This is a genomic window from Streptomyces sp. NPDC026522 (genome assembly GCF_055567555.1).
The window spans coordinates 75,746-297,850 of the sequence record NZ_JBVHQF010000006.1; the positions used below are offsets into that span (position 1 = coordinate 75,746).

Consider the following 222,105-nt stretch of genomic DNA (forward strand, 5'->3'; position numbering starts at 1 on the left):
AGGACGGCACTGACCGCGGTGTCCAGGGCCACGGCCCGCAGGGCCCCGAAGCGGTCGAGCACGGCACCGGAGAGCGGGCTCACGAGAAAGCCGGGGAGCGTCAGGAAGGCACCGCTGAGACCCGCGACCTCGGCCGAGCCGAACTCGGCGATCGCGTACAGCACGACCACGAAGAGGAGCATGCCGTGTGCCAGCCGGGACAGACAGGCGGCCAGCAGCAATTGGGGAACGTTACGGCTCGACAGCACTCTGCGGTACGTGACGGGCGGAATTGACGCTTCGGGTAAATCAGTGGGCCGTGGGGTCATGGTGTCGCGCTCACCTGCTGCTCATCTCCTGAGGGCGAAGGTGATGGGTGGTGTCCCGGACAGCGTGACATATTGCCACGCGCTGACGCCCTGTGGAAGCCTCCCCGGAGATCACCGATATCCGTGAGCAAGACAGAACTGACCGGAAAACGCCCGTGGGCGGAACGAGAAACCGACCTGGAGGCAATCTCTTTACCGTCGACTTGAAGTCGGCCTGGTATCGACTGTCTTGACACGCCTGGAGCGGACAAGGAGACGAGAGTTGTGACCGCGAACGAACCAGCCCGGGCCGGCCGCCGCCAGCTCGGCATTCTCTACCTCGGATGGCAGCGCGAGGCCGTCGAAGCGCTTCGGGACCTGGGGGCCGACGTGACGTGTGCGGTCTCATTCTCTGAGCGGTTCAAGCCATCCGAGGAGGGGTTCACGGGGGTGGTCGTGGTCGTCCGCGACCACACGTCGGTGGAGGAGGTACTCGGCGCGCTGGCCGATCTGGGTCTTGCGCCGGCCTCCTTCCGGACCGTGTGCACGGAGGACGAGTTCGCGATGGTGACAGCCGCCGTTCTCGCCGAGCTCGGCTGCGCGCAATCCTTCCTCACCCCCTCCGTCGCACTGGCCCTGCGCGACAAGGGCCTGCAGAAGCGACTGGTACGGGAGGCCGGGCTGCCGGTGGCCGACAGCGTGCGCTTCCCCGGGCTGGACGCGCTGGCCGAGGCCGTGGAGGACGGTTCGGCCGGACTGCCGTTCGTGGTGAAACCGCCGGCCGGGGCCGGCTCGGTCCACACCCGGGTCGTCCGCGATGCGGCCGGGCTCGCCGCCTTCACCCGGAACGTGGGGGGCGCCCCCGGCCCCTGGCTGGTCGAGTCGTTCGTCCCCGGCGAAGAACTGCACGTCGACGGAGCCCTGCGCGAGGGCCGGATGGTGGTCGTGTCGGTGAGCCGGTACCTGCACAACGTGGTCGAGGTGCACCAGGGCCGGCTCGTGGCCTCCGCCACCTTGGACACCGCAACCGAACAAGCCCTGTCGGACGCGCTGACCTCGCTGACCGAGCGGGCATTGCGCGCGATCGGGCACACCGACGGGGTGTTCCACCTGGAGGCGTTCCACGACGACGGTGCCTTGGTCTTCAGCGAGTGTGCCGGGCGGATCGGCGGCGGAATGATCCTGGAGGCCGTGCGGGGCAAGTACGGGGTGGACCTCTACCGGGAGTGGGCCGCGGCGGTCCTCGGCCTGCCCTCGCCCGCGGCGGACCGGGACGGGGGCGGGGACGGGGACGGCGGTGGGGTCGGCGCACCGGGTGCCGGGCCGGAGCAGGACTCCTTCGGCTGGGTCAACCTGGCGGCGCCACCGGGCCGGATCCGGGTCCTGCCCTCGCAGGCGTCCATCGAGAGCCGGCCGGGGGTGGTGCAGGGGCAGTTGTGGGCCAAAGCGGGCGACCGGACCGGGGACATGCGCGAGGGCTCCCACCTGCTGGTGGCGAAGGCACTGGTACGGGCCCCTGCCGAGGCGGCGGTTCGGGACCGGCTGGCCGAGGTCGGAAAGTGGTTCTCGACGGCGCTGGAGATGGAACCCTCGCCCGTCGCCGATACGGACTTACCGTGCAGCGGGGGCCGGGGAGACGGCGGTTCGGATGTCTGAGGTCCGCGGGCCCGGGGTCCGTACGCTCTCGCTCGCCGAGGCGGCCGAGCTCAGTTCCTGGACCGCCCTGTGCGGCTCCGCGGACCTGTTCTGCACCCCGCAGTGGCTGGCTGTGGAGCAGACGGGCACCGGTCCCTGGGTGCCGACGGCAGCCGGGTGTCTGGTCGTTCCGGCATCCGCGACCGCGTCCGGGGCGGGCGACGAACGGCTGCTGGCCGGAATGACGGTGCAGCGCTTCGACCGGTCGGTGGACGACGACACGGTCCGGCTCGACAAGATGCTGGTCTCCGGGGCCGGAACGGGTGCGGGCGCGCAGGAGCTGGCCGAGGCCCTGCTGCCGTCCCTCATGTGCGGCGGATGGTTCAACTCCACGGTGCTGGACGCCCCCGGCCTGCCGGAGCCGGAAGGGGTGGCCGCCCGCCGCGCTCTGGTCGCCGCGGCTGTCAATACCGCACGGTCCTCGGACTGCCCGGCCGTCTTCCTCCCGTACGTCGACGCGGCCGACCGGCGGCTGCGCTCCGCTCTTCGGGCGGCCGGCTTCATGGAATTCCCCGCGCCCGCCCGGCACGTCTTCGACTGCGACCACCCGGGGCACGACGCCTACGTGGAGACCCTGCCCTCGCGGCGCAAGGTCCGGCTGCGCAAGGAGCTGCGGCAGTTCGCCGAGGCCGGTGTGGTCACGGCGCACTCACCGCTGGACGCTTCCAACGTGGAGCGGATCGCGGCTCTCGCGCACAACCTGGAGCGGAAATACGAACAACTGTCCTCCCTCGCGCAGTTGACGGAGTGGTTCACGGCCATCGCGGCGAACACCGACGCCTCGGTCTTCACCGCGGCGCTGGACGGCCGGCTCTTCGCCATGTCGATGTGGCTGCGCCACGAGGAGCGGCTGTACGGCTTCCACGCGGGCTTCGACTACGAGATCGGCGCGGGCCTGCCCATGTACGCGGTGGTCGGCTACCACCTGCCGATCGCGTACGCCTGCGCGGAACCGAGCCTGCGGACGATGGAGTACGGGATCAGTGCGGACGAGGCGAAACTGCTGCGCGGCACCCGGGCGATGCCTCAAGTTCTGGCCGTCAAGCCGCTGACGGGGCGGGCCGAGCGGGCGCTCGCCGCATGCGCGGGCGCGGATCCGGACCGGGATTCGTAGCCGTGGCGCCGTACGGGCGCTGCTCAGGAGGCCGGTTCCCAGGGCCACCGTCGACCGTGCACCGAAGGTGCCGCCCGACCTGGTGTCGGGAGCGGCTGGGCGGGCACGAGCGAAGGCATGACTCTGCTGCTGCTGTTCTTGCTGCCGCTCGGCCTGGCCCTCGTACTGCTGACGACCACCGAACCCCGACGCCAGGGTCGGCACCGCAACCACTGAAGACCCGTACACCAGCCGCCGTCAGATTTCCGAGCCGGCATCGGTGATGTGCACGACGGTGGCGTGGTCGGCTCCGGGCCTTCCTCTCGTCGGAGTGCGCGCCGCTCCCGACCGGGGGGGGCCGACTGGCGGCCGGCCAGGAACGGGCGGGACCGGCGGCGGCTGGGGCTCGATGCGTTTCACGTGGGCGTGTTGCCTTTCGGAGCGGGAGAGAAGCCGGCGGGTGGGGGCGCCGTAGCGCCCCGCCCGCTGCCCCCGGTCGCAGGAGGCTCCGTTCGCCACCGGTCGGCATCCGTGCGGTGGGCTCGACGACTGATGTCGTCCGGCAGGCCGGAAGGCCTCGGCAGGGGGTCACTGAAGTGGTGGGCCGCTATCCGCGCCGCGTGCTGGGCGTTGAGCAGGTGGATCAGACGCATTCCGATGCCGATGGCGAGGACGATCACCGCGATGAGGACGACGGTCTCCACCGAGCTCACCGCCAGCCGTTTCGGGGCAGCGGCAGGGATCTCCGTCGCATCGGGCTCCCGAAGGGGGATGCGGAGGCGCCGCCTTCGCCCTCCCACGTGGCCTCCCGGCGCGCGGCGTCACGCATGCCGCGCCCGATGACGGCTTCGTTGGCCATGAGCGTGCCTGCGGTGAGGACACTGCCCGGGATCGCTGCGGCGGCCATCAGGCGGGCGCCGGCTGCGGGTGCGGTCTCGGGCGGGATGACGAGGAGGTCCCAACGCCCGACGGTGTAGGAGAGGAGGATCAGCTTGTCGGGGTCCTGTTCGGTGAACCAGCCCACGTGCATCTTGCGTCCCTCCACGGCCACCTTGCGCGGGATGACGGGCCAGCGGGTGGGATTCACGGTGACGCGGGTGATGCGGCCCCATGGTTCTTCCAGGGCGGCGGCGAGCGGTGGGAGCTCGGCTTCGAGGTCGCGGGAGTGCGGCCACCAGGCCCCGTCCAGCTGGCCGGCGAGCGTGGTCTTCGGGGTGAGGGACAAGCGGGTCGGGACTCCTGCGGCGAGGTCGCGGGGCGCGGTCCGGTCGAGGGTAGCGGTCATGGTGCAACCTGCCCCCGGGCTGCCCGTCGGCAGCCCGGTCTCTAGGCGATCGCCAGAAATGACACCCGCGTGGAAGCCGGTGTGCGAAGTACTCCCGGTGCTTTCACTGTACGCCTGCCGGACGGACTATGACCGGTGTGACCAGGTATTTTCCGGCGGGCGGCGGGAGTGGCGGGGAACGATGAAGGGCTTGAGCACGTAACCGACCGACCACGGTCGTCCGGCATCGACGGCGAACCGCGACCGCACCTCAAGGACCGCACCTCAAGGGGCGTCGCGGAGCCCGCCATCGCTCTGCCCTTCGGTGGCAGCGACCTCAGCGCTGCCCGCCACGAAGGCGTTGTCTTCTTCGGCGGGCGTCATCTCCCGCTCCCCCGCCGGCTCGCTCGGGCCCTTTCCCTCGACGGAGTGCCGGCCCTGCCCGATCTCGATCTTGCGGCGCCGTTGTTGCTGCGCCGCCTTGGGGATGGTCAGGGTGAGGACGCCGTTGTCGAGGTCAGCTTCACCGTGCTCGGGGTCGGCTCCGGCGGGCAGGCCGGTGCGGTACGAGAAGCTGCCCTGCCGGCGGGTGAGGACCTTGCCGTGGTGTTCCTCGGACAGCTCACCGCTGATGATGAGCTGATCGCCCTCGACCTCGATGTCGATGTTCTCGGCCGGGTAGCCGGGAAGCTCCAGCTTGACGGTGTAGGAGTCGTCGCTCTCCTCCTCCTCGGCCATCGGCAGCCATGCCGGACTGCCCGTCGCGGGCGCGGCGGCCTGTTCCAGGAACCGGCCCATCTGGTCCCACATGCGCTCGAAGTCCGCGAACGGGTCCGGCCCCCTCAGGGCTGCGCCCGGACTGCTTCCACGGCGTCGTATCGGCAGTGCCATCACATTCACCTCCCGTAGTGGTTCCGGGTGACGAGTCAGTCATCCCTATACAGGGGTGAGTAACCCCACCACCAGCGGCTAAACCGTCTGCTCGGTCCAGGGCGGAACAGGCGGTGGGGCTCATGCTGCCTCAGCGGACAGGTGATCCCCCTGCCGCTGCGCGATCTGCCGAGACCGGCCGACCGTGTCACCGAGATGATCTTCGGCTACGCGTCACGTGTACGCCTCGACGGTCGGGCTCAGCCGGGCTTCGGGACGGCCTGGACGTCGAAGGACGAGCTGTTGTCGGCCGTGCTGGCGTCGCCGGCGCCGGTGATCGAGGCGTGGATCGTGCCGTTGCCGGCCCGCGCCACGGTGGCCAGATACGGGATCTGGTTCGTCTCGCCGGCCTTGATGGTCCCGCCGGTGCACCGGAAGCCGGCCGGCCCGGAGGCCGCGCAGGCCAAGCCGCTGAACGTGCCGGACTCCGGTGGCCGGCGCAGCGTGAGCGGGCCTGTGGCCCAGACCTCGATGACGGCGTTCTTCACCTGGGCGCCGCGGTTCGCGTAGGACACCCAGTAGTTCCGGTTGGTGCCCGCGACGGCTACCGCCTCGCCGGAGGTCGGCCCGACGGACAGGTCCGTCGTCCCGGAGCCCGGCTTGGACGCGTCCGTAGGCTCGGCACAGACCCGGTTGGACCGGCTGACCGTCTTGAAGTGGCTGCCGGTCCCTTCCGCCCGGTCGACGGTTTCGATGACCGGGCGGAAGGCGACGCCCGGCTTGATGCCCGCGTTGACCTCGGCCGACTGGCGCCCCGACACCTCCCCGCCGGGTAGACGCGAGGTGCCCGCCACTGATCCAGGTGTCGGGCGGCCCCTCCGGGTCGGCAACCACGGCGCCGCGGCGGCCCTGGCCGGCAACGGCTTACCGCCGGTTGGCGGCCGTCGGCCTGAACCCCTTCCGGCGAGCGGCCGGCATGCGAGGGCAGGGCGCGTGGAGCACGATGGACGTGTTCGGACTACCGAGTTGGAGAAGTCGTGGTGCTGATGCCCGACAAGAATTCAACGCCCAGCAGCAAACGGCATCTACCCCGTGCAGTGGTCACGCTCACGCTGGCCGCCTGCGCGCTGTTGCCGGCCGGCGGTCTCACTCCCGCCGCGGCACACGTCCCCGCCGCGTCGACGGTCGCGGGCACGGCAGTCACGGCCCTCCCCGCTCAGACCCGGTACGACCGGATCGCCGTTCAGACTCTCGATGACATCGCGAACGGCAGGTTCACCGCGGCCGCGTCCCACTTCGATCCGACCGTGCGCAAGCTGCTGCCGCCGACCGCCCTCGCGCAGGCCTGGCAGGCCTACCAGAACGCGTTCGGACGCTACCGCTCGCACGGCGATCCCAAAGACGTCGCATCCGGCGGGTTCACCGTCGTCCAGACGCCGTTGAGCATGGAACACCGGGCCGGCGAGTTCCGCGTGAACTTCCACGAGGACGGAACCATCGCCGGTCTGTGGTTCCTCAAGACGGGAGTGCCGGTCCCCGTCTCGTAGCGGCGCGCAGCCGCCGCCCACGCCCGCAACGGCCTGCGGAGCCGGTGGCCACCGTTGCTGCGCGCCGGCCCGGCCAGCAGGCCGCGCCGCTCGTAGTAGCGCGGCGTCTGCACGTTCACCCCGGCCGCCTCGGCGGCCTGCCCGCTGCGCAGGCCCCCGCGCACCCGGATTCCCCGACCACGCAGGCCTGGCCGGCGAGGGCGTCCAAGACCGCCGTGCGCCGGGTCCACCGAGACGTCCAGACGGATCAGGTCCGCGCCGGGGTGAGGGTGAAGGTGAAGAACGAGCAGCGGCCGCTCTCCCGCTCCGCCAAGTCCCGCACCCACTTCTCGACACCCGGACCGGCGGCCAGGTCGAGGCCCGGACGCAACGGGTCGGGCTTCGACAGCGAGACCAGCCGCTCCGAGAACGGCGCACCCCGCTCCGCGACCGTACCCGGGTACCGGTTGCAAGAACGGCGGCAGGGTGGTATTCGCAGGCGGCGTGGTGACGGCCATGCACCGCTCATGCGCTCCAGGGGTCGGGCGCGGAAAGCGCGTTCGGGGGTGCGCAGGGCCGGCCGTGCGGCGAAGGCCCGCAACCATGCGGGCCTTCGCCGCGGCGCGGGGCGTGGGGGGGCGTAGAGGTCAGTCGCCGAAGCGAGGCGCCGCTGACTCCCGGGGCGCGTGTGGAGGCGTCCCGCAGCAGGACGGGCGGGACTTGCGGTCCAGTACGGCCGCTGTGCACCGCTGCCCGGCGCCGTCCGTACCGGCGCCGTACCAGAACCGCCGCTGCTGAGCACGGCCGGCACTCCGGCTGGGCCGTCCTCCGGGGTTGACCGGCGCCCGAGGGGGCGATGCTCGGGATCGCGTCCGTGGGCCTGCGGCCTCTGTAGGCGGCGGGTCGGGCCGGGCGAGGGGGCTCAGCGGCGGGGCAGGAGGAGGCGGGACAGGGCGGCGGTGGCGATGAGGAGGGCGGCGACGGCGAGGAGGCCGATGCGCATGCCCGGGAGGGAGAAGCCTCCGGCCGGGCCGGCGAGCAGGCCGCCGAAGAGGGCGACCGCAAGCGCACCGCCGGTCTGGCGGAACGAGTTGAGCAGCCCCGACGCCGTCCCCGCGCGCTCTGCCGGGACCGCGTCCATCAACAGCGCGGTCAGCGCGGGTACCACGAGAGCCCCGCCGATGCTCAGTGGCACCAGCAGGACCAGCACCAGCCACACCGGGGTGTGCGCGGCCAGCGGCAGCATGGCCAGCATCGCGCCGGTGAAGATGAGTTGGCCGGCGACGATCACCGGCCGCCGCCCGATCCGCTCCGCCAGCCGCGGCGACACCAGGTTCGTCGCCGTCACCACCGCCGACATGGGGACGAACATCAGCCCGGCCGCGATCCCCGACATCCCGCGCAACTGCTGGTAGTACAGCCCGAGGAGGAAGATCCCGCCGTAGAAGGCCGCGTTGACGGCGAAACCGACCGCGAGCGGGACGCCCACCCTACGGTCCATCAGCATGCTCAGCGGGACCATGGGCTGCCGGTGCCGGGCCTCCACCGCGCGGAAGGCGCACCCGGAGGCGACGGCGAGCGCGGCCGCGCCCAGTACGGGACCGCTGGTCCAGCCCAGGTGGCCACCCTCGATCACCGCGAAGGCCAGCCCGGCCAGGGCCAGTACGGCGGTGAGCTGACCGCCGACGTCCACCGCGGCCGGCCGACGCACGGAGCGGGGCATCCGGACCAGCAGGCCCAGGATCAGCGCACCCACCGGGAGGTTGAGCAGGAAGACCGCCCGCCAGCCGGCCGACTCGGTGAGCAGGCCGCCCAGTACCGGGCCCGCGGCCATCGCCAGCGAACCACCCACGGTCCACAGCGCGATGGCGCGGGCCCGCGCCCGGGCGTCCTCGTACGCCTGCCGGATCAGAGCCAGCGAGGCCGGCATCACGACCGCGGCGGCAGCGCCCTGCGCCACCCGCGCGCCCACCAGCACGCCGATGCCGGGCGCCAGTGCGCAGCCGAGGGAGGCGAGGGTGAACAGGGACACTCCCCAGGCGTAGGCGCGGCGGGCGCCCGCCCGGTCGGCGAGGGCACCGGCGGACAGCATCAGGGCCGCGAACATGAGGGTGTACGCGTCCACCACCCACTGCAGTCCGGTCATCCCGCCGCTGAGGGACTTCCCTATCGCGGGCAGGGCGATGTTCACGGCGGAGACGTCGATGGTGATCACGGTGAAGCCGAGCAGCGAAGCGACCAGAGCGACGCCGCTGCGCCGCGGCACGGTGGGAGCGTCGGCGGTGGGTGCGGCTGGTCGGGACCGGTACGGCGGTCGTCGCCGGAGCGTGGACACCGACGACTGCCGACCGTGCCCGTGGACGGGCGCGGTGGGGGCGGACGTGTCAATGACGGATTCGGAACGCATGACGAACTCTCCTGCGGGGTGGGGGATGTGACGGGTGGGAAGAGAGGACGAGCGGGCGGCCCCGGCGCGCCGGGCCGCGGTCCTGTGCCTTGCACTCCCTGGGCCCCGACGGCCGGGCCGCCCGCTGCGGGACCAACTCTCCGCCGTCGTGTGGCCGCCTGGCAGACCGGGCTGTTCCCGGGGTGCGGCGTTCCAGGTCCTGACACGGCCCCCCACGTACCCGGACCGCCTGCCACAATGGGTCGAATGGCAGCAGCAGACGCACGGGGAACAGAACTGGGCCGCTATCTGAAGGCCCGCAGGGCGCAGATCCGCCCGGAGGACGTCGGCCTTCCGGTCGGCACAGGACTGCGCCGCACTCCCGGTCTGCGCAGGGAAGAGCTGGCCGCGCTGGCCGGAGTGAGCGTCGACTACTACATCCGCCTTGAGCGCGGCCGGGAGACCAACCCCTCCCCCGCCGTAGTGGACGCCCTGGGCCGCGCCCTGCGACTGCGCGGGGACGCCTATGAACGCCTCTACGAGCTCGTGGAGTTGGCCTCGGGCCGCATCGGCGAACTCCCCGCCTCCGCCGATCACACCGTCCGCGACTCGGTGCTGCGGATGCTGGAGTCGATGCGCCCGCTGCCCGCCTACGTAGTGAGCCGCTACAACCGCGTACTGGCTGCGAATGCGCCCGGCCGGCGACTGCTGCCCGGCCTCTGGGAGTGGCCGCAGGAACAGCGCAACCTGACCCGCTACCTCTTTCTCCACCCGGTGGGCCGGACGCTCTACGAGCCGTGGGAGGAGACGGTCGCACTCTCGGTGGCGCATCTGCGGGCGGTGGCCGGAGCCGATCCGGACGACCCCGAGCTGACCGCACTGGTGGGTGAACTGGTTCTGAGATCAGCGGATTTCGCGCGGCTCTGGGAGCGGTACGACGTCTGCGAACGCGGCGGCGGGCAGAAGGCCTTCCGGCATCCGAAGGTCGGGCCGATGATCCTGACCTACGAGGTCATGCGACTGGCCCGGACGGGCGGCCAGCGCATGGTGGTCTACCAGGCGGCCCCCGGCACCCCGGACGAGGCGGCCATGCTCCGGCTGGACTCCGCGGGCGCCCGACCGGAGCCGGCTCCCGCGGAACGATGCCCCACCGGTGTGCTTTCCACGGCCCACGCCTCCATCGGCTGAGCCCCGCCCGCCGGCCCGCGGTCCGGGCGGCGGTGGCTCCCGGGCGGGGCCCCGCCCCGATCAGCCGGACGGCCACCCGCGCCGCGGCCTCCGTACCGCGACCCGTGCCCAGTCGTCCGTCGACGAGTACGGCGCAGGCCGCCAGGGCGGCGTGCGCCTCCGGCGGGGCGTCGCTGCGGCGCGCGGCGCCGGTCGGGCAGGCCAGGACCGGTACCGCTGCGGCCGCGGCGTGCAGCAGGCCGGCCGCGCCGAGCGGGCGGCGGGGCCCGCCCAGCCCGTACCGGCCCGGGCCCGGGTCCGGGCGCGCCCGCGGTCCCGGTGGTCTCCTGAATGGCCCACGACCGGCGGGCCCGTCCCCGGACACCGTCCGCCTGCCCGGCGCGGCCCTGATCCGGCGGCGCTCCGCGCCACCAGCAGAAGCATGGAACCGCCACGATCGTCGCCGCGAGCATGACGCACACCACCAAGGTGAACTGCCAGGGGTGCGCCCACCCCCGCGGCCGGCCCCGCGCCCGTCGCACTGCCCGGCCGCACCGCCACATGCGGGGTCACCGCACCGGAGCCCGCAGCGGCTCTCTCCACTGAATCCGACCGGCCTGCGCCCCCCCCCCGGACGCCTGAACGCGTTCAATCCAGCGCAAGCCGATGACTCCGATTCCAGCGGCCCTCGAGCCACTGGTCCGAGGCGCCTCCGACTGACGCACGGCGGACGCCGCGCACCGCCCCCGCGCGGGCTGGCGACCCTCGCTACTGCGGCGTCCGGCCGGCGAGGCGGGAGGGGGACTCCACCCCACGAGGGGGCGAGGGAGCGCCAAAACCGCCGTCACGACACTCAAGGTGCGGGCAGAGGTCCGGCAGCCCATCGGTTGGCCGGCGCCCGCCGACCCGGCGATTCCGGCCAAGGCACTGCCGGCCCGGCACCCTGGTCACCCGGCCCCGGTCTCCCCGCTGCTCCGCACGGCTGACAAGCCGCCTCGCACGGGTGGGTTGTCCCCGAACGGCGCGCGGACGCACGAGAATCCCGGATACGGGCGATGAACCACGTCCCCACACCGCAAGGGAGCTGTTGAATTTGCCGGTGGAGACCCGAAAGCACCAGAGGGCCAGCGCGGACGCGAGCGCACCGATCACCGACCGCGAGGGTCTGGTGGCGGCGCTCCAGGAAGCGCTGGCGCTGGAGCACGCGATCATTCCGGTCTATCTGTACTCGTTGCTCTCGCTGGACCGCCAGCGCAACCAGGAAGTGGCGGCCACCGTACGCAGCGTCGTCATGGAAGAGATGCTGCACATGGCCCTGGTGGGCAACGTACTGAACTCGGTGGGTGCGACACCTGCCATCGGCGGCCCGGGATTCGTGCCGCGCTACCCCACCCGCCTGCCCGGTGGCGTCCTGCCCGACCTGACGGTCTCGCTACGCCGCTGTTCGGTCGAGCACGTCAAGAACGTCTTCATGGCGATCGAGCGCCCCCACGTGCCGGTGGACGTCCCGGGCCGGCGGGCCCTGAGCATCCTGGAAGGCCATGAGCTGACCCTCTCCCCCGAGGGCGACATCGTCGGAGCGACGCCCGAGGTCCTCTGGGCGCCCCAGCGGTTCTTCGAGACGGTCCGCTACGAGGACCACACCATCGGCTGGCTCTACCAGCGCATCGCCAACGCCCTGAGCGAACTGGACCGCAAGCAGGATCTGTTCACCGGCGATCCCGGCCGTCAGGTCGTCTGGCCCGGCGCGCCGGGCCGGCTGTACCGGGTGACCGACCTGCCCAGCGCCCTGTGGGCCCTGGTCGAGATCATCCGGCAGGGCGAGGGCACCGTGGAGAACCCCGCTGTCGGCGCGCTGCCCACCGAACCCACCGAACCGCCACCACTGAGGAGCGCACGATGAGACCGGAGATCAGCCGCCGCCGCACCCTGCAGGCCACCGCCGGGCTCTCCTTGAGCGGACTCGTGTCCCTGCCCGTGCCGAACGCGGTCGCCGCTCCGGCGCCGTCCACCACCGGGTCCGAGACCGAGGAACTCGCGCACTACTACCGGTTCCTGGAGATCGCCGAAGGACGCCGGCTCGTCCGGGACCGCGGGAGCTGGCAGCTCACGGGTCCCCCGCTCACCCTGGCCGCCGCCGGCGTGCTGCCCCTCGTCGACGACCCCGACACCGAGAAACTTCCCCCCGGAAGCCGACAGCGTGAGGCTTCCGAAGCCTGTGACGCCGCCTACGACGAGGTCCTGCAAGCCCTGCGACGCGTCTTCGACGGCCACCCGGACGAGCTGCGCGACGCCGTCGCCCGCATGCGCGCCTTCGAGGGCCACGCCGAGGAACTGTCCCGCATCCCCAGCGCGCCCGGCGCCTCGACCGTGCTGGGACCGGCGTTCCGGCTCCCGCAGGCCGACGGACCACCGTCCGGCTCGCGTTCGTAGGCGCCACGGACGGGCGGGAGCCGGCTGCCGGCCTACCCGCAATGGGCGGCGTAGCGGTCCAGGTAGCCTGCGGCCGGTTCCGCGAGGACCGGCCCGCTGTCCTCGTAGGCGAGCGGGGCGACGTCCGGTGGCGGGACATACCCGTCGGGCACGGCCGCGTACGCGCGGTCCATCAAGCCCTGGTGGGCATCGGTCAGCATCCGGGCCCAGGCCCCGGTCAGCGGGCGGCTGGGGGCGAAGGCCGCGAGCGGCCCGGGCAACGGGGCAACGGGGCGGCGGTGCCGGTGGGTGTCAGGAGGGCTTCGGCCAGGGCGGCGGCGATGAGCGGGGAGGTGTGGAGGCCGTCGCGGTGCGTGCCCGAGGCCACCCACAGGCCGTCTTGGGGAGTGGGACCGATGACGGGATGCCCGTCCAGGGGGAGGGCCGGCTGCCGTGGTGGGTGTGCGTGACGGCGGCGGTGGCCAGGTGGTGGTCGAGCTGCCCCATGGCGGCATCGAGCAGGAAGCACAGGGCGCCGGCCGCCACCACCGCGCGCGGGGCAGGGAAGACGCCGACGGGGGTATCGAGGAGGTGGCCGCGGGCGGGCAGTGCGGTGAGGGTGCCGACCGGTGTGCGGATCACGTTGGGGAGGGTTTCCAGGGTGGCGAACCAGGCCCGGGCGTCGAGGAAGCCCTCCTCGGGGAGGTACCGGGCGCGCAGGGCACGGTCGTTGTCCGGCGGACGGTAGCCCGGGAGGTCCGACGGACCGGTTTCCTGACAGCCCAGCCCGTACTCGGCCGCGGCCCGGCCGATTGCCTGAACGGGGCGTCGTCCAGTGGAGCGGAGACTGCGTTCAGCAGGACGAGCGGCCCGTGCCGTACCCGTCCGCCGGCGGGGCGCCGGCACCCGCGCAGGCGCGCACCCGCTGCCGCCCGGCCGGCCGCCGGCGGGCTGCCGCGATCGCGAGCTCGGTGCGCAGCTGCCCGTGCCGGGTGCGGGCGCTCCGGGCGGTGACCTCACCGAGAGCGCCGAGCATCACGCCCGCCGCAGGTGATGCCGCCGCACCGCCGTTCGCGCCGGCCAGCACCACCCGCACAGCGGGCTCGGCCGAAGCCAGCGCGAACGCGATCGAACGGCCCACCACCCCGGCCCCGACCACCACCACGTCCACTCCACGCACCGACACGGCCCCTCCCCAGCTCACCGGCCCCGGACCCGCGGCCCTCGCCCTGCCCACCCCGGCCGTCCCCCGCCATCCCGCCACGCCGCCGTACCGAAGATCAAGACATCGCCGGCCACGCTGCGGTGCGTGCCGATCCCCGGCGGAGCCGGTCGTGGTGGTGTTTCACCTCGCGCCGACCGCGTACCGGTACGAGAACTGGACGATCTTCCAGACCGTCTCCAACTCCGCCGCGGTCCTGGGCCCGTAGATGAGGGTCACCGCCTGGACGGGGTGGTGCACGCCCCAGCCCGCGGCGATGACGTCTTCCTCGGCCTCCGAGGGGAGCGTGAGGTGGAGCGAGCCGTCGTGGTGGGGGTGGATGTGGGCCCACTCCCTACCCCGCTGGAAGGCTTCGGCGGGGCCCGAGCCGATGCCTTCGGGCAGGAAGAGGGCACGAGCGTGCGGGACCGAGACGAGCGTGGGCGCCATGTATACGTAGGGCAACGCGCGCATCCGTTCCCACAGCTCTTCCTGGAGCATGATCGGGGCGATCTGGGAGCCCTGGCCGTGCGGGGCCGGGCCGAAGACCTTCGGAGCTGCCCCGATGCGGGGAGTCAAGGTGAGCATGGCGGTGTTCCTTTCCAGCGGCCGATGTGCCGGCCGTGGTAAACGGTCAACGAAGAGGCAGCATGCACGGTTGAGGCTCTCGCCTTGGTCGAGAGCCGGTGGAGGACGTGCGGAGCCCGGTGCGGGCGGGTCAGGGATCCGGGGACGCAGACCGGGACCGGTTCGATGACGGCGCCGCCAGGCGATGCCTGTGGCGCGGGACCCTCACCGGGATCCGGCGCCTCAGGGCTTGTACAGGCGGACGGCGAGGGCGGCGATGTCGTCGTCGAGGCGCCCTCGGCTGTAGCGGAGGAGATCGCGGTGGAGTGCCGTGAGCAGTTCGCGGGGCGGTGTCGGGGGCTGTCGACGCATCCAAGCGGCCAGCGGGAAGAACTCGCCGTCGCGGGCGCGGGCCTCGGCGATCCCGTCGGTGTAGAGGAGCAGCAGGTCGTTCGGGGCGACGTCGAAGGTCTCGACGTTGTAGTGCTCGCCGATCAGCTCCGCGAGGCTGAGCAGTGGCGAGGGGGTGGCCGATTCGAGGACGCGGACGTTTCCGCCGTGCAGGAGCAATGGCGGAGGGTGTCCGCAGTTGAGGATGCCGATACGGCTGCCCTCGTGCGTGATCTCGACGAGAAGGGCGGTGGCGAAGCGCTCCATCGGCCCCTCAGGGGGGAAGGCGGCGTTGTAACGGGTGCTGCTGGCGTCCAGCCGGCGTGCGACGTCCACCAGGTCGGGCTCGCCGTAGGCCGCCTCCCGGAAGGCGTTGACGATCGCCGCGGCCGCCCCCACGGCCGGCAGGCCCTTGCCCCGCACGTCACCGATGAGCAGCCTGACCCCGTACGGCGTGTCGACCACCTCGTAGAAGTCCCCGCCGATCCGGGCCTCCGCCGCGGCCGCGAGATACAGCGACTCGATCTCGATGCCGCCGATGCGACGCGGCATGGGGCTCAGCACCACCTGCTGCGCCGCGTCGGCGACGAGCCGTACCTGGAAGAGCGTGCGCTCCCGCTGGAGCCGGACATGGCTTCCGTAGGCGGCGGCCACGGTGACCGCGATGATCCCGGCCGCCGTCCACCACGTCCCCAGACCGGGAAAGACGAGACTGAGGCCGATCATCAGGAAGAGGCAGACCGTGCCGAGCAGGACGGTGGGGAGCACCGGCCACATGGCGGCGGCGAGTGCCGGCGCCGCGGGCAGGAGGCGGCTGAAGGCCAATTCCGGCGGAGTGGCGTATGCCAGGCTGGCGATGACGACGGTCAGGATGACCGGCGAGAGCCGCACAAGTCTTCCCGGGCCGGGGCGCCCGTGGAGCCGCGGCCGTCCGGACTCGATCACACTTCCCAGAATATGCGCAAAGGGGGCGTAGCGCCCTGGCGAACGGAGTCGCTGCCCGCCCTCCCGCGCATGGCGCCGGGGCACTGTGCGGAGCTGCCGGTGGGCACGCTTGCCGGATCCGCCGTCCGTGCCGGAGAGTCCCCGTAGGACCGGCCCCGGCCGTCGCGGCACGGGGCCGGGCGCGGGGATCGGCCAGTCGAGGGAGCAGCCATGCAGGGCGGTACGGTCGCGGTGGTCGGCGGAAGCATTGCCGGATGTGCGTTCGCCTCGGCGGCGGCGCGCGCCGGGGCGGACGAGGTGGTGGTGCTGGAGCGCACTCGGGGGCGGCTCGCCGACCGGGGGCTCGGGCTGTGCATCCACGACGAGCGGGCCGCCGAGCTGGCGGCGACCGGCGCCCTGCCCCCGGGCATCGCCGCCCACCGGCTGACCCGGCGCCGGTGGGTGGTCCGGGACGCCGCCGCGGGGCCGGCCGGGCGGATGTTCTGGGAGCAGCCGTTCCCCTTCCACTCGTACCACTGGGGACTGCTGTGGAGCGGGTTACGGGAGGCGACGCCCGCCTCGGTGGTCTACCGCCGGGGCGTGGCGGTGACCGGGGTGGCCGCCACCGGAGACCGGGCCGAGGTACGGCTCGCGGGCGGCGCCACCGAGCAGTACGACCTGGCCGTCGGCGCCGACGGGTACCGCTCGGTGGTACGGGAGACGGTCTGCCGTACCTCGCGCCCCGAGTACGCCGGGTACGTCTGCTGGCGCGGCAACTTCGACGCCCGGCGGCTGGCGGAGACCGGCGAGGCCGACTGGCCCCGCGACGCCGTGACCACGGTCTGCTTCGAGGGCGGCAGCTGCGTCGTCTACCGCATCCCCGGGCCGGACGGTCCCCGGGTGAACTGGGTGCTGTACGCGATGCCCCCGCAGAGCGGGCGGCTGCGGCTGGACGACCCCACCAGCTTCCCGCCCGGGCAGGTCACGGCCGAACTCGCCGCGGCGCTGGCCGAGTTGCTGGCGCGCGGTTTTCCGCCGTACTGGGCCCGCGTCATTTCGCTGACGGACGCGGAGCACACCTTCGTCCAGCCGATCTACGACCTGGCGAGCGCACGCACCACGGCCGGCCGTTTCCTGCTGGCGGGTGACGCGGCGGTCGTGGCGCGCCCGCACACCACCAGCGGCGCGGCGAAGGCCCTCCAGGACGCCAGCGCCTTCGAGACCGCCTGGCGGCGGTCGGCCTCATGGGACGAGTTGCTGGAGGCCTACCGTACGGCGCGGGGGCCGGCGGGCCGGGAACTCGTCGCGCTGGCCCGCAGGCTCGGCCGGGCCCAGGTGGAGCGGACGCCCGTCTGGGCCGCGCTGGACGCCGGTGGGGCGCAGGCCTGGTGGCGGGACCAGGTAGCGGACGCGGGGGACATCGGCGGCCAGGCCATGACCGCCCCGAAGCCGCCCGTGGGGTGATCACGGGCCCCGTCGCCGGGCGGCGGGGCCCGGTGGGCCTTTCCGGTCCCGGCACCGGGTAGGGAAAACCCCACCACGAAGGCTCTACCTGGGCGTGCAGACCCGACGGGGGCCACGCGGCTGGAATGGGTCCATGACCCCTTCCGTCCGCCCGCTCCCGTGTCAGGCCTCCCGTTTCCTCCCCGCTTCGTCCGCCGTCCGGTGGACCATCGGCTGGCTGCTCGCGGCCGCCTGGGCGCTGTCGTTCCCGCTGGTCTCCGCGCTCGGCCCGCACCGGCTGTGGGGGTGGTGCGCGGGCGCCGGCTACCTGGCCGCCGCCGGGGCGTCCGCCCTGGGCCGGCGCCGGGTGGCCCTCGGTGCGGCCCTGCTCGGGGCCGTCGCCGTTCCGCTGCTGTACCTGGTCCTCACCGGCCAGGGCCAGTCCGAGGTCGCGGTGATCGAACGGTCCGGGCGGCTCCTGCTCCAGTCCGGACGCGTGTACGTGGACCGGCCCGCGGGGGTCGAGGAGTACACCCCCTACCTGCCCGGCATGGCCCTGCTCGGCCTCCCCCGCGCCCTGCTGGGCGGCGGCGACGGCTGGGCGGTCCGCTTCCTCGGCGACGCCCGGATCTGGTGCGCGGCGGTCCTGTTCGCCGCCCTGTGGGCGGGGCGGCGGATGCTCGGGGGTCCCGCCCCGCGGCTGCTGCCGGTGCTGGTGGCCTCTCCGGTGGTGGCCCTGCCGCTGGCGGTGAGCGGAGTGGACCTGCCGCTGGCCGGGCTGTGCTGTCTCGCGCTCGCCGCGGCCTCCTCCGGCCGCCCGGCGGTGGCCGGGGCGGCGCTCGCGGCGGCGTGCGCCATGAAGTGGACCGCGCTGCCGGCGGTGGCGGTGGCCGTCGCCGTCCTCGGGGCCTGCCGGGGTGCCCGGGCGGCGGCCCGCTGCGCGGCGGTGGCGGCGCCGGTGACGGCCCTGCTGGTGCTGCCGGGGGTGCTGCTCCAGCCCGCCGAGCTGTGGCGGCAGGTGTTCGCCTTCCCGACGGGCCGGGCGGAGGTGGCGACCCCGGCGAGCAGTCCACTGCCGGGGCACCTGCTGGCCGGACTCGGGCCCTGGGGCTGGTACCTGACGGTGGCTCTGCTGGCCCTGGGCGGTTCGGCGGTGGCGGTGTCGCTGTGGGTGCGGCCGCCGCGCACGGTCGTCGCCGCCGCCGATCGTCTCGCGCTCGGGCTCACCCTCGCCTTCCTGCTGGCCCCCGCCGGCCGCTTCGGCTACCTGGCCCTGCCGCTGCTGCTCGTGGCCTGGTCCCGCTCGGCGGCCCCGCGCCCGGCCCCCTCCCGGATCGTGGCCCGCTCCGGCATACCGGCCCGGGGTGCGGCGCGGGCCCGGTGATCCCGGTCAGCGGTCGTTCGCGTACCGGCCCGCCTCGTGCCGACCGGCGTGAACGGGCCGGGAAGGCGTCGGCCGGGGCGAGCACCGGCCGGGACGCGGGGTCGGCGGCCGGAGCGGCCTGCGCCGGCGGCGAGAAACGTGGCCTTCGCGGGTGCGGAGGGGGTGACGATGGCCCTGGCGCGTCCCCGGAGGAGGAGCCGGTGAGCCTCAGTCCCGCTCCGTGCCCCGCAGGTGGGCCAGGACGGCCAGGACGCGGCGGTTGCCCTCCGTCGGGTCCAGGTCCAGCTTCGTGAAGATGCTGCCGGCATGCTTGACGACGGCGGCCTCGGTGACGAACAGCCGGGCGGCCAGGGCCTGGTTGTTGAGTCCTTCCGCCATCAGCGCGAGCACTTCGCGCTCGCGCGGGGTGAGCCGGGCCAGCGGCCGGTCCCGGGCCCGTTGGGGAGCGAGCAGCACGCGCACCACCTCCGGGTCGATGACGGTGTGCCCCCCGTGGACCCGTTCCAGGGCGTCGAGGAACTCGGTCACCTCGCCGACCCGGTCCTTGAGCAGGTAGCCCAGTCCGGCCGCCGAACCGCCGGTGAACAGCTGGGTCGCGTACGCCGTGGCCACGTACTGGGAGAGCACGAGGACCGGCAGCGAGGCGTCGCGGGAGCGCAGTTCGAGAGCGGCCCGCAGTCCCTCGTCGTGCAGGCCGGGCGGCATCCGTACGTCCGTGACGACCACGTCGGGCCGCTCGGCCTCCACCGCCCGCAACAGGGCGGGGGCGTCGGCGACGGCGGCGAGGACCTGGTGGCCGCCGAGGGTCAGCAGTTCCGTCAGTCCGGCGCGCAGCAGCACCGAGTCCTCGGCGAGGATCACCCGGAGCACGGGACCTCCACGCGCAGTTCCGTCGGGCCGCCCACCGGACTGGACACCGTCAGCCTGCCCTGCAACATCGCCACCCTGTCCGCGAGACCCGCCAGGCCCGCTCCGGCGCCGGGATCGGCCCCGCCGCGGCCGTCGTCCGTGACGGTGAGAGTGAGCCGGTCTCCCTCGACCTTACCGGCGACGCCGACGTGCGAGGCGCCACTGTGCTTGGCGGCGTTCGCCAGCGCCTCGGTGACGGTGAAGTAGGCGGTGGTCTCGACCGGTTCGGGCAGCCGGGGCAGGTGGGCGAGTTCCACGGTGACCGGCACGGGATGGCGCAGCGCCACCTCCGCGACGGCCGCGGCCAGCCCGTGGTCGCTCAGCACCTGCGGGTGCATGCCGCGCACGAGGTCCCGCAGTTGCTCCAGGGCCAGCTTCGCCTCGGCGCGGCCGCGACCGACCAGCGCCGCGGCCTCGGCCGCCTCCGGGATCCGGCGCAGCCGCAGCTCCGCGAGGCCCAGGGTCATGCTGAGGGCGACCAGTTGCTGTTGGGCCCCGTCGTGCAGGTCGCGTTCGATGCGCCGTCGTTCGGCCTCGAAGGCCTCCACCAGCCGGACCCGCGACCGGGTCAGCTCCAGTACCCGGCCGTCCTCCGCGCGCGGCCCCAGCAGCAGCCGGGCCGTCTTCACCTGCGCCCCGGCGATCAGCGCGCCCGCGTACGCCGCCAGCACCAGCCCCGCCAGCCCGGCAGCCGTCCCGCCCAGCGCCTCCAGCGGGCCGGCGACCGCCCGGCCCGGTACCAGCATCACCGGCTCGGGGGCCAGCGCCCACACGATGACCGGGGCCGCCACCAGGATCAGCGAGAACGCCAGGAGCGTCAGCACCCCGAAACCGGCCGCCCCGAACACCGCCCCGAGCAGGACGGCGTACCCGAACTCCCGCCACGTGGCCCGCTCCCGCAGCCGGGTGCGCAGCCAGGCGGCGGCGCCGGCGCCGCCCAGCGAGGTGTGCGGATCGGCGATCGGCGCCGGCTCGACCCACCGGAGCCTGCGCCGCTCCAGTTCCCCGAGCGGTACGGCCCCGGCCACGGCGGCGAGCAGCAGCAGGAGCCCGACGCCGGCGACCGCCAGCAGCAGCCCGAGCCCCACCAGCAGCGCCAGTGCCACCAGCACCGCGTATCCGAGGGGGAACCCGCTGCCCAGGTAGGCCCAGCACCGCCACGGCCACCACGAACCGAGGAACCGCCGTGGCCGCCGCATCACCTCCCACACGGCCACCGGAGAGACGAGGGGCGAGTCGGAACCTGGCATGCGCTCCAGCCTAAACGAGCTCGCGCAGCGATCACCGGCGATGGAGCACCGGGCCGCCTGCCCTGCAAGTCGCCCGGACGGTCAAATTCACCGAGGCGGCCGCCACGCTCGGCGCGACGACGGTGGTGCTGCGGGTGGTGCCGTCCGAGGACCCCTCGACGGACCTCGCCGAACTGCTCATCCCCGTGGCCCCGAAGAACTCCGAGAACCCGATGGACCGGGGCACCAGGGTGGACAAGGTGGAGCTGATCGACCTCCCGGTACTCGCCGCCGTCGGACGCGCCACCGCCATCGAGGACGTCGACCACTGGGGGAACTGCACCGTGCGCACCGCGATGATGCACACCATCGTGCCCGTGTCCCACAGCCGGGAGTTCACGACGGGCTCGCGTGCCGCGAGTGCGACGATCTCGGCCTGGCTCAGCGCGCCGTCGTAGCCGTGCACGTCGGCGATGGGGCCGGGTCAGTAGTCGACGGCCGCGCCCTGGTGCTTCGTTGGCGGAGCTGAAGGAGAAGCGCCGGTCGTCGGGGACGTACTGGAGGAAGAAGACGCTGGACCGGTTGCCGTCGATCGAGACGGCGGTACGGAAGCCGTCGGCATCGAGGCGGACCCGCGCGGCGACCGAGTAGTCGTGGCCCACCGTGTCGCGGACCGGGGCGCCGGTATCCGCGTAGCCGCCGGTGCCGTTGGGGAGCAGAGCCCCGCCCTGGGGGTACGTCGTCCAGCCCGCCCCGTCCTTGAGCGCCGCCAGATGCCGGCCGGCGGCGTCCCCGGGCCGCGTCGCCGGTCTTCTCGTCCGTGGGCCACCAGCCGATCAGCGACCACCGCAAGGTGTTCTGCCGCTGTGCCATGGGCCTCTCCTGGTGTTCCAGCGGGTGGGTGGATGCGGTCCGGATGACGGGTCCGCGGGGGAACCGGTTCGCCTGAGCGGGCCCATTACGCCCGAATCGGCGCGCGTTCAGCCCTTGACGGGTGTGCCGCCGAGCGAGTGTCCTTCGGAATCCCCTGCTCATCGCGGATGTGAACCTCCTGTGAAACGGGCTGAGCCGGGCGTGCTCTTCGGTGGAACGGACCGGTCCCACCCGCTGTGGCAGGGGTATAAAAATCGGGCAGGCCCATTCGGGCGGTGGATGCCCGAACGGGCAGGAGGAGGGCGGGGCGTCGTATGCGTTCGGAGGAGCGACACCAGAAACTGCTCACCTTGGCCCGTAAGGAGGGGCGCGTCGAAGTCGCGGTTGCGGCAAGGGACTTCGGGGTCGCACCGGAAACCATCCGGCGTGATCTGAGCGAGCTGGAACGCCGCGGACTCGTCCGGCGTACGCACGGCGGCGCCTATCCGGTCGAGAGCGCCGGCTTCGAGACCAACCTGGCCCAGCGCGTCACCCTGCACGTGGAGAACAAGCGCCGGATAGCCGCGGAGGGGGTGCGACTGCTCGGCGGAGCCGAGACGGTGTTCATCGACGAGGGCTACACGCCGCAGATCCTCGCGTCCCTGCTGCCCACCGACAGACCGCTGACCGTGGTCACGGCCTCGCTGTCGACGGCGGCCGCGATCGCGGAGTCACCCAACACCACGGTGCTGCTGCTGGGTGGCCGGGTGCGCGCCAGGACGCTGGCCACCGTGGGTTCGTGGACCGCGGCCATGCTCTCGGGGTTCGTCATCGACCTGGCCTACATCGGATCGAACGGCATCTCACGGGAGTTCGGCCTCACCACCCCCGACCCGGTGGTCGCCGACGTGAAGACCGAGGCCGTGAAGGTCTCGCGGCGACGGGTCTTCATGGGCCACCACGGCAAGTTCGGCGCCAGCAGCTTCTGCCGGTTCGCCGACGTCTCGGACTTCGAGACGATCATCACCGACACGGGGCTCTCCACGGCGGAGGCGCATCGGTACTCCCTCCTCGGCCCCCAGGTCATCCGGGTCTGACCCACTGGGCCGCTGTCCCGGCCGTCCCGCACGAAGAGTCCACGTACGCCCGCCCGTCACGGGTGTCTGCGGCATGCCCATGTCAATACGAAAGGAACGGCCCCAGTGATGAACAGAAGAAGCACCACCAGCACGGCCGCTGCCCTGCTGTGCGGCACGCTCCTCGCCGCGTGCTCCGGGGCTGGCGGAGCCGGCGGCGGCTCCGCCACCCGCTCGATCAACGTCCTGATGGTGAACAACCCGCAGATGGCCGACCTCCAGAAGCTGACGGCCGATCATTTCACCAAGGACACCGGCATCCAGGTCAACTTCACCGTCCTGCCCGAGAACGACGTACGCGACAAGATCAGCCAGGACTTCTCCAGCCAGGCGGGCCAGTACGACATCGCGACCATCAGCAACTACGAGACGCCGATCTTCGCGAAGAACGGCTGGCTCGCCCCGCTCACCCAACGTGCCAAGGTCGACGCGCAGTTCGACCAGGCGGACATACTGCCCGCCCTCCAGGAGTCCCTCACCGCCTCGGGCGAGATCTACGCCGAGCCCTTCTACGGGGAATCGTCCTTCCTGATGTACCGCAAGGACGTCCTCGCGGCGAAGAACCTGACGATGCCCGAACACCCCACCTGGCAGCAGGTCGCCGACCTGGCGGCCGCCGCCGACGGGGCCCAGCCCGGCATGAAGGGCATCTGCCTGCGCGGCCAGCCCGGCTGGGGCGAGGTGATGGCCCCCGTCACCACCGTCGTGAACACCATGGGCGGCACCTGGTTCGACAAGGACTGGAACGCCAAGCTCGACAGCCCCGAATTCGCCCGCGCGGTCGGCTTCTACGTGGACCTGGTGCGCGCGCACGGAGAGGCCGGGGCGCCCCAGGCGGGCTTCACCGAATGCCTCAACGGCATGACCCAGGGCAAGGTGGCCATGTGGTACGACGCGACCTCGGCCGCAGGCGCTCTGGAGGCATCCGGCTCGCCGGTGGCCGGCAAGATCGGCTACGCCCCCGCGCCCGTGGAGAGGACCAGCAGCTCCGGCTGGCTCTACACGTGGGCCTGGGGCATGCAGAAGGCGAGCAAGCACCAGGACGACGCCTGGAAGTTCATCTCCTGGGCCTCCAGCGCGAAGTACGAGAACCTCGTCGGCGAACAGCTCGGCTGGTCCAAGCTCCCCGCGGGCAAGCGCGCCTCGACCTACGCCAACCCCAAGTACGTCGGGGCCGCGGCCGCCTTCGCGTCGGCCACCAAGGAAGCCATCTCCTCGACGGACCCGCAGAACCCCGGCGTCCAGCCCCGGCCCGCGCCGGGCATCCAGTTCGTCGGTGTCCCCGAGTTCACCGACCTCGGCACCCAGGTGTCCCAGCAGATCAGCGCTGCCATCGCGGGCAAGACCAGTGTGCCGGAGGCGCTGAGCAGCGGCCAGACCCGGGCCGAGGCAGTGGCCGCCAAGTACCGGGGGCGCTGACATGGCTGCCCCACCGATCGCCCGGCCGACCACGGCGGTACGGCGCGGCCGCCCGGCCGGCCCGGTCCGGCGCCGTCCGGCCGGCGCCTGGGCCCGGCGCGCCCCGCTGCTGCCCGCCCTGCTCTTCCTGGTCGTCGTCACCCAACTGCCCTTCGTGGGCACCCTGGTCATTTCCTTCATGCGCTGGAACGCCCTCGACCCGGACAGCCGGGGCTTCGGCGGCCTGACCAACTACCGCGCCGCGATCACCGACCCCGGCCTGCGCTCCGCCCTGCTGACCACCGTCGTCCTCACGGCCGTGGTGGTCCTGGTCAGCCTGCTGCTCGGGCTGGGTCTCGCGCTCCTCCTCGACCGGAGCTTCTGGGGCCGGGGCGTCGTACGCACCATGCTCATCACCCCGTTCCTCGTCGTCCCGGTCGCCGCGGCCCTGCTGTGGAAGCACGCGCTCTACAACGCCTCGTACGGCTTCATCAACGGATCACTGACCTGGCTGTGGGGGCTCTTCGGCAGTGACGGCGCCCCTCAGCCCGACTGGATGTCGTCGTTGCCGCTCGTCGCCGTCGAGGTGTCGCTGATCTGGCAGTGGACCCCGTTCATGACGCTCATCCTGCTCGCGGGACTCCAGAGCCGCCCGCCGGACATCGTCGAGGCGGCCCGCGTCGACGGAGCGGGCACCTGGCAGGTCTTCCGCCACCTCACCTTTCCCCACCTGCGCCGCTACCTGGAACTGTCCGCCCTGCTCGGCAGCATCTACGTGGTCCAGAACTTCGACGCCGTATTCACCCTGACCTCCGGCGGGCTCGGCACCGCCAACCTCCCCTACACCGTGTACGCGACGTTCTACCAGGCCCACGACTACGGCCAGGCGTCCGCCGAAGGGGTGATCGTCGTGGCCTGCACCATGGCCATCGCCACCTTCGCCCTGCGCACGGTGTCGTCCCTGTTCAAGGAGGAGACGCTGTGAAGGCCGTACCGCGCCGCGGCATCTGGGGCCTGGCCGCCTGGGCCTGCGGGCTCCTCTTCTTCCTGCCGTTCGCCTGGATGGTGCTCACCTCCCTGCACAGCGAGCCGGACGCCGCCACCAACCCGCCGGACCTGGGGGCCGCGCTCACCCTCCAGGGCTACCGCGAGTTCTTCGGGTCGGGCGCCGGGACGACCCCCTGGCCGCCCCTGATCAACTCCCTCACCGCCAGCGTCGCGTCCACCCTGCTCGTGCTCGTCCTCGCGGTACCGGCCGCTTACGCCCTGTCCATCAAGCCCGTACGCAAGTGGACCGACGTCATGTTCTTCTTCCTCTCCACGAAGATGCTGCCGGCCGTCGCCGGGCTGCTCCCCGTCTACCTCATCGCCCAGAACACCGGCATGCTCGACAACATCTGGCTGCTCGTCGTTCTCTACACCTCGATGAACCTGCCGATCGCGGTGTGGATGATGCGCTCCTTCCTCGCCGAGGTGCCGGTCGAGATCCTGGAGGCGGCGTCGATCGACGGCGCGGGCCTGTCCACCGTGCTGGTCCGCGTCGTCGCCCCGGTCGCGGCCCCGGGCCTCGCCGCCACCGCGCTGATCTCGTTCATCTTCAGCTGGAACGAGCTGCTCTTCGCCCGGGTGCTCACCGGTGTGGTCGCCGGAACCGCCCCCGTCTTCCTCACCGGCTTCGTCACCAGCCAGGGCCTGTTCCTGGCCAAGGTGTGCGCCGCCGCCGTCTGCGTATCGCTGCCGGTCCTCATCGCCGGATTCGCCGCCCAGGACAAGTTGGTCCAGGGCCTGTCCCTTGGAGCAGTCAAGTGAAAGCCGCCGTGATCCAAGCACCCGGAGTCGTGTCGGTCGAGACGGTCGACGATCCCGCTCCCGGACCCCGCGACGTCGTCGTCGAGGTCGCCGCCTGCGGACTGTGCGGCACCGATCTGCACATCCTCAAGGGAGAGTTCGCCCCCAGCCTGCCCCTCGTGCCCGGACACGAGTTCGCCGGCGAAGTCGTCGCCACCGGCTCCGAGGTCACCGAGCTGAGCCCCGGCGACCGGGTGGCCGTGGACCCCTCCCTCTACTGCAACGAGTGCTACTACTGCCGGCTGGGCCGCAACAACCTGTGCGAGCGGTACGCGGCCATCGGCGTGACCACGGCCGGGGCGGCTGCCGAGTTCACCGTCGCGCCCGCCGCGAACTGCGTCAAGCTCCCCGACCACGTGCGGATCCAGGACGCCGTCCTGATCGAGCCGCTGTCCTGCGCCGTCCGGGGCTACGACGTCCTGCGCAGCTCTCTGGCCAGCCATGTCCTCATCTACGGGGCCGGCACCATGGGGCTGATGATGATGGAGCTCGCCAAACGCACCGGAGCGGCCACGGTGGACATCGTGGACATCAATGACACCCGGCTCGCCACCGCACGGCAACTGGGCTGCTCCCACGCCACCGCCAGCGCCGCCGAGATCGAGCGCCCGCGCGGCTGGGACGTCGTGATCGACGCCACCGGCAGCGAGCGGGCCATCCAGGACGGGCTCGGGCGCGTCGCGCGCGGCGGAACGTACCTCCAGTTCGGCGTGGCCGACTACGCGGCCCGCGCCACCATCGAGCCGTACCGCATCTACAACCAGGAGATCACCATCACCGGGTCGATGGCCGTCCTGCACAGCTACGAACGCGCCGCCGACCTGTTCGCCCTGGGGGTGGTCGATCCGGACGTCTTCATCAGCGACCGCCTGCCCCTGACCGACTACGCGGGGGCGCTCGACCAGTTCCAGGCGGGGCGCGGCCGCAAGATCCTGGTCGTACCGTGACGGGCGGGGCGCCGCCGCTGCTGGTCATCGGCGAAGCGCTCACCGACGTCCTGGTCACCCCCGGAGGCGTCCCCGAATCCCGTCCAGGGGGCAGCCCCGCCAACGTGGCCCTGGGGCTGGCCCGGCTCGGCCACCCGGTGCGGCTCGGGACCCGCATCGGAACGGACCGGCCCGGGACGCAGATCAAGGAACACCTCCGGCGCAGCGGTGTCGCACTGACGGAAGGATCCGTCACCGACGCGCCGACCCCCAGTGCCGTCGCCCGGCTCGGGCCCCACGGCTCGGCGACGTACGAGTTCGACCTCGCCTGGGATCCGGCCCCGTCGGCGGTCGACCCGGCCCGCACCGGTGTCCCGGCCCATACCCACACCGGCTCCCTCGCCACGGCCCTCGCCCCCGGCGCGGCCCTGGTCGTCGCGGCGGCGAAGCGGCTGCGGGCCGTGGCGACGCTCTCGTACGACCCGAACCTGCGGCCCGCGCTCCTGTCGGCCCCGGAGCGGGAGCGCCGCGGTGTCGAGCGGATGGTCGCGCTGAGCGACGTGGTGAAGGCGAGCGAGGAGGACCTGGCCTGGCTCTATCCCGACCGGCCGCCCCATCTGGTGGCCTCGCACTGGGCCATGACAGGGCCCTCGCTCGTCGTCCTGACCGTCGGCGAGGAGGGCGCCTGGGCATTCTGGCGGCACGGGGTGTACCGGTTGCCGCCGAAGGCCGTCGACGTCGTCGACACGGTCGGAGCGGGGGACGCCTTCATGGCGGGGCTGCTCAGCGGCCTGCTGCACCCCGGACTCCTCGGCGGTGCGGGAGAAGCCGGTGTGGCCGCGGCGCAGGCGCGCCGCGCCCTGCGCAGGGCGACCGCCTCCGCCCACCTCTCGGAGGAACTCGCCCAGGCCCTCTCCTTCGCCGCCCGAGTGGCCGCCCTCACCTGCACCCGGCCGGGCGCCGACCCGCCGACCCTGCGCGAGGTGGCGCGACCGGGAGCGCCATAGACGTCCGACGCCGCATTCCATGCGGCGTCGGACGGGCCGGGCTCGGCCATTTGCCGGAGAGCGGTGTGACAGGGTCGGGGATCGGGGCGAGTCTGAGTGGATGGACGACAGCCGCGAGGTGCCACCGGGAGCCGACGACACGGTGGCGACGGTGGGGGTGGAGGAGGAGTACTTCCTGGTCCGCCCCGATACCCGTGCGGTGGTGCCCGCCGGGCCACGGGTCGCGGACCGGGCCACCGCGGACCTCGGCGATCTGGTGGCCCGGGAGTTCACGGATCTCCAGGTCGAGGTGCGTACGACGCCGTGCGCGACGGTGGACGAGCTGCACACCCAGTTGGCGCGGCTGCGCCGGGCGCTCGCTGCGTCCGCGGCGCTGGAGGGCGTCCGGGCATGCCCCTCCGGGACACCCGTGCTCGGGGGCGGGGCCAGGGTACCTGTGGGTGATCATCCCCGCTACCGGGCCGGTGTGGAGCTGTACCGGTCGATGATGGACGACTTCGCGGTCTGCGCACTGCACGTCCACGTGTTCCTGCCGGACCGGGACGTGGCGGCCCTGACGGGCAACCATCTGCGCGGGTGGCTGCCGCTGCTGGTGGAGATGAGCGCGAATTCACCGTTCCACAACGGCCGGGACACCGGATTCGCCAGCTGGCGGTCGGTGATCCGGCTGGGCTTTCCCACCCTGGGGCCGCCGCCGTACGTCGAGTCGTTCGACGACTACCGGCGCACCGCCGCGGCCATGGCCGACGTGGGTGGGATGTCCTTCGCCGAACTGCCGTTCTGGGACATCCGCCCGCACCCGCGCCTGCCGACCCTGGAGGTGCGGTGCATGGACGTTCCCGCCGACCCCGCCGACTCGGTGGCGATCGCCGCGGTCGTGCGTGCGTTGGTGGTGACATCCGCCCGCCTGGTGGAGCAGGGTGACCCCGGCCCGCGGCGCAGCGGCGAGCTGCTCCGTGCGGCCTACTGGTACGCGACGCGCGACGGCTGGCACGGACAGGGGGTGGAGCCGTTGTCCGGGCAGATGCTTCCCGCGACCGAGCGCGCCCGGCGGCTCGTGGAGCACATCGGTGCGGCGCTGGAGGACCTGGGAGACCTCGAACGGGTCACCGCCTTCTTCGACCGGCTGGCCGGCCGGGGAACCGGCGCGCACCGTCAGCGTGCCGCCCACCGGGCGGGCGGCCTGCACGCGGTCGTCGACGACCTGGTGCGGTGGACGACCGACCCGGCACCGCCCCCGCCCGGTACACCGCCGGTACCGGGCCGGGAACGGGCCGAGCCCAAAACTCCGCCTGACCGCGGACCCCCGGCGAGGAGCCCGCCGCCCGGCGCACCTGCTCGGCCGCGCCTCGGCTGTCCGGCCGACTCCACCACGCCGCCACCGAGTAGCCGTGCCACTCTGAGGAACGAACACGGAGCCGCTGTAGGGCGGTTAGGGAGACAGGGGGGAGCCAGAAAGAGCCCGGGGCCACTCCTGGGCGGCCGCTCACGGATGCTGGAGAAGACCATGGACGACCGATCCCCGAAGAGCCCTGCGACCGCAACGGCATCCGCTTCCGCATCCGCCCCCACGGACCGAGCAGCCGGTTCCCCGGGCGCCCGTGCGAATGTGCGCCGCGACGGCTACGCCCGGCTCGACGCCGCCGACCTGGGAGTGGACGCCGAGGCGCTGGCCGGAGACTTCGCCCAGCTCGCCCAGGGCTACCGGGACCTTCCCCTTGACCCGTACGCGCCGGACACCAACCGGTACCGCCGCTACTCGCATGCCGTCCACCTCCCGTGGAACGGGGAGTTGTCGTTCGTCCCCGGCGTTCCCGATCCGGAGTTCGGCACGGTCACCGAGTACTGGCAGGACGAGCACAACCCCGAGTTCCCGCGCGTCCGCCGCAGGCTGCCCGACATCCCGCCGGCACTCCAGCGCAACCGCCTGCTGAACGCCCTCATCCGCGCCGACCTCGACCAGGCGCTGTGGCTGCAAGACCTGCAGCACACGCCCGTGTACGTGGGCGTGCACATGATCACGCTGGCGGTCGGGGGCCGGCAGCAGGTGGCGGTCTCCTCGCCGAACTGTCTGCACCAGGACGGCGGCTCACCCGCCACCTTCACGTTCGCCCACCTCATCGGCTGCCACAACATCACCGGCGGCGACAACGTCATCGCCACCCCCGACAGCGCGGGCCGGGTACCTGACGTCCTACCCCCTGAGGCCCTCCACGCCCGCTTCATGATGACCGAACCGCTGGACGGCTACGGCGTGCACGACTACCGCGTCAGCCACTACGTCGCGCCCGTCCGCCTCGCGAACGGCGCGGACAGCGGCCGACGCGACATCCTCATCATCGGCATCGCCCCCTACACACCGGGGCTGTAACCCCCGCTGCGGAACACCGCGTGCCGCCGGGTCCACGAAGACCGCGGCGCCGGTCCGCGACACGACGGAGACCGAGGTGTTCCAGTCCATCGCCGGGGTGTCCAGGGCCCGCAGGTCGATCACCTGCGCCGAGCAGCCGTGCTCAGTGGCGGTACGCGGCTGTCGCGATCCCGACGAACGACCGGATCAACGGGTTGGTGTCACCTTCCTTCCACACCGCCACCACCCGGCTCGGCTCCATGTCGATGAGCGGCACCACGACGAACTCGGCGGGCAGGTCGTGGCCGAGCGGGGCCACGCCGACCGTGCCGTTCCAGAGCACGGCCTGCAGGCACTCGTGGACGGCGCGCACCACCGGCCCCTCGCGCGGGCGGCCGCCGTTCCAGTACGACTGCCAGACGGGATCGGTGCCCTGCGGGAACTGGAACCAGCGGCGGTCACTCAGCTCGGCCAGCCGCAGCCGGTCGCGGCGGGCCAGCGGATCGTCGGCGCGCAGGACCGCGCCCACCGGATCGGCCCGTAGCGCACGTACCGTCAGGGCCGTCTCGTCGAACGGCGCCCGGGTCACGGCGACGTCGACGAGTCCGGCGCGCAGGCCGCATGTCGGGTCGGTCAGATCGGTGTCGCGGATGCGGATGTCGATGCCGGGATGGCTCCGGCGGTAGGCATCGGCCAGCCTGGACAGTCCGGGGTCGGTGCCGTCGCCCAGGATGCCGACGGTGATGGTCGCGACGCCGGCTGCCGCGCTCACACGTACCCGGACGCGGTCGGCATGGTCGAGCAGGGCTCGCGCCTCGTCCAGCAGCACCGTACCCACCGGCGTGAGCGCGATGCCGGCAGCGGAGCGGGTGAACAGCAGAGCCCCGAGCTCGGCCTCCAACTGCTTGATCGCACGGCTCAGCGGCGGCTGGCTCATGTGCAGTCGGGTGGCGGCCCGGCCGAAGTGGAGTTCCTCGGCGACCGCCACGAAGTAGCGCAAGGTCCGTAGCTCCATGCTGCGACGATACCCGCGAGGTATCGGCGCTGCCGGATAGGTCTTGGACACCGGCAGGGCCCCGGCGGTGCACTGGTGGGCATGACCGAAGAAGCAGAAGCCACCGAGCCGCAGTCCGCCCCCGCCGTAAGGGTGGTGGGTCCCGGCGAGGGCGAGACGATCGTGCTGGGCCCCACGCTCATGCGCGTTCTGGAGGACGGCAGCCACACCGGGCACCGCCTAGCGATCGCCGAATCCGTCCTCGCCCCGCACACCCAGGGACCGCCGCAGCACCGCCACGCCCAGCACGACGAGGGCTTCTACGTTCTCTCGGGATCCGTGCGGTTCACCGTCGGGGACGAGGATCACGACGCCACCACGGGCACGCTCGTGATGGTGCCGCCGGGTACCCCGCACACGTTCGCCAACGTGAGCGACCAACCCGCCGTCATGCTCAGCACGTTCACCCCCGACCTGTACGTGCAGTACTTCCGGGACCTCCAGGAGGCGCTCGCCGGCGGCCGGCCACTGACGCCTCAGGCCAACCTCGACGCGATGAACCGCTACGCGACCCGGCCCGCCACCGACCTCGCCTGAGGCACCCGGCGGAACGGCCCGGGCCCGGCCGGTCGACGCAAACGACGGGCCCCGCGAACCGGTGGCCCACGAACGGGAACGAACGGGGACTATGAACATCGCCTACTGGATCGTCGCGGGACCGCTCGCCCTCTTCTATGTCTACGCGGGCACGCTGAAGGTGACCCGCAGCCATGATCAGCTCCGGCCGATGATGGCCTGGGTCGACCGCGTGCCCTTGGCCGCCCTCAGGGCACTGGGAACGGGCGAAGTACTGGGCGCGGCCGGCCTGGTCCTGCCGCCGCTGACGGGCATCGCGCCCTGGCTCGCCTCAGCCGCGGCCATCGGCCTGGTACTCCTGCAAGCCGGGGCGATCGCCGTCCACCTGACCGGTGGAGACCGCCGGATCGCCCTCAACGTCGGGCTCGCCGCCGCCGCGGCCGTGACGGTCTGGCTGGCCACCGGCATGTGAGGTCGTGTGCCGCGCACGTGCGCGGCTCGGTACCGGCAGGACGCCGCCGCGCGATGGGCGCTGCCTGCGGCGGCCAGCACCCGGGAGGCGATCGCGGTCAGCCGGCCCTTGCTGAGGACGTGGTCGATCCGTGCCCCCCGGGCAGGCGGCCGGCCAGGTGAAACCGGTGACCGCGGCGATGCCGTGGTCCCGCAGCTCCGCCCCGAACCCTGCCTCGGGGGTGACCCGGACCGAGTCCAGGTGCCCCACGTAGACCGCGCCCTCGCCCTCGGAAGGGCGAGGGCGGGTGGGCCCGCGACGGAGCTCTCCGGGGGTCAGCGCTCGGGCCCTGGGGACCGCTGCGTCAGCGCGGCCGCGGCCTGATCGAGTGTGACCTTCTCGTGCAGCAGGGCGGAGATGACCTCCGTGATCGGCATCTCGACGTCGTGGGCGTGGGCCAGGGCGAGGATCGCCTCCGCGCTCTTGACGCCCTCGGTGGTCCGGCGACCGGCGGCGGTGGCTTCGGCCACGGTCAGGCCGCGGCCGAGGATGGTGCCGAAGGTGCGGTTGCGGGAGAGCGGTGAGGAGCACGTCGCCACCAGGTCGCCGAGGCCGGCCAGCCCGGCGAGGGTGGCCGGGTGGCAGCCCAGCGCAGTCGCGAGGCGGGTGGTCTCGGCCAGGCCGCGGGTGATCAGCATGGCCTGGGCGTTGTGGCCCAAGCCCATGCCGTGGGCGATGCCGACGGCGAGGGCGATGACGTTCTTCACCGCGCCGCCCAGCTCGCAGCCGGTCACGTCGGTGCTGGTGTAGGGACGGAAGTAGGGGGCGTGGCAGGCCCGCTGGACGCGGTGGGCGGCGGACTCGTCGGGGCAGGCGATGGTGGCCGCGGCGGGCTGACCGGCCATGATCTCGCGGGCCAGGTTCGGGCCGGAGAGCACGGCGACCCGGGCGCCGCCGATGCCGGTCACCTCCGTGATGACCTGGCTCGCCCGAACGCCGCTGCCGATCTCGATGCCCTTCATCAGCGACACGATGACGGTGTCGGGGCCGATGTGCGGAGCCCAGGCGGCGAGGCTCGCCCGCAGGGACTGCGCGGGGACGGACAGCACGAGGAAGTCCGCGCCGGCCAGCGCGGCGGCCGGGTCCGTAGTGGCAGTCAGCGTGCACGGCAGCTCGAAGTCCGGGAAGTAACCGGGGTTGCGGTGCGTCGTGTTGATCGCGTCGGCGATCTCACTCCGCCTTGCGTGCATGGTCACGCTGGTGCCTGCGTCCGCCATCACCTTGCCGACGGCAGTGCCCCAGGACCCGGCCGAGAACACCGCCGCACGGGCGGAAGGGTGCTGGCTCACTGCGGGTCCCCTCGTCGGGCACGGGCCGCTCGCCGGTCTGGCGGACGGGCCCGTGGTGACTTCTGCTACGCCGCACGGAGCGTACTCGGCCGGGAGGTGCTCCCGGGTCAGACCGGCTGCGGCGACGGCGACCGGCGGATACCGGAAGGCGGGGTTCGGGACGAGGGTCAGCAGAGCCCTGGTGGAGTGGCCGCTCGTAGTCGGGGTTCCTGGGTAGGGCCAGGGGATGAGCTACGTACGCCCCGCCAAGGGGTACTCCCGTGACAGCCGTTACATCACTACCCGGATCACCGCCGACGGACGCGACGGTTTCCCGGTGCAGCCCGGCCGCTACCGTCTCGTGGTCAGCCGCGCCTGCCCCTGGGCACAGCGCGCGACGATCGTACGGCGGCTCCTCGGGCTGGAGGAGGCCCTGCCCATGGCCGTCGCCGGGCCGACGCATGACGTCCGCAGCTGGACCTTCGACCTCGACCCGGGCGGCCGGGACCCGGTGCTCGGGATCGAGCGGCTCCAGGAGGCGTACTTCGCCCGCGACCCCGGCTACGACCGGGGCATCACCGTGCCCGCCATCGTGGACGTGCCGACCGGCGAAGTGGTCACCAACGACTACGCGCAGATCACCATCGACATGTCGCTGGAGTGGACGGCCCACCACCGCGCCGGGGCACCGGCGCTGTACCCGCCCGCGCTGCGGCCGGAGATCGACGCGGTCAACGAAGAGATCTACACGGACGTGAACGACGGCGTCTACCGCGTCGGGTTCGCCAAGTCGCAGGAGGCGTACACCAAGGCGTACGAGCGTCTCTTCGCCCGGCTCGACCTGCTCTCCGAGCGGCTGGAGCACTCCCGCTACCTCGTCGGCGAGACGATCACCGAGGCGGACGTACGGCTGTTCACCACGCTCGTACGCTTCGACGCCGTCTACCACGGCCACTTCAAGTGCAACCGGCAGAAACTCTCGGAGATGCCGGTGCTGTGGGCCTACGCCCGGGACCTGTTCCAGACGCCCGGCTTCGGCGACACGGTCGACTTCGACCACATCAAGAGGCACTTCTACCTGGTCCACAGTCACATCAACCCGACCGGGATCGTGCCCGCGGGCCCCGACCCGTCGGGCTGGCTCGAACCGCACGGCCGCGCCGCCCTGGGCGGCCGCCCGTTCGGGGACGGCACCCCGCCCGGGCCGCCCTCCCCCGCCGAGACCGTCCCGCCCCTCTACGCCCCGTCCCACCCCTGATCCGGCCCCGGGCAAGCATTTGACGTCGAATCAATTCCCATTCGAGGAGTTCTCGCTTGTGTCGTGAAAGCGTCTTGGCGCCAGGCTCCACTGGGGACGAAAGGACAAAGGGAATGACCAAGTCAGGGCGTAGGTTCGGCATTGCCGCCGTGGTGGCCGCGTTGGTGGCCGTGATGATCGCCGTTGTGGGACCGCAGGGAGCCAGCGCGCAGGACCAGGCGCGTCGCGGCTGGGACCACTTCGGGTTCGGGGTGCCGTGGGAGGAGTCCTACGGGTACTCGCAGGCCATCAGAGCCGGTGACACGATCTACATCTCGGGGCAGCTGTCGCACGACGCGGCGGGGAACCTGGTGGGCGTCGGCGACTTCGAGACGCAGGTGCGCACGTCGTTCGCCAACATGGACAAGGTGCTCGCGCACTACCGGATCCCGCGCAGTCAGATCATCAGCATGAAGATCTACACCAAGGACCTGCGGAAGAACTTCGACACGGCAGCGAGGCTGCACAAGGAGTACGTCGGCAACCACCGCACGACCGACACCATCATCGGTGTCACCGACCTGGCGTTCCCCGATCAGCTGGTGGAGATCGAGGCCACCGCGCTGGTGTCGCCGCGCTCTTGACCGGACCGGCCGCGCGGTGACCGCCGCGCGGCCGCTCAGCGCGCACAGCGGCGGTCACTGCTCCGGTGACCGCCTGCCGACCCGTCGGCGCCGGGCCGGTCCCCGCTTGCGCCCCGGCACCCGTGTCGCCGTCACGCCATTCGCGGGAGCGGCTCATCGGCCTGATCGCGGCCCGGTCGACGGGTCCCTTTTCACCTCTGGCAGGGTCAGGCGCATGGATTGCATCTTCTGCCGCCTGATGCGTGACGATTCCGCCGAGTGGGTGGTCCGCGAGCCCCTGGCCACTGCCTTCGCGCCGCTGAACGCCCTTGCACCAGGGCACACGCTCGTGGTTCCCACACCCCACTTCACGGACATCTTCGACACTCCGCCGGAGGTCCTGGCCCACACCATGGAGCTGGTCCAGCGTCTGGCCCGGAAGATGCGGACCGCATTGAACGCCGAAGGCGTGGACATCCTGAGCGCCAGCGGACCCGGCTCCGAACAGTCGGTGCCCCATCTCCACTTCCACGTGGTCCCGCGCTGGTCGGACGACCGGTTCTCCACCTGGCCCGCGCAACGGTCCCGGCACCAGATCGCCGAGGACCCTGTCGCACGGCTCGCCGCCGCCATGACGGCAGGCAACGCGGCACAAGGCGCGTCATAGGAGTTGAGCCGGAGCCCGAGATCGGACGACAGCTGTTCAGCGGTGACTCCGGTCCGGGCGCAGCTCGATGTGGTCCGGGGCCAGGTCGACCGCCACCCGGTGCTCCATGCCCAGTGCCTCCAGGAACTTCGGCGGGAGCTGGACGCGGCCGGAGCGGTCCAGGACGACGTACTCCCGTTCGCTGATCGATTCCTCGCCGTGCTCGTCGGTGACCAGGCGGCGCAGCACCTCGCTGCTGGTGCGGCCGTCGCGGATCGCCACGGTGCGGCGGACCTCGCCCGCCACCATCGGGTCGTGCGTCACGATGACCACCGTCACGCCGAGCTCCTTGTTCACCGTACGGAAGGTCTCGAAGACGGCCGCGGCCGTCTCCGAGTCCAGTTCGCCCGTGGGCTCGTCGGCCAGCAGGACGCTTGGGTCGTTCGCCATCGCCACGGCTATCGCGACGCGCTGCTGCTGGCCGCCCGAGAGTTCCGCCGGGCGCCGGTGCGCCAGGTCGCCGATCCCGAGGGCGTCCAGGATCTCCGTGATCCGCGCCGCGCGGCGGGCGCCTGCGCCGCGTCGGGCGACGCCGCCCTTCAACTGCATGGGCAGGGCGACGTTCTGGGCGGCCGTCAGGAACGGCAGCAGGTTGCGGGCCGTCTGCTGGAAGACGAAGCCGACCGCTTCGCGCCGGTAGCGCAGCCGGTCCCGGGCCGACAGGTCCAGCAGGTCGTAGCCGGCGACCGCCGCGCTGCCCGCCGTCGGGACGTCCAGGCCCGCCAGGATGTTCAGGAGGGTGGACTTGCCGCTGCCCGAGGCGCCCACGAGGGCCACCAGGTCTCCTTGCACGACCGTCAGTTCCAGCCCCTGGAGGGCCTGTACCTCGATGCCGTCCGTGCTGAAGATCCGGACCAGCCGGTCGCAGGCGATCGCGGCGTCCGCTGCCGGGGTGCGGGGCTCGGCGGCGGCCGTCGCCCGGCGGCGCAGCTCCTCGTACGTCGGCTGGTCGGTGGTCAACGCTGGTCTCCCGGCCAGCCGGTGCGGGCAACCGGCGCAGCCCCGCGCCGGTCCCGCCGGCCGGCGCTTGCCCAGACCCCGGTTGCGACGCGGCGCATTGAAAGAAGCTTTTGCGCCGGACGTCAGCAACCAGAGCAACTCCCCCTGCCGACACCCCTTCAGCCGAAAGAGCCGCAGCCGCCCGCATGGCCGACCCGGTCTGGCGCACGGGCGCCGGGGCCGGGGCTCCGATTCCCCGCCGGTGCGTCACCCCCCGCACCCCCCGCATCCCCCCGCCGACTCGTGCCAGCCGCCGCGCCCGCTCCGCTCCATGGGCTCCCTCGGGCGGCGGGTCAGCAGCCCGCTCTCCTCGGTGAACCGGGGAAGCTGGGCGCGCAGCGCCGGGGCGCCGAACAGGGCAACGCTCAGCAGCAGCGCGCCGGCGTCGTCCCGCTCCGTGGCCCGACGTGCCCCGGCGTGGTCCTGGCGCAGCCGGGCGAGCAGCGCCGCGCCGCGCGGCGCGCGGCGGGGTCCCGCCCACAGCGCGAGCGCGGCGACGTCGGCGAGGAGGGCGAGCCACAGCCACACCGCCACCCGTTCACCCGCGGCGGCCCCGACGGGCGCCGCCGTGAACACCGGGAGCAGCAAGGCCCGTACCGCCCACCTCCGCTTGGCGGACACCAACAGCCCCGCACGCTCCAGCGCCCGGGCCGTCTCCCGGAGGGCCCTGCGCACCCTCTCGTCGTCTTGCAGCCGACGGGGGTGCATCCGCCGGTAGAGCGCACCGTACTGGGCGCGGGCCACCGCGGAGCAGCCATGCGGCGGCAGCCGGTCCTCAACACCCCGTACCGTCTGGCGGAACCCCGCCTGCACCGCGCCGGCCAGGTACAGCTCGACCAGACCGGTCTGCGCCGCCCCCCGCACGCCCCCGCGCAACAGCCCCACGTCCACCGGCGACAACGCCCTGCCCGCCTGGCCGACGCGCCCGCCGCTGAACCGCAACACCCCGGCGAGCAGCAACAGGCACCACGCCACACCGGCCAGCACCCCACCCGTCGAGCCCATACGAACCACCCCCGGCTCCAGCCTTCCCCGGCCGCCCGCAGCCCCAAGCCCTCCGCTGCGCCGACTCGGCCACGGAGCCCGATCGCCCCCTCCCTTGGGGGCTGCGCCCCACGCATCGGCACGGGGCGCGAGGGCATCGGCTGTCCCCCGCGGGTGCTCAGAAGTTGCTGGGCGGCAGCGGAAGAGGCAGACCGGGCAGGCCGTCGATGCTCCGTGCGATGTGGTCCTTCTTGGCGAAGTACGCGCTCAGCGAGGCGTCGTCCTCACGCGAGAAGCGCTTGCCGTGCAGGTCGCGGTCTTCGTCGTACGACATGAAGGGCACCCCGTATCCGCAGGAGTCGCGGACGAGTTCGGCCGTCACCACGATGATCGCGCGCAGCCCGTGCAGGGCCGGATCGATGCCCGGGAAGTGCGCGAGCAGTTCCTTGAACCGCGCGTCGTCACGGAAGACGGGCTCCCCCCGGCCGTGCACGCGAACGATGTTGGGCGGCCCCTGGAAGGCGCACCACATCATCGTGATCCGGCCGTTCTCCCGCAGGTGCGCAATGGTCTCGGCAGTGCTGCCGGCGAAGTCGAGATAAGCGACCCGCTCCTCGTCGAGCACCGCGAAGGAGCCCTTGAGGCCTTTGGGCGACAGGTTGACCGTGCCGTCACCGACCAACGGGGCGGTCGCGGTGAAGAAGACCGGCTGCTGCTCTATGAAGGTGCGCAGCCGGCCGTCTATACGTTCGTAAGTCTTTCCCATGTCTAAGAATTATGTAAGAAAACTCTTCGCCTGTCTAACGAACCGCTGCGGCGGAGCCGAGCTGCTCGTCCACCAGACTGAGGAGGCTCTGCCGGTGCTCCACGAGGTAGAAGTGGCCGCCGTCGAAGGCGCGGGTGCGGAAGCGATCCGTGGTCTCGGCGCTCCAGGGCCGCATCAGCGCCGCGTCGGCCGTCGGGTCCCGGGTTCCCCACAGGGCGGTGATGGGCGTGCGCAGCGGCGGTCGGTCCGGCAAGGGGCGGTATCCGTCCACCAGTTGGTAGTCGGCGCGCAGGGCCGGCAGGAACAGGTTCCGCAGCGCCGGGTTGTCCAGGATCACCGCCGGCGTGCCTCCGTGCCTGCGCAGTGAGCCGAGGAGCTCGGCGTCGGTGCGGTGCCGCGGTGCGGCGGTGCCGCCCGACCGCGGCAGTGTGCCGGGAGCTCGCCTCGCGGACACGAAGAGCGCCGACGGCCGGATCCGTTCCCCCTGCGGCTCGGCGGCGAGCGCGAGCGCCGTCTCGTACGCGAGGATCGCCCCCATGCTGTGCCCGAACAGCGCCGTGGGCCGCCCGTCGAAGCCGGTCCGCAGCGCGTCCAGGACCTCGGCGACCACCGCGTGCAGGTCGGACACCGGCGGCTCGCCGAACCGCTGCTCGCGCCCGGCGTAGTGCACGACGGTGACCTCGATGTCGTCGCTCGTCTCCGCCCAGGCGCGGTAGAAGGAGGGGCCGCCACCAGCGTGCGGGAAGACGACGAGGCGGTGCCGGGCGGCCGGGCGCGGCCGCACTGTGAGCAGCGTCATCGGCGGGCCTCCCGGGCTTCCGGCACCGGAGCGTACGGGTCCGCCGCGATGCGGTGCAGGGCGCTCAGCAGCAGGCGGCCCAGCCGGGCGCCCGTCGCCGCGTACGGGCTCTCCGCTCCGAGCGTGACGGCGACGGCGCGGCGGCCGCCGGGCGAGGCGCGGGTGATTTCCACCATGAGCGGGAAGCTGTGCCGGTCGGAGAACCACCAGTCGCGGGTGCGGACGATGCGCAGCGCATCGAGGTCGTCGAAGGTATGGAAATCCGTGTAGTTGAAGGCCACGTGGAAGAGGGGGGTGCCGCGCCCGACGAGCTGCTGCATCGCGGCGAGCGGGTAGCGACGGTACGGCTGCCGCCCACGCTCCGCGTCGAACGCGGCGCCGGCCAGCTCCGCCCAGGTGCCGCGGGCGGTGACATGGACCGGCAGCATGTTCAGCAGCAGGCCGAGGACGCGGTCCGCATCCGTCTCGGCCAGACGGCCGTTGACCTGAACGCCCGTCACCGTGCGCTGCTGACCGGTCACCACGGCAAGGGCGTGGACGTGCGCGGCGAGGAACAGGCTCTTCGCGGGGAGACCGAGCCGCGCCGCTGTCGCGTCGAGCGCGGCGTCCAGCTCCTCGGTCAGTGGCACGTGGAAGGCGAACTCGTCCTCGGCGTGGCCGCCCGGATCCATCGGCAGGTCCGGCACCTCTCGCTCCTGCCGCAGGAGCTCCTCCCACCAGGCCCGGGTCGCGGGGTCGGCCTGCGCCGCCTGCTCGGCGGCGACGAAATCCCGGTAGCGGGCGGTCGGCGCGGGCGGCAGCCCGGCGGGTGCCGATACGGGTGCGGGCGCCTCGGTGGCGCGCAGCTGGTCCTCGTACGCGAGCAGCAGCTCGGTCGTGAGCAGGGCCAGGCTCCAGCCGTCGAGGATCGCGTGGTGCACGGCCAAGGAGAGCTGGAAGCCGTCGGGCCCCAGGCGCAGTACGTGGCAGCGCACGAGCGGAGGCCGCTTCACCTCGAACGGATCGGCTCGCTCGCGCTCCCACCAGGCGCGCAGGAGTCGTTCGCGCTCCTGGTCGCCGGGGGCGGCGGCCGGCGCTCCGTGGTCCTCGACCGTCAGGGGGACGAGCGCGGTCTCGGCCACGAGCTGCATCGGTTCGCGGAAGGCGGCGAGGTGGAAGGATGTGCGCAGGATCTCGTGCCGGGTGCAGAGCAGGGCCAGTGCGCGTTCGAGGGCGGCGGGATCGAAGGGGCCGTCGAGCCGGACGCTGATCAGGTCGTGGTAGAGGCCGGTGCTCTCGTCCTCGGCGTATTCGCACTCGAAGAGGATGGCGAGCTGCATCGCCGCCGTCGGGTACGCGTCGACGGTGCCGGGCGGCAGCGCAGCCGGGTCGAGGTCGGCGACGGCTGTCGACAGCTCGGCGGCCGCGGCCGCGGCCTCGGGTAGGGTGTCCCGCTCGCTCGCGGCGACGGCGAGCGCGGCCACCGTCGGGTGCAGGAAGATCTGCTCGATCGTGACCGGAATCCCGCGCTCGCGTGCCAGTGCTGCCAGCCGCACGGCGCGCAGCGAATCGCCCCCGAGCGCGAAGAAGTTCTGGTCGGTGCCGAGTTCGGGAAGGCCGAGGACCTCTCCCCAGACGTCGGCGAGGGTGCGCTCGGCGGGGGTGCGCGGTGGTGTGACGGACTCCGGCCCGGCTGCGGCCCGCAGGTCCTCGGGGGCGGGCAGGAGGGTCCGGTCGAGTTTGCCGTTGCCCGTCAGCGGCAGTCGGGCGAGCGGCACGACGGCGGCCGGGAGCATGTGGGCGGGCAGCCGCAGCCCCAGCGCCTCGCGCACCTCGCGGGGCCGGATGTCGTGGCCGGGTACGGGGACGACATAGCCGACGAGGCGGGGCAGCCCCGGGACGTCCTCACGCAGTACGCAGGCGGCGGCGCGGACGCCCGGCTGGTCGAGCAACGCCCGCTCGACCTCCCCGAGTTCGATCCGGAAGCCGTTCAGCTTGACCTGCTGGTCGATCCGGCCCCGGTATTCGAGCTCGCCGTCCGCCAGGCGCACCGCGAGGTCGCCGGAACGGTAGAGCCGCTCCCCCGGCGGGCCGAACGGATCGGGTACGAAGCGGTGTTCGGTGAGCTCAGGGCGGTTCAGGTACCCGCGCGCAACGCCGGGCCCGCCCACGTACATCTCGCCTTCGACGCCGGTCGGGACCTCTCTCCCGTCCTGGTCCAGGAGATGCACCCGCAGGTCGGACAGCGGGCGTCCGATCGGGCTGAGCGAGCCCTTGAGGTCGGCCGGTTCGAGCGGTCGGATCGTGACGTGAACGGTGGTCTCGGTGATGCCGTACATGTTGACCAGTCGGGGCCTGCGGATGCCGTAGCCGGCGACCCAGCCGGTCAAAGTGGCCGGATCGAGTGCTTCCCCGCCGAACACGACGGTTCGCAGTTGCAGTTCCGGGTAGCCGGCGTCCTCTGCGGCCGCGGCGAGCTGACGGAAGGCGGTGGGTGTCTGGTTGAGCACGGTGACGTGCTGGGTGCGCAGCAGCTCCAGGAACGCGTACGGGTCACGGCTCGTAAGGTACGGCACGACGACGAGCCGGCCACCGTAGAGCAGCGGACCCCACAGCTCCCACACGGAGAAGTCGAAGGCGAGGGAGTGGAAGAGTGTCCACACGTCGTCCGCGCCGAAGCCGAAGTCGCCCTCGGTGGCGGTGAAGAGGCGGGTGACGCAGCCGTGGGTGACGACGACGCCCTTGGGTTTGCCCGTGGACCCCGACGTGTAAATGACGTACGCGGGTGTGTCCGGACCGGCACCCGTCTGCGGCGCGTGGTCCGGCTCGGCGTCGCAGTCCTCGGCGAGGGAGATGAAGGCGGGAGGTTCGAGGGGCCCGTCGAGCAGCGGTGCGCACGCCTCCGCGTCGCCGAGCACGATGCGGCAGTCGGCGTCGGCGAGGGTGTCGCGCAGTCGGGCCGCCGGGTGACGGGGATCGAGCGGCAGGTAGCCGGCGCCCGACTTGAGGATGGCGAGGACTCCTACGGCCAGATCGACGGTCCGGTCGGCGCACAGCGCGACCAGGGCTTCCGGCTCTGCGCCGTGGGCGCGCAGGCGGTGCGCGAGCCGGTTGGCCGCACGGTCGAGGTCCGCGTAGGTGAGGCTGCGGGCGCCGTCGGTGACCGCCACGGACGACGGGTGCCGGACGGCGGTCTCGGCGAAGATCTCGTGCAGGCAGCGTCCGTCCGCCTCGGTCCGGCCGGACACCCGCTCGGAGGTGGCCCGGCGCGGTGTGGTCCCTTCCGCCTCGGATTCGGCGGCCGGGGCACGCACCGCTGCGCCGAGGATCTCCAGATAGCGGTCGAGCATCCCCTTCGCCCGCACTTCGGTGAACAGGTCCGTGGCGTACTCGACCGTCACCTCGAACTCCGCTTCCGACTCGTGCAGTTCGAAGGTGAGATCGAACTTGGCGGTGCCGTTGTCCACCGGCAACGGCTCGGCGTCGAGGCCGTCGAGTCGGACGTACGGACGGCGGGCCCCCTGGTAGGCGAGGGCCACCTGGGTGAGCGGGGTGCGCGACAGGTCCCCCGCGGGGGCCAGTTCGGCGGCGAGCCGCTCGAAGGGTACGTACTGTCCCTCGACGGCGTCGAGGACGACGGCGTGCGTCTCCTGTACGGCCCGCCGAAACGCGCCGGGTCGTCCGACGTCCGCGCACGGCCTGAGCGGGACCGGCACCGTGGTGGTGAAGAAGCCTACGACGTCCTCCAGGGCCGGATCCGGTCGCCCGTCCATCGGGGTCGCCACCAACAGGCAACTGCGGCCGGTCAGTTTTCCGAGCAGCACACCGTAGGCGGTGAGCGCCACGGCGTACGGCGTGGTGCGGGTGGTGGCCGCGAAGCGGGCCGCCGCCGCGAACAGGCCCCCCGTGGTCCGCCGGACGAGCCGGCGGCCACGGTACGAGCGGGTGGCCGGCCTCGGGAAGTCGGCGGGCAGGTCGAGAGTGGTGGGGGTGCCGGCGAGCCGAGCGCGCCAGCTGTCGAGGAGCCGTTCGGTGTCCAGGCTCTGTGACCAGTGGGCGAAGTCCCGGTACTGCGCCCGGGGTTCGGCAGCATCCCCATCGGGGGCCGCCCCGGCCGCTCCCGTGCGGCGGTGGTAGGCGCGCGCGAGGTCCTGGTCGATGACGTCGAGGGTGCGGCCGTCCGACACGAGGTGCGGCAGGACGAGCAGCATCAGGTGGTCATCGGCGGCAAGCCGGAACAGGGTGAGCCGGGCGAGGGGCGCGACGCCGAGATCGATGTGCCGGGCTGCGCGTTCGGAGGCCCTCCGAAGACCCTCGGCGCAGGGGTCTTCACTGCGCGTCAGGTCGACGACTTCGAGCCGGGCGCGCACATTCGTGGTCGTGACGCGCGGTTCGGCACCGTCGAACCTGAACACGACCCGCAGTTGCTCGTGCCGGTCCACCACGTCCTGCCAGGCGGCGCCGAGCGCCGTACCGTCGAGCGGGCCGCGCAGCCGGGTGAGGGCGGGCACGTTGTACGCGGCGCCCGCGACGGGGCTCAGCTCGTCGAGGAACCAGAGGCGACGTTGGGCCGGGGCGACCAGCGGGCCGGTGCCCGCGGCGGGGAGCACCGCGGGCAGGGCGCCGGAGGCGTCCCGGGGACGGCCCGCGAGGAAGTCCGCCAGGGCGGTGACGGTGCCGCACTCGAAGAGCTCCGGCACCGTCAGGGCGGTGCCGAGGTGGGTGCGGACGCGCGCGGTGATCCGGGCCGCCTGCAGCGAGTTGCCGCCGAGCTCGGTGAAATCGGCCGCGACATCGACCGGCCCGGTCCCGAGCACCTCTCCCCAGAGCCGTGCCAAGGCCGGGCGCAGGCCGGCCGCTCCGGCCTGCGGGCCGTCGGCCGTCACTGGCTGCGCCGGGGTTCGGGCCGTGCCGGACGTTTCCGTGGACATGACTGCGCTCCTGATTCTACGGGCGGGGTGGGCAGACCTGGGCGAGCGAAACCGGGTACGGGGGCCGCCACACGCGGCGGCCCCCGCCCGCTGTGTCAGACCGCCTGGCCGATCGGGCGGACGACGACCGTGTTGATGTCGACGCCGGCCGGCTGGCGGACGGCCCAGACCACCGAGTCGGCGATCTGGTCGGCGGTGAGGTTGATCCCCTCGGGCGCGCCGCCCCCGTTGTCCCAGAAGGGCGTCTCCACCCTCCCCGGGGCGACCAGCGTGACGCCGATCCCGTCGGCGGTGACCATGCGGCGGGTGTTCTCGGCGAGGCCGGTGACCGCCCATTTGGTGGCGCCGTAGATGTTGCCCGGTGTGTAGACGACACCGGCGACACTGCCGATCAGCACGATCCGGCCGCGCGATTCCTTGAGCGCGGGCAGCGCGTAGTGGATCAGCAGGGCCGGTCCCAGGACGTTGGTGAGCACCATGGCACGCCAACCGGCGGGATCGCCGTCGGCGAGCGAGTCATGCGTGGCGTATCCGGCGTTGGCGACGACCGTGTCGACGCGGCCGTACGCATCCAGGGTGGCGCGCAGCGCGGCTTCCACCGACTCGTGGTCGGCGGCGTCGCCGGGGAGCGTCAGGAGGGTGCCCGGTTGTGCCTGGACCTCCTTGGCCAAGCGCTCCAGCCGCTCGGCGCTGCGACCGGTCACCGCGACCCGGTACCCCTCCGCGAGGAGCCTGCGGGCGCAGGCCGCGCCGATGCCGCTTCCTCCGCCGGTGATCAGGGCTACGGGGGCGGGGGTGTCATTGCTCATGGGGAAGTGCTCCTGCTCTGAGTGGTACGTGGTCATGGTCGGCGGGTCTTCCGGCCGCGTGGTCAGTGCGCGTCGCGCGGGAGCTTCCCGGCGATGCGGATCGGAAGCCGCTCCAGGCCGCGGCTGATGGAACTGTCCGCGACCCAGGTCAGTGTCTCGGGCGGCACCGCGAACTCGATGCCGGGAATGCGGCGCAGCAGCGTCTCGAAGGCGATCTGCCCTTCGAGGCGGGCGAGCGGCGCGCCGGCGCAGAAGTGCGGTCCGTGCCCGAAGGTCATGTGCCGATTGGGCGTACGCGTGATGTCGAGGCGATCGGGGTCGGTGAAGACGGCGGGGTCGCGGTTGGCGGCGGACACCGACAGGTGGACGAAGCTGCCCTTGGGTATGTGTGCTCCGCCGAGCGTCAGGTCGCGAGTCGTGGTGCGCAGCGTCCCGCGGTCCACGGACCCTTCGTAGCGCAGGAGCTCCTCGACCGCCGGCTCCATCAACTCCGGACGCTCACGCAGCAGTTCGAGCTGGTCCGGGTGGCTGAGCAGGGCCCAGACACCGTTGCCGACGAGGTTGGCGGTGGTCTTGTGGCCGGCGATGACGAGGAAGATCGCGGTGGAGACCAGTTCCTCGTCGGTGAACATACCGTCCTCGTCGGCGGCACGTACCAGATCGCCGAGGAGGTCCTCCTGCGGCTGGGCGCGTCGTTGGGCGAGGACGTCGGTGAAGTACCCCACCACGTCGTCGTTGACCCGTTTGCGCTGCAACGCGGCCTCGCCCTCCTGGCTCGGATCCTGGCTGAGGACCCTGCCCCAGTCGACGAACCGGTCCCGGTCCGCGTACGGGACGCCGAGGAACGCGCAGATCACCATCATCGGCAGCGGCAGGGCGAAGGCGTCGAGGAGGTCGAACTCGCCGGACTCGGGGAACGCGTCGACGAGGTCGTCCGTGATCTGCTGGACGCGCGGGCGCAGCAGTTCCATACGGCGCGGCAGAAACGCCCGGCCGACCAGCTTGCGCAGCCGGGTGTGCTCGGGCGGGTCGGCGAGCAGCATGTTGCTGGTGAGCACGGAACTGTTCTGCACGGTCTGTTCGCGGAACCAGTCGGGGGCCGCGTCGAGGGACTTGGAGATGCCCGGGTCCCCGAAGGCGCGCAGCACGCTCGCGTGGTCGACGACGACGTACGCGGGATCGGCTGCGCCGGACGGGAAGTCGATGGGGTGCACCGGGCCGCGGTCGCGGAGCCGTGCGACGGACGGGTGCGGGTCGGCGCCCGGGCAGGTGACGTACGCCGCGGGTACGACGGGCTCGTCACCGGAGAACGGGCACCGGGACTCCTCGGAAGGGGCGGACACTGGGTACTCCTCGGTCGGGGGTCGGGGCACGTGTGCTTCGTGCCGCACGGAGGTGAGGGCGGACGTCACGGTGCCGGTTCGGGCCGGGGTTGCGTGGCGGGCGGGTCGGGAACCAGTTCCTCCGGTGCGGGCAGGCGCCGGATCCGCCGGGTAAGGGTGGGGAGCGCGGCGAGCGTGGAGACGACGGCCATGAAGACGAACACCACGCGGGCGCCGCCCAGGTCGAACAGGGTGCCGATCGCGAAGATGCCGAGCGGCTGTGCGACGTACGCGAGGAAGGTCACCGCACCCATCACCCGGCCCTGCATCCGGTCGGGCACGAGTACGGCGACGTACGCGAAGAAGAGGGCGTTGACGATCGGGCCGCGCAGGAAGACCACGCCGAGCACGACGCCCAGCGAGATCACGCCCGGCAAGGTCATGAGCAGTACCGCGGCCAGGGGCCCGAGCCATGCCGCGGCGAGGAACAGCGTGGCAGGGCCGAACCGCTTGAGGGCCCAGGTCGCGAGGGCCGCCCCCACCAGGCCGCCGGCTCCGGCGATGGTGAGCATCAGGCTGATGGACCCTTCGGAGGCGCCTCGGTCCCGTCCGGTGGCGATCAGCGCCAGGAAGGCACCGGTGTGGTTGAACGCCATGTTGGAGCCCATGATCCACACGATCCAGACGAGCAGCACCGGGGTGTGCAGGATGAACCGGAATCCCTCTCTCGCCTTGCCGCTCTCCCCGCCTCCTGCGCTCTTGAGGTCCGCGGCCTGCAACGGTTTGCGTACGAAGAGCAGGGCGACGGCCGCGGCGGCGAAGGCCAGGCCGGTCCCGAGGAACGGCAGCGAGCGCGCCACCCCGAACAGGGAACTGCCGAGCGGCGCACCCGCGACGGTGGCGCCGAGCGGCCGGATCTGGTTCTGCGCGGTGGCCTTCGTGAGTTGCGAGGGCGGCACCACCTGTTTGATCGCGGCCAGCGCGGGTGGTTCGGACAGGCCGAGACACAGCGCCGAGCACGCAACGAGGACGAAGACCAGGGCGACGTTCGCCCGGTCGGCGGCGACCAGCACGCTGAAGAGGACGAGCAGCAGGGCGCGGGCGCCGTCGCACAGGATCATCAGGCGACGCCGGTCCGCGCGGTCGGCGAGCGAGCCGCCCCAGATCGACGCGGCGCCTGCCACCAGGAGCTGGACTGCGCCGATGGCGCCCGCGTAGGCGGCCCGGCCGGTGACGGCGAGGATCAGCAGGGGGTAGGCGACCTCGGCGGCCTCCTTGCCGATGGAGGCGAAGAAACGGCTGATCCACAGGGCCTGGAAGTCACGGTTGCGGATGAGCGGAACCGGCGCGGCGGTCGCCGGCTTGACCTGCTCGGTCGCCGCCGGGGCCGCCTGCTCGGTCGCCGCCGGGGCCGCCTGCTCGGTTGTCGCCGGCGCCGCCTGCTCGGTTGCCGCCGGCGCCGCCTGCTCGGTTGCCGCCGGCGCCGCCTGCTCGGTTGCCGCCGGCGCCACCTGCTCGCCCGCCACGGCCGTTCGCTGTTCGGCCGCCGCCTCGGGATCTGTCACGGGTTTTGCCAGCCTTCCCTCGAATCGGACCGCCCGTGGCGGGTGAGTGCGGCGCCCAGCTCCGCGGCCGCCTCGCGCACATGTGGTTCGGTCAGCATCGACCAGTGGTCGCCCGGCACCGGTCGTACCTCCACCTGCGGGTGGAGCGGGGCGAGTGCGCGTCGCACCCGGGCGACTTCGGCGGGCCCGGCCCCCGCTTTGAGGACGACGGCGGGGCAGCGCACCGGGCGTGGCCGGTGGCGCAGCAGCGCACGGATGCGGGAGAGGAAGACCCGGCGCAGCCGCGGGGCGCGGCGCAGTCGCGCCCCGAAGGCGCCCCGGCCGAGCAGCACTTGGGCCTGCAGGCGCAGTTGGGCCGCCAGGAAGACCGGGGAGGTGGCCGCGGAACGCCCCTTGCACTCGGGTGCGTACCCGTCCAGGCACAGCAGGACGTCCACGCGCTCGCCCGCGTCCGTGAGCTGCCGGGCCGCCTCGTGCGCGACGACCGCTCCGAACGACCAGCCGCCCAGCGTGTACGGCCCTTCGGGCTGCACCCTGCGCAGCGCGGCGACGTGCCGGGCGGCGATTCGCTCGACGGAGGTACCGACGGGCGGGTCGCACTCCAGGCCGTACACCGGCCGGAGCGTCTCCGTCAGCGCGACCAGGTCACGGTAACCGGCGATGCTGTCGAGGGAGTCGGCTGCCAGGAACACGGGCCGGCCCGCCCCGGGGCGCAGCAGGACCGTCCCTGGAGGCGGTGGTGCTCCGACGGCGCGCTCGACGAGGTCGGTCAGCCGCCCGAAAGTCGGCTCCGTGAGGAAGTCGGCCACCGTCAGCGTGGCCCCGAAGCGCCTTCGTACGTCACCCATCAGGGCCACGGCCATCAGGGACTCCCCTCCGAGCGCGAGGAAGTCGTCGCTGTCGGCCGCGGCCGGCACGCCGAGGGCGGCACACCAGAGCTGTTCGACACCGCGACGCAGTACGGCGCCGTCGGACCCGGTCGGGTGCACGGACACCGGAGCCACCGCGCCCCCGGAGAGGGCCGGGCCCCCGGCCGCGCCCGCCCGTGCGGACGCACCGGACGCAGCGGATCCGAGTGTGCCGCCGCCGGCCTCCTGGTCCGGCTCGACCGGCTCGAAGGGCTGCGCCGGCAACGACCTCCGCCTGGGCCGGGGTTCGCCCGTGAGCTCGACCAGGTCGACATCGGCGCCCCGTTCCCACAACACCCCCAGGCCGCGCAGCAACGTGGCTTCGGCGCGGTTGGCGTCGCCGCCGACGAGCGGAACCGTCGTGTGCGTCGGATCCCATTCGTGGTGCCGGCGCAGTGCCCCGCTCATCGAGGTACCGGGGCCCAGTTCGACATAGGTGTCGAAACCATCGCCGAGCAGCACCCCGAGGCAGTCCTCCAGGCGTACGGTGGCGCGCAGTTGCTCGGCCCAGTGGTCGGGCGTCATCAGCCGTTCCGGCGCTGCCCAGGACGCGGTCGCGTTGGACAGTACGCGCAGGGCGGGCCGCTGCGCGGGCACCGCGGCGACGGCTGCGCGCAGCGCGTCGGCCGCACCCTCCATGGCGGCCGAGTGGAATGCCCGGTGGACGTCGAGGAGGCGTACGTCGAGCCCGTCGAGGGTGCCGCTGTCGAGCAACTGGTCCATGGCCGGGCGCGGCCCGGACAGGACGGTACGGCCGGGGCCGGCGACGGCGATCTCGACGCCGGGGTGCGATGTGCCCGTGAGCGCCGCGAGCACGGCGGCGGACGCCGTGACGGCGGCCATCCTGCCGGGCTCGGTGTCGCGCATCGCGGAGGCCCGGGAATGCACCAGGCCGACGGCCTGTTCGGGGGTCCACACCCCGGCGAGCGCGGCGGCCGTGTACTCCCCGATGCTGTTGCCGAGCAGGGCGCCGGGGGTCACACCCAGCCCCATGAGGTGGCTGCCGAGGGCGTGCCCGAGCGCGAGCAGCCCGAGCTGCTGGTGCACGGTGTCCTCGAACCACCCGTCCGGGGCCGTCCCAGGGTCGACGACGGGTGTGAGGTCGACCCCGCACACGTCGCGCACCATCTCGGTCCAGGTGTCGAAGGCCGTACGGAAAGAGGGCAGCAACCGGTACGCGGCGGCGCCCGCCGCGTCGGTGAGGGTGCCCTGCCCCGGCAGCAGGAAGGCGACCCGCTCCAGGGACCCGCCGGGGGCGGACGGCACCGCTGTGCGCAGGGCCCGCGCCGCGTCCTCGGCGCTTTCGGCGACGACGGCCTGCCGCCAGGGCAGTCGGCGGCGGTCGGCGAGCGTACGGGCGGTCTGGGCGAGCAGCTCCGCACCGAGCGCCACGGTGTCGCGCGGCGCCGCGTCACCCGCCACGCCGTGCTCCGGGTCCCGCGCGGACTGCCGGCCGGCTCCGTCCGTGCATCCGCCCTCCGGCGGGGCAATCGCTTCGAAGGTCTCCGCCAGCTCCAGCCGCAGGCCGTCGCGCGACTGCGCCGACGTACCGGACACGGCGAGCAGCCGCGCCGCGTTCCGGACGGCCCTGCGGCCCCGTACCGGGGGCCCGGCCAGCACCACATGGGCATTGGTGCCGCCGACCCCGAAGGCGCTGACGGCGGCGAGCCGGTGGCGGCCCTCGGGCTGCGGCCACGGCACGTGCTCCGCACAGATCTTGAAGGGCGTCCGCTCCAGACCGAGCAGTGGGTTGGGCCGTTCGTAGTGGAGGGTGGGAACGAGCTCGCCGTGCTCCAGCATGAGCAGGGTCTTGATGAGTCCCGCGACGCCGGACGCCGAACCCGTGTGTCCGAGGTTGCTCTTGACGGCACCGACCCAGCAACTGCCGACGGCGTCGGTGGTCGTGCGGAACGCGTCGGTGAGGGCCTGGAGTTCGACCGGGTCGCCCATCTTGGTGCCGGTGCCGTGCGCCTCGACGTAGCCGATGTCCGCCGGGTCGACACCGGCCGTCTTCTGCGCCAGCAGGATCACGTCGCGCTGTCCGGCGAGGGAGGGCGCGGTGTAGCCGATCTTGTCGCTGCCGTCGTTGTTGAGGGCCGTGCCGAGCAGCACACCGGCGATGCGGTCGTCGTCGCGCAGCGCGTCGTCGAGGCGCTTGAGGACGACGATGCCCACGCCTTCGCCCGGTACGGTGCCGGCCGCGCCGGCGTCGAAGGGCCTGCAGTGCCCGTCCGGTGAGAGGATGCCGCCCTCCTGGTGCAGGTAGCCCCACTCGCCCTGCGGCGTCAGGGACACCCCGCCGGCGAGGGCCGCGTCGCACTCGTACGCCAGGAGGCTCTGGACCGCCGTGTGGACGGCCGTGAGCGAGGTGGAGCAGGCCGTCTGCACGGTGACGGCCGGGCCGCGCAAGCCGAGCTTGTACGCGGCCCGGGTGGTCAGGAAGTCGGGGCGGCGCCCGATCATCTGGGCCAGCGGGTCGGCGTCGGGCCGCTCCGGCAGGACCGGTCCTTCGGAGCCCGCGTACACGCCGATCCAGCCGGGGAAGCGGGCCGGGTCGAGCGCGGCGTCGTCGAGCGCGGCGGCGGCACACTCCAGGAAGATCCGGTGCTGCGGGTCGAGCAGGGCGGCCTCGGCCCGGCTGTAGCCGAAGGCGCGCCAGTCGAACCGCCGTGACCCGTCGAGCACCCCGCGGGCCGCCACGTAGTCGGGGTGCCACACCAGGTCGGGGTCGGCGCCCGCGGCCACGAGGTCGTCGCGCTTGAACTGGGTGATGCCCTCGGCGCCGGCCCGCAGCGCACGCCAGAAGCCCCGCACGTCCTGGGAGCCGGGGAACCGGCAGGCCATGCCGACCACGGCGATCGCGGTTTCGCCGTCGTGCGGATACGGGGCGGGGGCCGTATGCGAGAGGGGATGCGTGTTCACGCGCGTCCTCCCGTGCCGGGGCGGCGGCCGCGGCGCCGGGCGGCAACGCGCGCGTCGAGCTCGCTCGAAGCCCGGCGGTCGGCGGTCGACTGCTCCTCCGGGCGTCCGACGAGGCGCGCCATGGCGCCCACGGTGGTGCACTCGAAGAGACGCTGGACGGGGAGTTCGACGCCGAACGCACGGCACAGCTCGGCGTGCAGGGTGACCAGCTTCAGTGAAGTACCGCCGAGGTCGAAGAAGTTCGCGTCGGTGCTGGGCGCCCGGGACTGGCCGAGCCCGAGGACGGCGGCCCAGATCCCGGCCACCCGGCGCTCGGTGCCCGGGTCGACGGGAGCGTACGGAGCCGGTGGTGCGGTGCTGCTCGCGCCCGCCGCGCCCCCGGGCGCCGCCGTGGCACCGGGCATGGCGGTGGCGCCGAGTGACGCCGCGAGTTCCACCACCGTGCGCGAACCGCTCTGCGCGAACGCGGCCAGGAAAGCTGGGTAGAGCCGCGCCAGCTCCCGGACGGTTCCCGCCGGGAGACGGTCGCCCCGGTACACGAACTCCCCGCTCAGCCGCTCGCCGGTGACGGTCAGCCCGACGGTGAGGGTGAACTTGCCGAGGGCCGCCGTGCCTTGTGCACCCTCCAGCGGCAGGAGTACGGCGTCACCGAGCCGTGGCGGGGTCGCCGAGCGCGTCTGCGGGGCGAGCACCACGTCGAGGTACGGGGTCGCGCCCGCGGTACGTGGCGGGGCGAGGGCCTCCACGACGCTGCCGAACGGGACGTGGTGGTCCTCCAGCGCGTCGAGTACGCCGTCGCGTACCTCTTCGAGCAGCTCGGCGACCGTCGTGCCCGCGCCACAGCGAGAGCGGACGACGACGGTATTGAGGCACGGGCCGACCACCCGGGCGAAGGCGTCGCCCTCGCGGGTGTCAACCGGGAAGCCGAACGTCAGGTCGGTGTCGCCGGTGATGCTGTGCAGCAGCGCGGCGAGGGCGGCGGAGGCCACCATGAACCACGACATGCCCAGGCGGTCCTGGAGTGGACGCATCCGGTGCAGCAGCCCGTCGGGCAGGTCCAGCAGCACCGTGCCGTGCGGCTCGGGCGCCGTGGGGGCGCTCAGGCCCGAGCGGCTCGGCGCCCCGCGCAACCGTTCGGTCCAGCGCGCGAGCGCCTCGGCGTCGGTCCGCTCCGTGACGGCGGCCAGCTCCCGGAACTGCGGCCCCGCAACCGCGGTCCCTCCCCCGTACTCCCGCCGGAGATCATCGAGGAACACGGGCAACGACGCGGCATCGAAAACGATGTGGTGGACCGTCAAGGTGAGGACCTGGCCTCCCTCCGGTCGGTCGATCAGCCCGGCGCGCAGCAGCGGTCCGGCCGCGAGGTCGAAGGTGTGGTCGGCGGCGGCGCGCAGCAGCCCGGCGAGCTGCTGCTGGTCGACTGCCCGTTCCGCACGCACCTCGGGCCGCCAGGGCCCGCCGATCAACTGGCGCAGCCCGTCGGGGCGCCGTGCGAACGTGGTGCGCAACGACTCGTGCCGGGCCACCACGCGCTCCAGGCAGTCGGCCAGCCGGTCCGCGTCGAGGTGCCCGTCGACGCGCCAGGCGAACGGTACGTTGTAGAGCCCGGGTTGCGGGCCGAGGGTTTCGGCGAGCCAGATCTGCTCCTGGAACGCGGTTGCCTTGCTCTCCTCGGGGGCCGCGACCGTGGCGGCCGGGCACCGGCCCTCGGGCTCCGTCTGTGCGTCGATGTGCGCCGCCAGATCGGCGAGGACCGGGAGGCGGAACAGGTCACGCAGTCGCAGCCGGGCGCCGAGGCGTTCACGGATGCGCGCGGTCAGTGTGACACCGCGCAGCGAGTGGCCGCCGAGGTCCCAGAACGAGGCGTCCCGCGAGGTCACGGGCGTCTCCAGGAGCTGGGACCACATCTCGGCGAGGATCCGCTCGGTCGGGGTGCGCAGATCCTCCGCTGCCTCGGCCCCAGCCGCGGGGGCCGTCGGTCGGGTGAGGAGTTCGAGCATCCGGGCCCGGTCGGCCTTGCCGGTCGAGCCGATCGGCAGCTGATCGAGCACCAGCCAGCGGGAGGGGACCATATAGCCGGGCAGCCGTTCGGCCAGGCGCGCGGACAAGGCGGCGGACAGGTCGGCCGGAGCGGTCCCGGCGCCGGCGGCCAGGACACAGCCCGCGAGGTTGCTGTCGTCGGTCTTTTCCACGAAGGCCGCCGCTACGAGACCGGTGGCGACGGCGGCGCGCTCCACCTCCTCCAGTTCGACGCGGAAGCCGCGCAGCTTGACCTGCCGGTCGCGCCGCCCCAGCATCTCCAGCTCACCGTCCGGCAGCAGACGTACCGAGTCCCCGGTGCGGTAGAGGCGTTCACCGGTCGTGGGGTCGGTGACGAACCGTTCGGCGGTCAGCTCCTCGCGGTGCAGGTAACCGAGTGCCACTCCCGGCCCACCGAGACACAGTTCGCCGGGCTCGCCGACCGGCACGGGGGCCAGCTCGTCGTCCAGGACGTACGCGGTGGTGCGCTGGAGCGGTCGGCCGATCGGTATCCGTTCCCGTCCGGCGAGGCTTTCCTCGGTGCACAGGAACCACGTGGCGAACGCCGTCGCCTCGGTCGGCCCGTACCCGTTCACCAGGCGCCCGGGTCCGCCTGCGGCAAGCACGCGACGCGCTGCTGCCAGGTCGAGCTGCTCGCCACCGACGACGAGGGTACGCAGGCCGGCGAAGGCGTGGGGCAGCTCCGCGGCAGCGGTGTGGAAGAGCGAGGTCGTCAAGAACATCACGGCCACGTCCTGTTCGCGCACGAGCGCGACCCACTCGTCAAGGGCGAGATCGGTAACGGTGGGCAGCGGCACGACGGTGCCGCCCGCACAGAGTGTGGACCACACCTCGCAGGTCGTCACGTCGAAGGCCGGGTTGCAGGTACCCGCCACCCGGTCCCCCGGCTCGATCGGGCAGTATTCGGCACCCTCCACCAGGCGCACGACCGCGCGGTGCGGCACGACGACGCCCTTGGGCCGCCCGGTCGAACCGGAGGTGTACGTGACGTAGAGCGCGTCCTCGTCCGACGGCGTCGCACCGACCGGCGCCGGCCCGTCCACCGGTCCGCCGGCCGGTCCCTCCGTCACCGCACCGTCCGGCCTCAGCACGGGAGTCGAAGAGGGTACGCGCGTGTGCTCGCCCGCCACCGCTGCGACGGCACCCGACTCGGCGAGCAGGTCCGCCACCCGCTCGGACGGCGCCTGGAGATCCAGCGGCAGATAGGCGGCGCCGGAGCGGGCGATGCCGAGGAATGCCACGACGAGGTCGGCGGAGCGGGGCAGGTCGACGGCCACGATGTCACCGCGTCCCACGCCGCGCTGCGCGAGCGCCGCGGCGAGCCGGCCCGATCGCCGCCACAGCTGTGCGTACGTGAGGCAGACGCCGTTCACCGGGTCCTGTACGGCGGCTTCGTCCGGCCGGGAGCGCACCCAGCGTTCGACCAAGGCGGGCACGCCGGAGCCGGCCGCGAGCCGGGCCCGGTCGATCTTGCCGTTGGAGGTGAGCGGGAACCGTGACACAACCACCACCGCGTCGGGGACGAGGTAGGCGGGAAGATCCCGGCGCAGAGCACCCCGCAGGGACGCGGCGTCGGCGCTCGCGCCGCTTTGGTTCATGACGACGTAGGCGGTCATCCTGGCGCCGCCGTCGCCGTCCTTGTCGACGACGACCGCCGCCTGGGCGACCGCGGGGTGCCGCACGAGCGCCGCCTCGGTCTCGCCGGGCTCGATGCGGAAGCCGTTGACCTTGACCTGCCGGTCGAGGCGGCCGACGTACCGCAACTCACCGGCCGCGTCCCGGCGGACGAGGTCACCGGTGGCGTACATCCGCTCACCGGCGGTGCCGTACGGGTCGGGCCGGAACCGCGCCCGGGTCAGCTCCTCGTCGCCGTCGTAACCGGCGGCGACGTGCGCCCCGGCCACGTACAACTGGCCGGTCCCGCCGTCGGGCACGGGCCGTAGTTCCTCGTCCAGGACATGCACGCGGGTGAAGTCCATCGGCCGGCCGATGGGGACGTCGCCGTCCACCGGCGGGCCGGGGTGGATGCGGTGCCGGGTGGCGAAGGTGGTGGTCTCGGTGGGCCCGTAGCCGTTGTAGAGGGTGACATCGGGACACGCCGCGACGACGCGCCTCACCGCGTGCGGCGGGACCACGTCACCCCCCACCCACACCTCGCGGGCGCCCGCCAGACAGCCCGGGTCGCCGGCGGCGAGCGCCCCGAACAGGCCCGCGGTGAGCCACAGCGCGGTGACCCGGCCGTCACCCAGGAGGCGCCGCAGCAGCGGTGCGTTGATCTCCTCGGGCGTCACCACGACGCGGCCGCCCGACAAGAGGGGCACCCACAGCTCGTAGGTGGAGGCGTCGAAGGCGTGCGGCGAGTGGAACAGCACCCGCTCGTGGGCGCCGCCACGCCACACCCGGTCGCGGGCGAGGGCGAGCACGTTGCGGTGGGTGACCCGTACGCCCTTGGGAACGCCGGTGGAACCCGACGTGTGCATCACGTACAAGAGATCGTCGGCCGTCGGGGCGCCGGTCATCGGTGCACGGGAGCCGGGGGCCCAGCGGTCCGCGTCCTCGACCCCACCGTCCTCGGTGACCCGCAGCGTGGGCCGCCCCGCCGTCACGGGGTGCTCCGAGGTGCTCCCGTCCACCACGAGGAGCACGCAGTCGGTGCCGTCCGCCATCGCGGACAGCCGCGCCCCGGGCGACCGCACATCGAGCGGGACGTACGCCGCACCCGTCTTCGCGACGGCGAGCAGGGTCACCACCACAGCGGCGGACCGCTCCATCAAAACGCCCACCCGACCGCCGGGGCGGGCCCCCGCGGCAATCAGCCAATGCGCCAGCTGCTCGGCGCGCTCGTTCAGCTCCGCGTAGGAAAGCCGCTCCTCGCCGTGCCGCCCGTACTCGACCGCGACCGCTCCGGGGGTCTGTCCGACCTGCTTCTCGAAGACCTCGGGGAGCCCGGCCTCCTCGATCACGACCGGGCCCTCGGGCCCATCACTCAGCCCTTCCATGACAATCTTCCACCTTCCAAGACGTGCGCGTACGGCGACACCGCACGTGGCGAACGGGGGCCCGGCCCCGGCGCGCGGGACCGGACCAGCCGGATGGGAAAAGCCGGACCTCGATGGCAGAGGAATTCGAGGCGGACCGGGGACGACGAACGAGGAACGGTCGCGTCGGACCGACTCTCCTCGAAACTCCCGCACGGGCGGGGCCCGACGGCGGGCCTGGGGCCCAGGAAGCGCACTATCCCTTGCCGCGGCAACCACACATTGCGCGGACCACACTGGCGGACACCTCGACCGCCCTTCCCATGCCACCTCCTCCCGGAGACCCTTTACAAGATCAGGTGGCTCCACGACGCTAGGATCCCGCCTCCCCCGATTCAAGAACCGTCCAGCCACTCTGGCCGGAATTGACTGATCCGGCAGTCCTTTCGCCCCGCCTCTGACCTGCCCCGACGGCAACCCGGTGCAGCTCCGGCGGAAAGTGTGATCCTGTCGGCCCACTGGCTCATTCCGCCCTCTTGATACCTCGACACCGTGTCGCTTACCGGGCGGCAAAGGTGCAACTGCCCACGATTACGGCCGAAGTGCGTGTGCGCGACCGACCCCGGCCTCCTCCCCCAACCGGGACGCCGTTCTCGTACCAGCCCTCGGCCGCCCACGGGAGGTGGCCCGTTTTGACATATGCCGTCACAATTGACCGTGCCTGCTGTTCCACTGCCAGGCTGGAGAGCCGTGAAGGAAGAGGCCTTGCGCTCGATACGCGGTCCCGTCCGTCGTCCAGCCACCGGGTGCGGAGAGACGAGGAGTGGACCATGACCAGTCCAGCCGAGCGCGCACGGATGGGGCGCGCGGTGCGCAAGCGGGTCTCTCGGGCCTCCCACGGGCGGTGGGCGCCCGCCGAAGACCGGACCGATCCCCTGTGGGTACTGGAGCGGCAGGCCGCCGACCGCGTGGCCGAGCTGCTGCCGATCCGCTACGGGCGGATGGCGGTCTCCCCGTTCACCTTCCTGCGCGGCGCCGCCGCCGTCATGGCCGCGGACCTCGCCGCCGCAGCGAACACCGGTCTGACCGTCCAGCTGTGCGGGGACGCGCACCTGCTGAACTTCGGCGTCTTCGCCTCGCCCGAACGGGCCTTGCTGTTCGACCTCAACGACTTCGACGAGACCCTGGCCGGCCCGTTCGAATGGGACGTCAAGCGGCTCGCCGCCAGCGTCGCGGTGGCCGCCCGCGACCTCGGTCACGGCGACGAACGCGCGTGGCGGGCCGCCCGCGCCGCGGTAGCGGCCTACCGGCGTGCCATGCGGCAGCTGGCCGAGCAGGGGGAGCTCGCCGTCTGGTACCAGCGGATCGACCCCTACGCCGTCCCCTCCGTGCTCCGCGGCAAGCGACGTGGACGGGCCGAGGCGAACTTGGCACGTGCCCGGGCGCGCACCAGCCTGCAGGCACTCGACAAGCTCACCGCGATCCAGGACGGCCGTCGGCTCATCATGCACGACCCCCCGCTGCTGGAGGCGGTCGACGAACGCGCGATCCGGGCCGTCGGTGCGATCTTCAGCCAGTACCGCGCCACCCTCCCCGAAGAGCGTCGCATCCTGCTGGACCGCTACCGGTTCGTCGACGCCGCCCGGAAGGTAGTCGGAGTGGGAAGCGTGGGCACGCGCTGCTACATCGTCCTCCTGACCGGCCGGGACGAGCGGGACCCGCTCTTCCTCCAGCTCAAGGAGGCCGTGCCGTCGGTACTGGAGGCCCACCTCCCCGCCGGTGGCCACGATCACCACGGCCACCGGGTGGTCGCCGGGCAGCGGCTGATGCAGGCCACCGGCGACATCTTCCTGGGGTGGACGACCGGACCTGAGGGGCGCCACTACTACTGCCGCCAGCTGCGCGACATGAAGGGATCGGCGGCGGTCGAGACCATGAACCCGTCCCTGCTCCGCCGGTACGCCGCACTGTGCGGCACCGCCCTGGCCCGCGCCCACGCCCGCTCCGGTGACCGCATCGCGATCGCCGGGTACCTCGGCAAGGCCGACACCTTCGACCGGGCCGTCGCCGACTTCGCACTGCGCTACGCCGACCAGACCGTCTGCGACCACGCCGCGCTCACCGCTGCCGTCTCCGCCGGCGGCATCACCGCCACCCCCGGCATCTGACGGGCAGCCCCGGGGCGGTGAGCGAGAGCTGGCGGCCCTTCGGTCAGGAACCCCGAAGGGCCGCCGCCGGATGCCGGGCTCAGCCCGGAGATCGACCACGCCGGCCCGCGGCCACAGCCGTGGGACCGCCACGGCGCTCACCGGTGTCAGAGCGACGCGCGCCGTGCCGAGGCCGAGTGTTCACGCTCAGGTCCGGTACCGGTAGAGGATCCGGCCCCGGGTGAGGTCGTAGGGGCTCAGCTCCACGAGCACCCGGTCGTAGGGGAGGATCCTGATGTGGTTCTTCCGGATCTTCCCGCTGATGTGCGCGAGCACCTCGTGCCCGTTCGGCAGCTCCACCGTGAAGGTGGCGTTGCGCATGCATTCGACAACGGTCCCCTCCATTTCGAGACCGCCCGATGTCTTCGGCAAATCACTCATTCCTTGAAGTCGTTGACGTGAAAGCTGGAACTCGCTGAGATGTGGCGGCGCCTCACCGGCGCACCATCTCCAGGTTCCCGCCCGTGCACCTGGCGCCGACGCCCTCGAAGAGCGCTACGGCCGCGGCATTGGATTCGTCCACCTCCGCCCATGCGGTTTCGGCCGCGGAGCGGTGCAGTGAACCCAACGCGTGAGACAGCAACGCCCGCGCGATCCCGCGGCGCTGCGCATCGGCCAGCACCGCGATCAGCCCGATCCGCGGCCTGCGGGGTACCGGCGCCACCCGGATCAGCCCCACGTAGCGGCCGGACAGTTCCGCCACCGCGTACTTCGACGGGTCCACGATCGTGACCCCGGCCGGACGGGGCAGCACCTCGGCCGGCATCGTCCGCCAGCCGACCGTGGCCTCGACCTCGTCGCGAATCGCCCGGTCCAGTACGCGCAGCGGGCCCTCCAGTGCCCCGCCGGCGGGCACGATCGTCACGGCCGACGGCGGTCGCACCGTGCCGAGCCCGGTCGCCGACGGGTCGGTGGGCACGGCGTACTCGCGCTCACGGCGGCCTACGGTGAAACCGGCCCGCTCCCAACCGGCCCTGGTCTCGCGGTCGGTCTCGTCGACGACCGCGTACAGCGGCATCGGCAGGTCCGCCGCCATCGCAGCGGCGAGCCGGTCGAAGACCGCGCCCTGCCACGCGTCGATGCTGACGAACATCCGCCCGTCGAACCTGCACACGGCGTCGCCGCGACCGACCTCGCGGTCGTCCTCGACGGCGAGCCACTGCGTCTTCGCGACCTGGATGATCGTTATCGGGCGCTCTCCGGCTCCCGAAGTGAAATGCGATGTGTTCATGATGATGGCCTTTCAGGAGTGCCTTGTCGGTGGAGGCACTCCCGAGGACACCTATGTCACTCGCGCACCGTGCGGGAAAGGGGGAGCACCCACTTGAGAACAACGTTCACGGGTCTCACCTCCTAGCGGCCTGTCACGGTGATCCGCACGCTACCAAGCGGTCGGCGTCCGGCCCAAGCCATTTTCACCGGACACCCGCCACCGAGGACACCCACCACGTCTCCTTCGACCCGCATCCGACCGCCGACCGCAAGTGCGGAGCAGTGATCGCCAACGTGCGGGCGGCCCCGCGGCGCTTCCGCCCGGTCGGGGCGGGGGCCGTGCCCTGGGGCCGGTCAACCACTGACACCCCCACACGCGGCGAAGCCCAGCGGCCCACCCGCCCCTCAGCGCCCACCCCCGAACCCAGAGGCGGGCGCCACGCGCACTCGCCGCGCCGGCCCCAGCGAAGCAGCTGGGGCGGGACGCGAACGGGGACGGGAGCATCGACAGCGCGATCCGCACCTTCGTCACCGACGGCACATCACCCATGCACGACGCCCTGGTCAGCACTGGCTAGGGCCTGTTGCGAAAGTGGATCTTGTTCGGTGATGATCACCTGTCGTGGGACGTGGGGATCTGACGAACGGCCAGTGGGCCCGGCTTGAGCCGTTGCTGCCGACGGGCATCAAGCCGGGTCGTCCGCAGGTGTGGACGCGGCGGCAGCTGATAGACGGCATACGGTGGCGGACCCGGACCGGCGCCCGTGGCGTGACGTGCCCGAGCGTTACGGGCCGTGGGACCGGGTCTACGACCTGTTCCGTCGCTGGCAGCGGGACGGGACCTGGGCCCGGATCCTCACCCGGCTCCAGGCCGAGGCCGACGCGAAGGGCCTGATCACCTGTGAGGTTAACGTCGACTCCACCGTGTGCCGTGCCCACCAGCACGCCGCAGGCGCGGCGAAAAGGGGGACCTCCAGAAGGAGCCGCCCGGCGGCATCGCGGTCGAGCCGGCCGACCACGGCGTCGGGCGTTCCCGCGGCGGGCTGACCCGCAAGATCCACCTGGCAGTCGAGCAGGGACAGAAGCCGCTGTCCGTGGTGATCACCGCTGGGCAGCGGGGTGATTCCCCGCAGTTCGAGCCGGTCCCGGAGGCGATCCGGGTGCCCCGGATCGGGCTTGGCAGGCCGCGCAACCGGCCGGACCGGGTCCGGGCCGACAAGGCGTACGACTCCCGCAGCAACCGCTCCTACCTGCGCAGACGCGGGATCAAGGCCACCATCCCGATCCCGGCGGACCGGGTCCGTGACCGGCTGAAGCGCGGCTCGCGAGGCGGCAGACCGCCGAAGTTCGACAAGGACGACTACGAACAGCGGCATGCGGTCGAGTGCGGCATCAACCGCCTCAAGCGCCACCGCGCCGTCGCCACCAGGTACGAGGAACTCGCCGTCCGCTACGAAGCGACCGTGCTGATCGCAGCCATCAACGAATGGCTCTGACCAGCCGGTCTGCGGCAGAAAGCACCCGGAAAGCACGTTGGGGAGGATCCGCCTCACCTGACACCCTGGCACGATGCTGCTCCAACTGACCGGCTCCAGCTGCTCGGGCAAGACCACGCTCGCCAACGCCGTGGGCGAACGACTTGAGAAGGCCGTCGTGCACGACTTCGACGAACTCGGCGTGCCGGAAGGCGCCGACCGTCAATGGCGCAACCGCATGACCGAGATGTGGGTGCGTCGCGCGCTGGAGTACCAGGACCACGGACTCGATCTCCTGCTGACCGGCCAGTCCCCGCTCGGGGAAGTCCTGGCGGTGCCTTCGGCACCGCTGCTGGACGGCATCGCGGTATGCCTGGTCGATGTCTCCGACGAGATCCGGCGCCGGAGACTCACCCACCGCGACCCCGGCCGGTGGGACCCGCCGGCGGTCGACGCCTTTCTAGGATGGGCCGACTGGCACCGCAAGCACGCGCGGGACCCCCGATTCCGGCCCGACGTCATCATCAACGACAGCTGGCCGGAGATGGCCTGGCAACACTGGACCGAGTGGACGGCCGACGACCGGCGATGGTCCACCCACCTGATCGACACCACGGACCAGCCCATCACGGACTCCGCAGACCAGGTCACGCAATGGATCGCCGGACAGCGTGAGGCCCTCCGATCCGGCCGCCTCGCACTGTCACGAGGCTGGCCAGATCAGACAACCTCCGAGGCCGACGCCACCTCTTGATCCACTTTCGCAACAGGCCCTAGGGGCCTTCCGCGGGAAAAAGTCGGGCGGTGATGTCGAGAACCAGTGACCGGCTCCGTCCCCGTACTGAGAGCGGCCAGAATGGGCCGCACCAGTACCGAGGAGAGTCACGATGGCCAAGTACTTGCTGCTCAAGCACTACCGCGGCGCTCCGGCTCCGGTCAACGACGTGCCGATGGATCAGTGGACGCCGGAGGAGATCTCGGCCCACATGCAGTACATGAACGACTTCGCGGCCCGCCTCGAGAAGACCGGCGAGTTCGTCGACAGCCAGGCGCTCGCCCCCGAGGGGACCTTCGTCCGCTACGACGGCGAAGGGCGCCCGCCGGTCACGGACGGCCCCTTCGCCGAGACCAAGGACCTCATCGCCGGCTGGATGGTGATCGACGTCGACAGCTATGCGCGCGCCCTCGAACTGGCCGGGGAACTGTCGGCCGCCCCCGGAGCGGGTGGAAAGCCGATCCACGAATGGCTCGAACTGCGTCCGTTCCTGGGCTGCCATCCCACCATCACGGAGTGACCAGGCAGGTGACTCCGATGGACGAAGCCCTGCTCCGGAACCTCACCCCGCACGTGCTCGCCGTCCTCGTCCGCCGCGGAGCCGACTTCGCGGCGGCCGAGGACGCGGTGCAGGACGCGCTGGTCGAGGCACTGCGCGGCTGGCCGGCCGGTCAGCCGCGGGACCCCAAGGGCTGGCTGGTCACCGTCGCCTGGCGCAAGTTCCTCGACGCGACCCGGGCGGACACCGCCCGCCGCCGGCGTGAGGACCGCCTCGACGAGGAACCGGCGCCCGGACCCGCGCCCGCGGTGGATGACACGCTCCAGTTGTACTTCCTGTGCGCCCACCCGTTGCTGACGCCGTCCTCCGCGGTCGCGCTCACGCTGCGCGCCGTCGGCGGGCTGACCACCCGCCAGATCGCCCGGGCCTACCTGGTGCCCGAGGCGACCATGGCGCAGCGGATCAGCCGGGCCAAGCGCACCGTGGCCGGTGTGCGCCTCGACCGGCCCGGCGATGTCGCCACCGTGCTGCGCGTCCTGTACCTGGTCTTCAACGAGGGCTACTCCGGCGATGTCGACCTCGCCGCCGAAGCCATCCGGCTCACCCGGAAACTCGCGGCCGCCATCGACCACCCCGAGGTGGCGGGGCTGCTCGCCCTGATGCTGCTCCACCACGCCCGGCGCGCCGCCCGGACCACACCGGACGGCAGCCTGGTACCGCTCGCCGAGCAGGACCGCAGCCGGTGGGACACGGCCATGATCGCCGAGGGCGTCGCCATCCTCCAGGCAGCCCTCGCCCGCGACCTGCTGGGCGAGTTCCAGGCCCAGGCCGCCATTGCGGCCCTCCACGCCGACGCGCCCACCGCCGAGGCGACCGACTGGGTCCAGATCCTCGAGTGGTACGACGAGCTGGCGCGCCTGACCGACAGCCCGGTCGTCCGGCTCAACCGTGCGGTGGCCGTCGGTCAAGCCGAGGGACCGCGCGCCGGCCTGGCGGCACTCGCGGAGCTGGACGCTTCTCTGCCCCGCCACAGCGCGGTGGCGGCGTACCTCCACGAACGCGACGGCGACCTGGCGACGGCGGCCCGGCTCTACGCCGAGGCGGCCCGCAAAGCACCCGACCTCGCCGAGCGCGACCACCTGACACGCCAGGCCGCCCGGCTCAACGCCCGCCGAGGTATTCGGCGTTGATGCGCTGGGCTTCTTCGAGTTGGTCTTCGAGGATGACGATGCGGCAGGCGGCCTCGATGGGGGTGCCGTGGTCGACGAGCTCACGGGCGCGGGCGGCGATGCGCAGCTGGTAGCGGGAGTAGCGGCGGTGTCCGCCCGGGGAGCGGAGCGGGGTGATGAGGCGCGCTTCGCCGATGGCGCGGAGGAAGCCCTGGGTGGTGCCGAGGATTTCGGCGGCGCGGCCCATGGTGTAGGCGGGGTAGTCGTCGTCTTCGAGACGGTCGAACGAGGCGTCTGCTGTCACTTTCACCTTCTGCGTGGAATGCCAATGCCTTTGGAATGCGTGGAGGGGCCCTGGTGCCGTACGGCACCAGGGCCCCGAAGGAACTGCTACACCATCTGCCGGCCCTGATACTGCGCCGGCTCACTGTTTCCGCCTGCCCGACCGTGCTGCTGCCGGAGGTGCGGGGATCGCGGTTGCTTGACCGGAGACCACCTCACTATCGATGTCCTGCGGTACCCGGGCTCAACGCGTACGCCCGGGCGATCCTGATGGCGCTCGTTCCTCCGTTCTTCCCTCTTGATCAACTACTTACCTACCGGAACTGCCTACTGCTGGTGATGCGCACTGCTCAGTGGCCTGTGACAGCGCCACTCCTCCGGCAGCCAGCCCCGTCGCCCATCCTGCGTCTGCTCTGGCTCAGAACCCCACTGCCGGACTTCCCGGTGCGCGCGCCCGCAGCCGACGCCTTCACCAGGGGTACTGCTCACTGACTCCACTGCGGTACTGCTGCCCGGCAGTTGCGTCTCTGCCAGGCCCTTCTGACTTCCCGTTACGAGAGAAACCATAACCACGGCACGGTCCAATGTCTACTCCGACCAACGCAGATTTTTGCGTGTTCGACAGGGAGGTAATCGGACTCGAACAGCGAGGGGCGCATGACGGCGCGGCCGACGCCTTGGCCACCGCCGTCCACCGGCCGGCGGACCGCCATCGGGCCTGGTACGAACGGAGCAGACACCGGCCGGCCTGCCCGGAGACTAGACACGGCTCACCGAGCTCCCCGGGGATCACGGGGCGCGTCAGGGGCAGGCGGGGGTGGGGCCCCGCCAGGTCGGCGAACGGGGAGCGGCGGCGTTTGCCTACGGCCCGCACGGCCGGCCAGTCCACCTCCGGGTGGTCGGTGGGGATCCGGTCGACATCCGCGCTCCGGTAGAGCGGGATCCGTACCGTGCCACCCCGTGCCGCACCGAACTCGACCCGCACCGGTTGGGCGCTGGTGACCCAGCCCAGCCGTACCAGGTGGTCGAAGTCGCTTTTACCGACCTCTCGATCGACCGGGACGTCCGCTAGCTTCGCTGACGCGTCACGTACGTCTTAGCAATGGGAGAGTTGTACACGACGGTGCACGCCAGAGCGCCACCAGTTCCGATGGCGTAGTTGCGGGGCCCATGCGCCAAGGGTCTTGAAGGCCGCGGGCGGACCCCCCACACCAGCGCCCGGAACGGCACCTCGTCGGCGCCGACGGTGAGCGTGGCGTGTGCACGATCGACGTCGGGGAGAGTAGTAGGGCGTTGGCTGTCCTGGCCCCGTGATGGAGACGAAAACGCGTTGGCTGGCTGCCGCCGAGGTGCGAGGATACGGCTGTTTCTTATCCGGAGGGCCTTTGATCGTTTTCGTCTGTACGAGGTGCGATGCCGAGCTGACCGTCCCGTTGTCCCAGGTCGCCCTTCCGGCCCACGCCCGTCAGAGTTACGGGAACGGGGTCCAGCTTCCGGTGCTCCTGGAGTCGGGGACGTTCGCCGTGGACCCGGCCCCCTGGGGACGACCGTGGCGGATGTGGGACGAGGTCGATCCGGGCGAGGCGGAGGCACGCGGCATCTACGCACCGGTTTACGCCCTGTCCGACAGCGCGCCCGACGCGATTGTCATCGCGCCCGGTGATATCCGCGGAACCTGGCTGATCCCCGAGCAGCGCGGCGGTGCTTGCTGTGGCCTCGACGGGGCCGACGGCCCCAACTTGGCCTGCGTGGCGTGCGGCCTGCCTGTGGCGACCAGGATCGACGACTGCTCGCTGTGGCAGGCAGTGCGGCTCAGCTCAGACGCCGTGTACCGCGTCCTCCTTGACGGTGTCGACGCTGCGCCGCTCTCCTGGGAGGAACTGACGCAGAAGGGGAACAGCACGCCCCCGTTCGAGCCAATTGCCACGTGGGGCGGACGGCTCGGGTCGAGCCACTACTGGTCATGGAGTCCGCAATGGGAGGCGGCAGCTGGCCAGGCGCTCGCCCACCTACTGGCGGCCTCCGAAGGGCAACCGGTGAAGGTCCCGGGCGGTCTGACGGGGGACGTGTTCCAACGCGCGCTCGACGCCCTGCTGCCCGCGGGCCCGCCGAAGCGGCGCGCCGTCCTGGCCGGACCGGGACGGCCCGCCCCCGACGCGGGCGTCGACATCCTCCTGGTACCGGTCCATCCGCAGACGGGTCAGACCTGGACCCCAGCCGGCCCGGCTGCATCGGCATACCCCGTGCCGCTGCCGCTGGGGGTGTGGCTGTGGTTGGTATCCCCCCAGCCGTACTTGCCGGTTCCCGCGTCGGGCGGCATACCCCAAGACGTCCTCCGCGACGACCCGCTCCCGCCGCGCCCCAATTACCTGTTCCGGGCCGACCGGGGAACGTTCCAGCACACCCTGGTCCGGCTGCCAGCCGTGCGCAGCCCGTGGCTGCGCGAGATCCTTGCGAACCTCACGCAGTACACGTCCGCCGGCCTTTTTTAGCACCATCGTCCGGCGGTCAGTGGGCTCCCCTGGTCGGGCAGGAGGGCTTCGAGGAGCTCGGCTTCGAGGTCGGCGATTCGCTTGTCGGCGAACCGCAGGTTGGAGCGGGCGCCTTCGAGTCGTTCCTGCAGGGTGCGGTGTTCTCGGGTCAGCTGCTGGACGCGGTGCTTGAGGGTGATGTTCTCGGTGACAAGGGCCTGGACGGACTCGCCGGGAACCATCTGGTCGAAGTCGCGGAGGCGGCCCATAAGTTCGCCAATCTGCTGCCACTGGGTGAGCACCTCCTTCTGGACTCGGGTCAGCTCGGCTTCGGCGTTCAGGGCCGGCTCTCGCCAGGTCGCCTCGATGTGGTCGTGCTCCTGCTGGGCCTGGCGGTCGTGACGGCTTCGGCTGTCGGTGACCGCGTGCTGGACCAGCGCGCGGGCTTCGCTGTTCTCGTAGAGGAACGTGGCCGAGACACCAGCCCGCTGGGCGATGGCTCGGACCGTCAGCCTTGTGCGTTCACGACGGAGCTGGCCGATCGCGGCTGTGACCTGCTCCAGTTTCTGCTCAGTCTGTCGGCGGCGTGCAGCGATGGCCGCTGCGGTGGATTCCGGTTTCACGCCGCCTCGTCCCCCGCTTCGTGTCGGGCGAGTTCCTGGGCGCGGAAGGCGGTGCTCCAGACCCGGCCGAAGTAGTCTTGCGGCCGGCGGAGGTCGAGCGTGAGGGCCTCGTCCAGCAAGCCGACGGCGTCCAGGGCCTTCTCCAGGCCGGAGATCGCGCGGGCGGTCGGCTCGAACACCTCGTGCAGGAAGTCGGCGGTCGCGCTGTCAGGCGCGCGCTCGACCAGGGTCCGCCACTGCTCGCGCTTGCGGAGCCAGTAGACGAGATCGGCGCCGACATGACGAACTTGTCGCAGTTACGGCAGTCCATGTTCCAGCGGCAGGCGTCGCCGTTGACGACGGGCTGGAACGTGCAGAACCCGCCCTCGGCCGGCGTGGACCGGCGGGTGAGGTCGATGGCCAGCGCTTCGGCCTCCTCCCGGCTCATCGGCTCGCCGCTGGAGAGCAGGACGCCAGGCTCGGCGGAGCCGGGTCCGGCGACCCAGAAGGCGTTCAGCGCGTCGTTGAGCTGCGGGTCGGTGTTGGCCAGGTGGGTGTAGTGCTCGGCCATGCGCTCGGATACCTGCCCCAGGTAGCGCTTGACGTGGGAGAGGTTCGCCCCGTTGCGCAGGAGGTTGGTGGCCAGGGTGTGCCGGGCCTGGTGCGGGACGCAGTGCGCAATGTCGAGCGTGTCGACCCAGCTGCGGAACGCGCTGTGAACCAGTTGTGCGACACGCTGTGCGTGCCGTCGCAGTTGGTGGACCGGCGGGGGAACAGCGCGGGGCGGGGCCGTTCCTCGCTGGTCGGCGGGCGTCCGTGGTTGTGGACGAACCTGGCGAGTGTCTTGGCCTGGCGCTTCTCGATCCGCTCGTAGAGGCGTTCGGGGATGCGGATCGCCTGGTCGTAGTGGCCCACCTTCGTCTGGTCGTGCCAGAACATCGGGATCCGGTTGAGCTGCCCGATGCAGTCCAGGCGGACTTTGGAGACCTCGGTGCCCCGGCGGCCGGTCAGGACCAGAGCCTCCCAGATGTCCCGCAGGCCCCGGTCGTCGAAGTCGAAGGTCTCCAAGCGGGCCAGGTTCGCCTCGTTCGCCAGCGCGCGGGCGACGTTGTCGGGGAAGGGCCGACGGCGTCCCGCTTTCGCGGTGTAGATCGGGAAGGTGACGATGAACGCGCGCCCCAGGCCGATCCGCTCGGCCTCGCCCAGATCCAGTGCGGCCCGGAGCACCCGGCGGACGTGCTTCGCTCGGCGGCCTGAGTTCGCTGCTGGCCGCCGGGGAGACGCCCGAGGCGGCGATCCGCGCCCTGGTGCTCGTCGACGTCGCCCATCGGCCGGATCCCGGTGGCTCCGACCGGATCGTCGCGTTCATGCGCGGCCGTCCGGCCGGATTCGCCGACGCGGGCGAAGCGGCCGCGGCGGTGTCCGCCCACCTGCCGCACCGTGCCCCTCCGTCGGACCCGGAGGGAGTGCTGCACAACCTACGTCGCCACGGCGGCCGTTGGGTCTGGCACTGGGATCCCCGGCTGCTGGACAGCTTCGAGGGCCGGATGGACCCGCCGGGCATGGCGGAACGTCTCCTCGCCGCCGCCTGCCGCGCCGGCGTACCGATCCTGCTCGTTCGCGGCGGGCTCAGCGACGTGGTGCGCGGGGACATCGCCGACCAGTTCTGCGACCGGGTCCCCCTTGCGCGGCGCGTCGATGTGGCCGGCGCGGGACACATGGTGGTCGGCGATCGCAACGAGCACTTCCTCGACGCGATCGTCCCGTTCGTGGAAGCGATCAGGAGGCGGGCGTCGACGAGATGACCGGCCATGACGGCGGTGGGCCGTCGGTCGCTACGGCCCGACGCTGCGCCCCACGCCCGGCCGTGGTGGGCGACGGAGAAGTGGCGGGAGTCGGCGCGGTCCGGCCGCCGGCCGCCGGGGCGCGGGGCCGGCCGTGCATGTCATCCGCCGCGCGGGGTCGGACCGGGGCCGGAAGCCGGCCGCCGCACGGCTGCCGCCAGGCGTGATCCAGTTCGTCCGCCGCCTGCCGCATGCGCAGCCACTCGGACGCCACCCATCGCCCGGGATCGTGGTCGGGCACCTCGAACCGTCCGGTGAGGTGTACGAAGGGCGCCGCGCGGCGGATGCCGGTCAGCGCGGTGCCCCGTCGTGCCACGCCCGGGCGGCCCTGGCGAGCTCCGCCAGATCGTCCGTCCTGCCATCGATGACGACCGCGCCCTCGACTGACTCGGAGCCGCATATTGACCAGCTGCGCTCGTACCGCGATGCACTGATCTGCAAGGCAGCTGACCCGGCGGAGGCCTTCGCCGACTGCCGGGCTCATGGGAAGCCCCTGGCCCCGGGCCGGGAGAACGACCCGAGCCCGTCGACCGGCGACTGCGCCACCGCCGGGCTGGAGCCCGACGGCGCCTGCAACCAGACGGGCGATCCCTTAGGCGGACCTGCGGCGCAGAGCTCGGCGGACCCCGTACAGGACCACGAGCAGCACGATGACGACGACCACGACGATCAGGAGCTTCTTGAACAGGCCGCCCTTCTTCTTGCTCTTCTTGCTCTTCTTGATCCCGGTGGTGGCCTTGACCTGGGACGATGTCGGCGCGTGGAAGCCGCTCACCGCGCCGGCGCCGGCGCGGAGGGCGTGCTCCGGGAGCGCCGCTGCGGCGGGGGCCTGCCGGACGGTGGTCGCAACGGCTGCCGTGGCGGTTGCCGCAGGGCCCAGCAGCAGTCCGGCGAGTACGAGAAGCGGTATGAGTGCCGCGGTCGCTGTAGAGCGCTTCATTGGAGTGCCGTTCCTTGTCACTGTCTCCCCTGTTCTCCGATGCCCTGACCGGGCCCGGTGGAATGCGGGCGGCCGGGGCCTTGGAGCATCGTCGACGAGTTCGACCGCGCCGGCAAGAACATGAGCTGCTCAAGACATGGAGCGGCAGGGTCAGGCACGGCGAGGCATCGAACTGGTCAGGACCGCCGACGGCTGGCGGATCGCCGCCTCGGCGCTGCGGGTGGTGTAGACCCGGGGGGCGCCCCCGCGACTTCCGGACGGACTGCTTCCGGCCTCTGCGGCCCAGGAGCAGGCCGGGCCGGGTGTTCGTACAGCGCCTGTGGTGAGAGTGCTGGGCACAGCCAGCTGTTGACGGCTGCGCCCAGCACGGTCGCTCAGGGCGGACGGCGTCGCCAACTACCGGTCAGGTTCCGTCCCCCGAGCGCGCCGAGCAGTTCCGGCGGCGTCGGCCGGTCTCAGCGGAACGCGGCGATATTGCGGGCGGCCCAGTCGGCGAAGGGGCGCGGGGCGCGGCCCAGGACCCGCTCGACGTCCGGGCTGACACGCAGCTCGGCCGGGCTCGGGGAGCCGAGGATGTCCAGGGTGTCGTCGGCGAGCTCCGCCGGCATGCTCTGGGCCATGGCCGCCTTGGCCTCGTCCCGGGTCAGGTCGTGGAACCGTACGGGCGAGCCCAGCGCGGCGGCGATGGCCTCCGTCTGCCGGCGCGGCGTGATCGCCTCCGGACCGGTCAGCTCGTACACGCCACCGGTGTGCCGGTCATCGAGCAGGCAGGCCGCCGCGGTCTCGGCGATGTCCGCCGGGTCGACGATCGGCACCCCGATGTCGCCGAAGGGCGCGGCGACGACCCGCCGGGCGCGGATGGACTCGGCCCACCACAGGGCGTTGGAGGCGAAGCCGCCCGGCCGCAGGATGGCCCACTCCAGGCCGGACTCGCGCAGTACGTCCTCCAGCGCGCGCATCGCGATCCGCGTCGGGCCGAAGGGCCTGGTCGCCACGCCCTGCGTGGAGAGCAGGACGACCCGGCGGACCCCGCTCGCCGCGGCTTCGCCGATGAGGTCGGCCGGGCCGGCTCCGGTGGCGTGCAGGTCGCCGGACAGCAGCAGGAACAGTGCTTTCGCCCCGGCCAGCGCGGGCCGGAGGCCTGCTGGCTCGGCCAGGTCGGCCGCCACGTGGCGGACCCCGTCCGGCACCGCTGCGGCGTGCCGTGACACCGCCGTCACCTGCTCCCCCGCCTCGGCCAACGCCCGTGTCAACGGCCGGCCGACATTCCCGGTGGCCCCGGTCACCACGATCATGATCAGCTCCTTCTTCGATGTCCCTTGTGCACTTCACGCTAGGAGCTGGGCTAACTTTCGGTAAGGACATACCTGGAGGTAAGCTCAGCACGTGACGGGAAGCGCGCAGGACACAGGGGCCGAGACGGGGAAGCGGTATGAGGTGTTTCACACCGACTGCCCGGCGCGGGACGTGGTCGACCACGTCACCAGCAGGTGGGGCGTCTGGGTGTTGATCTCCTTGCAGAGCAACGACCTCCGGTTTTACGAGCTGCGCGAGAGCATCCAGGGCATCAGCGAGAAGATGCTCGCCCAGACCCTGCGCGCGCTGGTCCAGGACGATCTGGTCTGGCGGGAGGTCGAGCCGACGACGCCGCCCCAAGTCACCTACGGGCTGACCGAGTTCGGTCGGGACATCAGCGAGCCGCTGGCGCAGTTGTTCGACCGGATCACACGGCAACTGTCGCCGCACCACGCGGGATAGCGCAGTGGTGGCCGACCGCAAGGCCCACGGCGTTCCGTCACAGGATCTCTGACGGAACGCCGTGGGCCTGTCCGGAGGAGGCCTCAGCGCTTGAGCGTGAAGGTGAAGTCGCCGGAGAGTTTGCCGCTCAGCCGGACTGCCGAGACGAGGTTCCCCTCCGTGATCAGCCTCTCGACCTCGGCCCGCGAAAGACCGCACCCCTCGGCGATCAGCCGCACCGGCCGGACGGGGATCCGCGCCGCAAAGCGGACGCAGACGTCGATCACCTCGCGGTCCAGGTGCTCCGATCCGCCGGTGTCGAGGCGCCAGGCGTCGTCCCAGTCCAGGGCGATGCGATTGCGGCGCCGCACGACCGGATCCTGGAGCAGCTCCGCGGCCAGGCCGAGGTCGTTGGCATGCAGCCGGTGCAGCAGCTGAGGGCGTACGGAGCGCACGTTCATCCGTTCCAGGACCGTGAGCTTTGCCGTTTCCCCGCAAGCGGTACAGAGCGCGAGGAGCCAGGCGTCGAGGAGCTTGTGGTGCGCGTTGACGCGGAACTTACCGTTTGCCCGGAAGCGCTCGGACGCGCAGGCGTGGCAACGGCGGAGGACGAGCGGCAGGCAGGTGGGCATGACCACCCAGTTTTCGAGCACAGAAGTACACCGGTTCCAGTGAGAAGACCGCAGCAAAAAGGAGCGCGGCGCACATGCGGTGCGACGCGCGACGATTCATCGCTCGGGAGGTCTCACACGGTGTACAACGGAACGTCCTTGGCTGGGCGGCTCGGTCCGGCAGCACGGTAGTGGCGCAGAGCGGCGCTGCTCCACTGGTTTTCGAGCGCCTCAACGCCGGCTTCCGGCCCTGCGGAAGATGGACGGTCCGCACGGACGGCCGGGCGATCGCTCGCGCCGGCCGTCGGTCTCAACCCCGGATCCGACTCACGGGCCGCGCCAGAGGTTGGCGAAGGCCGCCTTTTCGATGGTCCGCCGCTGGTGGACGGCCTCCAGCTCCATCACCGCGTCGTGGACGGCGGCCACTACGGTCGTCACCGCCTCGTCGTCGAGGCCGGGCTCGTCGTCGAGGCCGGGCTCGTCATCGGATCGCCCGCCGTCGATGCCCACGGCCGAGGCGAGGGCGGTCAGGACGGGCTCCTCCGCCTCCCAGCGGTCGGCTGCCCGGCGACGGCTGGGCGTATCGACCGGTTCCACGTGTTCCGGGCCGAAGGACAACCGGCCAGTGCGCTTTCGCGTCAGCTCGCCGTCCTCCTCCAGTGCGGCCTGGTACGCGGCCGCGAGGTCCCGGCCGCGGCGCCACAGCCAGTCCTCGATCCGCTCGTAAGGCGGTTGCCGCGTGAGCCGTGCCGCGGCCTCGTCCAGGAGCCGATCGTCCGGCCACGGCGGGGCGCCTGGCACGATGCGGTCCCCGTCCACCGTGACGGCACCCGCACCGATGAGATCGATCAGCTCGGCTCCCGCGAGTGCGAGCGACAGGTCGCCCTGTCCCACGACATGCTCCGGCCCCGTGTCCATGGCGGTGATGAACAGGTCTCTCGCCGTGGTCATGAACGGCTCCCCTCGGAGGCAGCGACGAAGGTACGTCCCCACCGCCCCGGCCAGCATCCGGAGCCGGTTCGGCGGCGACGTGACTGTCACCACCAGTATCGCCTCCGCCCGGGCCGCCGGGCCTGCTCGCAGGAGACCGGCTGTGGCTACTCGGCCCGGAGCGCCGCCAGCCGCCGTTCGAATGACGTCGTCGTGAAGCCGGCTGCCGGATCCACCGAGGTGATCGCCCCTGTCAGCGAACGGGGTGCGACCGCGGCGGCGGTGTCGACGTCGGGGGCGGTGTCCCGCGTGGCGCGTGTCATGAAGTCAGCCAGTTCCGCGCCCGCACGGGCGATCCGCTGGGCCAGCCCTTCGTCGCCCCAGTCCGCCGAGGCCGCGTACACCGCGGTCGGCAGGACCAGCGCACGCAGATAGCTGAACAACGGGCGCAGAGCGTGTTCGGTGACCAGGGAGTGCCGGGCGGTGCCGCCGGTCGCGCCGAGGAGCACCGGCTTGCCGGTGAGGGCGTCCTTGTCGATGACGTCGAAGAACGATTTGAACAGGCCGCTGTAGGACGCCGCGAAGACGGGTGACACGGCGATCAGGCCGTCGGCGGCCGCCACCGCGTCGAGCGCCGCGGCCAGTCGGGCTGGTGGGAACCCGGTGACGAAATGCTGGGCGATCTCTGTGGCCAGGTCTCGCAGCTCGATCACTTCGGGCTCGGCGTCGACGTGCCCCAGCGTCGCGGCCGCCAGCCGGTCGGCGAGCAACCGCGTCGAGGAAGGCGAACTCAGACCCGCCGAGACGACGACGAGCTTCATGCCTGCACCTCCTCCTTCATGGCCTCCTGCGCCGCCGCCACCCGGGCCGGGTGGGTCGGCGCGTCCGGCACGCCGGCCGGCCGCAGGTTCGCGAACTCCTTGCGCAGCACCGGCACGACCTCCTCGCCGAGCAGGTCGAGCTGCTCCAGCACGGTCTTCAGGGGCAGGCCCGCGTGGTCCATCAGGAACAACTGGCGCTGGTAGTCACCGGCGTACTCCCGGAAGGACAGGGTCCGCTCGATGACCTCCTGGGGCGAGCCGACGGTCAGCGGGGTCTGGGAGGTGAACTCCTCCAGGGACGGACCGTGGCCGTACACCGGCGCGTTGTCGAAGTACGGGCGGAACTCACGCACCGCGTCCTGCGAGTTCTTGCGCATGAACACCTGACCGCCGAGCCCGACGACGGCTTGCTCGGGGGTGCCGTGCCCGTAGTGGGCGTACCGCTCCCGGTACAGGTTCACCATCTGCTTGGTGTGGGAGGACGGCCAGAAGATGTTGTTGTGGAAGAAGCCGTCGCCGTAGTACGCGGCCTGCTCGGCGATCTCCGGCGAGCGGATGGAGCCGTGCCACACGAAGGGCGCGACACCGTCCAGCGGGCGCGGGGTGGACGTGAAGGACTGCAGCGGCGTGCGGAACTTGCCCTTCCAGGAGACGACGTCCTCGTCCCACAGGCGGCGCAGCAGCGCGTAGTTCTCTATGGCGAGGTCGATGCCGTCGCGGATGTCCTTGCCGAACCAGGGGTACACCGGACCGGTGTTGCCGCGGCCCATCATCACGTCGACGCGGCCGTCCGCGACGTGCTGGAGCATCGCGAAGTCCTCCGCGATCTTCACCGGGTCGTTCGTCGTGATCAGTGTCGTCGACGTGGAGAGGATCAGGTTCTCGGTGCGCGCGGCGATGTAGCCGAGCAGCGTGGTCGGTGAGGAGGGGACGAAGGGCGGGTTGTGGTGCTCGCCGGTGGCGAAGACGTCGAGGCCGACCTCCTCGGCCTTCTGCGCGATGGCGAGCATCGCCTTGATGCGCTCGTGCTCCCCGGGCGTACGTCCGGTCGTCGGATCGGCCGTGACGTCGCCGACGGTGAAGATGCCGAACTGCATGGCTCCCCTTCCAGGATTGTTGACGATTCAACTATACCTCGGAACGAGCGACCTGATCGGGCTATTCCCACGCGGTGCGGGGCCGGTGCCCCGCGCGGCCCGGCCGGCGCACAGGGAGCCGGACCGGGGCGGCCGTCGATCGTTGGAGGTGAGCAGGTCCCCTGCTGCGTCACGACGACCGCCCCGGCTGCCCCCGGATACCCCTCGTACCCGTTTTCACCCGTTACCGGCCGGTGTCCGCCTTCCGAAGCGCCGACAGGGCGGTGGCCCGCCGCCCCCTCGGAGTGAGGGAACGGCGGGCCACCGCCCTGCATGTCACTGCTGCGCAGCCGCCGTACGGCTACCAGCGGTACCAGCGGCCACTACCCCCCTTCGGGCGGGCGACGAAACCGATCAGCCACAGCACCAGCACGGCGATGGCGACCCACCAGAGCACCTTCACCGCGAAACCGGCACCGAAGAGGATCAGGGCGAGCAGAAGAACGAGAAGCAGGGGAACCATGGTTATCAACCTCCGAAGCGCCTTCTGCCCGACCGCACTCCGCCCATGCATTCGATTTTTATGCGTTTCTTACTCCGTCGCGTGGGCAAGAGAATGCGCCGGCGACGGAGCGCTGGAGCGCCCGGACGAGCAGGTCACCAGTAGTGCTTGCGGCCACCGACAGCGTGTCCCATAGCGCCCACGATCCAAAGAACGATGCCGATGACGACGAGGACGATACCGATCGTCCACAGAATGCTGATGCTGGTCAGGAAGCCGATGATGAGCAGAATGACACCGAGGACGATCATGGTGCCCTCCAATTTCGTGGGGTCACGGTTTCGGTTCCGGAGTGCTCCCCCACCCCAGCGCTCCATTCTCCGCAAGGCGCATACCCAGCGCTGACATGATCACCCCGCTGTAGCACGCGCGACATTCCGCCCGCTACGCGGGGCCGCGCTCAGCGCCGCCGCCCGCCCGGCGGCCCGTCGCCGGGCCGAAGGACGAGAACCTGATCGAGGTAGCCGGGGCCCGACGGCGGCACGACCTGTGCTGCGGTGCGGTAGCGCAGGGTCTCGGTCTGCCAGGCGTGGTAGCCGCTCATCCAGGCCGTCATGACCTGGACGTAGCGGCCGACGGCATCCCGTTCCCCGCCGGAGAGGGCGAGCTGGGCGCAGACATCGGGCACCTGTCCGGCGAGCCCCTGGAACCGCAGGACACGTCGGTCCACCTCCTGCCGGGCGGCGATGAGGGCCTCGCGGCGAGTGAGGTGCCGGGATCGTTCGAGGACGAGGACCAGGTTGTCCATGTCGCCGCGGGCTTCTTCCTTCTCCAGGGAGTACACGTCGTTGCACATCAAGGTGACGTCGATGGCGGCCCGGCGCATGATGCGCAGCTGCGGGCTGTGGAAGGCCGCCGCCGGCACGGTGATCCCGGCGGCGCGTTCGCCGAGCGACAGGGGCAGGTCGGTGGCGGCGACGCCGCGACGGACCTGGAGGTAGGTCTCCATGTCGGCGGGCGTGCCACGGAGGCGGCCCAGCGCTTCGTGGGGGTGTGCGGCGAAGTAGTACTCCCACTCGTGCGCGGTGCGCGCGGTCCAGGCGGGGTGCGCGCCGTCCGTGCTCCGCGCCCTGATGTCGGCGAACGCCGCCGTGCACGGATCCGCGCCGTCCGGTGCCGGGGCGCCGTGCGCGATGTCGATCAACCGCCCGCACACCCGGGCGGTTCCGGCGGGATCGCGGCCGAGCGGGCCGTCGAACTGGTCGTCGAAGACGAAGAAGAACCCCATCGCGTCCGCGCACAGGTCCAGAGCGGGGCCCCGGGCGTGGGGGAAGCCGAGCGCGGCCAGGCGCGGCATGTCCCACGAGGCGTACCAGGTGAGGGACCTGTCGTCACGGACCAGGCCGAAGCGGCGCACCCAGTCCAGGTTGTGCCGGCGGGCGTCTTCGAGGTCGGGGCTGACCGGCATGACGGCGGGGAGGTCGAAGTCGACGTCCTGTGGCACGTGCCCTCCCGGAGTCCTGATGGTCGAGTGCGACCGGCCGCCGCCCCGGTCGGGCTGCCGAAAGGATTCGGCGGATGCGTCTCATTCCCGGGCGGCCGGGGTCGTGAGGTCGAGGGCGAGCGGCTGGGCGCCGCCGGAGCCCAGCCGGGCGAGGGAGAAGGCCATGGACTCGCTGACGCTCCCCGGCGTGCGGAACGTCTCGGTGCTGCGGATCCGCGGCAAGTCGGCGCGGACCATCTCGGGTGTGGGGTCCTCCTTCCAGACGACGCCTTCGGTGGCGCCCAGGAAGATCCGGCCGACCCGGCGGCCGGCCGCGTGCAGGAGTTCTCCGCTGCACGGAGCCGTCTCGTGGGCCAGCACCGCGACCACGGACGCGACGTGCCGGGCGGGGAACAGGTCCGTGAGGAGCGCGGTCATCTGTGCGTCGCCCTGCACCGCCTCCAGGGACATGCGCGTGGCGGCGACGGGAACGACCGCGTTGACCTTGATGCCGACAGCGGCTCCCTCGGCGGCCGACGACGTGGTCAGCCCCAGCACGGCGCCCTTCCCCGCGGCGTAGACGCTCAGCCCGCTGTCGCCGAAGAGGGCGTCGGAGCAGGTGTTGACGATCCGCCCGTACCCGGCCGCGGCCATGGGCGGCCAGACGGCGCGCAGCATGTTCAGCGTCCCGCCCACATGCGTGTCCAGCACCCGGCGGCACTCCGCCTCGGAAAGCTCGCCCAACGGGCGCAGGATCGATACCCCGGCGTTGTTGATCAGGACGTCCAGTCGGCCCCACTGCTCCAGCGCGGCTCCGGCCAGGGCCTCGGCGCCGGCCGTGGTGGCGACGTCGTGCACATCGGCCACCGCTTCCCCGCCCGCCGCCCTGATCTCCTCGGCCACCGCGTGCGCGGGCGACGGCGACGCCCCGCGTCCGTCGGTCCCGGTCCCCAGGTCATTGACGACGACCTTCGCGCCCCGGGCCGCGAGGAGCACCGCGTACTCTCTGCCCAGCCCGCGGCCCCCACCGGTCACCACGACCACCCGATCATCGAAACGGACCTCGTCCACCCCGCCCACCCCTCCCGACGACGCCGCGCACGGCCTCCTTGCCCCGGCAACCGCCCACCCTGCCCCGGTAGTGGGCATCGGCACAGGGAGCGTGCGGTTCGACCCGACGCAACCGTGTGCGTCGTGCGTGCCGTCGAACGCCCCCTACGCTCCGGCGCGCGCCGTTGCGCCATCGGCGACGACGGACGCCCGGCCGGGAGATCCCGAGCCGGGCGTCTGTCTGTCTGAACTGTCGGCCCGCGGGGGGACATCGGGGCCAGGATCAGCCGGATGGCTCGTCGTGGCCGGGCCGGCTGCCGGGCTTCTGGCCCGGGTCCTTGTCGGGCTGGTTCCCCGGGGCCTTGTCCGGCTCCTTGCCAGGGCTCTCGTTCTTGTCGGGGCCCTGGTTGTTGTCGGAGCCGTGGCTCTTGTCGGGGCCCTGGTTGTTGTCCGGGCCGTGGCTCTTGTCCGGGCCGTGGCTCTTGTCCGGGCCCTGGTTGTTGTCAGCACCCTGCTTCTTGTCGGGCTGGTATCCGGGGGCCTGGCCGGGTTCCGGGGCAGGGCTCTGGCCCTTGTCCTTGTCCGGCTGGCCCGGCTGGCCCGGCTGATCCTTGTTCGGCTCCTGGTCGGGGCCGTGGTTCCTGCCGGGCTCGTTCCCGGGAACCGTTCCGGGTTCCTGGGCGGGGCTCTGGGCCGGCTCGGTGCCGGGATGGTCTCCCTGGTCCCTGTTCGACTCCTTGCCGGGGCTGTGGCCCTTCTCCGGCTGGTACCCGGGATCCTGGTCGGGGCTGTGGTGCTTGTCCGGCCGGTTCCCCGAATCCTTGCCCGGTTCCGGGGCGGGATTCCGGCCCGTCTCCTTGCCGGGATGGTTCTCCCGGTCCTTGTGCGGCTCCTGCGCGGGGCTGGAGCCCCTGCCCGGTTCCTGACCCGCGTCCTGGCCCGGGTCCTTTTGCTGGTGCACGTCAGGGGACTTCTCCACTGGTTCCCGATGCGGCGCGGGCAGGGCCGGGTGCGGCGACTCGGGCTCCTGGTCCTTGGGGGCAGCGGTCTCGTGGTCGTGCCTGCCCCGCACGTCGCCGCTCGGGCGCTCGTACCAGCCCTTGCGCTCCTGATCGAACATCGTGACGGTCTTGACCGGCTTCTCGGCGGGCTTGACCGCGACGATGTCGGTGGACTGGAACGACGACCACTGGCTGCCGCTGTACGTCTGCTTGCCCTTGACGGCGACGGGCGGAGCCAAGGGGTTGCCGCAGGCGCAGCGGACGCGGGGTACGCCGCGGTCGTCCACCAGGACGGGTGTGCCGGCCTGCAGGACCGCCTGGAAACTGGTGGTCGCGCCGTCCCGGTACCCGTGGTTGGTGACCCTGGTGTCCCAGCCCAGCCGAACGGGCGTCAGTGACCGGAGGTAGGAGGGGACGTCGGACTGCTGGATGCCCAGGGGGTCGGCGAAGGCCTTCCGCTTGTCCGTGTGCTGCGTCAGGAACTCGATCTGCTTCTCGACGTCGCAGCTCGCGACGTCACGCGTTCCTCCGTACAGCCCCGGTTGCGCGCCACTGACCTCAAGGGTTCGCGTACCGTTCCTGCCGATCTTCGGCCCGCCGGCCATCGCGGGCGTGGTCGGGGTCTCCTCGGACCGCGTAGCCGTCGAGGGAGTGAACGGATCGGGGCCGGCCGCCGAGGTGGCCTGGAGGAAGACCTCGCCGCCGCTCGCCTTGTCGCCGCCCATGACGGTGAAAGCGAGGACCACCGCCGTCGCCATCACCACTGCTGCGCCGGCACCCAGTACGGTTCTGCGCGACCGCCATCGGTGAGCCGGATCGCCGCTGCCGGTCGGCGGGCCCGGTGCCCCCGCCGCTGGCGGGGGCGGTCCCGCTGGTGGCGGAAGGCCTGGCGGCGGTGGCTGCTCCACCGTCGGCCGAGTGGACAACGGGCCCGACGGGGGGCCGGTGGGGCGATCCGACGAAGGGGGCAGGGAGCTCATGACGCTCTCCCCTCGTCGTGGGACATCGGGGAAACGACGGTCGTCCGCATGTGCCTACTCCTTTGCTCATAGCTGACGCGAGGGGGCCACTCGCTGCGGTGGCCCTGGTCTTTGAGTAGGCCGGTGGCCTCGGGCCGCGTCATGGCGCGAATTCTCGGGGCTTGACAGGCGCCGGTGGGCCCGACCCGGGCGGCGGGCGGCTTGAGGCCGGCACACGGCTGGTCGCGGGTTTCACGCCGCTTTTACCCGAGCCTTATTACGACGTCAAGTCCCGAGTCCTCGGAACATGACCCCCTCGGGCCGGGGCGGGCTTACTTGAAGCACGGACCTCGCCGGGAAGGCGAAAGGCAGAACGACAGGACGGAATTCCGCACCGGGGTTCTTCCTCTTCGAATCGCCGCCCCCCGAGACGGTCCATTGATTCACCTGAATTCGGCACACTCACCGCTAGGAGAAACCCATGATCCGCAACGCTCCCACCAACGACAACGCCCGTCCCAACCGGCGGGGATTCCGCCTCGCGACGATTCTCGCCTCGGGCGCCCTGCTGTCCGGTGCCGCCATCCTCCCGGCCACCGCCGCAACGGTGTCCGCGATGCCCGCCACGCCGGTGGTGAACGTCGTCCAGAGCCATGACGGGCACCACGACGACCACGACCACCACCACTACAACGACCACTACGACGACGACTACGAGCATCACCACCACCACTACGACCACCACTACTACTACGAGCACGAGCACCACCACGACCACCACCACTACGACGAGCACCACTGATCAGCGCGCCGGGCGAGTCATCGAGTTCGCCGGCCTGACGAAAAGACCTCGGAAGGATTCCGAGGTCTTTTCGGCGCGCCCAGCCGCTCCGTGACCTCCCCGCACCTGCCGGAGTCCCGCTCAGGAGCCCGGCGGCCGAAGAACGCGACATCGCCCGGCAGCGCTCGCCGTCGCGCTGCGTTGGTGCTCCTCGCCCCGCCGGATGATGCTTGTCAGTGGAGCCCCGTGCAGGTTCCCGGGGGCAGCCGGCAGGACTGACGAGGGCGAGATGAGCGGCGATGGAGCGACTTCCCACCTCTCCCGGTGAGCGCCCGGAGAAGACGGACGCCTCCCCCGAACCGGCATTCTCGGCCACGGCCGGAATCAACGAGCAGGGCACCGTCACCGAGTGGAGTGAAGGCGCCCGTCGACTGCTCGGTTACGCCCCCTCCGAGGTCGTCGGCCTGCCTGCCGCCCGCCTGCTCGCCGACGACGTCAGCGGTACGCCGTGGCGCATGCCGCCCGGGCAGGAACGGTGGAGCGGCACCGTGGCGCTGCGGCACCGTGACGGCGGACGGCTGGAACAGGGACTGCTCGCGCACCGCTGGACGTCCACCGGCGGGACCACCAAGTGGTCCGTGGTGTCCGCCGTGCCGGGCGGGTTCCGCACCCCGTCGGACGGAGCGTTGACGGAGTGGGCGTTCACCCAGTCCCCCTGCCTCCTGGCGATCTTCGATGCGGAGCTGCGGCTGGTACGGGCGAACGCCGGCATGGAGCACACGCTCTCCCTCACGGAGGCCGAGATGCGCGGGCTGCGGCTGCCCGAAATCGCGCCGGATCCCGTGAGCGACGAAACCGAGCGCTGTATGCGCCTGACGCTGGAGACGGGTGAACCGCAGTACGTGGATGCCTTCATCCGTCCTCCCGGCGGGGGCACCGAGAAGCGCGGCTGGGCCACCTCGCTGGCCCCGCTACGGGACCCGGACGGCCGGATCCTGGCCGTGTACCTGGCCGCGCACGACCGGGCCGCCGTCGAGGCCGACCGGCCGGAGATGCTCCTGCCGGACCACGCGGACGCCGTCGTCGGCACCACCCCGGACAGTGCCCGCACCGCGCAGGAACTGGCGGACATCGCCGTTCCCCGGCTCGCCGACTTCGCGGTCGTCGACCTGTTGGAGCCGGCCCCGCGCGGGGACGACCCGTACCCGTCCTCCCGCCCCATGGCCGGGCCCGTCGCCGTGCGCCGTACCGCCGTGCGCTCGATCCTCGCCGGAAGTACGGATACCCAGGTCGCGGTCGGCGAGACGGCCGTCTATCCGCCGCTGTCACCTCCCGTGGAGTGCCTGGCCGCGGGCCGTGGCGCCGTGTACGGGAGAGCCGACCCCGGCATCGCCCGGTGGGCGTCCCAGGACGCCGGAGCCGCCCGGATCAGCGGGGACGGGACCCACTCGGTGATGGTCCTGCCGTTGCGTGCCGACGGCGTCACGTTCGGCCTGGCCATCTTCAGCCGGCACCAGCACCGGGAGCCGTTCCAGCCCGAAGACCTGTGGCTGGCCGAGGAACTGACGACGAGAGCGGCGGTGAGCATCCACAACTCGCGCCGGTTCTCCCGGGAACACACGACCACCATGACGCTGCAGCGCAGCCTGCTCCCCCACACGATGCCCGTGCAGGCCGCACTGGAAATCGCCTCCCGCTATCTGCCCGCCGGTACCGGGGCCGGTGTGGGCGGCGACTGGTTCGACGTCATCCCGCTGTCCGGCGCACGGGTGGCGCTGGTCGTCGGCGACGTCGTCGGCCACGGCATCCGTGCCACCGCCACGATGGGCCGGTTGCGCACCGCCGTACGGACCCTGGCCGACGTCGACCTGCCGCCCGACGAACTGCTCACCTATCTCGACGACCTCATCATCCACCTGTCCGCCGACGAGGCCGGCCAGGACGCCTCCCAGGAGGCCGCCGGGGGCATCGGCACCACCTGCCTGTACGTGGTCTACGACCCGGTCACCCGCCGCTGTACCGTCGCCCGGGCCGGGCACCCCCCGCCCGTCGTGGTCTCCCCGGAGGGCTCGGTCTACCTCCTCGACGTTCCGGCCGGCCCGCCGCTGGGCCTTGGGGGCCTGCCCTTCGAGGCGGCCGAGGTGGAGCTCGCCGAAGGCAGCACCCTCGCCCTGTACACCGATGGTCTGCTCCGGGCCCGTGACCACGACATCGACGACGCCCTGGACAGCATGTTCGAGGCCCTCATCCGTCCCGCCTCCACGCTGGAGACGGTCTGCGACCGCGTCCTGACGGCCATGCTGACCCACCCTCCCGAGGACGACGTCGCGCTGCTCGTCGCCCGCACCCGGGCCCTGCACGCCGACCAGGTCGTCGTCTGGGACCTGGACTCCGACCCCGCCGTCGTCGCCGAGGCCCGCCGGTACACCACAGACCAGCTGGCGGCCTGGGGGCTGGAGGAGGCCGGCTTCGTCACCGAGCTCGTGGTCAGCGAACTGGTCACCAATGCCATCCGCTACGGAGTACCGCCCATCCAGCTGCGGCTGATCCACGAGGGCAGCACCCTGATCTGCGAAGTCTCCGACGCGAGCAGCACCGCCCCGCACATGAGGCGGGCCCGGATCTTCGACGAGGGCGGCCGGGGCCTGCTGCTGGTCGCACAGCTGGCCCAGCGTTGGGGCACCCGGCACGCCCCCGTCGGCAAGACCATCTGGGCCGAGCAGTCCCTCGTCGGGTACTGAGGCCACCGCAGCGGGGAAGATCGGCCGGGCCACGTGTCTCACGGGCGGAAGAAACGTTCCCTGTGACACGCCTGTGACAGTCGACGGACACCCTCATGACGTCGGGCGAACAAGCTCTTTAACAGGGACAAAAAGCAACATTCCGCTACATGTCCCCTGCTTCCGAGGGCGCGAGCAGCGATGACCGACCCGATCCGTCGGAGGAAATCCCATGAGCCTCACACTCGCCACGCCGGACACCCGAACCCCCGCACCTGCGGCCGCACTGGCCCCGCGTGAGGAGGAGGCGCTGCGGCACATCGCCGCCGGGCGCACCTACCTGCAGACGGCGCGCCACATGGGACTCTCGAAGCACACGGTCGACGCCTACCTCCGCCGCATCCGGGCCAAGCTGGGCATCACCAGCACGGCGGAAATGACCCGAATGGCCATCGCCCTGGGCCTGTGACCCCGGCCCCGGCGCCCGCGGAACAACCGCCGACGAGCCACCCCCAGCCTCCGTATCCGTCCCCGCCCCACCCGCATCCGGGTGGGGCGGGGACGTCCGTGCGAGCGCAGCCGTACGGCGGCCGCCCCGGAAGTCACCGGAACACGGGCCGCGCCCAAGCGGGCGGCTGCGGCGGCGGCGCGATCTGCGCCGCCCCGCCGGGCCGGGGACCGGCCGGTGACGACGCATCCGCGTCTTTGACGGCCCCGACGCCCATTGCGGCGCGCAGGGCCGCCAGGAACTCCAGGCACGAGCCGTACCGGTCCTCGGGGATCTTCGCCAGAGCCTTCGCCATGACCTCATCGGCGGCCGGCGCGATCCCCGGCCGCCGTTCGGTCAGCGGAGGAGGCGGGTCGTACTGGTGGGCCCACAGCAGCGCCACCACGTCACCGTCACGCTCGAAGGGCGGCCCGCCGGCGAGGGACTCGTAGACGACGCAGGCGAGGCTGTAGAGATCGCACCTGCCTTCCACCGGCCGGCCGGAGATCTGTTCCGGCGCCATGTAGTCGACCGTGCCGACGAACTCCCCCGCAGTGGTGAACCCGGTGAGCGCCAGTGACCTCTTCGTCAGCCCGAAGTCCGTGAGGTAGACGTGTTCGGGGTGGTCGCTGTCGGTGCCCGCGGTGACCAGGATGTTGCCGGGTTTGACGTCCCGGTGCACCAGGTCGTGCTGGTGGGCCGCGTCGAGTGCGGACGCCACCTGGGTGCCGATGCGCAGGGCGGTCGCGACGGGGAGCGGGCCGTCCCGGTCCAGCAGGGCCCGCAGGTCCAGACCGGCCACGTAGCGCATGGCGATGTAGAGGACGCCGTCGGTCTCGCCGGCTTCGTAGATCGGCACGATGTGCGGGTGGTCGATCTGTGCGGCCACCCTCGATTCGTGGGTGAAGCGGCGCCGGAACGTGTCGTCGCGGGCGCGCTCCGGGGCGATCAGCTTGAGCGCGACCGTGCGGTCCAGCCGCAGATCCTTCGCGCAGTAGACGACGGCCATGCCGCCGCGGCCGATCATGCGGTCGACCCGGTAGCCCGCGATCTGCTTGCCGATCAGACCGGAGGCCCGATCCGCGTACATGCTCACGTCAGATCCCGCGGCCATCAGGCGCCCCCGTCACCCGGTCGGACCGACGGGGCCCGGCGCCGCTGCGGTGCCCGTGGGTGAAGGTGCCGATCATGCCGACCCGTCCTCGATGGTCCGTGACCGGCCCGGCACGCTCGCTCCGCGTCGCACCGCCGGTCACGAGCGTCGCCCAGCGGACGACGCTGCCTACCCGAAGTCTATCCAGTGATCCATACGTGTGCCGGGTGGTACGGGCGGCCGTGGCCGGCAGCGGGCCACCCGCGCGGTGGTCAGCCGGCGCCGCCGTTGCCACCGCGGCCGCCCTGACCGCTGGTCTCGCAGCCGACGCCGACGCAGATGCCGCCGTTGCCGCCGCGGCCGCCGTTCCCGCCGTCGCCACCGGGGGGCGCTGCCCCGCCGTTGCCGCCGTTGCCGCCGTTGGCGCTGCCGCCGCACACGCCGGCGCAGATCCCGCCGTTGCCGCCGTTCGTACCGTTGCCGCCCGGGCCGCCCTCGGTGCCGCTGCCGCCGTTGGCGCTGCCGGTGCAGAGCCCGGCGCAGATGCCGCCGCTGCCGCCCTTGGTGCCGTTGACCGATCCCGTGCAGTTGCCCGCGCAGACCCGGTCACCGATGCGGACGCTGCCGTTGCCCACCTGGACGCTGCCCTTGCCCAGTTTGACGTTGCCGAGCACCGAGCCGCCGGACTGGAGCCGGCTCCCGCCCGGGCGGCTGTCGCCCGTGCCGGACGGAGGGGCGTGGGAGTGGCCGACGGATACCGCGGCCGGCCGGTACGGCTGGGCCGGCGCTGCCGTGGCGGCCGGCGCCATGGCACCGGCGCCGATCAGGGTCGAGGAGATGACCAGACCGAGACGGAAGTTCCAGGAACGCACACGCATGACTTTTCACCCTTGCCTTGGAGATCGGATCGCTTTTCCGTTACGCGGTCGCGCTCGTTCGCTGCCCGCGCCTTTTGTCAGCGGAGGCCGGCGGTTCGACCCGCCGGCCTCGTGTCTTCCTCGGGGCTTTCCGCCCCTGCTCGAACGCCCTCGCTCCGTACGGGTTCAGGACGGGAAATCGCCGTTCATCAGGGCGAACCAGTTGCCGTCGAGGTAGTCCTGCTTCCAGGTGTCGAGCTGGTCGTGCGATATGTCGTACTTCTTGGCGATCTTCTCCTTGGTCGCGTCCGAGTCGTCGCCGAGCAGCACCATGACGATGTAGACCTTGTCCACCACCGACAGCTTCGACTTCGGCTTGTCGGGCAGGTCATCGAACCGGAGGCACCCCGAGCGGCCGGGCTTGCCGGGCTCACCAGGCTGACCGGGCCGGCCGCCCTTGCCGCCTTCCCCGCCCTCGCCGCCCTCTCCGCCCTTGCCGACCGCGGCGCAGGGCTTCGGGTGGCCGGCGACGGCCTGGGAGCTGATGCCGGCCGGGCCGTGGGGCACGGACGCTTGCGCGGCGCACGCCGTGCCGGTGAAGAGAGCCAGCGAGGCCGCCGCCAGGACGAGCGGACGCTGCCAGGTACTTCTGAACATGGGGGTTCTCCGTTTCCGTGAGGCACGGGTGTTTGCTTACGGGCGCTGCGTCCCGGAGTCGCCGGTCGGCGGTCGGGACCGATCAGTGGAAGGGATGGGACGGGGGTGTGGGGGGGTGGAGGCTTCGGGGGCCTCCACCCCTGGGAACCGGGCCGGGTCAGAAGATGCTGCCGCCTCCGGCGCCACCGCCGCCGCCGAGGCCTCCGAAGATGCCACCGCCGCCCTTACCGCCCTTGCCGCCGTTGCCGCCCTGGAAGACGCCGTCGCCGCCCTTGCCGCCCTTGCCGCCGTTACCGCCGACCAGGACGCCGTCGCCGCCGCCACCGCCGCCACCGGCGTTGCCGCCGAACAGGCCGCCGCCGCCGTCGCCGCCCTTGCCGCCGTTGCCGCCGATCACGCCGTCGCCGCCGCCACCGCCGCCACCGCCGCCGCCACCGGAGAGGACACCGGTCCCGCCCTTGCCGCCGTTGCCGCCGTTGCCGCCGGTACCCAGGACGCTGCCGCCACCGGAGCCGCCGGAGCCGCCGCCCCCGCCGATCAGGCCACCCCCGCCGTCACCGCCGTCCCCGCCGGCACCACCGGCGGTCGGGAAGGCCGCAGCCACGTGGGCGGGCACCGGAGCGGCCATCGCGGAGGAGGCCGGAAGGGCGATTCCTCCCGTGATCACCGCGGCCGAGGCGAACAGCGTCGCGAGGCGGAAGCCCCGGCGGTGGGGACGGGCGACATTGTTGGTGCGAATCTTGCGAGTCATGGCTTTCTCCTACTTGTGATGAGGGATGATTTCCGCTCCCGGAAGTCCGGGACGAATGCGGTGACATCGGTGCGGGAAAGAATCCGCTGAGCGGAATTCGTTCCTTCCCTGTCGCCTCGTTCCTTTCTCGGTGAGGCCCGCACCACAAGTAAGCGCCGACCGGCACACCCCGGTCATGTTCCGGAATGTCGGGACTTGTCAGGTCCGGCAAAGCGGGCTATAAGACCCGCCCGCGCCCCTCCTAGCCGCGCGTGTCCACCACCGCGAGGAGTTTGCCGCTGGTCGGGCTGCGGTCCAGCGAGGCACCGTCGACCGCATCGACCGCCAGGTCCAGCAGCCGTTCGGTGACTGCCGAGCGGAGCTCCGGGTAGCCGGCCAGGAACACCTCCCGCAGCCGCTCCGGGTCCGTCGCCGCGCCCCGCTCCACCCGTACGGTCAGCCGCTCGCGCGCCTGCGTGGCGTCGAGCCGGATCTGCAGCTCGCCCCGGTGGCCGCCGTGGTCCTCGGCCAGGTCCAGGAAGCGGCGGTGGTTGAGGAAGTAGGTCGCCACCCGCATCACGTCACCGGTACGCCCCCGCAGCTCGAAGCGCGGCGCGTGCCGGCCGCAGGCGCAGCGGCCGGGGATTTCCCGGCCGAGGTCGCCGATCAGGTACCGGCCCAGCCGCTGCCCGCGCCGCGCGTGCGTGGTGAAGACCAGCCGGCCCGTCTCGCCCGGGGCCACCGGCCGGTCCTCGGCCAGGTCCAGGATCTCCATCGTGTGCAGGTCGGCGTGCAGGTGGTGGACGCCGCCGGAGCTCTCGGTGCACTGGTAGCCCAGCGGGCCGAGGTCGGTGCTGCCGTAGGTGATCGAGCGGACGGCCGTGATGCCGAACCTGTCCTTCAGGGTGCGTTGCTGCTCCTGCGTGAAGTGTTCGCCGCCGTAGAAGACCTTGCGCAGGCCGCCGTACGCGCGCAGCGCGTCCGCCTCCGCGTGGAGCAGCTGCCAGAGGTAGGAGGGCATGCCGAAGAGGGTGTCGGCCCCGTGCTCGATGACGGCGCGGGCCGTCGCCCGGTGGTCCGGGCCCGCGGACAGCGGCAGTTGCACTCCGCCGAGCCGTTCCAGTACGGAGAAGAAGCTGATGAAGCTGCCGTACATGGCGCCGCAGTAGAACAGGTTGGCGGTGCGGTCCCCCACGGGGTCGTAGCCCGCGGCGAGCAGGCCGCGGGCGGCGGCGTGCATCTGGGTGTCGTAGTCGTCGTAGCTGAAGATCGACAGCGCCGGCGCGCCGGTGCTGCCGCCACTGCGGAAGAACAGCTCGGCATCGGCCCGGGCGACCTGCCGGCCCCGCTCCTGTACGTCCTCCTTGTCCAGCAGCGGGCCCGAGGGCCGCGGCAGGACGACCGGCCGGGCCAGGTCGTCCAGGCAGGCGGTGGTGGCGAAGCGGGCCGGGTCGGCCTGGACGGCGACGCGGCGGCTGTAGCGCTGCAGGGCGTAGACGCCGTCGTGCGGCTCGCCCGCGTAGCTGTCCAGCATGGCGCCGACCGGTGTGACCCGGGTCGCGCCCGCGGCCAGGACGGTACGCGCGAGCTCGGCGATGTCGGTCCGGCTGCCCGCCAGCCCCGCCGTCTGCAGGTAGCGGCGCATCGGCCGCAGGGTGGCGATCAGCCGCTCGCGGGGCAGCGGCTTGACCCACACGCTGCGGTTGAGCGGCGAGGCGGTGAGCGGGGACCGGGTGTCCGCCATGACCCGCCACGAGCCGTCGGGCGCGGCGAACACCCGGGTCAGCCCGAGGTGCTGCTCCAGCCGGGCGACCAGCTCGGTGGTGGTCAGCTCGGCCTCCTCCGCGGGATCCGGCTCGGCGGCCGCAGCGGCGGGCACGGCCGGCGGCCGGGCGGCGAGGACCGCCGCGAACCGTTCGGCGAAGGCGAACACCTCGCTCTCGTCCTCGGTGTCGAGGTACACCACCTGGGGGCTGGAACACGCCTGCTGCTCGTGCAGGCACACGTCAGCCGCGAGGGCGTCGAGCGTGCCCGGATCCGACCAGGCCTCGCCCGTCAGGTAGGCGAAGGAGATCCGGTGCCCCCATTCCACCAGCCGGCAGCCGGCCGGCACATGGGCCCGCACGCCTTCGACGGCGCCTTCCCCGCCCCATACGGCGACGGCGTCGGCGGGCGCGCACATCAGGCGCAGCCACTCCTGCCGGGTGGAGGGGAAGCGCAGGACGACGACCCGTGCGGCCAGTGCGCCGCTGGGGTCCAGGGCCGCGAGCTCGGCCATCAGGTGCTGGCTCAGCAGGGTGTCGGCACTGCTGGTCTTGAGGATGTTGACGTTTCCGGCGAGCAGTCCCTCGACGAGGCTCAGCGGCGCGACGGTCGCGGCGTTGCCCGGGGCGATGTGGGCGACCAGGCCGACGGGCGCCCACGCCTCGTAGACCGTCTCGCGCGGATCGGGCCGGTTCAGCCGGCCGGGAGTGGCGCCGCCGAGTTCCCGGCGGAGCTTGCGGGTCAGCTCGCGCCTGCTGAGGAGGCGGCCGAGTTCGCCCAGTACGGCCGGGTCCTCCCCGGCGGGCAGGTGCGCGGCGAGCCTGGCGCGTACCGGATGGGCCGGATCGCACAGGGCGGCGGCGAGGGCGTCGCAGGCGGCCAGCACGGTCTCCGTCTCCAGCACCGTGGCCAGTGCGGCCTCGACCGTCGCCGGCAGGCCGGCGAGCCGGCGGCCCGCCTCCTCGTCGCCGATGAAGGCGCCCTGCCAGTAGTTCTGCTTCTCGGTCTGGGCCACGGTCACGCCATTCCCTTCATCAGTTCCGCTGCGGCCACCGCGCAGCTTCGGTTGCGGCTCACTCCGGCCCGGCCGTGGACGGTGAACCAGGGGGTCCGCAGTTCGCACCCACAGGCCTCGCCCGGCTGGAGGGAGGCGAGGTCGCCCATGACCACGCTCTGCGCCGGTACCGAGGTGATGTACGGAGACACCAGGTGCAGGTAGCCCCGCTCCCCGTACGGCAGGGGTTCGAGCGTGCGGGTGGAGCGGATCGTCACCCGGGACCAGACGGGGGCGTGCAGCCGGTGGTGGTCGCACTCGATGTACGGGATGCAGTGCTCCACCGACCCGAAGGTGTCCCGGATCCGCTCGCCCGGGATGCCGAGCTGCTCCGTGACCCGGGCGTACAGCTCCTCCTTGCCGATGCGCCGGTCGGCGTGGCCCTTCCAGCCGCCGCCGAGGACGACGAGGGAGCCCTCGGGCAGGCGCAGCGGCGGCAGCCCCATGGCCCGCATGCGCTCCAGGGTGAAGAAGAGGAAGGCCGGGAAGCCGAGGATGCGGACCGGGGCCTCCTCCCGTTCGAAGCGGCGCAGCGCGGCGATGCAGCCGAAGGGGTCGAACTCGTGGTCGCCGCCGGTGTGGCGCAGGGCGTACTCGACGCTGCGCGCCGGGGCGAAGTCGCACAGGTAGTTGTCGGTGAAGGCGGTGCCGAGGTTCAGCGAGGGGGACGGCTCGTAGCTGTACAGCAGGTAGTTGACTTCCTGGTCGGGGGTGATCCAGCCGTTGCGCTCGAAGATCCTGGCGACCATGCGCTGGGCGGAGCGGATCGTCCAGTTGTCGAAGAACATCTGCGACTTCTGGCCGGTGGTGCCGGAGGAGGTCAGGTGCAGCTCGATCTCCTCGCGCGGGGCGGAGAGCACCTCGTGCCGCTTGAAGAAGTTCGCGTGGACGAGCGGCGCGCGGTACGGCTGCGCCGGCGCGGTGGCCTCGTACAGGGAACGGAAGAACGGGGAGCGTTCGGTGTGCCAGGCGTTGATCTCCGCCATGGCGACGGCGAACAGTTCGTCTTCCGCGGGCCCGCAGGCGTACGGATCGGTCAGGTCGCACAGTCGTTGTACGTGGGCCAGTTGGGCCGGGTCCGGTACGGCGACCGGCGCGAGATGGGGGTTCATGGGGCAACCTCGGAGGGAGTGGGCAGGTGGGTCGACGCCCAGGCCGACGCGTAGCAGTCCAGGTAGGGCTGGAGGGGCGGTTCGACGGCGACGCCGCGGAAGTCGATCCGCTCGCTGGAGCGGGACAGGACGGCGTAGTCGTGGAAGCCGTCGCCGTCCGCGCGCATCGCCGGGTAGAGGGCACCGGCGACGAAGCCCTGGGCCAGAAAGGTGGAGAGGGCCTCCTGGTGGGCGAGCGGTACCAGGGCCTCGACGTAGCCGGCGCCGGCCCGGGCGAGGGCCCGGGTGACGGGTTCGAGGTACCCGGCCGCGGCGGCCGGGTCGGGGTGGGCGGTCAGCAGGGCGCCGTAGCCGCCGGCCCGGTTGAGGTAGGCGTAGACCTCGAACCGGCCGTCTTCGGGGGTGAGCAGCACGTTCGGGGTGTGCAGCGGGTAGAACCAGCCCTGGGTGTCGGGGAACCGCTCGCGGAAGCGGCGGCGGACGAAGGCCGGTGCCTCGATCAGCTCCAGCCGTTCGACGGCGCCTTGGGGGGCGGGGGCCGGTGGTGGGCCGGCGGCGGCGCGGACCCCGGGGTAGCCGATGCCGAGCGCTGCCCCGGCCGTACGCAGCAACGGCAGCAGCGGGGAGGGTACTTCGGGGACCGGGACCCGGCGGTCGAGCACACCGGCGGAGTGACGCGCGTAGAGTGCGAGGCTCTCGCGGCTGCGCAGATCCACGGCGTTGGGCAGGATGCCCAGCGGGCGGAAGCCGTTGCGCGCGACGACGCGCTGCGGACCGGCGCTGACGGTGCGCACGGTCGCGTACACCGAGTCCAGTCGGCCCGTGTCCAGCATCGCGGCGCACAGTGCCCCGGTGAGGGCGGCGGCCAGGCCCGCCGAGCGGTGCCCGGGGTGTACGGCGATGCCCTCCAGACGGCCGATGCGGCTGCCCGCCTCACCGCGGATGGCGGCGGACGCGGTCAGCGCTCCGGTGGCGGGGCAGCGGCCGACGAGCCACAGGGAGTGCGGGTCCTCGATGAGCCTGGCCATCTCGGCCGGGTCGGTGCCGAGGGCCACGGGGTAGTGCGGGCCGTAGACGGCGTAATAGAGCTGGCGCAGTTCCGCGATGTCCGCGCAGGCGGCCGCAGTGATGAGGGGGGTCACCGGTTGCCTCCGACGAGTTCGGCGCCGCGGCCCGGTTCCGTCTCCGTGTCCGCATCCGTACCCGGACCGGCTGTGGCGGGCGCGGGTGTGCGGGACCCGAGCAGGGCAAGCGCACAGGCGGCGGGGACCAGGCCGACGCCCTGCGCCAGGCACAGCGTCCTCGGCGAGAGGAAGTCGCCCGCGGAGCCGAACACCAGGGACGCCACCGGCAGCGAAGCACCCAGCACGGCCTGCATCACGGCGAAGAAGCCGGGCTTGTCCGCGGTCGGTACCAGCCGCTGGAACAGGGCCACGAAGCGGACGCTGACGGCCCCGGCACACCAGCCGGCCACGGCCAGACAGCCCGCGAAGACCAGCCGGTGCGCGACCAGCCCGGGCAGCGCCAGGGCCAGGGCCATCACGCCCAGGCAGCAGGCGCCGGCGACGGTGGGACGTCCCGGCACGCGGGCGCCGGTGAAGGCGCCGACGAGCGCGCCGGCGCCCAGGGAGGCCTCCAGCAGTGCCACGGTGCCGCCACCGCCCAGGAGGACCGAGCGGGTGTAGAGGGGGATGACGACGAACACGGCGGTGGTGAAGAGGTTCGCCGCCGTGAAGCAGAACAGGATCCGCCGTACGTAGGGCAGTTCGCCGAGGATGCGGCGGAGCGGGCGCCGCTGGGGCGCGGCCTCCTCTGCGCTCGTGGTGGTCGCGGCGGTGCGAAAGCGTGCGCCGGCGACGAGGAGGGCGGCGCCGAGGTAGCCGGCCGCGCAGCCGGCGGCCAGGGCGGCCACGCCGGCCCGGTCGACGACCAGGGCACCGAGCAGGGCTCCGCCGAGGCCGGCCAGGGACTGGGTGGACAGCTCGAAGCCGGTGGCCGTCTCGATGTCGGCGTCGGCGACGAGTTCGGGCACGGAGGTGGTCAGGCAGGGGTCGAAGAACGCCTGGCAGGTGGCCAGGGCGAGCGCGGCCGCGTACACGGCGGCGAGCGGCGGGCCGTCGCCGTGTGCCCACAGGGCGAGGGCGCCCGACGCGGCGCCGGCCAGACCGGCGGCGGTCCGCAGGACCGAACGGTGGGCGAACCGGGCGACGGCCGCGGCCACGAGGGGAGCCAGCGCCACGGCGGGCAGCGTGCAGGCCGCCATGAACAGCCCGGAGGCCAGGCCACGGGCGTCGCGCACGGCGTAGGCGACGATCCACCACGACACGCCGACCTGGAACATGCGTACGGCGGCCTGGGTGAGGACCTGGCCGAGCCATACGGCGCCGAAGGCGCGGTTGCGCAGGATCAGCGGGGCGCGCCGGCGGCCGGGGCGGGGCGGGCCGCCGCCCTGGGTCTCGTGCGCGGGCACGGATGCGGCGGTCATGCGGTCGGCCTCTCGTCGAGGACGCGGACGAGCTTGCCCGAGCGCGGGTTGACGGCCAGGTCGCGGTGGCGCGCCCACTCGACGGACAGCGGATGCACGAACCCGGCGCGGACGCTGTCCGGGTACAGCGGCCGTACGGTCTCCAGCTCGGCGACGACGGCCGCGGCCAGCGCCTCCCGGCGAGCGGTCACGTCGTCGCGGGCGGCGTCACCGGGAGCCGTGGCCAGCCGCAGGACGAGGCCGTCGCGGCCGTCCCAGCGGCGGACGACGAGCTGCATGCCGACCACGTCGCCAGCCGTGTCGGCCGTGGTCACGGCGGACTGGGCGTCCTGGGTGTACAGGGACACCGGGCCCACCCGTACGCCTTCCTCGGCGCGGCCGAGGATCCGGAAGTGCCCGGGCCCGGTGCCGGTCCACTCCGCCCGGTCGCCGGCGGGATAGCGGATGATCGGCATGAGGCGGCGGAAGAAGCTGGTGACGACGACCCGGCCGGGGCGCCCCGGTTCGGTGATGGGCTCATCGGTGGAGTCGTCGAGGATCTCGACGGCCGAGTACGGGGTGAAGGCCCGGTGCACCCGGGCATCGCCGCCCGGTACGGGGCGGCCGAGCAGGCCGGCGTCGACGCTGGCGTATCCGACGGAGCGGACCTCGGCGCGCGGGAAGGCGGTGGCCAGCAGGCGCCGCTGATCGTCGAAGAGGGCCTCGCCGCCGAAGAGCAGCAGTTCGACCGCTTCGAGCCGGACATCTGAGGAGACGGCCTGTTCGGCGAGCCGGCACAGGGTGGTGGGTGTGCCGGCCAGTACCTGGGCGGCGAGGTCGCGCAGCGTGGGGATCGTCGACTCCAGCGGCGCGCCGCCGCCGATGGGGAGGCGGACGTTGTCCACGGGCGCGTGGGCGAGCGAGTCGAGGACGAAGAGGAAGCTGGCGTACAGCTCCCCGGCGTAGAAGAGGTCGGCGACCCGGTGTCCCGGGCGGAGCCCGGTGTCCACGAGTCCTTGGCCGAAGGAGGTGACGAACGTGCGCCACTCGTCGCGTGTGTAGACGGAGAACTTGGGCGATCCGGTGGTGCCGCCGGTCTTGTAGAGCGTGGCCTCGCTGAGCGGTCCGGTCAGTACGCCGCTGTCGGGAAGGGTATTGGCCGCCCAGAATTCCTGCTGGTCGACCACCGGCAGGTCGGTGAGGCGGTCGACGTGGGGCGGCAGGGAGGCGTAGAGGTCGCGGTAGAAGGGCGAGTTGTGGCGGGCGAAACGTATGAGGTCCGGAAGTTGCTGGGCGGACATGGGCCTTTGCCTAGGTGACGGGAACGGGAACGGGATCGAGGGAGTCACGGCAGGTCGCGGCGAGAGCGATGACTCGCCTGCGTGCTCGACCGGTGTGAGCGGGGGCCCCCGGCGCCCCGCCTCCTCGACACACGCCAAGAACTGACGTGCAGTCACAATGATGAAACATCAGTGCGCTTGTCACCAAATTGGGTAAGGATTTCCGGCCAGAGCGGCCATGAAACGATGATTCGACGCAGGACCCCACTCCGCTTCTGTTCACCGGTGTGCCCGGCCGGGCCGGGGCAGCGCCGTCCGGGTGGCGTCGCCCGTTCGCCCGCTCGAAACGAGCGGGGGGCGGCACGTGGCGTGTTGTGCTGCCGCCATGGCCGTACGGCCGCCAGCGGGGCCGGCCCGGTTTGCGGGCCGGCCCATCAGACCGTAGAGGAAGACCGATGTCTCGTTTCCAAGACAGCCGACGCACCGGAAGCACCGTCCTGGCCCTGCTCTGCGCCGTGCTCCTGTGCCGGGCAGCCCTCACCGATCCCAGCGCCCATGCGGCCACCGGCTCCTCTAAACCCGGCGTCAACTGGGATGCGATCGCCCAGTGCGAGTCGGGTGGCAACTGGCGTGCCAACACGGGAAACGGACACTACGGCGGTCTGCAGTTCACCCAATCGAGCTGGAAGGCCGCCGGCGGCCGCCGGTACGCCGCGCGGGCCGACTTGGCCACGAAGAACGAGCAGATCGCCACTGCCGAGAGGCTGGCCACCATGCAGGGCATGGGCGCTTGGCGCTGCGCCCGCCGGTAGGAAGCGCGGTCGCTAGCGTGCGGTGCGCAGGGTGAGGACGTACGTCGCGGTGAGCGCGACGGCCCGGTCCTCGTCATGCGTCAGATCTGCGAGGGCGCGTGACGCCCTGATCCCCGGGATGTCCGCGAGCGCCTGGGTCAGCCGTTGCCGCGTGGCCGGTTGCACGGCGCCGCGGGTGAGGCGGTCCACGAGTCCCGCAGCGATCCGGTCCGCCAGCGCGGGGTCACCGGCCAGCGTGCTCAGCGCATCGGCCGCGTCGGCGTCGTTCCGCTCCTCGACGATCATGCCGATGAGGGTCGGGATCGCGTCGGCCACTTCACGTGCCCCGAGCGCCAGAGCCGCGTATCCGCGGACCACGGTGTCGGGGTGCGTGAGGGCCTCCCGCAGCAGTGCGGTCGCCGCAGCGTTCTCGATCTCGGCGATGGACCGGACGGCACGTGTGCGCAACTCGGCGGCGGGTGAGCCGAGGCCCTCCGCCAGCAGTTCCAGCCCGGCGCCGCCCGATTGCGCCAAGGCCCAGCGCAGGGCCCCGGCGACGCTCGGGTCCGACTCGCTCAGCACAGCCTCGACCAGTGCTTCCACCGGCACGGGAACTTCCCCGGCCGCGGACAGGGCCGCGCGTTGCCGCGTCGCCGCGCTCTTCGACCCCAACGCCTGGAGGAGCGCGACGATCTGGAGGACGTCCCCCCAGTCGGCGGGTTCCGCGGCACCGATCCGGCGCAGTCGCGTGAGCAGCTCCGTCTCCGCCGCGATCCGCTCGCGCGTCCGGCGGACGAGGTCGTCCACGAGCCCCGCGGGCGCGAAACCGGGATCATCGAGGGCGCGCCCGACGTCGCGCAGCGGCAGCCCCAATGAGCGCAGGCTCTCGATGTGGAAGATCCGCCGGATGTCCTCCCCGGAGTACTCCCGGTAGCCGGAGTCGGTACGGCCCGTTGGCCGCACCAGGCCGAGCGCTTCGTAGTGCCGGAGCATGCGGGCACTGACCCCGGACCGTCGCGCGACATCACCGATCAACACTGCCTACTGCCCCTCCTGGCCGGCCCCGCCGAGAGCTACGGTGCGCTTCGCCTCCTCGACCGCGAACTCGAATCCGGCATCCGGGTCGCGCCACAGCCGGTCCGTGGCGATCGCGTGCGCCCGCACCCGAGGGTCCGCATCCGTCATGGCGGCGCCCAGTGCGGGCAACATCGCCTCCCCCAGCGCGACCAGCGCCCGGCTGAGGCTGAGCTGCGTCTCGCGTTCGCCGCGCCCGAGCTGCGTGGCCAACACTACGGCCAACTCGGGCGCTTCACCTTCGGGTACGAGCACCACCGCTGTCCGCCAGGCGCTCCGGGCCACCTCGTCGTCGGCGTCGGACAGCAGCGCCGGGGTGATCGCGGGCCACGCCTTCCGGTCCCCGATCTTGGACAGGGTGTGCAACGCCTGGCTCCGCGCCTGCGGACGGTCCGAGCACAGCTCGTCGAGGAGCAGCGGGACCGTCCGCGATGTCGCGTGGCGGGTGAGCGCCCAGGTCAGCATCTCCCGTACGGAGAAATCGGGTTCGCTCGCGCACCGCTCGATGAGCCTGCCGATGAACCCCGGGTCGGGGGTCGTACCGGCCATCAGCGCAGCCCGCAGCCGGACCGACGCGCTGTCGTTCTCCAGCCCCTGGAGAACGCGCGCCGTGTCCGCGTCCGCTTTCAACATGGTCATGAGGACCACCTCCTCGGCCACAGTGAAGGCCTTGTCACCGTGTCAAGGTCAAACGGATCCATGCCGCCGGCTGGTAGCGGTGTGCGAGGCCGTCGATCCTCAGGGCGACGGTGAAGTCGAACCGGTCGTGGCCGTCCCCGGAGGTGAGCTCGGCCGCGCGGCCGGCGAGCAGGATGGCCGGCATTCCTTCGCTGACGCGCACGGTCCCAAGGGCGCTGGGGGCCATGGCGAGCGCGGCGCGGGAGATTCCGGGATACCTCGGGTTCCTGCTGCTCGACCGCACTCCGGACGGCGCCTTCGCCCGGCTGGCCCCGGCCTGGGCCGGGCGCGTGACCGGCGCGCGCGGCAACCACGCGACGCCGACCGGGGTGCTGGTACGCCCGGACGGAGCGGTCGCCTGGGCCTGCGACCTCCCCGGCATCCCGGCCGCCGCCGGCCTCGAAGCCGCCCTGCACCGCCGGACCGGCGCGCCGTCGTCGTCGGCTCCGCGCCGGGGCCGTGACGCATCTCACCTTCGAGCACCTGCCACGGCCCCCTACCGGTGGCCCGCCCGGCAACGGGCCGCTCCTCGGGCCGTTCGGCGGCAAAAGCGGCGGAAAGGGATGACCTAGCCTGGATCGGCAGCTACGCGAGGCCTGTGAGCCGAGTGCAGCCGAGCCGAGTGCAAAGGAAGGGCGCGTCCATGGGCACCACCAGCAGTTCCGTACGTCGTCGGCGGGCGGGTTCCGCGGTTGCGGCGGCCGTCCTCGGTCTGCTGACGGCAGCGGTCGCACCGGCCGTAGCCGCCACCGACGGCTCGGCCGGCCGCCACCCGGGCGCACATCACGCGGAACCGGACCGGAGTGCCTCGCGGATCCCGCTGGAGATCTCCCGGCTGGCCGAGGGCCCGGGCCATGACGTCGCCATCACCATCGACGACGGCCCGGACCCGCGCTGGACCCCTCAGGTGCTCCAGGTGCTGCGGGAGAACCACGTCAAGGCCACCTTCTGCATGATCGGGACCCGGGCGCAGAAGTACCCGGAGCTGGTGCGGGCGGTCGCCGCGGACGGGCACCAGCTGTGCGACCACTCCGTCGACCACGACGTGACGATGGACCACAAGCCCGTGGCCTACCAGCGCCAGCAGATACTCGACGGCAAGGCCATGATCGAGGCGGCCGTGCCGGGCGTCGCCGTCACCTACTACCGGGCGCCGGGCGGTGCCTTCACCCCCGACAGCCGCGCGATCGCCGCCGCGAGCGGGATGCGCCCGCTGGGCTGGAGCGTGGACCCCAAGGACTGGAGCCGTCCGGGTCTGCCGGCCATCGTCGCCGCCGTGGAGGGCGAGCTGCCGCAGCAGCCGACCGTCCTGTTCCACGACGGGGGCGGCGACCGCAGCGAGACGGTCGCGGCGCTAAAGGAGTACCTGCCGTGGCTCGCCGCGCGCGGCTACACCTTCACCTTCCCGGCCCGCACCACCCCGTAGCACCGTCACGCACGGAGCCGGACACCCGCCGAAGGCCGTCGGGCGGCTGGTGGAGCGGCACGAGCCGTGATCAGCACGATCGGTGCGCGCGTCACTGCTGCGCGAAGCGGCGCTGGAGCCAGGTGAGCAGGGCCGCGAACGCGGGCGTCATGGTGGCGTCCGACTGCTTGAGGACCGTCGGACGGCCGCCGCCCTCCACCGTGATCGTGTAGCTCATCGCGTCCCTGGCGCGGCCGGGCGGGTCCACCGGGGGCGGCTGGGCGGCGGCCGCCGCCTCCACCAGCCGGGTCAGCTCCGCGGCGGCGTCCTCGGACAGGGTTTCCGTGTCCAGCACCTTGGGCGGGAGGCGGAGGTTGGCCCCCGCCGCGAGCCCGCCGTGTGTCGCCAGAGTCACCTTCATTGCGCGAGCCTCGTCACGATGGGCACGGGACCGGCCGACGGCCGGGTCCGGCGGTGGTCACCTGCTCCGCTTCAGCGCGGCCAGGTCCTTGGCCAGCCCCGTCATCTGGGCGCCCAGTTCGCCGACCTGCCTGGTCAGGTCCGCCAGGCCGTCCTGCCGGCCCACGCCACCGTTCCCATGGGCGGCAAGGCTCCGTGCCCGGGCGATCCCGGTCGGAACGCCACTGATCCGGATTTCCACTTCCTGCCACGCCGCCAGCACGGCCGACTGCTCGGCGCCGCCGACGCCGAACAGTTCTCCGGCCTTCTGGAAGGTCGTGTCAGCGAAATCCTGGAACGTGGCCTCCTTGCCGGACGCGATGAGCGATTCGAACCAGATGCGCCCGGCAGCCTCCCAGGCGAATCCGCCGATGCCCACAGCCGTCAAGAAGAACGCCTTGTTCGGAATGCCGGAGTTCAGGTGCACCCCGCCGGAATCCCCTTCCTCGGTGTCGGGCAGGTGGACGAACTTGCTCATGCGGTCGGGCTGGGGGTCCTTCCCGAACAGCTCATTGTCGTACGCGTGGCCCGGGGCCTTCATCGAGCGCAGGGCGTCGGCGTCCACTCCCGGGGTCCACACGTCAGCCCCGATCAGCCAGTCCGCCTCCTCGGCCGACTGCTTCAGCGACCACTGCTTGACCAGCGATCCGAAGACGTCCGACATCGACTCGTTCAGGGCCCCTGACTGGTTGTGGTACTCCAGTCCCGAGGTGTGGTCGGTGACTCCGTGCGTCAACTCGTGGGCGATCACGTCCAGGGATCCGGTGAGGTTGGCGAACATCTTTCCGTCCCCGTCGCCGAAGACCATCTGCCGTCCGTCCCAGAACGCGTTGTTGAACTTCACACCGAAGTGAACGTATCCGTCCAGGCGCATTCCCCGGCCGTCGATCGAATTGCGCTGGAACACCTCCTGGTAGAAATCGCGCGTCAGGCCGAGTCCGTCGAATGCCCGGTTGACGGACGCGTCGCCGGACTCCGGCCCGTCTTCGGTCCTGGCCAGGACGCCGGACGGCAGGAAACTCCCCTGGTCGCAGTCGAAGACGGTGCGCCGGCCGTTGGCGGGGGCGGTCGCCCCGGCGAAGGACGCCCGGATCGATCGTTCACCCCGCAGCCGGGCAGTGGTCAGCATGGTGTTCAGGGCGGCTTGGCGCACCTCGCTGTTTTCGCTCTCCAAAAGCCGCTTGAGAAGGTACGGGGGCATGATGCAGTGGGGTCGGGAGGTCCTGCTCATGGGACACCTCCTGGATAAGAGGACCGATGGTCAAACATTCATCAACGCGCGGAAGCTTCCCGACGTTCGGGTGGCCGTACGCAGCGTTGACCGGCCTCCGGGAGGACCTCGCGGACGCACGGCAGGCGCGCACTGCGTGCGGCGGCAGCGGAAGAAGCGTTGGCGACGACCAGCCCCGTTCCCAGAGGCGGAGCCACGCTGATACCACCAGTCTCCGGCCGCCCGTAGTGCCTGGCAAACGCAGTGCGAGGCGATCCGACGCCGATCCGACGGCGCCCTGGGGAACACCCGGAGCCCGCCCGCTCTCGGGTGCCCCTGATGACACGCCACCGGATGGCCCATCCCGGCCCTGGGCAGCACATCAGGTCATAACGTACGAATATGAAGAAACGTCATATTCTTTATTGCGCGGGCGCCGCGGTGCTCTGCGCGACGGGGCTCGGCGCCGCGCCGGCCACCGCAGGGCCTACGGTCCACGTCGTCCGGCCCGGGGACTCGATCCAGCGGGCGGTGGACGCGGCGCACCCGGGCGACACCGTCCTGCTGACCTCGGGCACCTACCGCCAGAGCGTGCGGCTGACCACCTCCCGGCTCACCCTGCGCGGCACGGGGCCCCGTACCGTCCTCACACCGGCCGCCGGAAGGGCCGCCGACGCCTGCGCCCAGGCCGGGACCGGCATCTGCGTCGAGGGTGCCGACGGCCGGCCCGTCGAAGGCACCACCGTCGCCTCGCTGACCCTGTCCGGCTTCGCCAAGAACGGGCTCTGGGCCTCCCGGACCGACCACCTGACCGTACGGAACGTCACGGCCGAGAAGAACGGCCAGTGGGGCATCGCGCAGGAGCGTTCCACGCGCGGCGTCTTCACCGGCAACACCGCACGCGGCAACGGCGACGCGGGCCTGTTCCTCGCCAACACCGTCGCCACCGAGGCGGGCGCCGCGGACACCTCGGGAACGGTGGTGGGGCACAACCGGCTGCGGGACAACCGCATCGGCCTCACCGTGCGCCGCCTGCGCAACCTCGACGTCGGGCACAACGACATCACCGCGAACTGCGCCGGGCTGTTCGTCGTCGGCGACGAGAACCTGCCGCGCGCCGGCCACCTGACCGTGCACGACAACCGGGTGGTGGCGAACAACAAGTTCTGCCCGAAGACCGCCCGGCTGCCCTTCCTCCAGGGCTCCGGGATCGTTCTGACCGGCGCCGAGGACACCGAGGTGACCGGGAACACGATCACGGACAACAGCGGCGCCTCCCCGCTGTCCGGCGGCGTCGTCCTCTTCAAGAGCTTCGTGGGCGCCACGAACGAGCGGAACCGGATCACCGGCAACACGCTGCGGGGCAACGCCCCGGCGGACCTCGTCGACGCCAACGTCGGCCGGAGCAACGTCTTCAAGGGCAACACCTGCGGGGCCTCGAAGCCCACGGGACTGTGCTGACCTCCCACCCGTACCGCACGCACGAGAAAAGGAAGGGCGGCACATGACGACCGCACGCACCTCCGACCCCAGCACGAGGCCGGTGCCCCCGCCGTCCATGCGGCTGCGCGAGCTCGTCTTCGGGGCGGCGTGCACCGCCGCCCTCCGCGCGGCCGTCCGGCTGGGCGTACCCGACGCCCTCGGGGACAGCCCGATGAGCGTGGCGGACCTCGCCGCCGCGGTGAAGACCGAGGCCAAGCCGCTGCGGCGGCTGCTGCGGGCGCTGTCCTGCTACGGGGTCTTCGCCGAGGAGCCGGACGGGACGTTCGCGCACACCGGCACGTCCCGGCTGCTGCGCGAGGACGACCCGCACAGCCTGCGCGCCATCACCCTGTGGTGCACCGAGCCCTGGACCTGGGCCGCCTGGCCGAAGCTGGACGAGGCGGTGCGCACCAACCACAACGTCGTCGAGGACCTCTTCGGCAAGGAGTTCTTCACGTACCTGAACGAGGACGCCCCCGAGTCGGCCGACGTCTTCAACCGCGCCATGACCACCTCCAGCCGGCAGTCGGCGCAGGACGTGGCGGAGTTCCTCGACCTGTCGGGGGCCTCGTCGGTCGCCGACATCGGCGGCGGCCAGGGGTACGTGGTGGCCAGCCTGCTGGAGAAGTACCCGGCCATGCGGGGCACCCTGCTCGACCTGCCGCGCGTGGTGGAGAACGCCGACCCGCGGCTGCGGCCGGGAGGGGCGCTGGCCGACCGGGTGCGCATCGTGCCCGGCGACTGCCGGGTGGACATCCCGGTGCAGGCCGACGTGTACATCATCAAGAACATCCTGGAGTGGGACGACGCCAGCACCGCCCGCACCCTGCGCAACGTCATCGGGGCCGGCGGCCCGCGGGCGCGGGTCGTGGTGATCGAGAACCTCGTGGACGACACCCCGTCCATGCAGTTCAGCACCGCCATGGACCTGCTGCTGCTGCTCAACGTCGGCGGGGCGAAGCACACGACCGAGAGCATGGTCGGCCGGCTGGAGGAGGCGGGGCTGGCCGTGCACGACATCCGTCCGGTCAACCCGTACCTGCACGCCTTCGACTGCACCGTGGCGGGCTGAGGCCAGCCGGCCGTCACCCGTACGACGCCGGTCGCCGGGTCCGCGAGGTGCGGGCCCGGCGACCGGTGGCGGTGCGGCGTGCTTCAGGACCGGGAGTCGCGCTCCCAGCGGTAGAAGCAGTGCGCCATGGCGTCCTTCGGCGAGCGCCAGGTGTCGGGGTCGTACGCACTGACGTACGCGGACAGCCGCCGGCTGACATCGACGAACTCGGGGTGCCCGGTCACCTTGGCGATGGCCGGACCCGGGTCCTGCTCGGACTCGATGAGGTGCAGGTACACGTCGCCGAACTGGAAGAGGCTGCGCCGGGCGACCCCGACGAGGTGCGGCAGCTCCCCGCGGTCCGAGGCGCCGAAGACCTCGGCGATGCCGGGGGCCGACCCGGGTGCCATACGGGCGACGATCAGGGACTGGTGCATCGGGTTCTCCGTCCGGCTCAGTCGGTGAGCACCTGCGCGGGCCGGCGCTCGGCGGCGGCCTGCTCGATGCGCTCGCGGATCAGGGCCATCTGGACCTTGGAGTTCCGGTTGATGTTGTCCGTCATCCAGTCGTCGTCGACGGGCGCCTCCGGCTTCATGGCGAAGTCCTGCGTCCACACCATCCGGGTGCCCTGCGGCACCTCGTGGTATTGCCACCGGATGTTCATGTGGGCGAAGGGGCCGGTCTCGACGCGGCGGGCGGTGACGCTGAGCCGGTCGCGGTCGGTCTCGCGCTCGGACACCCAGCTCCACACGGTGCCGTTCTCGTCCGGGTGCATGGTCAGCCGGAAGGTCGTCTTGTTCCCCTCGACGGAGAGGATGTCGGCGGACGCGTACTCGCTGAACAGCTGCGGCCAGTTCGCCACGTCGTTGGTCATGTCCCAGACCAGGTCGACCGGCGCGGCGATGGTGATCTCGTTCTGCGTGTGGCCGGCCACGTCACGCTCCTGCCACGAGGCTGCTGTTGACCAGGTCGAGGAACTGCCGGGGGGTCTTGCAGCGCTCGGCGTCGGGGGGCATCGGCGTACCGTGCCGGTTCTCCAGCTCGCCGACGATGCCGAGCAGCCCGAGCGAGTCGAGGCCGAAGGTGTCGAAGCCGGAGTCGCTGCGCTTGTCGAGCTCGGCGGGGTCGACGGTGACCCCGGCGGCCTTCTTCATGAGTTCGGCCAGTTCTTCCACGGTGATGCGGTCACTCATGGGATTCCTCTCCTTGGGTTGCGGAGTGCCCCGCTACGGGGCGTCCGGGGCGCCGCGCCGGAGCACGAGCGCCGAGTTCGACCCCATCAGTCCCCGGCTCAGGACCAGCGCGGTGCGCAGCTCGGCGGCGCGGGCGCGGGTGGTCACGAGGTCGAGGTCATGGCAGATGTCGAAGATGTTGGGAGTGGGCGGGATGACGCCGTACTCCATGGCCAGCACCGCGGCAGCGGCGTCCAGCACGGGCGCCGCGCAGTAACCGCGGCCGATGCCGGTCTTGGGGGCCGTGACGGGGACGCGCCTGCCGTGCCGGCCCAGGGCGTCGGCGATGGCGAGTGCCTCGGCGCGGTCGGCCTCGGGGACGCCGAGCGCGTCGGCGAAGACCACGTCGACCTCCTCGGGGGCGCAGCCGGCCTCCGCCAGGGCCCCTTCGATGGCCCGGGCGAGCCCTTCTCGGGAGGCCTCCCAGCAGGAGGCGCCGGTGAACGTCGCGGCGTGTCCCGCGACGACGGCGCGCACCGCGGCGCCCCGCTCGCGCGCGGTGTCCTCCGCCTCCACCACGAGCATCGCGCCGCCCTCGGCTGGTACGAAGCCGCAGGCCGCGGAGGTGAAGGGGCGGTAGGCCCGGTCGGGGTCCGGTTCGGTGCTCAGCTCCGGGTAGCCCAGCTGGCAGACCATCGAGTACGGGGCCAGGGGCGCCTCGGTCGAGCCGGCCACGATCACGTCGGTGCCGCGCCGCACGGCCCGCGCGGCGTGCGCGAGGGCGTCCAGGCCGCCGGCCTCGTCGGCTGCGACGACCGAGCAGGGCCCCTTGAAGCCGCGGCGGATGGAGATCTGGCCGGTGCTGGCGGCGTAGAACCAGGCGATGGACTGGTAGGGGCCGACGAACCGACTGCCCTTGCCCCACAGCTGCTGCAACTCGCGCTGGCCGAACTCGCCGCCGCCGGAGCCGGCGGCGGTGACCACGCCCACGGAGAAGGGCGCTCCGTCGGTGGCACTCTGTCCGAGCTGGGCGTCCTCCAGGGCGGAGTCGGCCGCGGCCATCGCGAAGTGCGTGAACCGGTCGGTCTGGACGAGGAAGCGCTCCTCGACCGCCGTCGCCGGTTCGAAGGCGCGCACCTCGCCGGCCACCCGCAGCGGCAGGTGGTCGCAGCCCTCGCGGGTGATCCGGCCGAGGACGTTGATGCCTTCCCGGGTGGCCTTCCAGAACGCGTCCGTGCTCAGTCCGTTGGGCGCGATCACGCCGATTCCGGTGACGGCGGCGCGCCGTGGGTTCGGTTGGCTCATCGTGTCCTCTAACCCTTCCGGTTCAGGACCACCGCGGACTGGAAGCCGCCGAACCCGCTGCCCACGGACAGCACGCCGTCCAGCTTGCGTTCGCGGGCGACGCGGGGGACGTAGTCCAGGTCGCACTCGGGGTCCGGCGTCTCGTAGTTCGCGGTCGGGGGTACGACCTGGTGGCGCATGGCCAGGACGCAGGCCACCAGCTCGATCGCCCCGATCGCGCCGAGGGAGTGCCCGACCATGGACTTGATGGAGCTCATGGGCGTGGCGTAGGCGTGGTGGCCCAGGGCCCGTTTGACGGCCGCGGTCTCGTGGCGGTCGTTCTGCCGGGTGCCCGAGCCGTGGGCGTTGACGTAGTCGATGGCCGAGCGGTCCATGCGGGCGTGGTCGAGGGCGTTCTCGATGGCCCGGGCCATTTCCAGGCCCTCACCGGTCAGCCCGGTCATGTGGTAGGCGTTTCCGAAGGTGGCGTACCCGCCGACTTCGCAGTACACCTGCGCGCCGCGGGCCCGGGCGTGTTCCAGCTCCTCCAGCACCAGGACCGCCCCGCCCTCGCCCATCACGAACCCGTCGCGGTCGTTGTCGAAGGGCCGGGAGGCGTGGGCCGGGTCGTCGTTGTTGGGCGACGTGGCCTTGATGGCGTCGAAGCAGGCCATGGTGATCGGCGAGATGGGGGAGTCCGACGCGCCAGCTACGCAGATGTCGGCCCGGCCCTCCTCGACCGTGTGGAAGGCGTACCCGACGGCGTCGAGTCCGGAGGTGCAGCCCGTGGAGACGGTCTGGACCGGGCCGCGGGCGCCGAAGCGCTCCGCGACCGTGGAGGCCAGGGTGCTGGGCGAGAACGCCCGGTGCAGGTGCGGCTGCGCCTGGCCCGGGTCGACGTCCCAGCGTTGGCCGCCGTGGCTGACCAGTACGTAGTCCTGTTCCAGGCGGGTGGTGCCGCCGACGGCGGTGCCGAGGGAGACCCCGACCCGCCAGGGGTCCTCCCTGGCGAGGTCGAGGCCCGCGTCGCGGACCGCTTCGTCACCGGCGGCCAGCGCGAACTGGATGTACCGGTCGGCGCGGGCGACCTGCTCGGCGTCCAGGCCGTGGGCGGCCGGGTCGAAGTCGCACTCGGCGGCGATCCGCGACCGCAGCCCGGCCGGGTCGAAGAAGGTGATGCCGCGCGTCGCGGTGCGCCCGGCGGCGAGCAGGTCCCAGAACGCCGGTACTCCGATGCCGCCGGGCGCGACTATGCCGAGGCCCGTGACGGCCACCCGCCGGGTCACGAGCGGACCTGGGAGAGGTCGGCCGGCGGGGCGCCGTCCACCACGGCCTCGGTGCCCTCGGTGTCGACGTGGCCGAGCGGCGGGGTGGGGGCCAGCGGACCCAGGTGGAAGACGATGCGGGCCTCGGTGTCGCCGATGTTGCGGAACCGGTGGCGCACGTTGATGGGGATCAGGAGCCCCTGCTCCGGCCGCAGCGCGTGCGCCACACCGTCCAGGTCCACCTCCAGCCGTCCGCAGACGACGTACACGAACTCCTCGGAATACGGGTGGTAGTGCTCGGCGATGCGGTCCCCGGGCTGCACCATGGCCACGCCCATGAAACCGCTGGTCGAGCCGACCGTGGCGGGGGTGAGCAGGGCGCGCAGGTCGCCGCCGCGCCGGCAGTTGGGCTCGACGTCGCCGAGTCCGACGATTCGGGGCTTGGAAGTGATCACGACGTTCCTCCGTTGTGTGCCGCGCCGGGCGGGTTTGGCCGCGGCCCGTGGTCCGGTCAGGCCTCAGGCGACCGGCGGTCAGTGATGAGTCGCATGCGCGCGAGCCCCAGCAGGCGCGCGTAGTCCTCGCTCCGCAGGGCGGACAGGTCCGCCCCGGCGGCGCCCTCGAAGAGCGTGGTCAGCTCGGCCGCCCCGGCCGGATCGGCCAGGCCCAGGCAGAGCGCGGGGTCGGCGTCGTCGAGGTCGCCGCGCACGTCGACCAGGCGCACCACGACCTCGTCACGCTGGAAGATCGTGCTGCGCAGCACCGGGCTGCGCGGGTCGTCGGCCGCCGCCTCGTCGTGCTGGGCGAGCAGCTCGGCCAGCCGCATGCCGCAGTCCGGGCGGGCCTCGTAGTACAGGGCGTGCCGCTCGGCCTCGGGGTGCTCGTGCCCGGCGGTGACGTGGTGCAGGGCGGGCAGGGCCGCGCGGGTGAAGAAGACGCGGGCCGACTCGGGGTCGTTGAGGTCCCGGTCCTGCTCCAGGTAGGGGTTGATGGCTTCCTCGACGGCCCGTACCTCGGGCTGCCGGGCGACGTGGCGCAGCGCCGCGAGCAGGTCGCCCTTGACCTCGACGGCGCGCACCACCCGGTTGCCGTACATGAACAGGGAGGTGCGGCACAGCCGGGTGGTGTCGTCGACCTGCGGATCGGGCGAGGCGTAGCCGGCGAGGATCTCGGCGACGGCCTCCTCGCTGCCCGGCTTGACGGTGAAGGTGAGGGCGTGGCGGACCACGCCGTCGCCGATGCGCGGGGAGGTCTGCAGGCGGCGCTGGTCGGGCTCGGTGTGGGCGGCCGGGCCGCCGGTCTCCCGTACGACGTGGAAGCGCAGCGACCTGGTGTCCCGGACGCAGCCGTGCAGCGGGGACACCATCCGTACGTGCTCTTCGCTGTTCACCCAGGCGAGGAAGGGCGGGGCGCTCTCCCATTCGCTGGTGATGAGCCATTGGGATGGATTTTCGATCGACTGGCACAGCTGGTCGCTGACGTGTCCCGGAACCGACGAGACCTGGGTGCAGAGTTGTTCGTAGGCCTCCAGGAACTGCTGTTGGGCGCCGTCGTACACATCCACCAGCAGGACGACACGGAGCCTGGAGCCGTCGAACACGGACTGGGAGACACGCTTCGGCATCTGTCGCTTCTGCGGTTCTGAAACACGTTCAGACGTGGTGGTCATCCTGCGCACATCTCCTTCGAGGGCAGAGGTGGACGCCGGCCGCGCGGTGTCGCGACGTCAGCGTGTCTCGATCCTGTGCCCGCCCAGGGAAGTGCGCGACCCGCATGAACCACGCGGGTGACGGGCCCGCGGACCCGCTGTCAAGAAGGCGCGGAACTTCCCGCGCCCCACCCCGAACGCCTGCCTCTGGAGGCATCGATGCAGCACGAAGTCGACCACCGGGTTCCGGTCCTCATCGTCGGCGGCTCCCTGGTGGGCCTGTCCACGTCCCTGTTCCTGGGGCGCCACGGGGTACGGCACACCCTGGTCGAGCGGCACGCGGGGACCTCGATCCACCCGCGCGGACGCGGCAACAACGTCCGGACCATGGAGCTGTTCCGGGTGGCCGGCGTCGAGCCGGACATCAAGACGGCGGCGTCGCTGCTGGCGGACAACCACGGCATCCTGCAGACCCCGACCCTCGTGGGTGATGCGGGCGAGTGGCTGTTCAAGGACATCGATCCCGGTGGCGGGCTGGCGAAGTTCAGCCCGACCTCCTGGTGCCTGTGCAGCCAGAACGACCTGGAGCCGGTGCTGCTCGACGGCGCCCGGGAGCAGGGCGGAGACCTGTGGTACTCGCACGAGCTGGTGTCGTTCGAGGAGGACGCCGAGGGCGTCACCGCCGTCGTGCGCGACCGGATCACCGAGCAGCGCCACACCGTCCGCGCGGACTACCTCGTCGCCGCGGACGGTCCGCGCAGCCCGGTCCGGGAGCGGCTGGGCATCGGGCAGAGCGGCCCCGGTGACCTCTTCCACAACGTGAGCATCACCTTCCGGTCGCGCCGGCTCGCCGACGTGGTGGGCGACCGGCGGTTCATCGTGTGCTACCTGACGTCCCCGGACGCCGACGGCGCGCTGCTGCCCGTCGACAACAAGGAGAACTGGGTCTTCCACGCGCCCTGGCACCCCGAGGACGGCGAGACCCTGGAGGAGTTCACCCACGAGCGGTGCCAGGAGCACATCCGGCGGGCCGTCGGAGTCGCCGACCTGGACGTGGAGGTGACCGGCAAGGCGTCGTGGCACGCGGCGGAGCGGGTCGCCGACCGGTACGGCGCCGGGCGGGTGTTCCTCGCCGGCGACTCCGCGCACGAGATGTCCCCGACGGGGGCGTTCGGCTCGAACACCGGCATCCAGGACGCCCACAACCTGGCCTGGAAGCTGGCCGCGGTGCTGGGCGGCTGGGCCGGGCCCGGGCTGCTGGAGACGTACGACGCGGAGCGGCGGCCGGTGGCGCTGGCGACCAGCGCCCGCGCCTCGGCGCGCTCGGTGGAGCACAGCCACCCCGGCTTCGCGCCGCCGCCGGGGATGGGCGGCGGCCGGCAGGGCGGCATCCTGAACGTCGTGCTGGCCTACCGCTACCCGCGGGGCGCGGTCGTCGGCGCCGACCCGGGGCAGGAGGTGGTGCCGGAGGGGGTACGGCTGACGGGACAGCCGGGCAGCCGGGCCCCGCACATGTGGCTGCGGCGCGGCGAGCGGCGGCTGTCCACGCTCGACCTCTACGAGCGTTCGATGGTGCTGCTCAGCGGTGCGGGCGACGCCGCGGGCTGGCATGCGGCCGCGCGCCGCATCGCGGACGCCGGCGGGGTGCGGCTGGAGGCCTACCGGATCGGTACGGGCCCCGCTGCCGATCTGGTGTACGACGGCGACGGCGCGCAGGACGGGGACGCACCCGCCGACTGGGCGCAGGTCCACGGCACCACGGCCGAAGGTGCGGTTCTGGTCCGCCCCGACGGGTTCGTGGCCTGGCGGGCCGAAGGCGCGGCGGCGGACCCGGAGGCGGCGCTGCGCCGGGCCCTGGCGGCGGTCCTGCGCACGGACTGAGCCTTCCCGGGGGTTGCGGGGCGCGTCGGTGTCGTTCGCCGGCCGCCCCACGCACCTACGCGTCCGCGGTCTCGCGGGAGTCGACATCGTCCATGAAGTCCAGCATCCGGGCGTTGACCAGTTGCGGGTGGTCGATCTGCGGTCCGTGCCCGGTCGCGGCGACGATCTCGGCGCGGGCGCCGGGGATCAGCCGCGGTACGCGTTCCAGCTGCCGCTTCGGGTGCACGAGCAGGCTGCGCTTGCCCATGACCAGGTAGAACGGCGTCCGGATGGAGCCCAGCTCGGCGTCGGACAGCGGCAGCGGGGCGGGGCGGCGGATCCGGAAGGCCCGGGCGCCCGCATGGATCCACTTCCGCAGCTCGGGGACGACGATCACCGGTTGCTCCAGCCAGGCGGCCAGGCGCGGACGGAGCGCTTTGGGGGCGAAGCTGGCGAAGAGGCTCACGAACACCCAGGCGAAGAAGCGCGCGCCCACCTTCTCCAGGCCGCCGGGGTCGAGGGCGGTCACCGAGGCGAGTCGTCCGGGCCGCAGGTGCGCCTGGTTGATGACGAGCCAGCCGCCGTAGGAGGAGCCGACGAGGTGGACCTTGTCGAGGCCGAGCGCGTCGAGGGCCTCGTCCATCCACTGGGCCGCGCGCTCGGGCTGCCACATGGGCTCGCGGTGGACGCTGCGGCCGGCGTCGCCGGGGGTGTCGAGTGCGTAGACGGGGCGTTCGGCGCTGAGCGCGGGGGTGTTGGGGTACCACATGGCGGAGCAGTAGCCCGCGCCGTGGATCAACACGACCGGCGTGCGGGATTCGGCGGCGGGGTCCGTGGGTCCGTACCGGTACACGTGGGTGGTCCCGAAGCTGGTCTCCACGTCCGTTTCGGAGCGCAGCGGCGCGCCCATCGCGTAGACGGCGTCGCAGGCGGCGAAGTACCGGTCGCGCAGCTCGTCGTTCACATAGCGGCCGACGTCGCGGCGCACTCGGGTCGTGTTCTCGGGCACGGGGCACCTCCGGTGGGATCCATTCTTCGTGATACGACCGTATCATGACGTTGATACGACGGTACCATGAAGACGGCCCGGGACAGCCGGACCGCGAACCCACCACCGGAAGGCGGAAGCACGGCACATGCCGAAGCACGTGGACCACGAGGAACGGCGCACCCAGATCGCCGAGGCCCTCATCCAGGTCGCCGGCCGGCGCGGACTGCACGCGGTCGGCATGCGGGACGTGGCCGCGGAGGCCGGAGTGTCACTCCGCCTCGTGCAGTACTACTTCCAGACCAAGGAGAAACTGCTCTTCTACGGGCTCCAGCACCTCACCGACCGCTTCACCGCCCGCGTGGGCGCCCGTCTCGCGGCCGCGGGCCCGGACCCGGGCCCGCGCGCAACGATCGAGGCACTGCTGCTGGCCTCCCTGCCGACCGACCAGGAGGGCCGGACCTTCCACCTCCTCTACACCTCGTACTCGATCCTGTCCGTGACCGACGAGGCGCTCGCCGCCCAGCCGTTCATCGACAATCCCGACGCCGCGGAGAACGCGCTGACCGGACTGCTCCTCCAGGCACAGGAGACCGGGCTGGCCGATGCCGGCATCGACGCGCGCACGGAGGCGATCAGCCTGCTGGCGATGACGGCGACCATGGGCACCAGCATCCTCGTGGGCCAGCGGACGCCGGAGTCGGCGATCGCGGTACTCCACCACCACCTCGACCGGATCTTCAACGGCGGCCGGCCCACACCACCCGTATGACCCGTGCCGGACGGGTGCCGCCGGGCCGGCCCCGGGGGTAGGGCCAGCCGCATGCCCGCCCGGGGGCCTGCCCCATCGCTCCCCCGGGCCGCACGGGGCCAGACTGTTCCCGTCCGTCACGGGCCCGGTACGTCACGGCCGGGGCCACCTGGGCCGAGTACCCGGCTACGCCAGCTGGGAATACCCGGACAGCACCGGAACCCGCACCGCGTCCGTCTTCGAGTCGAGCGTCTTCGACCTGGCCGACCCGAAGGCCGGGACCGCGGTCCAGACCCTCGTGACCACCGCGGTCTGCACCATGCTCGGCAAGCCCGTACCGGCCGCCGGGCCCGGGACCGGCTGACCGTCAGCCGCGTCCGGGCTCCGGGGCGACGGCGTGGGCCCCGCGGTCTCCGCGGTGTCGCCCCCGGCGTCGGTGGTCACACGGTGTCAGGGGCGACCGGGGCCCGGTCGGTGTCGCGGTGGACGGGGGTGCGCGGCGGGCCGGGGGCCGGGCGGGAGCCCGTGGTGAGGATGGCGAGGGCCAGGACGGCGGCGCCGCACCCGGCGGTGATCCACCAGGAGGCCGACCGTGCCCCGGAGGCGACCGCGGCGCCGGTGACCGCGATGCCGAGGGCGGAGCCGACCTGCCGGCTGGTCGCGGCGATCGCCGCGGCCACCCCGCCCTGGGCCCGGGGCAGGCCGGCGACCGCGGTGTAGGTGACGGGCGCGTTGACGAAGCCGAAGCCCAGCCCGAACAGGGCGTACGTCAGGGCGAGGAGGGCGGCGGACGGGTGCGCGGAGCTGGTGACCAGCGCCGCGAGCGCTCCGCTCGCGGCGATGCCCGTCCCGGCGAGCAGGAGCGGGACGCGTGGTCCGTGGGCGGCGACGATCCGCCCGGACAGGGGCGGGCACACCATGGACAGCACCGCCATGGGCAGCAGCCGCAGCCCGGCTTCGAGTGCGCTCAGGCCCAGTTCCTGTTGCAGGTAGAGGGTGTTGGCGAAGAGGAAACCGCCGAGTGCGGCGAACGCGCAGACCGCCGTCGCGGTGGCCCCGCTGAAGGACGCGCTGCGGAAGAGCCTGGGGTCGATCAGCGGCTCGGCGCGCCGGGTCTCGTACGGTACGAGCCAGGCCAGTGCGCCCACCGCGGCGCTCAGGCAGACCACGATGGGCGGCGCGGTCCAGCCCCGGGCGGGCGCTTCGATGACGGCGTACGTGAGCGTGCCGAGCAGTACGGTGACCAGCACTTGCCCGACCGGGTCGGCCCTGCGGGGGCGGGCCGCCCGGGACTCGGGCACGTAGAGCGTGGTCAGGACCAGCGCGGCCGACCCGATCGGCACGTTCACCCAGAACACCGACCGCCATCCGTACCCGTGCACGAGCAGGCCGCCCAGGACGGGCCCGGCGGCCATGCTGAGGCCGACGACGGCACCCCAGGCGCCGATGGCCCGGGCCCGCTGCCCGGGCCGGGGGAAGGTGTCGGTGAGGATGGCCATGGCGACGGGGGTGAGCATGGAGCCACCCGCCGCCTGCAGCATGCGGAACAGGACGAGCCAGCCGGTGGTCGGCGCCAGGCTGCACAGCGTCGACCCCGAGGTGAACAGCACCAGCCCGAGCCGGAAGACGCGCCGGCGCCCGAGGCGGTCGGCGGCGGATCCCGCCGACATGAGCAGCGCGGCCAGCACGGTCGTGTAGGCGTCGAGGGTCCACTGGAGGCCGGCGACGGAGGAGTGGAGATCCTGCCGGATGGCGGGCAGGGCGATGTTGAGGACGGTGGTGTCGAGGCTGACCAGCAGCACGCTCAGGCAGCAGATGGCCAGGACGAGTAACTGCCGCCCGCGGACGGGCTCGGTGGCGGCGGGGGTGCTCTCCACTCAGCGCCGGGCCCCGGTGAAGTCCGCTATGGCGGAGACGAGTTGGCGGGGGGTCTCGATCTGGGGCATGTGGCCGCTGTCTGGGAGCAGGCGGAACTCGGCGTCGGGGAAGGCCGCGGCGTAGGCCCGCCCGTAGTCGGCGTCGACGACCTGGTCGGCAGCGCCCCACAGGACGAGGGCCGGCACCGCCACGGCGGCCAGCCGTCCGCGCAGGGTCGGGTCGGCCATCAGGTGCGGGCCCGCGTACACCTCCAGGGCGGCGCGGTTGGCGGCCATGACGGTGCGGGCGGCCTCGGGGAGAGTGCTGGGGTCCACGGCGAACCTGGCGGGGTCGTGGAAGGCCAGCTCCGACAGTTCGGCTGGGGAGAGCGAGAAGGTGTCGGCGATGGGGTGGCCGGGGACGTCGATGCCGGCCGCGTTGACGAGGACGACGGCGCCGATCCGGTCGCTGCCGAGCAGGGCCATCTCGGCGGCGATCCAGCCGCCTATGGAGTTGCCTATGACGGTGACGTCCGTGAGGCCGAGCTCCTCCAGCAGCAGCGCGTAGCCCTCGGCCAGGGCGGTGACGTCGGTCAGCCAGTCGGGGCGGCGGGTGCCGCCGAACCCGGGGTGGACGGGGGTGATGACCCTGGCGCGCTGTTCCTCGGCGAGCAGTGCGGCGAAGGGCGCGACGGTCTGCGGGCCGCCGCCGCCGTGCAGCAGCAGGTAGGGGCGGCCCCGGCCCTGGTCGTCGACGGTGAGGTCGAGCGGGCCCGAGGGGTGCGGGACGGTGTGGCCGGTGCTGGTCATGGGGGTTCCTCCTGGACGGTACGCGGGGTGCGGGGACGTCATGCGAAGTCGGTTGCGGGGACGGTGGCGTAACGGCTCATCGCCTCGACGGTCGCTTCGGGGGTCAGCTGCCCGGCGCCGGCGATCATGTCCCGCAGGTCGCGGAAGTACTGCACGTAGAGGTCGGGCGTGAAGGTGTTGATCATCACCGCCGGCTCGTCGCCCGGGTTGGCGAAGGTGTGCGGGGCGCCGGGCGGGATCATCGCGAGGGTGCCCGGCGGGGCGACGTGGACCGTCTCGCCGATGGTGAAGTGAACGGTGCCGGAGACGACGTAAAAGCCCTCGTCGTGCGCGGCGTGCCGGTGCTGCGGGGGTCCTTCCGTGTGGGGGGCGAGGGTGATCTCGCCGATCCCGAGCCGGTGGCCGGTGGTGGTCCCGTCTTCGAGGATGCGCATCTGGGTGGGCCCGAGGCGGATCGTCTCGCCGCCGTCCGGGCCGACCACGGAAACCTCTGTCATCGTCGCTCCTTCGTGAGAGTTCGCTCTCACGAGAGTAAGAGAGAAGGCAGTTATTATGCAAGTACACACTCATAACGAGAGGGCAGTGATAGCGTAGACCTCCACATACACGCGGAAACGGGGGCGTACCGATGGCGACAGGAGCCGGGGCAGGCCGGAGCAACCAGAAGCAGCGCACACGGACGGCGATCATCCAGGCCGCCCGTGAACTCATCGGGACGGGCGCGGAGGTGACCATGCCCGCCATCGCCCGCGCCGCGCTGGTCTCCGAGGCCACCGCCTACCGCTACTTCCCGGACCTGCCCTCACTCATCGGCGAGTCCCTCGCCGGAGTCTGGCCCGCCCCTGCGGATGCGTTGCGGCCGGTCGCGCAGTCCTGCGACCCCGTCGAACGGGTCGCCTTCGCCTGCGAGTTCCTGCTGCGCGGCATCCTCGCCCGCCAAGGGGCCGTCCGCGCCATGATCGCGGCGACCGTCACCCGGCCCGAGACGGCCGCCACCCGGCCCGGTGTCCGCTTCGGCCTGATCGACCACGCGCTGATCCCGCTGCGGGACACGCTGGCGGTGACCGACCCGGAAGCGTTCGCTCAGCTCAAGCGGGGTCTCGCCGTCGCCGTGAGCGCGGAAGCCCTCTTCTGCCTCATGGACCTGTGCGGGCTCGGCCCCGACGAGGCCGTGGCCAGTGCCGTGCACACGGCGAGCGCGCTCACCAGGGCCGCTGTCCGCGAGGCGGCCCGGCGTTGAGGGCGCCGGGCCGGGCAGTACCCGGCCCGGCCCGGCGCGCCGTCAGCCGCGTACAACGACCTTGCCGCGGAGCCGGCCCCGCTCGCAGCGGGTGTGCGCGGCCGCGAGGTCGGCCAGGGAGTACACGCCGTCGACGCGGGTGCGGAATGCTCCCGAAGCCACCAGGGGAAGCACGGGGGCGAAGGGTTCGGCGGTCGGGGCGCGGCTGCCGGTGGACATCCGCAGCGCGAGAACTCCCCGGGCCGGTGCTCGATCACGCCTGCTCCGTCATCGGGATCCGCTCCCCCGAGATCTGGTAGGAGGTCTCGTCCACGTCGCAGTTGCGGTGGTAGAAGGGCTGGCGCTCGTCGTGCAACGTCTGCCGTTCGACGCACCCGCGCGTTCTCGTACCCGCCGCGCGGTACCGCGAACGGCAGGCGTAGGGGCTGCCGGGGGAAGTGCACCACCGTCAGCGGTGCGTGGTCACGCCGCGGCGTGACGGGCAGCCGGCTGGGGTGGGGTGGCGCGAGCAGCAAATGCTCGTCCCGTTCCAGGACGCGCTCCGGCTCGTCTGAGCTGATCAGGCTGAGCAGTTCGGCCGCGTTCGCGCGGATCAGCGAGGTGCTGGGCGTCTCGGACCGCACCCTGGCGCGGCGCTACGCCGGGATGCGCGTGAGCGGTCTGGTACGCGTGGTCGAAGTGGTCGACGCGGGCCGGCTCGGCGGCTCCGAGTGGACCGTCCGCGCGCACTGCACACCGGGAACGGCCACGGAGGTGGCCCTCGCCCTGGCCCGCCGTGCCGACACCCGCTGGGTGAACCTGCTCCCCGGCGGCATGGAGATCTGCCCGGGCCTGCGGTCCTGGTCACCCCGGGAACGCGACGAACTGCTCCTCGGCCGTCTCCAGCGCACCGCTCCGGTGCGGTCGGTGACCGCGCACAACGTCCCGTACGCATTCGGCGGCGGCACCCCGGGGCCGGAGGGAGCGGGGGCCCCGCGCCCCGGGCAGACCGCGCTCCTGCATCCGGAGCACCGGCACCCGGACGGCCGGGCCACCACCCTGGACCCCACGGACCGGCCGCTGCTGCGGCGCTCGCCCAGGACGGCCGCGCTCCCTACCCGGTGCTGGCCGACGCGACCGGCCGGTCCCCGTCGAGGGTCGGCCGCCGGATCGACGCGCTGCGTGCCGCCGGACTGCTGCGCTTCGACGTGGACGTCGAAACGGAACTCCTCGGGTACCGCGCGGAGTCCCGCCGGTGGGTGTCGGTGCCGCCCGCTCACCTCACCCGCACCGGCGCGGCGATCGCCGCCCACCCGGAGGTGGCGTTCTGCGCGGCCACCACCGGACGCACCAACCTGCTCGTATCGGCCGTGTGCCGCGACAGCACGGACCTCTACCGCTACCTCACCGCCCGCCTCGGGCGGCTCCCGCACATCCGGGACATCGAACGGCCCGGATCATCCGCACCATCGAACGCGCCGCACCCGCCCGGTGATCCGGACGGCCCCGGACCTGCGTTTGTCCCCGGGGCCCGCCGTGGATGCGGCCCGAGCCGCTCAGGCCTCCGTCGGGTCCCCGGGGATCAGGTGCACTTCGACCGGTTCGCTGCCGGGCTTCCCGCCCGGTCCGGGGCAGGCCGACGCCCGGGCGGCGATCTCCAGGGCCCGGTCCTCGCTCTTGACGTCGACGACCCAGTACCCGGCCAGGATGCGTCCCGCCTCGGCCGGCCCGGCGGTCACCTGCGGCCTCCCGTCGCTCCCGGCCCGCACGGTCTTGACGAGTGTGGGGCCGCCGAGTCCCCGCCCCTCCACCCACTCCCCCGCGGAAGTGAGCTCGCTGTTGAGGGCGTTCATGTGGGCGAACATGGCCTCCATGTCGTCCTTGGAGTAGGACGACATGACGGCGTCCCACTGGGCGGCGGGCACGTTCATCTGGATCATGTACTTCATGTTCCTCACCCTTCCGGGGTGGCTGCTTGGCTGCTCGGGCCGGTCAAGGGGTAGACCGCCGGCCGCCACGGAACTCATCGGCTCCCGGGCACCCGCTTCGACGCAGTCCCCTGAGGACCGGGTTCACCCGGTGTCGGCGCCGCTCCTCAGGAGGAGGCGCCGAGGGCCTCGTCCTGGTTCGCGAGGATCTGGTGCCAGGCCGCTTCGTGCCTGTCGCGGGCGGCTTCGTCGTAGAACCCGGCGTGGGTCAGCCGGACCCGGGTGCCGATCGGGTGGGGGCTGAGCTCGACGGTGACCACCGTCTCGGCCCCCGCCGTGCCGGCCCGGCCGGTCACCCAGGTCAGCTCCACCAGCCGGTCGGGCACCAGCCTCAGGAAGCGCCCGTAGTGCGGATACCGGGCCGCGGGAGCCCCCGGCTCCTTGGCGAACTCCGTTTCGAAGAAGAACGGCGCGTTCACCTCGGCCGTCATCACGACCGAGCCCGGCGCCGCGAACCAGCGGTCGAACCCCTCCGTCCACGCCGCGTACAGCGTGTGCTCGGCGGCGATCATCGCGCGCTCGACCATCAGCCGGTGGGGGCGCTCCGTCAGGTCGGGCAGCCGGATCGGATCACTGGTCATGGACCCTCACCCTAGTTCCGGACGGCGCGTGGCGCCGTGCCACGCCACGCCGTGCCCGCGGGTGGGTCAGCGGGCGCGGCGGATACGGATCGGGCCGCGGGCCTCGGTCGGCTCGACCGGACGGCCGCCCTGGGTGATCTCCACCTCTCCGGAGGCGACCAGCCGCCGGGCCGCCCGGCGGGCCGGTTCCATGAGCGCGCGCCAGCCGTCGTCGTCCCCTCCGTACACCGCCCGCGCCGCGTCGGAGGGGCAGATGGTCGCGGTCGGGCCACGCCGCTCCAGCAGTTCCAGGATGGCTCGCTCCAAGCGTCGGTCCGGCTGCCGCTCGATGCCCGTCACTCCGCCAGTGTCCCACCCGGTGATGGGCCTCGCGGCCCTCTCAGCCGGTGTGCAGGATCCGGAAGCGACCGGGTTCCGCCGGGTCCCGGTCAACGACCTGGACGGGCGGCCAGGCCCACTGCCACACGCTGATGCCCGGCGTGCGGGAGAACTGGATCTGTCCGCGGCTGCCCTCGACCGATACGCGCGGCCAGGATCCGGCGATGCGCACCCGGTCCGTGCCGTGGGAACGCAGCACCTCGGCGAGGACGGTGACCGTGTCGTAGCCCTCGAAGGCGACGAACGAGGGCGCTTCGGCCAGCCGGTCGCGAAGGGCCGCCTCGACCCGGGCGCCGAGTGGGCCAAGCCGCTCGGGCAGGTAGCGCAGGAACGGGATCGCGGCGCCCTCGTCGCCCAGCAGCGTCGCCCATTCGGCGAACTCCGGCTGTCCGGCCGGAGCGCCGATCATGATCTCGGCGAGACGCGGGTCGCGGCGGACGGACCTGACGATCGACGCAGCCGGCTCCGGGTGGCCGACCAGCAGGAGGAGGGCGGTCGCGCGATGGTGGACGAGTACGTCGCACACGCCCGCCGGCCCGAGCGCGCTCATGTCGAGTTCGATGACGGTGCCGCCGCGTGGAGCGAGGCAGTCGCGCAGGATGCGGACCCCTGACGCCCAGTAGGCACTCGGCTGAGCGGCCACGGCGATTCGGCTGTGGCCCGTGCCGAGGAGGAAATCCGCGTAGATCCGCCAGCTGTGGGACTGGGCCGGGGCGAGCCGCGCGACCCGTTCCGTCGGCTGTTCGGTGAGCGTGTCGAGAACCGCTGACGAGCAGAGGAACGGCAGGCCGAGGGCGTCGGCCCGGGCGGCAGCCGCGCGTGCGACGACGCTGTGGTACTCCCCCGCCAAGGCGGCCACGCCCAGGCCGGCCAATTCGTCCACGGCCGCCGCGGCCCTGCGTGGATCGGCGGCGGTGTCCCGGACCACGAGTTCGAGTGGTCTTCCGCCGATCCCGCCGGCGCCGTTGACCTCGTTGACCGCCAGCTCCAGTCCGGCGAGCACGTGCCGGCCCGCCTCGACCCAGCCGGGCCGGGTCAGCGGCACGAGAGCGCCGATCCGGACGGATGAACCGTCAGCCCGCTCCGGGCCGGGTGAGGTGGGTGGCGTGCTCATACGTCGACGTCTCCGGTATGGCGATTCGGTTGCCCCGGACCGCGGCGCGGCAAGGGCGGGCCGTACGCGGCCGGCCGGCCGCGCCGTGCCGGGCGCACCCGGCTGACCGTGCCGGACATTGCATCCACCCCGGCGCCCACGGGCAACCGATTATCAGCCCGCTGGGCCGATCCCGCCGCGGAGGCAGTGTTTCAGTGCAGGCAGAGGCAGAACGGATGGCCGGCCGGGTCCGCGTAGACCCGCCAGTTGGCCTCCGGGCGGAGCTGGTCCGTCCGCTCCAGCACCGTCGCGCCGAGGGCGAGCGCGCGCTTCTCCTCCGCGTCGAGGTCGTCCACGTCGAAGTCCAGGTGGAGCTGCTGCGGGTGCTGCTGGCCGGGCCACTCGGGCGGTCGGTAGCCGTCCACCCGCTGGCAGGCCAGCGGCGTCCCCTCGAACCCGTGCACCTCGAACCAGTCGGGATCCTCCGGGTCCGCCACCACCCGGCCGCCGAGCAGCTCCGCGTAGAACTCGGCGAGCCGGACCGGATCGGCGCAGTCCAGCGCGACGGCCTGCAACTTTCGGATCATTTCCGGTACCCCTCGTTCTCGCGCCTTGCCGTACGGGAGGAGTCGTACCCGGCGTCCCGGCGCACATGCACGGCGGGGCACGGGTCCGCCGCCGGGCCCGCCACGCCGGCAACGAGTCATCAGGCGCCGCGAGTGGCCGTCAGCGGTGGCCGAGCACGTTGACCACCCGTCCGCTGGGGTCGCGGACGAAGAACCGTCGCACCCCCCACTCCTCGTCCTGCAAGGGGTGGAGGATGTCCGCGCCGCTCGCCCTCATGACCGCGTAGGCCGCATCCACGTCATCCACCTCGATGCTCATGTCGGGAGCGACGGGCGCGGTCTTGTCACTGGTCATGACGCTGAGCTGCGCTGCCGGGCTGGCCGGGGAGGCGAGGGTCATGATCCAGCCGTGGTTCATGACCTCCTCGAAGCCCAACAGGCCGTAGAACTCCCGGCTCTCCTGCGTGGCCTCCGACTGGATGTTGGGCACGACACGGCGAACGGCCATTGACGACTCCAAGTCAGGATGAACGTGTTTCTGCATCTCCCCAGGAGTTCTACGGCACATCCGCCCCCACCGCATGCCTCCGGTTCACGGATAATCGACGATCGGACCGCGGCGGATCAGCCGAGCGGCTCGTGTCGACTGGGGGACGGACCATGCGCGTAGGGGTATATCTCGCACACCCGCGGCCGGGGAGTTTCAACCACACCGTGTTCGAAGCGGTCGTGGCGGAACTGCGCGGACGGGGATGCCAAGTGCTGGCGCACGACCTGTATGCAGAGGGATTCCCACCGCAGCTCTCCGCCGCGGAGACGGAGACGGTCCGGTCGGCGGCTCCCGCCCATGACGCGCACGTGGCCGTTCACCAGGAGGAAGCGGCCACTGTCGACGCCATGGTCTTCGTCCACCCGAACTGGTGGGGGATGCCGCCCGCCGTGCTGGTCGGCTGGGTGCAGCGGGTGCTCGCGCCCGGCGTCGCCTACAAACTGGGTACCGCCGAGGGCGAACCCGTGGGGCTGCTGAGGGCCGGCAGGGCCCTCGTCCTGAACACCTCCGACACTCCCGCGGACCGGGAGGAGAGCGAGTTCGGCGACCCGTTGCAGAGCATCTGGTCGGCCTGCGTCCTGCCGTACGTGGGAGTTGCCGACGTACGCCGGGTCGTCTTCCGTACGGTCGCCGACGCGGACGACGCGATGCGCGCGGTGTGGCTCGACGAGGCACGTCGGCACGCCGCCGCGCTGCTGGCCGGCTGACCGCCGACCGGCAGGGTGACGCGCCGCCGGTCCGGGTCGTCGGCCTCTGCTCCGGCCCGGAGCCGCCCTCACGACGGAATCGTCACCGCTCCGTACGAGAGCTGTAACGGCGCCCTGTGCCGAGGCGAATCCGCAGGTCAGAGTAGGCATCCTGGCCAGACCAATCGCAGCACGCCAGCAGCCACGGGGGTTCGTGATGCGCATTTCCCGCAAGACCACCCACCCCCGGAGACTCGGCACCCTCGGCCTCGCCGCCGCAGCGCTCCTCGCCGCCACGGCCTGCGAGCCGGGCGACGCCAAGCCATCCGCCGAGCCGTCCGCCGAGCCCTCCGGCTCCTCTTCCGCGCCGGGCCGTCCGGGCGAGGCCGAGGGCGACCCGAAGGGCATCGACGGCAACTGCCCCGACGACTACACCGAGGTCAAGGTGGAGTGGGCCGTGCCGCCCACGAAGGACGACTCGAAGCTCCTGCTGACCGTCACCAACACCGGCACCGAGCCGTGCAAGCTGCGAACCTGTCCGGTACTCCGGCTGGAGGACGGCCACGGCCGGCTCGTGGGGGTCTTCGAGAACTCCAAGCCGCGGACGGAGGTGACGCTCGCCCCCGGCAAGGAGGCCTACGCGGGGCTGCTCCTGCGCCAGAGCGGCAAGGACGTGAGCACCCTGGTGCGGAACATGGCGTTAGCGCCGCACGGCCAGAGCCCTGACCACGACACGGGCGAGGGTGTCCTCCTGGAGATGCCGAAGGGCGGCGTGTACGTGGACGACAAGGCCCGCCTGACGTACTGGAATGCAGCTCGGAAGCCGCCGTCACCCCGCTGTTCCCCCACTGACCGGGCCGCCTTCCGGCGGATGCGAAGAGGTCCCCCTCCGCCCCTGCGCGGAGGGACCCTCAGGCGCGGGGACCGGCAGCCTCCGGGTCCGCGGCGGCGGCGGCCAGCGCCCACAGCAGGACCGGGAACGCGGCGAGCCGTTCCATGCCGCCCATGCCGAGGCCGAGGTAGTGGCCGGACAGGAAGAGGCCGAACGCCACGACCGCGGTGGTCCCCAGGGCGAACGTCAGCCGGCGCGGCAGGCTGGCGTGCCGTGCGGCCAGTCCGCGTCCGGCCAACAGCAGTCCGATGTTCCCCGTACCCATGATCAGCAGCGCCCCCAAGGCGTGCTGGTTCTCATTCACGTCGGCCGGTGCCAGCCCCGCGAGCACGAACCCGGTCCCGGCGCCGCCCAGCAACAGCCGCGGCACGGCACCTGCCCATCCCCCGCGCCACAAACCGCCGCCGGTCAAGACCGCGCCGGCGACGAGCAGCGTCCCGAGGACCATGAACGAAATGTTCATCAACCCGTGTTCGGGCGAGCAGATGAAGCGCACCTCGGGGTCCGTCGCGAGCAGGCAGTGCGCATTGCCCAGGTCGCTGATGTTGTTCCGTGCCCAGCTGTACGGCGGATTCGCCCACGCGGATTCCACGATCCCGTGGACCACGAAGAACTGCACCACACCGACCGCCCATGCGGCACACCCGATTCGTTCCCTCAACCCGCCCACCCCTGGTGCTCGCTGCTCGACTGACAGCCCATCACGCGCAGGAGGCGCCGGGCACTGGGGCCAGCCCCCGGAGCACGGTGGGGCGGCCCCCCGGATCAACGGCCGGAAAGGGGTGCGACGTCGCGGCCCGTCCCCCCGGGCGGGCCGCGACGTCTGCTACAGGGCGGAGCGCTCCGGCGTTACGCCGCCGGGTACCAGACGGTCCCGTTGCCGCCGTGCTTGGCGAGGGTCGTCTCGATGATGCTGCCGGGCTGGAAGTAGCGCGGGTGCTGCTGCAGGAAGCCCGCGAAGGAGTCCAAGGACGTCGCGTCACAGACGCCGTCGGTCTGGATGCAGAAGCGCTGGACCGGGACGCCGGGGAACTCCTCCGGTCCAGTGCCGGGCGAATACGCCACGAACGGGATCAGGACCCCTTCGGGGACGAGGTGCCAGAAGCCGGTGCGGGGCTGCATCGGGTCGGAGTAGAGCATGCCGTCGACCTGTGAACGGGGTACTTCGGTGCCGTTTTTCGCGATCGTCTGGAGCAGCAGGTCGCCGACCCAGGCGCCCTGGGAGTAGCCCGCGATGGTGAAGCGGGCCGTGGGGTCGGCGCGGTAGGTGCTCTCCAGCGCGGCCAGGGCGTTCCAGTAGCCCTGGTTCACGCTGTCGCCGAAGCTCGGGGTGCCCCAGGGGGCCGGCTGTTCGTTGTGGCTCCCGACGAACGGGCCGCCACTGGCCACGTAGCAGACGGGAACCGCGATGCCGCCGTCCAGGTGCTCGTTCGCGGCCGTGAAGCTGCTGGTGCACTGGGGCGCGTCCGCGGCCGCGCCGGTGCCGCCGATCTCGATGTAGTAGTGGTGCGCCGGGGCGGCGTGTGCGGCGGGCGGCACGACGGCGGCTGCGGCCAACAGCAGTGCCGTCGACGCGATCACGGACTTGAGTCGGCGGGCGAGCCTGCTCGGCTTCGTGGTGGGCATCTGGCGGTCATCTCCTCGGTCGGGCTGGACTCCGCCGCACCGGATGCGGCGGCCGGTGCCCATCCTGGTGTTCGTGCTGGTCGGCGGACCATGTCAGCGACCGGCCATATGTGGCCGGTCACCGGCGTACGGTGTTCCGCCCGCCTTTTGACGGGGCATCCGTCATGGATGGCAGGACCATGGGCGGGCGAGAGGCAGGCAAGTGACCAACCGGTTCGGCGCGTTGCTCCGCGGGCTGCGGCTCGAGGCGGGGATGACCCAGGAGCAGTTGGCCGAGCGGTCCCGGCTGGGGGTGCGTACCATCCACCGGCTGGAGACCGGCAAACCCACCGATGCCCGGTTGGGAACGGTGAAACAGGTCGCGCACGCGCTGGCCGACGCGCTGCGGCGCGACCGCGACGGCGTCTGGACGGAGTTGCTGGCCGCTCACCGGGGCACCGGCACCACCGCCGAGGACACCCGCACGACGGCCGTTCCCGAACCCCGACCGGTGACCGGCCCCGAGGCCGGGGCCGACCCCGAGCCCGGCCCCGAGCCCGCGGCGGCCCGGCCGGCCCGGCCCAGCACACTGCCACCGTCGCGCGGGGCCCTGGCCGAGGCCGCCGATGCGCTGGCCCTCGACGTGTACAGCCGCTGCATCCGGGAGGAGGAGCAGCGCCGCATCCACGACCCGTTCCCGCTGCCCGTGCGCTGGCGCTCGGCGCCGCAGGAACTGCTGGACCACGGGGACAACATCCGCGGTACCCCCCTCGGGACCGGCTCCGGCCCGCTGTCGCTCGACGGTGGGCTGGCCGACATCGCCGAGGTCTTCCGGCGGGTGCGCTCGGGACGGCTGCTGGTGCTCGGCCGGGCCGGCTCCGGCAAGACCGTCCTCGTCCTGCGGTTCGTCCTCGACTATCTGGTCAAGCGCTCCGAAGACGAGCCCGTGCCGGTGGTCTTCAGCATCGGGTCGTGGGATCCGACCCGCACCACGCTGCGCGACTGGCTGATCTCCCGCCTGCTGCGCGATCACCCGAACCTCGACGCGCGCGCCCCCGGCGGCTCGCCCCTGGCCGCCGCCCTCGTGGACGCCGGGTGGATCCTGCCGGTGCTCGACGGGCTGGACGAGATCGCCACCGGCCTCCTCGGCACGGCCCTGCGGGAACTCAACACCAGCTCGCTGCCCCTCGTCCTGAGCAGCCGTACGCAGGAGTTCACCGAGGCCGTCGCGGTCGAGGTGCTCCGCAAGGCCGCCGGCATCGAACTCCTGGACCTGACCACTGACGACCTGGTGCACTACTTGCCCCGCACCGCCCGCCCGACCGCTCCGGCGGACCGGGACGGACGGGCCACCACCGTGTGGGATCCCGTACTGGAACGGCTGCGCACCGCCGCTGCCGAGGAGCCCGGCGCCGCCCACCTCGCCGAGGTGCTGAGCACTCCGCTGATGGTCCTGCTCGCCCGGACCGTCTACAGCGACGCCCCGGCCCGGGACCCGGCCGTGCTGCTGGACACCGGCCGCTTCCCGACCGCGGCGTCCATAGAGGACCATCTGCTGGCCGACTTCGTGCCGACCGTGTACCGCCGCCGCCCCGTCACCGCACCCGGTGCCCGCCGCCCGCAGCGGACCCGTGCCTGGGACCCGCAGCGCGCCCGGCACTACCTGGGCCACCTCGCCGGGCACCTGGACCGGCCCGGGCACCGCGAACGTCAGGACCTGGCGTGGTGGCAGCTGCGCGACTCCCTGCGGCTGTCCTCGCGGGTGCTGGCCGTGGTCCTCGCCTGCTCGCTGGTCACCGGTGCCGCCGACTGGCTGGTCTTCCCGGCCAAGAACCTGGCGGCCGGCCACAGTGCCGCGTTCGCGCTGGGCGCGGGCCTGCTGGACGCGCTGCTGTTCGGCCCTGCCGTCGGGCTCGCCTTCGGGCTGGTCTACGGACTCCTGTGCGCGTTCCGGATCAGGGTGTTCGAGCCGTCCCGGGTACGGATGCGCCTGCCCGGCCGCGGCCGCCGGGCCGGAGCCGCCGACGGCCCGGCCGCCCGCAGGTACGCCACCCTCTTCTCGGCCGGACTGCTGGGCGGCTTCGTCATGGGCGTCGGCTGCGGGCTCGGCTTCACCACCGGAGCACTCCTGACCAACGGCCGCGTGACGGTCAGCGCCGTGGTGATCGAGGCGACGCTCGTCAACTCGCTGGTGTACGGGCTCGTATTCGGGTTGGCGGGAGGCCTGGTGCTCGGGCTCGGCGCGGCTCTGGAGGACCCCCTCGACCTGGGCTCCGCCGCCACCCCGGTGGACCTGCTGGCCGTCAACCGCAGCATCGTGGTGCGCCAGACCCTGTTCCTGGCACCCATGCTCACCCTGGTGATCGCCTTCGGCGGCCGGCTGATCACCGAACTCCTCCGGGGAGTCGTCGGCCCCCTCACGTGGCCCATGGCCGACGGGCTCGCGCTCGGCGCCGTCGGTGGCCTGGCGGGCTCGCTCTCGTACGCCCTGGCGTTCACGGCCTGGGGGCAGTGGGTGCTCCTCACCCGCATCTGGCTGCCCCTCACCGGCCGACTGCCGTGGGCGGTCGTCGCCTTCCTCGACGATGCCTACCGTCGCGGCGTCCTGCGCCAGGTCGGCGCCGTCTACCAGTTCCGCCACGCCCGCCTCCAACACCACCTGGGCGCGGAGCCCGCCGGCTGAGGGCCTGCGGCTGCCCGGCCGCTACTTGGACTCGACCCGTCCGAGCGGGTCGGGGCCGGCCGCCAGCGCGTCCCGCGCCGCCTGCCAGGAGGAGTCCCCGGGGTAGAGCGCGGTGCGGAGGTAGGCCCCGGTGAGCCGTCCGACCGCGGCCACGCGCGCGGGATCCTCGTCCGTGGTCTCGGCGACGTCGTACCCGGAGATCCCGCCGAGGCCGTGCTCCGCGTCGAACAGGGTGAGCAGGGACTTGGGGGCCGGGGCGAGGGCGTACGGATCGGTGTGCCAGGCCGGGCCGCGAACCGTCAGGTGGGTGGAGGAGTCCTTGTCGCCGGCGACCACGAGCGTGGGTGTCGCCATCGTGGAGAAGTCCGTGGTCGAGAAGAACGGATAGTTCTCCGCCACGAATTCGGTGAGGGAGTCGCCCCCGCTGCCGGGCGCGGCAAGCAGCACGCCGGCCCGGATCCGGGGCTCGGTCAGGTTCACTTCCGTTCCGTCGTGCGGATCGGTGAGCCGGGCGCCCAGCAGCAGGCTCGCGGTGTGCCCGCCCATGGAGTGCCCGGCGACGGCGATCTTGTTGCGGTCCAGGCGGCCGAATAGCTGCGGCACGGCGGCTTCGATCAGGTCGAGCCGGTCGAGGACGAGCTTCATGTCCTCGGCTCGCGAGCGCCAGAACAGCGGCGCTCCGGGGGTGTCGGGGTCCAGGGTCAGGGTGGTCGAGCTGAGGTGGGTGGGCTGGATCACGGCGAAGCCCTGCGCCGCCCAGGAGTTGACGAGGGGGGCGTAACCGTTCAGGGAGGAGAGGTTGTTCGAGTAGCCCTGTCCGTGGGAAAGGAGGATGACCGGCAGGTCGCTCCCGGTGACGGGCAAGGAGATGCGCACCTGGAGGTCCACTGCCCGGCCGGAGACCGGCAGGGTGACCGGGCTGACCGAGAGGACGGGAGTGGGTGCGGTGACGGTGCCGGTTGCGTGGATCGAGTCACTCATGACGCGTATGTCCCTTCCATGGCCCCCGCTGCGGGTCCCGAGTTGCGGCCGGCGGCGGATGGGGCGTTGGGGGTGGCATGCTTCGGCTACACTCGAAGCGGAACGTTGTTCCGCTAAACATACGGAACACCGTTCCGCTTTGTCAACGACGATCGGAGGAGAGCGCGGTGTCCACAGCGAGCGAGTCAGGGGGGCCGTCGGCCCGGGGCAAGCGGGCCGACGCGCTGCGCAACCGGCAGACACTGCTCGATGCCGCCGCCGCGGTGTTCGTCAGCTCCGGGGTCGACGCGCCGATCCGCGAGATCGCGGCCCGGGCCGGCGTCGGACTGGGCACGATCTACCGGCACTTCCCGAACCGGGCGGACCTGGTCGTCGCCGTCTACCGCCACCAGGTCGACGCCTGCGCGGAGGCCGGACCGGCCCTACTGGGCAGCGCCGCCTCGCCACTGGAAGCACTCCGGCAATGGGTCGACCTCTTCGTCGACTTCCTGGTCACCAAGCACGGACTCGCCAACGCGATGCAGTCCGACAGCAGCGGATTCGACGCGCTGCACGCCTACTTCCTCGACCGCCTGGTGCCCGTCTGCGGCCAGTTGCTCGCTGCCGCGGTGGACGCGGGTGAGATCAGGGCCGGTACGCAGGCGTACGAGCTGATGCGCGGCATCGGCAACCTCTGCATCGGGCGGGACGGCGACCCCCGGTACGACCCGCGGCGACTGGTCGAACTGCTGCTCCGGGGCCTCGCGAGCGGGTAGGACCCGGGCTCGGCAACCGTTGCGCCACGGCGCCCGCGGAACCACCCCATCACTTCATGACGTAAACTATCCAGGTCATGAAGCATGTGCCCGCTCGGGCACTGGAGGAAGGGTCGGACATGAACCCCGCCCAGCACGGCGCGGCCGTCGCAGCCGAGACCGCCGAGTTCGTCGCCGTGGTCGCGGCGGCCGATCTCTCCACCCCGGTGCCGACCTGCCCCGGCTGGACCCTCGAAGACCTCACGCGGCACGTCGGCAGCGTGCACCGCTGGTTCACCGAGCTGCTCCGCCGCCGGATCCAGCAGCCGCCGGCCCGCCGTGAGGTGGACCTCCGCCTGCCGGAGCGGCCGGACGGCCTCCCCGGCTGGCTGGCCGAGAGCGCCAGCGAGGCCGCCGAGGTGTTCGCCGCCACCGACCTGAACGCGCCGATGTGGGCCTGGGGCGTCGACCAGCACGCCCGGTTCTGGGTCCGGCGCATGCTGTTCGAGACCCTGGTCCACCGAGTCGATGCCCAGCTCGCGCTCGGGCTCTCGCCGCACGTCGACCGCGTACTGGCGGCCGACGGCATCGACGAGTTCCTCACCAACCTGCCGTTCGCATCCCCCTTCGCACCGCTGACCGCCCAGCTGCGGGCCCCGGACCGGGCCATCCGCTTCGCCTGCACGGACGGCGACGGTGACTGGGTGGTCGGCCTGCGCCCCGACGGCTTCGCCCTGCTGGCCGAGCCCGGCGCGGCCGATGCCACGGTCCGCGGAACGGCCGCCGACCTGCTGCTGCTCCTCTACGGCCGCCTGGATCACCGGAGCGATGCCTTCCAGCTGCTCGGCGACCCGGACCTGCTCACCAACTGGTTCACCCACTCGGCCTTCTAGCTCCGTGGGGTGTGGCCTACGCGCGCGCCCGGCCGGCGGGCCGGGCGGGTGCGCGCGTCCTACTGGTCCGCCGCAGCGACGCGGCGCCGGACCTGGTCCTCCTGGGCGAGCCGGCGCAGGAGCTCGAACACCGGAGCGCAGATCGCGAAGACGATGACCGCCCGCTCGGCCAGCTCCACCGGATCGTCGAGGCCGGCCGCGCGCTCCAGGTCCAGCCGGGCCACCGACTCGGCGAGCCGCGCGTAGGCGGCCAGTTCACCGGGGCCGTACTGCGCGTCCAGCCGCCGCAGTTCCTTCAGCGCCGCCGTCAGTCCCTGTACGTGCGGTGACGTGCCGGGCGCCTGCCAGTCCAGGGCCGTGAGCAACTCCGCCACCTCGGCCCCGGCGGCCGCTTCGGCCACCGCCTCCTCCTCCTGGCCCGTGGCCCGCTGGGCGGCCACCGGCACCGGGAGGGCGTAGCTGACCGCTCCGAGGGCGCCCTCGGAGCTGTCGGCCCGGTCCACCGCCCCGAGCACTTCGCGGGTGGCGGCGATGGACAGGCCGCCGAGCGTGGTCAGCGCCTTGATCAGCCGCAGCCGCTGCACGTGCTCCTCCCCGTACTCGGCCAGGGTCGCGGCGGTCGCCCGCCCGGCGGGCAGCAGGCCCTGCCGCAGGAAGTACTTGATGCTGGCGACGGGCACACCGGTCCGGCGGCTGAGCTCCGAGATCTTCATACGGCTTCCCTGCTGGTCACGCGGTCCGTTTCGGCGTCGGGCCCGCGATTGGACACCACAACAAGATACTGCCACTATCCAGGAGCTGGATACCTTAAGTATCCAGCTCAGGAACGCAGCCGCACCGGAGAATCGATGCCTCATCCCACTCCCCCCTCCGTGCTCCGCCGACCCCAGTTGTGGATCGGAACGGGACTCATCGCCGCAGTGGTCTCGATGTTGTTCGCCCTGCTCTACGTGGGCGGCAACGTCAACCCCAAGGGCAACCTGCGCGACCTGCCCGTGGCCCTGGTCAACACCGACGGCGGCGCCGACGCGGGCGGCCGCCGCATCAACCTGGGCGAGCAGGTCGTCGCAGGGATCCAGCAGGCCGCCAAGGGCGAGAAGAGCATCGACTGGCAGGTCGTCAGCCGCGCGGAGGCCGACGAGCGGCTGGGCCGGGGCAAGGTCTTCGGCGCCCTCGTCATCCCGAAGGACTTCTCCGCCACGGTGACCGCGCTCACCGCCGCGCAGCCCGCACCCCAGGGCCGGCCGGCCCCGCCGACCCTGACCGTACTGACCAACCAGTCGGCCGGCAGCATCGGTTCCTCCATGTCCTCCCAGGCCGCCCAGAAGGCCGCCCACGCCGCCTCGGCCCAGATCGGCCAGGAACTGCTCAAGCAGGCCGCGGCCCAGAAGACGCCGCTCCCGACGGCCGCCCAGCTCAAACTGGCCGACCCGGTGACCGTGAACGTCGCCGACGGCCACCCGCTCGGCTCCCGCAGCGCCATGGGCCTGAGCGCCTTCTACTACGCGCTGGTCCTGGTCGTCTGCGGCATGCTCGGCGCCAACGTCGTCAACTCCCAGGTAGACACCGCCCTCGGCTACCTGCACACCGATTTCGGCCCCTTCCGCAAGCGGGAACCCGTCCAGCACACCAGTCGTGTCCGCACGCTGGTCATCGGCATGGCGCTCATGCTCGGCCTGTCCCTGGTCATGGGCACCCTGGTAGAGGTCGCCACCGTCGGCATCCTCGACATGGACGCCTCCCACCTCGGCCTGCTGTGGCTCTACTCGGTCGCCACCATCGGGGTCGTCGGCATCGGCAGCCTGACCCTGTTCGCCGCCTTCGGTACCCCCGGCATGCTGCTGGCCACCATCGTCTTCGTCGCGATGGCGGTCCCCTCCTCCGGCGCCACCGTGCCCGTCCAGGCGCTGCCCGGGTTCTTCCGCGCGCTTTCCGAGTTCGAGCCGCTGCGCCAGATCACCGAGGGGCTGCGCTCGCTGCTCTATTACGGAGCCCAGGCCGACGCCGGCCTGAGCCGGGCGTGGGCCGCGATGGGCGTCGCCTTGGTGGCCGCGCTGGTCTTCGGCTTCGCCGTCACCCGCCTCTACGACCGCAGGGGGCTGCACCGCGTCCCCCTGCCGGGCACCGGGACCCCTGAACCCACCGAACCGGCGGAGGCCGCGGCGCCCGCTACGGCCTGATCCGACCGGGCCGCCACGGGATGCCGTGGCGGCCCTTCGGCGGCCGGCTCCGAGATGTGCGCGACGCGGTGCGGGGCCATCATGGCGGAAGGCCGGTGTGCCCGTGCCCGCGGTCCGGCCACCCCACATCCGCGCCGGAGGCGAGGCATGCACTTGGACGAGTCGCAGAGAGCCTGGGCCGCGATCGTCGGCGTCGTCGCCCTCATCCTCGCCGATCTGGTGGCGATCATCCTGATGAACACCCTCGGACGGTGACCGGTCCGACTGCGCCGGAGTCGAGCGCGCCGGGCGCGGCTCAGCGAGGGGGCCGGCCGCCCGGTCTTCTGGGGATACGGCCCAGCCGCCGCGTCGAGCGCTCCGGCCGGTCCGCGAGCTCGGCTTCGGCTTCGGCTTCGGCGTCGATCGCGCGGGCGGGGCCGCCGCCGAGCTGGCGCCAGTGCGTGCGGTACAGCACGAAGTAGATCGCCACGGCCAGGGCGCACACCTGCATGCAGACGCCCAGCGTCAAGAAGGACCGCTCGCTCGTCAGGCCGTTGGTCAGGTACGTGAAGTTCATGCCGAAGAACCCGGTGATGAACGACAGCGGCAGGAAGATCACCGAGGCGATGGCGAGCTTGTTGATCACGAGGTTCTGCTCGTCGGCGACGAGCGAGGCGTAGGTGTCCGCGGCCCGCCGGGTTTCGTCCCGCAGGGACTCGATCTCCATCATCACCAACTGCACGGTGCGCTCGTGCTTGAGGTTGAGCGCTCGCCACTCCTCGGAGATCTCGCGGTTCGCCATCCTGCGGTGCGTCAGGAACTCCTCGGCGACCGCGGCGTAGGGCAGGAACGCCCGGTGCAGCTGTGCCGCGCTCCGTCGCAGCCGGGCCAGGCGGTGCACGTGCTGCGGCTGCCGCCCCTCGAACATCTCCTCCTCGAGATCCTCCACCTCCAGCAGCGTGCGGGCGGCGGTGCGGCGGAACCCCTCCATGACACCGTGCATGAACAGGAACGCCATGAGCGCCCCGTCGGTGGGCCGGTCCTGGGGCAGGCGCTCGGAGAAGGACTCGATCAGTCCCACGGGCCCCTGGTGGACGGTGATGAGGTGCCGGTCGCTGGCGAGGACGTGGATGTGGGTGATGCCGGTGCCCTCGACCACCGGCACGACGCACCCCACGGCGCCCTCGTGGTATTCGGCCCGTACGGGCTCGTGCCGTCTGCCGAACCACTCCCAGCCCTGCCCGGTCAGCCCGAGCAAGCGGGACAGCGGCTGCTCGGGCTCATCGGGCGGGGGGTTCTCGCCCTGGTCGATGTCCACCATCACGAGATCGGGGCTCGCCAGCCGCTCCCGGGCCTCGGACAGCTGCGTGCGAGTGACGACGCCTTCCGGCACCGACACCACCGATACGATCATCGCGCCTCACCCAGGATGCGTGCAGGAACGTGTCGATGTGGTTGAGCACCTACACGGCAGCTCCTCATGGTAAAGCCGCTCACCGGCCCCCGCAGGAGAGGCCTGCCCGACGGGCTCGCGGGGAATTCGGCGCCTAAGCTGACTGGGTGGCGTCCGAAAGGGTCCTCCCATGGCTGACTATCCGCTGATCGAAGACCATGGCCTGATCGGTGATCTGCAGACCGCGGCCCTGGTGACGACGGACGGAACGATCGACTGGTTCTGCTGTCCGCGGTTCGATTCCCCCAGCGTTTTCGGGGCCCTTCTCGACTGGGACAGGGGCGGCCACTTCTCGGTCAGACCCGCGGAAGACTCGTACACCACCAAGCAGTTGTACTTGCCTGACACCGCGATTCTCGTGACGCGCTTCATGACCGAGGCCGGTGCGGGCGAAGTCGTCGACTTCATGCCGGTGACCGGTGAAACGGCCACCGACCGCCATCGCCTGGTCCGCATGCTCCGATGCGTACGCGGCAGCATGACGTTCCAGGTCGAGATCGCCCCCCGGTTCGACTACGGCCGTAAGACCCACTCCCTGCGGATCACCGACAACGGGGCCGTATTCGCCTCGGACGGCCTGGAGCTCACCCTCAGCGTGGTGCGGGAACCGCAGGACGAACGACGGGTGCACGGTCTCACCGGAGATCACGACCTGCGGGTCGAGCTCGCACTCGAAGCCGGCCAGCAGCGGGGCCTGGTCATGGAGTCGGCCGCCGCGGGGCCGCCGCGCGAGATCCGCGTCGCCGAGTTCCAGGAGCTCTTCACCGAGACCAGGCACTACTGGCGGACGTGGCTGCGCCAGTCCCGGTACACGGGCCGATGGCGCGAGACGGTGGAGCGCTCCGCCGTGACGCTGAAGCTGATGACGTACGCACCCACCGGCGCCCTGGTGGCGGCCCCCACGGCGGGCCTGCCGGAGCAGCTGGGCGGTGAGCGCAACTGGGACTACCGGTTCACCTGGATCCGGGACGCGTCCTTCTCGGTGTACGCCCTGCTGGGGCTGGGGTTCACGGAGGAGGCGAGGGCGTTCATCGGCTGGCTGAGCGACCGCGTGAAGGAGAAGGCCGGCCGCGACACCGACACGGGCCCGCTGAACATCATGTACCGGGTGGACGGTTCCTCCGACCTCTACGAAGAGACCCTGGAGCACTGGGAGGGGTACCAGGGATCCTCGCCGGTGCGCATCGGCAACGGCGCGGCGACCCAGTTGCAGCTGGACATCTACGGCGAGGCACTGGACAGCATGTCCTTCGCCCACCAGCACGGCATCCACCTCGACATCCAGGGCTGGGCGTCGCTTCGCGTCCTGCTCGAATGGCTCGTGGACCACTGGGACCAGGCGGGCGAAGGGCTGTGGGAGACCCGCGGCGGACGCCAGCACTTCACCTACGGCCGGGTGATGTCCTGGGTCGCCTTCGACCGCGCGCTGCGGCTCTCGGTCGCCCACGGCCGGCCGGCGGAGAGCGGCCGCTGGGCCGCCGAGCGCGACAGCATCTACGAGCAGATCCTGGCCAAGGGCTGGGACCCGGCGCGCAAGGCGTTCGTCCAGCACTACGGGAGCGATGTGCTCGACTCCTCGCTGCTGCGCATGCCGACGGTGGGTTTCATCACCCCCGACGACCCGATGTGGACCTCCACCTTGGACGCCATGGACCGGGAGCTGGTCACCGACAGCCTGGTCTACCGGTACAACCCCGAAGCGTCGCCGGACGGTCTGCGCGGCTCCGAAGGCACCTTCTCGCTGTGCACCTTCATGTACGTCGACGCCCTCGCCCGGGCCGGCCGGACCGATCAGGCCAGGCTCGTACTGGAGAAGATGATGACGTACGCCAACCACCTCGGCCTGTACTCCGAGGAGATCGCGCTGACGGGACGGCAACTCGGCAACTTCCCGCAGGCGTTCACCCACCTGGCGCTCATCGACGCGGCCATCACGCTGGACGACACCTTGAACCGTATGCGACAGGACTGACGCCGGAGCCGAGCCGTTGACCTGTTTGTTCCGCGACCGACGCCGGCCTGCACGCCTTCCGGGGCTGGCTGGACGGAGCCTGACCACACGGTTCGCGATCAACCGTGCCGAGGCGGGCCTCACGTGGATCGGCGAGGCCCGCGCGACGCCGGCCGGGCCGACCTGCACCAGGGCCTAAACCGGCTGTCCCGCAGCGGGTGCCTGCGCTCCGGGCGGTAAGGGGCCCAGCAGCACGATCTGGTCGCCCGGTCCCACGGCCCGCGTCTCGTCGAACGGCTCCAGCCGGCCCTCGTCCCGGACCACGAACAGCGGTTCGTGGTCCGGGGGGAGCGGACGGGAGGCGGGCTGTACGAGGAACCGGGCGCCCTGTTCGTACCGCGCCGCCAGAACGTGCCGGACGAGCGAACCGCCGAACAGGACGCCGCCGCCCGTGTACGGCGCGACCACGCCGTGGCTCTCGTGCGCCGGCCCCACCCGGTAGACGGGTCCCTCGACGTTGTCCTCGACCAGCACCGAGGCCAGCGCGTTGAAGTCGTCGTCATCGGTGAGCAGGAACACCGCGTCGACCCCCTCCAGCCGCGCCCTGGGGTTGGTGGCCGTCGCCAGCAGGTCTCCCGGGGCCAGTTGGATTCCGGCGTCCTTGATCCGTGCGCGCTCCTCGTCCAGCCCGGCCCACATCTGCACGTCGAGTCCCGTCGAGCGCAGGGCGCTCGCCAGCGCGATCGCCCACGGGGCGCCGCCCACCAGCAGGGGGGTGGTGCGGTTCGGCCTGGCGACACCGAGGCGCCGGGCCACGGGGGCGGCGGTCAGGGCGTACAGCACGACCGTCGAGACGATCACCAGGAAGGTGACGGGCAGGACCTTGGAGGCACCGCGCAGCCCCAGTTGGACGAGGGACGCCGCGAAGGCGGCCGCGGTCGAGGCGGCGACGATGCCGCGCGGGGCCATCCATCCCGTGAACGCCCGTTCCCCGCGGGTCAGGTCCGTGCCCCAGGTGGCGGCGAGGGCCACCAGCGGCCGCACCACGAGGACGAGGAGCGCGACGAGGACGAGCGTGGGAAGGAGCACGGGCTTGAGGGAGGCCGGCGTGACGCTCGCGGAGATCGAGATGAACAGCAGCCCGATGATCAGCTGGACGAGGGTCTCGAAGAAGGGCCGGCGGGCCGGCATGTCGAAACCCCGCATGTTGGCCGCGGCCATACCGGTGACGATCGCGGCGATGAGCCCGGTGTCGTCGCGGACGATGTCGCACCCCGCCGATACGGCGATCACCGTGGCCAGCTGCGCCAGCGTGCCGAGCTCCTCGCCGAGCCGGAGCACCCGCAGGGTCAGCCACAGCAGCGCGAACCCCACGGCTCCGCCGACGAGTCCGACGGCCATGCTGATGAGGAACTGGCCGATCTGGTACCCGCGCCCGAGGTGGACGCGGCTGGTGGTGGCGACGGCGTGGAAGACGACGGCGCCGAGGATGGCGCCGATCGGGTCGGTCAGCGTCCCTTCCCAGATCAGCAGGCGCCGTACCTTGTCCGTCGGCCGCACGTAGTGGAGCAGCGGCCCCACCACCGTGGGCCCCGACACGACGAGGATCATGCCCACCATCGCGGCCACCCTGAGCGACATGCCGAACAGGGCCGGCCCGACGGCGCACACGGCGAAGAAGGTGAAGCCGACGCCGAAGAGCAACAGCCTGCCCACGGTCGCTCGGGTCCGGCCGGTGAGGCTGCGCAGGTCGAGGCCGAGACCGGCGTCGTAGAGGATCACCGCCACGGACAGGGACACCAGGGCCGAGAAGTCCGGCCCGACCAGCTGGTCCGGGTGGATGACGTCGGTGAGGGCGCCCGCGGCGAAGCCGACCGGCAGCAGCAGGATCAGGGCCGGGACCCGCAGTTTGCCGGCGAGGATCTGGCAGGCGGTGGCCAGGGCCACGACCAGGGCGATGCCGAGGAGGATGTCGTCCTCGCTCACAGCGGGTTCCTTCCTCGCCCCACGGGCGCGACGGGGACTCGACGGGGTGGCGGAGGCCGCCGGGCGACCCCGCCGGCGGAACCGCCCGGGTGGCCACCGGGGGGGCGCCGTGCGGTCAGTCGTCGTCGGCGGCCCCACCCCGCGTCGGGCCGGTCCGCCGCAGGTCGGATTCGGTCAGGGGCTCCAGTTCGCCGTGGGTGTCCATCCAGTAGAGGAAGAAGACGGCCGGGGCGACGAGCGCCAGCGCGACGAGGCTGACCACCAGGAGCCAGGCCAGGGTCTGCGGATCGCCCGCGGCGTCCGCCACGGACAGGGACGTGGGGATGAGGTAGGGGCGCTGGGCCAGCCCCCAGGCGAAGACGGCCGCGCCGACGATGCCGACGCAGCTGAACCGGGCCCAGTGGACCCTGCCCCGCTGTACGAGCAGCCCGGTGGCGGCGAAGAAGGCCGCGGACACGATCACGAGGGCGAGGCCTGCCCCGTGGGTGAGTCCGTGCCAGACGTGGGGGGCTTCCGTACGGGTGACGAGGAGGACCCCCACGGCGGTCAGGGCGACCGCGCCGAGAGCGAGGAGGGCGCGCAGCCGGAAGTAGCCGACGAGGTCGGGTGTGTCGAAGCGGGTGGCGTCGGCGCTGAGGAACACGGCGCCGAGCAGTGCGGTCGTGGCGATGGTGAGGAGCCCGAACAAGAGGGGCGCGGGGCCCGCCCAGGCGTCCGCCGAGGCCTCGGTACCCGGCGCGATCCGGCCGGAGGCGATGGCGCCCACGGCCGCCCCGAGGAAGAACGGGGTGAGCAGGGAGGCGACGGCGAAGACGGCGCCGTACAGGCGCCGCCGGGCCAGTCGGCGGGCGGGCTTGCGCAGGGCGAATCCGGCGCCGCGCAGGACCATGCCCAGGGCGGCCAGGGCGAGCGGCAGCCACAACGCGGTGAACACGGTCTGGAACAGCACGGGGAACCCGGTCCACATGATGATCAGCACGAAGACCAGCCAGACGTTGTTGACCTCCCACACGGGGGCCATGGCGTGGTCGATCAGCCATCTTGCGCGTTTGCCGCGCTCGGCCCCGCCGGCCGTCAGGTCCCAGAACCCGGCCCCGTAGTCGGTTCCGCCCGCGCAGGCGTACGCGACCACGGCGAGCAGCAGCACGAAGGCGACGAGGTCCGCCATCACCGTTCACCGCTCCCCGGTGTCCCGGAGCCCGCGTCGCCCGCCGGGGCCGCAGGGCGCGGACCGTAGGGGGTGACGGACTCCGGCGCATCCAGCGGCCGCTGGTCGGCCGTCTCGTCCGCCGGGCGCCAGCGGTCGCGCATCTTCAGCAGGACGACGAGGAACGCCGCGAAGACGCCCAGGTACACCACGATCACCAGGCCGAACATGGTCCAGAGGGTGGTGGAGCGGGTCGAGGTCACGGCCTCGGCGACGCGCATGTTCTGGTAGACGATCCACGGCTGGCGGCCCACCTCGGCGGTGATCCAGCCGGCTTCGACGGCGACGAGGGAGGCCGCGCCGGCGCAGGCGGCGCCGGCGTAGAACCATTTCGAGCGGGGCAGCCTGCGGTGGCGGAGCCAGACCAGCCCGTACAGCAGGGCGAGCAGCAGGAGCAGGCTGCCGATCCCGACCATGAGGTCGAAGGCCCAGTGGGCGATGGTGGCCTGGGTGGCGTTCGGCCGGTCGCCCGCCGGTACTGAGGTCAGCCCGGTCACCTCGGTGTCCGGGCGGAACCCGGCCAGGATGGAGTCCAACTGCGGGATCTTGATGCCGCCGGAGATGGTGCCGTCCGGATGGAGCCGGCCGAACAGGTACTCCGGGACGTGGGTGCCGGTGTTCCAGACGATCTCCGTCGCCGCGAACTTCACGGGCTGCTTGTGGAAGACCTGCCGGGCGATCGAGTCGCCCAGGAAGAACTGCACCGGAGTGGCCACCGCGGCGATGGTGAAGGGGACCGCGAAGCCGAGCCGGTGGTAGCGGTCCCGGCGGCCGCGCAGCCATCCGACCGCGTACACGCCTGCCACCACGTAGCCGGCCGTCACCAGCATCGCGACCACGAAGTGCCAGTACTGGGGGCCGAACATCGGGGTGAAGACGGCCTTCCACACGTCCACGTCCACCGGGTCGCCCTGGGCGTCGAGCGTGAACCCCTGCGGGGTGTTCATCCACGAGTTGGCGGCCAGGATGCCGAAGGCCCCGAGCAGCGCGGTGGCCGGCAGCGGCAGCGCGAGCAGGAAGTGGGTGCGCGGGTTCAGCCTGCGCCAGCCGTAGAGGTAGATGGCGATGAGCACCGCTTCGAGGAAGAACGCCCAGGCCTCGACGCCGAACCCGATGCCGAAGACGTCGCCCCACCGGCCCATCAGTCCCGGCCAGAGCAGGCCGAACTCGAACGACAGCACGGTGCCGGTGACGACGCCGATCGCGAACTGCACGGCCATCACCGCCGACCAGCGCCGGGCCAGCAGCAGGGCGGTGGCGTCGCCCCGGCGCAGGCCGCGGTAGTGCATGACGAGGGTGATGAGCGGCAGCGCCACTCCCATCGGCACCAGGAGGATGTGGGAGGCGAGGGTGAAGGCCATGAGCTCCCTGGCCGGGAGCAGTTGGGCGGGGCCGTCCGCCAGCAGATGCACCGTGGTGTGCATACGTTCCTTTGCCGCTCGGGAGGACAGGTGGGAGGAGCTCAGCCGCCGGTGGCGAAGCCGGGGAAGAGGGTCATCCCGCCGTCCACGAAGAGCGTGGTGCCCACGACGTAGTCCATGAGGTCCGAGGCGAGCGCCACGGCCGCGTGCGCGATGTCCTCGGGCTCGCCGATGCGCTCGTACGGGATCAGCCGGAGCAGGTCCTTGCGGGCCTCGGGCGTCTCCCAGGCGCTCCGGTTGATCGGTGTCTTGATGGCTCCGGGAGCGATGGCGTTCACCCGGATCTTCTTGGGCGCGAGTTCCTGGGCCAGGGTCTCCATCAGCATCTGCACGCCCCCCTTGGAGGAGGCGTAGTTGGCGTGCCCCGCCCAGGGGATGATCTGGTGCACGGAGCTCATACAGATGATCTTTCCGGCCGCCCGGGACACCTCGGGGACGACGCCGCGCCGCAGGAACTCCTTCGTCGCTTCCCGCGCGCACAGGAACTGGCCCGTGAGGTTGACGTCGATCACCTTCTGCCACTGGGCGAGCGTCATCTCCGCGAACGGGGCGTCGCGCTGCAGCCCGGCGTTGGCGACCAGGATGTCGATCGTGCCGAACTCCTGGACCATCCGGTCCATCATGGCCACGACCTGGTCCTCCTGGGACACGTCCGCCTCGTACGCGGCGGCGCGCACGCCGAACGAGGTGATCTCCCGGACCACCTTCTCGGCCTCGTCCGCGCCGGCCACGTAGTTCACGACCACGTCGGCGCCGGCCCGGCCGAGGCCGATGGCGGTGGCCATGCCGATTCCGCTGTTGGCGCCGGTGACCAGCGCCTTCTGGCCCTTGAGCAGGCGGGCGGGGATCACTCCCTGCGGTGCGCCCTCGGTGGAACTCACGATCGACTGCCTCCTCGACTGCCCGGTCCGGACCGCCCGACCGCGGCCCGTCAGGGTCCGGACGCCACGGAAGCACCCGCGGCGGCGATCGGCGGTCCGGGCGAGGCGCCCTTGGGCCACCCGGCGGAGCAGCAACGCCCGGTCGGGGCAATCCGCGGGGTCAGCCGAGCCGTTCCAGGAGGTGGTCGCCCACCCGCAGGGCGTTCGCGATCGCGGTGAGGGACGGATTCACCGCCCCGATGCTCGGGAAGAAGCTGGTGTCGACCACGTACAGGTTGTCCAGGTCGTGGGCCTTGCAGTGCACGTCGAGCGCGGAGGTGGTCGGGTCGTCGCCGAACCGGACGGTGCCGGCCTGGTGGGCCGTGGCCCCGATCGGCATGCCCTTGTGGAGGTAGATGCTGTGCGACAGGAGCCGGTGTTCGTGCATGCCCAGCCGGCCGAGCATGCCCTGGAGCTTGTGCCGCAGCCGTGTGAGCCCCTCGATGTTGTTGCTCTCGTCGAGTGCGAGCCGGATGGTGCCGTCGCCGTTGAGGGTGACCCGGTTGTCGGGCCGGGGAAGGTCCTCGCCGCACAGCCAGAAGTCGACGGCGTGGTGGGCCAGTACCTCGAAGGGCATGTCGGGGGTGACGGCCCCGGCCCAGCGGGGGGCCTCGCCGTGGATCTGCTCGGCGTCGGACTTGCCGAGCATCTGGATGCCGCCGAGCGGGTAGTCCCAGTCGTCGGCGCCGAGGTACCAGTCGTGCAGGGCCAGGGTCTTCTGGAACTTTGTGGGGTTGGGTTCCTTCGAAACGGCCATCAGGGCCAGGTTGTTGTGCCGCATGTAGTGGCGGCCGACCACGTCGGAGCTGTTCGCCAGGCCGCGGGGGTGGCGGTCGTCGGCCGAGGCCAGCAGCAGCGCCGCCGAGTTGACCGCCCCGCAGGCGACGACCACGATGTCCGCCGAGTAGGAGGCTTCGCCGCCGTCCTCGCCGCGGGTCAGGACCTTGGTGACGCTGCGTCCGGTCGGGTCGGTCTCCAGCCGCACCACCCGGGCGTTGGTGACCATTTCGACGTTGGGGTGCCGCAGCGCCGGCTCCACGCAGATCACCTGGGCGTCGGACTTGCCGCGCACCAGGCAGGGGAAGCCGTCCACCCGGTCACAGCGGATGCAGACGCTGGAACTGGTCGCCCGCCCGTTCTCGTCCTGGAGCAGGTCGACGCCGATGGGCAGGTGGAACGGGTGCAGGCCCCGCTTCTCCAGGTCGTCGCTCAACTGCTGGATCCGCGGTTCGTGTTCGACCGGCGGGTAGGCGTACTGGGCGCTGTACGGGCCCTCCCACGGGTCCTCCCCGTGGCGGCCGTGGACCTTGTAGAGGTGCTCGGCCTCGGTGTAGTACGGCTCCAGGTCCTCGTAGCGGATCGGCCAGGCCGGTGACGGCCCGCCGTGGTGGCGCAGCTCGCCGAAGTCCTCGGGCCGCAGCCGGAAGAGGGCGGCGCCGTAGAACTTGGTGTTCCCGCCGACGTAGTAGTTCACCTCGGGCGGGAACTCGTTGCCGTGCTGGTCCAGCCAGAACTCCGGGGCGCGGTACTTGGCCTTCACGAACACGGCGGTGGATTCCCAGTTGTCGCGCTCGCGGGGGAGGTAGTCGCCGCGTTCGAGGATGAGGACCCGTTTGCCGGACGGGGCGAGGCGGTGGGCGAGCGTACCGCCGCCGGCGCCGGAACCGATGACGACGACGTCGTAGTGCGGGGAGTCGCCCACGGCGACCACCGTCCTTGCGCTCGTGGGCCGCGCCCTTGCGGCCGGCCTCTCGCTGCGCGCCGCCGGGGTACGGCAGCCACCCCCGTCTTTCGAACGTATCGCTCGTCGCCGCGGGCGGCGACCGGGGAGGGGTGGCGCCGGGAACGGGGCTGCCGCACTGCCGTCAGAGAACGGCGATCGGGTTCACCGGGGACCCGGTCGCCGCCGGGAGCCTGAGCGGCGCGACCGTGCACAGGAAGGACCACCGGCCGGTCCGGGCGCACGCCCGGGTCAGCTCCTCGAACCGCAGGTAGTCCAGCAGCGGCAGTCCCATGGCGTGCACGGCCAGCACGTGCACGGGGAAGCCGATCCCGGCCACCGCGCTGGGGGCCGTGTCGTTGTTGCCGTCCGACCCCAGCACGCTGACCCGCCGCTCGGCCAGGAACCGTACGGCCGTGGGGTGGAGTCCGGCCCGGGCGTGGGCCGCGTCCCACGCCCCGAGCTCCTCGCGCCGCGCGCGGTGCCCCACCCGCACGAACAGCATGTCCCCCGGCCCGGCCCGGACCCCCTGGGCCGCCTCCGCCGCGGTCAGCTCGGCGGCGCTCACGTGTGCTCCGGGCTCCAGCCACGGCACGCCCCGCAGCCGCGGTACGTCCAGGAGCACGCCCCGGCCGACGATGCCGTCCCGGAAGACCTCGACGGAGAGCGCGCCGGCGCCTTCGGGCGTCACGCTGCCGGCCGGCACGCCGTTGTAGAGCTCCCCGTCGAAGATCACGTGACACAGCGCGTCGAGGTGACTGTCCGCGTCGCCGTGTACGTTCATCGCAAACCGGTCGCGCGCGAAGTGCAGCCCCTCGGCGGTGCTCTCACCGGCGGCGGGGGCGAGCATCGTGTGGTGCGCGGGCTCGGGATTGTCGGGTCCGGGCCGCGTTTCGACGGTCGCGGCCAGCGACACCGTGACCCCGGAACGGACCTCGCCGGCGGCGGCCACCACGCGCTCGGGCGTCAGGTGGCCGAGCGTACCGCGCCGGTCGTCGGGGGCGCGCGGGCTCCGCTCCCGCAGCTCGTCGTACAACGCGCGGAAGGCCTGACCGGTCATGGGCCCGGACACCTGCGGCCCGCTGTCCGGGCTCACCAGGAGCCCCACGGGGCCAGAGCCCAGCGGAAGACGTGGGTGTCCCCCGGTTCCAGGACGGTGAGCGCCGTGCCGCTGCGGAAGGCGTCGGCCGGGCAGGACATCGGCTCGACGGCGACGCCGCGGCGGCGCCGCCCGGGCTCTCCCAGCGTGTCCCCGGTGTACAGCTGTACGTAGCGGACGCCTTCGGGGAGCCGTACGTCGATGCCGTGCCGCCCCGACGGGTACGCCAGACGGACCGCGCAGTGCCCGGCGGGGTCCCGGTCGAGGGCCGTGTACGCGGTGTCCAGCCGCGCCGTGCCGATGGGCCTGGCGGCGCGGAAGTCGTACTCCGTGCCGTCGACCGGTTCCTCCCCGGTCGGCAGGCCGTGCGCGTCGGTGCGCAGGCGGACGCGGGCCGGCAAGGTCAGCAGGGCGGTGTCCACCACGTCGGTGCCGACGGTCAGGTAGGGGTGCTGGCCCACGCCGTAGGGCGCGGCCGTGTCGCCCGCGTTGGTGGTGGTGACGGTGGTTTCGAGCCCGTCGCGGCCGAGCCGGTACCCGGCGGCCACTTCCAGCCGGTACGGGTACCCGGGCTGCGGGAAGAGGCTGGTGCCCACCGTGAGCGCGGACTCGGCGCGGGCCAGCAGCCGCCACGGTACCCATCTGAGGAGCCCGTGGATCGCGTTGCCGTTCTCCGGCTCGGTCAGCGGGAGCTGCTGGTCCGCGCCGGCGAAGCGGTAGCGCCCGGCCGCCACCCGGTTCGGCCAGGGCACGAGGAGCTGGCCGCGTCCTCCGGTGATCGGCTCGTGGGGGGCGAAGCCGTCGAGCAGCGGCCGTCCGGCCATCTCGTAGCAGCGCAGCGCACCGCCGAGTTCCACCACCACCGCCGTCTGGGCGCCGTGGCGCAGCCGCCACTGTTCTCCGGACGCTGTGGGGGGCATGTGCGGCTCCTCGGTCGGCCAGGTTCTTCCACTGTCGGCGCGCGCGGTCCGCGGCGCACTTCGGCGCCGCGGCCGCGGTCACCGGCCGGGGCCCGACGACGGGCAGGATGCCGCCGGCCGGCCCTACGACAGGTGCTTGTAGCGGTGCGGTTCGACCACCGTGGAGAGGCCGTTGAGCAGGAGGCGGGTACTGCCGCGGAGGTGGGCGACGTCCTGGCTGCCGTCGTCGGTGACGACGAGGAACCCGTACTGCTCGGTCCAGGTGAGCCGGCAGCCCTGCTCCGGCGCTCGCTCCGCGAGCTCGACCGTCACCTGGGACACCCAGCGCCGGGTGTCGTTCACGTGCGTCTCGTAGCCGAAGACGATGCGCTCGTCGGGGACGATGTCGACGAACCGGGACCGGTACTCCAGGGATTCCTCGGCCCCCGACGCGGTGAACACGTTGCGGGCCACCTCACCGCCGCCGACGCGGAAGTCCAGCTCGTGGCGGGCGGTCCTGGAGCTGCCCGGGAGCCGGAACCAGCGGGAGCGCAGCGGCGGCTCGGCGAAGGCCCGGAAGACCTGCGCCGGGGCCACCGAGAGATCGAGGGGGACCGAGAACGAGCCGTGTAGAACCGTCATTCGATCAGGCTACATCCCTTGCGCCGGCCGGGACTTGAGCCGTTGCGCAGCCGTCGGGACGCCCTGATGGACCAGAAGTGGCGGGTCGTGCCACCGGATCGCCGGATCGGCTTGCCGGGGGTCCCGGCGGGCCTTCGAGCAGGTGAGCACCCTCGCTGTCATCATGCCGATCGCGGTCGTCGGCGTCGACCTGGTCCCGGGCGTCTGCCCGCAGTGGTACGCCGTGGTGCAGGCCGTCTGCGTACTGCCGGTCGTCCGGGCCGCCTTCATCACGCGCAGCTCCACCCTGCGCGCCGGCTTCCCCACGTCCCGCGAAGGTGCCAACGCCTAGCGGGGGGGGCCTACGCCCGGGCGGGGCCGCTGCTCGCGGCGCGTTGCGGGTGCCCGCCGTCCCGGGGCGTGCGCAGACGGTACGGCGGGCGGGCGGGGCGCATGGGGTGGGCCCGCCAGGGCCGCCCGTCCGCGACGGACGCGTCACCCCGGAGGTGCGGCCGTGATCCGGCGGGTGGCGGAGCGCAGGGCGAATGCCATGACCAGTTCGAACACGCCGAGCAGGACGAGCCACAGTCCGAGCAGCCGGGTCAGGGCGACCGCGGAGTCCACGGGGAAGCAGAGCACGAAGATTCCGGCGACCGCGCCCAGGACGCCGAGGCCGAAGAGCAGACCGCGATGCACGAGCGCGCTGTCGGCGATCGCGACGTACGCCCTGAGTACTCCGGTCAGCAGCCAGAAGACCCCGACGACCAGGGACAGCGCACCGATCGTCTGCATGGGATGCCGCAGCACCAGGACACCGGCCAGGAACGCCAGGACGGCGATCAGGACGCTCGCCAGTCTGCTGCCGCCCCGGTCGCTGCTGTGCGAGAAGGCCGTGACGAACCGGAAGCCACCCGCGACCAGGAGCTGAAGACCGATGATCACGGCCAGCACGTGCAGCGTCTCGTGGGGCCACACAAGTATGAGGATGCCGGGGATCAGGGTCGCGAGGGCGAAGCCGAGTGCCCAGAGCCACGAACTTCCGAGCTGCTTGAGGGCGTCTTCGGGGTCGTTGTGCCGGTAGTGCGGTGCCGCATCAGGGGTCATCATGCCTCCTGGGCCAGCCGAACGGCCCGCGGGGCCACCTCGAAGCCGCCGGACATGCCTTATTTGACCTTTACGTCAAGTTTAGTCCCCGGCGGTGGGGCTTGCAGATCCGGCGGGGACAGCTGTTGCAATGGAGGGCAGCGGCGAGGAGCGCCGCACCGCCGACGAGCTCGCACACGAACAGGATGTCTTGATGGCTCTCACTCGCCGTGCTTCGCTGACCGCCCTGACCGGACTTGCGACCCTGCCCCTCCTCGGAGCGTCTGCGCCTGCCCCTGGGGCTGCGGCTGCATCGGCCTCGCCAACGGGCGTATTCGCCGCACTGGAGCGGGAGTTCGACGCCCGGCTGGGGGTCTGCGCGGTGGACACCGGCAGCGGGAGGACCGTCGCGCACCGGGCGGACGAGCGGTTCCCCTACGCCTCCACCTACAAGGCTCTGGCGGCAGGCGCGGTGCTGGAGAAGAACTCCCTGGCCGGGCTGGAGCGGGTCGTCCGATACACCCGCGGCGACCTGGTCACGTACTCCCCCATCACCGAACAGCACGTGGAGACCGGCATGACGCTGCGCGCGCTGTGCGACGCCGCGATCCGCTACAGCGACAACACCGCCGGGAACCTGCTGTTCGACGAGCTCGGCGGCCCGAAGGGCTTCCAGGCCGCGCTGGCCCGCCTCGGCGACACCACCACCCGGGCCGACCGCTACGAGACCGCCCTCAACGGAGCCGTCCCGGGCGACCCCCGCGACACCAGCACACCCCGCGCCCTGGCCGCCGACCTGCGCGCCTACGCCCTCGGCGGCGTACTGGACGCCGGAAGGAAGGCGCTGCTGGCCGACTGGCTGCGGCGCAACACCACCGGCGACGAGCTGATCCGCGCCGGCGTCCCCGCGGACTGGCGGGTGGGCGACAAGACCGGCACCGCCGACTACGGCACGCGCAACGACATCGCCGTCATCTACCCGCCCCGCGGCGCCCCGATCGTCCTCGCCGTCCTCTCCACCCGGGGCGCCCCAAACGCCGCCCACGACAACAAGCTCATCGCCCGAGCCGCCGCGGCCGTCGTCGACGCCATCGGCTAGGACCGGGTACCGGCCACGCCGGGGGCCCGGAGTTCCGGGGGCCCGGGGATCCCGGGGAGGGCGAGTGCGGGAGCCCTGTCAGCGGATGACGTCGAAGACGTTCTTCTGCAGGCCGTTGGCGTAGGCCTCGTGCTCGACGAGCTTCAGCTTCTGGGTGTCCTTGTCCGTGGTGCTGAACAGCCGCTTGCCCGCACCGAGCAGGAGCGGGAAGACGAGCAGGTGGTAGCGGTCGATCAGGCCGGCGTCAGAAAGGGCCTGGTTCAGGGAGGCGCTACCGTGAACGATGATGGGGCCGCCCTCGGTCCGCTTCAGTGCGTTGACGTCGTCGAGTGAGCGCAGGATCGTCGTCTCGCCCCAGTTCGAGACCAGGTCGTCCTCGGTGAGGGTGGTGGAGACGACGTACTTCGGCATCACCTTGTAGTCGGCGAAGTCCTCCATGTCGGGCCACACCGGGCTGAACGCCTCGTAGCTGACGCGGCCCAGGAGCATCGCGGTCGCTTCCTTCTGCTCCCGGCCCTTGATGTCGAACGCCCCGGGGAGGAAGTCGATGTCCTTGAAGGTCCACCCGGCGTTCCGGTAACCGGGCTCGCCGCCCGGAGCTTCCACGACGCCGTCGAGCGAGATGAAGGCGGTGCTGATCAGGGTCCGCATGGAGGTTCCTCGGTATCTCGTGTCCGGTCTTCGGCAGATTCGGTCGGTGCACGCTTCGACCACACTCGCGGCTGCCGCGCACCAACCAGGATCTCTGACTGCGGACCACGGGGAAACTCATCGGTCATCGCGCCCCCCCAGCCGGCGGCACAGGTCCGGTCTACCCCGACGAGCCCGTTCTGACGGCCGACGAGGACACCCCGGTGGAGCCGGAGCGCTCGCCGCAGGCGTACAAGGTGCCGGGCGAGGGCTCGGCCGGAAGCCGGCCGAGCGGGGCTGAGCCCGGTCATGTGGGGCCGGGCTCACCCGCTCGGCCCCACGTGACCGGGCGCCGGGCCACTCCCCGTGCCAGGCTCGTCGAGGATCACTCCACCCCCACGACGAGGAGCACCCCCTCATGGGCATCAAGGACGAAATGCAGGACAAGGCCCGGAAGGCCAAGGAAAAGGTGCAGGCCAAGCAGGGCGAAGCGACCCAGCGGGGTCAGAGCGAGCAAGACCGGCTCCGGGAGCGCGCGGAGCAGGGCCGCCAGCAGGGGCAGCGCTCCTTCGACGACATCCAGGACGAGATGGACGACCGCACCTAGCGGTCGCCCCCTTCCCAACGGCACGCGCCCGCACCCCTCGCACGTCGCAAGGGGCGCGGGCGCTGTCGTGTCGGGAGCGGAGAGCCGGGGCGGGCAGGCCACCGGCCGCTGATTGGATCTCGTCCCGGAACGGCGCACCGGCGAGACTGACCGGTGTTCCGTTGCCGCACTTGAGGGAGTTGTGATGCAGGTTGCCGTGGTCACCTTCGACGGGTTCAACGAGCTCGACAGCTTCATTGCTTCCGCGTTGATCAACCGGTCCCGCAAGGACGGCCTGGAGGCCTTCATCACGACCCCGACCCCAGTGGTCACCTCGATGAACGGCGTCGAAGTGACCGGTCAGCGTCCGATGGAGTTCGTGACGGAGGCCGACGTGGTGCTGATCGGCAGCGGAGTGAAGGCGCGCGAGGTGATCGCCGACGACCGGCTGGTCTCCCGGCTGCGGCTCGACCCCGCGCGCCAGCTGATCGGTTCCCAGTGCTCCGGCGCGCTGGTGCTCGACCGGCTCGGTCTGCTGAACGGCATGCCGGTGTGCACCGACCCCATGAGCCGGCCCTTCGCCGAAGCCCGCGCGGTCACCGTCCTTGACGCCCCGTTCCACGCCGAGGGGAACATCGCCACGGCGGGCGGCTGCCTGGCGTCGCAGTACCTCGCCACGTGGGTGATCACCCGCACGCTCGGGGAGGACGCCGCGCGCGACGTCCTCGGCTACGTGGCTCCGGTCGGCGAAGAGCGGGAGACCGTCGAACGCGCCCTGCGCGCCGTCCGGACGGGTACGGCCGCACTGCGCTGACGCGCCCGGTGCGTCAGGCGGCCGCGAGCGGTGCGTGCCGTTCGCTGAGCCGGCGTACGGCCTCGGACATGCGGGGGTCGGTCGCCGCGCGGAACGGCGCCACCGGGCGCGCCCGGGCGCCGATGACGAGGCCGGTCCGGCCGTTCAGCGCACTGTCGGTGGCGGCGACGATCGAGGGCTTCGCCGCCAGGGACGCGGGACCCGAGGTCGACCGTTCGAACCGGCGGCGCACCAGGGGCCACATCAGCCGCAAGCCGGGAGAGACGATCTTCGGGTCGGCCAGGGTGCCGTTGGTCATGTCGGTGGCGGCGCCCCCGGGATCGGCCGCGAAGACCGAGACGCCCGTTCCGTCCAGCCGCGCGGCGAGGTCGAGCGTGTAGGCGAGGTTGGCCAGCTTGGCGCGGCCGTACCAGTGGAATCCGTAGTAGCCACCGGGCGGTTCGGCGGCGTCGAACACCCGCTTCGCGACCCCGACCGCGCCGGAGGTCACGTTCACGATCCGGCTAGGCACCCCGGATGTGAGGGTGGGCAGCAGCAGTTCGGTGAGCAGGTAGGGCGAGAGGTGGTTGACGACGAAGGAGGCCTCGACGCCGCCCAGGTCGCGCCGGTCGGCGAACATCGCCCCGACGTTGTTGACCAGGACCGTCAGCGGATCGCCCGAAGCGGCGTGGTCAGCAGCGATCCGGCCGGCGAGCGCGCGGACCTCGTCGAGCGAGGAGAGGTCGGCGGCCAGGAACCGGGCGGGGTGTGTCGATGCCGCCGTGTCGATCCGCTCGACCGCCCGGGCCCCCCGGTCGGCGTTGCGTCCCACCACGGTCACCGCGAACCCGGCGGCGGCCAGCCCCAGTGCCGTTTCCAGACCGATCCCCGCCGTTCCGGCGGTGACCACGGCTGTCTTCTTCATGCTCATCCACTCCCCAACGCATATACGGATACCTCATCCGGTTAGCCGACCGTAGCATGGATTCGGATTATCTATCCATTTAGCCGCGGGGAGGGTGGGTGGCATGCACTGGCGGACCATCAGATCGGCCCAGTAACGCCTCGGTTGAGGGCCCGACGGGGGCTCCGAGCGATCTGACGGACCGCTGACGGCGGCCCCGTACGGCGTTCGCGAGGCCGCGCTCACCACGTCTCCGCGTGCGACCGGCCGACGCGAGCTCCGCCACCGGGTCCGTCCAGCCCCGGGCCGAGGAGGCGGCGGTGGCCGTACGGGACGGGTCCGCGGGCCGGGCACGCCGCGGCGCCCAAGCGGCCTCACGGTCTACGAGGCACTGCCTTCGAGCCGGCGCGGAGCGCGGGGTTCACCGCGCCCGGTGAACCGCTATCAGCCCCGTTCGAAGCAGTGAGAGCGGCCGATGACGGAGAAGCCGCGGCGCTCGTACCAGTGTCGTGGCCAGTCCGTCGCATCAGCGGTCAGGAACCGGGAGTCGCAGTGGTTGTCGGCGGCCAGCCGCAAGGCGGTGCTCAGGACGGCATCGGCGTAACCGCGCCTGAAGTGGGCCTCCGAGGTGATCAGGTCCTCGATCCGGGCCGTGCCGGTTGCCGGGTCCAGATAGAGGTCGGCCCACGAGGCGTTCTCTCCGCCCTCCGTGCGGGCGCCGAGGAAGTGAACGGCATCGGCCCCGCGGCGGCGGGCGTCGCGTCGGTCGACGAGGTGGCCTAAGACCTCGTCGCCGGCATCCGGAAGCGGGCCCCGCCACCGACGGGCGAGTGGGATACGTATCGCGTCGAGGTCCACCTCCACGGCGAACCCGCCCGGGAGGTCGACGCGTCCGCCGCCATTTCCGCTTCGGGGCTCGCGGCGGCGCCGAACTGGGGGCCGGCGGGCCCGCGCGGCCTCGGAGCCACAGCGGATCAGCGGATTCGGTCACGGGACGCCCGAGCCGTGCCGTGCTCTCAGCGTCGTGCGGACGGCATCAGGCGCAGCAGGGCGTGGAGCACGGCGTCGATGGTGTCGTGTGACGGTTCGTCGGTGACGTGGGTGAGGAGACGGGCCAGGGTACGCAGCAGCGGGGGCGAGGCCATGACGCGCGGGTGGAGGACCGGCCGGTAGCCGTACCGGGCGAGTACGAGGTTCCCCGCGAGGTTGCCCAGCCGGTAGTAGCGCCCCCAGCGGCGGTGGATCTCGGCCGGGTACTGGTGCAGCGCGTGTTCCCGCCGCGGCCCGGCGGGCCGGGCCAGGGCCAGGGCGATGGTCTCCGCGGCCACTTCCGCGGCCTCCATCGCCTGGGCGATGCCCTCGCCGCTCCACGGGCTGACCATGCCCGCGCTGTCCCCGACCAGGAGCAGGCCCCGACGGTACTGGGGTCGCCGGTTCAGTCCCATCGGCAGGGGTGCGCTGCGCAGCGGCGAGTCCGCGTTCTCCTCCCGTACCCCCCATTCCTCGGGCAGCCGGGGGAGCCAGTGCTCCAGGGCCGCCCGCAGTTCCACCGGCCGCCGTCGCCGCTGCGGGAGGGCGCCGAGGCCGACGTTGACGCGTCCGTCCCCGAGCGGGAACACCCAGCCGTACCCGGGCAGGTCCAGCCCGGTACGCGGACAGCGCAGGTCCGCCCACAGTTCCAGGTACGGGTCATGGGTGCGGGCCGGGCTGCGGTAGTAGCGCCGAGCCGCTGCGGCGACCGGCCGATCCGTGTCCCGTTCGAGCCCGAGGGCCAGCGCGGTCCGCGCCGAGGCGCCGTCGGCCGCTACGACGAGCGGCGCCCGGTAGCGCACCGGCTCCGCGCCCGGCCCGCGCGAGGCCGTCACCCCGGTGATGTACCCCGCCCGGTCGGTCAGGGGGGCCGTGACCTTCACGTGGGTACGCAGGCGGGCCCCCGCCGCCTCGGCATGCGCGGCGAGCAGGTCGTCGAAGTCGTGCCGGCTGCGGGTGAGCCCGAAATCGGGAAGGCTGCCCAGCCGCGGCCAGTCGAGCTCCGCCCGGCGCTCTTCGCATACCCACCGCATCCCGCGGTTGCGCATCCAGCCCGGTGCGTCGATGTCCACGCCCATCCGCACCAGCTGGGCCACCCCGCGCGGCGTGAGTCCGTCGCCGCACACCTTCTCCCGGGGGAAGCCGCTCTTCTCCAGCAGCAGCACGTCCACCCCCGCCCGCGCCAGGTGCACGGCGGCGGCGGATCCGGCCGGGCCGGCCCCCACCACGATGACCTGTGCCTCTTCATCGCCTGCGCCGTCCGGTACCGGAGCGCGGCTGCCGTCGGCGGGGCGGTCGTCGTGCGCGTCGTCACGTTCAGCGGTCACCCCGTCACTATGCCGCGTACCGCGCGGGCCGGTGCGGGAAGCAGGGCCGAAACCGCCCGCCGCTGCCGGACCCGGGCCTGTTCGCCGCCGGCCCCGGGTAGAGCGTAGATGGGGCAGGAAGGGAACCGACATGAGCGCCCGCGAGAAGATCAAGGCCAAGGCCGAGCAGGTGATCGGGAAGATCGTGCGGAAGGCGGCTCACGCGATGGGCAAGAAGACCACTGCGGCCAAGGGCGCCGCACTGGAGACGCGCGGCAAGGCCCGGCAGCTGAAGGAGAGGGGAAAGGACGCCTTCAGACGCTGACGCGGGCCGGTCCGGCTCTGCCGCGCGAGTGTGCGCCGCCGACGCACGGCGCGCGAGGGGGTCTCACTCGAGCGGCGGTCCGTGACGGGCACGAGGCCTTCTGAAAGGTGTGATGGGGAGCGGAAACTCCAACGGCCCTCGCGAGCGATAGAGTACGACTCGCGAGGAGGAAGCTGTCATGGGTGAAGCTCCGACGACCCCCCGCGAGCGATACCGCCGGCAGGTGCGCGCGGAGATCAAGGAAAGAGCCTGGGAACAGATCGCCGTAGCCGGAGCGTCGGCGCTCTCCCTCAACGCGATCGCCAAACACATGGGTCTCAGCGGCGCCGCGCTCTACCGGTACTTCACCAGCCGCGACGAGCTGCTCACCGAACTCGTCCGGGACGCGTACGAGAGTCTCGTCAGCACCTTCCGGTCGGCTGCCGCCCGGGGAGAGGGCGACCTCCCGGGGCTGGCCGGCGCACTGCGCGAGTGGGCCGTGCACGACCCGCAGCGCTACTTCCTCGTGTACGGCACGCCCATGCCCGGTTACCGCAGTCCCGCTGATGTGACGGCCATCGCCGCGGAGATCATGCGCATCCTCCTCGACGCGTGCGCCGCACTGCCCCCGAACGCCCCTGCGACGTCGTTCGAGGAGCACCTGGCAGACCACCGGGACTGGGCGGCCGGGAATTCGGCGCCGCCCGGGGCCCTGTACCTGGCCGTCTCCTTCTGGACCCGGCTGCACGGCGTCCTGTCCCTGGAACTCGGCGGGCATTTCACCAGCATGGGCTTCGATCCCGCCCTGCTCTACCAGGCCGAGCTGGACCTGCTGCCCGCTCGCTGACCCGGCTCTGCGAACAGCAGGTCTTTCAGTCGCGGGGCGGGAGCAGGGTCCCCAGTGGTCCGAGGTCGAGGTTGAGGTCTTCCAGCGAGTAGCCGTGCTCGGCGCACAGGTCGGCGAGGCTGTCGTGGAGGGCCAGGAGGGTCGCTCCGAGTTCCTCTTCCTGCTCGTCGGTGAGGTCACCCGCGTCCACGCGGCGCAGGGCCTGGCGTTCGATGAGCTGGCGCAGGAGCTCGATGAGGGTGAGGACGAGTTTGAGGAGGTCCTCCCCGACGGTGTCCGGATCCGCGTGGATACGGCGGGCGGGGCCGGCCGGTCCGCCGCCGTGCGGGGCGGGCGGTGGTCGGACCAGCCTGAACGCGTGCGACATGGTCTCGCCCACGTCGCGCAGGACCGGGTCGGTGGCTGGGCGCCGGTGTTCTCGTGGCTGCTCATCGCCCACGGGGGCCTGCCCGGGGCTCCTGCTCCTCGGAGGCGGCCGGCGGGGAACCGACGGACACGATGAGGGCGCGCAGCGATATGCGGACGAGGTCGATGTCCGCGATGGACAGGACGATGTCACCGACCACGACCACTCCCCCGCTGAGCAGCCGGTCGAGGAGGTCGACCAGGGCGACCTGGCGGCCGGGCAGCGGTTCGCGGGGTTCGGCGGGGGTCATGGCGCCCGCCCCGGCGCGTCACCCGGGCCCGGGTCCTCCTCCGGTGTCATGGCGAAGGAGTACGGGGCCCAAGGACCGGTGACTTCGATCCGGACGTCGGGGAAGTCCCGGGCGGCCTGCGCGACGGCGGCCCGGAACTCCCCGGCCAGCGCGTCCGGGACGAGGTAGGCGTCATTGAGGACGTTCTCCTCCGGGCCGCCGGCCAGGGCGCCGCTCTGCGGGGCGTGGCGTACGCGGTGGGGGGTGTAGCGGGCAGCGATCGCTTCGAGGGTCCCGGCGGCCTGCTGCGCCTGCTGGTAGCCGGATTCCCGGGCGTGGTGCTGCGCCCTGCGGCGCTGGAGGTAGGCCTTGCCCGGCGTGGTGGGCGCGGTCCCGGCGAGGTCGCCGGGGGTTTCGGGGGCGGCCGTGCCGGTCGGCGGGGCGGAGGGGGCGAGGTAGATCTTGACCCCGTATTCGGTGTGGGCGTCGAGCTGCGCCAGCCGCCGGGCGAAGGTGCGGTGCTGTCCGGCGAGGGCCCGCCGGGCCCGGTTGTCGTCCTGGTAGACGGTGGCCATGCGCAGCGGCAGGACCGTGTCGTGGGCCGCGACGGCCTGCACGACCTCGTGGTGGGCGCGGGCGACGCCTTCGAGCCACTCCAGGTCCTCGAAGTGCTCTTTGAGGGCCGTCTCGTTGAAGTCGCGCCGGGGTACCGGGCTGACGACCAGGGCGAGGGGCCCCGGACCGGGCTCGGTGGTACCGGTGACGGCCAGGAGCGCTACGGGCGCCCCGCCGACGCCGCGCAGGCCCGCGAGGAGCTCCCGCAGCGGCTCGGTCTGCCGGGCCACGGCGTAGACGTAGGTGAGGGTGCCGGAATCCGTGGTCACTGCGGGCGCCCCCGTGCCGTCCCGCCCGGCGGTCCGCCGGCTTCTCCGGCGCCCTCCGGGGGTTCGGGCCCGCCGATCCGCTCGCGCCGCAGCGCCTCCAGCTCGGCGCGCAGGCGGCGGTTCTCCTGCTCCAGCGGGCTGCCGGTGTGCCGGGAGGACAGCGAGGGGTCGTGCTCCCACCAGTCGATCCCCATCTCCTTGGCCTTGTCCACGGAGGCGATCAGGATCCGGAGTTTGATGGTCAACAGCTCGATGTCGAGGAGGTTGATGCGGATGTCGCCGGCGATGACGATGCCCTTGTCCAGCACCCGTTCGAGGATGTCGGCGAGGCTGGAGGAACTCTGCCCGTACGGCATCGGCGCGCGGGAGGCGAAGGATCCGGGTCGGCCGGGCAGGGGTTCGGTCACGGTGGCACTCCCGCTTCGTGCTCAGGGCAGCTGGCGCCGGAACTCGGAGATCTCGTCCAGCCGGTCGAGGAGTTCGTCCTCCTGGCGGTCGAAGGCGTCCTGGTCGATCTCTCCGCGCAGCAGTTGCTGCTCCAGCTCGGCGAGCCGGCGCCAGATCGGCGCGGGGTCGTAGTACTCCTCTTCGGCCTTGTCGACGACGCGCTGGGCGACCCAGGTGACGGCACGTACCGGTGCGACGGGGAGCGTCAGCAGGCTGGTCAGCAGTCCCATGGTCCTCCTCCCTCCGATCCGGGTGGCGGTGTGGTTACTGGACGAAGCTGTAGGGCGGCAGGGGGCCGGAGAACCGCAGTTCGACATCGCTGCCGACCTCGCGGGCCAGGTCGGCCTCCGCCGCGCGGAGGGCCTCATTCTGCTCGTCCGGCACGAGGAGGGAGAGGTTGAGCAGCTCGCCGGCGGCGGGGGGCCGGGTGACGTGTTCGCGCGCGAAGGGGACGAGCGCCTCGGTCAGGCCGGCCGCCAGGCCCTCCTGCCGGGTCTGCACCTCGCGGGCGACGAGTTCTCCCAGGGCGAGCGGCAGGCCGGGATCGCGGTCTCCGCCGCGGATCCGGTCGTTGAGCTCCCTCGCTTCGGGGAGGTCCGCCAGGATCTGCTGGAGCAGCGGTGCCTCATCGGTCTGCGAGGCCCGCACGTGGTACTCGGCGCAGCCCTCAAGGCGTTCGAGTGCGGCGAGGTAGCTCTCGGCGTTGGTCTCCAGGGCCTCGCGGACCGCGAGGTCGTCCGCGGCGACGTAGCCGAACCGCAGCGGCAGGACGACGCCGTCGGACATCAGCCGCTCCTGGACCTCCTGGTGCGCGGTGAGGTCGCGGCGCTTGGGCCGGATTTCCTCGGCGACGTCGCTGACCACCGCGCACAGGGGCCCGGCGGTCACCGTCCGCAGCCCCGTGGCCTCGGAGCCGACGCCGCTCAGGCCGTCCAGGCGGAGCGGGTGGTCCTTGGCGGTGATCGCGTACACGTAGAGCGGCATCGCTTACTCCCTCTCCCGCCGTACGGGACGCCGGGCAGCGGGCCGGCGGCGCCTGGGGGCCTCTTCCTCCGCCTCTTCCTCTTCTTCCGGCTCGCCGGACCTGGAGGACTTCGAAGACTTGGAGGACTTGCCGGTCAGGGCATCCGTGACGGCGTCCGCGGCCCCGCCGAGGGCCCCCTTGGTCTTCCCGCGGGCCCCGCCCTCGAGCATGTTGCCCATGACCTCCGGGAGCTGGGCGGGGGCCTTGCGGCCGGCTTCGAGGTCGAGCCGGTTGCAGGCCTCTGCGAAGCGGAGGTAGGTGTCGACGCTGGCCACCACGATCCGCGCGTCGATCTTGATGAGTTCGATGCCCACCAATGAGACGCGGACGAAGACGTCGATGACCAGCCCGCGGTCGAGGATGAGCTCCAGGACGTCGTAGAGGCTGCTCGTGCCGCCCCCTTGCCCCCGCGCGACGGGGCTGCCGCCCTGCGGCACCATGGTCATGGCGCCTCCTTCCGCCGGCGGCCCGCTCAGGTCTGCCGGTCGATCATGCCGCGGCTGTAGCGGCGGGTGCGTTCGTAGGAGATCAGCTCGCCCTCCTCGTCCAGCGCGACCCGGTAGCTGGCCATCACGCTGGTGGTGTCCGGGATGCGCTCCAGCTCGACCACCTCCACCTGCGCCTCCCAGCCGTCCTCGGTCGGCTTGAGCGAGGAGACGGAGTCGGGGAACCGGCCCAGGAGTTCCGCGAGCTGCTCGGCCGCGGCGCGCATCGCCGCCGCCGCGCCCGGTGTCCCGGAGCGGCGCCGGGGCGCGGGGCGCGGGGGCACCTTCCTGTCCCGCGCTCCGCCGCCACCGGCGGCGTGCTCCGAGGGCCGCCCGGGGCGTGCGGGTTCCGCTGCGGCCATATGTCCCTCCCTTGGGGAGACGGCCTCACAGAAACTAGAATGTCACCATATTCAGGCATAAGTCTCTCCTCAGGGGCAGGAGCTTTTCTAGGACCGCCCCTTTCTCATCGACGGGCAGCGCGAGCGTCGCGATGCGCTGTCCGTGGGCGACCACCAAGTCCGTCAGCGCCCTGGTAGGGGATGATCATGGAGGACACCACCAAGATCGCGCTCGCAGCCGCCGTGGCTGGAGGATACGTACTCGGCCGGGCGAAGAAGGGCCGCCTGGCGTTCACCATGGCCACCTATCTGGCGGGCCGCCGCTTCGGACTCGAACCGGGGCAGTTGCTCAAGGAGGGTGCCTCCCGGCTCAAGGAGATGCCGCAGTTCGCCGATCTCGGCGAGCAGTTGCGGGGTGAGGCCCTCGACGCCGGCCGCCAGGCGCTGACCGCCGCGGCCAACCGCAAGCTCGCCGACCTCGCCGGCTCCCTGCACGAGCGCACGCGCGAACTCTCGCGCGGCGGCGGCGGCCGCGGCGACGAGGACCAGGGCGAGGACGAGGAGCCCTACGAGGACGAGGAACCGTACGAGGACGAGGAGGAGCCGGAGGAGGAGGAAGAGGAGTACGGCGAGGAGGAGCCGGAAGCGGAAGCCGAAGAGGAGGAGGAACCCGAGGAAGAGCCCGAAGAGGAAGAAGAGGAAGAGGAAGCGCCCGAGGAAGAGGAAGAAGAGGAGGAAGAAGAGCCTCCCCCGCCGCCGCGCCGGACCCGCACCGCGGCCCGCGCCCGGACCGGCAAGGCCGCCGCCCCCGCCCGGAAGGCGGGACAGCGTCCCAGCCCGGCGAAGAAGGCCCCCGCGAAGAAGGCCGCACCGGCGAAGAAGGCCGCACCCGCTGAGCGGGCGCCGGCGAAGAGGGCTGCCCCCGCCCCCGCGAAGAGGGCTCCGGCCAAGAGTTCCGCACCGGCGAAGAAGACGACGGCCAAGAAGGCCGCGGCGACGAAGCCCGCCGCGAAGAAGACCGCCGGCGGCAGGCCCGAGTCGAAGACGGCGCCGGCCAAGAAGAGCTCCGCCCCCAGGACCGCGCCGTCGAAGCAGGCCGCGAAGAAGGCCGGCAGCGCGCCGCGCAAGCGGACCACGGCTCAGAGCCCCGGGCGCAAGAGCGCCGCCACGAAGGCCACGGCCAAGAAGACCACAGGCCGTAGCCCCGCCCGGAAGACGGCAGCCAAGAAGACCACGGCCCGCAAGACGGCCCCGCGGAGGTAGGCCATGGCAACCTCAGACCGCGCCTCGTCACAGCCCTCCGGACTGGACCAGCTGCTGAAGGAACTGACCGGATACCTCGGCGCCCAGGCCGACCAGCTCGCCGACAAGGCCACCGACAAGCTCTCCGACCTCACCGACCAGCTCTACGACGTCGCCGACAACGGCGGTTCGCTCTCGGACGTCGCCGGCATCGGCGGACGGCTCCTCCAGGGCGACTCCCCCCTCAAAGCCATCGCCGGCCAGAAACTCGGAGACCTCAAGGACAAGGTGGGCGACACCATCTCCCAGGCTTTCGGCGGCGGCAAGGGCCGGGGCCGCAAGAGCGGCGGCGGCAAGATCGTCAACATCGTGGAAGCACTGGACGTCGGCCTCCCGCTCCGCACGGTCTACGACTTCTGGACCCAGTACGAAGACTTCAGCGGATTCGCCAAAGGCGTCCGCGACGTCTCCCGCGACGACGACACCAACAGCGACTGGAAGGTCAAGGTCGGCCCCTCCACGCGGAGCTGGAAGGCGACGGTCCAGGAACAGATACCGGACGAACGCATCGTGTGGACCTCCCAAGGCGCCAAGGGCACCACGCGAGGCTGCGTCACGTTCCATGAGCTCGCTCCGTCACTGACCCGCATCGTCATCATCGTCGAGTACTACCCCTCCGGCCTGTTCGAGAAGACCGGCAACCTGTGGCGGGCCCAGGGCCGCCGTCTGCGGCTGGACCTCAAGAACTTCCTGCGCCACACCATGCTCACCACCGATGAACCGGAAGGCTGGCGCGGTGAGATCCGGGACGGCGAGGTCGTCCGGACCCATGAGGAAGCCCTCGAAGAGGAAGAAGCCGAAAACGAGGAGGGCGAGGAGGAAGGCGAGGACGAAGGCGAGTACGCGGACGAGGACGAGGACGAGGGAGCCGAACCGGACGAGGAGGAGTACCCGGACGAAGAGACCGGGGAGGACGAGAACGGGGAGTACACCGACGAGGACGAAGAGGAAGGTGAACCCGAGGAGCCCGAGGACGAGGACGAAGACGAGGACGAGGAGTACGAAACCTCCCCGCCCCGGCGGCGGCGGCGTTCGCGCGCCAGGTGAGACCGCACGCGAGGGCCGGCGGAGCACGTCCGCCGGCCCTCGTGATGGTTCATCTCCGCGTGTCAGTGCTTGAGCGCGTCCTTCGCCTTCTGAGCGGCCTGCTTGGCGTCACCCAGCGCCTGCTCACCCCGCCCCTTCGCCTCCAGACTTTCGTTCCCCACAGCCTTGCCCGTGGTTTCCTTCACCTTGCCTTTGGTCGTCTTCGCGACGTTCTTGGCCTTCTTGCCTGCACCCATGCCTTTCACCTCCACGCCGCAGTGGCAACGCGGGTTCGCTGATCCTGTACCCCGCACGAACATCAATACGCATAACGGATAAAACGCAGCAAAGAACGGCCGCGATACTCCACCTCCGTCCTTTTCAGCCGACGCCGCCTGGGTAGGCGCGTGGACTACAGGGGCGCGACGCACAGGCGAGGAGCAGCGGTGATCACTCAGGAACAGCTGGCGGTACTGGCCACCTGCGCGGCGCACACGGAGCAGGGTCAGCGCGTCGGCACGGTGGAGTACGTGCTGGTGGACGACACCACCGGGAGGCCGGAATGGGCCCGGCTCGTCGACCGTGCGTCGGGGCTGGGCGGGGTGTTCGTTCCACTGCGTCACGCGTCGCTGGAGGAGGAGCACCTGGTCGTCCCGTACCCGGTGTCCCTGATCGAGCAGGCCCCTTGCGCGGCGTTGGACTGCGCCAGCGTGCTGTCCGTCGCCGAGGAGCAGCAGTTGTTCGCCCACTACGGTCTCCGCGACGCGCGGGATGAGGTCAATGCCGAGAGCGGTGCGGGCTGGGGACAGATGGACCGGGCGCAGGCCATCCGGGAGGGAACGGCCGGACGGGAACGCGGCACCTCGCGCCTGCGGCGGGCCACGCTCGGGCGATAGCGGAGCGCCGCGGCCCGCGCACGGCCCGACGGACGGCGCACGAGTGCACGAGGTGCACGACGGAAGGTCGGCAGGACGGAAGGACGGAAGGACGGAAGGACGGTGACTTCGCAATGACCACGGTAGAACGACAGGCCCACACCACCGACGACTCGGTGGGCGTGCTGGTCTCGCGGGCCTCCCAGCAGATCTCGGAGCTGGTCCGGGAAGAGATGCGGCTGGCCCGGGCGGAGATGACGCAGAAGGGCAAGCGTTTCGGCAAGGGCGGCGGCCTCTTCGGAGCAGCGGGCCTGATCGGCATCCTGGCCGCTCAGGCGCTGGTGGCCACGTGCATCGCGGCACTCGCACTGGTACTGCCGGTCTGGGCCGCGGCCCTCGTCGTCACGGCGGTACTGGGCGCGGTTGCCGCGGTGACGGCGGTGTCCGGCAAGAAGCAGATCGCGAAGGCCGGCGCGCCGACGCCAGAGCAGACCATCGACAGCATCAAGGCCGACGTGGCCGAGATCAGGGAGAAGGCACACCGATGACTGACGAGCCCCGTACCGGTATCGGCACCCCCACGCCCGAGGAGCTGCGCGAGCAGATCGAGCACACGCGCGACGAACTGGGGCAGACCGTCGAGGCATTGGCGGCCAAGGCCGATGTCCCGGCACGCGCCAAGGAGAAGACGGCCGCGGCGAAGGAACGGGCGGCGGAGAAGGCCGCCTTGATCTCCGGACAGATTCGCGCGAAGGCCGGGCACGCCGTGCAGCTGGCTGCGGACAAGACGCCGGAACCGCTCCTCGACAAGGGACGCCAGGCGTCCGCCTTCGTCCGGGCGAACCGCACTCCGGTGCTGGCGGCCGGCGCGGCCCTGGCGCTCGTCCTGCTCCTGCGCCACAGTCGGCGCCCCCGGTGAACCGCGGTCGCGGCGGCCGCACTTGGCGTTGAGCAGGAGCCGACGTACGAAGGATCATGGGGGTATGACCGATCACTTGTCACCGCCCGCACCCCCGACCGCCGTGCGACTCACGCAGTACACGGCGACCGAGCAGGGGGAGATCCTCGGCGACGCCGCCGACCCGTTCGGCGTCACGTACACCGGCCTCACCTGGCTGCCCAAGGACGAACATTTCGGCATCCGGCTCGGTGGCCGCCTCGTGGCGCACGCCGGCCTGCTCAGACTGCCCATAGCCATCGGCGGCGTCGCCACCGAAGTGGTGGGCGTCGGCGGAGTAGCCGTCGCGCCGGACGTCCGGGGCCGCGGACTTGCGCGGCGGGTCGTCACGGCCGCGCTGGACCACGCCCGGAGGCTGGGACCTCACCACGCGCTCCTCTTCTGCCGGGAGCCACTCGTCCCCCTCTACGAGCGGCTCGGCTGGCGGGCGCTGGACCAGGACGTCCACGTCGAGCAGCACGGAGGTCACGTGCTGATGCCACTGCGGACCATGGTCACACCCCTGCACGACGGAGCGAACTGGCCGGCCGGAGAGGTCCGTCTGCTCTCGTTCCCCATGTAACGGATCGCCACCGCGCGGACCGGGCCCCTACACCGGCGCCGTGTCCCCGATCGACGCCGGCCGCCCGCTCGCAACGGGCGGCGCAGGCTGCGCCGACGGCGGCGTTGCAAGGTGCTGGGCGGCTTCGGCGGCGGTGTAGGAGGAGGCGAAGGTGAACGCGCGCGGCGACGGCCCGTGCGTCCGAAGGTCCGCCAGCCGCGCCAGGGCCTCACCGACGGTGGGGAGATGGCCGGCGGGGACCCACCAGAGCACCAGGTGCGCCTCGACGTGCCGGTCGAACCATTCGCGGCGCCGCCGCATCACCTCCAAGTGCCCACTGCGGTAAGTGAAGTCCCACAGGGCTTGGCGGTTCTCCCACACCGTCAGGTTGACGATGACGTCCTCGCCCGCCGGGCGCAGCTCGGTGGCGTCCGCCGCCCCCTCCCCCACGAGTCGCCACACGAATCCGGGCGTGCTGTCGGCGGAGGCGTTGAGCGGGTCGAGCATGTCGACGAACGGCGCCATGCGGGGGTCGTCGAGGGGGTGGCGGAGCGTCGCGACGTTGAGCTGGGCGAGATGGGCGGCAGGCACGGATGCGGTCATGGCCACATCTCAACACGGCCCGGTTTTCTATGTCAACGCAAATTATTTTTAGAAGTCAGCACCACACAGCACTCCCCCGGGCGGGCGTCCATGCGCGGGCGGACCGGGCCGTCCGTGCCGAACAGCCCTTCCAGCAGGGCCAGGTTCATGCCGCAGACGAGCGGCGGGAAGCGTTCGGCAACGGCATGGAAGGGGCAGTTGCGCATGCGGACGACTCGCTCAGCTTCCGCGTCCGTACCGTCGGAACCTTCCAGGTACGGCTCGTAGCCGCGAGCGGCCAGCATCTCCACCGCCTCTTCGAGGCCGCCGCAGGACTCAGCCGAACCGCGCAGGGCCTCGCCCCGGCGGCGGGCGGCCGCGCAGAGCCCCGCGTCCAGCCCGGCCTGCTCCGCGGCCTCGGCGAGCAGCTCGGCCGCGGTGCGGTAGTCGCGGGCGGGCAGCGACACCGCCCGCTCGACCCGCGCCCGCGTGTACACCTTGGCGGGACGGCCCGCCCCCGGCCCCGAGCGCCCCGTCAGGCGCCGGCTGCCGCTCTCCAGCAGCCCGGCCTCCGAGAGCTTGTCCAGATGGTGCGCGGCGAGCGTACGCGCGACCCCGACCGCTTCGGCGGCCTCATTGCGTCCGACCTCACGGCCCTGCGCCACCACGTACTCGTACAGTCGGCGCCGCACCGGATCTTGCAACGCCGCGATCGCATCGATGTCTTCCACCCGGCCATTCTAGGAACAACCCGGGTTGGCATTAGAAGCGCGGACCTCGGGGGGTGAACGGGGGCCGCCCGGCCGCGGACCGGGGCGCCCGGCCGGCGGCCTGCCGGTAGGGTCCGGGCGGCGGCGTACCGGGATACGCCCCCAATTGCGCGGCGCCAGCGGCATGATGTGCACATGAAGACGACCTCGGGCGCGACGGCGGACGAGGCGTCCGCTGCCCGCTACGGCCATGCATGGGACGTCCTCGTCCCCGCCCGGGCCGGCTACCTGGCCCACGTCCCGCCCCATTACGACGAGACCTTCCACGAGGTGGCGCAGCGCGCCGACCGTGCGGGCAGCCTCGGCAAGGCCGACATCGCGGCGCTGGTCGTCTGGAAACGGCTCTCCGCGCGGACGCGGTGGGCATCGGCGCTCATGTCCGAGCCCGACAGCCAGGTGCGCGCCGTCACCGAGCGAGCCGTGGCCGCGGTCCGCGACACCGCGCTGCCCCTCGGTGAGGCGGCCGGCGCAGGACGTCGCGTCATCACCGCGCTGCCCGGCTTCGCCTCCGGTGACGCCCTTGCCTCAGCGGTCCTGACCGCAGCCGCACCTACGCGGATGGCCGTCTACGACCGCCGTGTCCAACAAGCACTCGACGCCCTTGGTCTCACCCTCACCCGGGCGCCGGGACGCTACGGCCGCTACGTGCAACTCCTCGACGACCTCCTCGCACACAGCGCGGCGCCCGCCGCAGGCTGGACCCCGCGCGACATCGACACCGCCCTGTACTGGTCCGGTGGGAACCCCGGACAGCCGTAGTCCGCCGAGTTGAGGTTCAGCGCCTCGCCGAGCCGTACCGGGGTGAGGGATTGCCCGCGCGGTCGGCGTCGAGCAGCCGGACCAAGGCCCGCAGGGCGCTCGCGTGCAGGCCGTTGCGTACGGCGAACCCGGGCCTCCGTAGGCGGAGTTCAGGGTGGGATGATTGATCAACGAGAGGCCGCTCAGGAGGTACACCGTGTCCGCATCCCAAGACTTCTTCGCCGCCTACGACGCACTGCTGGCCCGCTGGCCGGCCGGTACCGCCGAGATCGACGTCCCGACCCCGTACGGCACGACCCGGGTCCATGCGTACGGGCCGGTCGACGCCCCTCCGCTTCTGCTCCTGCACGGCGGCGGCTCCACCGGCGCCGTCTGGTTCGCCAACGCCGCGGCGCTCGGCGTGGACCACCGGGTGTTCGCCGCCGACATCCTCGGCGACGCCGGCCGCAGCGTGCGGGCGGGCCGCCCGTTGCGTGCCACCGCCGACCTGATGGCCTGGCTGGACGCGCTCCTCGACGGCCTCGGCATCGCCGGCGTCAGCCTGCTGGGGCACTCCTACGGTGCCTGGATCGCGCTGACGTACGCCCTGCACGCGGCGCAGCGGGTCGAGCGGCTGGCGCTCCTCGATCCGACCCAGTGTTTCGCGGGCTACCGCCCGAGTTTCCTGCTGCGCTCACTTCCCGTGCTGGTGCGGCAGACGGCGGCCCGCGCGCTCGGTTACCTCGACCGCGAGACGGCGGGCACCGACACCGACCCGGAGTGGAAGCGGCTCTACGCCCTGGCGGTCTCGGATGTCGCGGACCGCAAGCTGATCGTGGGCCGCCGCCCCGACCCCAGGGCGCTCCGCGCCCCGCTGCTGGTCCTGCTGGCCGGCCGCAGCAGCGCTCACGATCCGGAGAAGGTCGCGGCCCGCGCCCGCGAGGCCGTACCGCACGCCCGGATCGAGACGCTCCCGCACCTGACCCACTACGCGCTGCCCACCGCGGCCCCCGCGCAGACGAACCGCCTGCTCGTTGAGTTCCTCACGATGGCAGCCGACCAGTCCCGGGAATGACGCTCCAGACCGGTGGTGTCGGCGTGCAGCAGGCGCGCCGCCAGTACTGCGAAGGCCGGGGTGGGACCCCCGTGCGGCTGTCACCGGGGCCGGGCAACAAGCGGAACAGGGCGGTGGCCTGCCGCGCCCTCTTCGGAAGAGGAGCACGACGGGCCACCGCCCTGCGTGGGTGTACCGCGCCGTCGCGGTGCGACTACCAGCGATACCAGCGGCCGCTGCCCCCCTTCGGACGAGCGACGAAACCGATCAGCCACAGCACCAGCACGGCGATGGCGACCCACCAGAGGATCTTCACCGCGAAACCGGCACCGAAGAGGATCAGGGCGAGCAGAAGAACGAGAAGCAGGGGAACCATAGTTATCAACCTCCGAAGCGCCTTCTGCCCGGGCGCTCCGCCCCCATGCATTCGATTCTTATTTGTTTCTTATCCCCGCAGGTGGGCAAGAGATCCCCGCCTTCCGCACAGCCCAGAGTCAGATGCGGCCGCCGGTGAGCCTGGTGAGCGGGCCGCGGCGGCGCAGGGCCGTGCGGCGGCCCAGGGTGTAGGCGGTGGTTACGGCGGCCGCGCCCGCGGTGGCGGCTCCGGCCGCGATGGCCTTGCGGGCCCGGAGCGCGCTCCAGACCCAGCCGGCCCGGCCGACGGTGCCGCGGAGTGCCTGCGCCGCCGCTGCGGTCTTCTCCGCCAGCGGGGCGGGCAGCGCCGTGAATACGCCCGCGGTGCCGCTCGCCGCGTCGGAGGCCGCCTTCGCGCCCTCGCGCGCGGCACTCCCCGCCCGGGACCTGGTCTTGGTTCCGTTGGAGGAACTACGGTCTGTGGAACGGCTGTTGGTGGACTTCTCCGATTCAGTCATGTCCCGCGTGTAACCGCATGCCCGTGTGGTAAACCCCGCGCGGTCACAGGAGCTTTCCCAGCGGCCCGAGGTCGATGTTGAGGTCCTCGGGGCGGAGTCCGAAGCGGCTGCGCAGGAGGTCCATCCGGTCTTCGAGGAGCATTAGCGTCAGGCCGAGCCGCTCCTCCTGGTCCTCGGTGAGGCCGCCGCTCTCGACCCGGCGCAGGGCTTGGCACTCCATCAGCTGCCGCAGCAGTTCGATGACGGTCAGGACGAGGCGGGCGAGGTCGCGTTCCACGGTGTCGGGGTCGAGGTCCACCCGCTGCGGACGGCTCATGACGCTCCTTCCCTCCAGGGGGCGGGCACGGTGTCGTTCACCGAGCTGATCAGGGCTTTGAGGTCGATGCGCACCAGGTCGATGTCGGCGATCCGCAGGGTGATGTCGCCGGCGAGGACCACGCCGCCCGCCAGCAGGCGGTCGAGGAGGTCCACGAGGGCGACATCCTGGTCTCCGGTCATGCGGGTTCGGCCGACGCGGCGGGCGCGGTGGTCTGGGTGAAGGAGTAGGGAACCCAGGGGCCGGTGACTTCCACCCGGAGGCCGGGCGGCAGGTCGTCGGCCGCCGGGACCTTGTCGAGGAAGGCCTGTCGGTGCGCGGTGGGCACGAGGTAGGCGGCGTTGAGGACGTTCTGTCCGGGCGCCTGGGAGAGCTGCTGGTGCTGGGGCGGGTGGAGGACGGCGCCGGACGCCTCGTGGCTGAGCCGTTCGTGGAGGGCCTCGGCCGTTCGCTGGGCCCGGCCGGTACGGTCGGCCTGGTCCCGGCGGTCCGCCAGGCGGCGGCGGAGGTAGTCGCGGCCGGAAGCGGCGGAGGCGGTGGAGGCGGTGGAGGCCCCCGCCGTGCCCGGGCCGGTGGCCGGGGGGACGGCGGGTGCGGGCTGCGCGTAGAGCTTGACGCCCCACTCCTCCGCGCCCTTCACCCGTTCCAGGGCTTCGCCGATGGCCCGGTGGGCGTCGGCCAGCAGCCGCCGGACTCCGTCGCGGCCCCGGCAGAGGGTCGCGAGCCGGAGCGGAACAGTGGTGGTCTGGCGTCCGACATGGGCGACCACGTCGTGGTGGGCCCGGGCCACGTCGGCGAGCCAGTCCAGGTCCTCCAGATGGGCGCGCAGCGGCTCCTCGTCGAAGTGGGCCGCCGCCACGGGCTCTGCGACTGCCGTGAGCCCCTGGTGCTCGACCAGCTCGAGCCCGTGACCCAGACGGGCCTGTGGGTCGAGCGCCAGGGGCACGGACTGCGGCGTCGCGCTCCGCAGCACGGTGTAGACGTAGAGCAGTTCGTCGGTCACGGCAGTTCCTCCTGGCGCGCTTCCAGCTCGGCGACGCGTCGGCGCAGTTCCTCGTTCTCCCTGCCGAGTTCGCGGTGCCGTGCCTTGGAGGAGAGGGCGGGGTCCTGTTCCCACCAGTCGATCCCCATCTCCTTGGCCCGCTCCACCGACGCGACCACCAGGCGGAGCTTGATGGTGAGCAGTTCGATGTCGAGCAGGTTGATGCGGATGTCACCGGCGATGACCACGCCCTTGTCGAGGACCCGTTCGAGGATGTCGGCGAGGTTGGCACTGGAGTTGTCGTCGTAAGGCCGGGGCAGGCCGGAGGGCATGGTCATGCGCGCCGTCGGTCTTCCCGGCGGGCGCGCGGCCGGGCGGCTTCCGGCTCGTCGTCCTCGGGGGCGGGGCCGGCTTCCTCGTCCGGTTCCACGCGGTCGCCCTCGGGGGTGTCGGCTTCGTCCTCGTAGCCGTCCTCGTCCTCGTAGGCGTACGCGTCCGGTTCGTCCTCGCCCTCGTCCTCATAGGCCTCGTCGTAGGCGTCGTCGTCCGCCTCGTCGGCCTCGGGGGCCGCGGCTTCGTCCTCGTAGGGGTCGGTCGTGTCCTCCGCGTCGGTCTCGTCGGGCTCCTCGTGCTCCGCGGACTCCTGGTGGTCCTCGACGAGCTCGCCCTCGCGGATCTCACCGCGCCAACCGTCGGACCCGCCGCCCTTCACGGTGAGGTAACGGGCGTAGTTCTTCAGGTCCAGGCGGACCCGTCGGCCCTGTGCCCGCCAGAGGTTGGCGGTCTTCTCCATGAGGCCCTGCGGGTGGTACTCGATGACCAGCAGGACACGGGTGAGGTCGACCGCCAGTTCGTGGAAGGTGACCACGCCGCGGGTGGTGCCCTTGGCGCCCTCGGACGTCCAGGCGATGCGCTCGTCGGGCACCTGCTCGGTGACGTGAGCCGTCCAGCTGCGGCGGGACCAGAAGATCTTGGCGTTCCAGTTGCTGGTGGTCTCGTCGGTGGCTTCGGCGCTGGTGACGGCGCGCGCGAACTCCGGGAAGTCGCGGTACCGGGTCCACTGGTTGTAGGCGTCCTTGACGGGCACGCCGACGTCCACCGATTCGAGGATGACGGTGGGCCGGCCGCGGCCGGGCTTGCCGCCCCGCCTGCCCAGCCGGTCGCGCAGGGCGTCCGCAGCCTTGTCCTTGGCCTGCTTCGCCCCGGCTTCGACGACCGCCCGGAGGGGGCCGCGCCCCTTGCCGATCCTGCGGGCACCGTCGAGCGCGAGTGCCTTCAGGCCGGGGCTGCTGCCGTCGGCCAGTGCGTTCAGGTGGGCGGTGGACCGGCCCATGGCCCGCCCGGCCCCTGCCAGCAGGCGTTCGGCCTGGGCCAGGAGGTAGGCCTCCAGTTCCTGCTTGGCCCGGTCGGCGGCGGGACTGTCCTTGAGTCGTGCCAGGGTGGTCTCAGGCATCGCCGTCACCTCCCCGGCCGCGGTCGGCGGACCGCTTCGCGGCGCGCCGGGCAGGCGGTTTGTCGGCGCCGGTGCTGCTGCGCTTGGCCCTGTCGGGGCTCTTGGCCGTGCCGGAGGAGGTGCGGCGGTTGCCCGTACGGGAGGCTGCCTGCTTGCGGGCCGGGCGTTTGCGGGCCGACCGCTCGGCGGCGCCGTCCTCGTCCCCCTCGTCGGCCGCCCGGGCCTTGCCCCGCTCGCCGCTCTCGTCCTCCCCGTCAGCCTCATCGGCCTCGTCGGTCGCACGGCCGTCGTCCTCGTCGTCGCGGCCGGTCAGGCCGGCGAGGCGGTCCTGTACGTCCAGCGTACGGTCGTGGAGCCGGTCGGCCACCGCCTCCAGCCGCCGGTCGAGCAGGGCGCTCGCGGCCGCCGATCCCACCCCGCGCAGGTCCGTACGCAACTGCTCGCGTATCTCCTTGAGCTGGGGGCTGTCGCCCAGCCGGCTGCCTATGAAGGAAGCGACCGACGCTCCGTCCGGGGCGAGTTTGCGGCCGAGCACCAGCGTCGTCAGGCCGAAGGCCAGTTTGGCCTTCTTCGTGCGGCCGAGCACGTAGCCGGCACTCAGCGCCACTCCCATTGCCATGCGGTTGTTCATTGGGGTCGCATCCTGGTTTCAAGTCGGGCCAGGAGTTCGTCCTCCCGGCGGTCGAATTCGGACTCGTCCATGCGGCCCGCCTCGAAGGCCGCGACGAGCTCGGCGAGCTCGCGCTGGACCACGGCGGGGTCGTAGTACTGCCGCTCCGCTTCCGCGACGACCTGGCGCAGGACCCAGCCGGTCCCGCGCAGCGGCGCGGCAGGGAGCAGCAGTACTTCCTTGAGCAGCCCCACGGGGGCTCAGCCCGCCTCGGCGAAGCTGTACGGGGGCAGCGGTCCGGTCGCCTGCACCTGGAGGTGTTCGTACTGCTCGTACAGGCCGCGGACGGCGGCGAGGAAGTCCTCCCGGCGCTCGCGGTCGACGAGGAACGAGTAGTTGGCGAGCCAGCCCGTGCCCTCGGGACCCCGGCGCACCCCTTCGGCGAGGGGCGCGAGGGTCTGCTCGATCAGTCCGGCGTCCGCGCGCTCGCGCTCCGCGACCGCCCGGGCGACGAGTTCGCCGAAGGCCAGCTTCTGCTCGTGGGTGCCGCCCCCTGCCGCACGGTTGGCCTCGTGCCGGGCGCGGAGTTCGGGGTCGGCCGCGAGTACGGCGTACAGGACCGCATCCTCGTGGTGGTTGGCCTTGACGTTGTACTCGTCCCGGCCGGTCAGGACGCCCAGCCGGGCCAGGTAGGCGTCGTGGTGCTCGTTGAGGATCGCGCCGACGGCCTCGTCGTCGGGAGAGACGCCGCCGAAGCGCAGCGGCAGGACGGGCCCGCTCACCTGCGCCTGGATCACCACCCGCTGGTGGGCGAGCAGATCGCGGCGCTTGGCCTTCAGCTCCGTGGGAGCGTCGCTGACCAGGGCCACCAGCTCCCCGGCCTTGACGGTACGGACCGGCAGCGGCGGATCGCCTATCCCCTCGATGCTGTCGGGCAGCTTCTGCGATGCGCGGGTGATGCCGTAGACGTAGGTGCTCATTCCTTCTCCTCCCGGCGGGTGGTGGTGCGGCGCCGCGGCCGGCTCTCGGTCGTCTTCTCTTCGGAGCTCTCGTCGCGGGCCTGGCTGAAGGCGTCGGAGATGGTCTGCGCGGCGCCGCTCAGGGCGCCCTTGGTCTTGCCGCGTGCCCCCGATTCGGTCATTTCACCGACGAGGTCGGGCAGGCCGGGGCTCTTGCGGGGGCCGGCTTCCAGGTCGAGTCGGTTGCAGGCCTCGGCGAAGCGCAGGTAGGTGTCCACGCTGGCCACGACCACGCGTATGTCGATCTTGAGGATCTCGATGCCGACCAGGGAGACCCGTACGAACGCGTCGATGACCAGGCCGCGGTCCAGGATGAGTTCGAGTACGTCGTACAGGCCGCTGGAGCCGCCGCCCGAGGCGGCAGGTGCGGGCTGGGCAGGAACGACAGTCATAGTTTCCGGTTCCCTTTCTGTCGGGCAGGGCCGGGCGCTTCCGCCGGATCAGCGGCGGTCCGCACGACCCCTTTCGTAGCGGCGGGTACGCCGGTAGCCGATGAGCTCGCCGTCGCCGTCGACTTCCACGTCGTACGAAGCGAGCAGCGTCATCGTGTCCGGAACGCGGGGCAGTTCGACGATCTCGACCTTCAGCTTCCAGGTGCCGTCCTCGGCGCGCTCGCAGGAGCTCACCGCCTCTGCCGGCAGGCCGAGCAGCTGGGACAGCTGCTGCATCGCCGAGAGGATCACCGCTGCCGGGCGCGGGGGCTTCCTTTCGTCCGCCTTCTTCTGTGTGTCTTCGTCAGATGTGTTGGCCATGACTTCCTCCTGCCGCGTATGACCGACTGACCCGGCCTCAAACGGTGCGCGTTCGCCGGGGGCGGTGGGGGCGCTCCGGAGCGCCTTGCTACAGCGGGCAGTTGTTCGGCGTCTCCGCCGAAGCGAGCGCCACCGTGCGGGAGGTTCGGGCAGCGTGAGCCGCCGGGTGTGCCACCGGAGCCTGGCGGCCTGTTGTCGGGCGGCGAGTTCTTCGTACTCGCCCAGAAGCCCGACCATGGCTTGCGGGCGGACCCGTGTCCGAGGTCCGCCCTGCGCAGAACGTGTTGAACCCGCCGGGGCGGGCGCGGGTCAGCCCAGCGTCCGGTCCTCCGCGATGTCGCAGTCGGTGTAGACCGGCGGCCTGGTCATCAGCCCCGAGAGCTGCTGGGCCAGCTCGCCGGTCTCGGGCGCGTTGCTGTTGGCCATCGCGGCCTCGTGGGACTCGAACCGGACCACGGCGAGGTAGCGGTTGGGGTTGGCCCGGTCCCGGAGCAGGGTGCGGGCGGCAGGGGTGTTGCTCCGGCCCGTCGAGCGGACCTGCTCCTCGTAGGCGCGCATGAGGTCACGTACCTCGTCGATCCGCTCGGTCTCGAAGTCGATGATCTGTGCGAACTTCATGGTCCGGTTCCTCCTGGAGCGTGGTGGCCGCGCGGCTCGGGTGCTGTCTGCCGTCAGCAAACACCGCCGCCCGCGGCGCCTCCGGCTCACACGCCCGGCGGCGCGGCGATTCCAACAGGATGGCTGCCGGGAGGCAGAAGATGGGCCGGACGAACCATGCTGCCTCGGACGCGGAGGAGGACGAGGGTGTACCGACCGGACGGCTGGGACACACGGGTGCGCATCGGCGTGCTCACCCCGCACGCCGATGTGGGACCGGAGTCCGAGCTGCGGGCCATGGCACCCGGCGACGTCGGGATCCACGCGGCGCGCGTCCCCTTCGGCGCGATGCGGTCGGGCGGTGCCATGGACCCCACGATCCCGCTCGCCCCCGTACGGGCCTTCGCCGACCCTCCCCATGTCGACGAGGCCGCGCAGCTGCTGGCCGCCGCGCCCGTCGACGTGCTCGCGTTCGCCTTCACCAGCTCGGCGTACGTGACCGGAGCCGAAGCCGAGGCGGGGATGCTGGACCGGCTGTCCGCGCGGGCGCACGGCCTGCCCGTGGTCGGCACCTGCTCGGCCACGGCGCGGGCGCTGCGCGCCCTGGGGGCGGACCGGATCGCCCTGGTCGACCCGCCGTGGTTCAGCGCCGAACTGAACGGCCTCGGCCGGGCGTACTACGAAGCCGCGGGCTTCGGGGTGGTGTACGCCGCTCCCTGTTCGCTCCCCAGCGGGCAGCGGCTGATCCGGCCCGCCGAACTGCACGACTGGGTCGCCGGCCACGTGCCGTCCGACGCCGAGGCCGTGGTCGTCGGCGGCAACGGTTTCCGCGCCGTGGGGGCAGTGGAGAGCATGGAACGGACCCTGCGACGGCCGGTACTGACGGCCAACCAGGTACTGCTGTGGGCCGCGCTCCGGGCCGCCGGGAGCTCGGCCGCCGGGATCGACGGATACGGACAGCTGTTCTCGCGCACCACCGACAGGTGACTCCGTAGGGCCGACGGGCACCGCACGCGCGTGCATCGCGTTCGGCGGCCGCCGTCCCCCCCGGTGGACGCGCGCGGCGACCGGTCACACGGGCGCGTGGGTCGCGAACGCGCACCGCGTGGTACCGGCGTCAGCGGGCGTCCGGGTCACCGCCCTCCCGGCGGCTGCGCCGACGTCGGCCGAGGGCCCCCGCCAGACCGATCAAGGCGCCCGAGAGCGCGCCGGCCACGAGGATGCGCAGCAGGTTCTCCATCGAATACTCCCCTCCGAGCCAGGTTCACCGTCGCTCGGGCCGCCCCGGCCGCCGGTCGGGGAAGGCTTCGTCCCGGCGGAGGCGGTCCAGGTACGCAGGTGCCTGATCGACTACGAGCGGCGACACTATCGGCGTGCGGACGGCCTGGCTTGGACAAATCTGACCTCGGCCGTCAGAGCGCGAGGGCTCCCTCCGCCACTCGGGCCGTCGCCAGCCGGCCGGGGGTGGTGCCGGCCAGCGCGCGGAACTCGCGGTTCAGGTGCGCCTGGTCGTAGAAGCCACAGGCGGCCGTCGCCTCCGTGAGGTGCGCGCCCTCGCGGGTGAGCAGCCTCATGGCCCGGTGGAAGCGCAGTACGCGGGCGGACGTCTTGGGCGTCAGGCCCACCTGCTCGGTGAAGCGGCGCACCAGGTAGCTCTGGCTCCAGCCCACTTCGGCCGCGATCCGGCTCACCGGGATCGCCCCGCCGGCGTGGGACAGCAGTCGCCAGGCGTGGGCCACCTCGGGCGCGGGACGGGGGCCGCGTTCGAGCCGGGCGGTCAGCGCGAGGTCCAGCAGGTCGAAGCGGGCCGCCCAGTCGCCGGTGGCCGCCAATTGCTCCACCAGCATTCCGGCCTCGGGGCCGAGGACGTCACCGAGCTGGACCACCCTGTTGGTCAGCTCGCTCATCGGCACGGCGAACAGCCGGTAGGCACCCAATGGGGTCAGCTCCAGCCGGATGGCCTCCTGGCCACCGGGATGGTCACAGTCCCGGGGGCCGTCCTCCAGACCGGCCACCAGCGAGCCGGTCACCTGACTGTGGGGTGCCGTGCCGTCCAGTCTGCTGATGTGCGCGAACGGTTCGCCGAGGCTGATCACCACGACGGCTCGGCCCGTGGGGACCAGCCGCACCCGGTAGGGCGAGGCCGCCGCCTCCCAGTAGCCGGCGTAGCTGTGCACGATCGGCCGCAAGTGCGGCGGCCACGGGCGGGTCACCCGCCACCGGGCGCCCACCCGCGTCATCTCGACCCCCGGACCGGCCCGGCCCGTGCTCGCGCCCCCCGGCATACGCCGCCCCCTCCCGCGCCGATACGACAGCATCCTAAGGAGGGGCCGGGGCGCCGGCTCCGCCGGACCGGCAGGCGGTACCTCAGGTGTCCGGTTCCGCGGCCGAGATCGCGGCGAAGGCCGACCCCGGGTCGCGTTCCACCTCCAGGTCGCCGAGGGTGACGACGCCGACGAGTCTCCCGTCCGCCGTCTGTACGGGCAGGCGCCGCAGTGCGTGCCGGCGCATGAGGTCGCTGGCCTGGTCGACGCCGTCGTCGGGCTCGACGGTGATCATCTCGGTGCTGCAGACCGCCTGCACCGTCGTCTCGGCGGGATCCCGGCCCTCGGCCATGGCGCGGATGACGAGGTCCCGGTCGGTCAGGATGCCGCGCAGCCGGCCTTCGTCGACGACCAGGACGTCCCCGATGTCGGCGTCGCGCATCACGCGCGCGGCCTCTGCCAGTGAGGTGCTTTTTTCGACGGTCACCGGCTTCTCGGTCATCACCTCGTGGACTCGTCGGGTCATGGCTCCTCCCGCTGCTGGAAGCGGTTGCGGCTGTTGCCGGGCGCCTACCCCTCCTGGCGAGCAGTACGCCCCGGTAGGCCTGCGGCGGTTCCGGGGCGCCCGATCGGCCGGAGCCGCCGCTGCTCACGGCTGCCCGTCGGCTGCTCACGGCTGTCCCCCGGCTGCCGCGGCCGGCTGCCGGAGGGTGCGGCGTCTGCCGGGGGGTGCGGCGGGAGGGTGCCGCCGGAGCGGGTGGAACGGGCCCGTCGGGGATCTACGGGCGAGGCCGGGGCAGCACCGCATCGCTTGGGCCGTCCGGGGGGAAACGACGTCCGGCGCGCGCAGGGCGGGGAAGGACAGAGGTGGATCACGGCCACGGCGACAGGATTCGGTGCGCGCGCGTGCATCCGAAGGTTCACCGGCCGCCGAACCACCGAGAGCGCAGTCGCCCATCCGACGGAGGACCGCAATTGATTCCGAAGGCCGTTCTCGAACACGCCCAGGCCGCGGCACGGGCCGGGTCGACCGGTCCCGGGTGCGCGCGGGTGGACGCAGACGTGGCCGCGGCGGTGCGCCAGGAGCTCGCAGCCGTCCTGGACGAGCTGCGGGTCGGGGCCCGCGCGCTCGACTCCGTCTTCGCCTCCGACGTGGCGGACCGCCTCGCCGCCTTCACCCTGCGGGGCGGGCGCCGCAACCGGTCGAGGTTCCTCTGGTGGGCCGCCCGCGCCTGCGGGGCCGGCGAGGCCCTGACCCCGGCCCTGCTGCGCGTCGCCGCGGCCCTGGAGCTGATCCAGACCTGCGCCCTCGTCCACGACGACGTGATGGACCGGTCCGCGCTGCGCCGGGGCGGCCCGTCCTTCCACGCACAGCTCGAAGCGCAGTACGCCGACGGGTGCGGGGAGCCCGGAGCCTTCGCCGCCTCCGCCGCCGTCCTCGCCGGGGACCTGGCCCTCGTATGGGCCGACGACCTCGTGGCCGCGGCCGGTCTGCCGGATGCGGCACGGGACCCGGTGCTGGAGATATGGCGGCTGATGCGTACCGAGATGGTGGCCGGACAGTACCTGGACCTGTACACCCAGGCCACCGGCACCCGTTCCACCGTGCTGGCGCTGCGCACCGCCTGTCTGAAGACGGCCCGGTACACGGTGGAGCGGCCGATGGTCCTGGGCGCCGCCATGGCCGGGGCGGGCGGCGCCACGGTGGCGGCGCTGGGCGCCGCCGGGCGCTGCGCCGGGGTCGCCTTCCAGCTCCGCGACGACCTGCTCGGGGTGTTCGGCGACCCCGAGGTCACCGGGAAGCCGGCGGGCGACGACGTCCGGGCGGGCAAGAACACCTACCTGGTGGCGCTGGCCCGGTCCCTCGCCGCCGCCCGCCCGGACCCGCGTGCGCTGCGCCTCCTCGACCGGTCCCTGGGCGACCGGTCCCTCACCGAAGCCGGCCTGGCCGAGGTCAGGGAGGTCCTCCGGGGCACCGGGGCGGTCGCCCGCGTCGAACGGCGGATCCGGCGGCTGGCCGCCACCGCCGAGCGCCACGCGGGCCGGGCGGAGCTCCGCGGCCCGGCCGCGCTCACCCTCGTACGACTCCTGCGGGATGTGGCGTCCCCCGGCCCGCTGCCCTCGTCCTCGCCCCCGCCCCCGTCACCGTCCCCGGCCGCCGCGGCCCGGTGCGCCGGAGGTGGCCGATGAGGACGGTCCCCGGGCGTACGGACCACGTGGTCGTCGTGGGCGCCGGCCTGGCCGGCCTCGCCGCCGCCCTGCACCTGCTGGGCGCGGGGCGGCGGGTGACCCTCGTGGAGCGCGCCCGGGTACCCGGGGGCAGGGCGGGTCTCCTGACCAGGGGCGGCTTCCGCTTCGACACCGGCCCCACCGTCCTGACCATGCCCCACCTGCTGGAAGAGGCTTTCGCAGCCGTCGGCGACGCGCTCGGCGACCGGCTGGAGCTCACCCCCCTGCACCCCGCCTACCGCGCCTCCTTCGCCGACGGCAGCTCGCTGGACGTACACACCGGCGCCGAGGCCATGGAAGCGGAGGTCGAGCGGTTCGCCGGGAGCCGTGAGGCACTGGGCTACCGGCGCCTGCGCCACTGGCTCCAGGACCTCTACCGGGCTCAGATGAAGCGGTTCATCGACACGAACTTCGACTCGCCCCGGCAACTGCTGCACCCCGACCTCGTCCGCCTGGCGGCGCTGGGCGGCTTCGGCCGGCTGGACCCCGCCATCGGACGCTTCGTCAAGGACGAGCGGCTGCGCAGGGTCTTCTCCTTCCAGGCCCTGTACGCGGGCGTCCCGCCGGCCCGCGCGCTGGCCGCCTACGCGGTCATCGCCTACATGGACACCGTCGCCGGCGTCTACTTCCCCACCGGAGGCATGCACGCCCTGCCGCGTGCCATGGCCGCGTCCGCCGCCGACGCGGGCGCCACCCTGCTCTACGGGCAGGAGGTGACGCGGCTGGAGCGGCGCGGCGAGCGGATCACCGCCGTCGTCACCGACCGGCAGCGCATCGCCTGCGACGCCGTCGTCCTCACGCCCGACCTGCCGGTCACCTACCGGCTCCTCGGGTCGTCACCGCGGCGGCCCGTGCGGCTGCGGCACTCGCCCTCGGCCGTGGTCCTGCACCTGGGCACCGACCGCAGCTGGCCCGGGCTCGCCCACCATTCGATCTTCTTCGGCCGGAAATGGAAGGAAACCTTTCACGAGTTGACGCGGACCGGGCGGCTGATGAGCGACCCTTCCCTCCTCGTCACCCGGCCCACCGCCACCGACCCCCAGCTGGCCCCGGCCGGGCGGCACGGCCTGTACGTCCTGGCGCCCTGCCCGAACACCGACGTCGGGCCCTCGGCCGGCCAGTGGGCCGTGCTCGGACCCCGCTACCGCCGGGAGCTGCTCGCCGTGCTCGAACGCCGGGGCCTGAGCGGTCTCGAAGCCGCCGTCGAAGAGGAAGTCCTGGTCACCCCGGCCGACTGGACCGCGCAGGGCCACGCCGCCGGCACCCCCTTCTCCGCCGCGCACACCTTCGCCCAGACCGGCCCGTTCCGCCCGCGCAACCTCGTGCGGGGCACCTCCAATGCCGTCATCGCCGGCTGCGGCACGACACCCGGTGTCGGCGTCCCCACGGTCCTCGTCTCCGGGAAGCTCGCCGCCGCCCGCATCACGGCGGAAACCCGGCGTCCGCTCCCCCGCGGCCGGTCCACCGAGAACGGAGCTCCGGCGTGACCCGACATGAACTGGACGCGGCCGGCATCACCGAGCCGGACCTGCGCGCCGCGTACGCCGCCTGCCGGCGCCTCAACGCCCGCCACGGCAAGACGTACTTCCTCGCCACGCGCCTGCTGCCCGCCGAGCGCCGCCCGGCCGTCCACGCCCTCTACGGCTTCGCCCGGTGGGCGGACGACATCGTCGACGACCTCGGGGGCGCCGCTGAAGGGCAGCGCTCGCGGCTCCTGGACGACCTCACCGCCTCGCTCACGGCGGTACTGGGCGGCGGTGGCAGCGAAGACCCCGTCGTGCGCGCCCTGGCGGACACCGCGGCGCGCTACCGCATCCCGGCCGCCCACTTCACCGACTTCCTGGCCTCCATGCGCAGCGACCTCAGCGTCACCCACTATCCGACGATGCGGCACCTGTGCGCGTACATGCACGGCTCGGCCGCCGTCATCGGCCTGCAGATGCTCCCCGTCCTCGGCACGGTCGGCCCCCAGGACGAGGCCGCGCCGTACGCCGCCGCGCTCGGCGAGGCGTTCCAGCTGACCAACTTCATCCGGGACGTCGGCGAAGACCTCGACCGCGGCCGCGTCTACCTGCCGCTGGACCTCCTCGGCGCGCACGGCGTGGACCGCGACCTGCTGCTGTGGAGCCGCGGCACGGGGCGTGCTGACCCCCGGATCACCGAGGCGCTCAAGGCCGCGGTCGCGCACACCAGGAGCGTCTACGCGCGGGCCGCACCCGGCATCGGCCTGCTGCACCCCACGAGCCGGCCCTGTATCCGCACCGCTTTCGTGCTGTACGGCGACATCCTCGACGCCGTCGCCCGCGACGGGTACGCCTCGGTGCACCGCCGCTCGACGGTCCCCCGGCGGCGCCGGGCGGCCGTCGCGGGGCGGGGCCTGGTACGGGCCGTCGCCGCCCGACGGCGCCGCTCCGGCGGCTTCCCGCAGCAGGCCGGCCGGCCCGCGCCGCAGAACCTGACCGAGAACGTGACGGAGACAGCCCGGTGAGTCCGAAACGCACCCGCCGCAGCCGCTACCCGCTCAGCCTGCGCCGGGCGCCCGTCCCCTGGGAGCGCCAGGAGCCCACCTGGCGCGCCGCCTCGCCACGGGCCATCGGGGCGTCGCTGGAGCGCGCGCTCGCCCGCCCGTCGGGCAACTGGTACGTGCTGGGCGCCTCCTGCGGCATCGGGCCCGGCAGGCCGCACGGGTTCACCGTGGCCGGCGAGGAGATCGTGGCGTGGCGCGACGGGCAGGGCCGGCTGGCGGCCGGCCCCGGCATCTGCCCCCACCTGGGGGCCCCGTTGGCGCAGGCCCGGGTCCACTGCGGGACACTCGTCTGCCACTGGCACGGACTGGCCCTGGACGGTGGCCCGTTCGCCGGCTGGACCGGCTACCCGGCGCACGACGACGGCGTCCTGTGCTGGGTCCGGCTCGATGCGCACGGCGGGGAGGAGCCCACGCCCCGGCCCGTCGTACCCCGGCGGCCCGGCCCGGCCCGCGCGGTGGCCGCCGTCTACGGGGCCACCGGGACCTGCGAACCCGAGGACATCGTCGCCAACCGTCTCGACCCGTGGCACGGGGCCTGGTTCCACCCCTACTCCTTCGTCGACCTCCGGGTGCTGGACGCGCCGGGCCCGTCGGCGCCGGCACCGGCCGAGGCCCTGGTGGTACGGGTGTCCTTCCGCCTCGCCGGCCGGATCGTCATCCCCGTCACCGCCGAGTTCACCGCCCCCGGGCCCCGTACCGTCGTCATGCGCATCACCGAGGGCGAAGGGCGCGGCTCCGTGGTGGAAACCCATGCGACCCCGCTGGGGCCGGGGCGGGACGGCCGGCCGAGGACCAGGGTGACGGAGGCCGTCATCGCCGCGTCCGAGCGGCCCGGGTTCGCCGTCGCCCGGGCCGGTGCGGCGCTGCTGCGGCCGCTCATGCGCCAGGCGGCGGGCCGGCTCTGGAAGGACGACCTGGCGTACGCGGAACGCAGATGGCACCTGCGCAGCACGGGCCGCTTCCCCGGCTGACGCCCGGGAGCGGACCGTTTCAGGCCCGGCCCAGCCGCGCGAGGGACCGCATCGTCGCGGACCGCCCCCGGGCCGGCACCGTCCACAGCGTCTCGCCCCGTACCCCCCACTGCTCCAGCAGGGCGTTGGCGGCCAGGAACCCGCTCGTGGCCGCCCGCTCCATGAGCGCCACCGGCAGCCCCGTACGGACCATGTCGCCCGCCACCACCAGCCGCGGATCGGGGGTGCGGACCCCGGGACGGGAGGCGTAGCCGCCGGTCTCGAACAGCGGGCAGTCCTCGCGCCATTCGTGCCGCACGTCGACCGTCCCCGCCCCCCGGGTCTCCTCGTACACGGCGTGCAGCTGCTCCACGAGCCGTTGCTCCACCTCCGCGCGATCCCGCGCCGGGTCCACGGCGTACGCGTGCAGTTCCACGACCGAGCCGCCGGTACGCAGCGCCCACCGGTGGGCCTCGCCTTCCCAGCGGTCGAGGACGCTGACGTTGTCCAGGTCCCCGTAACCGCTCGTCCCCAGGAAGCCCGGGCGCTGCGGCCGTACCGGCCGGTCCAGCCACAGTCGCGAGACGAGGAACGGCGGGGCGGTGCGCAGCCCGGCGATGTCGGCGCGCCACTGTTCGCCGCCGAGGCCGGGCGAGGCCGCCACGACCCGCCGCAGACCGGGGACGTCCATGGCGAGGACGACCGCGTCGAAGCGTTCGTCGCGGCCCGCCGCCCGCACCTCGTGGCCGTCGGGCCCCGCGGGGCGGACCTGCTCCACGGCGGTCGCCGTGCGCACGTCGGCGCCCAGCACGGCGAGGTGACGGCCCAGCGGCTCCCACAGGGCCTGCGGGAACGGCTCGCGCGGTACGTCGAAGAGCAGGCCCTCGCTGGAGCCGAGGAAGTAGATGTGGAACATCAGCACCAGCTCGGCTGCCGACAGCCGCGCCGGGTCGGCGAAGAAGCTGCGGGAGAACACCTCGAACGCGAGGTGGTGCGCGGCTTCCGGAAACCGGATCGCGGCCAGGAACTCGGCGGCGCTCACCCCGTCGAGCCGCCGGTAGACCTCGGGCACGGCCACGTCCAGCAGCGGCAGCGCGGCGCGCGGGTCCATCCGGGTCAGGTCGCGCCAGCCGAAGGACGGACTGCGGGCGACGAAGCCCAGCGCGCTGAGCGGCGGTGTGCGCGGTACCCGGGCGAAGCCGTCCTCGCCGCCGCCGCTGTGCCGCAGCGGGTAGTCGGGCAGCCCTACGAGACCGTGCAGGCCCGGATCCGTACGCCTGAGCAGCGCGCGCAGGTTGTAGTACTGGCGGAAGAAGGCGTGGAAACCGCGGCTCATCGTGGCCCGCGCACCGTCGCCGAGCCGGACCGGCCACCCGGCCAGTCGCCCGCCGAGTCCGTTCTCCCGCTCGAAAACGGTCACCGTGACCCCGCGCTCCGCGAGCAGCACCGCGGCGGCCAGCCCAGCGATGCCGCCGCCGACCACCGCGACGTGCGGTGCGGGTCCGGCGATCCGCTCCCGGCCCGGCCGCCCCGGTACTTCGCGCGCCCGCCGGTCCTTGCCCGGGTAGCGGCGCTCCCGGCTCTCGGAGGTCATGCCGTCGGCCTCCCGCGTCCCGGGGCCCGCGCCACGAACGTGTGGGTGATGCCGCCCTGCCACCCGGCGAGCGGCAGGGTCCGTACGTCGGTGAACCCCGCGCGGCGCATCCGGTCCGCGAACCGCGGGGCCGTGTCGAAGGCGACGACGCTGCGCCACAGGTGCTCGTACAGTGCCGCGTCCCCCGTCGCCCGGCCCAGCGGCAGCACCACTGTCCGGCACACCGCGCTCCAGGCGGCCCGGTGCACCGCGCGGCCGCTCAGCGTGTACTCGTGCACGGCGATGCGGCCGCCCGGGGCCATGGCCGCGAGGACCGCCGCCAACGCGCCGTCGGTGTCGGTGACGTTGCGGAAGAGGTAGGCGGCGAAGACCGCGTCGAAGGGGCCGCCCGCTCCGGCGGCGGGCAACCGGTCCGCCGGTGCGTGGACGAAGGAGACGTTGTGCGGCCACCGCTTCGCCGCGGCCCGTTCCAGCATCCCGGCCGAGGCGTCGACCGCCGTGATCTCGCACCCCTGGGCGCCCGCGGCGAGCAGCGCGGCGGTCGAGGCGCCCGTTCCGCAGCCCAGGTCGAGCAGCCGGCTGCCGGGGGGCAGCGACCGGACACCGAGCCGGCGGGCGGAACGGCGCAGTTGGCTGTGGTAGCCGGGGTGGGCGCCGACCAGCAGGTCGTAGGTCGAAGCGGCGTGGTCGAAGGCGGCGGCCAGGTCGTCGTCGCGCAGCGGGGGCAGGGGTCGCGTGAGTGGCATGGGTTCCTTCCGGGGGGCAGCCGTGGGAGCGTCCGCGGCGGGTCAGGAGTGCGTCCGCCGTGGCACCAGGGGCAGTTCCAGCAGGGACACGAGCATGGGGGCCACGGGGGTGCGCAGGCCCAGCAGGAAGTCCTCCCACCAGGCCGTCGTACCGTCCAGGAACCGCAGCAGCCGGTCGGCCGGCACCGTCCGGAAGAGGTCGGCGAAGAAGCGTGCCCCGTCCATCCGCCCGGTCGCGAGGGCGCGCAGCAGCACCGCGTCCATGGCCAGCGGGCGGGCCCCGTACGGGCGGGGGACGGCCGGGTCGCGGCCGTGGCGCAGCGCCGCGTCGATGGCCCGGGTCTGGCGCTGGATCGCGGCGAAGGTGTAGCCCGTCGAGGGCCGGGTCGCGCCGCCGGCCGCGCCGATGGGCACGATGGAGTGGCCGCGCCTGCGCGGATAGCGGGAGTCGGTCATGGGGATGACGCCGGACTCGGTGCCGCCGACCGTGAAGGCGCGCAGGCCGAGGACGTCTCGGCAGTAGGCCAGCAGTTCCCTGTCGTAGGCCGCCTCGGGAAGCACGCGCGGCGAGAACTGCGTGTACTCCACCAGGGCTTCGGTGCGGCTGAAGGGCAGTACGTAGCCGAAGGACAGGCCCGGCTCGGGCTGCGGCGTCCGGAAGTCCATGAGGTGGGCGCAGGCCGGATCGAACGCCGGAGCCGGGGTGTGGACGAACCAGCCCTTGAAGTGCTGGAGCAGGGCGGTGCGGGAGGGCGGCAGGGGGCGCAGCGGGCGCGAGTCGAAGGCCCACTGCGCGCGGTACGTCTGCGCACGCCCGTCCGCGTCGTACCCCCGTACCTCCGCGCCGCCCGGGCGGTCCCGTACCGACTCGACGTCCAGTCGGCCGCGTCGGCAGCCGCGGGCCGCCAGCGTCCGGCCGGCGGCGGCCTCGAACTGCGGGGAGCGCAGCATCTTGTACCGCCACGGGCCGAGTTCCGTTTCGGCGGGGCGGCCGTCGCCGCCGGTCACCCGCAGCCGGTCCCAGTGGCCGGTCAGCAGCGGGTCGTGGTCACCCGGGCCTTCCTCCCAGAAGCACCAGGTCCGGTCCGGCGCACGCAGGGGGCCGGCGCCCGCTTCGAGGAGGACCACGGAGGGCGGACCGGTGACCCAGCTGCCGGGGGCGGTCAGGCGCAGGGCGAGGCTCAGGCCGGCGGCTCCCGCCCCGATGATCACCACGTCCGCGTCCCGGCCCAATCGACCCACCCCTTTCGCTCCGCTCCACAGTGACCGCTGCCCTGCTTCCCTTCCCCGAGTGCGGCCGTTGCGGATGCGCCGGCTCGCCCGTATGGCCTCCTGCGGGGCCGCTCTGCGTGCCGTGGCCCGAGCGGAGCCGGGGCTCGGGTATCACCGTGGATGGCGGGAGACGCGCGCCGGGGTGTGGCGGGTTCAGGAAGGCGGCTGGTGGACGTGGAGCGGCATCGGGGACTCGTGGCGGCGGAGGCGGCCATCGGGGCGCTGCCCCGGGGGTGGACGGCGGCCTCGGAGCGGGCGGCGGGCGGGTTGTGGCGGCTGCCGAGGGCGGCCGACGCCGTGGAGTCCGCGTTGGGACAGGGCACGGAGGGGCTGCGGGAGCGCGGCTGGGTGATGGTGCGCGCCCGGGTGGCGGAGGAGATCGGCTCGGGCCGGGACTGGACGCGGGAGGCCGCGGTATGGCTCGCGCGGGGAGGGGCGACGTGGCGCGAGTCCGCCCGGGTGACGGGCGACCTGGCGTGGCGGGCGCGGGCCGAGGGAGCCAGTGCCCTGCTGTTCCTGGACGAGGCGTACGTGGCGTCGCTGGATCCGGGCACCGCGTCCGGGCGGGCCCTGTGGCACTGCTTCCTGACGACGCTGCGGTACGACTTCCGCTGCGTCGCCATCGAGGAGTTCTTCGCCGGGCCGCCGACCGGGCGCGAGCACGCGGACCCGTACACCGACGCCCTGCACGCCTTCGCCCTGCTCGGGCGCTCGCGGGCGGAGGGGCTGGAGCTGATGGCGGACGTGGTGGCGAGGGCGGGCGACGAGGAGAAGGTGGTCCACGCGCTGCTGCACGGCCTGTGGCTCGGCGAGAACCTTCCCCGCCAGGCCTCGCTGATGCTGGAGCTGCTGGAGACCCCCGCCTTCGCGCAGGGCCTGCTGGGGCCGGAGGCGCTGTTCCGCAAGGCGGGGGCGCTGCGCAGGCTGCGACAGTACGAGCCCGCCCTGGCGGCCGTGCAGAGCGCGATCGACCGCCTCGATCCCGGCGAGGTCGTCGTGCACGCCGACTGCGTCCGCGAACGCTCCCTCATCCTGGCGGAGCGCAGCCTCCACACCACGACTCCCACCCCCGACGCCACCCCGCCGCCGGGGCCCGGTTGAGCCGGCGGTGGCCGCGAGGCGTCGCGGAGCCGACCCGCTGCGGCGCGGTCACCGCCCGTTGCGGCCGAACCGCCCCGTCGCCTCAAGGATCGCGTCGTGCATCGCGGGGCTGCCCGTATGGCCCGACTCGTCGATCACCTGCAACTCCGCGTCGGGCCAGGCTCCGGCCAGCTCCCACGCGGTCTTCAGCGGGCTCCCCAGGTCGAGCCGGCCGTGGATCAGCACCGCCGGGATCCCGGCCAGTCGGCCCGCATCGCGCAGGAGTTGGCCGTCTTCGAGCCAGGCGTGGTGCGCGAAGTAGTGCGCGCAGATCCGGACGAAGGCGATCAGCGCGTCGCCGGGTCTGTCGCTGTACGCGCCGGGCCGGCCGTGGGCCTCGTGGGCGATGACGGCGTCCTCCCAGGCACACCAGTTCCGCGCGGCCCCGATCCGTACCGCCTCGTCGGTGCTGTTCATCAGCCGGTCGTAAGCGGCCACGAGATCGCCGCCCCGGTCCGCCTCCGGCAGCGCGTCCCGGAACGCCTCCCAGGCGCCGGGCAGCAGGCGCCCGACGCCGCGGTAGAGCCACTCGATCTCCTCGGGCCTGGTCATGGTGACGCCCGAGATGACGATCTCGGAGACCCGCTCGGGATGGCGCTGGGCGTACGCGAGGATCAGCGTCGAGCCCCAGGAGCCGCCGTAGAGGAGCCAGCGCTCGATGCCCAAGTGCTCGCGCAGCCGCTCCATGTCGGCGACGAGGTGGTGGGTCGTGTTGTGTTCGAGGCTGACGGCCGGATCGGACGCGTGGGGCCGGCTCTCGCCGCAGCCGCGCTGGTCGAACAGGACGATCCGGTACGTCTGGGGGTCGAACATCCTGCGGCTGCCGCGGCGTCCCCCGCTGCCGGGGCCGCCGTGTACGCACAGGGCCGCCTTTCCCCGGGGGTTGCCGCTCGTCTCCCAGTAGATCCGGTTGCCGTCGCCGACATCGAGGAAGCCGTGGGCGGACGGCTCGACCGGCGGGAACGGCTGGGCCATGACGAACTCCTCCTAGCGGGGCCGTGACCGTTGTTCACACCACAGCCGGGCCCGCTTGAGCTTCGGTGGCTACGGGGCTTGCGGCGGGGTGAACTTCGTCAGGATCAGCAGGGTGTCGACGAGGTCCGCGGCCGGGGCGCCGGTGGCCAGGCGGCGGAGTTGCTGGCCGAAGACCAGGGCTACGGCCACGCCGGCCAGGCGTTCGGGGTCCGGCACGCCGAGCTGGGTCAGGATCCGGGTGGCCAGCAGGTCGTAGGCGGCGAAGCAGTCCGCCGCGGCGGCGCGCAGCCGCTCGTCCCGGCCGGCCTGGACGTACAGCTCGAAGGGGGCGATGTGGCGGCTGTCGAAGGCGTTGCCGCCCGCGACCTGGGCCACCACCTCGGCCGCCTGCCCGATGTCGAAGCGCTCGTCGGTGCAGGCGTCGGCGAGCTCCGTGAAGTGCCGGGTCTCCTCCGCCACGAAGTGCAGCAGGCTTTCGCGCAGCAGCTCGTGCTGGGTGGCGAAGTGGTAGGTGACGGAACCGAGGGAGACGCCGGCCTCCTTGGCGATCCGCCGGTTGGTGACGGCGGCGATGCCGTCCTGCCCGATGATCCGCAGTACGGCGTCGATGATGCGCTGGCGGGTGTCGGAAGCATGGGGCATGTCGGCATTCTGCCCCATCGGCTGACACGAGTACCCGGGCCCGGCGGGGGAGTTGGGGTGCCGGGGGTGTGGACAGCCGACAGGGCAGTCCCTACTGTTCGTTCGAACGAACAGCAGAGGGCCGCCGCCGCACGGGAGTCGTCGTGGACATATCGGGATCGAACGTTCTGCTCACCGGGGCCACCGGAGGCATCGGCTCCGCACTGGCCGCGCGGCTGACCTCGCAGGGGGCCCGGCTCACGGTCAGCGGGCGCCGCGAAGAAGCGCTCAAGGCCACCGCCGACGCCTGGGGCGCCCGCACCGTGGTCGCCGACCTCGCCGTCCGGGCCGACGTCGTCCGCCTCGCCGAGGCCTGCGCCGGGGCGGACGTCCTCGTCGCGAACGCCGCCCTGCCCGCCAGCGGCGAACTGCTGGACTACAGCGAGGACCAGCTCGACCGCGCCCTGGACGTCAACCTGCGCGCGCCCGTCCTGCTGTCCCGGCTGCTCGCGGCGCACATGGTGGCCCGCGGCCGCGGTCACATCGTGCTGGTCGGTTCCCTTTCCGGCAAGGCGGCGACCAAGTCGACGTCCCTGTACAACGCGACGAAGTTCGGGCTGCGCGGATTCGCCTTCGCCCTGCGCCAGGAACTCAGGGGCACGGGGGTGGGCGTGTCCCTCGTACAGCCCGGCTTCGTCCGCGACGCCGGGATGTTCGCGGCCACCGGCGCCACCCCGCCGAAGGGCATCAGGACCGTCACCCCGGGCCAGGTCGCCGACGGCGTGGTCCGAGCCGTCCACCGCGACCGGTGCGAGGTCAACGTGGCGCCGCTGGAGCTGCGGCTGCTGAGCGCCATCGCCGGGCAGTTCCCCGGATTCGCCGAGCGGATCCAGGCCCGGACGGACATCGACGGCTCCGTGCGACAGATCGTCGACGCCCAGCGCTCACACCGGTAGGCGGGACGCCGGACGGCTGCGCCCAGGTGGTGGCGGTCGGGCTCGACGGGCGGATCTGGCACGACGTGCGCGAGCCGGACGGCTCCTGGGCGCCGTTCGCGCAGGTACCGGGCCCGAACGGGAGGGACCCCTTCCCCGCGGGCCAGGTCCGCGTCACCGCCCTGCGCGACGGCGCCACCCACCTGACGGCCATCAGCGCCGGCTGGCCGGGGATGGCCGGCCCTGGGGGCGGAGCCGCGGCTCCGCCCCGTACCCGGCTTTGGCCGGCCCGGCCCGGCGGCCGTAGGGTTGGCCGACAGCGAACCATGACCATGATCGACCAAGAGGAGCAGCCGTGAGCGAGTCGGCGTCCATCGCCCTGCAGGAGCAGATCGCCCGGGAACTCCAGGTGTCGGAGACCTTCGACGCCGAGCTGGAGATCGAGCGCCGGGTGGCCTTCCTCGCGGAGCGGCTGACCTCGACCGGCCTGCGCGCCCTGGTGCTCGGCATCAGCGGCGGCGTCGACTCCACCACCTGCGGGCGGCTGTGCCAACTCGCCGTCGAGCGGGCCCGGGCCGCCGGCCACGAGGCGGCCTTCTACGCGATGCGGCTGCCGTACGGCGTCCAGGCCGATGAGCGGGACGCCCAGCTCGCGCTCTCCTTCATCAAGGCGGACCACGTCCTGACGGTGGACGTGAAGCCCGCCAGCGACGCCGCGCTGGCGGCGGCCGTCTCCGCGGGCGTGCGCTTCCGCGACGCCCACCACCAGGACTTCGTCCAGGGCAACATCAAGGCGCGCCAGCGCATGATCGCCCAGTACGCGGTGGCCGGCGCCCACGCGGGTCTGGTCGTCGGCACCGACCACGCGGCCGAGGCGGTCTCCGGCTTCTTCACCAAGTTCGGCGACGGCGCGGCCGACGTGGTGCCGCTGACCGGGCTGACCAAGCGCCGGGTGCGGGCCGTCGCGGACGCCCTGGGCGCCCCCGCCGAGCTGGTGTGGAAGGTCCCGACCGCCGACCTGGAGACCCTCGCCCCGGGCAAGGCCGACGAGGACGCGCTGGGAGTCACGTACGACGACATCGACGACTTCCTTGAGGGCAAGCCGGTCGACGGGCGGGCCTTCGAGACCATCGTGCGCCGCTACCGGCTCACCGAGCACAAGCGGCAGTTGCCCGTCGCCCCGTAGTGCGGTTCCAGGGTCCCCGGGTGGCGCCGGCCGACGCGGCTACGGCGGTGGCGCCGGCCCGGGACTCACCTGGTGAAGACCGCCCGGGCGATCTCGTCGGGGGCGGCGCCCGCCTCGGCGAGGAGCTCGCCGTCGGCGGACCAGATGCCCGAACGGCCGGACGTACGGTCGAACCCGCCACCCGTCGGGCCCGCGAAGGCCGCGGTGGCGACCCACACGCCGTGGTCCGCGGCGACCCGGCGGGCGCGCTCGCCGTGCAGCCCGGCCTCGTGGCCGGCGTGGACGACCCCGGCCAGGTAGCCGTCGATGCCGAGCGCGGCCGTCTTCGCGGCATGCTCGGGAATGCCGGTGTCGCGACAGACGGCCAGCCCCAGCCGCCACCCGTCCACTTCGATCACGGCGGGTTCGCCCGGCACGAAACGGGCGGACTCGCTGCCGTGCAGGTGGACCTTTCCGTACGCCACGCGCGCACCGGCTCCGTCCACGGCCAGGACGCCGATGCGCGGACCCGGTACGGGTGCGCCGACCAGCGCGAGCGTCCCGGTACCGGCACAGGCGGCGATGATCGGAGCCAGCCGGTCGTCGTCGGGGGAAACCGGCGCCGCCGCGAGCTCGTACCCCGTCAGCGACATCTCGGGGAACACCACCACCCGCGCGTCCGCCGCCCGGACGGCCTCGGCGTGGGCCACCGCGTTGGCCGCCACGTCGTGTGCCGCACACCTCGGCTGCGCCACCGCGACGCTCAATGACTGCTCCACCCTCAACTCCCCTGATCCAGTCCTACCCATCACCCCCACCCTAGGCAACGGCGGCCCTCCGCTTGCCGCCGCGTCGAGCCGGCCGCCGGATATTCCGTGTCGGCCCGGCCGTTGGAGGTGCAGACTCGCCCCATGGCGGACATGGGCGCGTTCCGGGAGGCGGTCGACCACTGGGCGGCCGGCGGTCCCGGCGAACCGGCGGGTGAACTGGCCGCCCGACTGGGGCTGCGGACGGCGGTGCTGGTGGAGGGGCGCAGTGACCTCGCGTCCGTCGAGGCGCTGGCCGCACGGCGCGGGCGGTGCCTGGCCGACGAAGGGGTGTCCGTCGTGCCGATGGGCGGGGCGATGAGTATCAGCCGGTACGCCGGGCTCCTCGGGCCGCCCGGCCTCGGCCTGAACCTGCGGGGACTGTGCGACGAGGGCGAGCAGGACTTCTACGACCGCGGCCTGCGGCGGGCCCGCGCGCCGCACCGGGGCTTCTTCGTGTGCGTGGCGGACCTGGAGGACGAGCTCATCCGCGCGCTGGGCCCGGCGCGGGTCGAGGAGACCATCCGGGCCGAGGGTGATGAGCGCGCCCTGCAGACGTTCCTGCGCCAGCCCGCGCAGCGCGGTCGGCCCCGGCACCAGCAGCTGCGGCGCTTCCTCGGCACGAAGAAGGGCCGCAAGATCCGCTACGGCGGCCTCCTGGTCCAGGCCCTCGACCCCGACCGGATCCCGGCCCCGCTGGACGACCTCCTCACGAGCCTGTGACCGCCGCCCCGGAGCGGGGACCCGGGTGGATCCGAGTATTTGCGCCCCTACCGGTGCGGGGACGGCCCCGAACACTGGGCCATGCGCGGACGACTCCGGATTCTCGCCCTGTTGGCGAGCCCGGTGCCGGCCGCCCAATCGACGGCACCGTGGGCCGCCTGGCTGGGCTGGGACCAGCACCGCGACGTCCACCCGGACGACTCCAGCGGCCTCTTCGTCGTCGGTGTGGGCATGGTCATGATCGGCAGCTCGGTCGTGACCGGCGTCTTCGCGGCCCTTTGGCCTCTTCCGAACGGTGGGCCGGAGACGGGCGGCCGATCAGCTGACCCGCTGTGGGCCGTCGGGGGCGAAGTCGCCCGCACGCGCGTGCGCCTGCCGCCGGGGGTTCGCACGCGGTTGGACAGTTGCCCTGGTCAAGGCACGTGGCGCGCGTGCGGGCGGCATCGAGGGGAGCGACCGATGGACACAGCAGGACCGCCGGACCGCAGGGCTCTGCTGGCCGGCGTACTCGCGGGCGCCACGGTCGGGCTCGTGGGGTGCGCGTCGAGGAGCGGCGCCACGCCGGCGGCCGGCGCCTCGGCGACGGCGCGGCCGGCCACGCCCGCCGCGGCGTTCGCGAGGCTGATGGAAGGAAACGAGCGCTGGGTCAGCGGGGACCTCCAGCATCCCGACCGGGATCCGGACCGGCGTCAGCTGGTGGCCCGGTCGCAGGAGCCGTACGCGGCGGTCCTCGCCTGCATCGACTCCCGGGTCCCGCCCGAGCTGCTCTTCGACACCGGGCTGGGCGACCTCTACGTGATGCGCACGGGCGGGGCGGCGATCGGTCCGGTGGTCACCGGTTCCGTCGAGTACGGGCCCATGACCAGTGGCACTCCGCTGATCGTGGTCCTCGGGCATCAGCGCTGCGGCGCCGTCGAGGCGGCGTACAAGTCGCTTCGTGACGACAAACCGCTGCCCGGCAACCTCCAGGCGATCGTCCGGGCCTTGCAGCCCGCCTACGCGCAGGCGGTGCGGGAAGGCGGCACCGACCCGGTCGAGACCATGGCCCGCGCCCAGGTCACGCTGACCGCGACGGGCCTGCGCTCCAACCAGGACCTCGCCCCGCTCGTCGGGAAGGGCGCCCTCGGCGTGGTCGGCGCCTACTACTCGCTCGACACCGGCAAGGTGCAGGCCCTCTCGGGCCGGCCCTGAACGGCCAGCACCCGGCGGTGGTTGCCCGTGCGGGGGCAGCCGACCTACTCTCGCGGCATGCCGCGCGAGAGGGAAGTGCCGCCGCCGGCCGAGGTGTTGCGCGCGGCCTACGGTGCGTTCGACGCCGTCGTCAGGACGGTCACGAACGAGCGGTCATGGCTGCCGACCGGCTGTGCCGGCTGGTCGGTGCGCGATCTGGTCTTCCACTGCCTGGCCGACGCGCAACGCGGCCTGGTGGCGCTGCACACGCCCGCCGGACGCGCGCCGGACCGGGACGCGGTCAGCTACTGGCAGGACTGGGGCCCGAATCCGGTGGGCGCGGCCAACGGCCGGCGGTTCAACCGGGTCGTCGCCAGCATGTTCCTGCACGTCGAGCAGTTGTGCGCGCTGTATTCGGAGACCGCGGGCGCGATGGTGCACGCCGCGGCCGGTGCCGCGGTCGACCGGCCGGTGGTCACCCAGGGCCACGTGCTGCGCGCGGGGGACCTGATCCGCACGCTGGCCGTCGAGGCGACAATCCACCACCTCGACCTCGTCGAGTTCCTCCCCGACGCGCCGGGCCCTTCGGCAGCGGGGCTCGGCCAGGTGCGCCGGACGCTGGACGGGCTGCTCGGCCGCCCCGTACCGGTGGCGTGGGACGACGCCGCGTACGCGCGCGCGGCGACCGGACGCGCGCCGTTGACCGATGCCGAACGGGACCGCTTGGGCGCGGACGCCGCCCGGTTCCCCCTGTTCGGTTGAACCGGCCGCCGCCCGGCGGCGATAGTGGACAGCGGCCGGATCCTTCCCCCAACGGAGGCGTGGATGAAGCGCGTTGTCTCTCTGATCGTCTCGGCGGCTCTCGGAGCGGGCCTGGTGGCCGTCGGCGCGAGCCCGGCGTCCGCGGACGCCTACGACTGCCGCACCTGGTACAACTCCAGCACCACAGCCGCCGGTACGTGCACCAACGGCACCGGTGAGTTCCGGGTCTACACCAAGTGTGTCCGGACCCTGGCGAAGGACTACACCGTCTACGACCCCACGTGGAACCGGGTGGGCACCACCAGCACGGCCACCTGTTACAGCGGGGGCCGGGCCACCAGCGCGGGCATCCAGGTGCGCTGACCGACGAAGGCCGGGCCGCGCGGCGAGCGCGCGGTCCGCGCCGTCGTCAGCACGTGACTCCAGTCACTTGAGTCACGGATGAGACATGCCTTCCGGGGGCACCGGGCACGAGCGGGGATTCCCAGGTCACCGTGGGTCCGCCGCGGTGCCGGAACCGGAGGTACAGCGCGCCGTGTCGGAGCAACAGACGATTCACACAGCCGGGACCTGGCGGTCCGCGGTCTCGGGGGCCACCAGGGAGATCCTGGACCCCGCGGACGCCACCGTCCTCGCCGTGGTCGCCGAGGGTGACGCCGCCGACACGGACGCGGCCGTCAGCGCCGCCCGGGCCGCCTTCGACGGCGGACCGTGGCCGCGCACCCCGGTCGCCGAACGCGCGGCGCTGCTGCGCCGGACCGCCGACCTGCTCCAACGTGACCGGGAGCACATCGGCCTGCTGGAGAGCCGGGACGCGGGCAAGACGCTCGAAGAGGGCCGCGTGGACGTGGACTGCGTCAGCGACGCCTTCCGCTACTTCGCGGACCTCGTCACCGCGGAGGGCGCCGGCCGGGTCGTGGACGCCGGCTCCCCCGGCATCCACAGCGTCGTCGTCCACGAGCCGGTCGGGGTGTGCGCCCTGATCACCCCGTGGAACTATCCGCTGCTCCAGGCCAGCTGGAAGATCGCCCCGGCCCTGGCGGCGGGCAACACCTTCGTCATCAAGCCGAGCGAGCTCACCCCGCTGACCACGGTGGCCCTGATCAAACTGCTGGTGGAGGCCGGCCTGCCCGCCGGAGTCGCCAATCTGGTCACCGGCCCCGGCGATCCGGTGGGCGCCCGCCTCGCCGCCCACCCCGATGTCGACCTGGTCTCCTTCACCGGCGGCCTCGCCAGCGGCACGAAGGTCATGCGGGCGGCCGCCGACAGCGTGAAGAAGGTCGCCCTCGAACTCGGCGGCAAGAACCCCAACGTCGTCTTCGCCGACGCCTGCGCCACCGATGAGGGCTTCGACACCGCCGTCGACCAGGCCCTCAACGCCGCCTTCATCCACAGCGGCCAGGTGTGCTCGGCCGGCTCCCGGCTGATCGTAGAAGAACCGCTGCGCGAGCGGTTCGTCGCCGAACTCGCCCGCCGCGCCGAGAAGATCCGACTCGGCCGGGGCACGGACCCGGGGGTCGAGTGCGGCCCGCTGGTCTCGGCGGCCCAGCTCGACCGGACGCAGTCGTACGTGGCCTCCGCGCTCGCCGAGGGAGCCGTTCTGCGCGCCGGCGGCGAACGCCCCGAGGGGCCCGGGTACTTCTACCGTCCGACCGTCCTCGACCGCTGCAACCGGCGGATGCGCGTCGTACGCGAGGAGGTCTTCGGGCCGGTCCTGACCGTCGAGACGTTCCGCACCGAGGACGAGGCCGTCGCCCTCGCCAACGACACCGAGTACGGCCTCGCGGGCGGCGTCTGGACCGCGGACCAGGGCCGCGCCCGCCGGGTGGCCGGGCTGCTGCGCCACGGCACCGTATGGATCAACGACTTCCACCCCTACCTGCCACAGGCCGAGTGGGGCGGCTTCGGGAAGTCCGGCATCGGCCGTGAGCTCGGCCCGTCGGGGCTGGCCGAGTACCGGGAGACCAAGCACGTGTACCAGAACCTCGCTCCGCGCCCCGTGCGCTGGTTCGCGGGCTGACGGGGGGGCAGGAGATACATGACCACCACCACGCACCACCCCGACCGGCACGAGCACGAGGGCGACCACGGGCACGAGTACGACTACGTCGTCATCGGCGGCGGCACCGCCGGCTCCGTGATCGCGTCCCGGCTCACCGAGGACCCCGGTGTCACCGTCGCCGTCATCGAGGGCGGCCCGAGCGACGTCGACCGCCCCGACGTCCTGACCCTGCGCCGCTGGATGGGCCTGCTCGGCGGGGAGCTCGACTACGACTACCCCACCACCGAGCAGCCGCGCGGCAACTCGCACATCAGGCACAGCCGGGCCCGCGTCCTGGGCGGCTGCTCCTCGCACAACACCCTCATCGCCTTCAAGCCGCTGCCGTCCGACTGGGACGAGTGGGCGGACGCGGGCGCCGACGGCTGGCACGCGGCGGCCATGGACCCGTACTTCGGCCGGCTCCTCAACAACATCGTGCCGGTGGGTGAGGCGGACCGGAACGCCATCGCACGCGACTTCGTGGACGCGGCGCAGGACGCGCTGGGCGTGCCCCTGATCGACGGCTTCAACCGCAAGCCGTTCCACGAGGGCGCCGGGTTCTTCGACCTCGCCTACCACCCGGAGGACAACAAGCGTTCGTCGGCGTCGGTGGCCTACCTCCACCCCGTCATGGACGACCGGCCCAATCTGCGGCTGCTGCTGGAGACCTGGGCCTACCGCCTGGAGCTGGACGGCACCCGGGCGCGCGGCGTGCACGTCCGTGCCAAGGACGGCAGCCGGTCGCTGATCACCGCCCGCCGCGAGGTACTGGTGTGCGCGGGCGCCGTCGACACCCCGCGGCTGCTGCTGCACTCCGGCATCGGCCCGCGCCGTGACCTGGAGGCGCTCGGCATCCCGGTCCGCCACGATCTGCCCGGCGTCGGCGAGAACCTGCTCGACCACCCCGAATCGGTGATCGTCTGGGAGACGGACGGTCCGATCCCGGAGAACTCGGCGATGGACAGCGACGCGGGACTGTTCGTCCGGCGCGACCCGGACTCCCCCGGGCCCGACCTGATGTTCCACTTCTACCAGATCCCCTTCACCGACAACCCGGAGCGGCTCGGCTACGAGCGCCCGGCGCACGGCGTGTCGCTGACCCCGAACATCCCCAAGCCGCGCAGCCGCGGCCGCCTCTACCTCACCAGTGCGGACCCCGAGGTCAAACCGGCCCTGGACTTCCGTTACTTCACGGACGAGGAGGACTACGACGCCCGCACGCTGGTGGACGGGATCAAGCTGGCCCGCGAGATAGCCGCGACCGAGCCGCTGGCCGGATGGCTGCGGCGCGAGGTCTGCCCGGGCCCCGGGATCACCGGCGACGAGGAGCTGAGCGCGTACGCCCGCTCGGTGGCACACACCGTCTACCACCCGGCCGGCACCTGCAAGATGGGCGCCGCCGACGACGAAAGGGCCGTTGTGGCACCCGACTTGAAGGTGCGCGGCCTCGACGGCCTGCGCATCGCCGACGCGTCCGTCTTCCCGACGATGCCCGCCGTCAACCCGATGATCGGAGTCCTCATGGTCGGCGAGAAGGCCGCCGATCTGCTGCGCGGCGGTGATGCCCGGTGACCGCGACCACCCTGACCGGTGCGGCCGTGCCCGGCGCCGGATCCACCGACTCCACCGAGTCCCCCGTCTTTTCCGTCGAAGGCCTGTGGAAGGTCTTCGGCCCCCAGCGCAAGGCCGCCCGGGTCCCGGGCTCGGAGTACGCCGCCCTGCCCGCCGCCGAGCTGCGCGAGCGGACGGGCTGTACCGCTGCCGTGCGCGACGTCGGCTTCGACGTCCGCAAGGGCGAGGTCTTCGTCGTCATGGGCCTGTCCGGCTCCGGCAAGTCCACCCTGGTGCGCTGCATGACCCGGCTGATCGAGCCGACGGCCGGCTCCCTCGCCATCGACGGCGAGGACGTCCTCGCCATGGACCGGGCCCGGCTGCGCGAGCTGCGGCGCCACCGCGCCGCCATGGTCTTCCAGCACTTCGGCCTGCTGCCGCACCGCACCGTGCTCGACAACGTGGCGTACGGGCTGGAGATCCAGGGCATGAACCGCGCCGAACGGCGGGCCAGGGCCGCGGAGATGGTCGCCAAGGTCGGCCTCGAAGGCCTTGAGGGCCGCCGGCCCGGCCAGCTCTCCGGCGGCCAGCAGCAGCGCGTCGGCCTGGCCCGCGCCCTGGCCGCCGATCCCGAAGTCCTCCTGTTCGACGAACCGTTCAGCGCGCTCGACCCGCTGATCCGCCGGGAGATGCAGGACGAGGTGGCCCGGCTCCACCACGACGAGGGCCGCACGATGGTCTTCATCACCCACGACCTGACCGAGGCGCTGCGCCTCGGCGACCGGATCGCCCTGATGCGCGACGGCCGGATCGTGCAGTTGGGCACGCCCGAGGAGATCGTCGGCTCGCCCGCGGACGACTACGTACGGGACTTCGTCCGCGACGTGCCGCGCGAGCAGGTGATCACCGTACGCAGCGCGATGCGCCCCGCGGTGGCCGACGAGGCCGCCCAGGGTCCGGCGCTGGCCCCCGCCACCACCGTGGTGGAGGCCATCGAGGCCGTCGCACGCAACGGCGGCCCGGCGCGGATCGTCGACCACGGCCGCTGCCTCGGCGTCGTCGACGACGCGGGGCTGCTCGCCGTGGTGGCCGGTCTGCCGGCGCCGCACGGCCGGGGGGTGGCGGCATGACGGCCCGCACCCGCTGCGCCGCCCCTGTCCCCGGCACCGGGCGGTGGTGCGGATGACGGCGACGACCACACCCGTACGCGAGCCGGGCCCGCCGGGCCGGCTGCCGGTGGAACCTGCCGGACCTGCCGGAACCCGGCGGCCGGACGACAGCGGACGGTCCGGCCGCGAGCCGTCCGCGGCCGGTTCGCCCGGAGGCCGCCTGCGGACGCTACTGCTCCAGCACCGCGCCGGCCGCAGGGTCCTGCCCCTCGCCGTCGTCGCCGTGCTGCTCGTGCCCTTCGCGATCTACTACCCCGGCGCCGCCTCCTGGCCCGCCTCGCTGGCCGTCGACGTGTCCGGGCCGCTCGGCCGGGCCGGTGACTGGATCATCGACAACCGGGACAGCCACCCGCTCTTCCTCTACTTCTTCGGGCACGTCAGCAACGCCGTGGTGGTGTCGGTCCGCGCGGTGTACGTGGTGCTGCTCGCCGCCGGCTGGCCGGGCGTGACCGCCCTGGCCGGCCTGGTGGCACTGCGTCTCGCCGGCGCCCGGCTCGCCCTGACCTGCGTCGCCGCGTTCGCCGCCTGCGGGCTGCTCGGCATGTGGGTGCCCACCATGCAGACGCTGGCCCTGATGGTCGTGGCCGTCGCCGCCTCCGTGGTGGTCGGCGCGCTGCTCGGGCTCGTCGCCGGGACGTCGGCCCGCGCCGACCGCGCCCTGCGCCCCGTGTTCGACACCATGCAGGTGCTGCCCGCCTTCGCGTACCTGCTGCCCATGGTGCTGGTGTTCGGCATCGGCGTGCCCGCCGCCGTCCTGGCGACCGTGGTGTACGCGGCTCCGCCGATGGCCCGGCTGACCGCGCTCGGCCTGCGCGAGGCCGACGCCGGGGTGCTGGAGGCCGCGGCCTCGCTCGGCGCGACGGGGCGCCAGCGCCTCCTCACCGCGCGGCTCCCGCTGGCCCGGCGCCAGCTGATGCTGGGGGTCAACCAGGCCATCATGACGGCGCTGTCCATGGCCGTGATCGCTTCGGTGATCGGCGCCGGCGGCCTCGGCGACCGGGTGTACCAGGCACTCGCCTCGGTCGACGTCGGTGCGGCGCTCGCCGCCGGCATCCCCATCGTGCTGCTCGCGGTGGTCCTCGACCGGACCGCCGACGCGGCGGGCAGCCGACTGGGCACCGCCCGGGGGCCGGCCGACCGGCAGCACCTGCTGCGCCGGGTGTTCGCCGGCTGGTACGGATGGCTGCTGACGCTGCTCGCGGCGGTCGCCGTGGCCGTCGCGGGCCGGATGGCCGGCACCTCCCAGTGGCCCGGTTCCTGGACCGTACCGATCGCGGAGCCCGTGAACCGGGCGGTCGCCTGGATGACCGGGCACCTCTACTCGGGGGTCCCGGTGGTCGGCGGCACCGCCGACTGGGCGGCCCGCTTCACCGGCTGGATCCTCGACCCGCTGCGCTCCGGACTGCAGGCCACGCCCTGGTGGCTGCTCCTGGCCCTGGTCGGCGCCCTCGGCCTGCTCGTCGGTACCTGGCGCACCGCGCTGACCGCCGTCCTCGCCCTGGCCGCCATCGGTGTCCTCGGCGTGTGGGAGCCGTCCCTCGACACCCTCTCCCAGGTGCTGGCCGCGGTCGCCGTGACCCTCGTACTCGGTTTCGCCGTCGCTGTCGGCGCGGCCCGCAGCGCCCGCGTGCAGCGCCTGCTGCGGCCGGTGCTCGACGTGTGCCAGACCATGCCGCAGTTCGTCTACCTGATCCCGGTGGTCGCGCTGTTCGGCGTCGGGCGGGCGCCCGCCGCGGCGGCCGCCGTCGTGTACGCGCTGCCCGCCGTGGTGCGCATCAGCACCGAGGGCCTGCGCGGGGTCAGCCCGGCGGCGCTCGAATCGGCCCGCTCGCTCGGCGCGACCGGTGCGCAGCAGCTGCGCCAGGTCCAGCTCCCGCTGGCCCGGCCGGCGCTGCTGCTCGCCGTGAACCAGGCGGTGGTACTGGTCCTCGCCGTCGTCATCATCGGCGGCCTGGTCGGCGGTGGCGCGCTGGGCTACGACGTCGTCCTCGGCCTGGCCCAGGGCGACCTGGCCACCGGGCTGGTGGCCGGCGCCGCGATCGTCTGCCTCGGCCTGCTGCTCGACCGCGTCACCCAGCCCGCGAAGGAGGCCTGACATGCGGATCCCCCACCACGGGCGGCGCACCGTCCGAGGCCGGCGCACCGTCGCCGCCCTGGCCGCCACGGCGTCCCTCGTCGCCCTCACCGGCTGCGGGGCGGCGGACATGACCCGCCAGGCCTCTCCGTACGCCGCCGCGCAGGGCGCGAAGACCGTCACCCTCTCCGTCCAGTCCTGGGTCGGAGCGCAGGCGAACACCGCCGTCGCGGCGTACCTGCTCGAACACGAGCTGGGCTACCGCGTCGACACCGTCCAGGTGGACGAGGTGCCCGCCTGGGACGCGCTCAGCCAGGGGCGGGTCGACGCGATCCTGGAGGACTGGGGACACCCGGAGCAGGAGAAACGGTACGTCGAAGGCAAGAGGACGATCACGCCGGGCGGTGACCTGGGCGTGACCGGCCACATCGGCTGGTTCGTCCCGACGTACTTCGCCGAGGAGCATCCGGACGTCACCGACTGGAAGAACCTCGGCAAGTACGCCGGTGAACTGCGCACCGCCGAGAGCCGCGGCAAGGGCCAGCTGATGGACGGCTCCCCGTCGTACGTCACGAACGACAAGGCGCTGGTGAAGAACCTCGGGCTCGACTACGAGGTCGTCTTCGCCGGATCTGAGGCGGCGCAGATCACCCAGATCAGGCAGTTCGCCAAGGAGCACAAGCCGTTCCTGACCTACTGGTACGAGCCGCAGTGGCTGTTCGAGCGGGTCCCGATGACGGAGGTGAAGCTGCCCGAGCACCGGGACGGGTGTGACGCGGACCCGGAGAAGGTGAACTGCGCCTACCCGCGCACGCCGTTGCAGAAGTACCTGAACACGCGCTTCGCGCAGAAGGGCGGGAAGGCGGCCTCGTTCCTGAAGAAGTTCCACTGGACCGCCGAGGAGCAGAACGAGGTGGCGTTGATGATCGCCGAGGAGAAGCTGTCGCCCGAGCAGGCCGCCCGGAAGTGGGTGGAGCGCAACGAGCAGGTGTGGCGGCCCTGGACGCGCTGATCCGCCCCGTGCGCCGGTGCGGGCCGCTCGCCGGGCTCGGCCATTCGGCTTGAAGTCGCCGGTGGCCGGGGAGGTGACGAGACGCGAAGGCGCCGTCTCCCTACCTTCGTGGGTGTTCCTTGCCCGATCGAAAAAGGTGGATCCGTGCGCTCTGTACGTTCTCTCGTCACCCTCCTCGCCGCCGGCGTCGTCATCTTCGGCGGCGCCTCCGCCGCCAGCGCGGACGTGAACGTCACCTACCAGCCCGAGCCCTCGTACACGTTCGTCTTCGGGAACTGGCTCCAGTTCGCGGCCGACGACGTGTTCAACGCGGGCCACGACAACACGGTCGGCTCCAACAACTGACAGCGACGGCACACACGGGTGCACAATCGTTTACCCTGGGGGTAAACAGTTGTGCACCCTTGCCGTGTCCCGCTCTCGCACCGCTCCTGGAGCAGCATGCCCTCCGCGATATCCGCACCCGACGCGGCCCCCGCTCGCTCCCCGCGCCCCCGGGCCGTCGTCCCCGTCCTCGCCTTCTGCGGCGTGGTCGTCGCCGTCATGCAGACCCTCGTGGTCCCCCTGCTGCCGCACGTGCCGGACCTGACGGGTGCGAGCCCCGGCGCCGCCGGCTGGCTGGTGACCATCACCCTCCTGACCGGCGCGGTCTTCACCCCGGTGCTCGGCCGCGTGGGTGACATGTACGGGAAGCGGCGGGTGCTGCTCGCCTCACTGGGCGTGCTCACCGTCGGTTCCGTGCTCTGCGCGGTCAGCTCCGACATCGGCGTGCTGATCACCGGGCGGGCCCTTCAGGGCGCGGCCCTCGCGGTGATCCCCCTGGGCATCAGCATCATCCGCGACGAACTGCCCGCCGACCGGGTGCTGCCGTCGATCGCCCTCATGAGCTCGACGCTCGGCATCGGCGCGGCGATAGGCCTGCCGGTGGCCGCGGTGGTCATGGAGAACTTCGACTGGCACACCATGTTCTGGGCATCGGCCGCCCTCGGCCTGCTCGATCTGCTCCTGGTGCTGTGGATCGTCCCCGAGTCCCCGGTGCGCTCCCGCGGCAGCTTCGACGTCCTGGGGACCCTCGGGCTGGCCGGTTCCCTGGTCGGGCTGCTGCTCGCGATCACCCGGGGCGCGGACTGGGGCTGGACCTCCGCCCGCACGCTCGGCCTGCTCGGTGCTTCCGTCGCCGTAGGCCTGTTGTGGGGGTGGTTCGAACTGCGCACCCGCTCCCCCATGGTGGACCTGCGGGTGTCCGCCCGGCCGGCGGTGCTGCTCACCAATGTCGCGGCCCTGCTGATCGGTTTCGCCTTCTACGCGAACTCCCTGGTCACCGGCCAGATGGTGCAGGAGCCCACGAGCACGGGATACGGGCTCGGCGCCTCCATCGTGGTGAGCGGCCTGTGTCTGCTGCCCGGCGGCCTGGCCATGGTCGCCCTCTCCCCCGTCTCCGCGCGGATCTCCGCCGCGTACGGGCCCCGTACTGCGCTCGCGCTCGCCGCCGTCGTCATGGCCGTCGGCTACGTGCTCCGCTTCTTCACCAGCCACAGCCTCTGGCTGATCGTGGCCGGCGCCACGGTGGTGGCCTCCGGCACCGCGATCGCGTACTCGGCGCTGCCCGCCCTCGTCATGCGGGCCGTGCCGGTGAGCGAGACGGCCGCGGCCAACGGGCTCAACACCCTGATGCGCTCGGTCGGCCAGGCCTGCTGCAGCGCCGTGGTCGCCGCCGTGCTGGCCCACGTGACGTTCATGGCCGGCGGCCGCCCCGCCCCGACCCTGCACGCCTACCTGCTGATCTTCCTGATCGCCGCCGGAGCAGCGCTCGCGGCCCTGTGCGCCACGCTCTTCCTGCCGTCGGACCGGCCCGCGGGCGGTGCCGTGCGCGACCGCGGTTCCCGGGGCGGTACGGTCCCGGTGTCAGCGTCCGTGACCGCCGCCCGGGAGAGCGCATGAGCAGCACCGACGGATCCGTCACCGCCACGGCCGGCACGGAGGGCGCTGCCGAGACCGGAGGGGAGGACGCCGCCGAGACCGGACGCGAGGCCATCGTGCGCGCCGCGCGCCGGGCGTTCACGCTGCGGCCGTACGGCGAGGTCACGATGCGCGGCATCGCCGCCGCCGCCGGAGTGAGCCCGTCGCTCATCGTGAAACGGTTCGGCAGCAAGGAAGCCCTGTTCAACACGGTCGCCGACTTCCGGGCGGCCGCCGACGAGCTCTTCGCCGCTCCGCCGCCCGTACTCGGCCGGCACCTGGTGCTGACCATGGTCGAGCTGCGCGACCGGTTCCGCGGGGACCCGCTGCTGCGGGTGGTGTTCTCCCTGGGCATCGAGGACGAGCGCACCCTGCTGCGCGCACGGTTCCGCGAGCAGGTCACCGACCGGCTGGCCGCGGCCCTCACCGGGCCCGACGCCCAGCTGCGGGCCGAGCTGATCGCCGGCCAGCTGCTGGGGCTGGGCGCCACCTTGAGCCTGCACCGGCCGGACGGCGCCGGCGCCCGGGCCGGCGCCGAACGGCTGGCGGACCTGTACGCGCCGGGCCTCCAGCGGCTCATCGACGGCGCCTGACCCGGCGCCGCGAGGGCCGCCCACCGGGCGGGGCTGGTCTTCGGTGCCCGAGCCCGCTCATGGAGAACGCCAATCGGTGGCATGTACAGTTCAGTAGCCCCGACGGCGATCACCGGACTGCCGCGCGTTCCGAGAAGGCGGTCACAGCATGAAAGCGGGCGTAGCCGCGAACGGCGCACAGCCGCGCCTGGCCGTGCTCGACGGCATCCGGATCCTAGCCGCCCTCGCCGTCGCCTTCTACCACTACACCGCCCTAGAAAGCGCATGGGACAAACCGACCGACGCCGTATTCCCCGGTGCCCACCGCTTCACGGTGTACGGCTGGCTGGGCGTCGAAATCTTCTTCCTGGTCAGCGGCTTCGTCATATGCATGAGCGCCTGGGGCCGTTCCGTGGGGGACTTCGCGGTATCCAGGTTCGCGCGCCTCTTCCCGGCCTACTGGGCCGGGATCATCTTCACCTCGGTCACGCTGTTCACCTGGCCCGAGGTACGAAAGCTGCCCGCTCTCAGTGATGTCGTGGTCAACCTGTCCATGCTCCAGGGCGGATTGCGCATCCCGCACGTCGACGACGTGTACTGGACGCTCTTCGTCGAGCTGAAGTTCTATGTACTTTTTGCCGTCGTGGTCATGTGCGGCGTGACGTACCGCAATTGCGTCCTGTTCTGCGGGCTGTGGACGATTTCCGGGGTGGTTTCCGCCACGGCGGACAGCGGACTGCTGTCGTTCTTCGCCTTCCCGTCGTTCTCCCCGTACTTCATCGCCGGCATCGCCTTCTATCTGATGCGCAGATTCCGTCCGAGCGCCGTTCTGTGGGCCATCGTCGGTATCCAGTTCGTGCTGGCGCAGCAGTACGTCCGCGCCCGGATGGTCTCCAACCTGGGCAGCGCCGTCGCCGGGCGGACCCCCGCCTGGCCCGCCCACGCGCTCATCACCCTCGGCTTCGTCGTCATGGCGGCCTGCGCCCTGGGCGCGCTCGACGCCGTCCGGTGGCGCTGGCTCCCGCACGCGGGCGCGCTCACGTACCCGTTCTACCTGATCCACATGATGGCCGGACTGACACTCATCCACCGTTTCCGCGGCCAAGTTCCTCCCCTCGCCCTGGTCCTCGGGGTCACCGCCCTCATGCTCACCCTCGCGTGGGCCATCCACCGGCTGGTCGAAAAGCCGCTGGGCCAAAGGCTGCGCCGCGCACTGCACCGCGGCCTGCAGGACATCCGCGGGCACAGCCCCGCCCCGTCGCCGCTGCCCCGGATTCCCGCCCAGGCGTCCGCGCCCGCGGCCGAACGGACGTCCTCCCCCCGTCCGTAGGCCCCGCCACCCGTGACCTGCGAGAACGATCATCGCCACCCAGCACTCGACCGGACGGCAGTCGGCTGTACCGTCGGCCATGGACCACATCCCGCCACGGGGAATAGTCGATCTGCGCGGTGACCGCGACACCGACGTCCGCCTGTCCTACCCGCACGACGCCGTCGTCGTCGTGGCCGGGCTCCCCGGCAGCGGGAAGAGCACGCTGCTCCACGCGTGGGCCGCGGCCGCCACCGTCCTCGATCCGCGCGCCACCCGCACCGCCTGTGAAGCGCTGATGCCGTCCTGGCTCCCCTACGCGGTGTACCGGCCGTGGGCGCGACTGCGGCACATGCGGTGGATACGTACGGAGATACGCGGCGGCGCGCACCCGCTGCTCGTCCACGACTGCGGCAGCAGGGCCTGGATGCGCCGGTGGCTGGCCCACCACACCGACCGGGCCGGGCGGCCCCTGCACATGGTCGTGCTCGACGTCGGTCCCCACGAGGCGCTGTCCGGCCAGCGTGCCCGCAGGCGACTGACCTCGCGCCGCGTCTTCGCCACCCACCGCAGGGGCCTGGCGCGACTGCTGACCGGCGTCGAACGCGACGGCCTGGCGGCAGCCTCCGGGCTCACCTCCCTGGTGCTGCTCGACCGCGGCTCCCGGGACCGCGTCCTGCGGGTGCGGTTCGGCCCGCGGCCCCGCCGGGGCTGAACACGCCGCCGCACGACGGCGGGCGGGCGACAGTACGCCCGCGGGAGACGGCCGGGGGCGGCTGTGGATTGGCTGTGAAGCGACGCGAGGCAGGACTCGGGGTGCGGGAGGAGTGCGGACAAGTTCTATATTCGTACGAACCATCCACACGCGGCCCTGCTGCGGTGAGCAGGGGGGACGACAGCGATGGCCGACACCGACGCCGCCGCGGGCACCCGGGCGGAGTCCCGCAGCAGCCTCAAGGTGCGCCGCAAGGCGCAGAACCGCAAGCGGCTGGGCATAGCCGGGGCCGTCGTCTCCCTGGCCGGGGCCGCCGCCACCGCGTACGCCTTCACGCTGGGCGGCGCCTCCGGGTCCGCCCAGCGGGAGGCCAAGCTCGCGGCACCGGGCGCGGCGGCCAACGGGGCCGCCGGCGCGAAGGGCCCGGAGCAGCCCTGGGACGGCAAGGTCAAGGTCCTCGGAGACGGCTCCACCTCCTACACCGGCCCGCAGCCCGGGCAGCTCAAGCCCGAGCGGCTCAAGCCGGGCGAGAAGCCGCCGCAGTTCGTGGTGTTCTCCTGGGACGGCGCGCTCGAAGGCGACGACCACCTCTTCTCGCACTTCCGCCGGGTGGCCCAGGAGAGCAACGCCCACATGACCTTCTTCCTCACCGGCATCTACCTGCTGCCGGACAGCAAGAAGTCGCTCTACCACCCGCCCCAGCACAACCCGGGCGCGTCCGCCATCTCGTACCCGACCGTCCCGCACGTGCAGTCCACGCTCGCGCAGCTGCGCGGCGCCTGGGCCGACGGCGACGAGATCGGCTCGCACTTCAACGGCCACTTCTGCGGGCCCAAGGGCGGCGGGGACTGGAGCCCCGACGAGTGGAAGAGCGAGATCGACCAGACGTACTCCTTCGTGAAGAACTGGAAGACCAACACCGGATTCACCAAGGAGGCACCCCTGCCCTTCGACCCCGACCGGGAAGTGGTCGGCGGCCGTGCGCCCTGCCTGGAGGGCCAGAAGAACCTGCTGACCGCCATCAAGCCGTACGGCTGGCGCTATGACGCGAGCTCGTCGGGAGACTTCCAGCTGTGGCCGTCCAAGCTGGACGGCATATGGAACTTCCCCCTCCAGCTGGTGCCGCTCCAGGGCAAGGAGGTGCAGGTCCTGTCCATGGACTTCAACTTCCTCTACAACCAGTCCGGCGACAGCACCCAGGGCGACCCGGCGAAGTACGCGGCGTGGCAGGCGCAGACCCGCGCCTCGTACCTGAACGGTTTCAACCGCGTCTACAACGGCAGCCGGGCGCCGATGTTCATCGGCAACCACTTCGAGGACTGGAACGGCGGCATCTACATGAAGGCCGTCGAGGACGTGATGCGGGACGTCTGCCCGCGCCAGGACGTGCGCTGCGTCTCGTTCCGGGAGCTGTCGGACTGGCTCGACGCCCAGGACCCGAAGGTGTTGGCCCAGCTGCGGATGCTCGACCCGGCGCAGGCGCCGGACTGGACCACGTTGATCAAGTAGTCGGGCCCCGGCAGCCGCCGGGCTGCGCGTGCCGCCCGGTCTACTTCACCGCCTTGACGTAGTCGGCCCACAGGTGCAGCGCCCGGTCGCTGCCGGGCGTCGTCGGGGTGTCGCCGCCCAGTCCCGTCAGCGGCAGCGGGATCAGGTCGGTCAGCGACATCCGGTAGACCACCACGGCCGTGGACTCGTGCTCGGTGCTGCCGACGAACCAGCCCGCCGTGTTCGCGGCGGTCGTTCCCGTCTTGCCCGCCGTCCCGGGGTGCGCCTTGGCCACCGCCTTCGCCGACCCCTCGGTGACGGCGGACCGCAGGGCGTCCGTCACCGCGTGGGCGGTCTCCGCCTTCACGGCCCGGACCGCCTTCGGGGCGGCGAGCGGGAGCGCGGCGCCGTTGCGGCTGACTGCCCGCACCGAGTAGGGGTCGGTGTGCATGCCGTCGGCGGCGAAGGTCTCGTAGGCGCCTGCCATGCGGATAGCGCTCGGGGTCGAGTTCTCGCCGAGCGCGAAGGTGGGGATCCGCGGCCCGAGGCTCGCTCCGAGCAGCCCCAGGCGCTCGGCGAACGCGTCGACCCGGTCGAGGCCGACGTCGAGGCCGAGCTGCAGCATCGGGGTGTTGACGGAGTTGGCGACGGCCTGGCGCAAGGTCACCTGGCCCCAGCTGCGTCCCTCGTCGTTGCGGCCCTTCACCACCTTCCCGCTGCGGTCCCAGTACGGGCCCTCGGGCGTCTGCACGGTCACCTGGTCGTTGCCGTCGTACACGGTGGAAGGGGATACGGGCGTACGGGCCTTGCCGCGCGTGCGCTGCACGCCGTCTTCGAGCGCGGCGGCGTAGACGAACGGCGTGAACGCCGTGCCGGCCGGGACCGTCGTCGCGTTCGACTCGTTGAAGCCCTGTTTGAGGTAGTCGGGGCCGCCGTACACGGCGAGCATCCGGCCGTCCGGGGCCACGCTCGCGGCGCCGATCTTGGCGTATTTGTCCGTGTTGGGGCGCCGCTCGGCGTCGAAGTCCTTCTGCGCCTCCTGGACGGCGGCCGTCAGCGCCGTCATCCGCGTCTTGTCGAAGGTCGTGTAGATCTGGTAGCCGCCGAGGTCGAACTCGGCGTCCGGGATGCGGCCGGTCTTGATCGCGTACGCCTTGGCGAGCTCGACCAGGTAGCCGGTCTCCGCACCGGGGGTGCCGGGGAGGGACGCGGCCGTGGGCTCGGGGAACCTCGTATAGGTGGCCCGCTCGGCGCGCGAGAGCTGGCCGGTGTCGACCATGCGGTCCAGGATCCAGGACCAGCGCTCGACGGCCCGTGCGTGGTTCTCCTTGCCGAGCGCGGGGTCGTACAGCCCGGCGCCCTTGAGGAGGGAGGCCAGGAAGGCGCCCTCGCTGGGGTTGAGCTGCGAGACGTCCTTGCGGTAGTAGGCCTGGGACGCGCGCTGGATACCGTAGGTGCCGCGCCCGAACCAGCTGGTGTTGAGGTAGTCCTGGAGGATCTGCTTCTTGTCGGTCTGGTTGTCCAGCTTCACGGCGAGCAGGATCTCGGTGAACTTCCGGGACAGGGTGCGGTCCTGGCTGAGGTAGGCGTTCTTCACGTACTGCTGCGTGATGGTGGAGCCGCCCTGGGTCTCACCCCCCGTCACGGCGGCGCGCAGGGCGCGCAGGACGCCGGACGGCGAGACTCCGGGATCGGAGTAGAAGCTCGCGTTCTCGGCCGCGAGCACGGCGCCCTGGACCTTGGGGGGCACCTTGTCCAGCGGCATCTCCTGCCGGCTGACCCAGCCGGTGCGGGCCATCGTCGAACCGTCCGCCCAGTAGAAGACGTTGTCCTGTTGCTGGGCAAATGAGTTGAGATCTTCGGGTATGTCCGTGGTGGCGTACGCGATGGCGACGAAACCCGTCACGGCTATGACGGCGTACAGCCAGGCGCCCAGCCACTGGCGCCAGGAGGGGACCCACCGGCGCCACCCGGTGCGGCCCGGCCTCGGGTAGGCGGGGCGCAAACGCCGCAGCTGCCCGCGCGCCGCGGCAGCGGCCGGCGCGAGGGCGCCCAGGCGGTCCGCCCGCGCCCGGAGGCGGCGCAGCACCGCGAGTACGCCGACGCGCGCCGGGAACGCGCCCGTACGCTTCGGGGCCGCCCGCCTGCCCCTCGATCGCCCTCTTGCGGCCGAATCCTGCCTGCCCACTCCGAATGCCCCCTGTGCCGTGCTTTCCCCGCACACCCTAGATGCACTTGCTGTGAGACCGGGAGGCGGTGGCAGCTTCCCGCCGCGGTCCCGGGCCGGTCTGATACCGGGGTGAAACGGAAGGAGGCGGCCCGGCAAACGGGGCGACGGTGCCTGGCGGCCGCCGAGGAAGCGGAACGCGGCCAATCGGTCGCCCAGTTGTGCGAAGATGCCGTCCCCCGGTTCGTGCGTACCGGGTGACAAGGGGAAACACAGTGATACCTAAGAGGTTCAGGCCCGCCGCCATCGCGGCCCTGACCGTGGCCCTGGCGTCCGGCAGCATGCTCGCCTACTCCGCGAGCGCAGGCACCGGACCCGAGGCGGCCGATCGCGCCACCACCGATTCCTTCGCCCGCATAGCCGACGACGTGCTCTCGCAGCGCACCCAGGCTCTGGTCGAGGATCAGCCGGGACACCACGACGCAGGTCGCAGCTCCGCGAAGACGCGGCTGTCGGCCCAGCTGAAGAAGGACGAGGACGCGGCGGTCGCGTCGCTGCGGTCGCGCAAGACGCGGCTCGCGGAGCTGGGCGAGGCCTACACGGGCGCCGACACCCGCGTCGCCGTCGACCGTGCCACGGTCACCGGCGGGAAGGCGACCGTCCAGGTCACCGAGCAGACCACGCTCACCTACAAGAAACTGCGCGGGGACGAGCCGGCCACCACCGACTTCCGGACGCGCTACGAGCTCACGCTCACCAGCAAGCGGGGCGGTGCCTGGGAGCTGACCTCGATCAAGTCCCAGGAGAACGGCCCCGTCGCGGTCAACGAGCCGGTCGCGGCCACGGCGAACGTCGTCAAGGACGACGGCAACCAGTACCCGGACGGCACGCCCGCGTCCACCAAGTACCCCGCTCCGGCCAAGCCCAAGGCGAAGACCGGCGGCGCCTACGACTACGCCGCCATGGCGCAGTACGCGGAGAAGTACTGGAGCAACTACAACCCGGCGTACCGGAAGTTCACCGGCGCCGGGGGCGACTGCACCAACTTCATCAGCCAGGCGCTGAAGGCGGGCGGCTGGAAGGCGGTGCCCGGCTCCTCCTCGGACTACCGGAACTGGTGGTACGACGGCGCCCGGCAGTCCGACTCCTTCGTCGGCGCGAACGAGTGGGCGTGGTTCACGCTGTCCAACCAGCGGGCCGCCAACCTGGCCAACGTCTACCAGGCGGACGTCGGTGACATCGTGCAGGTGGACTTCAACAAGGACGGGTCCAAGGACCACTCCATGATGGTGACGTACCGCAGCAGCGCAGGAATGCCGTACCTCACGTACCACTCCACCAATACGTACCGCAAGTCCCTCGCGAGCATCATCGCGTCCTACCCGAACGCGGTCTACTTCGCGTACCGCACCTGACGGGTATCTTCCGGTCCCTCCTGCCGCGGCCTCGCCGCGGCAGGAGGAACCTCCGGCATGCGGCGGTTTGTCCCGTTCAGGGTGTTCAGTGGGGTAGTTCCGGGTAGGGCGCAAAGTGACGAGCGCAGCTGGACCTTCGACCTCGACCTCGACCCGGGCGGCCGGGACCCGGTGCTCGGGATCGAGCGGCTCCAGGAGGCGTACTTCGCCCGCGACCCCGGCTACGACCGGGGCATCACCGTGCCCGCCATCGTGGACGTGCCGACCGGCAAGGTGGTCACCAACGACTTCCCGCAGATCACCATCGACATGTCGCTGGAGTGGACGGCCCACCACCGCGCCGGGGCACCGGCGCTGTACCCGCCCGGGCTGCGGCCGGAGATCGTCGCCGTGGACGAGGTGGTCTACCGGGACGTGAACAACGGTGTCTACCGGGCCGGGTTCGCCGGGTCGCAGGAGGCGTACACCAAGGCGTACGAGCGTCTCTTCGCCCGGCTCGATCTGCTCTCCGAGCGGTCTGTGGGCCTACGCCCGGGACCTGTTCCAGACGCCCGGCTTCGGCGACACGGTCGACTTCGACCACATCAAGAGGCATTACCACCTCGTGCACTCCGACATCAACCCGACCGGGATCGTGCCCGCGGGTCCGGACCTGTCGGGCTGGCTCGAACCGCACGGCCGCGCCGCCCCGGGCGGCCGCCCCTTCGGGGACGGCACCCGGCCCGGGCCCCCCTCCCCCGCCGAGACCGTCCCGCCGCCCCACGCGCCGCGGGCGGGCGACCGGAGCTGACCCGGCCGGTGGTTTGACCCCGAGGCGTGCGGTCGCTTTGATCTCACTGGCCGGCGTTCGACAACAGGGGGGACCGGACATGATGGCGGGGCGGTCGCTGGGGCGGCAGTTCGGGTGGCTCTGGGCGGCGTACACGGTCAGCACGCTCGGCACGTGGCTCGCGTTCGACGCGTTCCCCTTGATCGCGATCCTCGTCCTGCACGCCGGGACCACGGAGGTTTCGGTGCTGGCGGCCGCCGGGCTGGCGGTCGGCGCGGCGGTGGCGGTGCCGCTCGGCCCGTGGGTGGAGTTCCGGCGCAAGCAGCCGGTGATGATCGCGATGGATCTGGTCCGGTTCGCGGCATTGCTGAGCGTCCCCGCGGCGTACGCGCTCGGCCTGCTCGGCTTCGCCCAGCTCCTGGTCGTGTCGGTCGTCGTCGGAGCGGCCGACATCGCCTTCACGGCGGCCGGCGGCGCATATCTGAGGACGCTCGTGAAGCCGGAGGACCTGCTCGTCGCGAACGGGCGGTTCGAGTCCACGACCTGGACCGCCACCATGCTCGGACCGCCGCTCGGCGGCGCCGCGATCGGGCTCTTCGGACCGGTGATGACCGTGCTGGCCAACGCGGTGAGCTATCTGCTCTCGGCGGTGGGGATCCGCGCGATCGGCGGCCGGGAGCCGCACCCCGCGCGTACCGAAGCCCCACAACGGCTGCGGGCCCGCGACCTGTTCGAGGGGTGGCGGTACATCCTCGCCGACTCCGCGCTGCGGCCGCTCTTCCTCAACACGGTCCTGGTCAACGGCCTGGTCATGGCCACCCTTCCCCTGCTCGCCGTCCTCATGCTGGGCGCCCTCGGCTTCGCACCCTGGCAGTACGGCCTCGCCTTCGCCGTGCCCTGCGTCGGCGGCCTGCTCGGCTCCCGCCTGGCACCCCGGCTCGTCGCCCGGTTCGGCCAGCACAAGGTCATGCTCACCACCGGGGCGCTGCGGGCGTGCTGGTCGCTCGGGCTGGCCTTCGTCGGACCCGGCACCACCGGGCTCGTGCTCGTCATGGCGGTCGAGTTCGGGTTGATCACCTGCATGGGAGTGTTCAACCCGGTGTTCGCCACCTACCGGCTGGAGCGGACCCCGGCGGACCGGGTCGCCCGCACCCTGGCCGCGTGGTCGGTCACCAGCAAGGCGGCCGTCGCCGCGCTGACCGCGCTGTGGGGCCTGCTGGCCGGGCTGGCCGGCCCGCGCGCCGCGATCGCCATCGCCGGGCTCCTCATCATGGCGACCCCGTTCCTGCTCCCCCGCCACGACCAGCCGCCCCGGTACGAGCAGGAGCCGGCCCGAAGCCGTACGTGAGGCCCGGTCAACCCCCTCGTGCCGGAGCGCGGGCCCGGGGAGGCCGGAGGAGAACGGGGAACAGCGCATGGAGGACCATCTTTCCCCTGCCGATGGGTGGGCCGCCGCTGGCTGACCGCGGTACTCCTGAGTACGGCGGTCGCCTGGGGTACGCCCGTCGCTCCGTTCGCCGGCGGGGCGCCGCGAAGCCGCAGGTGCGATGCTGGAGAGGAATGGAGGGCCGGCCGCCGGACTGATGGGCCGGCCCGTCAGCGAAGGAGGATGACGTGCCCGGTCTTCTTCGAGGAGTAGCCCGCACCGCTGTGGTCGCCGGTACGGCGACGGCAGTCTCCAACCGCGTCTCGCGGCGCCAGGCCGGCCGGTGGGCCGAGCAGGAAAATCCGCAACCCCAGCAACAGCAGCAGTACGCCGCCCCGCCGCCGCCCCCTTCCCCCGCCGCTCCGCCGATCGCGGATGACATGAGCGGCAGGATCGATCAGCTCAAGGAACTCGCGGCGTTGAAGGAGCAGGGGATCCTGACCGAGGCGGAGTTCGCAGAACAGAAGCGCAGGCTCCTGGCCGATTGAACGTGCGGCCGTCAGCCGCTCACTGGCCTTCCTCGGCGTCGAGCCGGCTCGCCTCGGCGTCGAGGGAGGCCAGGATCGCCTGTACGGGGATGCGGCCGCTCGCCACCATCTGCGCGCCGCTGCGCCGCAGGGCTCGGGCGAAGGGGGCGGCCCAGCGGTTCTCGTAGACCAGGATCGCGGCCGCGTTGCCCGGCTGGAGGGCGTTGCCGGCCTCTTCGAGGTCGTCCTGGCCGAGCAGGTCGGAGGAGGCGCCTTCGAATACGGTCAGGTCCATCGCCCCGTCCGCGGTGTCGGGTCCGGTGAGTTCCAGGGCGGTGACGCTTCCGTCGTCGTGCTTCTGTACGAAGCGGAGGTCGAGGATGCGGATGAGGCCCTTGTCCACCAGGTCGATCAGCAGGGGGAACGCCTCGCCCGTCATCCGGTTCCCTGGGAACTCGACGACCAGGTAGTCGACGGGGCCCATGTCTTCGATGTCGTCACTCATGAGCGCTCCTTGCGTTACTGAGAACACGTCGACGGACGGACGCGGCTCTGCTCCCATTGCAGCACCCGGTATGGGGCCCCGCACCTCCGCGCGCCCCGCACCGTCACGCACGGGCCGCCTGGTCGAGTTCGTCGTCGAGGGCGAGTGCGGCGGTGATGAGGGCGAGGTGGGTGAACGCCTGGGGGAAGTTGCCCAGCTGTTCGCCGCCCAGGCCGACCTCCTCGGCGAAGAGCCCGACGTGGTTGGCGTAGGTGAGCATCTTGTCGAAGGCGTAGCGGGCCTGGTGGAGCCGGCCGGCCTTGGCGAGGGCGTACACGTACAGGAAGCTGCACAGGGAGAAGGTGCCCTCGGAGCCTTCGAGTCCGTCCGGGGACGCTGCGGGGTCGTAGCGGTAGACGAGGCTGTCCGAGACGAGTTCCGCGTCCATGGCGTCGAGGGTGGACAGCCAGCGCGGGTCCTTGGGGGTGATGAAACCGACCAGGGGCATGAGCAGCAGGGAGGCGTCGAGGACGGTGCTGTCGTACTCCTGGACGAAGGCCTGACGCGTTTCGCTCCAGCCCAGGGTCATGACCTGTTCGAGGATCGCATCCCGTGCGGCGGTCCAACGGGGTACGTCGGCCGGGCGGGCGGTGGCGGTGGCCTGGCGGATGCCCCGGTCGAAGGCGACCCAGCACATGAGGCGGCTGTAGGTGAAGTTCTTCTGGCCGCCGCGGGTTTCCCAGATGCCCTCGTCACGGCGGTCCCAGTTGTCGCACAGCCAGTCCAGCAGCGCGGCGCAGCGCTGCCAGTCGTCGTACCCCACGAGATCGCCGACCTGGCCGCTCTGGGCGAGGGCGAAGACCGCCTCCCCGTGGATGTCCAGCTGCAGCTGGCCCGCGGCGCCGTTGCCCGCGCGCACCGGCGCGGAGCGCCGCCACCCTTCCAGGTGGTCGAGGACCTCCTCGGTCAGGTACGGGTCCCCGTCGATGCGGTACATGATCTGCAGGGGTTCGCCGTTGGGGGCGCCGCCGTCCCGCAGCCGCTGAAGGACCCAGCGGCGGAAGGCGTTCGCTTCATCGGTGAACCCGAGGGCGCGCATGGCGCGCACCGCGAAGGAGGCGTCGCGGATCCAGGTGTAGCGGTAGTCCCAGTTGCGTTCCCCGCCCTCCTGCTCCGGCAGGCCCATGGTGGCGGCGGCGATCGGCGCGCCGGTCGGGGCGTACGTCATCAGCTTGAGGGTGATGGCGGAGCGGTTGACCATCTGCTGCCAGCGGCCGCGGTAGGTGCAGCGTCCGATCCAGCCGTGCCAGAAGTCGCGCACGGCGTTGAACTCCTGCACCACGTCGTCCAGGTCCACCGGCGTCGGGGCGGCGCTGTCCGCGTCGCAGACCGTCAGGACCACGGCCGCGCGTTCCCCCTGGGCGAGGGAAACGGTCGCCCGCACGTCCGAACCGTCGGCCTCCAGGGCCACGGGCCCGAGGGGTTGCAGGTGCGCGACGGTGCCCGGTCCGTCGAAGCGGGCGGCGGCCCGGTCGAAGGTCAGCTCGTGCGGGGCCCTGCCGTAGTCGAAGCGCGGGCGGCATTCCAGGGTGAAGCGCACGCTCCCGCGTACCACGCGCATGACGCGCACCACCTGGTGCCGGCCGGTTGGGGTGTCCGGTGCCGGGACGGGCATGAAGTCGATGACCTCGCCGACGCCTTCGGCGGTGAGGAAACGGGTGATGAGGACGGCGGTGTCGGCCATGTACAGCTGGCGGGTGACGACGCCTGCCGCGCCCCCCGGTGCACCCGGCGAGGCGGGGAGGTCCTCGGCGGTGACGGCGAAGTAGCCGCCGCGGCTGTCGTCGAGAAGACCGGCGAAGATGCTGGGCGAATCGAAGCGGGGCGCGCAGAACCAGTTCAGTACGCCTTCGGACGAAACGAGGGCACAGGTCTGCAGGTCTCCGATCAGGCCGTGCTCGGCGATCGGCGGGTACGGACGCATCGGTCCTCCAGCGGGGAATGAGAAGCCCGGTGAACCTCCCCCCCGTACGCGCACGGGGGGTCGCGTCAGGCCGGTACCGGGGCGAAGGGGAACAGAGCGTCGGCGCCCGGCCGTACGATGCCGTAGCTGCCGTCCGGCACCTCGTTCCAGGCGCCCGGCAGGTCACCGAGCGGTTCGGAGACGATGAGCCGGGTCTCCTCCGAGACGTCCTGCAGGAACGCGACGTCGGGGTGCAGCCGGCGCAGCGCGTCCACCCGGCTGCTGTAGAACAGCGAGCGGGAAGCGTGCCCGCTGGAGTAGCGGAAGGCCCAGACGCTCTCGCCGTCGCTGATGGCGAGCGTCATCTGGAGCGGGAGTTCCAGGCCGTGGTCGTGTCCGGCGCGCTCCACGACTCCCGCCATCCGGGCGACGGCCGCCGGCGGGTCCTCTTCCAGGCCGAAGGTGAGGGCCAGGTAGAACATCACCTCGGAGTCCGTCGTGCCCTCGATGCCCGCGTACAGGGCGGGGTCGACCAGCATGGTCAGGTCCCGGCGCATGACGTGGAAGCCGGAGATGGCGCCGTTGTGCATGAACATCCAGCGGCCGTGCCGGAAGGGGTGACAGTTCGACTGCTGCACCGCCGTCCCGGTCGACGCCCGGATGTGGGCGAAGAACAGCGGTGAGCGCACGTGGTCCGCCATCTCCCGCAGGTTGCGGTTGTTCCAGGCGGGTCCGACGTCCTTGAGCAGGGCGGGCGAGGCGTCCTCTCCGGTGTACCAGCCGACACCGAATCCGTCGCCGTTCGTGGTCTCCACGCCCAGCTTGGAATGCAGGCTCTGGTCGATCAGCGAGTGGGCGGGTTTGTAGAGGATGGTGTCGAGCAGCATGGGCGTCCCCGAATAGGCGAGCCATCGGCACATGTGATCACCTTGGTCTTCGCGGCGTGGCGGCTGGGGAAATTCGCTTTCCGATCGCCTGGAGCGGCGCTGCTCGACGGGCCCGCGGGTCACCTCATCGGGCCATCTCATTTTCGGCTCTTTCCCTGGGGGGCGCCACGCGGACGGGAGCCGGTCGGTGAGCGGTTCGGCGCCCAGGGTGGCGACGTGCCGGAGTCGAGCCGTTCCGTCATTGTTCTTGGAAAGGGTGGTCGCGTGGTCGCCACCGTCGGAGCCTGACCCGTGAGGAGTCCCTCCGTGCCCGGACCGCATACCAGTACGCGCCGGCTCGCCGTGCCGGGCTGGATGCGGCGGCACACCCCGCTGCTGAGCCGGCTGCTGGACCAGCTCGCGGCCGTACGGGTCCTGGACTGCGCGACCCGACTGGCCGCGCAGGCCTTCCTCGGTGCGCTGCCCGCCATCTTCGTCGTGGCCGCCGTCGCACCCGATTGGCTCCAGCAGGAGCTGGTCTCCTCCATCCGCGCGACGCTGGGGCTGCAGGACGCCGCGTTGGACCAGGTGCGGGCGGTGTACGGCGCCACCGACTCCGCGGCGGTGGCCGGCACCGGCGGGGTGGGCGTCCTGGTGACACTGCTGTCGGCGACCGCGTGCAGCCGGGGCCCTGCAGAAGACCTGCGAGCGGTCCTGGCACCTGCCGAAGGCGAAGGCGCGGCTGGCCGCGTGGCGGTGGCTCGCCTGGATCGTCGTCTGGCTGGTCGCCCTGCTGTTCCAGGGACCGGTGCAGAACGCCTTCGGTGCCGGGCCGGTGGTGGGGTTCTTCGTCTCGGTGGTCAGCAGCGTCCTGTTGTGGTGGTGGACCCAGCACCTGCTGCTGGCCGGCCGGGTGCCGTGGCTGCCGCTGCTGCCCGGGGCGGTCATGGCGGGGCTGGGCGGGCAACTGTTCTCCGTGGCGTCGAGGATCTACATGCCGCATGCGGTGGAGCACAGCATGCAGCAGTTCGGCGGCCTCGGCTCGGTCTTCGTCCTGCTGTCCTGGCTCATTTCGTTCTTCATCGTCATCACGCTGGCCATCTCCGTGGGGTACGTGGTGGCGCACGAGCCGCTGCCGGCCCGCTGGCTCCGGACGCCCGGTGTGCCCGCCGCCTAGGAGCTGCCCGGACGCCGGTCGCGGGCCGGGTTGCGGCCCTCGGCCGCGAGCAGGGCGAGTACGGCGAGCACCGCGAGCAGGATGAGCACCAGCAGCAGGACCGTGAGGACGGTCGGGTGGTTCCACAGGGCGAACACCAGGGCCAGGACGATCAGGACGCCCGCGGTGACGGGCCGCCGGTGGGCCTGCACCCAGGTGCCGACCGGCCCGGTGTACAGCCCGTGGTCGGCGCCCCAGCGCGCCGCGGAGTCGGCGGTGCGCTCGGCCCTGCCCCGTACGCCGCGCGGCAGCCGGCCGGTACCGGAGAGGTAGGCGCCGAGTGCCACGACGATCCCGAGGACGATGGCGGTGCGGATGCTGACCCGCAGGAAGCGCAGGAGCGTGTCGAAGACGGCCGCGGCGGCGTCCGGGGACTGGACCTGCTCCGGAAGGTGGTCGAGGTAGTAGCGGCGGGCGACGACCAGGGCGATGGCGAGGATCAGGCAGGCCGCGGCAGCGCACAGCGCGGTGGTCACCAGGGCCCGGCGGCGGCGCCGCGCGAGCAGTACGCCGATCACCCCGAGGAGCACCGTGAGGACGGGCAGCCAGTTGCCGAGGACGTCCAGGAGGTGGACCGCGCCGCGGATCTTCGCCAGCTTGTCCGACTGGAAGAGCACCATCTGCTTGTTGACCTGGGGAATCTTCTCGGCCGGCTTGAGGCCGGCCTTCACGAGGTCCTGTTTGACGTTCTCCACGGCAGCGCCGATGTCCAGGGTGACGGTGCCGCCCTCGACCTCGACCGAGCCGCGGCCCTCACCGGTCAGCGCGTGCACCACCGCGGAGTGGGCGGCGCGGTTGGCGGTGGTCCAGAGCCGCTCGAACCGGTCGCCTTGCACGAAGCGGGTCGCCACTTTGCTGACGGCCGCGTCGGCGGCCGAGTCCAGTTGCGGGCCGAGCGCCTTGACCGCCGTACCGACACGGGGCGGCAGCCCCTGCGCCTCCAGCCACTTCGCCAGGTCGGCGGTCACCTGGGCGCCGTCGACCCGGACGTCGGCCGCCTCGGTGATGCGGTGGACGGCAGCCGCCTCGATCGCGGGGTTGGAGGCGAGCGGCGCGACCGTAGACACGTACCGGTCGTTGTCCAGCACGATGTCGTGCACCCAGACCGTCAGCAGCGAGAGGGGCACGAGGATGCAGGTCAGCGTGATCAGTACGGCCGAGACGATGCTCCTGGCGATCCTTCCGCCCCGCGAGCCGCCCTTGCCGGGCGGAGGGGGAGGTGCCTCGTCGAGCGGCTCGGACGGCAGACTCATGGCACTCCCTGGGGACGTCTGAGGCGAAAGGCCACTTCCCGCCCATTGGACACGCGGCGCCGCGGGCGCGCGCGTTCGGTTACGCCACCACGGGGAGGACGACGGCCTACGTGGCCGCGTCCCGGACGGTGGTGGTGTCCCGATCCGTGTCCGCATCTGAGAGGACCTCGTCATTGCGGACACCGGGGCCGGGGGCTGATGATCGGGGCATGCCCGCACCGCGAAGAGTCGTCATCGTTGCGTTCCCCGGCGTCGAGTTGCTCGACGTCACGGGGCCGGCCGAGGTGTTCTCCGTGGCATCCCGGGTCGCGGGGCCGGACCGGCCCGGATACCGGGTGCAGGTCGCCGCGGCGGTCGCGGGCGAGTTGCCCACCTCCAGCGGTGTGCGGCTCATGGCCGATCTGACGCTCGGGGAGGTGGACGGCAGGCTGGACACGCTGCTGGTGTCCGGGGCGATCACCCAGGACGGTGAGCGCGTCGAAGCGGTCGTCGACGGGACGGTCAGCGCCTGGCTGCGCCGCGGTGCACCGCGGGCCCGCAGGATCGGCTCGATCTGCGCCGGGGCCCACCTGCTGGCCGACGCGGGCCTGCTGAACGGCCTGCGGGCCACGACCCACTGGCTGACCGCCGCACAGCTGGCCGCCCGTCATCCGGAGGTCAGCGTCGACCCGGACCCCATCTTCATCCGGTCGGGGCGGACGTGGACCTGCGCGGGGGTCACCTCGGGGATGGACATGGCTCTGGCCATGGTGGCCGAGGACCACGGCCAGGCCGTCGCACTCGCCACCGCCCGCATGATGGTCATGTACGTGAAGCGCTCCGGCGGGCAGAGCCAGTTCAGCGTGCCGCTCTCCGTGCCGGTACCGCCCGACGACCCGGTGGAGAGACTGTGCCGGTGGATCGCCGAGCATCCCCGCGAAGACCTCTCCACCCAGGCCCTGGCCACCCGGATGAACCTGAGCCCACGTCACTTCTCGCGGGTGTTCGGCAGGCGTACGGGCAGCACCCCGGCCGCGTACGTCGAGTCCGCGCGTCTGGAGGCGGCCCGCCGGCTCCTGGAGGAAACGGACCTGAGCCTGCCGGACGTCGCCGCCGCGGGTGGACTGGGGTCCGTACAGACCCTGCACCGTTCCTTCCAGCGTCAGCTGGGAACGACGCCCGCCGAGTACCGCCGCCGCTTCCGCTAGACCCCGCCGTACGCCGCCCCACCGATTCCGTCCGGCTGCCCTCGGGCCCGTGCCGGACCCCCGGCATGCCCGGAAACACCTGACGAACGCCGGCATGCCCGCGAACACCGCCACCACGAGGAGAACCCCCATGCCGCACACGAAGGTCATCCCGATCCCGGTCCTGGGCAGACATGCCGTCAACGCCTATCTGCTGCTGGGCCGGCGTCCCGTCATCGTCGACGCCGGGACACCGGGCAGCGCCCGCAGGATCTACGACCGCGTCGCCGCGCACGGCGTGGATCCGGCGGACATCGCGCTGATCGTCATCACTCACGGCCACATCGACCACTTCGGCTCCGCCGCGGAGCTGCACCGGCTGACCGGGGCACCCGTCGCCGGACACGTCGCCGACCTCGGCCCCTTCCGCACCGGCCGGGTCCGCGAGCCGTACCTGCCGACCGGGCCCATGGGCCGTCTGATGGACCGCAACAAGAACCTGCACGTGCGGGCCGAATCGCTGGAACCGGACGTCCTGGTGCGCGGCGCGACCGGTCTCGCGGACTTCGGGGTCGCGGCGCGCATCATGCCCACCCCCGGCCACACCGCCGGGTCCGTCTCCGTCCTCACCGACAGCGGCGACCTGGTGGCCGGAGACCTGGTGGCCAACTCCTTCATGGGCCTCATACCGGGGAAGCCGGCCAACCCGCCCTTCCACGACGACCCGCTCCGCAACCTCGCCAGCCTGCGCGAGATGCTCGCCCTCGACCCCACCCGGCTCCACGTGGGCCACGGCCCGGCGCTCGACCCCGAGCGGGTACGGCGCTGGGCGGCCCGGGAACAGCGCCGCCTCACCCGCCGCGCGGCCCGGGGCCGCCTCTGCACGCGCCCGGATCCGGCCGGGCAATGAGCACTCCGGGGCTTCCCGCGCGTTGCTCAGCGAGTGGTGACGGCCCGCTCCAGCAGGCCGTGGAGGACGCGCTGGTCCCGCTGGTGGTGCACGGGGAAGGCGCCCGTGCTCGCCCACGGCCGGCTACCTGATCTCCGAGCCGGGGGCGGTCCGCGGAGCGCCCGGCGGCTCCGTGCCCGGGCTCAGCCGGACGTGTCCCCGTCACCGTCGGGCCCGTCGAGCTGGTGGTCGGCCCAGACGTAGCTCTCGGGCAGCAGGTCGGTGATCCGGACCGTACGGAGGCGGTCCGCCTCCCCCACGATGACCTCGATGCCGGGGAAGTAGTCGAGGAGGGCCTGCCGGCACCGGCCGCACGGGGGGACCACCCCCCGGTCGCGGTCGCCCACGGCAACGACGGTGTCCAGCTCGTAGGCCCCCTGGGCGGCTGCCGCGCCGATCAGGACCAGCTCGGCGCACGGGCCGCCGGTGAAGTGGTACACGTTCACCGCGGTGACGATCCGGCCGTCCCGGGCGCGGGCCGCGGCCGCCATGGTGTGGTTGTCACCCCGGCAGCGCGTGCGGGCGGCGTGGGCCGCGGCCCGGACCAGTTCATGGTCGACGGGACGGGTCTGCGTGGTCATCTTCTCCCCTTGACACAGTGCCGGGCCGCCGCATGAGCCACCCGACGTGGCGTCCGCGCGCACCGGACGGAAGCCGGTATACCCCACGGGGCCGGTGTCCGCCGACCGAATATCGGGCGCGGCCTCCGTTGCGCGAGCGCCCGCGCGCGTAAAGAGTTGGTCAAGCGCGGAACCGGGAGCGGCGGGCGGGCCACTTCGGCGGACCGGTCCGCAAAGACGCAAAGCAGGGAAGGCGGTTGCCCGGCGTCGCCGACGGGCCAAGCGGGAGCCGGAGCGCCTTCCATATGCGGACATTTCCTGACAGAGCTACTGCGTGATGGAACTCATCCTGTGTGCAGCGCCATTGCCCGGCGCGAGAGGGTTTGCACATGGTTGCCACTGCTACTCATCCGGTGGCCGCCCTCAGCGGCCGGCCACCGCCCGACACCACTGCCACGACTGAAACGGACTGGGCATGACTCACCGACCCCGCCCGATACGTGGCGCCCATGGGCGCCCCGAGAGAGCGTGCACTCCCGGCGCAGCGCCCCGCACATGAAGACCGCACCCGAGCGGCTGCGCGCCGGCCTGGCCGCCGGAGCGGTCGCCGTCACCCTGCTGTGGGCGGCTCAAGTACGGCCGTCGGCCCGGCCCGACGAGCTCTTCGGGGCGGCCGCGCACCTGACCGGGCTGCTCGCGGGCTACGGGATCCTCGCCATGCTGTTCCTGATGGCGCGCGTACCGGCGGTCGAGCACGGAGTGGGCGCCGACCGCCTCGCGCGCTGGCACGCCTTCGGCGGCCGGTGGGTCCTGCTGCTGTGCGCCGGTCACGGCCTGTTCGCCCTCCTCGTGCACGCCCTGCGCACGGGGACCGACCTACTGACCGCCACCGCGG

Annotated in this window: 220 protein-coding genes and 7 pseudogenes (2 of these 227 only partly in view); 94 read left to right on the forward strand and 133 right to left on the reverse strand. The window is 72.4% G+C overall.

Features of this window, described 5'->3' with window-relative positions; all coding sequences use genetic code 11:
* A protein-coding gene (locus tag ACZ4M3_RS16840; RefSeq protein ID WP_467733246.1) for an MFS transporter crosses the window boundary here: on the reverse strand, positions 1-221 show its beginning. It extends 976 nt beyond the left edge of the window; only the first 221 of its 1,197 coding nucleotides appear in the window; its start codon is at positions 219-221; its stop codon lies beyond the left edge, outside the window.
* A 351-nt stretch (positions 222-572) separates the two neighbouring features.
* Here ACZ4M3_RS16840 and ACZ4M3_RS16845 point away from each other — a divergent pair, with 351 nt between their 5' ends.
* Both ACZ4M3_RS16845 and ACZ4M3_RS16850 read left to right on the forward strand, forming a co-directional pair.
* Complete coding sequence (locus ACZ4M3_RS16845; RefSeq protein WP_467733248.1) at positions 573-1,943, forward strand: ATP-grasp domain-containing protein; 1,371 nt, start codon at positions 573-575, stop codon at positions 1,941-1,943.
* The gene (locus tag ACZ4M3_RS16850; protein ID WP_467733250.1) at positions 1,936-3,096 is read left to right on the forward strand and encodes a GNAT family N-acetyltransferase; all 1,161 of its coding nucleotides are present in this window, start codon (positions 1,936-1,938) and stop codon (positions 3,094-3,096) included. The genes ACZ4M3_RS16845 and ACZ4M3_RS16850 overlap by 8 nt, the downstream gene beginning before the upstream one ends.
* A gap of 688 nt (positions 3,097-3,784) precedes the next feature.
* On the opposite strand, the gene ACZ4M3_RS16855 is transcribed toward ACZ4M3_RS16850, so the two are convergent.
* The 3 genes from ACZ4M3_RS16855 to ACZ4M3_RS16865 form a co-directional block, all read right to left on the reverse strand.
* Positions 3,785-4,360, reverse strand: coding sequence for a DUF5994 family protein (locus ACZ4M3_RS16855; protein ID WP_467733252.1), 576 nt, complete (start codon positions 4,358-4,360; stop codon positions 3,785-3,787).
* A gap of 264 nt (positions 4,361-4,624) precedes the next feature.
* The gene (locus ACZ4M3_RS16860; protein ID WP_467733254.1) at positions 4,625-5,230 is read right to left on the reverse strand and encodes an Hsp20/alpha crystallin family protein; all 606 of its coding nucleotides are present in this window, start codon (positions 5,228-5,230) and stop codon (positions 4,625-4,627) included.
* A 239-nt stretch (positions 5,231-5,469) separates the two neighbouring features.
* On the reverse strand, positions 5,470-6,030 hold the full coding sequence (locus tag ACZ4M3_RS16865) for a hypothetical protein (protein WP_467733256.1): 561 nt from the start codon (positions 6,028-6,030) through the stop codon (positions 5,470-5,472).
* Positions 6,031-6,255: 225 nt separating this feature from the next.
* On the opposite strand from ACZ4M3_RS16865, the gene ACZ4M3_RS16870 reads away from it, so the two are divergent.
* Positions 6,256-6,756, forward strand: a complete 501-nt coding sequence (locus ACZ4M3_RS16870) for a DUF3887 domain-containing protein (protein ID WP_467734003.1) — start codon at positions 6,256-6,258, stop codon at positions 6,754-6,756.
* A gap of 50 nt (positions 6,757-6,806) precedes the next feature.
* Here ACZ4M3_RS16870 and ACZ4M3_RS16875 read toward each other — a convergent pair.
* The 3 genes and pseudogenes from ACZ4M3_RS16875 to ACZ4M3_RS16885 form a co-directional block, all read right to left on the reverse strand.
* Positions 6,807-7,082 (reverse strand): annotated as a pseudogene (locus ACZ4M3_RS16875) (MerR family DNA-binding transcriptional regulator); the annotation flags it as partial.
* Positions 7,004-7,264 (reverse strand): hypothetical protein, encoded by a 261-nt coding sequence (locus ACZ4M3_RS16880; RefSeq protein ID WP_467734026.1) that lies wholly within the window; start codon positions 7,262-7,264, stop codon positions 7,004-7,006. The gene ACZ4M3_RS16880 and the pseudogene ACZ4M3_RS16875, both read right to left, overlap by 79 nt.
* Before the next feature lie 393 nt (positions 7,265-7,657).
* Positions 7,658-9,001 (reverse strand): MFS transporter, encoded by a 1,344-nt coding sequence (locus ACZ4M3_RS16885; protein ID WP_467733258.1) that lies wholly within the window; start codon positions 8,999-9,001, stop codon positions 7,658-7,660.
* Between the two features lie 387 nt (positions 9,002-9,388).
* Between ACZ4M3_RS16885 and ACZ4M3_RS16890 the strand changes: the two genes are divergently transcribed.
* From ACZ4M3_RS16890 to ACZ4M3_RS16900, 3 genes are all read left to right on the forward strand, one after another.
* Complete coding sequence (locus ACZ4M3_RS16890; RefSeq protein ID WP_467733260.1) at positions 9,389-10,309, forward strand: helix-turn-helix domain-containing protein; 921 nt, start codon at positions 9,389-9,391, stop codon at positions 10,307-10,309.
* 1,078 nt (positions 10,310-11,387) lie between these two features.
* On the forward strand, positions 11,388-12,191 hold the full coding sequence (locus tag ACZ4M3_RS16895; protein WP_467733262.1) for a ferritin-like domain-containing protein: 804 nt from the start codon (positions 11,388-11,390) through the stop codon (positions 12,189-12,191).
* Complete coding sequence (locus ACZ4M3_RS16900; protein ID WP_467733264.1) at positions 12,188-12,721, forward strand: hypothetical protein; 534 nt, start codon at positions 12,188-12,190, stop codon at positions 12,719-12,721. Before ACZ4M3_RS16895 ends, ACZ4M3_RS16900 begins: the two co-directional genes overlap by 4 nt.
* Positions 12,722-12,753: 32 nt before the next feature.
* Here ACZ4M3_RS16900 and ACZ4M3_RS16905 read toward each other — a convergent pair whose 3' ends face one another.
* From ACZ4M3_RS16905 to ACZ4M3_RS16925, 5 genes are all read right to left on the reverse strand, one after another.
* Entirely contained in the window at positions 12,754-12,981 is a 228-nt protein-coding gene (locus tag ACZ4M3_RS16905; protein WP_467733266.1) for a hypothetical protein, read from the reverse strand.
* A gap of 31 nt (positions 12,982-13,012) precedes the next feature.
* Positions 13,013-13,342 carry a hypothetical protein gene (locus ACZ4M3_RS16910; protein WP_467733268.1) on the reverse strand — a complete coding sequence of 110 codons (330 nt, stop codon included), beginning with the start codon at positions 13,340-13,342 and terminating at the stop codon, positions 13,013-13,015.
* Between the two features lie 211 nt (positions 13,343-13,553).
* Entirely contained in the window at positions 13,554-13,886 is a 333-nt protein-coding gene (locus ACZ4M3_RS16915; RefSeq protein WP_467733270.1) for a hypothetical protein, read from the reverse strand.
* Between the two features lie 159 nt (positions 13,887-14,045).
* Complete coding sequence (locus ACZ4M3_RS16920; RefSeq protein WP_467733272.1) at positions 14,046-14,489, reverse strand: luciferase domain-containing protein; 444 nt, start codon at positions 14,487-14,489, stop codon at positions 14,046-14,048.
* Positions 14,490-14,711: 222 nt separating this feature from the next.
* Positions 14,712-15,803, reverse strand: coding sequence for a PP2C family protein-serine/threonine phosphatase (locus ACZ4M3_RS16925; protein WP_467733274.1), 1,092 nt, complete (start codon positions 15,801-15,803; stop codon positions 14,712-14,714).
* A gap of 210 nt (positions 15,804-16,013) precedes the next feature.
* Here ACZ4M3_RS16925 and ACZ4M3_RS16930 point away from each other — a divergent pair, with 210 nt between their 5' ends.
* Both ACZ4M3_RS16930 and ACZ4M3_RS16935 read left to right on the forward strand, forming a co-directional pair.
* Positions 16,014-17,246, forward strand: coding sequence for an FAD binding domain-containing protein (locus ACZ4M3_RS16930; protein ID WP_467733276.1), 1,233 nt, complete (start codon positions 16,014-16,016; stop codon positions 17,244-17,246).
* A 133-nt stretch (positions 17,247-17,379) separates the two neighbouring features.
* The gene (locus ACZ4M3_RS16935; RefSeq protein ID WP_467733278.1) at positions 17,380-18,609 is read left to right on the forward strand and encodes a glycosyltransferase 87 family protein; all 1,230 of its coding nucleotides are present in this window, start codon (positions 17,380-17,382) and stop codon (positions 18,607-18,609) included.
* 207 nt (positions 18,610-18,816) lie between these two features.
* On the opposite strand, the gene ACZ4M3_RS16940 is transcribed toward ACZ4M3_RS16935, so the two are convergent.
* On the reverse strand, positions 18,817-19,479 hold the full coding sequence (locus ACZ4M3_RS16940; RefSeq protein WP_467733280.1) for a response regulator transcription factor: 663 nt from the start codon (positions 19,477-19,479) through the stop codon (positions 18,817-18,819).
* Complete coding sequence (locus ACZ4M3_RS16945; RefSeq protein ID WP_467733282.1) at positions 19,467-20,768, reverse strand: sensor histidine kinase; 1,302 nt, start codon at positions 20,766-20,768, stop codon at positions 19,467-19,469. Before ACZ4M3_RS16945 ends, ACZ4M3_RS16940 begins: the two co-directional genes overlap by 13 nt.
* Before the next feature lie 134 nt (positions 20,769-20,902).
* Between ACZ4M3_RS16945 and ACZ4M3_RS16950 the strand changes: the two genes are divergently transcribed.
* The 8 genes from ACZ4M3_RS16950 (at position 20,903) to ACZ4M3_RS16985 (ending at position 30,285) form a co-directional block, all read left to right on the forward strand.
* Positions 20,903-21,205, forward strand: a complete 303-nt coding sequence (locus ACZ4M3_RS16950; protein WP_467733284.1) for a hypothetical protein — start codon at positions 20,903-20,905, stop codon at positions 21,203-21,205.
* A gap of 729 nt (positions 21,206-21,934) precedes the next feature.
* Positions 21,935-22,696 (forward strand): DeoR/GlpR family DNA-binding transcription regulator, encoded by a 762-nt coding sequence (locus tag ACZ4M3_RS16955; protein ID WP_467733285.1) that lies wholly within the window; start codon positions 21,935-21,937, stop codon positions 22,694-22,696.
* A gap of 108 nt (positions 22,697-22,804) precedes the next feature.
* Positions 22,805-24,154: an ABC transporter substrate-binding protein gene (locus tag ACZ4M3_RS16960; protein ID WP_467733287.1), complete on the forward strand. Its 1,350-nt coding sequence runs from the start codon at positions 22,805-22,807 to the stop codon at positions 24,152-24,154.
* 1 nt (position 24,155) lies between these two features.
* Entirely contained in the window at positions 24,156-25,118 is a 963-nt protein-coding gene (locus ACZ4M3_RS16965) for a carbohydrate ABC transporter permease (protein ID WP_467733289.1), read from the forward strand.
* Positions 25,115-25,942, forward strand: a complete 828-nt coding sequence (locus ACZ4M3_RS16970; protein WP_467733291.1) for a carbohydrate ABC transporter permease — start codon at positions 25,115-25,117, stop codon at positions 25,940-25,942. Before ACZ4M3_RS16965 ends, ACZ4M3_RS16970 begins: the two co-directional genes overlap by 4 nt.
* A complete protein-coding gene (locus ACZ4M3_RS16975) occupies positions 25,939-26,928 on the forward strand; it encodes a zinc-dependent alcohol dehydrogenase family protein (protein ID WP_467733293.1) in 990 nt (329 codons plus the stop codon). Before ACZ4M3_RS16970 ends, ACZ4M3_RS16975 begins: the two co-directional genes overlap by 4 nt.
* The gene (locus tag ACZ4M3_RS16980; RefSeq protein ID WP_467733295.1) at positions 26,925-27,914 is read left to right on the forward strand and encodes a carbohydrate kinase family protein; all 990 of its coding nucleotides are present in this window, start codon (positions 26,925-26,927) and stop codon (positions 27,912-27,914) included. Before ACZ4M3_RS16975 ends, ACZ4M3_RS16980 begins: the two co-directional genes overlap by 4 nt.
* Before the next feature lie 100 nt (positions 27,915-28,014).
* A complete protein-coding gene (locus ACZ4M3_RS16985; protein WP_467733297.1) occupies positions 28,015-30,285 on the forward strand; it encodes a YbdK family carboxylate-amine ligase in 2,271 nt (756 codons plus the stop codon).
* Between the two features lie 142 nt (positions 30,286-30,427).
* Here ACZ4M3_RS16985 and ACZ4M3_RS16990 read toward each other — a convergent pair whose 3' ends face one another.
* Positions 30,428-31,279 (reverse strand): LysR family transcriptional regulator, encoded by an 852-nt coding sequence (locus ACZ4M3_RS16990; protein WP_467733299.1) that lies wholly within the window; start codon positions 31,277-31,279, stop codon positions 30,428-30,430.
* A gap of 81 nt (positions 31,280-31,360) precedes the next feature.
* Between ACZ4M3_RS16990 and ACZ4M3_RS16995 the strand changes: the two genes are divergently transcribed.
* Positions 31,361-31,855, forward strand: coding sequence for a dimethylsulfonioproprionate lyase family protein (locus tag ACZ4M3_RS16995; RefSeq protein ID WP_467733300.1), 495 nt, complete (start codon positions 31,361-31,363; stop codon positions 31,853-31,855).
* Between the two features lie 91 nt (positions 31,856-31,946).
* The gene (locus tag ACZ4M3_RS17000) at positions 31,947-32,306 is read left to right on the forward strand and encodes a DoxX family protein (protein ID WP_467733302.1); all 360 of its coding nucleotides are present in this window, start codon (positions 31,947-31,949) and stop codon (positions 32,304-32,306) included.
* 314 nt (positions 32,307-32,620) lie between these two features.
* On the opposite strand, the gene ACZ4M3_RS17005 is transcribed toward ACZ4M3_RS17000, so the two are convergent.
* A complete protein-coding gene (locus ACZ4M3_RS17005) occupies positions 32,621-33,634 on the reverse strand; it encodes an NAD(P)H-dependent glycerol-3-phosphate dehydrogenase (RefSeq protein ID WP_467733304.1) in 1,014 nt (337 codons plus the stop codon).
* A 226-nt stretch (positions 33,635-33,860) separates the two neighbouring features.
* Here ACZ4M3_RS17005 and ACZ4M3_RS17010 point away from each other — a divergent pair, with 226 nt between their 5' ends.
* From ACZ4M3_RS17010 to ACZ4M3_RS17020, 3 genes are all read left to right on the forward strand, one after another.
* The gene (locus ACZ4M3_RS17010) at positions 33,861-34,871 is read left to right on the forward strand and encodes a glutathione S-transferase family protein (protein ID WP_467733306.1); all 1,011 of its coding nucleotides are present in this window, start codon (positions 33,861-33,863) and stop codon (positions 34,869-34,871) included.
* Positions 34,872-34,984: 113 nt separating this feature from the next.
* A complete protein-coding gene (locus tag ACZ4M3_RS17015) occupies positions 34,985-35,494 on the forward strand; it encodes a RidA family protein (RefSeq protein ID WP_467733308.1) in 510 nt (169 codons plus the stop codon).
* A gap of 214 nt (positions 35,495-35,708) precedes the next feature.
* Positions 35,709-36,140: an HIT family protein gene (locus ACZ4M3_RS17020; protein ID WP_467733310.1), complete on the forward strand. Its 432-nt coding sequence runs from the start codon at positions 35,709-35,711 to the stop codon at positions 36,138-36,140.
* Between the two features lie 36 nt (positions 36,141-36,176).
* On the opposite strand, the gene ACZ4M3_RS17025 is transcribed toward ACZ4M3_RS17020, so the two are convergent.
* From ACZ4M3_RS17025 to ACZ4M3_RS17070, 10 genes are all read right to left on the reverse strand, one after another.
* Positions 36,177-37,139, reverse strand: a complete 963-nt coding sequence (locus tag ACZ4M3_RS17025) for an ABC transporter ATP-binding protein (RefSeq protein ID WP_467733312.1) — start codon at positions 37,137-37,139, stop codon at positions 36,177-36,179.
* 246 nt (positions 37,140-37,385) lie between these two features.
* A complete protein-coding gene (locus tag ACZ4M3_RS17030; RefSeq protein ID WP_467733314.1) occupies positions 37,386-38,183 on the reverse strand; it encodes a TIGR04222 domain-containing membrane protein in 798 nt (265 codons plus the stop codon).
* Positions 38,184-38,340: 157 nt separating this feature from the next.
* Positions 38,341-38,928, reverse strand: coding sequence for a pyridoxamine 5'-phosphate oxidase family protein (locus tag ACZ4M3_RS17035; RefSeq protein ID WP_467733316.1), 588 nt, complete (start codon positions 38,926-38,928; stop codon positions 38,341-38,343).
* Between the two features lie 34 nt (positions 38,929-38,962).
* Entirely contained in the window at positions 38,963-39,727 is a 765-nt protein-coding gene (locus tag ACZ4M3_RS17040; protein WP_467733318.1) for a thioesterase II family protein, read from the reverse strand.
* Complete coding sequence (locus tag ACZ4M3_RS17045) at positions 39,724-44,637, reverse strand: amino acid adenylation domain-containing protein (RefSeq protein WP_467733320.1); 4,914 nt, start codon at positions 44,635-44,637, stop codon at positions 39,724-39,726. Before ACZ4M3_RS17045 ends, ACZ4M3_RS17040 begins: the two co-directional genes overlap by 4 nt.
* Before the next feature lie 95 nt (positions 44,638-44,732).
* The gene (locus ACZ4M3_RS17050) at positions 44,733-45,446 is read right to left on the reverse strand and encodes an SDR family oxidoreductase (RefSeq protein ID WP_467733322.1); all 714 of its coding nucleotides are present in this window, start codon (positions 45,444-45,446) and stop codon (positions 44,733-44,735) included.
* Positions 45,447-45,508: 62 nt separating this feature from the next.
* Positions 45,509-46,789 (reverse strand): cytochrome P450 family protein, encoded by a 1,281-nt coding sequence (locus ACZ4M3_RS17055; protein WP_467733324.1) that lies wholly within the window; start codon positions 46,787-46,789, stop codon positions 45,509-45,511.
* A 65-nt stretch (positions 46,790-46,854) separates the two neighbouring features.
* Positions 46,855-48,333 (reverse strand): MFS transporter, encoded by a 1,479-nt coding sequence (locus tag ACZ4M3_RS17060; RefSeq protein WP_467733326.1) that lies wholly within the window; start codon positions 48,331-48,333, stop codon positions 46,855-46,857.
* Entirely contained in the window at positions 48,330-52,163 is a 3,834-nt protein-coding gene (locus tag ACZ4M3_RS17065; protein ID WP_467733328.1) for a type I polyketide synthase, read from the reverse strand. Before ACZ4M3_RS17065 ends, ACZ4M3_RS17060 begins: the two co-directional genes overlap by 4 nt.
* Positions 52,160-57,202, reverse strand: coding sequence for an amino acid adenylation domain-containing protein (locus ACZ4M3_RS17070; protein ID WP_467733330.1), 5,043 nt, complete (start codon positions 57,200-57,202; stop codon positions 52,160-52,162). The genes ACZ4M3_RS17065 and ACZ4M3_RS17070 overlap by 4 nt, the downstream gene beginning before the upstream one ends.
* An 809-nt stretch (positions 57,203-58,011) precedes the next feature.
* Here ACZ4M3_RS17070 and ACZ4M3_RS17075 point away from each other — a divergent pair.
* Positions 58,012-59,349 carry a DUF2252 domain-containing protein gene (locus ACZ4M3_RS17075; protein ID WP_467733332.1) on the forward strand — a complete coding sequence of 446 codons (1,338 nt, stop codon included), beginning with the start codon at positions 58,012-58,014 and terminating at the stop codon, positions 59,347-59,349.
* Positions 59,350-59,535: 186 nt separating this feature from the next.
* Here the strand turns inward: ACZ4M3_RS17075 and infA are convergent, their stop codons facing one another.
* Together infA and ACZ4M3_RS17085 are read right to left on the reverse strand one after the other, a co-directional pair.
* Positions 59,536-59,733 (reverse strand): translation initiation factor IF-1, encoded by a 198-nt coding sequence (infA, locus tag ACZ4M3_RS17080; protein ID WP_467734005.1) that lies wholly within the window; start codon positions 59,731-59,733, stop codon positions 59,536-59,538.
* Positions 59,734-59,821: 88 nt separating this feature from the next.
* Positions 59,822-60,619, reverse strand: coding sequence for a GNAT family N-acetyltransferase (locus ACZ4M3_RS17085; protein WP_467733334.1), 798 nt, complete (start codon positions 60,617-60,619; stop codon positions 59,822-59,824).
* Between the two features lie 603 nt (positions 60,620-61,222).
* On the opposite strand from ACZ4M3_RS17085, the pseudogene ACZ4M3_RS17090 reads away from it, so the two are divergent.
* The 4 genes and pseudogenes from ACZ4M3_RS17090 (at position 61,223) to ACZ4M3_RS17105 (ending at position 64,539) form a co-directional block, all read left to right on the forward strand.
* Positions 61,223-62,096: pseudogene (locus ACZ4M3_RS17090) on the forward strand (IS5 family transposase).
* A gap of 73 nt (positions 62,097-62,169) precedes the next feature.
* Positions 62,170-62,829: a DEAD/DEAH box helicase family protein gene (locus ACZ4M3_RS17095; RefSeq protein ID WP_467733336.1), complete on the forward strand. Its 660-nt coding sequence runs from the start codon at positions 62,170-62,172 to the stop codon at positions 62,827-62,829.
* A gap of 133 nt (positions 62,830-62,962) precedes the next feature.
* The gene (locus tag ACZ4M3_RS17100) at positions 62,963-63,370 is read left to right on the forward strand and encodes a YciI family protein (protein WP_467733338.1); all 408 of its coding nucleotides are present in this window, start codon (positions 62,963-62,965) and stop codon (positions 63,368-63,370) included.
* Positions 63,371-63,387: 17 nt separating this feature from the next.
* Complete coding sequence (locus tag ACZ4M3_RS17105; protein ID WP_467734007.1) at positions 63,388-64,539, forward strand: RNA polymerase sigma factor; 1,152 nt, start codon at positions 63,388-63,390, stop codon at positions 64,537-64,539.
* Here the strand turns inward: ACZ4M3_RS17105 and ACZ4M3_RS17110 are convergent.
* The gene (locus ACZ4M3_RS17110) at positions 64,511-64,822 is read right to left on the reverse strand and encodes a MerR family transcriptional regulator (protein ID WP_467733340.1); all 312 of its coding nucleotides are present in this window, start codon (positions 64,820-64,822) and stop codon (positions 64,511-64,513) included. The genes ACZ4M3_RS17105 and ACZ4M3_RS17110 overlap by 29 nt on opposite strands.
* Before the next feature lie 1,363 nt (positions 64,823-66,185).
* Between ACZ4M3_RS17110 and ACZ4M3_RS17115 the strand changes: the two genes are divergently transcribed.
* The gene (locus ACZ4M3_RS17115) at positions 66,186-67,292 is read left to right on the forward strand and encodes a hypothetical protein (protein ID WP_467734009.1); all 1,107 of its coding nucleotides are present in this window, start codon (positions 66,186-66,188) and stop codon (positions 67,290-67,292) included.
* Here ACZ4M3_RS17115 and ACZ4M3_RS17120 read toward each other — a convergent pair.
* The 3 genes and pseudogenes from ACZ4M3_RS17120 to ACZ4M3_RS17130 all read right to left on the reverse strand — a co-directional run.
* Positions 67,289-67,894 (reverse strand): DUF6262 family protein, encoded by a 606-nt coding sequence (locus tag ACZ4M3_RS17120; protein ID WP_467733342.1) that lies wholly within the window; start codon positions 67,892-67,894, stop codon positions 67,289-67,291. The two genes, ACZ4M3_RS17115 and ACZ4M3_RS17120, sit on opposite strands and share 4 nt — an antisense overlap.
* The gene (locus tag ACZ4M3_RS17125; RefSeq protein WP_467734027.1) at positions 67,891-68,073 is read right to left on the reverse strand and encodes a hypothetical protein; all 183 of its coding nucleotides are present in this window, start codon (positions 68,071-68,073) and stop codon (positions 67,891-67,893) included. The genes ACZ4M3_RS17120 and ACZ4M3_RS17125 overlap by 4 nt, the downstream gene beginning before the upstream one ends.
* Before the next feature lie 401 nt (positions 68,074-68,474).
* Positions 68,475-69,242, reverse strand: a pseudogene (locus ACZ4M3_RS17130) (hypothetical protein); the annotation flags it as partial.
* On the opposite strand from ACZ4M3_RS17130, the gene ACZ4M3_RS17135 reads away from it, so the two are divergent.
* Positions 69,181-69,678, forward strand: coding sequence for an alpha/beta fold hydrolase (locus ACZ4M3_RS17135; protein ID WP_467734028.1), 498 nt, complete (start codon positions 69,181-69,183; stop codon positions 69,676-69,678). The pseudogene ACZ4M3_RS17130 and the gene ACZ4M3_RS17135 sit on opposite strands and share 62 nt — an antisense overlap.
* Positions 69,679-70,309: 631 nt before the next feature.
* On the opposite strand, the gene ACZ4M3_RS17140 is transcribed toward ACZ4M3_RS17135, so the two are convergent.
* Complete coding sequence (locus ACZ4M3_RS17140) at positions 70,310-70,657, reverse strand: hypothetical protein (protein ID WP_467733344.1); 348 nt, start codon at positions 70,655-70,657, stop codon at positions 70,310-70,312.
* A 455-nt stretch (positions 70,658-71,112) separates the two neighbouring features.
* Positions 71,113-71,952: an SDR family oxidoreductase gene (locus ACZ4M3_RS17145; protein ID WP_467733346.1), complete on the reverse strand. Its 840-nt coding sequence runs from the start codon at positions 71,950-71,952 to the stop codon at positions 71,113-71,115.
* Between the two features lie 91 nt (positions 71,953-72,043).
* On the opposite strand from ACZ4M3_RS17145, the gene ACZ4M3_RS17150 reads away from it, so the two are divergent.
* Complete coding sequence (locus ACZ4M3_RS17150; protein ID WP_467733348.1) at positions 72,044-72,415, forward strand: winged helix-turn-helix transcriptional regulator; 372 nt, start codon at positions 72,044-72,046, stop codon at positions 72,413-72,415.
* Between the two features lie 83 nt (positions 72,416-72,498).
* Here ACZ4M3_RS17150 and ACZ4M3_RS17155 read toward each other — a convergent pair whose 3' ends face one another.
* The 9 genes from ACZ4M3_RS17155 to ACZ4M3_RS17195 all read right to left on the reverse strand — a co-directional run bounded on the left by ACZ4M3_RS17155 (position 72,499) and on the right by ACZ4M3_RS17195 (position 80,626).
* Positions 72,499-73,047 carry a DUF1062 domain-containing protein gene (locus ACZ4M3_RS17155; protein ID WP_467733350.1) on the reverse strand — a complete coding sequence of 183 codons (549 nt, stop codon included), beginning with the start codon at positions 73,045-73,047 and terminating at the stop codon, positions 72,499-72,501.
* A 285-nt stretch (positions 73,048-73,332) separates the two neighbouring features.
* Positions 73,333-73,956: a GOLPH3/VPS74 family protein gene (locus ACZ4M3_RS17160; protein WP_467733352.1), complete on the reverse strand. Its 624-nt coding sequence runs from the start codon at positions 73,954-73,956 to the stop codon at positions 73,333-73,335.
* A gap of 146 nt (positions 73,957-74,102) precedes the next feature.
* Positions 74,103-74,756, reverse strand: a complete 654-nt coding sequence (locus ACZ4M3_RS17165; RefSeq protein ID WP_467733354.1) for a CE1759 family FMN reductase — start codon at positions 74,754-74,756, stop codon at positions 74,103-74,105.
* Positions 74,753-75,853, reverse strand: coding sequence for an LLM class flavin-dependent oxidoreductase (locus tag ACZ4M3_RS17170; RefSeq protein WP_467733355.1), 1,101 nt, complete (start codon positions 75,851-75,853; stop codon positions 74,753-74,755). The genes ACZ4M3_RS17165 and ACZ4M3_RS17170 overlap by 4 nt, the downstream gene beginning before the upstream one ends.
* A 340-nt stretch (positions 75,854-76,193) precedes the next feature.
* Entirely contained in the window at positions 76,194-76,355 is a 162-nt protein-coding gene (locus ACZ4M3_RS17175) for a hypothetical protein (protein WP_046495796.1), read from the reverse strand.
* Positions 76,356-76,489: 134 nt separating this feature from the next.
* Positions 76,490-76,645, reverse strand: coding sequence for a DUF6131 family protein (locus ACZ4M3_RS17180; RefSeq protein WP_467733357.1), 156 nt, complete (start codon positions 76,643-76,645; stop codon positions 76,490-76,492).
* Between the two features lie 149 nt (positions 76,646-76,794).
* The gene (locus tag ACZ4M3_RS17185) at positions 76,795-77,838 is read right to left on the reverse strand and encodes a terpene synthase family protein (RefSeq protein ID WP_467733359.1); all 1,044 of its coding nucleotides are present in this window, start codon (positions 77,836-77,838) and stop codon (positions 76,795-76,797) included.
* Between the two features lie 81 nt (positions 77,839-77,919).
* A complete protein-coding gene (locus ACZ4M3_RS17190; protein WP_467733361.1) occupies positions 77,920-78,888 on the reverse strand; it encodes an SDR family NAD(P)-dependent oxidoreductase in 969 nt (322 codons plus the stop codon).
* Positions 78,889-79,150: 262 nt separating this feature from the next.
* The gene (locus ACZ4M3_RS17195; protein ID WP_467733363.1) at positions 79,151-80,626 is read right to left on the reverse strand and encodes a DUF6777 domain-containing protein; all 1,476 of its coding nucleotides are present in this window, start codon (positions 80,624-80,626) and stop codon (positions 79,151-79,153) included.
* Between the two features lie 682 nt (positions 80,627-81,308).
* Between ACZ4M3_RS17195 and ACZ4M3_RS17200 the strand changes: the two genes are divergently transcribed.
* The 3 genes from ACZ4M3_RS17200 (at position 81,309) to ACZ4M3_RS17210 (ending at position 84,797) form a co-directional block, all read left to right on the forward strand.
* Positions 81,309-81,629 carry a hypothetical protein gene (locus tag ACZ4M3_RS17200; protein ID WP_467733365.1) on the forward strand — a complete coding sequence of 107 codons (321 nt, stop codon included), beginning with the start codon at positions 81,309-81,311 and terminating at the stop codon, positions 81,627-81,629.
* Between the two features lie 278 nt (positions 81,630-81,907).
* Complete coding sequence (locus tag ACZ4M3_RS17205) at positions 81,908-84,349, forward strand: SpoIIE family protein phosphatase (protein ID WP_467733367.1); 2,442 nt, start codon at positions 81,908-81,910, stop codon at positions 84,347-84,349.
* A gap of 211 nt (positions 84,350-84,560) precedes the next feature.
* Positions 84,561-84,797 (forward strand): response regulator transcription factor, encoded by a 237-nt coding sequence (locus ACZ4M3_RS17210; protein ID WP_467733369.1) that lies wholly within the window; start codon positions 84,561-84,563, stop codon positions 84,795-84,797.
* 133 nt (positions 84,798-84,930) lie between these two features.
* Here the strand turns inward: ACZ4M3_RS17210 and ACZ4M3_RS17215 are convergent, their stop codons facing one another.
* The 9 genes from ACZ4M3_RS17215 to ACZ4M3_RS17255 all read right to left on the reverse strand — a co-directional run bounded on the left by ACZ4M3_RS17215 (position 84,931) and on the right by ACZ4M3_RS17255 (position 95,847).
* Complete coding sequence (locus ACZ4M3_RS17215) at positions 84,931-85,905, reverse strand: serine/threonine-protein kinase (RefSeq protein WP_467734011.1); 975 nt, start codon at positions 85,903-85,905, stop codon at positions 84,931-84,933.
* Between the two features lie 275 nt (positions 85,906-86,180).
* Positions 86,181-86,786: a hypothetical protein gene (locus ACZ4M3_RS17220; protein WP_467733371.1), complete on the reverse strand. Its 606-nt coding sequence runs from the start codon at positions 86,784-86,786 to the stop codon at positions 86,181-86,183.
* Positions 86,787-86,951: 165 nt separating this feature from the next.
* Positions 86,952-87,422 carry a hypothetical protein gene (locus ACZ4M3_RS17225; protein WP_467733373.1) on the reverse strand — a complete coding sequence of 157 codons (471 nt, stop codon included), beginning with the start codon at positions 87,420-87,422 and terminating at the stop codon, positions 86,952-86,954.
* A gap of 157 nt (positions 87,423-87,579) precedes the next feature.
* Positions 87,580-88,173 carry a hypothetical protein gene (locus ACZ4M3_RS17230; RefSeq protein ID WP_467733375.1) on the reverse strand — a complete coding sequence of 198 codons (594 nt, stop codon included), beginning with the start codon at positions 88,171-88,173 and terminating at the stop codon, positions 87,580-87,582.
* Between the two features lie 241 nt (positions 88,174-88,414).
* Positions 88,415-90,937, reverse strand: coding sequence for an acyl-CoA reductase (locus ACZ4M3_RS17235; protein WP_467733377.1), 2,523 nt, complete (start codon positions 90,935-90,937; stop codon positions 88,415-88,417).
* Entirely contained in the window at positions 90,934-92,082 is a 1,149-nt protein-coding gene (locus tag ACZ4M3_RS17240) for a LuxE/PaaK family acyltransferase (protein WP_467733379.1), read from the reverse strand. The genes ACZ4M3_RS17235 and ACZ4M3_RS17240 overlap by 4 nt, the downstream gene beginning before the upstream one ends.
* The gene (locus ACZ4M3_RS17245) at positions 92,079-93,224 is read right to left on the reverse strand and encodes a GNAT family N-acetyltransferase (protein WP_467733381.1); all 1,146 of its coding nucleotides are present in this window, start codon (positions 93,222-93,224) and stop codon (positions 92,079-92,081) included. The genes ACZ4M3_RS17240 and ACZ4M3_RS17245 overlap by 4 nt, the downstream gene beginning before the upstream one ends.
* Positions 93,221-94,567 carry an MFS transporter gene (locus tag ACZ4M3_RS17250; protein WP_467733383.1) on the reverse strand — a complete coding sequence of 449 codons (1,347 nt, stop codon included), beginning with the start codon at positions 94,565-94,567 and terminating at the stop codon, positions 93,221-93,223. Before ACZ4M3_RS17250 ends, ACZ4M3_RS17245 begins: the two co-directional genes overlap by 4 nt.
* Positions 94,564-95,847, reverse strand: a complete 1,284-nt coding sequence (locus ACZ4M3_RS17255; RefSeq protein ID WP_467733385.1) for a phenylacetate--CoA ligase family protein — start codon at positions 95,845-95,847, stop codon at positions 94,564-94,566. Before ACZ4M3_RS17255 ends, ACZ4M3_RS17250 begins: the two co-directional genes overlap by 4 nt.
* 434 nt (positions 95,848-96,281) lie before the next feature.
* Between ACZ4M3_RS17255 and ACZ4M3_RS17260 the strand changes: the two genes are divergently transcribed.
* Positions 96,282-96,638 carry a transglycosylase family protein gene (locus ACZ4M3_RS17260; RefSeq protein WP_467733387.1) on the forward strand — a complete coding sequence of 119 codons (357 nt, stop codon included), beginning with the start codon at positions 96,282-96,284 and terminating at the stop codon, positions 96,636-96,638.
* A gap of 12 nt (positions 96,639-96,650) precedes the next feature.
* Here ACZ4M3_RS17260 and ACZ4M3_RS17265 read toward each other — a convergent pair whose 3' ends face one another.
* The 3 genes and pseudogenes from ACZ4M3_RS17265 to ACZ4M3_RS17275 all read right to left on the reverse strand — a co-directional run.
* Positions 96,651-97,655, reverse strand: a complete 1,005-nt coding sequence (locus ACZ4M3_RS17265) for a HEAT repeat domain-containing protein (RefSeq protein WP_467733389.1) — start codon at positions 97,653-97,655, stop codon at positions 96,651-96,653.
* Between the two features lie 3 nt (positions 97,656-97,658).
* The gene (locus ACZ4M3_RS17270) at positions 97,659-98,330 is read right to left on the reverse strand and encodes a HEAT repeat domain-containing protein (RefSeq protein WP_467733391.1); all 672 of its coding nucleotides are present in this window, start codon (positions 98,328-98,330) and stop codon (positions 97,659-97,661) included.
* A gap of 34 nt (positions 98,331-98,364) precedes the next feature.
* A pseudogene (locus tag ACZ4M3_RS17275) lies at positions 98,365-98,589 on the reverse strand (hypothetical protein); the annotation flags it as partial.
* Between ACZ4M3_RS17275 and ACZ4M3_RS17280 the strand changes: the two are divergent.
* Both ACZ4M3_RS17280 and ACZ4M3_RS17285 read left to right on the forward strand, forming a co-directional pair.
* Positions 98,555-98,941: an aromatic-ring hydroxylase C-terminal domain-containing protein gene (locus tag ACZ4M3_RS17280; protein WP_467733393.1), complete on the forward strand. Its 387-nt coding sequence runs from the start codon at positions 98,555-98,557 to the stop codon at positions 98,939-98,941. The pseudogene ACZ4M3_RS17275 and the gene ACZ4M3_RS17280 overlap by 35 nt on opposite strands.
* Positions 98,942-99,012: 71 nt before the next feature.
* Complete coding sequence (locus tag ACZ4M3_RS17285; RefSeq protein WP_467733395.1) at positions 99,013-99,795, forward strand: polysaccharide deacetylase family protein; 783 nt, start codon at positions 99,013-99,015, stop codon at positions 99,793-99,795.
* 91 nt (positions 99,796-99,886) lie between these two features.
* On the opposite strand, the gene ACZ4M3_RS17290 is transcribed toward ACZ4M3_RS17285, so the two are convergent.
* Together ACZ4M3_RS17290 and ACZ4M3_RS17295 are read right to left on the reverse strand one after the other, a co-directional pair.
* Positions 99,887-100,195 carry a protealysin inhibitor emfourin gene (locus tag ACZ4M3_RS17290; RefSeq protein ID WP_467733397.1) on the reverse strand — a complete coding sequence of 103 codons (309 nt, stop codon included), beginning with the start codon at positions 100,193-100,195 and terminating at the stop codon, positions 99,887-99,889.
* A gap of 57 nt (positions 100,196-100,252) precedes the next feature.
* Positions 100,253-101,464, reverse strand: a complete 1,212-nt coding sequence (locus ACZ4M3_RS17295) for a M4 family metallopeptidase (protein ID WP_467733399.1) — start codon at positions 101,462-101,464, stop codon at positions 100,253-100,255.
* A gap of 381 nt (positions 101,465-101,845) precedes the next feature.
* Here ACZ4M3_RS17295 and ACZ4M3_RS17300 point away from each other — a divergent pair, with 381 nt between their 5' ends.
* Both ACZ4M3_RS17300 and ACZ4M3_RS17305 read left to right on the forward strand, forming a co-directional pair.
* Positions 101,846-102,904 (forward strand): right-handed parallel beta-helix repeat-containing protein, encoded by a 1,059-nt coding sequence (locus ACZ4M3_RS17300; RefSeq protein ID WP_467733401.1) that lies wholly within the window; start codon positions 101,846-101,848, stop codon positions 102,902-102,904.
* A 43-nt stretch (positions 102,905-102,947) separates the two neighbouring features.
* Positions 102,948-103,997 carry a methyltransferase gene (locus ACZ4M3_RS17305; protein ID WP_467733402.1) on the forward strand — a complete coding sequence of 350 codons (1,050 nt, stop codon included), beginning with the start codon at positions 102,948-102,950 and terminating at the stop codon, positions 103,995-103,997.
* 83 nt (positions 103,998-104,080) lie between these two features.
* Here the strand turns inward: ACZ4M3_RS17305 and ACZ4M3_RS17310 are convergent, their stop codons facing one another.
* The 7 genes from ACZ4M3_RS17310 to ACZ4M3_RS17340 are packed head-to-tail and all read right to left on the reverse strand — an operon-like array spanning position 104,081 to position 109,366.
* Entirely contained in the window at positions 104,081-104,413 is a 333-nt protein-coding gene (locus ACZ4M3_RS17310) for a TcmI family type II polyketide cyclase (protein ID WP_467733404.1), read from the reverse strand.
* Positions 104,414-104,430: 17 nt separating this feature from the next.
* Positions 104,431-104,910, reverse strand: coding sequence for an SRPBCC family protein (locus ACZ4M3_RS17315; protein WP_467733406.1), 480 nt, complete (start codon positions 104,908-104,910; stop codon positions 104,431-104,433).
* 1 nt (position 104,911) lies between these two features.
* Positions 104,912-105,169, reverse strand: coding sequence for an acyl carrier protein (locus ACZ4M3_RS17320; RefSeq protein ID WP_467733408.1), 258 nt, complete (start codon positions 105,167-105,169; stop codon positions 104,912-104,914).
* Positions 105,170-105,202: 33 nt separating this feature from the next.
* A complete protein-coding gene (locus ACZ4M3_RS17325; RefSeq protein WP_467733410.1) occupies positions 105,203-106,453 on the reverse strand; it encodes a ketosynthase chain-length factor in 1,251 nt (416 codons plus the stop codon).
* Positions 106,454-106,461: 8 nt separating this feature from the next.
* Entirely contained in the window at positions 106,462-107,718 is a 1,257-nt protein-coding gene (locus ACZ4M3_RS17330) for a beta-ketoacyl-[acyl-carrier-protein] synthase family protein (RefSeq protein WP_467733412.1), read from the reverse strand.
* Positions 107,715-108,152, reverse strand: a complete 438-nt coding sequence (locus ACZ4M3_RS17335; RefSeq protein ID WP_467733414.1) for a cupin domain-containing protein — start codon at positions 108,150-108,152, stop codon at positions 107,715-107,717. The genes ACZ4M3_RS17330 and ACZ4M3_RS17335 overlap by 4 nt, the downstream gene beginning before the upstream one ends.
* A gap of 56 nt (positions 108,153-108,208) precedes the next feature.
* Positions 108,209-109,366 carry a SchA/CurD-like domain-containing protein gene (locus ACZ4M3_RS17340; RefSeq protein WP_467733415.1) on the reverse strand — a complete coding sequence of 386 codons (1,158 nt, stop codon included), beginning with the start codon at positions 109,364-109,366 and terminating at the stop codon, positions 108,209-108,211.
* Positions 109,367-109,564: 198 nt separating this feature from the next.
* On the opposite strand from ACZ4M3_RS17340, the gene ACZ4M3_RS17345 reads away from it, so the two are divergent.
* On the forward strand, positions 109,565-111,226 hold the full coding sequence (locus ACZ4M3_RS17345; RefSeq protein ID WP_467733417.1) for an FAD-dependent oxidoreductase: 1,662 nt from the start codon (positions 109,565-109,567) through the stop codon (positions 111,224-111,226).
* Positions 111,227-111,281: 55 nt separating this feature from the next.
* Here the strand turns inward: ACZ4M3_RS17345 and ACZ4M3_RS17350 are convergent, their stop codons facing one another.
* Complete coding sequence (locus ACZ4M3_RS17350; protein ID WP_467733419.1) at positions 111,282-112,214, reverse strand: alpha/beta fold hydrolase; 933 nt, start codon at positions 112,212-112,214, stop codon at positions 111,282-111,284.
* 127 nt (positions 112,215-112,341) lie between these two features.
* Between ACZ4M3_RS17350 and ACZ4M3_RS17355 the strand changes: the two genes are divergently transcribed.
* Positions 112,342-112,965, forward strand: coding sequence for a TetR/AcrR family transcriptional regulator (locus tag ACZ4M3_RS17355; protein ID WP_467733421.1), 624 nt, complete (start codon positions 112,342-112,344; stop codon positions 112,963-112,965).
* Positions 112,966-113,130: 165 nt separating this feature from the next.
* Here the strand turns inward: ACZ4M3_RS17355 and ACZ4M3_RS17360 are convergent, their stop codons facing one another.
* From ACZ4M3_RS17360 to ACZ4M3_RS17375, 4 genes are all read right to left on the reverse strand, one after another.
* Entirely contained in the window at positions 113,131-113,265 is a 135-nt protein-coding gene (locus tag ACZ4M3_RS17360) for a hypothetical protein (protein ID WP_467733423.1), read from the reverse strand.
* A gap of 119 nt (positions 113,266-113,384) precedes the next feature.
* Positions 113,385-114,821 (reverse strand): DHA2 family efflux MFS transporter permease subunit, encoded by a 1,437-nt coding sequence (locus tag ACZ4M3_RS17365; protein ID WP_467733425.1) that lies wholly within the window; start codon positions 114,819-114,821, stop codon positions 113,385-113,387.
* The gene (locus ACZ4M3_RS17370) at positions 114,822-115,610 is read right to left on the reverse strand and encodes an alpha/beta fold hydrolase (RefSeq protein ID WP_467733427.1); all 789 of its coding nucleotides are present in this window, start codon (positions 115,608-115,610) and stop codon (positions 114,822-114,824) included. It lies immediately after the preceding gene.
* Positions 115,611-115,648: 38 nt separating this feature from the next.
* Positions 115,649-116,107 (reverse strand): cupin domain-containing protein, encoded by a 459-nt coding sequence (locus ACZ4M3_RS17375; RefSeq protein WP_467733429.1) that lies wholly within the window; start codon positions 116,105-116,107, stop codon positions 115,649-115,651.
* Between the two features lie 131 nt (positions 116,108-116,238).
* Here ACZ4M3_RS17375 and ACZ4M3_RS17380 point away from each other — a divergent pair, with 131 nt between their 5' ends.
* Entirely contained in the window at positions 116,239-116,850 is a 612-nt protein-coding gene (locus ACZ4M3_RS17380; RefSeq protein WP_467733431.1) for a TetR/AcrR family transcriptional regulator, read from the forward strand.
* 42 nt (positions 116,851-116,892) lie between these two features.
* Here ACZ4M3_RS17380 and ACZ4M3_RS17385 read toward each other — a convergent pair whose 3' ends face one another.
* Positions 116,893-117,069, reverse strand: coding sequence for a zinc-binding dehydrogenase (locus tag ACZ4M3_RS17385; RefSeq protein WP_467733433.1), 177 nt, complete (start codon positions 117,067-117,069; stop codon positions 116,893-116,895).
* A 491-nt stretch (positions 117,070-117,560) separates the two neighbouring features.
* On the opposite strand from ACZ4M3_RS17385, the pseudogene ACZ4M3_RS17390 reads away from it, so the two are divergent.
* Positions 117,561-118,265 (forward strand): annotated as a pseudogene (locus ACZ4M3_RS17390) (Lrp/AsnC family transcriptional regulator); the annotation flags it as partial.
* A 120-nt stretch (positions 118,266-118,385) separates the two neighbouring features.
* Here ACZ4M3_RS17390 and ACZ4M3_RS17395 read toward each other — a convergent pair.
* The 6 genes from ACZ4M3_RS17395 to ACZ4M3_RS17420 all read right to left on the reverse strand — a co-directional run bounded on the left by ACZ4M3_RS17395 (position 118,386) and on the right by ACZ4M3_RS17420 (position 121,943).
* Positions 118,386-118,778 carry a YciI family protein gene (locus ACZ4M3_RS17395; RefSeq protein ID WP_467733435.1) on the reverse strand — a complete coding sequence of 131 codons (393 nt, stop codon included), beginning with the start codon at positions 118,776-118,778 and terminating at the stop codon, positions 118,386-118,388.
* 146 nt (positions 118,779-118,924) lie between these two features.
* Complete coding sequence (locus tag ACZ4M3_RS17400; protein WP_467733437.1) at positions 118,925-119,398, reverse strand: SRPBCC family protein; 474 nt, start codon at positions 119,396-119,398, stop codon at positions 118,925-118,927.
* A gap of 66 nt (positions 119,399-119,464) precedes the next feature.
* Positions 119,465-119,737, reverse strand: coding sequence for a DUF3253 domain-containing protein (locus ACZ4M3_RS17405; protein WP_467733439.1), 273 nt, complete (start codon positions 119,735-119,737; stop codon positions 119,465-119,467).
* Positions 119,738-119,777: 40 nt separating this feature from the next.
* The gene (locus tag ACZ4M3_RS17410) at positions 119,778-120,890 is read right to left on the reverse strand and encodes an ABC transporter substrate-binding protein (protein WP_467733441.1); all 1,113 of its coding nucleotides are present in this window, start codon (positions 120,888-120,890) and stop codon (positions 119,778-119,780) included.
* Positions 120,891-121,081: 191 nt separating this feature from the next.
* Entirely contained in the window at positions 121,082-121,456 is a 375-nt protein-coding gene (locus tag ACZ4M3_RS17415; protein WP_467733443.1) for a VOC family protein, read from the reverse strand.
* Between the two features lie 139 nt (positions 121,457-121,595).
* Entirely contained in the window at positions 121,596-121,943 is a 348-nt protein-coding gene (locus ACZ4M3_RS17420) for a VOC family protein (RefSeq protein WP_467733444.1), read from the reverse strand.
* Between the two features lie 152 nt (positions 121,944-122,095).
* Between ACZ4M3_RS17420 and ACZ4M3_RS17425 the strand changes: the two genes are divergently transcribed.
* Complete coding sequence (locus ACZ4M3_RS17425; RefSeq protein WP_467733446.1) at positions 122,096-122,692, forward strand: NAD(P)H-dependent oxidoreductase; 597 nt, start codon at positions 122,096-122,098, stop codon at positions 122,690-122,692.
* A 196-nt stretch (positions 122,693-122,888) separates the two neighbouring features.
* A pseudogene (locus ACZ4M3_RS17430) lies at positions 122,889-123,467 on the forward strand (DUF4232 domain-containing protein); the annotation flags it as partial.
* A gap of 115 nt (positions 123,468-123,582) precedes the next feature.
* Here the strand turns inward: ACZ4M3_RS17430 and ACZ4M3_RS17435 are convergent.
* Entirely contained in the window at positions 123,583-124,224 is a 642-nt protein-coding gene (locus ACZ4M3_RS17435) for a DUF998 domain-containing protein (RefSeq protein ID WP_467733448.1), read from the reverse strand.
* A gap of 188 nt (positions 124,225-124,412) precedes the next feature.
* A complete protein-coding gene (locus ACZ4M3_RS17440) occupies positions 124,413-125,189 on the reverse strand; it encodes a PE-PPE domain-containing protein (protein WP_467733450.1) in 777 nt (258 codons plus the stop codon).
* A 202-nt stretch (positions 125,190-125,391) separates the two neighbouring features.
* Between ACZ4M3_RS17440 and ACZ4M3_RS17445 the strand changes: the two genes are divergently transcribed.
* The gene (locus ACZ4M3_RS17445; RefSeq protein WP_467733452.1) at positions 125,392-127,851 is read left to right on the forward strand and encodes a helix-turn-helix transcriptional regulator; all 2,460 of its coding nucleotides are present in this window, start codon (positions 125,392-125,394) and stop codon (positions 127,849-127,851) included.
* A gap of 21 nt (positions 127,852-127,872) precedes the next feature.
* Here the strand turns inward: ACZ4M3_RS17445 and ACZ4M3_RS17450 are convergent, their stop codons facing one another.
* Entirely contained in the window at positions 127,873-128,832 is a 960-nt protein-coding gene (locus ACZ4M3_RS17450; protein ID WP_467733454.1) for an alpha/beta hydrolase family protein, read from the reverse strand.
* A gap of 167 nt (positions 128,833-128,999) precedes the next feature.
* Here ACZ4M3_RS17450 and ACZ4M3_RS17455 point away from each other — a divergent pair, with 167 nt between their 5' ends.
* Complete coding sequence (locus tag ACZ4M3_RS17455) at positions 129,000-129,587, forward strand: TetR/AcrR family transcriptional regulator (protein ID WP_467733456.1); 588 nt, start codon at positions 129,000-129,002, stop codon at positions 129,585-129,587.
* A 119-nt stretch (positions 129,588-129,706) separates the two neighbouring features.
* Positions 129,707-130,459 carry a maleylpyruvate isomerase family mycothiol-dependent enzyme gene (locus ACZ4M3_RS17460; protein ID WP_467733458.1) on the forward strand — a complete coding sequence of 251 codons (753 nt, stop codon included), beginning with the start codon at positions 129,707-129,709 and terminating at the stop codon, positions 130,457-130,459.
* A gap of 59 nt (positions 130,460-130,518) precedes the next feature.
* On the opposite strand, the gene ACZ4M3_RS17465 is transcribed toward ACZ4M3_RS17460, so the two are convergent.
* Positions 130,519-131,172, reverse strand: coding sequence for a MerR family transcriptional regulator (locus ACZ4M3_RS17465; protein WP_467733460.1), 654 nt, complete (start codon positions 131,170-131,172; stop codon positions 130,519-130,521).
* A 135-nt stretch (positions 131,173-131,307) separates the two neighbouring features.
* On the opposite strand from ACZ4M3_RS17465, the gene ACZ4M3_RS17470 reads away from it, so the two are divergent.
* Entirely contained in the window at positions 131,308-132,639 is a 1,332-nt protein-coding gene (locus ACZ4M3_RS17470) for a YhgE/Pip family protein (protein WP_467733462.1), read from the forward strand.
* Positions 132,640-132,934: 295 nt separating this feature from the next.
* On the opposite strand, the gene ACZ4M3_RS17475 is transcribed toward ACZ4M3_RS17470, so the two are convergent.
* Positions 132,935-134,032 carry a magnesium transporter CorA family protein gene (locus tag ACZ4M3_RS17475; protein ID WP_467733464.1) on the reverse strand — a complete coding sequence of 366 codons (1,098 nt, stop codon included), beginning with the start codon at positions 134,030-134,032 and terminating at the stop codon, positions 132,935-132,937.
* A gap of 169 nt (positions 134,033-134,201) precedes the next feature.
* Here ACZ4M3_RS17475 and ACZ4M3_RS17480 point away from each other — a divergent pair, with 169 nt between their 5' ends.
* The gene (locus ACZ4M3_RS17480) at positions 134,202-136,043 is read left to right on the forward strand and encodes a glycoside hydrolase family 15 protein (protein ID WP_467733465.1); all 1,842 of its coding nucleotides are present in this window, start codon (positions 134,202-134,204) and stop codon (positions 136,041-136,043) included.
* 174 nt (positions 136,044-136,217) lie between these two features.
* Here ACZ4M3_RS17480 and ACZ4M3_RS17485 read toward each other — a convergent pair whose 3' ends face one another.
* The 8 genes from ACZ4M3_RS17485 to ACZ4M3_RS17520 all read right to left on the reverse strand — a co-directional run bounded on the left by ACZ4M3_RS17485 (position 136,218) and on the right by ACZ4M3_RS17520 (position 145,916).
* The gene (locus ACZ4M3_RS17485) at positions 136,218-138,008 is read right to left on the reverse strand and encodes a cation:proton antiporter (RefSeq protein WP_467733467.1); all 1,791 of its coding nucleotides are present in this window, start codon (positions 138,006-138,008) and stop codon (positions 136,218-136,220) included.
* 115 nt (positions 138,009-138,123) lie between these two features.
* A complete protein-coding gene (locus ACZ4M3_RS17490) occupies positions 138,124-139,176 on the reverse strand; it encodes a cytochrome d ubiquinol oxidase subunit II (RefSeq protein WP_467733469.1) in 1,053 nt (350 codons plus the stop codon).
* Positions 139,176-140,639 (reverse strand): cytochrome ubiquinol oxidase subunit I, encoded by a 1,464-nt coding sequence (locus tag ACZ4M3_RS17495; protein ID WP_467733471.1) that lies wholly within the window; start codon positions 140,637-140,639, stop codon positions 139,176-139,178. The genes ACZ4M3_RS17490 and ACZ4M3_RS17495 overlap by 1 nt, the downstream gene beginning before the upstream one ends.
* Positions 140,640-140,677: 38 nt before the next feature.
* Positions 140,678-141,517: an SDR family oxidoreductase gene (locus ACZ4M3_RS17500; protein ID WP_467733473.1), complete on the reverse strand. Its 840-nt coding sequence runs from the start codon at positions 141,515-141,517 to the stop codon at positions 140,678-140,680.
* Between the two features lie 160 nt (positions 141,518-141,677).
* Entirely contained in the window at positions 141,678-143,258 is a 1,581-nt protein-coding gene (locus ACZ4M3_RS17505) for a GMC oxidoreductase (protein ID WP_467733475.1), read from the reverse strand.
* Positions 143,259-143,421: 163 nt separating this feature from the next.
* Positions 143,422-144,336 (reverse strand): cyclase family protein, encoded by a 915-nt coding sequence (locus ACZ4M3_RS17510; RefSeq protein ID WP_467733477.1) that lies wholly within the window; start codon positions 144,334-144,336, stop codon positions 143,422-143,424.
* A 32-nt stretch (positions 144,337-144,368) separates the two neighbouring features.
* Complete coding sequence (locus ACZ4M3_RS17515) at positions 144,369-145,295, reverse strand: aldose 1-epimerase family protein (protein ID WP_467733479.1); 927 nt, start codon at positions 145,293-145,295, stop codon at positions 144,369-144,371.
* A gap of 123 nt (positions 145,296-145,418) precedes the next feature.
* On the reverse strand, positions 145,419-145,916 hold the full coding sequence (locus ACZ4M3_RS17520; protein WP_467733481.1) for an SRPBCC domain-containing protein: 498 nt from the start codon (positions 145,914-145,916) through the stop codon (positions 145,419-145,421).
* A 142-nt stretch (positions 145,917-146,058) separates the two neighbouring features.
* On the opposite strand from ACZ4M3_RS17520, the gene ACZ4M3_RS17525 reads away from it, so the two are divergent.
* Positions 146,059-146,247 carry a hypothetical protein gene (locus tag ACZ4M3_RS17525; RefSeq protein ID WP_467733483.1) on the forward strand — a complete coding sequence of 63 codons (189 nt, stop codon included), beginning with the start codon at positions 146,059-146,061 and terminating at the stop codon, positions 146,245-146,247.
* A 143-nt stretch (positions 146,248-146,390) separates the two neighbouring features.
* Here the strand turns inward: ACZ4M3_RS17525 and ACZ4M3_RS17530 are convergent, their stop codons facing one another.
* Complete coding sequence (locus ACZ4M3_RS17530) at positions 146,391-147,002, reverse strand: HdeD family acid-resistance protein (RefSeq protein WP_467733485.1); 612 nt, start codon at positions 147,000-147,002, stop codon at positions 146,391-146,393.
* Positions 147,003-147,192: 190 nt separating this feature from the next.
* On the opposite strand from ACZ4M3_RS17530, the gene bla reads away from it, so the two are divergent.
* Positions 147,193-148,077, forward strand: coding sequence for a class A beta-lactamase (gene bla, locus ACZ4M3_RS17535; protein WP_467733487.1), 885 nt, complete (start codon positions 147,193-147,195; stop codon positions 148,075-148,077).
* Between the two features lie 78 nt (positions 148,078-148,155).
* Here bla and ACZ4M3_RS17540 read toward each other — a convergent pair whose 3' ends face one another.
* Positions 148,156-148,728 carry a dihydrofolate reductase family protein gene (locus ACZ4M3_RS17540; RefSeq protein WP_467733489.1) on the reverse strand — a complete coding sequence of 191 codons (573 nt, stop codon included), beginning with the start codon at positions 148,726-148,728 and terminating at the stop codon, positions 148,156-148,158.
* 397 nt (positions 148,729-149,125) lie between these two features.
* Between ACZ4M3_RS17540 and ACZ4M3_RS17545 the strand changes: the two genes are divergently transcribed.
* Together ACZ4M3_RS17545 and ACZ4M3_RS17550 are read left to right on the forward strand one after the other, a co-directional pair.
* Positions 149,126-149,314, forward strand: a complete 189-nt coding sequence (locus ACZ4M3_RS17545; RefSeq protein WP_467733491.1) for a hypothetical protein — start codon at positions 149,126-149,128, stop codon at positions 149,312-149,314.
* A 184-nt stretch (positions 149,315-149,498) separates the two neighbouring features.
* Positions 149,499-150,107: a DJ-1/PfpI family protein gene (locus ACZ4M3_RS17550; RefSeq protein ID WP_467733493.1), complete on the forward strand. Its 609-nt coding sequence runs from the start codon at positions 149,499-149,501 to the stop codon at positions 150,105-150,107.
* A 13-nt stretch (positions 150,108-150,120) separates the two neighbouring features.
* Here the strand turns inward: ACZ4M3_RS17550 and ACZ4M3_RS17555 are convergent, their stop codons facing one another.
* From ACZ4M3_RS17555 to ACZ4M3_RS17565, 3 genes are all read right to left on the reverse strand, one after another.
* On the reverse strand, positions 150,121-151,011 hold the full coding sequence (locus tag ACZ4M3_RS17555) for an SDR family NAD(P)-dependent oxidoreductase (protein WP_467733495.1): 891 nt from the start codon (positions 151,009-151,011) through the stop codon (positions 150,121-150,123).
* A 423-nt stretch (positions 151,012-151,434) separates the two neighbouring features.
* Complete coding sequence (locus tag ACZ4M3_RS17560) at positions 151,435-151,854, reverse strand: GNAT family N-acetyltransferase (protein WP_467733497.1); 420 nt, start codon at positions 151,852-151,854, stop codon at positions 151,435-151,437.
* A gap of 152 nt (positions 151,855-152,006) precedes the next feature.
* Positions 152,007-153,251 (reverse strand): geranylgeranyl reductase family protein, encoded by a 1,245-nt coding sequence (locus ACZ4M3_RS17565; protein ID WP_467734012.1) that lies wholly within the window; start codon positions 153,249-153,251, stop codon positions 152,007-152,009.
* 226 nt (positions 153,252-153,477) lie between these two features.
* Between ACZ4M3_RS17565 and ACZ4M3_RS17570 the strand changes: the two genes are divergently transcribed.
* On the forward strand, positions 153,478-153,651 hold the full coding sequence (locus ACZ4M3_RS17570; RefSeq protein ID WP_467733499.1) for a hypothetical protein: 174 nt from the start codon (positions 153,478-153,480) through the stop codon (positions 153,649-153,651).
* A 178-nt stretch (positions 153,652-153,829) separates the two neighbouring features.
* Positions 153,830-154,477 carry a TetR/AcrR family transcriptional regulator gene (locus ACZ4M3_RS17575; RefSeq protein WP_467733500.1) on the forward strand — a complete coding sequence of 216 codons (648 nt, stop codon included), beginning with the start codon at positions 153,830-153,832 and terminating at the stop codon, positions 154,475-154,477.
* A 25-nt stretch (positions 154,478-154,502) separates the two neighbouring features.
* On the opposite strand, the gene ACZ4M3_RS17580 is transcribed toward ACZ4M3_RS17575, so the two are convergent.
* The 8 genes from ACZ4M3_RS17580 to ACZ4M3_RS17615 form a co-directional block, all read right to left on the reverse strand.
* Positions 154,503-154,844, reverse strand: a complete 342-nt coding sequence (locus ACZ4M3_RS17580; protein WP_467734014.1) for a gas vesicle protein K — start codon at positions 154,842-154,844, stop codon at positions 154,503-154,505.
* Between the two features lie 61 nt (positions 154,845-154,905).
* Positions 154,906-155,133, reverse strand: a complete 228-nt coding sequence (locus tag ACZ4M3_RS17585; protein ID WP_467733502.1) for a gas vesicle protein — start codon at positions 155,131-155,133, stop codon at positions 154,906-154,908.
* On the reverse strand, positions 155,130-155,996 hold the full coding sequence (locus ACZ4M3_RS17590) for a GvpL/GvpF family gas vesicle protein (RefSeq protein WP_467733504.1): 867 nt from the start codon (positions 155,994-155,996) through the stop codon (positions 155,130-155,132). The genes ACZ4M3_RS17585 and ACZ4M3_RS17590 overlap by 4 nt, the downstream gene beginning before the upstream one ends.
* Positions 155,993-156,403: a gas vesicle protein gene (locus ACZ4M3_RS17595; protein WP_467733505.1), complete on the reverse strand. Its 411-nt coding sequence runs from the start codon at positions 156,401-156,403 to the stop codon at positions 155,993-155,995. The genes ACZ4M3_RS17590 and ACZ4M3_RS17595 overlap by 4 nt, the downstream gene beginning before the upstream one ends.
* A 21-nt stretch (positions 156,404-156,424) precedes the next feature.
* Positions 156,425-156,673 carry a gas vesicle protein GvpG gene (locus ACZ4M3_RS17600; protein WP_467733507.1) on the reverse strand — a complete coding sequence of 83 codons (249 nt, stop codon included), beginning with the start codon at positions 156,671-156,673 and terminating at the stop codon, positions 156,425-156,427.
* A 34-nt stretch (positions 156,674-156,707) separates the two neighbouring features.
* Positions 156,708-157,427: a GvpL/GvpF family gas vesicle protein gene (locus tag ACZ4M3_RS17605; protein WP_467733509.1), complete on the reverse strand. Its 720-nt coding sequence runs from the start codon at positions 157,425-157,427 to the stop codon at positions 156,708-156,710.
* A gap of 3 nt (positions 157,428-157,430) precedes the next feature.
* The gene (locus ACZ4M3_RS17610) at positions 157,431-157,913 is read right to left on the reverse strand and encodes a gas vesicle structural protein GvpA (protein ID WP_467733511.1); all 483 of its coding nucleotides are present in this window, start codon (positions 157,911-157,913) and stop codon (positions 157,431-157,433) included.
* A 26-nt stretch (positions 157,914-157,939) separates the two neighbouring features.
* The gene (locus ACZ4M3_RS17615; protein ID WP_467733513.1) at positions 157,940-158,314 is read right to left on the reverse strand and encodes a gas vesicle protein GvpO; all 375 of its coding nucleotides are present in this window, start codon (positions 158,312-158,314) and stop codon (positions 157,940-157,942) included.
* Positions 158,315-158,500: 186 nt separating this feature from the next.
* Between ACZ4M3_RS17615 and ACZ4M3_RS17620 the strand changes: the two genes are divergently transcribed.
* Both ACZ4M3_RS17620 and ACZ4M3_RS17625 read left to right on the forward strand, forming a co-directional pair.
* The gene (locus ACZ4M3_RS17620; RefSeq protein ID WP_467733515.1) at positions 158,501-159,556 is read left to right on the forward strand and encodes a histone protein; all 1,056 of its coding nucleotides are present in this window, start codon (positions 158,501-158,503) and stop codon (positions 159,554-159,556) included.
* 3 nt (positions 159,557-159,559) lie between these two features.
* Positions 159,560-160,642 (forward strand): SRPBCC family protein, encoded by a 1,083-nt coding sequence (locus tag ACZ4M3_RS17625; protein WP_467733517.1) that lies wholly within the window; start codon positions 159,560-159,562, stop codon positions 160,640-160,642.
* Between the two features lie 62 nt (positions 160,643-160,704).
* Here ACZ4M3_RS17625 and ACZ4M3_RS17630 read toward each other — a convergent pair whose 3' ends face one another.
* Complete coding sequence (locus ACZ4M3_RS17630; protein ID WP_467733519.1) at positions 160,705-160,878, reverse strand: CsbD family protein; 174 nt, start codon at positions 160,876-160,878, stop codon at positions 160,705-160,707.
* Positions 160,879-161,067: 189 nt separating this feature from the next.
* Here ACZ4M3_RS17630 and ACZ4M3_RS17635 point away from each other — a divergent pair, with 189 nt between their 5' ends.
* The 4 genes from ACZ4M3_RS17635 to ACZ4M3_RS17650 all read left to right on the forward strand — a co-directional run bounded on the left by ACZ4M3_RS17635 (position 161,068) and on the right by ACZ4M3_RS17650 (position 163,016).
* Complete coding sequence (locus tag ACZ4M3_RS17635; RefSeq protein WP_467733521.1) at positions 161,068-161,517, forward strand: PRC-barrel domain-containing protein; 450 nt, start codon at positions 161,068-161,070, stop codon at positions 161,515-161,517.
* A gap of 113 nt (positions 161,518-161,630) precedes the next feature.
* On the forward strand, positions 161,631-162,044 hold the full coding sequence (locus ACZ4M3_RS17640; protein ID WP_467733523.1) for a phage holin family protein: 414 nt from the start codon (positions 161,631-161,633) through the stop codon (positions 162,042-162,044).
* Entirely contained in the window at positions 162,041-162,415 is a 375-nt protein-coding gene (locus tag ACZ4M3_RS17645; RefSeq protein ID WP_467733525.1) for a DUF3618 domain-containing protein, read from the forward strand. The genes ACZ4M3_RS17640 and ACZ4M3_RS17645 overlap by 4 nt, the downstream gene beginning before the upstream one ends.
* Before the next feature lie 64 nt (positions 162,416-162,479).
* Positions 162,480-163,016, forward strand: a complete 537-nt coding sequence (locus tag ACZ4M3_RS17650; protein ID WP_467733527.1) for a GNAT family N-acetyltransferase — start codon at positions 162,480-162,482, stop codon at positions 163,014-163,016.
* Positions 163,017-163,043: 27 nt separating this feature from the next.
* On the opposite strand, the gene ACZ4M3_RS17655 is transcribed toward ACZ4M3_RS17650, so the two are convergent.
* Positions 163,044-163,598: a DUF3291 domain-containing protein gene (locus ACZ4M3_RS17655; RefSeq protein WP_467733529.1), complete on the reverse strand. Its 555-nt coding sequence runs from the start codon at positions 163,596-163,598 to the stop codon at positions 163,044-163,046.
* Between the two features lie 32 nt (positions 163,599-163,630).
* Complete coding sequence (locus ACZ4M3_RS17660) at positions 163,631-164,308, reverse strand: helix-turn-helix transcriptional regulator (protein WP_467733531.1); 678 nt, start codon at positions 164,306-164,308, stop codon at positions 163,631-163,633.
* A 174-nt stretch (positions 164,309-164,482) separates the two neighbouring features.
* Here ACZ4M3_RS17660 and ACZ4M3_RS17665 point away from each other — a divergent pair, with 174 nt between their 5' ends.
* Entirely contained in the window at positions 164,483-165,106 is a 624-nt protein-coding gene (locus ACZ4M3_RS17665) for a hypothetical protein (RefSeq protein WP_467733533.1), read from the forward strand.
* Between the two features lie 196 nt (positions 165,107-165,302).
* Positions 165,303-166,160 (forward strand): alpha/beta fold hydrolase, encoded by an 858-nt coding sequence (locus ACZ4M3_RS17670; RefSeq protein ID WP_467733535.1) that lies wholly within the window; start codon positions 165,303-165,305, stop codon positions 166,158-166,160.
* A gap of 193 nt (positions 166,161-166,353) precedes the next feature.
* On the opposite strand, the gene ACZ4M3_RS17675 is transcribed toward ACZ4M3_RS17670, so the two are convergent.
* The 13 genes from ACZ4M3_RS17675 to ACZ4M3_RS17735 form a co-directional block, all read right to left on the reverse strand.
* Positions 166,354-166,515: a hypothetical protein gene (locus tag ACZ4M3_RS17675; RefSeq protein ID WP_037792689.1), complete on the reverse strand. Its 162-nt coding sequence runs from the start codon at positions 166,513-166,515 to the stop codon at positions 166,354-166,356.
* 118 nt (positions 166,516-166,633) lie between these two features.
* On the reverse strand, positions 166,634-167,011 hold the full coding sequence (locus tag ACZ4M3_RS17680) for a hypothetical protein (protein WP_467733537.1): 378 nt from the start codon (positions 167,009-167,011) through the stop codon (positions 166,634-166,636).
* 43 nt (positions 167,012-167,054) lie between these two features.
* Entirely contained in the window at positions 167,055-167,327 is a 273-nt protein-coding gene (locus ACZ4M3_RS17685) for a gas vesicle protein K (protein WP_467733539.1), read from the reverse strand.
* Complete coding sequence (locus ACZ4M3_RS17690; RefSeq protein ID WP_467733541.1) at positions 167,324-167,509, reverse strand: gas vesicle protein; 186 nt, start codon at positions 167,507-167,509, stop codon at positions 167,324-167,326. Before ACZ4M3_RS17690 ends, ACZ4M3_RS17685 begins: the two co-directional genes overlap by 4 nt.
* A complete protein-coding gene (locus tag ACZ4M3_RS17695; protein ID WP_467733543.1) occupies positions 167,506-168,330 on the reverse strand; it encodes a GvpL/GvpF family gas vesicle protein in 825 nt (274 codons plus the stop codon). Before ACZ4M3_RS17695 ends, ACZ4M3_RS17690 begins: the two co-directional genes overlap by 4 nt.
* A complete protein-coding gene (locus ACZ4M3_RS17700) occupies positions 168,327-168,647 on the reverse strand; it encodes a gas vesicle protein (RefSeq protein WP_453357477.1) in 321 nt (106 codons plus the stop codon). The genes ACZ4M3_RS17695 and ACZ4M3_RS17700 overlap by 4 nt, the downstream gene beginning before the upstream one ends.
* Positions 168,644-169,762, reverse strand: a complete 1,119-nt coding sequence (locus ACZ4M3_RS17705) for an SRPBCC family protein (RefSeq protein ID WP_467733545.1) — start codon at positions 169,760-169,762, stop codon at positions 168,644-168,646. Before ACZ4M3_RS17705 ends, ACZ4M3_RS17700 begins: the two co-directional genes overlap by 4 nt.
* Positions 169,755-170,381: a DNA primase gene (locus ACZ4M3_RS17710; RefSeq protein WP_467733547.1), complete on the reverse strand. Its 627-nt coding sequence runs from the start codon at positions 170,379-170,381 to the stop codon at positions 169,755-169,757. The genes ACZ4M3_RS17705 and ACZ4M3_RS17710 overlap by 8 nt, the downstream gene beginning before the upstream one ends.
* A gap of 8 nt (positions 170,382-170,389) precedes the next feature.
* Complete coding sequence (locus ACZ4M3_RS17715) at positions 170,390-170,626, reverse strand: gas vesicle protein GvpG (protein WP_453357150.1); 237 nt, start codon at positions 170,624-170,626, stop codon at positions 170,390-170,392.
* 6 nt (positions 170,627-170,632) lie between these two features.
* Complete coding sequence (locus ACZ4M3_RS17720; RefSeq protein ID WP_467733549.1) at positions 170,633-171,352, reverse strand: GvpL/GvpF family gas vesicle protein; 720 nt, start codon at positions 171,350-171,352, stop codon at positions 170,633-170,635.
* Positions 171,349-171,783: a gas vesicle structural protein GvpA gene (locus tag ACZ4M3_RS17725; protein ID WP_467733551.1), complete on the reverse strand. Its 435-nt coding sequence runs from the start codon at positions 171,781-171,783 to the stop codon at positions 171,349-171,351. The genes ACZ4M3_RS17720 and ACZ4M3_RS17725 overlap by 4 nt, the downstream gene beginning before the upstream one ends.
* Before the next feature lie 48 nt (positions 171,784-171,831).
* Positions 171,832-172,143, reverse strand: a complete 312-nt coding sequence (gene gvpO, locus ACZ4M3_RS17730) for a gas vesicle protein GvpO (RefSeq protein WP_467733553.1) — start codon at positions 172,141-172,143, stop codon at positions 171,832-171,834.
* 309 nt (positions 172,144-172,452) lie between these two features.
* Positions 172,453-172,761, reverse strand: a complete 309-nt coding sequence (locus ACZ4M3_RS17735; protein ID WP_467733555.1) for a putative quinol monooxygenase — start codon at positions 172,759-172,761, stop codon at positions 172,453-172,455.
* A gap of 186 nt (positions 172,762-172,947) precedes the next feature.
* On the opposite strand from ACZ4M3_RS17735, the gene ACZ4M3_RS17740 reads away from it, so the two are divergent.
* The gene (locus ACZ4M3_RS17740; protein WP_467733557.1) at positions 172,948-173,727 is read left to right on the forward strand and encodes a maleate cis-trans isomerase family protein; all 780 of its coding nucleotides are present in this window, start codon (positions 172,948-172,950) and stop codon (positions 173,725-173,727) included.
* Positions 173,728-173,857: 130 nt separating this feature from the next.
* On the opposite strand, the gene ACZ4M3_RS17745 is transcribed toward ACZ4M3_RS17740, so the two are convergent.
* From ACZ4M3_RS17745 to ACZ4M3_RS17755, 3 genes are all read right to left on the reverse strand, one after another.
* A complete protein-coding gene (locus tag ACZ4M3_RS17745) occupies positions 173,858-173,980 on the reverse strand; it encodes a hypothetical protein (protein ID WP_467733559.1) in 123 nt (40 codons plus the stop codon).
* 172 nt (positions 173,981-174,152) lie between these two features.
* Positions 174,153-175,025: a helix-turn-helix domain-containing protein gene (locus ACZ4M3_RS17750; RefSeq protein ID WP_467733561.1), complete on the reverse strand. Its 873-nt coding sequence runs from the start codon at positions 175,023-175,025 to the stop codon at positions 174,153-174,155.
* A gap of 82 nt (positions 175,026-175,107) precedes the next feature.
* The gene (locus ACZ4M3_RS17755; protein ID WP_467733562.1) at positions 175,108-175,530 is read right to left on the reverse strand and encodes a CBS domain-containing protein; all 423 of its coding nucleotides are present in this window, start codon (positions 175,528-175,530) and stop codon (positions 175,108-175,110) included.
* A 524-nt stretch (positions 175,531-176,054) separates the two neighbouring features.
* Between ACZ4M3_RS17755 and ACZ4M3_RS17760 the strand changes: the two genes are divergently transcribed.
* Genes ACZ4M3_RS17760 through ACZ4M3_RS17775 form a run of 4 tightly spaced genes read left to right on the forward strand, consistent with a single transcriptional unit; the run spans position 176,055 to position 180,731 of the window.
* A complete protein-coding gene (locus tag ACZ4M3_RS17760) occupies positions 176,055-177,194 on the forward strand; it encodes a polyprenyl synthetase family protein (protein WP_467733564.1) in 1,140 nt (379 codons plus the stop codon).
* Positions 177,191-178,720, forward strand: coding sequence for a phytoene desaturase family protein (gene crtI, locus ACZ4M3_RS17765; RefSeq protein WP_467733566.1), 1,530 nt, complete (start codon positions 177,191-177,193; stop codon positions 178,718-178,720). The genes ACZ4M3_RS17760 and crtI overlap by 4 nt, the downstream gene beginning before the upstream one ends.
* Positions 178,717-179,721, forward strand: coding sequence for a phytoene/squalene synthase family protein (locus ACZ4M3_RS17770; protein ID WP_467733568.1), 1,005 nt, complete (start codon positions 178,717-178,719; stop codon positions 179,719-179,721). Before crtI ends, ACZ4M3_RS17770 begins: the two co-directional genes overlap by 4 nt.
* Positions 179,718-180,731 (forward strand): DUF5914 domain-containing protein, encoded by a 1,014-nt coding sequence (locus tag ACZ4M3_RS17775; RefSeq protein ID WP_467733570.1) that lies wholly within the window; start codon positions 179,718-179,720, stop codon positions 180,729-180,731. The genes ACZ4M3_RS17770 and ACZ4M3_RS17775 overlap by 4 nt, the downstream gene beginning before the upstream one ends.
* Positions 180,732-180,750: 19 nt before the next feature.
* Here ACZ4M3_RS17775 and ACZ4M3_RS17780 read toward each other — a convergent pair whose 3' ends face one another.
* Genes ACZ4M3_RS17780 through ACZ4M3_RS17790 form a run of 3 tightly spaced genes read right to left on the reverse strand, consistent with a single transcriptional unit; the run spans position 180,751 to position 184,292 of the window.
* The gene (locus ACZ4M3_RS17780) at positions 180,751-182,304 is read right to left on the reverse strand and encodes an FAD-dependent oxidoreductase (protein ID WP_467733572.1); all 1,554 of its coding nucleotides are present in this window, start codon (positions 182,302-182,304) and stop codon (positions 180,751-180,753) included.
* Positions 182,301-183,050, reverse strand: a complete 750-nt coding sequence (locus ACZ4M3_RS17785) for a class I SAM-dependent methyltransferase (protein WP_467733574.1) — start codon at positions 183,048-183,050, stop codon at positions 182,301-182,303. The genes ACZ4M3_RS17780 and ACZ4M3_RS17785 overlap by 4 nt, the downstream gene beginning before the upstream one ends.
* Before the next feature lie 42 nt (positions 183,051-183,092).
* Positions 183,093-184,292, reverse strand: a complete 1,200-nt coding sequence (locus tag ACZ4M3_RS17790; RefSeq protein ID WP_467733576.1) for a lycopene cyclase family protein — start codon at positions 184,290-184,292, stop codon at positions 183,093-183,095.
* A 204-nt stretch (positions 184,293-184,496) separates the two neighbouring features.
* Here ACZ4M3_RS17790 and ACZ4M3_RS17795 point away from each other — a divergent pair, with 204 nt between their 5' ends.
* Positions 184,497-185,423: a hypothetical protein gene (locus tag ACZ4M3_RS17795; protein WP_467733577.1), complete on the forward strand. Its 927-nt coding sequence runs from the start codon at positions 184,497-184,499 to the stop codon at positions 185,421-185,423.
* Positions 185,424-185,471: 48 nt separating this feature from the next.
* Here ACZ4M3_RS17795 and pip read toward each other — a convergent pair whose 3' ends face one another.
* Both pip and ACZ4M3_RS17805 read right to left on the reverse strand, forming a co-directional pair.
* Positions 185,472-186,437: a prolyl aminopeptidase gene (gene pip / locus ACZ4M3_RS17800; RefSeq protein WP_467733579.1), complete on the reverse strand. Its 966-nt coding sequence runs from the start codon at positions 186,435-186,437 to the stop codon at positions 185,472-185,474.
* Positions 186,438-186,506: 69 nt separating this feature from the next.
* Complete coding sequence (locus tag ACZ4M3_RS17805) at positions 186,507-187,079, reverse strand: TetR/AcrR family transcriptional regulator (protein ID WP_467733581.1); 573 nt, start codon at positions 187,077-187,079, stop codon at positions 186,507-186,509.
* 143 nt (positions 187,080-187,222) lie between these two features.
* Here ACZ4M3_RS17805 and ACZ4M3_RS17810 point away from each other — a divergent pair, with 143 nt between their 5' ends.
* Genes ACZ4M3_RS17810 through nadE form a run of 3 tightly spaced genes read left to right on the forward strand, consistent with a single transcriptional unit; the run spans position 187,223 to position 189,179 of the window.
* Entirely contained in the window at positions 187,223-188,014 is a 792-nt protein-coding gene (locus ACZ4M3_RS17810) for an SDR family NAD(P)-dependent oxidoreductase (protein WP_467733582.1), read from the forward strand.
* Positions 188,015-188,040: 26 nt separating this feature from the next.
* The gene (locus ACZ4M3_RS17815) at positions 188,041-188,352 is read left to right on the forward strand and encodes a hypothetical protein (protein ID WP_467733584.1); all 312 of its coding nucleotides are present in this window, start codon (positions 188,041-188,043) and stop codon (positions 188,350-188,352) included.
* Positions 188,349-189,179 carry an ammonia-dependent NAD(+) synthetase gene (gene nadE / locus ACZ4M3_RS17820; protein WP_467733586.1) on the forward strand — a complete coding sequence of 277 codons (831 nt, stop codon included), beginning with the start codon at positions 188,349-188,351 and terminating at the stop codon, positions 189,177-189,179. The genes ACZ4M3_RS17815 and nadE overlap by 4 nt, the downstream gene beginning before the upstream one ends.
* A gap of 65 nt (positions 189,180-189,244) precedes the next feature.
* On the opposite strand, the gene ACZ4M3_RS17825 is transcribed toward nadE, so the two are convergent.
* The gene (locus tag ACZ4M3_RS17825) at positions 189,245-189,937 is read right to left on the reverse strand and encodes a carbon-nitrogen hydrolase family protein (RefSeq protein ID WP_467733588.1); all 693 of its coding nucleotides are present in this window, start codon (positions 189,935-189,937) and stop codon (positions 189,245-189,247) included.
* A gap of 132 nt (positions 189,938-190,069) precedes the next feature.
* Between ACZ4M3_RS17825 and ACZ4M3_RS17830 the strand changes: the two genes are divergently transcribed.
* The 15 genes from ACZ4M3_RS17830 (at position 190,070) to ACZ4M3_RS17900 (ending at position 206,530) form a co-directional block, all read left to right on the forward strand.
* Positions 190,070-190,687 carry a TOPRIM nucleotidyl transferase/hydrolase domain-containing protein gene (locus ACZ4M3_RS17830; protein WP_467733590.1) on the forward strand — a complete coding sequence of 206 codons (618 nt, stop codon included), beginning with the start codon at positions 190,070-190,072 and terminating at the stop codon, positions 190,685-190,687.
* 459 nt (positions 190,688-191,146) lie between these two features.
* Complete coding sequence (locus ACZ4M3_RS17835) at positions 191,147-191,878, forward strand: carbonic anhydrase (RefSeq protein WP_467733592.1); 732 nt, start codon at positions 191,147-191,149, stop codon at positions 191,876-191,878.
* A gap of 57 nt (positions 191,879-191,935) precedes the next feature.
* Positions 191,936-192,619: a maleylpyruvate isomerase N-terminal domain-containing protein gene (locus tag ACZ4M3_RS17840; protein WP_467733594.1), complete on the forward strand. Its 684-nt coding sequence runs from the start codon at positions 191,936-191,938 to the stop codon at positions 192,617-192,619.
* 63 nt (positions 192,620-192,682) lie between these two features.
* Positions 192,683-192,982 (forward strand): hypothetical protein, encoded by a 300-nt coding sequence (locus tag ACZ4M3_RS17845; protein ID WP_467733596.1) that lies wholly within the window; start codon positions 192,683-192,685, stop codon positions 192,980-192,982.
* A gap of 172 nt (positions 192,983-193,154) precedes the next feature.
* Positions 193,155-194,639 (forward strand): aldehyde dehydrogenase family protein, encoded by a 1,485-nt coding sequence (locus tag ACZ4M3_RS17850; RefSeq protein ID WP_467733598.1) that lies wholly within the window; start codon positions 193,155-193,157, stop codon positions 194,637-194,639.
* Between the two features lie 18 nt (positions 194,640-194,657).
* Positions 194,658-196,232 (forward strand): GMC family oxidoreductase, encoded by a 1,575-nt coding sequence (locus tag ACZ4M3_RS17855; protein WP_467733600.1) that lies wholly within the window; start codon positions 194,658-194,660, stop codon positions 196,230-196,232.
* Positions 196,229-197,341: a quaternary amine ABC transporter ATP-binding protein gene (locus ACZ4M3_RS17860; protein WP_467733602.1), complete on the forward strand. Its 1,113-nt coding sequence runs from the start codon at positions 196,229-196,231 to the stop codon at positions 197,339-197,341. The genes ACZ4M3_RS17855 and ACZ4M3_RS17860 overlap by 4 nt, the downstream gene beginning before the upstream one ends.
* 52 nt (positions 197,342-197,393) lie before the next feature.
* A complete protein-coding gene (locus ACZ4M3_RS17865) occupies positions 197,394-199,475 on the forward strand; it encodes an ABC transporter permease subunit (RefSeq protein ID WP_467733604.1) in 2,082 nt (693 codons plus the stop codon).
* Position 199,476: 1 nt separating this feature from the next.
* Complete coding sequence (locus ACZ4M3_RS17870) at positions 199,477-200,466, forward strand: ABC transporter substrate-binding protein (protein WP_467733606.1); 990 nt, start codon at positions 199,477-199,479, stop codon at positions 200,464-200,466.
* 144 nt (positions 200,467-200,610) lie between these two features.
* Positions 200,611-200,811, forward strand: coding sequence for a hypothetical protein (locus ACZ4M3_RS17875; protein WP_467733608.1), 201 nt, complete (start codon positions 200,611-200,613; stop codon positions 200,809-200,811).
* A 96-nt stretch (positions 200,812-200,907) separates the two neighbouring features.
* Complete coding sequence (locus tag ACZ4M3_RS17880) at positions 200,908-202,407, forward strand: MFS transporter (RefSeq protein WP_467733610.1); 1,500 nt, start codon at positions 200,908-200,910, stop codon at positions 202,405-202,407.
* Positions 202,404-203,018, forward strand: coding sequence for a TetR/AcrR family transcriptional regulator (locus ACZ4M3_RS17885; RefSeq protein WP_467733612.1), 615 nt, complete (start codon positions 202,404-202,406; stop codon positions 203,016-203,018). The genes ACZ4M3_RS17880 and ACZ4M3_RS17885 overlap by 4 nt, the downstream gene beginning before the upstream one ends.
* A 148-nt stretch (positions 203,019-203,166) precedes the next feature.
* Entirely contained in the window at positions 203,167-204,327 is a 1,161-nt protein-coding gene (locus tag ACZ4M3_RS17890; protein WP_467733614.1) for an acyltransferase family protein, read from the forward strand.
* A gap of 79 nt (positions 204,328-204,406) precedes the next feature.
* Positions 204,407-205,021: an AAA family ATPase gene (locus tag ACZ4M3_RS17895; RefSeq protein WP_467733616.1), complete on the forward strand. Its 615-nt coding sequence runs from the start codon at positions 204,407-204,409 to the stop codon at positions 205,019-205,021.
* A 186-nt stretch (positions 205,022-205,207) separates the two neighbouring features.
* On the forward strand, positions 205,208-206,530 hold the full coding sequence (locus tag ACZ4M3_RS17900; RefSeq protein WP_467733618.1) for a polysaccharide deacetylase family protein: 1,323 nt from the start codon (positions 205,208-205,210) through the stop codon (positions 206,528-206,530).
* Between the two features lie 40 nt (positions 206,531-206,570).
* Here ACZ4M3_RS17900 and ACZ4M3_RS17905 read toward each other — a convergent pair whose 3' ends face one another.
* Complete coding sequence (locus ACZ4M3_RS17905) at positions 206,571-208,598, reverse strand: transglycosylase domain-containing protein (RefSeq protein ID WP_467733620.1); 2,028 nt, start codon at positions 208,596-208,598, stop codon at positions 206,571-206,573.
* A gap of 353 nt (positions 208,599-208,951) precedes the next feature.
* On the opposite strand from ACZ4M3_RS17905, the gene ACZ4M3_RS17910 reads away from it, so the two are divergent.
* From ACZ4M3_RS17910 to ACZ4M3_RS17925, 4 genes and pseudogenes are all read left to right on the forward strand, one after another.
* Positions 208,952-210,091, forward strand: coding sequence for an amidase domain-containing protein (locus ACZ4M3_RS17910; protein WP_467733622.1), 1,140 nt, complete (start codon positions 208,952-208,954; stop codon positions 210,089-210,091).
* 117 nt (positions 210,092-210,208) lie between these two features.
* A pseudogene (locus ACZ4M3_RS17915) lies at positions 210,209-210,881 on the forward strand (glutathione S-transferase family protein); the annotation flags it as partial.
* 79 nt (positions 210,882-210,960) lie between these two features.
* Complete coding sequence (locus ACZ4M3_RS17920) at positions 210,961-212,208, forward strand: MFS transporter (RefSeq protein ID WP_467733624.1); 1,248 nt, start codon at positions 210,961-210,963, stop codon at positions 212,206-212,208.
* A gap of 266 nt (positions 212,209-212,474) precedes the next feature.
* Positions 212,475-212,774: an SHOCT domain-containing protein gene (locus tag ACZ4M3_RS17925; RefSeq protein ID WP_467733626.1), complete on the forward strand. Its 300-nt coding sequence runs from the start codon at positions 212,475-212,477 to the stop codon at positions 212,772-212,774.
* 19 nt (positions 212,775-212,793) lie between these two features.
* Here the strand turns inward: ACZ4M3_RS17925 and ACZ4M3_RS17930 are convergent, their stop codons facing one another.
* From ACZ4M3_RS17930 to ACZ4M3_RS17940, 3 genes are all read right to left on the reverse strand, one after another.
* Entirely contained in the window at positions 212,794-213,258 is a 465-nt protein-coding gene (locus ACZ4M3_RS17930) for a DUF6325 family protein (RefSeq protein ID WP_467733628.1), read from the reverse strand.
* Between the two features lie 103 nt (positions 213,259-213,361).
* The gene (locus ACZ4M3_RS17935) at positions 213,362-215,221 is read right to left on the reverse strand and encodes a glycoside hydrolase family 15 protein (protein ID WP_467733630.1); all 1,860 of its coding nucleotides are present in this window, start codon (positions 215,219-215,221) and stop codon (positions 213,362-213,364) included.
* A gap of 65 nt (positions 215,222-215,286) precedes the next feature.
* On the reverse strand, positions 215,287-216,120 hold the full coding sequence (locus ACZ4M3_RS17940; protein WP_467733632.1) for a class II glutamine amidotransferase: 834 nt from the start codon (positions 216,118-216,120) through the stop codon (positions 215,287-215,289).
* A 754-nt stretch (positions 216,121-216,874) separates the two neighbouring features.
* Between ACZ4M3_RS17940 and ACZ4M3_RS17945 the strand changes: the two genes are divergently transcribed.
* Positions 216,875-217,243, forward strand: a complete 369-nt coding sequence (locus ACZ4M3_RS17945; RefSeq protein ID WP_467733634.1) for a hypothetical protein — start codon at positions 216,875-216,877, stop codon at positions 217,241-217,243.
* On the opposite strand, the gene ACZ4M3_RS17950 is transcribed toward ACZ4M3_RS17945, so the two are convergent.
* Complete coding sequence (locus ACZ4M3_RS17950; protein WP_467733636.1) at positions 217,240-218,535, reverse strand: hypothetical protein; 1,296 nt, start codon at positions 218,533-218,535, stop codon at positions 217,240-217,242. The genes ACZ4M3_RS17945 and ACZ4M3_RS17950 overlap by 4 nt on opposite strands.
* A 209-nt stretch (positions 218,536-218,744) precedes the next feature.
* Between ACZ4M3_RS17950 and ACZ4M3_RS17955 the strand changes: the two genes are divergently transcribed.
* Entirely contained in the window at positions 218,745-219,722 is a 978-nt protein-coding gene (locus tag ACZ4M3_RS17955) for a GlxA family transcriptional regulator (protein WP_467733637.1), read from the forward strand.
* Positions 219,723-219,852: 130 nt separating this feature from the next.
* Positions 219,853-220,611: an MBL fold metallo-hydrolase gene (locus ACZ4M3_RS17960; RefSeq protein WP_467733639.1), complete on the forward strand. Its 759-nt coding sequence runs from the start codon at positions 219,853-219,855 to the stop codon at positions 220,609-220,611.
* 182 nt (positions 220,612-220,793) lie between these two features.
* On the opposite strand, the gene ACZ4M3_RS17965 is transcribed toward ACZ4M3_RS17960, so the two are convergent.
* Positions 220,794-221,231: a cytidine deaminase family protein gene (locus tag ACZ4M3_RS17965; RefSeq protein ID WP_467733641.1), complete on the reverse strand. Its 438-nt coding sequence runs from the start codon at positions 221,229-221,231 to the stop codon at positions 220,794-220,796.
* 534 nt (positions 221,232-221,765) lie between these two features.
* Here ACZ4M3_RS17965 and ACZ4M3_RS17970 point away from each other — a divergent pair.
* Positions 221,766-222,105, forward strand: partial view of a ferredoxin reductase family protein gene (locus tag ACZ4M3_RS17970; protein WP_467733643.1) — the beginning only. Its footprint extends 965 nt past the window's final position; 340 of the gene's 1,305 nt are visible here — the first part of the coding sequence; it begins with the start codon at positions 221,766-221,768; its stop codon lies off the right edge, out of view.

Coding starts and splice junctions, on each gene's coding strand:
- ACZ4M3_RS16985 (WP_467733297.1), top strand. CDS start 28,015: ATGGACGACAGCCGCGAGGTGCCACCGGGAGCCGACGACACGGTGGCG.
- gvpO (WP_467733553.1), bottom strand. CDS start 172,143: ATGGCCAACACATCTGACGAAGACACACAGAAGAAGGCGGACGAAAGG.
- ACZ4M3_RS17375 (WP_467733429.1), bottom strand. CDS start 116,107: ATGACAGAGGTTTCCGTGGTCGGCCCGGACGGCGGCGAGACGATCCGC.
- infA (WP_467734005.1), bottom strand. CDS start 59,733: ATGGAGGGGACCGTTGTCGAATGCATGCGCAACGCCACCTTCACGGTG.
- ACZ4M3_RS17280 (WP_467733393.1), top strand. CDS start 98,555: ATGGCGAGCGCGGCGCGGGAGATTCCGGGATACCTCGGGTTCCTGCTG.
- ACZ4M3_RS17950 (WP_467733636.1), bottom strand. CDS start 218,535: ATGAGTCTGCCGTCCGAGCCGCTCGACGAGGCACCTCCCCCTCCGCCC.
- ACZ4M3_RS17665 (WP_467733533.1), top strand. CDS start 164,483: ATGAAGACGACCTCGGGCGCGACGGCGGACGAGGCGTCCGCTGCCCGC.
- ACZ4M3_RS17255 (WP_467733385.1), bottom strand. CDS start 95,847: ATGTCCGCCCAGCAACTTCCGGACCTCATACGTTTCGCCCGCCACAAC.
- ACZ4M3_RS17735 (WP_467733555.1), bottom strand. CDS start 172,761: ATGAAGTTCGCACAGATCATCGACTTCGAGACCGAGCGGATCGACGAG.
- ACZ4M3_RS17205 (WP_467733367.1), top strand. CDS start 81,908: ATGGAGCGACTTCCCACCTCTCCCGGTGAGCGCCCGGAGAAGACGGAC.
- ACZ4M3_RS16900 (WP_467733264.1), top strand. CDS start 12,188: ATGAGACCGGAGATCAGCCGCCGCCGCACCCTGCAGGCCACCGCCGGG.
- ACZ4M3_RS17070 (WP_467733330.1), bottom strand. CDS start 57,202: ATGGAAGGGCTGAGTGATGGGCCCGAGGGCCCGGTCGTGATCGAGGAG.
- ACZ4M3_RS16945 (WP_467733282.1), bottom strand. CDS start 20,768: ATGCCAGGTTCCGACTCGCCCCTCGTCTCTCCGGTGGCCGTGTGGGAG.
- ACZ4M3_RS17285 (WP_467733395.1), top strand. CDS start 99,013: ATGGGCACCACCAGCAGTTCCGTACGTCGTCGGCGGGCGGGTTCCGCG.
- ACZ4M3_RS17395 (WP_467733435.1), bottom strand. CDS start 118,778: ATGAAGTACATGATCCAGATGAACGTGCCCGCCGCCCAGTGGGACGCC.
- ACZ4M3_RS17490 (WP_467733469.1), bottom strand. CDS start 139,176: ATGGCGGACCTCGTCGCCTTCGTGCTGCTGCTCGCCGTGGTCGCGTAC.
- ACZ4M3_RS16890 (WP_467733260.1), top strand. CDS start 9,389: ATGGCAGCAGCAGACGCACGGGGAACAGAACTGGGCCGCTATCTGAAG.
- ACZ4M3_RS17420 (WP_467733444.1), bottom strand. CDS start 121,943: ATGGCCGTTCGCCGTGTCGTGCCCAACATCCAGTCGGAGGCCACGCAG.
- ACZ4M3_RS17495 (WP_467733471.1), bottom strand. CDS start 140,639: ATGCACACCACGGTGCATCTGCTGGCGGACGGCCCCGCCCAACTGCTC.
- ACZ4M3_RS17320 (WP_467733408.1), bottom strand. CDS start 105,169: ATGAGTGACCGCATCACCGTGGAAGAACTGGCCGAACTCATGAAGAAG.
- ACZ4M3_RS17000 (WP_467733302.1), top strand. CDS start 31,947: ATGAACATCGCCTACTGGATCGTCGCGGGACCGCTCGCCCTCTTCTAT.
- pip (WP_467733579.1), bottom strand. CDS start 186,437: ATGGCCCAGCCGTTCCCGCCGGTCGAGCCGTCCGCCCACGGCTTCCTC.
- ACZ4M3_RS17050 (WP_467733322.1), bottom strand. CDS start 45,446: ATGAGCAATGACACCCCCGCCCCCGTAGCCCTGATCACCGGCGGAGGA.
- ACZ4M3_RS17410 (WP_467733441.1), bottom strand. CDS start 120,890: ATGAGCACGCCACCCACCTCACCCGGCCCGGAGCGGGCTGACGGTTCA.
- ACZ4M3_RS17165 (WP_467733354.1), bottom strand. CDS start 74,756: ATGAAGCTCGTCGTCGTCTCGGCGGGTCTGAGTTCGCCTTCCTCGACG.
- ACZ4M3_RS16850 (WP_467733250.1), top strand. CDS start 1,936: ATGTCTGAGGTCCGCGGGCCCGGGGTCCGTACGCTCTCGCTCGCCGAG.
- ACZ4M3_RS17360 (WP_467733423.1), bottom strand. CDS start 113,265: ATGGTGCAGACCGCGGTGGTCACGAGGGTCTGGACCGCGGTCCCGGCC.
- ACZ4M3_RS17100 (WP_467733338.1), top strand. CDS start 62,963: ATGGCCAAGTACTTGCTGCTCAAGCACTACCGCGGCGCTCCGGCTCCG.
- ACZ4M3_RS17615 (WP_467733513.1), bottom strand. CDS start 158,314: ATGGCCGCAGCGGAACCCGCACGCCCCGGGCGGCCCTCGGAGCACGCC.
- ACZ4M3_RS17865 (WP_467733604.1), top strand. CDS start 197,394: ATGACGGCGACGACCACACCCGTACGCGAGCCGGGCCCGCCGGGCCGG.
- ACZ4M3_RS16995 (WP_467733300.1), top strand. CDS start 31,361: ATGACCGAAGAAGCAGAAGCCACCGAGCCGCAGTCCGCCCCCGCCGTA.
- ACZ4M3_RS16965 (WP_467733289.1), top strand. CDS start 24,156: ATGGCTGCCCCACCGATCGCCCGGCCGACCACGGCGGTACGGCGCGGC.
- ACZ4M3_RS17515 (WP_467733479.1), bottom strand. CDS start 145,295: ATGCCCCCCACAGCGTCCGGAGAACAGTGGCGGCTGCGCCACGGCGCC.
- ACZ4M3_RS17450 (WP_467733454.1), bottom strand. CDS start 128,832: ATGAGTGACTCGATCCACGCAACCGGCACCGTCACCGCACCCACTCCC.
- ACZ4M3_RS17880 (WP_467733610.1), top strand. CDS start 200,908: ATGCCCTCCGCGATATCCGCACCCGACGCGGCCCCCGCTCGCTCCCCG.
- ACZ4M3_RS17780 (WP_467733572.1), bottom strand. CDS start 182,304: ATGACCTCCGAGAGCCGGGAGCGCCGCTACCCGGGCAAGGACCGGCGG.
- ACZ4M3_RS17540 (WP_467733489.1), bottom strand. CDS start 148,728: ATGCGGACCCTGATCAGCACCGCCTTCATCTCGCTCGACGGCGTCGTG.
- ACZ4M3_RS17700 (WP_453357477.1), bottom strand. CDS start 168,647: ATGACCATGCCCTCCGGCCTGCCCCGGCCTTACGACGACAACTCCAGT.
- ACZ4M3_RS17020 (WP_467733310.1), top strand. CDS start 35,709: ATGGATTGCATCTTCTGCCGCCTGATGCGTGACGATTCCGCCGAGTGG.
- ACZ4M3_RS17930 (WP_467733628.1), bottom strand. CDS start 213,258: ATGAGTGACGACATCGAAGACATGGGCCCCGTCGACTACCTGGTCGTC.
- ACZ4M3_RS17725 (WP_467733551.1), bottom strand. CDS start 171,783: ATGACTGTCGTTCCTGCCCAGCCCGCACCTGCCGCCTCGGGCGGCGGC.
- ACZ4M3_RS17620 (WP_467733515.1), top strand. CDS start 158,501: ATGGAGGACACCACCAAGATCGCGCTCGCAGCCGCCGTGGCTGGAGGA.
- ACZ4M3_RS17015 (WP_467733308.1), top strand. CDS start 34,985: ATGACCAAGTCAGGGCGTAGGTTCGGCATTGCCGCCGTGGTGGCCGCG.
- ACZ4M3_RS17300 (WP_467733401.1), top strand. CDS start 101,846: ATGAAGAAACGTCATATTCTTTATTGCGCGGGCGCCGCGGTGCTCTGC.
- ACZ4M3_RS17720 (WP_467733549.1), bottom strand. CDS start 171,352: ATGAGCACCTACGTCTACGGCATCACCCGCGCATCGCAGAAGCTGCCC.
- ACZ4M3_RS17415 (WP_467733443.1), bottom strand. CDS start 121,456: ATGATCCGAAAGTTGCAGGCCGTCGCGCTGGACTGCGCCGATCCGGTC.
- ACZ4M3_RS17310 (WP_467733404.1), bottom strand. CDS start 104,413: ATGCACCAGTCCCTGATCGTCGCCCGTATGGCACCCGGGTCGGCCCCC.
- ACZ4M3_RS17160 (WP_467733352.1), bottom strand. CDS start 73,956: ATGACCACGGCGAGAGACCTGTTCATCACCGCCATGGACACGGGGCCG.
- ACZ4M3_RS17325 (WP_467733410.1), bottom strand. CDS start 106,453: ATGAGCCAACCGAACCCACGGCGCGCCGCCGTCACCGGAATCGGCGTG.
- ACZ4M3_RS17625 (WP_467733517.1), top strand. CDS start 159,560: ATGGCAACCTCAGACCGCGCCTCGTCACAGCCCTCCGGACTGGACCAG.
- ACZ4M3_RS17690 (WP_467733541.1), bottom strand. CDS start 167,509: ATGACCGGAGACCAGGATGTCGCCCTCGTGGACCTCCTCGACCGCCTG.
- ACZ4M3_RS17750 (WP_467733561.1), bottom strand. CDS start 175,025: ATGCCGGGGGGCGCGAGCACGGGCCGGGCCGGTCCGGGGGTCGAGATG.
- ACZ4M3_RS17885 (WP_467733612.1), top strand. CDS start 202,404: ATGAGCAGCACCGACGGATCCGTCACCGCCACGGCCGGCACGGAGGGC.
- ACZ4M3_RS17935 (WP_467733630.1), bottom strand. CDS start 215,221: ATGCGTCCGTACCCGCCGATCGCCGAGCACGGCCTGATCGGAGACCTG.
- ACZ4M3_RS17650 (WP_467733527.1), top strand. CDS start 162,480: ATGACCGATCACTTGTCACCGCCCGCACCCCCGACCGCCGTGCGACTC.
- ACZ4M3_RS17260 (WP_467733387.1), top strand. CDS start 96,282: ATGTCTCGTTTCCAAGACAGCCGACGCACCGGAAGCACCGTCCTGGCC.
- ACZ4M3_RS17630 (WP_467733519.1), bottom strand. CDS start 160,878: ATGGGTGCAGGCAAGAAGGCCAAGAACGTCGCGAAGACGACCAAAGGC.
- ACZ4M3_RS16920 (WP_467733272.1), bottom strand. CDS start 14,489: ATGCTCACCTTGACTCCCCGCATCGGGGCAGCTCCGAAGGTCTTCGGC.
- ACZ4M3_RS16930 (WP_467733276.1), top strand. CDS start 16,014: ATGCAGGGCGGTACGGTCGCGGTGGTCGGCGGAAGCATTGCCGGATGT.
- ACZ4M3_RS17045 (WP_467733320.1), bottom strand. CDS start 44,637: ATGTCCACGGAAACGTCCGGCACGGCCCGAACCCCGGCGCAGCCAGTG.
- ACZ4M3_RS16880 (WP_467734026.1), bottom strand. CDS start 7,264: ATGAGCGGTGCATGGCCGTCACCACGCCGCCTGCGAATACCACCCTGC.
- ACZ4M3_RS17965 (WP_467733641.1), bottom strand. CDS start 221,231: ATGACCACGCAGACCCGTCCCGTCGACCATGAACTGGTCCGGGCCGCG.
- ACZ4M3_RS17345 (WP_467733417.1), top strand. CDS start 109,565: ATGCAGCACGAAGTCGACCACCGGGTTCCGGTCCTCATCGTCGGCGGC.
- ACZ4M3_RS17805 (WP_467733581.1), bottom strand. CDS start 187,079: ATGCCCCATGCTTCCGACACCCGCCAGCGCATCATCGACGCCGTACTG.
- ACZ4M3_RS17835 (WP_467733592.1), top strand. CDS start 191,147: ATGGACACAGCAGGACCGCCGGACCGCAGGGCTCTGCTGGCCGGCGTA.
- ACZ4M3_RS17305 (WP_467733402.1), top strand. CDS start 102,948: ATGACGACCGCACGCACCTCCGACCCCAGCACGAGGCCGGTGCCCCCG.
- ACZ4M3_RS16855 (WP_467733252.1), bottom strand. CDS start 4,360: ATGACCGCTACCCTCGACCGGACCGCGCCCCGCGACCTCGCCGCAGGA.
- ACZ4M3_RS17855 (WP_467733600.1), top strand. CDS start 194,658: ATGACCACCACCACGCACCACCCCGACCGGCACGAGCACGAGGGCGAC.
- ACZ4M3_RS17680 (WP_467733537.1), bottom strand. CDS start 167,011: ATGACTGAATCGGAGAAGTCCACCAACAGCCGTTCCACAGACCGTAGT.
- ACZ4M3_RS17475 (WP_467733464.1), bottom strand. CDS start 134,032: ATGATCGTATCGGTGGTGTCGGTGCCGGAAGGCGTCGTCACTCGCACG.
- ACZ4M3_RS17895 (WP_467733616.1), top strand. CDS start 204,407: ATGGACCACATCCCGCCACGGGGAATAGTCGATCTGCGCGGTGACCGC.
- ACZ4M3_RS17785 (WP_467733574.1), bottom strand. CDS start 183,050: ATGCCACTCACGCGACCCCTGCCCCCGCTGCGCGACGACGACCTGGCC.
- ACZ4M3_RS16960 (WP_467733287.1), top strand. CDS start 22,805: ATGAACAGAAGAAGCACCACCAGCACGGCCGCTGCCCTGCTGTGCGGC.
- ACZ4M3_RS17605 (WP_467733509.1), bottom strand. CDS start 157,427: ATGCCGCTCTACGTGTACGCGATCACCGCCAAGGACCACCCGCTCCGC.
- ACZ4M3_RS17270 (WP_467733391.1), bottom strand. CDS start 98,330: ATGACCATGTTGAAAGCGGACGCGGACACGGCGCGCGTTCTCCAGGGG.
- ACZ4M3_RS17195 (WP_467733363.1), bottom strand. CDS start 80,626: ATGGCGACGGCGGTGGTCCTCGCTTTCACCGTCATGGGCGGCGACAAG.
- ACZ4M3_RS17570 (WP_467733499.1), top strand. CDS start 153,478: ATGAGCGCCCGCGAGAAGATCAAGGCCAAGGCCGAGCAGGTGATCGGG.
- ACZ4M3_RS17075 (WP_467733332.1), top strand. CDS start 58,012: ATGACCAGTCCAGCCGAGCGCGCACGGATGGGGCGCGCGGTGCGCAAG.
- ACZ4M3_RS17085 (WP_467733334.1), bottom strand. CDS start 60,619: ATGAACACATCGCATTTCACTTCGGGAGCCGGAGAGCGCCCGATAACG.
- ACZ4M3_RS16990 (WP_467733299.1), bottom strand. CDS start 31,279: ATGGAGCTACGGACCTTGCGCTACTTCGTGGCGGTCGCCGAGGAACTC.
- ACZ4M3_RS17900 (WP_467733618.1), top strand. CDS start 205,208: ATGGCCGACACCGACGCCGCCGCGGGCACCCGGGCGGAGTCCCGCAGC.
- ACZ4M3_RS17550 (WP_467733493.1), top strand. CDS start 149,499: ATGCAGGTTGCCGTGGTCACCTTCGACGGGTTCAACGAGCTCGACAGC.
- ACZ4M3_RS16935 (WP_467733278.1), top strand. CDS start 17,380: ATGACCCCTTCCGTCCGCCCGCTCCCGTGTCAGGCCTCCCGTTTCCTC.
- ACZ4M3_RS17140 (WP_467733344.1), bottom strand. CDS start 70,657: ATGAAGCGCTCTACAGCGACCGCGGCACTCATACCGCTTCTCGTACTC.
- ACZ4M3_RS17040 (WP_467733318.1), bottom strand. CDS start 39,727: ATGACGCTGCTCACAGTGCGGCCGCGCCCGGCCGCCCGGCACCGCCTC.
- ACZ4M3_RS17440 (WP_467733450.1), bottom strand. CDS start 125,189: ATGCCCACCACGAAGCCGAGCAGGCTCGCCCGCCGACTCAAGTCCGTG.
- ACZ4M3_RS17030 (WP_467733314.1), bottom strand. CDS start 38,183: ATGGGCTCGACGGGTGGGGTGCTGGCCGGTGTGGCGTGGTGCCTGTTG.
- ACZ4M3_RS17705 (WP_467733545.1), bottom strand. CDS start 169,762: ATGCCTGAGACCACCCTGGCACGACTCAAGGACAGTCCCGCCGCCGAC.
- ACZ4M3_RS17095 (WP_467733336.1), top strand. CDS start 62,170: ATGCTGCTCCAACTGACCGGCTCCAGCTGCTCGGGCAAGACCACGCTC.
- ACZ4M3_RS17240 (WP_467733379.1), bottom strand. CDS start 92,082: ATGAACCCCCATCTCGCGCCGGTCGCCGTACCGGACCCGGCCCAACTG.
- ACZ4M3_RS17745 (WP_467733559.1), bottom strand. CDS start 173,980: ATGGAGAACCTGCTGCGCATCCTCGTGGCCGGCGCGCTCTCGGGCGCC.
- ACZ4M3_RS17290 (WP_467733397.1), bottom strand. CDS start 100,195: ATGAAGGTGACTCTGGCGACACACGGCGGGCTCGCGGCGGGGGCCAAC.
- ACZ4M3_RS16955 (WP_467733285.1), top strand. CDS start 21,935: ATGCGTTCGGAGGAGCGACACCAGAAACTGCTCACCTTGGCCCGTAAG.
- ACZ4M3_RS17610 (WP_467733511.1), bottom strand. CDS start 157,913: ATGACCATGGTGCCGCAGGGCGGCAGCCCCGTCGCGCGGGGGCAAGGG.
- ACZ4M3_RS17640 (WP_467733523.1), top strand. CDS start 161,631: ATGACCACGGTAGAACGACAGGCCCACACCACCGACGACTCGGTGGGC.
- ACZ4M3_RS17425 (WP_467733446.1), top strand. CDS start 122,096: ATGCGCGTAGGGGTATATCTCGCACACCCGCGGCCGGGGAGTTTCAAC.
- ACZ4M3_RS17355 (WP_467733421.1), top strand. CDS start 112,342: ATGCCGAAGCACGTGGACCACGAGGAACGGCGCACCCAGATCGCCGAG.
- ACZ4M3_RS16870 (WP_467734003.1), top strand. CDS start 6,256: ATGCCCGACAAGAATTCAACGCCCAGCAGCAAACGGCATCTACCCCGT.
- ACZ4M3_RS17920 (WP_467733624.1), top strand. CDS start 210,961: ATGATGGCGGGGCGGTCGCTGGGGCGGCAGTTCGGGTGGCTCTGGGCG.
- ACZ4M3_RS17105 (WP_467734007.1), top strand. CDS start 63,388: ATGGACGAAGCCCTGCTCCGGAACCTCACCCCGCACGTGCTCGCCGTC.
- ACZ4M3_RS17210 (WP_467733369.1), top strand. CDS start 84,561: ATGAGCCTCACACTCGCCACGCCGGACACCCGAACCCCCGCACCTGCG.
- ACZ4M3_RS17555 (WP_467733495.1), bottom strand. CDS start 151,011: ATGAAGAAGACAGCCGTGGTCACCGCCGGAACGGCGGGGATCGGTCTG.
- ACZ4M3_RS17470 (WP_467733462.1), top strand. CDS start 131,308: ATGCCTCATCCCACTCCCCCCTCCGTGCTCCGCCGACCCCAGTTGTGG.
- ACZ4M3_RS17520 (WP_467733481.1), bottom strand. CDS start 145,916: ATGACGGTTCTACACGGCTCGTTCTCGGTCCCCCTCGATCTCTCGGTG.
- ACZ4M3_RS17600 (WP_467733507.1), bottom strand. CDS start 156,673: ATGGGACTGCTGACCAGCCTGCTGACGCTCCCCGTCGCACCGGTACGT.
- bla (WP_467733487.1), top strand. CDS start 147,193: ATGGCTCTCACTCGCCGTGCTTCGCTGACCGCCCTGACCGGACTTGCG.
- ACZ4M3_RS17645 (WP_467733525.1), top strand. CDS start 162,041: ATGACTGACGAGCCCCGTACCGGTATCGGCACCCCCACGCCCGAGGAG.
- ACZ4M3_RS17250 (WP_467733383.1), bottom strand. CDS start 94,567: ATGACCGCCGCATCCGTGCCCGCGCACGAGACCCAGGGCGGCGGCCCG.
- ACZ4M3_RS17890 (WP_467733614.1), top strand. CDS start 203,167: ATGAAAGCGGGCGTAGCCGCGAACGGCGCACAGCCGCGCCTGGCCGTG.
- ACZ4M3_RS17225 (WP_467733373.1), bottom strand. CDS start 87,422: ATGTTCAGAAGTACCTGGCAGCGTCCGCTCGTCCTGGCGGCGGCCTCG.
- ACZ4M3_RS17530 (WP_467733485.1), bottom strand. CDS start 147,002: ATGATGACCCCTGATGCGGCACCGCACTACCGGCACAACGACCCCGAA.
- ACZ4M3_RS17295 (WP_467733399.1), bottom strand. CDS start 101,464: ATGAGCAGGACCTCCCGACCCCACTGCATCATGCCCCCGTACCTTCTC.
- ACZ4M3_RS17510 (WP_467733477.1), bottom strand. CDS start 144,336: ATGACCGGTCAGGCCTTCCGCGCGTTGTACGACGAGCTGCGGGAGCGG.
- ACZ4M3_RS17230 (WP_467733375.1), bottom strand. CDS start 88,173: ATGACTCGCAAGATTCGCACCAACAATGTCGCCCGTCCCCACCGCCGG.
- ACZ4M3_RS17340 (WP_467733415.1), bottom strand. CDS start 109,366: ATGACCACCACGTCTGAACGTGTTTCAGAACCGCAGAAGCGACAGATG.
- ACZ4M3_RS17585 (WP_467733502.1), bottom strand. CDS start 155,133: ATGACCCCCGCCGAACCCCGCGAACCGCTGCCCGGCCGCCAGGTCGCC.
- ACZ4M3_RS17200 (WP_467733365.1), top strand. CDS start 81,309: ATGATCCGCAACGCTCCCACCAACGACAACGCCCGTCCCAACCGGCGG.
- ACZ4M3_RS17180 (WP_467733357.1), bottom strand. CDS start 76,645: ATGATCGTCCTCGGTGTCATTCTGCTCATCATCGGCTTCCTGACCAGC.
- ACZ4M3_RS17575 (WP_467733500.1), top strand. CDS start 153,830: ATGGGTGAAGCTCCGACGACCCCCCGCGAGCGATACCGCCGGCAGGTG.
- ACZ4M3_RS17545 (WP_467733491.1), top strand. CDS start 149,126: ATGGGCATCAAGGACGAAATGCAGGACAAGGCCCGGAAGGCCAAGGAA.
- ACZ4M3_RS17845 (WP_467733596.1), top strand. CDS start 192,683: ATGAAGCGCGTTGTCTCTCTGATCGTCTCGGCGGCTCTCGGAGCGGGC.
- ACZ4M3_RS17370 (WP_467733427.1), bottom strand. CDS start 115,610: ATGACCAGCACCGGCCACACCGTCCCGCACCCCTCGGGCCCGCTCGAC.
- ACZ4M3_RS17145 (WP_467733346.1), bottom strand. CDS start 71,952: ATGATCGTGGTGACCGGGGCCACCGGGAATGTCGGCCGGCCGTTGACA.
- ACZ4M3_RS17010 (WP_467733306.1), top strand. CDS start 33,861: ATGAGCTACGTACGCCCCGCCAAGGGGTACTCCCGTGACAGCCGTTAC.
- ACZ4M3_RS17955 (WP_467733637.1), top strand. CDS start 218,745: ATGCCCGCACCGCGAAGAGTCGTCATCGTTGCGTTCCCCGGCGTCGAG.
- ACZ4M3_RS17175 (WP_046495796.1), bottom strand. CDS start 76,355: ATGGTTCCCCTGCTTCTCGTTCTTCTGCTCGCCCTGATCCTCTTCGGT.
- ACZ4M3_RS17840 (WP_467733594.1), top strand. CDS start 191,936: ATGCCGCGCGAGAGGGAAGTGCCGCCGCCGGCCGAGGTGTTGCGCGCG.
- ACZ4M3_RS17710 (WP_467733547.1), bottom strand. CDS start 170,381: ATGGCAATGGGAGTGGCGCTGAGTGCCGGCTACGTGCTCGGCCGCACG.
- ACZ4M3_RS17870 (WP_467733606.1), top strand. CDS start 199,477: ATGCGGATCCCCCACCACGGGCGGCGCACCGTCCGAGGCCGGCGCACC.
- ACZ4M3_RS17655 (WP_467733529.1), bottom strand. CDS start 163,598: ATGACCGCATCCGTGCCTGCCGCCCATCTCGCCCAGCTCAACGTCGCG.
- ACZ4M3_RS17465 (WP_467733460.1), bottom strand. CDS start 131,172: ATGAAGATCTCGGAGCTCAGCCGCCGGACCGGTGTGCCCGTCGCCAGC.
- ACZ4M3_RS17480 (WP_467733465.1), top strand. CDS start 134,202: ATGGCTGACTATCCGCTGATCGAAGACCATGGCCTGATCGGTGATCTG.
- ACZ4M3_RS17960 (WP_467733639.1), top strand. CDS start 219,853: ATGCCGCACACGAAGGTCATCCCGATCCCGGTCCTGGGCAGACATGCC.
- ACZ4M3_RS17220 (WP_467733371.1), bottom strand. CDS start 86,786: ATGCGTGTGCGTTCCTGGAACTTCCGTCTCGGTCTGGTCATCTCCTCG.
- ACZ4M3_RS17830 (WP_467733590.1), top strand. CDS start 190,070: ATGGCGGACATGGGCGCGTTCCGGGAGGCGGTCGACCACTGGGCGGCC.
- ACZ4M3_RS17685 (WP_467733539.1), bottom strand. CDS start 167,327: ATGAGCCGTCCGCAGCGGGTGGACCTCGACCCCGACACCGTGGAACGC.
- ACZ4M3_RS17380 (WP_467733431.1), top strand. CDS start 116,239: ATGGCGACAGGAGCCGGGGCAGGCCGGAGCAACCAGAAGCAGCGCACA.
- ACZ4M3_RS17035 (WP_467733316.1), bottom strand. CDS start 38,928: ATGGGAAAGACTTACGAACGTATAGACGGCCGGCTGCGCACCTTCATA.
- ACZ4M3_RS17755 (WP_467733562.1), bottom strand. CDS start 175,530: ATGACCCGACGAGTCCACGAGGTGATGACCGAGAAGCCGGTGACCGTC.
- ACZ4M3_RS17170 (WP_467733355.1), bottom strand. CDS start 75,853: ATGCAGTTCGGCATCTTCACCGTCGGCGACGTCACGGCCGATCCGACG.
- ACZ4M3_RS17580 (WP_467734014.1), bottom strand. CDS start 154,844: ATGTCGCACGCGTTCAGGCTGGTCCGACCACCGCCCGCCCCGCACGGC.
- ACZ4M3_RS17940 (WP_467733632.1), bottom strand. CDS start 216,120: ATGTGCCGATGGCTCGCCTATTCGGGGACGCCCATGCTGCTCGACACC.
- ACZ4M3_RS17675 (WP_037792689.1), bottom strand. CDS start 166,515: ATGGTTCCCCTGCTTCTCGTTCTTCTGCTCGCCCTGATCCTCTTCGGT.
- ACZ4M3_RS17460 (WP_467733458.1), top strand. CDS start 129,707: ATGAACCCCGCCCAGCACGGCGCGGCCGTCGCAGCCGAGACCGCCGAG.
- crtI (WP_467733566.1), top strand. CDS start 177,191: ATGAGGACGGTCCCCGGGCGTACGGACCACGTGGTCGTCGTGGGCGCC.
- ACZ4M3_RS17215 (WP_467734011.1), bottom strand. CDS start 85,905: ATGTACGCGGATCGGGCCTCCGGTCTGATCGGCAAGCAGATCGCGGGC.
- ACZ4M3_RS17385 (WP_467733433.1), bottom strand. CDS start 117,069: ATGTCCACCGGCAGCCGCGCCCCGACCGCCGAACCCTTCGCCCCCGTG.
- ACZ4M3_RS16860 (WP_467733254.1), bottom strand. CDS start 5,230: ATGGCACTGCCGATACGACGCCGTGGAAGCAGTCCGGGCGCAGCCCTG.
- ACZ4M3_RS17400 (WP_467733437.1), bottom strand. CDS start 119,398: ATGACCAGTGATCCGATCCGGCTGCCCGACCTGACGGAGCGCCCCCAC.